This is a genomic window from Pseudoalteromonas obscura (genome assembly GCF_030135505.1).
Classification (GTDB): Bacteria; Pseudomonadota; Gammaproteobacteria; order Enterobacterales; family Alteromonadaceae; genus Pseudoalteromonas; species Pseudoalteromonas obscura.
The window spans coordinates 477,778-708,463 of the sequence record NZ_JASJUT010000003.1; the positions used below are offsets into that span (position 1 = coordinate 477,778).

Here is a 230,686-nt window from a genome sequence, read left to right on the forward strand (position 1 = left end):
CATTATTGTCATCTATAACAACAATCCATCATCAATAAACATGGATTGCGGGGTAAGCCAGCAATGACGGACCTTAAACATCAAAGATCATATGACAGGTCTTAGACACCGAAGCACTTTTCCCCTCGCCACCCGGAAATCGTTTCAGGGTCCATCATACTTCCTTAGTCGCTAGCTCTTCCTTAACCTGTGGAGTTTCAATCAAGCTAAAGTGCGCCCCTTTACCGCCATGTATATACACTTGGCAACCCCGCCAACTTGCCGGGATACTCCACTTCTGCTGGGGCTGAACTTCATACTTCGAATAATGATTGTCACACCTAATTTCCAAAGAAGTTAAATCACCTTTAATATCAGATATTGTGAATGCATTTCTCGCCAGTTTATGTCGCCACAAGGATCTTGTTATTTCACCTTTTACCCAAATGTGCTTGCTATCATCTTCAACCAGTTCATGAACCTTATCGATGTAAGGTGCTAACTGTTTAACCGAGTTTTCTGCTCCTGATAACTTTGACAAGCGTTCAAACAGTGAGAGCGCATACTTAAGCTTATTTTGCTCCATATTTAATACGATTGCGCGAGAAAGATACGCGATATACATTTCATCTGGCACGTGCCCATCATTAAACTGTATTATTCTAACTATGGCGCGTAGTTCATTCACTCTGTCATTTTTCGCCGCGTAATAACGCGCTTTTGCCACCCAAAAATAGCTGTCTTCAGTAAAGTTTCTTAACTTTCGTTCTTTCATTTCATGAAATAACTGAGGTACTGACTCAAGGTCGTTTTTATCAATTTTTGCGACTATTTTTTTATAACGATTTAAAAAAGGACGAGAAACCCCTCTATAATCTTCCGGCATAAAAAATGTTAATTGAACTTGATTTTTACACTGTTTAACGGGTTTATTATTTTGCATCGCAGGCTTAAATCGCCACTTTTTGACAGCGTTCAATGCCGAGCGCTCGAAAGATGTATCCCCGGATGAACGTTCTACAACAGCAGATTCAACCACGCCCTTTTCATTGACCACGTAACTTAACTGTACCCACCCCTCTCTGCCACGTGCTGCGGCCTGCTTAGGAAAGATTGCCTCTGGTCTATCTAGTGGCACAGCATCAACGAATTCACCATTTGGTTGCTCAGGTGAATCAGAGTTTAAAGACGCATTAGCTTGAAGCGAAAGGGCAGTAACTAGCATTATTGAGATGATTTTCATAAGCATCCTTTTTTAATTAAAAACATCTGTCGGGCGATACACCATTGACAGATGTAGGTTCCTTTACTTGTAGTGCAATTTATACATATTCGATATTTAAGTTACCACTGAACGCTAACAATAAATTTTGAATGTTTTATTCATATTGCATTGCTAAAAATTAACCAGAATATATATCTGTATTTAAGAATACGCAAAGAACACACTACAAACTCAAAGGTATATTTGATAAATGCATAATACCTTAATTTAAAGTAATTATCCTAATCCACTTGATAAGATTTCAATAGCCATCCATTGAATAAAGGAATAGCCTTAAAACGTTACACCTTAGTAACACATTCACATTTCTATTAACCTAAAAAGTCAGTAAGTTTGAATAAAAGGAAGCATTATGAAACTAGCACTTAATAAAAAGCGCATAAAAAGTCTAAGTACAAACGAACAAGATTTGCCTAAAGCACAAACACCCAATATTGCTGGCGGTTGCAATTCAGGATGGACACATTGTTTTGGTAATACTTTAGCATGCTGCTCTCAAGGTACTTGCCGTAGCCGGTACTGCCAATAATCAATACCGTGGTCGAAACATGGATTGCGGGGCAAGCCCGCAATGACGGACCTTAAACATCAAAGACCATATGACAGGTCTTAAACACCAAAGCATTCTTCTCCTCGTCACCCTGAACTCGTTTCAGGGTCCATTGTGCAAAAGTCTGATAACAAAGTGCGTCGCCCCCCTAGAATTGGGTTATTAGGTCTTTCGAGCCATACTGGTTAACAGGTTTCAAATCGCAACCAAAGAATATAGCCGAAATAGACTTAACTAAACACAAAGCAGCCAGTTTTAAACGAAAAACCTTGGTTCTGACTGCTCGACAAAGGCCCAAGAATCTGCCCCATCGAAATACCGCACTGACACTTCATTGAGTAGCTTTTTATCAAACATACGTAAATTAACTGCCATACGTTTAGTATTATACTTTTCAGTGGGAGTATAGTGCGTTACACAACCACAATCTGAACAGTGATGGAACTCTAGGTATTGATCCCCATGTTGGTAAGACTTTACCTTTGAATTTTTAACCATTAGTTCTACTTCCGACAGCTCAAAGTACCCCCAAATAGCGCCATACCGATGACACAGAGAACAATTGCAGCTGGTTACCAAATCAACCGCTTTGTTTAGCGTAATCGCGACATTTCCACAATGACAACTGCCACTAAGATCCATAGGACGCCCCTTTTTTGCAAACTACATTATTATTTTATTCGGTTGCATTGTATTGATATAAATATCTAAAAAGCAAGACAACTCTAGGCTTTGGCAGGGTATTCCATGAATTCATGCATTATGTCATAAACTCTTGATATTGAATGTGCAACTGGCTTGCCAGTTGTTCGATTTCAGTTAAAGATTCCACTCTATTATCAAACTCAATCAAAGAGAGTCCACCATTAAACGCCCCCCAGATAGCACCCGCCATTGCTGCAATGGTGTCGGCGTCGCCTCCGAGTTCACAGATAACTTGTAGCATCTGAGTGTAAGACTGCCTTCTATACGCCATTGCAAAATATAAGGCAGTAACACAAGACTCACTCGCCAACATCCCATTGCCTAACTCAGCTTTTATAATACGTGGGTCTTGCATTTTGGCGCTGGCAATAAACTGTAGACACAGGCTGAGTTTGCGCTTGTATTCAGAGTGCAATGCGCTTGTACAAAGCGTTTGCAAAATACCGATATTTTCCACATCAATTAAAGCCAAACGTGTTGCTTGTGCAATTATTTGCGCACCTTCGATGGCCAACGGGTGTGCATGCGTGATCTCTGCACTGTCGTGGATGTAATCAGTTAGTAAGTCTTCACACCCTAGACTGCATAGTGTGGCAATGGGCGCTCGCATCGCTGCGCCATTGCCCATTGACCCTTCTTTGTATTTTTTGCGATTGAGGGTTTGCCATGCCTGCCCCGCGCGGATACCTTTAAGTAACCCTGCGGCGCCTGGTCCATATCCCCTACTCCATTGGTAGCTGCTGGCAAAAGTATGTGCTAGATGAGTTTGGTCGACATGACCACACTCCAAAAATGAATTGGCGATATCCATCGACATTTGCGTGTCGTCTGTATATCGTCTTTCGCCCTTTTTTGTTCTTCCCATAAAGCGCCAAAGTAACCGCTCTACTGGACCTCCTTCATACGACGCTGCAAAAGCATCACCAATTGCAAGGCCTTTGAAGCACCCAACAAACTTATTTTTTTCAATCATGCCAATGCCCCATTAATTACCTAAAGAGCGAACGTAATCATATGTTTATTACTAGAAACTAATACATAATATTAGCTTAATATGACATGAAGACACCCGAAGTATAACAATATAGTCGGTCTTTTAGCTTGGTTTTCAAACAATAAAAGTCCCTCTAAAATGGACGCTACCACCCTGAATAGCACATATAGCTGCTACCGCAAAAGGTAAATAAAAAACCATTTTGTGTAAATTTAATATTAATGAAAGAGTCTAACTGATAACATTGCAATTGTTTAAAAAACACACTTCACAAATACAAGGAATGAAGATGAAAAAAACCTCTAATAAAACCACTATATTATTAGCATCGCTTGTCGGCATGGTTAGTTTAACGTCTGTCGCTGCGGATAAACCTCTATATAGAGCCTATAAACATGGCAACCACTTTTATACTACTGATCTGGTTGAAATGTTAAATGCCACTGCATCTGGTGGTTTTAAATACGAAGGTATTACCGTTCATTTAGTGGAATACGGCGACAGTGACGCCAAGGACGCATTTTATCGCCTTTATAATGAAAACGCAGGCCCTGGCGGCAACCACTTTTATACCTCTGATTTAATGGAAGCATTGAATATTAAATCTTTGGGCTATGTGTATGAGAGAACGGAAGGCTATACGACCAAGTCAAAAGCTAAAACGATTTATCGCGGTTACCACAGTGAGCTTGATAACCATTTTTACACCGCTGATGTAGTCGAAATGCTAAATGCAACTGCTTCTGGCGGATACACCTATCAAAAAGAAGAAGGCTACGGTAAGTAACCCATATTGGCATCAGCTTACTAAAGCTGGTGCCTAACAGGATCACATAATGACAAGATTTAAACCTCATTATTTTTCAATTTTATTGCTCGGTATTCTGCTCTTTATCGTTATTTTTACTCAGTTTCAGATCATCACGCTTTCGAAGCGTATTACCATGTTAGAGACACAGATCGCACAAGCAAAACAACCTAAAGCACACCCAAGCTTACACTTTGAAGACACACTTATTGATATAAAAAACCGCCTGCAATCTATCGAGCAACGCACAAAATACGACAAGTTAGTAGTGACTGGCAAAACCAACTCACCCATAACTAAAAACAACACCCAACCTGAAACACCTGAAGAATATGAACAAAAGGCGCTTTTAGAAGGTCGAGCCCAATGGGAAGAGAAGTATTTACCGACACTTTATGAAGACTCCGACAAAAAGGCCCAATTAATGGTGGAGCACTTAACTCGCCAGCACACAATACCTAATGATAAAAAACGGCAAATTCATGCGATATTAAAAGAAAACTTTATCAACATAGCCTATGCCATTTCTGACGTAGACGGATCTCCCTCGTTTGCTGAGTTTTCACAACAAATAAACTCGTTGAATAAAAGCAAATTAGAAAAACTTGAATTACTGCTAAGCGAAGAGCAGCTCGCGGTTCTCAATCGAACCGATTGGCATAGCCAATTCAAACAGCATGCACTGCATTAATTTCGGGAAAACGCTTAGTCCAGCATACTTTACAAACAAAGCGGTTAGTTAATCAGCAAAAGCACGTTAGGTTCACACAAAAGCCATAAAAACTATTGCTAAGCCAATATATTAGGGCTACAATGCCGGAAAATAACAGCTTTACTTAGCGTTAACAGTAAAGTTTTTATGTACTGAATGAAAGATTTCAGGGGCTGATTAGGATTCGACAGGATTCATGAAGCCTGAGGTGCATGTCGAGGGGCGGTTGGCCTCGTAAAAAAGCCGCATTTAAAGTAATCGCAAACGACGATAACTACGCTCTAGCGGCATAATAAGCCCGCTAGCACTCCTCCAAGAAATGCTTGTGGTTCTGGATTTGGAGTGTCACCCTACATAAGATCGCTACGGAAACCCTGGCCGGGGTTGAAGGGCTAAATATAAGCGGCCTCGCCTTTACTTATCGTGTTCGTCCGAGATTTAAAGGTTAACCAATAGACGATACTAAACATGTAGGACCGAGGGTCGACGCTTTCTGGACGGGGGTTCAAATCCCCCCAGCTCCACCACATTAAGTGTTATAAAACAGCCAGTTAGAGAACTTCTTTAACTGGCTTTTTTGTGTCTGTAGTAAAACATCCAATTTCCATCCACTTTTTTTAAAACCCCATCCCTCGCGGGGCGGTCACTCGCCGTGACAGGCGATTAATGCGTGCTCTTTCATACATTCTTCTCGCATCAATAAAAATAACGGAACCCCCTACGGGCTCCCCCCGTGATTTATTCTTGACCCGCTCATCATTTCTGAACTGGTCGTTGTCACTCAATTAAGCGCGGGCTAAACCGCTCGCAAGCGAGCAACCCTAACTGAATTGATTAACACTCAGAGCACCTGAAAGGACCATTTGTTATGACTAAGAATCAAAAGTATGAAGCGAAGTTGAGAGCTCAAGGATTAAAAAAGACTACCGTGTGGCTGCCGGAAGAGCTAGAACCAGAGCTTAAGGAACTGCTAGAGTTCTTCAAAAACAATAAACATTGTGATCCAGTTCTGATTGCTCGCAATAGAGAGACTAACAAGTTTACGAAGATATCTTAAGAAGCACTTAGCCCACAAAAAATTGTTTGGGGCTACGATTAAATGCTGTGTACTTTTAAAAAAATAGTAATTTCGCAGAAGTATAAGGCTATTATTGACGTGCAGAACCAATGCTTTTCAAGGGAAACTTATATCCCTTTCTTAGGTGCAATTATGCACATACCCAAGTGCCATCTGGATTTTGCTTTGCACCTCCATATGCACCGCCTAGAACCCATGTTCCATTTGGATTTTGTTTTGCCCCACCGTACTCACCTCCACATACCCAAGTGCCATCTGGGTTTTGCTTCGCGCCGCCATATGCGCCACCCAAAACCCATGTTCCGTCCGGGTTTTCCTTAGCTCCGCCATAAGCTCCACCCACAACCCATGTTCCGTCCGGGTTTTCCTTAGCGCCGCCATAGGCGCTTCCACAAACCCATGTGCCATCAGGGTTTTGTTTGACTCCACCGTAACCCTTATATTCTTTTCCAACTGACATAATCTCTCCTTTTGATTCATCTAACAGATTTACATCGAGCTAATCCCGTAAGTTTTATCGCAATATTGCTCGCATTAAGACTGATATATTTGTATCAGAACATAATACAAAACACCAACTTTAGATTTGTTAACTGTTAAGTTTCCTTATATGAATTAAAAGCAATCAACTGGAGCTTTTTATTTAATATAAAAAGTTCTTCATGACAGCCCCTCAAAAACAGGTCATCGTTGACCACACCTTAGATTGACCTTAACCACCCAACCAAGACAAGTAAATTAGCTATTACATTCAACTCCTAAAAAGCTCCAATTAAATGTACTAACCAGCCCTATCGAACCAGTGAAAAAGCACGACTTTCCCATGTTCTTTATAAACGTCGAATATCTTTCCAAAAGCGTTTTACTGCGATAAATAGAAAGGCAATCAAAGCGCCAAGTGCCAGCTTGTCATACTTCCTTAGCAGCTTATTTGTTATCACTTCTGTGATGTGGTTATGTGACTTCAAAGTTTCCATATTAGACACAACGCTTTCACCAGCGAAAATAATGCCAAAGTAGAAAGCGATACCTAAGAACAGGATAAATATTGCGGGTTTTGACTTGGATAAAATAGAAGAAAATTTAGCCATCCAATTTGGCCCCTGTTGATACTAATCCTATCAAGTTAACAATAAAGCTTCTTCTGAACAATTTTAAGGTATCAAAAAGTATTTTAATATTAAATACTACCTATCGTCCTTTGTTAGATATGCTATACAACATATTGTCGCAACAATGGCGATAAACCATTCAAAAATACCCATAACATATTCCTCGAAAATAAATTAAATTGAATGCACTTCAACTAACCTAACAAATAATCACTTGTGCCTTTTTTCATAGCTAACCTCTGATTTTTCTTCACCCATAACAATATTGCACTCTACATAGAACACTCGACCATTTGATTCGTCGACCAACTGAACATGACCTTTACTCGTGCATTCAGAGAACAGTTTTAATTCGACGTCGATATAAAGTTCATAGCCGATATAGGCCAAGTAACAAAAGATGCCAGTTACCACTAAGTAGTAAAAAACCTTTTTAAGCACTGTTAAACCCCCTGCTCTTTTTCATCTTCACCAAGGCCCAAGTCGAAGCCCAGTCCGGGCTTGTCTTCGTGTTCTTTCGGTATTGGATTTTTGTTGTAATCAACGGGCTTACAAAAAGCCGTATATTGAAACTCGCCTTGCCATATCAACACCCGGCAAGGACTAAAATATTGCACGTTGTAGCCCATCAATTTCAGGTCTAATGAAGTCAAACTGACGTTGCCAAACTCTTTGGTTTTCAGCTCCAGTGCTACGTCATGCATAATCTTGTAATCTCTTACGACTTGGACTGCGCCAGTCACAAATGCATGGGATGCCTCATACGGTAAGTTTTGAGGCTTTAGAAAATCAGGTTGAGCATTATTAACCGAAACAGCGTCATGATTATCAGCAGTAGTAATATTCGCTTGAGCACCTTCACTATGAACCTGCGTTGTTTGCGGGTTTTCTTCCACAGGGCCCGAGCCACTGAAGTGATAGATGAAATAAACAATACAACCAAAGAACGTAGCAAACGGAAAAAAGAACTCAGGGCTAAGGAGAATATTTTTTCCTCTGGCTGCTGTAACAGATTTGGTGGCTGTTGATTTGTAGAGTCTGTGCACTTGGATTGGGACTTTAACCCATCTTTTGCTTTCATCTTTTTTTGGCACTTTGCCGTCGAGTTTTGGGTTGTGCTCATGAACGCGTGGCCTTCTGTTGTAGTATGGAATGGCTTGTAATCCGTCGAAGTATTTATGTGCATATGCAAACTGACAGACGTTACGAATGTATTTGTGGACTGACGTAATATCGGGCGTACAACACACAATGTCCCAGTTGTATTTTCTATGCCTCATGTACGCTTCTTTCAGCGTGCGCGGGTAAATAATATGCCCGTGCTCGTTGAAGAGATCGTTCCCTAAGTCGTCTACGTCACCCGGCGACGAGTCTTCCGGGATATAGGAATCGAGCGTGTCCATGTGATAGCGATACCACTCATCATGGATGGTTTCGCGGTAATCAGAGACGTGTTTGTAGTTACATGATTCGGGCTTAAACTGTGTCGTTTCAGTGGGATAGATATCTTGTACTTCATCCATCAAAATCAGTGCGCCACATGGCATCCAGTGATACCAGTTTCGCCAAAGCATTTGCCCTATTTCATTTTGTGAAGACAGACGCCATAATTGCGCAGTGGCCGGGAACTCTTCGTCAAGTTCTCGCTCGATTTCATCAAGCGGTAAAATGCCCTCAACATTAGTAACAACTAAGCGGCCTTTTCTGAGAGCCGGTAGCACTTCAAACCACACCGCCGATGCGGATTTAAAAGAACCTGGAGGACCATGAAATATTGATGCAGCCATATTAAATAAACCTCATCACGTAGCGCGCAACATACGCATTGATAATCAGGTTAAAGCCATCAAATATTCGCATATCCAAAAGCGCTGATTGCATATCTACAGGTAACGCCGATGCAGCAGAAACGATACGAGAGCCAACTTGGAAGTTTTCCAAAATTTGTTTTGCTACAAGCCAAGCGAATTGGATCGACTGAATTTCTAACTTGAGCTTTAGCAGCGTTATCCACTCTATCGCCCACGCATAAAAACGTATGACAAACTCGGGAACGTCTGTATCAAAAAACGCCCAAAAGTCAGTTATGAAGTCGGATATCAAATCGAGCCAGCCATCCAAGCCGCTGTATTGTGTCGCACTGGCCGTAGACATATACAGCATGAAAATAACTAGGCCCGAACATATAAAAATATATCGTTTCATTATCGTTCCCTCAGTAATATAAATAGTGCGGTGATTGAAGCGGCCAACATGATTGGAGTTGATAGCATCTGGAAGAACTCTGAGTAACGGCGCAGTGAAATATCAATTTGCTCGCCTTTAATCTCTATCGTTCTGTTTTCGTAACCGCCAGTGAGTGACGGCTCAATCTTGAACATGGACTCCATTTCTGACGAAATGCTCTCAAGCTCACCTTTGTTGCTATCTAGCTGTTCTTCTATTTGTGTCTTGAGAGTCAGTACATCTTCATTGGTGAACAAGGTCGTAATACCGCCTTGCTTCCCACCTTGTTCGGTCCCAATGTCTATGCACTCAATGCCTGTACATGGCTTATTACAATCCGGGCCTTCGCAGGGGGTAGTATCACAGTCTGGCCCTGTGCATGGATTGGTCCCGTTACCCCCTTTGATTGCCTCTTTAATTCCATCTAATCGGTGAGTTGAAGCAATACGAGACTTTTCACTACTGTTCAGTAATAACGACAGCACATCATTTGTTTTGCGCGTTTCGTCAATCGCAACCGCTTGGTTTTTAGATTGGGTAAACAGAGAGTCGTTTGTATTTTGGGTTGATATGACGTTCGCACGTCCCATCTCAACCAAATTAGTTAAAATTGCTACGGTGTCTTCTTGGTGCCGAAATTCAGCCGAGTCAAACTCGGTGTTGTTATCAATCATGGTGGACAAGTTGTCATTGATTTTATTCAGTGCATCAATTTCTAATCCGCTGTCAGAATTATCCCCGGTTTCGGGCGTTGGATCAGGTTGAGGGCCGTTTAATGACGGCGAGTCAGGAATTAAAGGTTCGACAATATCTGGTAGTTCTGGGTCAACTGCATCATTGGGTGGTGTACCGCAGGACACGGGCTCAACTCCCCGATACTGCTTTGATATCGCATAGGTATTGGTATTCGGGTCAACATCATATTGGCATACGCTGCCATCTTGGTTTGTGAAGCAATACGGTTGGCCCCCAACGGCGTAGCTTATATCGTCATCCGCGCTTGGCTCCGGGCAGTCAGGGTCGCGGTTATTGTCTATGTAACATACGCCCTCACCAGATGGTAATATGCCTAGTGTCGGATATGCAGGATTAGGGCATTGAAAAGTTGTCTCTGTAATTCGAGCAGATAAAGTAATACCGTAGCCCAGCGACATACGGGCTGTCTGACATGTTCCATCCAAGTCACAAGTAGTCCGAGTAAACCCGCGCTCGCAATACACACGGATTCGGTCACTATGCATATGTTGAGTTGTGCAGTTAACGGCGCCAGCTACCCAAGGTGCGTCAGGAACTATTGGCGGATCGGCTATTAATGAGGTGGCTCGTTGTTGGCACATACCAACCGCCGCATTAACAGGAAACTCGATACCTTCACAAGAGCGGTAGTGCTCATCGACGGGCGTAGCAGGTATTGAATTAGAAGAATATGCAAATTTAGACATAAAAAAGGCGCTAAATAGCGCCATGTAAATGAGATTACGCATTTAACGCCTTCCTTGTTTAACTAACTCGAACTCCTGAAGAAAACCCCTCAACAAAAGCCCAAGTTAGAAACGTTGCAAGAACAACGGTTGTGGCCATTAGTTAGACAAGCGCTTCGCTAATAGACCAAGGCCGAACGAAATAGCACAAAGTGCAATTACACCCACAACAACCAATGTGTAGTTTGATTGGCCTGTAGAAACAGCCGTATTAATCTGTTCTTTGACTGGGTCACCCGTAGCCCAAGCGCTGGCGCTACCCATTAACGCCATGGCACCCGCCCCCGCTCTAACACCAAACTTCTTAAGACGAGAATCTTGATTTGCTTTACCTTGGATAAATTCACCGTTTACTGATTTCATAATAATTTCCTTACTGTTTAGACTTTGCCCATGGTTCGAGCGATCCGCCCAAGCGCATGGCCTGTAAAAAATGCGACTAACATGCCGCCGTTGATTATCGAAAACACCTCTAAGTCAAATGCGAATAACTGATTTAAGGTGTCTATGACTCCATTCAGCTGCAACGACTGAAGCTCTGCTTGAGTTATCAGAACGAAGTCGCATACAGCAGAATCATTGCTGATGTAGAGTGCGCCGGACTGAGTTGTAGTGACGCACTGCATCGTTATGCCTTCTTAGTTGGGTTAGTTGACGCGATGGAATTTAAGCGGAAACCATTCCATGCCATTTGGCGCGCCACGTTTGCACCTTCGTAATACTCAAGGTTGAGCAGCACAGGACGAAGCCCCCACCCGTTTGGATCGGATTGCAGTTCCTCAAGTTGTTTGTATGTACCGTTCTCCACTTGCTCAGGTGTGACTTTCACCGTCCAAATGCTGGCAGGGGCTTTTGTATGAAACTTAAATTCACCCGCCGTAGGCAGAGCGCCGCCCTTGTCGTCCGTTTTAGTAACGAGCTTTAATTCTGTGATTGCACCTTCTATTCCGGCCATGGTTAGCCCTCCTTTTGATATTCTTCAATTAGTGTGTACTGCGTTGTAAGTAAGTCTTTTAGTCGTGTCTGGTAACTCATTTTTTGCTCCGGTTACAGTTAATGACACAAGTCCAAGCGCTAGCGGCGAGCCGCTACGCTCAGGCTTCGCTTGGCGTCTCTTCGCTAGCTATGCATGGAATGTCAGAACTGTTTACGACTGAGCTAAGTGCTTCGTAGTCCATGAACAAACACATGTTTTGATAGTCTTCAATTGCACACGATTCGAGGAAGGCCATCTCTTCTTCACTCGGTTGTAAGTAGCGCTCATCCTCTATCCAGCTATGAATAGACTCAGACACACCCAACATAATCTTGCGCTGTGCTTGGATCTCTTTCTCGGTAAGTACTTGGCTCGTACCTCTGCGGCTAATCACCACCACGGAATCCCAAGCAACACCTAAAATTCGATTGGCTGGGCGGTCACCGTACTTGGTAGCAAACAAGGGTGACTTGGCTTCACTGCGGCTGATTTCCCCAGTGATGCGGTCAACAATGTCAGGGATTTGATAATGAATGCGTACTGTTTGGTCTTTGCGTTTAACCTGGACACCGCCCATGGCAATACAAAACGCGGCCCAATCAGACGCGTCCGCTGCGGCACGTACCTTTTCTAAAGCAAAACGTGAAATATTATCTAATGTTGTATTCATACTATTTGCGACCTCGCATTTACCGGACTCACCCTGTCCTAGTCTTCTCAACTCACGCCATGCTGTTACGCTAGGACCGCCGATCTGTTGGAAACGTCTTAAGTTAAAAGTGGATGCCCAAGTACTCGCGCGTTCGGCTGCATCTGCGGGTAAAACAGATAATTCACCAGACTGGGCGCAAGTTACGGTTTCTATGTTTGAGCCAGTTACGGCCTTAGTGATGTATTTAGCGATGTAACCCGCAGCACTGCCCTTTTTTGGGTTGATACGGATAGGCTTGAAACGGGCTGTACTAGTTTTAAATTCTTGTGGATTTTCTTCAGTACAGAGCTTTTTTAAGATTTTACGCGCTTCAATGGTTTGGCCTTTTTCAAAGAACAACAACATGTGCCAATGTGGGCAACCATCATGATGCGGCTCAACAACTCTAAAGCCATACGGACGAATTTGCTTTTTAGCGAACAATGCGCGTGCACGTTCCCATAATTTGGTGAAGTAGTCTTGTGCCTCTTTAGGTGTAGAACCATCGTATTTTTTATTTGGGATACCTGTCGCATGTACCGAGTGAAAACGGCTTGGCGCTGTCATTGTGTAAAACTCGCCAACATGACCAAGTAACTTGGCACATTCTTCAAAGCCGCGAATACGGACCATTAACTCAGAGGCCAGTTGAATGCCACTGGTAGAACTACGGCCAGCAACCTCCTTTAGAGACTCAAACTCATTAAACGGATTTGCATCTTCTGGTACAACAAACAGATCGCTCATTAGCTGCTCTGATTTTGCCGCACGTTCACGCTTACTTCTTACTGTAAATTCACTGACATACGCAGAGGATTTTTTGTGCACAGTTCTTAAGTCTCTAGCTAGTTGCTCAATCACTAAAGCCTGTTTTTGGCGTAGCTTTCGACGCCACCACAGTGGGCAAGCCATACGGTTGAGCGCACCGTTTAAAGCTTCATATGCTTCTTCGACTTCTTGATCTGAAAACGTTTCTTTGAACATGTGATGTACTTCAAAGTAAGTACCATCAAATTCAGGTGGCTCAATTGAATACTGGCGAATACAGTCCGAGCAGTAGGTGTAATTGAAATAGGTATAACCTTCGGTTTTGAGCTTAAGCTCAATCTTGCGTGCTTTTTTCTCTGCAATTTCGCATAGCTCGTCGTCGCTAACCGAGAGCCGAATATCACCAAGCATTAAGCATTTATCGGCATCTAAAAGGCGCTTTCTTGCTTCGTCGTAACCAAAATACTTTTCAGTTTGTAAGTAGCCATTTGCCAACATGATAGACAGTGAGCTATGAGTTTGCAGGATGTTAGAGCGCTCGCTATCAAAGGTACAATACTGCCCATACTTCTCTAACCACTCGTCACGGTCTTTTATGCCGCTCAACTTAGAAATAACTTTTGCAGTTCGAGGTGGTGATACACGCTCAATCGCTTTTGCTGATGACTCAGCCGGAAAGACTCTCTCAAAAAGCGATAGCGAGCGCTCATGTAGAGGTTTAATTTCTGGTGTTGGTTTAATCGCTTTGATGCGACGTGTACGTTGTGGTTGAGCAAGCATGTCAAAACCCCCTAGCCGATTTTGATTTCTATACCAGCTTGCTTTGCTGCATCTGCGTACAAAGCAACCATGTTGATATACTTTTTCACTCTGGCTGAGTTCTCGTCGCCATTGGTAGGTGGGGTATACACAGGAAGGCGGCCAAGATGCACCGCGTTGTAGACGTCCTTTTTGTCCTGACCTTGCAATTCTGCATACGCGTCATACGTTAGAATTGGTGCAGGAATCGATAAAATTAATTGCTGAGCCATGTTATATTCCTTGATTGTCTGTCTGAAACTAACGTGAAAAAGCTTATTCATAGATTTTTTCTATGTCAATAGAATATTTCTATGCGGAGGTGCAATATTTCTATATGAAGGTCAACAATACGGTAGAAGTACTTGAAAAACTTAGAAATCTATATGAGTGTAAAAACTTAACTGAGCTATCAAGAAAAATAGGAAAAAATAGTAGCTGGGCCGCTCAAGCTAAAAAAAATGACGCACTACCTTTACATGAATGCAGAAATGCATGTCTAGAATTTGGTGTATCAATGGATTGGTTTTTGTTTGATAAGGAAGGACAATCAGTCGACAAAGCAGAATTGCTTAATCTGATCCAAGAAGGCCTTTTTGAGTCTAAAGAGTTGGCTATTTTGGAAGATCTGACATTGGAGCAGTTAAAGGCAACTTCTGCACTAATACTTAAACAAGTAGAAAATATTGTAATTACCAAAAAAGGAAATGGTTTAGAAGATAGGAAAGTGGTTTGACACCTTGACGTATCTATTTAGGCTTAAGTTCACATCATATGGTTTATGTTGTGAACTCATCAGCCAAAAGAATTATGCTTATAATGAAACCACTAGTCCATGCGGTCTTTAAACAATGGATTTAGTACTTCATCCTCTAAAACACACCACCTCATTGCGGCTGAAAATGGTTGCTTTTTCTCAATTAGAACTCCAATTTTAGCCAAAGCATTATTTCGCTCACTTTGAGTTGACTCTTCATCAAAATAAATTGTCATCCAGTTAAGAAGCTTAGTATATTGGAGGTGAATTTTTTTCCTTAAAAATGCACCAGTAATTTTTTTATTAATTGAGTGGTTGGAATTATATATTCTATCCAACAAGTCAACGGTAGTTTTAGCTTTAGGATCATCGGAGTCTGTTTTAACTTCAACTCTATTGCTATATTGAGTAACAGGAACACCTATGTATACCATTTTAAAAACATCAACATCATTATCACAACAGTCCAGCAAGTCATTATATTTGCTTAACTTTATATTATTACACCTACTGCATGACATGTATAAATTATTCCATTCATAAGCCTTTTCTTCATACTCTCCTTGAGGGTGAAAGTGCTCTACGTTTATGTCCAAAGGGTTTTTTTCTTCACACAAATAGCATTTCCCATGAAAATCCTCCACTAGAGCATCCCAAACATCTTCTCCAGACCAGCTTTTTTTCTCAGCTAAAGAAGGGGGAATTTTGTCAGATTTCTTAACATTAAACATCCAATGCTCCCCTTTTTAGTTTAGCGAGTAAAAGTTTTGCCTTACCTAATATTACTTGTGATGATTCATCAATTTGTGTTTCCAAAGGAATAAGCTCCCTAACACACCTTTCTAGTTCCGTAGTATTAGTTGGGTTATTCATCAGGTTAATTATATTGTTAGTTTTTTCTTCTAGTATTTTAGAACTCACGTTTACATTAAACAAACCATCTAAAATCGCATCATAGGAATATAAAGATAAATCATCAACCACCTCTTCAGTTGACAAATCATATATAACTGAGTTGCTTACTGAGGATAAAACAAATGGTGAATGAGTCGATACTATAAACTGTACGTTAGGAAAGCTGGAATCAAGAAATGCAAATATTTTCTTCTGAAGTGAAACGTGCAAATGGGCATCTATTTCATCTATTATTACGACCCCCCCTATTTCATCTGGTGGTACCTCTTTAAAGCGAACTCTAGTTATTAGTTCAGAGTATATTGCCATTATAGCTGAGTAGCCTGATGGTAACTCTTGAAAAGAAAATGATCTGCCAGAGTTGTTTACCAATGAAAATCGCATTGTATCATAATTAAACTCTAAAGAGAGTTTCTCCTCGAACAACTCACACAAATCGTTTTCTAATTTTAAAAACCAAGAATTGATAATCTCACTTAATTCTTTATCACCTATTTGATTTGCATAAGCTTGTCTTGTTTTGTAACTAACCAAGTATTCTTCAAAATATGAAGACGTACTAAGATCGTCTAAATCCTTAAACTTTGATAATGGAGGAGCACCAGAAGGTATATTTATATCCACTCTTCGAGATGCTTCAAAAAACTTAAAAACTGCACGCCCATCCGTAAAGTCAGAAAATAACTGTGTAAAATTGAAAAACTCTATATTGTGGCGGTTAAGCTTCTCAATATCCTTTTTTGTTTCAGATATATTTTTAACTACAATAGAATGCATTGAATCGACAATTGAAAAGCTACTTAACCTGTCTTCTTGAAGGTGCAAATAACTCTCTAGCTCCTCGAGAGAATCATTCTTTTTATGAATCAACTTATCTTTTAAAACACCTTCAATCTCATTTAAAAAGCTTGTTTTTCCCGAACCATTCCTACCTGTAACCATTAGGTTTTTACCATTTAGATCAATAGAAATATTTTTACCTAAATTTCCCACCTTTATTTCAAGCTTATTTATACAACTCACCCAAAACCTCCAATTTATATTTTTATACTTTCAGGCCAAATAAAATAGCTACCAAACCGTTTACTATACTTTTGTTCTGCACCTATATCAGTCGCCTTCGACGTTAGTTTAAACCCGTCACCAGATGACTCTAAATACCCAAGGTCCTCCAGCTTTTCTAAGAACTCAGAAGTCTTAAGCTTATGCTGCTTGGCCAGTTTGGATGTTGTTAGCTTTTGGGTATCGGCCTCTTCACTTTCTTCAGTTTGAGTAGCTACTTTTTCAATCGACATTTTAACTTCGTCACTAATCCTGATAATACGCTGACACTCTTCGTAAGTGTCTTTGTAAACACATTCAGATTGATCTCGCTCAATTAAAATACCCATTTCATTATTATTAACTTGACTGAACTCATATAGATTTAGGCTGGTAATTATTGCCGACCTCTCATTGAGATAGCACTTAGCATGTAGGTTTTGACAGAAACTAGTTCGAACAAAAGATAGGTTGTTTAGCCAAGAGATCTCTTCCGGTTGTAATTCGCTCTTACCATAGACAACCCGAATATCAATCTTCATCCTATCCTTGTCTTCGAGAAGCTCTTTAATACGTGAGTTGAGCTTTAGGTAAGGGCTAATCAAAATTAAGCGCTCACTTGCAGACTTGATAAGCTCTTCAAGATGGTAGTTGATTGCTGTTGTATTTAAAAACTTGCTCATAATTCCCTCTATTTGACTATGTGTAATTTGAAACTCTTTTCTTTTTCAGTTGAGTTATCCAAACGTGCGCAGTAGTGATTAAACCTTTGCTCCCACTCTGAATATGCATCTCCTCGCTGGTCAATTGGAAGGCTCTTTAATGCACGATATTGCTTTAGAAGAAGCATTGCAAAGTCTTCCATTGGTACCTCCGCATCATCCTCTTCATTAAAAGCACTTAATACGGCTAGGATTGAGAAAAATAAAAATGCAACGGCAATTACGATTTCAATTTGCATAACACTCTTTGCCTAAAAAAGTTGAAGTCGAGCACCAACAACAGTGCAATTAAAATAGCCGTTACATTAATGCCAGTGGAGTATATAGGGTAAAACCAATGTGATTGATATTTAATCTCAAATGCTAGGTAATGCATAAAGATATATGAGAGCATATTAACGAGACTAATCAGATATATGATTTTTACGGTCTTAGAGTGTTTAACATTTAAGAAAGCATGTAAAAAATACACAGACAAAACTGTCGCCGACTCAAATAATGACCAATTCAAATAGTAAGCATTTGAGGCAAAGTACTTTATGCCATCGAAATCAATAGAGTTGGTCACTGTACTTAATCCATGAGAAAAGCAATAAACGCCAAGAGTCAGAACGTTAGATTTTCCTTGCCTAAATTTGGCTGATAAGATAAATGCAATCAAAAAGACTATGAAGATTAACCAAGATATATTTAATGACATTGTCCAGTCATTAATGCTGTAAACTTGAGTCATTTTTATGGCTCTATAAGTTGGTTTTCTTTCTCATATACAGCTTGCTTTGTTGTCACAATTACAGCTCCACCTCCACGCCCTGCGCAGATATTCAACAAATATTTTTTTCTTAAAATTGGCAAGGAAAAACGCGATTTGACATCTTTTTGATTTGATTTTTTATTAGACATCGCTATAACCTCCTTATGTATGCGATGTGAACATATTAATTTTTTGTAACTTTTTGTCAACAGGATCAAGTTGTATGCCTATTAAAAAAATAGATGGCGGTTACTTTCTAGATGAGAGGCCATGGGGCTCTAAGGGAAAAAGGATACAAAAAAAGTTTGTTACTAAAGCAGAAGCTCAAAGGTATTTAAATTACGTAGTCACCAATGGCGAACAAAAGCCGTGGACCAAACAAAAAGAAGATAAAAGACGTTTAAGTGACTTGATTGACAAGTGGTATGAAGTACACGGTCAGACCTACACAGATCCAGAATCGAGCAAACGTAAGTTAGATGCTATAGCCGTGGCACTCAACAACCCTATTGCATCGCAGTTAACCCCAAAAGAGTACAGTGAATACCGAGGCAAAAGATTAGAGTCAGGTGTTAAACCCAAAACAGCCAATAACGATTTAACGTTGTTAAAAGGTGTATACAACAAACTGATTAGTCTAAAAGATATCGGCTACCCCAACCCGATAGCCAATGTTGAAAAGATAAAAGTTCAAGAGCAAGAACTAGCGTTCCTAACCCATGAAGACATAACAAAGTTGTTCAAAGCTATCGAAGGGGCCAGACACCCGAATTTAGATATCGTCACAAAAATTTGTTTAAGCACTGGCGCGAGAATATCAGAGGCATGTGGTTTACATGGTTCCCACGTAATCAAATCTGGTAATACGTATAAAGTAACCTTCGTTAATACCAAAGGCAAAAAGAACCGCAGCGTACCAATCAGTCAATCGCTATACGAAGAGATCCCCAAAAAGACAGGCCCACTCTTCACTGATTGCAGAAAAGCATTCGAGCGAGCAATTAACAGAGCCGGAATACAACTACCAGACGGCCAATGCACCCATGTCATGAGACACACATTTGCAAGTCACTTTATGATGAACGGCGGAAATATTTTGGTTCTACAGAAGGTATTGGGGCACGCTAAAATCGAACAGACGATGATATACGCACACTTCGCCCCAAGTCATTATGAGGATGCTGTTAGGTTGAATCCGTTGGCAGAATACAAATAAACTATAAACATAAAAAACATCAAGGAAATAAGTGTGTCTGAAGAATCTATTAAGCACGTACAGTGGATATTTAGTGGTGCTGGAATACTTGTTATTACATGGTTCATTGCTTGGGTAAAAAAAACAAAACTAACCACTATTAAAGACAAGGTTTCAAAAGCTCATGGCTTTCTTATTAGTATATTCTGTTCGAAATCAGCAACTATTCAAAAAGTCAAAATTGACATACGCCCAAGGCACAATCCATTTGAGCTTTGGCTAAATGAAGACTTGCCAAAAAGCAAGTTTTGGCTAATGGGTGTAAACTTCAATTCATTTGATATTACTATTAAACAAGTAATAATTGAGTTTAACTATGGAGCAATGAATGCTACTTGTAACACATTCCTGCAAGGGCGTGATATTGGTAAACACTCATTTAACGAAGTCATTCTTGTTGAAGATAACCTCACAGGGGAGCAGGCTGATTATATCGCTGGATTTAATGATGAACCCAACTGTATTGTAAGGATCAAAGCTATCTTAAAAACACCGACTAAAGAGGTTATATACGAGAGTGACTTCTTAGAAGGCTCCAAGCCTTCACTTAAAAATGCAAATGTTAGAAGGGAGAAAGTGAAAAAGCAGATGGAAAAAGTAAATTGGTAAACGATTTTTCATGAAAAATTAAAAATAGAAAAATCATATCTAAAATTAATTTGGCGCGTTGACGAGCTTGACTTACTCAACCGCCCCACCAATATTGATTTAACAAAATATTAACCGCACAATACAGAGAATCATGTAAGGAATACAAGTTTTGACACTAGAAAAACTAATCGATGATTACGAAAATAATGAAGAAAACTTCACTCATTTTTCTTCTTCAATACATTCATTAATTAATGCTCTTTTAAACTCATCATCTATAAAAACTCACTCTGTAAGCTCGAGAGTAAAAGATAGAAATAGCTTACAAAAAAAGATTGAAAAAAAGGGTAAATATACATCTCTAACAGAAATAACGGATATAGTTGGAGTCAGAATAATTACTCACTATTCGGATGAAGTCGATCAAATTGCCGATTTGATTGAAAAAGAGTTTACTATTGACGCTAAAAACTCAATAGACAAAAGAGCAAGTTTAGACCCAGATCGATTTGGATATTTATCACTGCATTATGTGGCGAGCTTATCTAGCAGCCGTTCCAAACTAAAAGAGTATAAAAAGTTTTCAACTATGAAGTTTGAAATTCAAATACGCTCTATATTGCAACACACTTGGGCCGAAATAGAGCATGACATAGGATACAAATCAAAGATTGAAATACCCAAGCCAGTAAGACGTAAGTTTTCTCAGTTAGCAGGACTTTTAGAACTTGCTGATGACCAGTTCATTCAAATTAGAAATGAGTTGACTAATTACGAGAATGACATTCAGGAAACGATACAAAAAACTCCAGAAGACGTTAGCATCGATGCAATATCTCTATTTAATTATGTAGAAAATAGCGACTTTCTAAAGAAGCTTGAGCAGGAAATCTCGAAAGCTATCGGCGTCCAATTTATTTCACCCACAAAAGATTTCTTGTCCGATTTTACTAAATACTGTGACTTTTTCAAAATAGAAACAATTTATCAATTAAATGAAAAACTAAGTAACCATAAGAAAAACATAATTCAGAGAGCAATTGATCTCCATTCTGGAGGCTCTCAACTGACGGCTGGAATTTCGATATTCTATTTATTCCAAGTTCTAGGCTCACAATTGGATTCAATTGATGATATTTATAACTTCTTAAATAAAATGAATTTAGAACATGAAGACAATAGGTATGAAAGTGCATCTCAATTATATGAATTTGGTCAAAAAGCTGGATTGAAGGCTCACTAAAGATTGAGCTCAACATCCAATTTCCATCCACTTTAGTGAGCAGCCGCTAGTATTAATTGGTAACCATAAGATTCTAACTTATTGAAAAATAGGTAAGTCATTGTTTCTATTATGGGTGTTCGATTATCGACGCTTTCTGGACGGGGGTTCAAATCCCCCCAGCTCCACCACATTAAGTGTTATAAAACAGCCAGTTAGAGAGCTTCTTTAACTGGCTTTTTTGTGTCTGCAATATAGTGCCCACATTCTGACCACATATTTTAAAACTTCAAACAAACCCCATCCCTCGCGGGGCGGTCACTCGCCGTGACAGGCTGCCGCTAAAACAAAATTTAAGTGGCTTGTCAGAGTGGTAATTATAACAGGGAAAGAAAGTGCTGATATTAGCAGCGCCTTTAGAGTGAATTACCACCAAAAACAAACATAGCATGAGCAATCACCAAAACGGTCTGTATCAGGGTCACTGGAATGTCAGCCATGGCTATGCCATATTGAATCAAATTCAACTAAAAGGAGTAGTAATGGGTCTTTCATTAAATCCCTTCGACATAATAAAATTTTTTACTGAAAAAAGCAGGTATGAACAAGAGAGCATCACTCACTACATGTGTACCGTTGCTGAGGAAGCGACTGCTCTAGCTCTGATTTGGCAAAAAATAGTGGAAAAAATTATAGATGCTGAGCATTGTGAAGTTTCGCACAAAACAATTGACAATATATTGAAAGCACAAGTACCGCTTTGCAACAATAGACAATACGCACGATTGGAGGAGCATTATAAATCGGTTTCTTCGATACTCGGAGAAAAGTATAACAATGAACTGAACTCTGTCATTTACCATATTGGCGCTTTGATTAACAAAAGAAATCTCACGAAAGGTTTAGTTATTGACGAATTAACGAAAATAAAAAAAGCAAAGTTGTATAGCGATGAAAATTCGATATCTGATTTTAACTCACTTCAAGAGTCTGTTGTCAGTCTTCATAAAGAAGCTGCTGCGCTGCACGTAAGGGCAGAGAAATTCAAGGCGATGCTCGGAAGGTGATTAAAATATAGCCACAGCCAATTGGGATATTTTGACAAAGTTTCAAAATACCCGAATCAATACCGACTGTCTTTCCAAAAACGTTTTACAGATAACAAAAGAAAGGCAATTAAAACACCAAGTGCCAGCTTGTCATACTTTCTTAGCAGCTTATTTGTTATTACTTCTGTAATGTGGTTATGTGACTCCAAGGCTTTCATCTTAGCCACTACAACTTCGCCAGCGCAAATAATGCCAAAGTAGAGAGCGATGCCTAAGAGCAAGATAAATAGCGCGGGTTTTGACTTGGATAAAACAGAAGAAGATTTAGCCATCCAATTTAGCTCCAAATGATAGTTATCCTATCAAGTTAAGAATAAATCCTCTTTAGAACAACTTGATAGCTGGATATGTATTCCTCCAACCAATGTTTATCATCTGTCGATGATGGCCGTAACTGCATTTTTAAAATTTCACACTCTACTTTCAGATCGTTTGTTTGATCTAAACCTAAAAAGTTCTATATCTGAATCATTTTCAGCGTATTCCCCTAATTTATCTAACGCTGCTGCTACCCGAGTTAAAGTTCTAAACCCATTAAAATCCCTAAAGAGAAGAACGCCGAAAAAAATGCATAGGAACATTATCAAAGAACCAGCCAGAGCTTCTATTGGCCCTGAAAACTGAAAATAAATTGCAATGCATAAGCCAGTGAACATGAAAATCAACCCGGAACAAAAAGAGTAAATTATCCGAATTCTGTCCATGTTGTTAATTGAAACCTTAACTTTGGATTCAAGTGGAGTAAGATAGTGGTAGATACCTTTTAGCTCTTTGTTGTTAGCAATACCTAAATCAAATATACGCATAAGCATTTTTGCTTTATCTGGATAAGTCTCTATCCCAGTAGCAACTCTATATATTTCGTGGCGCTTCATAGACTCAAGATAATTGGCTAACTCTGAATCATTAGGTGAATTCTCTGATAAAAACTTGATACGATTTAATACTCTTTTCACTCGAACATCTTCGTAAAAATTTATAACAGAATTTGCTGCTTTAATTAAAACTGGAATTAGTGCCAAAAGAATAACTCCACCATAGTATTCAGGACTATTCTCAATAACATGTTGTAAAAATGAGCCATCCATATGTGTTCATCCCTAACAATAGCTGACAAAGTAAAGCCTCAAGCGCTTTTCGAGCATTGTAGAACATTGAAAATCTATGTATCAAGAAGAGTTTTACAGCTGAACAGGATAGAATAGGGATAAATAATACAGGCTTCAGCACCAGAATCCAAGATAGAAAAACTTTATAAATATACCTAAGAAGCTACATCTAGCCCAAACACCCTAAGCATTTCAATCACAGTATATGGGAGTTTTATTCCAACACTATTTGCCTCCATGTATAGCTCTGATGCATATTTCTCAGATACTAATCCTTCTTGCGAGTGCGGTATAGCCTCGAATATATCTGCCCCAACCCGATTGCTATAAACAACTAGATTATTGGATTGCTGGCTTTTTTGAAAGCTTCTATACATGAAGCCACCGATTTCAGGGTATTTAGTCAACAATAACTCGGCATATAGTCGATAATACGCATATTCAAAGTCACCGTCTAAGTTCATTTCTAGATCTTTAAGTTTAAAAAACTCAAGGATAGCGTCAGCATCTAATATTCCCACACGGATATTGCGCCTAAGCCTTACCTGCGCAACCTGACGATTAAGGTATTCATTAGGCAAAACTCTCATTCCATTATTAAAACGTAACACACACTCTCTCAAACACGTGCTTACCGAGTCCCCAACATACAAACTAGACCCAAAACGATCATCTAAAGGAGAAAACCTGCTGTCACCCAGCCCTAATGGGGGGAAAGTAGTTGCTGAATAGCGACTATCAAAAACCCGGAAGAAAGAATACCCCTCTGATATCGGGCCAACACTAATATCAAGTAATCCTTTGCTGTCTAACATTTCAATATTCTTTCTATTTGAACCTTACTCTCGTTATCTCACCAACCTTTTGAAACTGAACTCTCGACAAGCCTCCATCATGGTCTGCTTTATTTACAGCGGTACCTTTGACTTCAGTTATGAATTCGAATCCAGTTTTAGCTTTGTCTAAACTTACATCTACATCGTCTGGCAAAGTCATAGCTAATAGAGCGACAAACTCTTTTGCGTTATCCACAACATCAACTGGGCGGATAACTTTTTTGCCTGAAAAAGAAACCGATGAAAAGTTATCCAGCGCTTTCTCAAAATCCAGATTGTCCAAACAATCCCTAACATCTTTTGCAGAAATTTCGCCAGGCACACAAATAGGAGTTATAAACCACTTTATTATTTCAGAATCACATAGATCTTCGCACCTAAGCTTACGTATAGCTAAGCCAACCCATTCAAGAAGCTCTCTTCTTCCCGACCCAGGCTTATATAGCTCTTCAAAAGTGTATACTTTACCGGTATCAGAACGCACCCAAAAAGCGAGATTGTACTTATTAGACTCTAAATCAATCTCTTTAAGAGTAAAATAATTCGAGTATTCAGTTAAATCCTCTTCAGACGCTGTCTCTAAACGTATTTTTATAAAGGAAGTCCCATCGCGGTCGATGTAATTTGCGGCTTTCAAAGCAGCCTTCACAACATCTCCTACGTTAGTTTTGCGACTTTTAGGATTGTTAATGGAAAAGCGCCGACTTAGAGCTAATCGTTTGGTGCTCTTCATACTCTTGCGTCTTTCTCTATAGTTAAACTTCATAAGATTTCTCTTTAGACACTCACTCTAATACTAGTACACTTTTAAATTTCTGTTCAGTTCACGATGCACTGAAAAAGAACTAACGTGCAAAAAATTGGTATTGATAACTACAATAACCTAATGTCGATGTTATTTAAATTGAAACCTTTGATGTAAGTCATAGCCTACTTTACTTAAATTCATTGCCAGCCAAACTCTTGAGTTCTAAAACCCCTTAAAAGAACGTAGCCCAAAAAACTCAGCTGCATACGCTCTAAATCTAAGGTCAACTTCACCTTGGTATGCACTACAACAAAATAAATGTAGCGTGAATACGTCGCACTTCTGGCTAATGCAGCTACCTCTTCCAACATAGGCTAGTATTGTCGTATCCGGATTAAAGTTACGCACGCCCGGTAGATAAGCCTGACATTCTTAGCCGCTAGACCTATTTCGTAGTTTGTTGCTTTTCAATGACATTACTTTCTATCTCCGTATATTGCTTGCAAGTATATATCCTCAGGCCTACTTAGTGTTAATTGTAAGTACTCAGCGCTATACATATCGACCCAATTTAAGTACTCAGCGAACTCTTTCATTGATAGTTTTCTGGTTCGCTTACGCACTAAAATAGGGTCTTCATTTCCAAACTGAATTACCTTTAGGCCAAACCTCTTTCTCACCAATACTTCATGCACATCTTGAGAGCTGTTCTCTTGACCGAAGTGATCTCGTAAGTGTTCAGCTATTTCTTGGTTCCATTTCCACATCAACTTGTTTTGAGCCAGTGAGCGGTTACTTTTGAACTCTTTAAACTCAATAAGCACATCTTTACCAGCTTTGATCATTTGCCTTATAAGGGTGCCAATTTGTGGCATTACACTCACCACGTTTGATGCAGTTAAAAGCTTTTTATGCCCCACCAGGAGAACCCTTAACTTCTTTGCATATGCGTAGAAAATCCTGATTCAGCATTTCTACAACACCAACAACATCTCTGAAATCTGGGTTGCTCTCCTTGTTTTCCCAACGCCTTAAGGTTCTTTCTTCAAGCCCATAGTGTTCAGCGGCTTCAGCTTGAGTTAACCCAACGCGTTTACGTGTAGTACAATTACTTGTGATGCCAATAGATTCATGCGACCTCCTGATCTGAGTTTGCTGCTTCCTTAATTTCAATCCTGTATTCCCAAAGGTTTTTGGTCCCGGGGCGAACACGTTTATGCTTTATAATAAATGCCGATTCGTGAATTTCACGCCACCTTGCGGACATAGCTGTTTGGGTGTCTGTTTTGCCAAACTGCTGAAAGCTCGCATTACACACCTCTTCTAAGGTCCAAAATTTTGAGCCAGTAATAATGAATTGCAGTCGATCTTTCTGAGTTTTTATTGCCATAATCCCTCACCTATAAAGCGATATTTTGTTTTTCTAGAACGTTGATTAACTCAACCCGCAGGCGTCCTGCTCTCCACTCTTTGACAACATCATCTCTGTGATTCTCAGGAAGATCCCAAAACCCATAGCCAACCAGAAGAGCCTGTCCAACATCCTTGCGGCTGGAGTTAACGGTAATCACTCCCGTAGATGCGAAAGAGTTTTCGTTTGCTGCCGCACTAAAATGACTTAACGACTTTGCACGGGCTTTAACCTCACCGCTAAGCCACGCATACTCAAAACCTTGCCAGCCTCTAACTACACATTCAGACAAACAGTCATCAACACTAATACCGTTCTTTAATGCGATATCCAATTCGGTAGCCTGTCGGTTAACTACGGTCTGGCTTACAGATAGGCTTTTCTTTTTCCGAAACTCAAGCCAATCACAAAGCACTTGGTCGGACGGTTCAGTGGGCCACTTTGAAAAATCGAGTGAACTTTTTTTCTTAGATTTTTTAGGTTCATCGATAGGATCAAAAGACTGACTGGATCTGGGTGTCAGAGAGTCACTAGGGGCTAGTGTCAAATTGTCACTAGGGTTGTGATCTTCTGTCACTACCTCTGATGACGCCGTGACACCAGCTAGTGCCATTTTGTCACTAGCTAATTGCTTAAACGAATTATCCAAAAGCGCTTGGCGAGATACGGTGTAAACGTTGGAGCGATTCCCTTTTGGACCTCCCTTTCGCTCTTCTTTTCAAATAAAACCTGCTTTCTCTAAATCGGCGATATGCCTCATTACAGTTAGTTTAAACATTTCGCATTGTTCTGCGATTGATTGATATGAAGGCCAGCACTCAACTTGATCGCACGCATTGTCAGCCAGCTTTAATAGAACTAGCTTTCTTGCGTGGTTACCTACTATGGTGCTTTATCATCCGGTGGTATTTCCCATGGCGGTGCAACACAGCACTTTTCATACAAATTGTCAAACATATTAGCTCCATATTTGGTTCTGATAACAATTACCTAAACTAACAATCCTGCTGGAATCACTTTTTGGCAATGAACTATATTGAGCATAACCCTTTTTCATCTCGATTAGCATAAGTGATAGATTCCAACCTAATCCACGCTGCAGTATCTAAGGATCTCTGCTCTCCTTTTCGGAATCGATAAAGCCCTGAGACAGAAACCCAGATCCTCTCAGTCACTTGCTTTAATTCAGCTCTCGACAAGGACTTAAGCACTTCCCTAACTTTATTAATCCGCGCATTTGCGTCATATTGTGATACTCTAAGCTCTATAGACATGAATTTGCATATATGCCAATAAACATCAGGTTTGATAATTTTCAAGGGATTAGCTTTATGAATTTGGATGTGGATTGGCCAGAATTACTAATAAAGGCTCTTCCCGATGCTCAAGGGCTGATTAACAATAACGAAATAGAAAAAATTCCAAGGTTTTTCTTGGCAAACAATCTTCAGTTTGTAAGAAATAAGAACGGCCAAACATTTAAAGCTTTGTCTGAGGCTATTGAGCAAAACTCTAATAGCTCGATAACACTCCATTTCTCGAATATTTCTAGAATAGAAAAAATGGAAATTGACGCTACGGTTTCTTCTGTATTTAAGTTAAGTGTCGGCTTAGGGTTAGAGCCGATTTGCTGGCATCAGCTTTGTAGCCCACTAGGTTTTGATGATGACCTCCACCCAATTACTTTATCAGAATTAAACTCAGGTCATCTGACTGGATGTATCATCAAAGCTTATCAAGGTATGAGTTCAGTCAGTGAGATGAATATTCCTAAGCTTACTGCTATGTCTGTAGCAGGAAATAAAGCCAAGGTAACCGGTGATTTTGCGGAATTTGAGAATAAGATGTTTAGAATAGCAAGTATGTAACTTGCTATTCAATTTAACCATTACTCATATATATCAATTGAAGCTTTGATTTGCTCACCATATTCAAACAAATCATCCAAACTCTCTATTGGGTGACGAGTTTCTTTTCTATCGATATCAAATAGGCCTATGTATTTCTGTGATGTATTAAAGTGCAGCCTGCATATTGGCTTTCTATTGTTGTCATCTAACAATACCCCAAAGTAACTTTTAGTATCTCTTGCTGCAACTCTTTCAAGAGCAACTTTGCCACGCAACAAAGTCTTCACAATATTAAACCCATCTATCTCTTCTTGAGTAGTTACAATATCTGACTTTTCTTCTTCAGCCTCTTCTTTTACATCAAGCTCTTTGATCGCATTGTCACCGATAGCTGATTTTAGCCTGTCATTAACTTTATCATTAATGAATTGTTTAGTGGCTTTTGTTGTTAGTTCAAGGAATTGGGTTTTCACCTTCGGAGTCAAAACTCCATCATAGACTCTTGAAGCAAAAAACTTTACAAAATCTTCTTCTGGGTCTTTAAATTGTTCTGAGAGCACCTTCTTTATCTGGTTTAAGTATTTCAATTCTCCTGCTGATGAAACAACTGACTCTACATCAAAAGAGTTTTTAGTTAGCTTTTTCAATTCTGGGACAATGTGCTCATCGATTTCATTTAAATCGAGTGTTAGAAACGGCTTCTCATCCATCACATTTGGTGAATCAAGGTCTGTAAAGCATTGATAAACAGCCCCATTAGTTAAGATAGCAATCCTTGCGTTCACTGCACTGAAATATCTAAATAACTGACTAGCATGCTTTGCTGACAGCTCCTCGCCATATTTCTTACACTCTATTAAAATTTGAACTTCGGAATCTTTAATTAGCGCATAGTCTACTTTTTCCCCTTTCTTTACGCCTACATCAGCTGTAAATTCAGGAACGACCTCACTAGGATCAAATACATCATAACCTAGGACGCTGTGCAAAAATGGCATAATCAGCGCATTTTTAGTGGCCTCTTCAGTAGTTAAACTACTACCTATATTATTAATTTTATTTGAAAGATCCTTTAGTCTATCTATAAAGTCCATATTTACTCCTTTTCGCAAATCCACGAATACTTAAATAAAATAAGGCAATTGCATGCAACCGCCTTCTGGTTAATCCTTTTGAGTATGGTTTTTAGGTTTTAATTTCGCCAGTTTTAACTCTAGGTACGCCTATACAGCGTCCTTTGCTGACCTCATCAACCATTGCGCTAGATTTAAACAGAAATGCAGTTATTACTGCTTGAGATTGCTCAAGTGATGTGCACCTTTCTAGGTCTCTTTTTAGCTTCTTGTTCAAATCATAAAAGCGTTTATTTTTTGCGTCTATCGACTTCAGTGTAATTGCTCTATGCAGAGCAAATCCGACCACAACCATCGTAAACAAAATAAATACCACAAAGTTAATATCCATTACCTTCCTTAAAGTTTGCTCTAGATTCCAATCTAGTACGAATCCGATTTGCTAGCTTTAGAATTAATATCGAGGTGTTTAAGGAAGGTATTAAAATCTGATATGTAACCTCCAGAGCGTCACTATCCCAAGTAACCCATGAACAATAAAAGATGACTCTAAATACAATTCCAATTATAAGAATTGAAGAAATATGGATTGCAAACCTTGGCACGACATCCTTAAATAAAGATGAAACGATATAAATTGCACTTAATTTAAAAAAGTTTACTGTTACTCCAAACAGCTCCCAAAAGAGATATGCGTCTTTTAAGCTTTTAATTATTGGGTGAAAATAGTGGCTAAGAGTAGATATTAATATTAATACTAAGACGAGACAAGTCATTCGAGCTCTCTCATCACTATCATTTAGTATTAGAGCCGCAATTCCAATCAAAAGCCAAGCTATATCCAGAGATATAAAAAATTCATAACCATAGCTCGTTGCTAAACTTGTTTAGGCGGAAGATCCCCATTCCCATCACCTCCACCGGTTTTAACGATGATCTTAGGGGTGTTGTTGAAACCTCCTTTCACAAAACTTACTTGCTTCATACTTAAAAGAAGTGGATTTTTAATTGAATGGCTCATTTTTTACTCCTTTGAATGAATTTAGATACTACCTAAAAAACCCACCAAACAACAACGCATAAACATAACAGAAACAAAAAAACACATGACAGTTATTTGCATTTACGCTATTTTATTTCGCTTATCACTTCTCGATTTGCACATATGCAAACATTGTTTAATTACCGAATCCTAAACAAGTGAACTAACAATGAGATTTATAGAGCAAATAAAAGAGCTTATTGAACTGACATTTGAACCTCATTAATCAGTATCTATCGACACGTTTCCCAGAAACAAAATGATTGATGCAGTTGTGTATCGTCACTCAAACACATTAAAGGGAGCTAAAGACACTAATGTCATTGATCACCATACAATCAAGCTTGATTCACCGACTGCTGAGCTTGAACTCTGTACCTTAATTGCAAAAGTACGCAGTTATTCCTCGGACTACAAAACCCATGAGAAACCAATTCCTGCGACGATACCTCCAAAGATGCTGGGTAATGAAGATGGTAGCTCTACGTGCCTGAACACGACCAATCGATCCGCATCATAAATTTTTGCTGCTTTTATATAGCCTTTTCTTACAGAGCGTATGCCAACTTCTGTACTGGTAAGAATTGGATAAAACGCCCCCAGAAAATTTTCGCTTGCCGTTTGTAGCAACAATAAATCACTATTTTTTGCTCCAAAATCGTAACAGCTTACCACTTGAATTTAACCATTTAATTTCAAGTAAAGGTAAGGAAAATTACTTCCACGTCCCAATATGATAACAACAGCTGTCACACTAGATTCGAGTAAGAATCTGTAATATCTTGGAAAACAAGAATTCATCTAAACTATGCTACGGATATATCTCAAATTTTATGGCTATTTTCTCAAAAAAGAACACATCTCTTATTGCTGAGATCCAATCTCTAGCCGCTAACAATAGGTCAAACCTGAGTGACTTGTTGCGCAAGTGCTTAATTGTCTCAAAAAAGTTAAAATTAAAAGGCTTCGAAGAGTGGATTTATGGTGAGCTCGAAGGATATCCAGATCCCGCCTCTGTACCAACCTATAGAATGGTTCGATGCACCATGCATTTACACAACCCTGTTAATGGGTTAATTCCGTTCTCAATCAAAGACCCACAACTCGAAACATACTTTACATCTGTGCCAATTGTACAATCATTGAGTTCACTGGAATCACTTAGAGATAAGCACGTAGATGGATACCTAACTTTGCCATTAAGCGGAGAAGATATAGCGTTAATCAACTCACTAATTAATACACATGGTATGCCGTCAGTCAGGCGCGCAGGGGTTTCAAATGTTGACTCAATCTTAGATGCAGTAAGGAACAATATATTGAAACTAGCACTAGACTTTGAAGAAGCAGGCATAAAAGGAGAGAATATGAGCTTTACAGCGGATGAAAAAAAGCAAGTTACTGAGCTACAAAATGTATCTATAGAAAATTTTCAGGGAATATTAGGGCCTGTAACAAATAGCACAGTCACTCAAAACAACGCTATCGAGATCAAAAAACAGGATTTTGAGTCTCTGGCCGCATACCTAAAGACAGAGTTAAACGTAGGATACGGCGATATATCCACTCTAAAAGCCGCTATTGATGCTGACCAGAATGAACAAAAGGCAGTAAAGGGGGAGTTTGGCCCTAAAGTCAGTGAGTGGATCGGCACAATGGTTACTAAAGCAGCTTCTGGAGCGTGGGGAGTAAGTATCGCCACAGCTGGAGGTTTCTTGGCTAACGCACTTACCAAGTTTTACGGGTTCTAACGCCTAAAAAACCTAACGTTAGAGAGAGTTATACTCACCAATAACAGTATCAGTAAGATTGATTAATAGCCTAACTCTCAAGGTGAGAGTTAGGCTAATTTACTAGACTTCTGCGATTTCACAAGTCTTCATGGTTCAGATCTGCGCTTCTTGTGAGCAAGTGAAGTGTCCTTCAAAATGTCTTCGATTTTCGCCATTTCGTTGAATAATTGGTTCAACTCACCCTCCGTAAGCTCCACCACATTAAGTGTTATAAAAAAGCCAGTTAAAGAACTTCTTTAACTGGCTTTTTTGTGTCTGTTGCAAAACATCCTCTTTCCATTTGCCTGGTAAAAATCAAAAGTCTCGAGCTAATTTGAAAGCTCCCTTCCCCCCACTTCCTTCTACTTACTCTTCTTACTCATACTCTGACGCATACGTATCTTCATAAGAATGTGAATAGAATTCAAATAGGTTGCCAAAAGGGTCTTCTAGATAAACCATTTGCGCTTGTTTTAACTCATCTTCTGGATGATAGCGCATGATATCCATTCGTACTTTACCGCCATATTCTTCAACACGGCTGATTGCATTATCAAACTGCTCTTTTGGTAGTTGTAAACAGAAATGGAAGATCCCCAAGCGAGAGAAATCAACAACGTGACGCTCTTCACGGTCTACCATTTCAAAAAGCTCAACACCGATACCATCACTCGTTACTAGGTGCGCAATATTAAAACCCTTAAAGCCTTCGCCAAATACTGCAATACACATACGACCAATGGCAGACTCTCGCTCTTCTGTTACTTTCGTGTTGTTCATTACAACTCTAAGACCTAGCGCTTTTGTGTAAAACTCAACCGCTTTATCCATATCGCCAACCATGATACCAACGTGGTTCATTTTCATCATTTACTCCTAGATATCTCTTTAACCTTTGATCTAATTGATGGGCAAATGATATGAAAAACCTTTGATTAGATAAAATTATCAAATATTATTAAAATGATAATTTATATTTATTGAAGGTGTTTATGCTGAACCCAATTTGGTTAGAAACTTTCATTACGCTTGTGGATACCGGGCACTTTACGCAAACGGCAGAAAAACTGTATATGACTCAGCCCGGAGTTAGTCAGCACATCAATAAACTCGAAGAAGCGTGCGGGCATACATTAATCAAAAGAGAGAAGAAATCATTTGTCATTACCGAGCAAGGTCGACTCGTCTACAAATACACTAAAGAATTGCTCAGAGGTGAAAAGTCTCTCTTTGAGCAGTTAAGCTTTGACGACCCTTTTTCTGGACAATACTCTTTAGCATGTTCAGGCTCAGTATCATTGTTGCTTTACCCAAAGCTATTGAAACTTCAAAATAAATATCCAGATATTTACATCAATATTAAAGCTGCACCCAATCATCAAATTTTGAGTGATATCAAGAGTGGACATATTGACCAAGGAATTGTGACAGATATACCAAAAGAAAGTTTTTTTGATTTTGAGGAGCTTGGTCAAGAAGAGCTTTGTTTGATATTACCGCACAAGACTGACATTAATAAAAACTGGAAGCAGCTATTGTTAGATCTAGGATTAATTTCTCATCCAGATGCCGAGCATTATTTATCGTTGTACTTCGGGCAATGTCAAGAACAAGCGTTAAAGCAGCTTGATATCAGCAAAATCCCTGTCGTAGGTTCAATTAATCAAATTAGCCAAATCTTAGAGCCGCTCGCTCACGGAATTGGATTCACGGTCTTACCTAAAAGTGCCGTGGATAGCTTTCATAGCCCAAACCTCATAAAGGTCCTCAAACCTCAACAACCTGTGATGGAAAGTTTATATTTGGTTCGCCAGAAAAATAGACAGCTACCCGTTCGTTATGAAACCTTGAATTCAATTATCCGAAAGACATGGGCTTAAATCGACTATTTAGCCCTAGCCCCCCTCAACAAAAATCATCGATAAGCACACTTTAAACTGAATTTTACTTATTGATATGCGGTTACAGGTCTTTAAATTTACTCCTTAGAATTACGAATATAGTGCCCTCTGGCAAGGAGATTTATATCCAATTATTGCATGTTCATTATCGTCGTCGTGGCTATTTACCATTTGTAGATAATGGCAAAAGTTAACAAAAAATTTAAGAGTGAATCCTTAAGTAGACGCAACACCTCATAACTCATCCAATACAGCAACGGCCCCCTATAAATAGTTTAATCGCCTTTATTTTTTGATGTAGTGTATTCAGTAGCGCGCACTCCCCCCTAAATAAGATATATCTCAGTGCTTTTACATCACTCATTTCTTAAAACAAGCCCGTGACGTGACCCTTTTCTCCAATACTGAACACATAAAAAAGTAAACCAGCCAATTGAGTAACAAAAAATAATACAAAAACACACATTGATTACATTATTGAAAATATGTTATTTTTATTTTGATTTTTTAAACACAAAGGAAATAATGTGAATAACAAAAAACTAAAAACAACCATTATGACAACTCTCTTTGGGCTGACTCTAGGCGCAGGTTCTTTCTCTGCAATGGCAGATAAAGTTAATTGTCGCATGGAAACCACATCTCAAAAAAATATCTACAGTGGTACTGCACAATGTACAGGAACATTTTGGTATACCACCTGGGAAAATAAGCGCATTGTCAGAAAGCAAGGTTCTAAGTCATTGCAGCAATACTTTGACCCTACACCAAACTCAAGTGCCATCCTATCAGGTATCGCATACGTAACGACCAGTTCATATGGCGGGCAGCCTTTGAATGAATCATTCGTTGTGAAATGCTCTGCAAGCATTCCATTCAGTCATAAAGAAGATGTCAAAGAGGAAGTATGTGACAACACGCCAACTGCTTATGTTGGCGTAAACCACCACGAGTTTTGGGATGTTAGTTTTTGGGCTAGCGGTCGAGATGAAGACGGTACCATTGTTTCAAAAGAACTGTGGATCGATGGTGTAAAACAATCAAGCAGCAGTGTGTGGAAAACTTCCTCACAAGATCGCACTTACAATATTCGTGTTCGTGTAACAGACAATGATGGTTATTCATCAGAAGCAACGCGCACCTATCGCACAACAAACAAAGGTCCTTTAATGTGTGGTAAGTACCCTTGCTAATCATTATTTAAGTATCGGTTAATACATTTAAACAGCGTCGTCCTATGTCGGCGCTTTTTTATGCAGCATACAGCAGCTAGCTAATTTGACGCTAACGGATAAACTGCGCTATCAAGCCCACTCTATTTTGGGCAATTTTCATCCTCGACGTACCTTTTTTTGGAGCGGCTTCCCAAATCCATAATTTTTATAATCACATCACAGTGTCGGCTTAGTTAAATCTCGAAGTACCATAACATTGCAGCCACGCATGATGCACGAATTATTAAATATATAATAAAAACAAACACTAAAGACACAGAAAGCAAATACAGTTATGATATTAAAAAATATCGACTAAGGATCTAATTAATGAAAAAAGCGCTATTTCTCTCTTTTGCAGTGGGCTTGTCGTCTTCATTTTACGCGGTGTCATCACCAAGCTCGGAGGCGTTGCTGTCAGAGCAGGCGTTCACAAAAGCTTATTTGAAAGAGGTAAAAAAGCACTTCAAGGATGCACAATTTAAGGTTAAAGATGATTTATCTGTTGAAGTTACGTACTCAACAGGCGCTACTTTTTCAACAAATCTCGTAAACGCTTATTTAAGATATTCTGAAGAAAAAGACGCACTTGAAGATATATTTGCAGATTATATAGATTCGACTAAAAGTGCTCGCCAGTTAACAGAAAAGTCAAAGTTACAAGTTAGCCAATTAAGGCCCGTTATTAAGCCCATTTCTTATATCGAACATATAACGGCTAAAATAAACCAATCAAGTGATAAAAAGGTCCCTTTCCCATTTTATTACGAAGAAATTAACAATGAGCTCGTTCTGCTATTAGCAATAGATACGCCTGCAAGCATTCAGTATGTCAGTAAAGAGAAGATGGATGAATTTAAGCTACCTGTTGAACAACTCAAAGAGATTGCGAAGTCTAACTTAGATACACACCTCACTGAACTAGGTGCAAAATTCCAAAGAATTGAACAAACAGAAGGCAGCAGTAACATACATATGTTTATTGCTGACGAGACCTACGAAGCCAGCGCTGTTTTCTCAAATTATTTTAAGCAACAGGTCAAAGCGACATTCGAAGGCCCGGTCGGACTAGTTTTCCCCAATAGAAGCAACGTGTTGGTTGTACCACTAAATGATGAGACTGCACTTTATCAAATTGCGATGCTCGCTTATTCTGAGTATCCAAACCTATCTTACAACGTATCACCATTTGCATATGAATATAATGATGGTGAGCTAAAGCGCATTCAGTTTTAAGTTTTGGGCCTCCTGCCTCTTGCTCGCAAGCAAAAGCTAGAGCTCCATTTTTGAAACAAGCCCCTCATCAGGCGTTTTCCCTTGCAATCACCGTAAGGTCTAAAACGCCTGTCACTCCTCGACCTTACCTGTCCACAACTGAAGTGGGTTTGGAACATATTGGAGTTAAAAAAGCAGTTTGCCATTTTTGCCTAGCCGTTTTTCACCAACGAGTTGCTCAGGATACTCTCTGATAACGATCCTGTACTGACATTTTTAGTTGCTTTGCGTGGTTGAGAATGGAATACAGGTAAGCCTCGTCACTGCATATCTTTGCCACGCAATTTCGCGATGTAATATCGTGTATTTACTTCCTTTCAAAATACTGGATATTCGGTAAACAAAACTCATCGCCAAATATTAAATACATCTCGTACACCAGCTCCATGGTCATATAGGTTTTACCGGTTTCAAAATTACTGATCGTCGCTTGGTCAACGTTGAGTTTATCCCCAAGTTGCTTTTGCGTTAAGTTGTTACTTTTTCTGGTGCTCCTTAAATTGTTTTGCATTTCGACCATCAATTTATTTATTACTAACCTGCGCCTGACTGCGTCATGTCTCATAAATCTACTAACCATACAATTTCCTTATAAGTAGGTGATCAAGTTATATAAACGGTATCCATTTTATATCCATTGTAGATCACCTAAAAATTATCCTATGAAAAAATAGTGTTAAGATTTTAATCTGCTGGGTGTGAAAAAATCTTCAATTACCAATGAGATATTGGGTAAGTGCATGAATTTAATGTTATAAAGCAGCCTCAGTTAGAATCATCAAAGTGTTGGTGTACAAGTCATGATATAACTTGAAATGTTCTCAGTCACGAATAACAAGTTCGGACTCTGCAAATAATAAGCGTCTTTATCGTCCACTTGAGCACTGTAAAACAGCCACTAAACACGCGCTAAATCAGGTCCTTTTACATAAAATATATAGCCCAAAGCGAAATCAATATATTGAAGCTGAAGCCATGCCAAATTCAATTTAAACAATAGTGAAAATATACAACTAATGAGCTTTACTGATTAACAAAAAGACGGTGAGATGTGCCTTATTACTATGTTGGCATACAAGCAACTAGTTGCGCACTCTGCCATTTATTAAACCTTGTTCATTGTTTTTGATTACCTTGAACCCTACTGGTTTTCCAACACATTGTAAGGTGTTAGGCGTTTTTCAAGCTCAACCACAGCAAGAAATACATCACTTTGCTCATTAAAATCAAGACTATCAAATCGTTCGATTAAACTCAGGTGTCTAAATCGCCAGTTGCTCTGTCGTTTCATCTCATAAGATTCAGCAACTTGCTCCGCTAGTTCATGGTGGCTCTTTAGGCCTTTTCTACACACATGGATTGTGAGGGTGTAGTAAATTTCATTGTCATCTGATTTTTTACGCTCAAAATCAAGATAATATGGCCAATACCCACTTGCGGGGCGGTGTTTTTTAAGCATGCAAATCACCGAGTCTGAATAGATCTCAGTAACAAAATTAGGAAACGTCTTTTTTATCCATTCGTTAAATAAATCAAACTCATTGAGGCCATGAAGCTGCTCAAACACGTTGTGATGCTTTTGCACAATAAGTGCCTTTTGAAGGGTATCATCGTCATACTTCTGTTTGGCGGGGAGTATTTTTCCAAAAAACATTGCTGGTGTTACAGTGATCAAAGCGCAGCGCCGCGTGCCAACCTTAATAAACTCAGACTCAAGTTGACGGATAAGCTCACAGTGACCTGCCGACACCTGTTTTAATAACTTGCTGCGACCTTGATAATAGGGATCTGTTTTTTCTGACCAAGTACCAAATACATAATGATACAAGTCTTTGAGCTGATGCTCGTGTTTAGATGTAAGTAATGCCCTGTCAAACAAATCTCTTAACGCATCCTGTAGCCATGTGTCGTCAACTTTCACATAACGTTTATCATATTGCGCACCATGATGTTGAAAGTGGCTATCAGATAAAATATATACCTTTTTCCAACCTGAGTAGTTTTTCTCTGCCCAGTTGGCATATTTTTTAAGTTGATCGTTATGAAGCTTCGAGCCATCTTTTCGCTCGATGATTATCAATAGCTCCTGATTAGGGTCCAGCAATGCGAGATCAATACGCGCGCTATTGGCTTGTAGTTCTGTCATCACTTTTGTTTGGCAAAATGAGCTTGAGGCAAGTTCAAAAGCTGAGGGAAATAGCTCAAGCTGCTCATCACTGGCGCAGCTGTATACATGATTTAGCAAAGCTCTTAAAAAATAATCCCCCTGTTGGTGGCCCGCCATAGGATCTAGCAACCAGGCTAACACAGCGGACTTACGATTTTCATCTAATGAGAACAGTTCAAGTACTGAGTTTTGCTCGCAGCGGCTGGTTAACGCCTGAAAATCTTTATCAATAACAAGGTTACACAGCGCTTTTAAAGTTTGAGTACTCATGATCCCTCCTTGCGACATAAAGTTGCAACATAGCATCTCTACTCTATTTTTATCAAGCACTTATACTTTGAACATCAGATGGCATGACGCATTTTTTAAGTGTTGAAAACAACTTTGCTCCCATCACCCTATTGACCTGTCTATTACTTTACAGTTTAGAGTCACACTCATCGTAATAAAGCATCGCAAAAAATACCAATGACTATCTAGGAGTCAAAATGAACGTTTATATTCGAGACGAACAACCCCATGACGCAGAGCACATAGAGTCGCTAACTCAAGCGGCATTTTCTGAAGTTACGTATTCAAATCAGTGCGAACATTTTGTGATTCGAGCTTTGAGGCAGGCAAATGCACTCACAATATCGCTCGTGGCTGAGTATGAAGGTGCAGTAATAGGCTATGTGGCTATCTCCCCAGTTGTACTCTCGGACAATCAAAATGGCTGGTTTGGATTGGGCCCTGTAGCAGTTTCCCCTGCTCAGCAAGGTCAAGGCATAGGTTCGCTATTAATCAATAAGGCGCTTGAAGTGCTTAAGCATACACATGCTAAAGGCTGTGTGGTGCTTGGAGATCCGGCGTATTACAGCCGCTTTGGATTTGTGACCAATGAAAAGCTAGTGTTAGCCGACGTGCCACCAGAATACTTCCAGGTGTGTGCATTTACCGAATACGTGCCCACTGCTGTCGTCACGTATCACAACGCCTTTAGTGCAACATCTTAAACCAAGTTAGCGGGAGAGAAGCTTAACGCTCCCGCCTTATTAAGCTACAAATACTTTTCCTGTAATGCGCTCACCGAGCAACCTTTTACGGCGACCTGTTTGGTTCCTCACCACAATATAAACTCGCACTGCTATAGGTTGGAGACTTTAACGCAAATTAATAAAGAATATACAATGTAATTAGCTTCTCTCATTTCAATGCCTGCACTCATTTGCGCCGCTTCTTTTAATACACAAGTAAGCAACATCGACATCAAGTTAACACTAAGTAATACCCAATCATTATTTGCGTGTTTTCTATGGTATTCACCAACTCCATACTCAAGCAATGTAGGGTCGCAATCGTCACAGATCAGAGCTGTGCTCTAAGAATGTCGCCCAGAGAGGGATCTGAAAATAACTGAGTATTTTAAATGTATAACTCTATTGCCAATGTTGAGGAATACTTAGCACTCAACACTGGCTATTTTGACATTATTACAATTTTAACTGGTGTTTATCTCGTTGCTTTTGCACATAACTTTTGGCCGTCATGCCATATTGCTTTTTAAAGCATGCACTAAAGTAAGATGCCGAATTGAACCCAACCAGTTCCGACACAACCGCCACACTTTTACCATGCAATAAAGGGGTGATCGCTTGATACAGGCGGTACGTTCTAAGGTACTCATTTGCCCCCATGGAAATGATCGCCGTGAGTTTTCGATGCAGTTGCCGCTCACTCAGTGCCATCTCTTTAGCAAGCTCAGACACGGTAATGTCTGGGTTTTGGTAGCGCTCGTGGATAACCCCATCTAGTTTATCCAAAAAGTCATAGATGTGAGGTTCATCTTTAAACTCAAATTTTGGCAACATAGGTAAACTGTCAGCTGCTTTTTTATCCCTTTGCTCAATGCGCGCATGCCATCTTGCAGCATTGGCTGCATAGTGCGAAAACACATTGCGGACTTTAAGCTCTAACGCTTGTACGCTAAACGGTTTAGTTATGTAATCATCGGCTTGACGGCTGAGTCCTTCAAGCTCTCTCTGTTCATTTAAGTTGGCCGTTAACAAAATAACCGGAATATGCGCAGTTAACGGGTCTTGTTTAATACGGCTCAGTAATCCAAAACCATCAAGCTTTGGCATCATCACATCGGAAATAATCAGATCTGGAAGTTGTGCTTTTGCCACTTCAAGGCCTTGTGCACCATCGACAGCAACCTCTACTTTATAGTCATGCTCAAAAATACTACTGAGCAAAGTCAACATATCTGGCGTGTCGTCGACGATAAGAACAGTCTTATCGCTCAAATCATGGCGCGAACTAGATACTAGGGCCTCATTTTCAGAACCCGATATGGCAGGAAGTGCATTGAAGGCCAAACTAAACTCACTGCCCTTGCCTAACGACGACACAACATCAATGGACCCGTTCAGTTCATCTGTGATCGCCTTTACAACACTCAATCCGATGCCCAAGCCAACGTTTTGCCGTTTACCTGTATCGGTTCGATATTCGGGTGTAAAAATGGCATCCAATTCACTTGGTTCAATACCTACCCCTTCGTCTTGAACTTGCAAAATACAGCGGGGCTCTGTTTCATCACCTTGCAAACTCAGAGTGAGGGATACAGTTTTACCCACAGCGCTATATTTAATCGCATTGCTTAATAAGTTACTCACACATTGTTCGAGTTGATCTGGGCGAGCCAAAACATGGATATCGTCTTCAACATTTGTGTTAAGCGTAATGTCGCTTTGTTCAGCCATTGGGCCAAATGCAGCTATCTGCTCTAGACAAATTTGGGACAAATTAAAGCTGGTGAGTGACTGCGTCGGGCTGACAATCGGCAACTGAGATTCTTGATTAAGGTTAGACACCCGCATTAACTGCTCTATTAATACCTTTAAACGCTTGGCATTGCTAATCACGATGTTTGCCATTTTGCTGCGCTCATCAGGCTGTTGAGCTCTGTTGAGTTGCTCAGCTGGCCCTTGAATTAAAGAAACAGGCGTCATAAGTTCGTGAGAAAGTGTTTTTAATAGCAGAGTTCGCTGTGCCTGTGCTTGTGCCAATGCCTCAGACTTTTCTGTAAGCAGCTTGTTTTGTTTACTTATTTCTCGTGTTTGCTCAGCAACTTCGGTCTCCAATGCGGTTTGGATCCGTTTCAAAGCTGCAATGCGAATTTGATAAACAATATATAACATCAATATCGCACTGAGAGCATATACACAATACGCCCACACAGTCGCATACCATGGCGTTTTAATCGTAAAAGAAAATCCACTGATGTTCTGCGACCAATTTCCGTCACTGTCTGTACTTTGCAGTAGCAAGTTGTATTGGCCATGAGCCAGTTTGGGGATCATTAATACACGGCTTTTTCCAAGATCCACCCAAGTGTTAGCGACCCCTTCAAGCTTATACCTAAATTGTTGTTTAGAAACACTGGTAAAGTTGTTGTTAGCAAGCACAAAGCGCATACTTGCGTGCTCGTAAGGAAGCGCCAACAAATTCTCTTGATGAAAATAGCGCTTCGATTGCCCGTTTGCAAAAGTGAGTTCAAACTCACTTACTTTAGGCATCGCATCAGAAAAACCAAGTTTGTCAGGGCCGAGTAAAGTCATGCCATCTGGCGCAATAAAAACAAGTTGTCGCTCAAAAACAGTACCAGCACTACCTAAGTACCCTTGTGTAAACAGGCCATCCCCTTTGTCAAAATAGCGAACCTTCGAATCTGAACTGTCAGGAGACCATCCCATCACACCAAAACTACTGGCAAACCACGCATAGCCCGTTTCATCAAACACAATACTGGTATTTGTCAGTTTGTTGAGCTTGTCAGGTAGGGGCTTCCATGACTGGGTTTTGAGATCGAGTGCCCGTAAACCACTTTCAGTTTGAACAAATAAGAAGTCAGTTGGGCTGAGAAATAGATCATAAACCGCATTTGAAACCCCTTCACCTAACTCTGTTTTTAGTTCAAAGCGCTGTGTACTGACATCAAACGCTTGCAGCCCATTTGATGTAGCCACCCACAGGAGGTTTTTATGAAGAACCAAGCTATGTATTTCATCGCTTAACAGGCCTGAGTTTCCACTATGAAATCGCTCGATGAGTTTGGTATGTGGGTTTAGCCGCGTCAAACCATCAAAACTATGGGACAGCCAAATGGTTTGCTCATCTTGAATTGCAATGCTGTATATCGCATCGGGGATATTATATTTTTCAAAGTCAAACTGTTGAACCACAGTCAATGATTGGGGTTCGACCTTTACCAAGCTTTTATAGAGGCTGATCCACACATGTTTACTCGGTGATACAGCCATAGCTTGAGCTGATAAGTCTTCGGTATCAAGACAGCGTTGAAAGTCCCCCTCCAGCGAGTAACGGCATACTCCAGCTAATTGATCAGCAAGCCAAATAGACTCATCCGCAATTATTACATCATTAATTTCATACTGCTCGGTTTCGCTTGGGTGAGTAAACGCTCGGTTTTTAATTGCATTGTGATTGGCTGATAGCAGCGAAACACCTTCGCTGTAAGTGCCATAAGCCTTTACTTGTTGATCTTGATATAGTGAGAGCAATGGCGGTAATCCATTACTGACCTCCACCTTACCATTGCTTAAAGTCAGTAGACCGGTGTTCAGTGACGCAGCATAAAGCTTGCTTCCACTTTCTTGGATATCAAATACATAACCAACAGTGTCAAACTCGTTCTCGTCGATATAGCGCATATCGAGCTTACGCTCGTTGGGCTCATAGGTAGCCAAACCATAGCCATGAATGCTTAACCAAATTGAACCATTATTTAGACGCCACACTTTGTCAGCAAAAGTTGGCTGGCCATTTTCTTGTAATAAGTACTCTACTCGCAACGTATTCGTATCAACAAGCATAATACCGCTATCAGTCGCGAGCATCATTTTGGACTGCTCGACCTCGGTTATCGATAAAACTTGAGGCGTAATTAAACGTCCATCCAGCATCAGCGTTAATGGGTTAAGTTGATTTTGTACAAACTGGTAAAGGCCAGATCTCGCGCCAACCCATACGATACCATCGCTTGATTCAAAAACACTGTATGCATTTAACTGTGGGTGTGGCTGTGACGGCTCTATCTGTTCAAAGCGCTCACTTTTAGCACCTAGTACTCCGACGCCCTGATCTCCAACAGCCCATAATCGATTTTGAGAATCAAACAATAAATCACGCACGCGTGTCGACTGGCTTGTATTTGGTGTTTTATGAGCGAAAAAGCGCACCGTGTTAGCACCATCAAATCGGGCAAGGCCTTGACCGGTGGCAATCCACATAAACCCAAGGTGATCACGTTCGATGTCAAACACACGATTGCCCGGCAATCCATCTCCCACGCCCAAAGCCAAATGCGTATCAGATTTGCCAAAGCTTTCGCTGCTAAAAAGCACACTAAAAATAATTAAAAAACCGACATAAAGCGCGGTGATGAGATTACTATGCATATTATTAATATATTGTTTTTATTGCTTATTTTTATACTTAACGTTGATAGACTCTGTACCTGCTCTACATAATAACAACAACTTAGCAATTATCAAACTTTGTTGTTATTTGTGATTTAAGGCAGATTATTACGCATTTTTGTCTGTTTTTCGCTACCTGTAACACAGTGAGTTTCCCTATAATGACCACATTGACCTAGCCTGAGCCTTTAATAGAACTGAGCTAGTCGAGATTCTAATAACAATAGTTAAAGACACATTTGATCTAAATTCAGCAGTAACCAATAAGCCTGCGCCAATAATAAGGAACGTGCATGTATAAATCACATTTAAAGACCCTCTCACTGGCCATACTCTGTAGTACCTTATTTACGGGCTGTGGTGGCGGCGGCGGTGGCCCCAAAGGACCCAGTATTGATCTGAGTAATAACAATAATACGCCTAGCCAAAATACCGGCTCGACAGCGTCAAATAATAACAATACAACCACAGGTACGGTGAATAACAATGGCGGAAATACCGCAACCAACCCACCCATTACGGATGATCATAGCCGCTATGCTCGACGTGGACGAGTGATAGACGGCTACGTGCAAGGAGCAACCGTTTGGCTTGATTTAAATAACAATGCGGTTAAAGATGAGAACGAACCCTCTGTAATTTCAACAGATAAAGGCAGCTATGAATTAGAACTCACTGAAGAGCAAGCCCAGTGCGCTGCCTATGTACCAACTTATGTAGATGTGCCAGTTGGTGCCATTGACGAAGATCTTGGTGAAGTGACAAAAGCATATCAAATGGTTCTCCCACCTACTCTAACGAGCCTAGAAGGTGAAGATCAGCAGCACATTACACCACTTACCACGGTACTGTGGCAGTCGCTATACAAAACCGATGTATATAAAGACAAAACATGTACCGCGATACTTGCAGACAATGCGCTTCAAGAGCAGCTAAAAATTGTAATGCGCGAAACCATCGTTCAGGTTATTGAGCATTACAATATTTCTGAGCAGCAACTCTTCAGTGACTATATCGAGAGCGGTGACGAAGCATTACAAAAACTTGCTGAAGACATTGTTAAAGGACTTCAAGCAAGTGTTGAGAAATATCTAAAGCTTGCAAAAGAGTATGTAGACGCGCATGAAATTCGTGTTCTTCACTATCTCGATACACCGCCAGCGCAACCAGATAGCAACGAGCTTGTTTGGTATAGAAGTATTCTTATTTATGGAAAAGACGGAAGTACACCAGTTAATCAGCGCGTACGCATGGATGACAATCTTGAGACGGTGTTATTTGTCCAATATGACCGTAAAAGAATAACCAGTCCTTGGAGCGATAACCACACCTATATTCAATCAACAGATTTGGTAAAAAACAGTGCTGACGATATCGGCCACTGCTTCCAGTCTGAGAAATTAGAAGTCAAAATTGACGGCATAACCTATGAGCTAAACAACTGGAAACGCATCGAGCGCACATCACAACAGCAAGCTTGTGATGACAAAGTTGACTTTAGTGATACAAAGAATCGCGTTCTATCTGTGTCTTACAGTAAAGATAGAGTTTCGTATTTGACCGAGTTTCATCAAGATGCAAATTCAATCGCTGAGCTCGACGACTGGTTAAATATGAGTGGTAAGTCAGAGATTCTAGACGTAATTGTGTTGGTGGCGTACTTCTCTTTGGCAGGCTACGAGTTTGAAGATGACGTCAACATTCCTTTTTCTTCTTGGCACAAGCGCATTACCGATGATTCGGGTGACAACCGTATCATCACCTCAAGAGACAGCGATGGCACATGGCAGCGCCAAACATATCAAGACGATGGTACTTATGTGCAGGAATGCAGTACTGATGGGCAAACCTGGACCACGTGTAGTGATTAATTAAGACCTATTTTAAGGGCTGCTTTTATCAAAGTAGCCCAGAGTTCTCCCACAAAACGGTGTAAGGATTATTCAACTTACACCGTTTTTTGTACCTACAATTTGCCCCATAGACAGCCCTTGTCTGCTTTGCTTGTACTACCTACTGAATGGCCGAGTAAGCACCTAGAAAAAGCCAACATCAATATCCATATTCAGGCTCCAAAAGTGCCTTTTATTTAACTTTAGCCTCTTGTACGTGTAAATACTCAATCACACCATTTCAACTAACTTCTGAATGCACATCAACTATGCATACTGTGTGAACTAACACCCGTCCAAGCTAAATACAGACGGTGACGAACACTCAACCAATGCTGCACAAAGCAAACTTTTTTGTTTGATCTTTCAACCATAACAATGCGTAGTTAAATACGCTCATTGACTCAAGGTGATTAAAAAACAATCTTGAACAAGCGAGTGAGTTTGAAAAACAGACGGGTATCTTAAAATTAAATTATTGCGTTTTTATATCCAATATGGCGATGCAATAATGATAATATAGCATTACACTGTGATTCTTCAGCTTTTTATTGTTCATAATAAATGAACAATACAATAAAATTCATTAAAAAACATTCCACGTTACACTAATACTTTGTCATTAAACACCCTGTTATAAAAAACAATAAATTTTTTAATTTTTTGTCACTTCAAGGTTTATTTCTTAAAAACACCTTGATATTATCAACCGCAACAAATGAAATATTTAATAAACATCAGGTTTAAAAAAATCGAGTAAACGTTAAATTACCAGTTAGATAACATGATAATATTAATATTAGCTGCTATGCATCGCTAAATGCTTGCAATTACAGGCTTTTCAGTGATAGCTTTTGTTAAATTTGTTATCAAAAGGTAATGTTGGAACATATGAAACTTAGAATTCGACAACTAGGATTGTTTAATGGCTTATGGGGAGAAGCAGCCAAGTCGATAAGATCGATGCGTAAGGATGCCGGGCTCACTCAAAGTCAATTAGGACAGAAACTTATCCCTGTAGTGGACCAAGCAACGATATCCAATTGGGAAACTGGTAAAACTCCAGTCCCATTAACGAGTTATTTTTTAATATGCTTTATTTGCGGTTTTAGTCCGGAAGAAAAAACTAAACAACTACTCGAAAGTCAACAACCAGAGAATAAGAGAAATTAAAGGATATATCTGATGTTTGCTTATGAAAAATTTGCTGCTATATATGATGCAATTTCATATATGCTGATACCAATATACGTTATTTCTATGCTAGTTGCTTGGAAAAATATTAATATTAGGTATCTAATTGGTGTGGTTTTGGCCATTGAAATATTCGATGTTCTGACCCTTAAGTTTGCATTCAGCTTAGGCAATAATTTTTATCTTTGGGCTATTGTTGTAAATGTACTATTCTTCTTTGTACCTGTATTAGGGAGAAGGTTAATCGCGGCCAATTTAAGATCAAGGTTTAAAGTTTTCGAAAAGATTTATTTGGAATATAACTTTACTAGGCAAGAAGGTGGCTTGATTTTTCTATATGCATTAGCAACTTTAGTTTGCTTCATGGCATTTATTGAGGCGTCTCTTTATACTGCTGAGGTAATCACTGTATTCCCAATTATCGAAAATATATATGGTCCCGTAGCCTCAATTGCGCACATGCTTGAAGCTTTCCTGATTCTTAGTTTGGCTATGAAAGGTAAATGGGGTTCTATAATTGGAAAAGCGGATAAGCCAAACAACTATTCAAGCTTAAAAAGAAACGTATAGAATTCGGATAAAAAATAACAACTTGATTTCTCTTTCCCTCAAAAGAGCTTACTGAATGTAAGAGCTGTGATGTTATCAATTACGAAGCAAAAGTTCAAAGTTACAAAATGGATAACATCCACTATTCTAAAAGAGGTTTGATATGAAAGTTGTTGTGAAAAAACTAAAAGAACTCTCGTTATACGAGGCAAAAAATGTCAAGGGAGGCTGGGCTACAGGTGCCAGTGGACCAAACCCTGATGAACCTAAGTAAACACAAAAATTTGATTGTGAGTGTTAGGTTTGCGATATATTTTAAACATCCTCTGACACTTGCAATGTAGTTTTCACCTATCATAAAATTTTAAAAATGGTTTATAAAAATAACTATAAAGAGCTTTTCTTCGCATCAAAATACAGTGCATTATCAAGGCTTACATCTTGCTCGAAAAGCAACCTTCCCAATCAAAATATCTCAGCCTATTTATTTCCACTTTCATTATTGAAGTTTCGATGACGAATGCTATGGAGAAATATTAGTGGAAATATTAAGTTTATGAAGTTTAAAGCACTAATTATCAATGCTATAAAGTTACTTTGGTTAGAAATATCTATCGTAACTAAGTCAATGCGTCTAGATTCAGGGCTGAGTCAATGCGAGTTAGGGAAAAGACTACTTCCCTCAGTCAACGAGTCAACGATTTCTGCTTGGGAGGAAGGAGAGGAGCCCATCCCAGTATACCAATTTATAATGATTTGTTTTGTATGTGGGTTTACTTCTGAAAAGAAAACCAAACAACAATTAAAAAATCAGCGTACTGATAAAAAATAAGAATTGTAGGTGCCCAATGTTTAGCTATGAAAACTATAAAGCATTCTATGATGGCGTTGCTTTTTTCATTACTCCCATTAACTTTATCTGTCTATTAATTGCTTGGAAAAGCATCAATACACGGATGCTATTAATTTCACTGATAACGCTCGAAGCCATTGACACATTACTCACTGACTGGTCATTTACTCTTGGCAATAATTATCACATTTATGGTGTATTCATATGCTCCATCTTTTTGTTCACCGTTTTGTTCAGGCGATTGTTAGCCAAACTGTTAGGTAAACATGTAAAGTTTTGCAACGATGTATACAACAATTTCAGTTTCAGTAAGCAAGAAGCCGCAATTACTTTTATGTATTTTATTGTTGTCATATTGCATGTAGTTGCACTGATTGAAGTCAAGCTGTACCAATATGATATTATTGATAGCTTCCCTTTTAGGAACAATGTATTCCCTCCAAGTATAACTATTTTACACTTGCTAGAAGCACTCATGCTATTAAAACTATCAATTAGGCATATCCCTATTGATGAGTATGTACAGCATATAAAGAGCAAGTTTACAAATAATAGAAAGGTAGAGGGAACGAATAGTTACCGAGAATCTGCTGAAGATAGAAACGATCGCTCGTAACAGCGCCTGTCAAAGGCTGCTCAAAGTTTTTGATGCTAACTGATGAAAAGTACTTTTCTTTTAATGCACTTGTTTTATTTGGTTAAAATAAGTGTTTTTCACTTAAAGTAAAACGCGCACAGGATTGATAACTTGCTCAATAGCGAACCTCTCAATTACATTTATTATGTAATTGGTCAAATTTCAACGCCAGTGTTTTTTATTGCGCTTTTTGCTGGCTGGAAAAGTGTTAACACTCGGAGTTTGTTGTTAATCCTACTCGTTGTAGAGGCCATCGACACCTTGGTATCAAATATCGCACTGTCTTGGCGATACAACTTCTACCTTTGGGTCTTTTTTTATAGTCTGGTCTATATCTATGTTGTATTTGCCAGAAGATTGATAGCAATAAAATTGAGCCCCCATTTTAAGTTTTTTGATGAGGTTCGTAAAAACTACTACTTTAGTAAACAAGAAGGCGGGCTTATTTTTGTATATGCCTGTGCAAGCCTATTTTTATTTATTAACCTAATTGAAATCAAGCTGTATCAATATGGCGTGCTGGGCAGTTTATTTATAGTAGAACAACTTTTTAGTCCCGCCCTCACCCTACTCTACTTGGTAGAAGCTTTACTGCTGCTCAGGTTATCGATTCGGACCCTACCGGTTGATAATGACTAAGTACACCTATAACACAGCTGTGTATGTGTAATAATGCGCTTGCTATCACATTTCCCCACTGTATTTAAAGTAAAACTTTGTATGAACAGAAAAAACTAAGTTACAAATAAAAGGTCAACAATGCATCAAAAAGTATTATATTAGACGCCTGTTTTGGCGTGATTGTCACTTTGCATCATTTTATAGCGGATTCATCTTATTAGAGGTCCATTACAAATAAGAACACTATAAACTAAGTAAAAACATGTACTCGCACGTAATTTTGAAAGGCCAACACACTTGCTAGAAGCGTTCTCAATAAAATCAATTTACCATGCAATAAATTTTATTAGTTTGCCGGTAATGATCATCGCTTTGCTTGTCAGCTGGAAGAGTATTAATACGCGATGCCTGTTATTAATACTCGCCACTATAGAGTTTATTGATACTATTACAGCTGAGATAGCCTTTCACTGGGGAAGCTATTATTACTTATGGGCATTTTTAAATTGCTGGGTTTATGTTTACGCCGTCTTTGCAAGGCGGCTAATTGTCAGCCGTCTCCAAAAGTACAGCCAATTTTGTAAAGATGTCTATGAGCACTTTTACTTTACCAAACAAGAAGGCGCTTTACTCTTTATCTACTTCTCATATGTGATCGTCACTTTTATTGCGTTGGTTGAACTGAGTTTTTACTATCTCGATTTAATTGACAAAGTTCCTTACCTCAGACATGTATTCAGCCCTTTACTAACCTTCTTCTGCCTCATGGAATCGATAGTGATCCTTTGGCTGGCCACTCGGACAGCGCCGGTTGACGAGCATGTATTGGCAATCAAGCATGCTCGAAAAGTGCGTAGAAATAACCACTCTGATAGACGCAAGTAAGGCTCAATGGTGTTAGTCTGCGCCATAGCGCTGCTTATACCTTTGAACAATCTCTTCAATGCGTTGTCTGTTTTTGATAATAGCTAAATTAAGCTGCCTCAGTTGTGGCTCGCTGAGCATGCCTGGTCTTAGCATATAGTGAATGGGGTTGTCGTAAATTTTAATCGCTGTGGCTCGAATCACCCCTTTGTAACTAGTCTCCTGAGTTAAATGAGCACCTGTTAAAATGTCTTCTACTGCGTATTCAACCCGCTTGTGTTTTATTAAATTAAAACGTTCGTGGGCAAAATTGGTCTCTACTACACAGTCCTCACAAACCTTTCGAAAGCCCTCAAAGCCTTGTCCGTAAACACTGCCTCGGTTAATTGCAATCAAGTTGTTTTTTAGGTGTCTTAAAAGCGCAGTGCTTGTAATTGAGCTTTCTTGCATCACTGTGTCTGTGTTGTCTTGATGTGCAAATAGCAACATTACTTCTTGTCGATATGGCAAACTGAATTCAGCGTATTTTCGTCGAGATTGTGTAAAGCTAGCAGCTGGGATAAGGTCAACTTTGTTTTCTTGAAACTGCTTAAATGCGCGGCTTGATGAAGGTAGCTCAACATACTGCCAACAAAAACCAGCCTCTTTCAACACTAGCTCAACAACTTCAACTTCCAAACCCTCATATTGCCCGTTTACTCGCTGTGAATATGGTGGCCAATTACCACTGATACTTACACGTAGGGACTTCTCACAACTGTATGCAGCTCTGCTTAGTGTTACAGCCACTAACATCAGAGTAAGCGTACACACATTAAGCATAAGTTCGCGGTAAAGTTTGCTCGTTGCTTTTATCAATCTACTTGGTGCCTTGTTCTTTATAAGCTTTTATCCAGTCCTAGCCAGTTTCATAGCAGCTTGGCTGTCTCGGGCAAGCTGTCCCTCTGGTGCAAATGACTCGTACATCATTGTTGATCCCTCTGTCTATCCAATTGATGTTGAGAATTTTTGCTACGCTCATGAGCTGCTTTTTCAGATGCCATGGTACAACACTTGCGCCACCTTGTTTAATACAAAGTGCCTGTAACTCTTGCACTACTTCATCAGCACTTATCCCCTGTGCGTCAATTGCTGGATTTAGGTCTATGCCAGCACACAGTACATGGGCATTCTCTACAAGGTCATTCACTTTAAGTGACTCACAACAGTATAGATGAGGCTTGCCATTTACATTGAGAATGGAGAGTTGTGCACTTGACTGCTGAGACTGTGCAACAAACTTTCTAAACACCGCCCAGTGCTGACAGGGATCTTCAACACTGCGCATATTCCCCCACGGTAAAGGTATACCATTGCCGCGATAAACAGCTTTTAACTTTCCAGGTAAATAGGCGTCAAAGTAATGCCAATGCGGATACGGAGACACAACAGTCATACGGCGCATCGCAACCGACGGAGAAATATTTAAATGTTGGTGAATATCTATTTCATAACCATATGAATCAAGTAACTGACGGTAGGCAACTTTTGGACACAGCAAAGCTCCCGCAAAAAAGCTCGACTCAAAATCATGCCATGCTGTCAGAATATCCTGCGCGTTTGGTGTGGTGTCTGTAGCTGGCAGTACTGCAGTATTAAAACCACCTGTTCGCAACACACAGCGCAGTCCTTTTAGTTCATGCAGCACACTATGACCAATGTGCACAGCTAAGTCATATTTTAGCCTTGCTGAATTTTTCTCAAGCAAACGGTTTATATGTACCACGTTGGGCTCTTCGAAATAAGAGGTGATCAAATGATTAAAAACATGCCCACTGTCATCCATCACTTCATTTGGCACTTCATCAAACCAGTTCAGCTTCAGACCTTGCTTTTTTATTAGCATCATTAAGTCTTCAACACTTAAATAGAGGTTTTTGTCACCGACTTCGTCGGCGGCGCGCTCAAGATCTGGAAAGTGGTTTTGATGGTGCTCTTGATGCGCTCGGATCAAAAGGTGGGCAAACTGTCTGCCACTGATCCCAGTTTGCGATAGCATCTCTGGTATCGCAATTTGTAGTATGTCATTAGAAAACAAAAAGTTTGGCTCCAGTGCCATCCCCTCAATCCCCCCTGAGCGGCCTTTTTGTGGGGTGATGGCATCTGGCTCGGGATCTGTGTCTAAAAACCACGACAGTGGCTTTTGAAAAACTTCTGCAAAGTTCTCTAACATATCACTACTTGGCGTGCGTTTGCCGCGCTCAATCATGGACAAATATGACACCGAAGGCGCAGTGTGTGGGTCTACTCGGATACACCGCGCAGACAAATCTTCTAGCGTTAAATGGTTACGTTTTCGAAGGTTACGGATCTTGGTACCGAGAAAGTGAGACTTGCGCATCAACTCTGAGCTTTTTTTCATTTTAATACCAATCCTTCTCATTTAAGCGACTTTAATCAATTTTATCGACATTTTTACTACATGTTCATGATATAAAAGAGCATAAATTCGACCATTTTACAACAAGAGGTCTGACCAGATTTTGTAAAATTTACACTGTAAAATTCTTTTTGTGAAATTTATTGATAATTTTTTATACACTGAAATTGTAGTCAATTAATCAGCACACGTTATGTGACAACCGTAACGTTTCACAACAATTTAATTTCGGTAACTGGGGATACATCAATGAAAGCACAACTTCAAACAACACCACCACTAAGTGAAGAATGTCAAAAACTCGTTATTGCAAAACAATTTTTAGATCAACACTGCCCGCTCGAATTTGGCTCTCATACTCAAGTCAGTGCTTACGTTGTATATTACAACCACTTGATGGTGTTTTTTGCGGATGGACAGCACTGCGGACTGAAAAACACCAAACAATTTGTAGCCCTTTGTGGTCATAAAGAAGCACCGTCTACCATTTTATTGCAAAAAGACGATGGGCTACACATTGAATTAAGTTTTAACATTGCTGGTGAAACTGGCAAATATGACAAAGCCCATATTAATGATGTGCAATACGAAACGCCATTTAGTGCCATCGACACACAAAACCGCAAGCACACCAAATTGTGGATGAGCTTTATTGACGGTGTTCAGCACACTTTGCTCGAAGAGTCGCGTTGCAAATGCTATCGCAGCAAAAATGGTGAAGATTACGAAATCTAATCTTCAACTTTAAAATTTTCTGTTTTTATTTGCTGTGAATTTTTATCTTGGCCGCAATACAATTTGCGGTCAAATGTGAATACTTACTCGCATCAAATCCATATTTTTTCAAAGCTTACACCCCTATCGCATTATTTCATTCCATGCATTCAGATTAATTTCAGCTAACCTCAATATAATCGCGCACCAATTTAACTGCGACGGGTGATCATGAATAAACTATTCAACTGGATAAAAAGTATGAACTGGATGCTATGGGCATTGATCCTTGGCATTGCAACAGGACTTATTTTTGGTGAGCGAGTTGCGTTTTTAAAACCAATTGGCGAAGGCTTTGTCAGCCTTATGCAAATCACTATCTTTCCTTACATCGTGGTCAGTTTGATTGTGGGGTTGGGTAAGTTCAGCCCAGATCAGGTTAAAACTGTGCTGGCCAAAGCCGCCATCACCATGGTTGCGCTTTGGGTGATTGGCCTCGCGGTGATCTGGTGTTTTACCCTAACCTTGCCAAGCCATGACGCGGGGACTTTTTTCTCCCCAGCATTGGTAGCACAAGCACCTGATGTCAATTTCGTTCAGCAGTATATCCCGTCAAACCCTTTCGCTTCTATGGCTGACGGAAATGTACCTGCGCTGGTTATATTTTGTATTGCACTGGGTTTGGCACTGATCTCCAATGGCCGGAAAAACCAATTACTCGATGTGCTTGAAGTAGTCGGGCAAGGCTTGACTGTGATGTCTAAAAAAGTGATTAAATTCTTCCCCATTGGTATTTTTTCTATGACCGCCAGTACGGCGGGTACAATCGGTCAAGAAGAGCTCAGTAATTTACAAATCTACTTGGTATTGGTTATTTGCTTAGGTTTTTACCTCATGTTTGCCCTGTTGCCAATGCTAGTTGCGGCACTTACACCTGTGAAATATCGAGACTTAATCAAAGTCATGCGCAATGCCTGGATCACTGCGTTTAGTACAGGAAATGTCTTTATCGTGCTACCCGTTATCACCGAGGGCATTAAGTCACATTTACAAAAAATTAAGCGTAGTGATGAAGAGTCTGATCACATTGCTGAGGTGTTAGTCCCCATTGCTTATACGTTCCCAAGCTTGGGCAAACTCACTACCCTTATGTTCGTTACATTTGCAGCTTGGTTAACAGGTAACCCCATTGCCCTAGAGCAGATCCCCAATGTCACGCTTTCGGCCATGCTCAGTTACTTTGCCAATGTACACATAGCTATCCCCTATATGCTGGATAGCCTAAAAATTCCGGCCGACAGTTATCAACTTTATTTGTCGATGTCGGTGTTAACTGCCAAGGTGGTATCACCAACAACCGTTGTTTATATCTTTGCGGTCACGCTACTGTGCATCTTTTACAATAAACAGCAGCTGCATTTAAAGCGTATCCGCTCCCTGTACTATCTCACTCTGCTGTCGGCGTTTTTACCCGCTTTTATGGTGCTCAGCTTTACCACCAATAACTACTTGGCACAAAGTACCAAAGGTGCTGACGATGTGATTGCCAACATGGTTGTATCTGATCAAGTGCCCAATGATGTGCTCAATCACGTGCCAAAAGCATACCAAAGCGGCGAATTGTCGTTGACGAATATCGACATCATCAAAAAGCGTAACGTACTGCGGGTCGGATACTTAGTCGATAATGTACCCTTTAGTTATTTCAACCAAAAAGATGAACTGGTAGGTTTTGATATAGGCCTTGCCCATAAATTAGCTGCCGATCTACAAGTGAAAGTGGAGTTTATTCCATTCAAAAAACACCAACTGGCTGAATACCTGAGCAAGGGGTATTTTGACATCGCCATGTCGGGTTTAGAAATGAGCATTATCGATTTAAGCACTGTCCGCTTTACTAACCCTGTTTTAGAGTTGCAGCTGGCGTTGGTTGCCAAAGATCACCGTCTTAAGGAGTTTGCTTCCAAAGAGCAGGTATTAACAAAAGACAATCTTAGCCTAGCTCATGTAGAGTACCAGCCGCTGATGCGCGATGTTGCCAATAAGTATAAGCAGATCAGTGTTAAACAACTTGGTAATCACCAAGCATTCTTTGAAAAAAGCAGTGATTTTGATGCGCTGGTTATCAGTGCAGAAGCAGGGTTTGCGTGGAGTATGTTTTACCCAGAATATGGTGTAGTGGTACCAAAAGGTGCAGAGCTTAAGTACCCGGTTGGATTTGCCGTCGCAAAGCGCAATGTTGATATTCTCAATTACGTCAATACATGGCTGGCAATTCAGCAAAGCAAAGGCACCATTCAAAATAGCTATGATTACTGGATTTTGGGCAAAGGAACTCAAAGTAAAGAGCATAGATGGTCGCTATTAGATGAGTTTGCCGAGCAAAATTAAACACAACGAAAAAGCGCCAGTCATAGCTGGCGCTTTTTATATTGACTCAAGCGTGTTGTGTTAACCAATCAAATTAACTAAACGTACACTTGGACAAACCAAAACACACTCAACGACAATTGCAAAGTGATTGCTGCCAACAACTTAAGCTGAAACGACCACTTGCTGGTTTTATGTTGCGTAAAGTGCATAGTCAAATGCGTGGTACAATGCAGTGCCAGCATCGACAATACAATAAGTGTTTTTTCGGAGATCCTGCGAGCTTCATTTTTGGCGTTGCGTTTGTCTTTATAAAATCCCAGATACATCACACCATTTGCAATAACCAACCCCGCAATAAGCGCTATTGATAATACAGGGTTACTACTCACCAGAGGCACAATCAGCATACCTAATGCACACAAAGAGATGGCAACCCCGCACTTACTAATAAACATAATCAAAGTATTAAAAATCACGGTGTCTCCCAGTAATGACTCTATCTCGTTGTATATGCATCGTTATTGCGTGTCCTCTTGCCGCTTATCATTGGTGCTTTCACTCGCTTCTATACGTCGCTGATTGATTAAATTAAATAATTCAACGGTTGCTAGTGCATCATTGAGTGCTCTGTGATGTCCATTTAGTTCTATGTTCAATGCTTGGCAAATTTTACCCAGTGAATAAGAAGCGTGACCCGGCAGCCACTTTCTGCCCAATTGCACAGTACATAGTTTCGCTCTTTTAAACGGTCGCTCTAAGCGTGCAAATTCTGCTTTGATAAAGCCATAATCAAAGTTGACATTGTGCGCTACAAAAATTGCATCTCGACCAAACCTGTCAATATCATCAACAACTTCACTAAACACAGGAGCATCTTTGACCATTTCATTATCAATACCAGTAAGCTCTGTTATGTACCTTGGGATCCGCCGCTGAGGGTTAATCAGGCTATGCCACTGCCCCACTATTTTGCCATTTACCACCTTCACCATAGCGATTTCGGTGATCTTATCATGCTCCTTTTTTCCGCCAGTGGTTTCAATATCAACAATGACGTAGGGTTGATCTGGTTGAACTTGCCATTGGACGGTTTGCACGCTCACCTCAAATCCAGACTCAATCAGCTTTTTTATCGTGATCAATTGGTTACGTCGCAAACTATCACCTGGCGCTTTGACTTCAACGAATTTAACGCCTTGCTGGCACAACATTAAGTCTGGATACCCATCTTTTAAGCCATTGAAATCTTTACTCATCGCACGCAAATGCGCACATACAGCACCAATAGGTGCATGTTTTGCAAATTCAAATAATTGAGCGAGGCAATCAGGGTCCCAGAACATCAATCTGCTGTGTTGATTGAATTTGTCAGCAGCTTGTTTTATCAGCCAGTTTAACAAGTGATTATTGTCGACAAACGTGGTGAGTCGCTGTTCAATTTCGGCTTCAAATACACTGTAAAACGAGTTGTCTTTGAGGCACTTTGGTGTGTGTTCGAACTCGTTAGAAAACGCATTTCGCTCATCCTCAAATAGCTCGTGCCAAAAGCTTAAACAAAATAAGGCACGCCACAACATATTCTCACAGTGATAAGCCCTTACATTAGAACGTCCATAGTGTTCGATTAGTCCTTGCTCTACATAACCAACAAATGCTTCATCAAGGCAAATAGGCTGACCACTTGCACGCAGCATATCGGTTAGCAGCGAGGTTCGCTTTTCAGTAAACTTAAGTCGATAAAAATCCTCCGCGAAAAACAACAGCTGCTCGTCGCCAGGCGTGTCTAACAGCTGCTCAATCAGCTCTTTGCATTTTTCATGTTCACCTTTGGCATACAATGATCTGATGTATTTCTCTTGCGCTTTGGGGTGTGCGCTCAACGTTAGTAGCGATTCACTCAGTACAACATTGTGTTCAAGCACCAAATTGGCCAATTTATAGCACAGATGATCGTATTTAAGCTTTGCCAATGACCCTATCGGGCTGGTGTAGCTTTGTGTTGTGATATTGTCCGCTAACTCAAGAAGTGATTGTTGTGGCAAGGTTTTTAAATCGTTGTATAGGTTGCAGTACAAAAATGCACTTTGTGCTTCTTCTCTCGACTCAAAATGCGCATTGCCCTGCACTCGTTGTCGATGGGTTTGCATTACCCCCAAATCCCGCATGGAAAACTGCGATAATGCCCCCCCTAACTTACCAAAAAATAAAAACAGAAAATAAGCCAAGTCTGATTTAAACGTAGAGGTAAAGTAACCAGAAAGTATAGCCGATGGAGCCGCTTCAATACTCGCAAGTTGGCCGCATATATGCTCATGCCATAGTGCTTTTTTAGCAGACTTGACCGGTGTATCTTGAAAATCAAACTCCTTCGCCAGCGCCATTAATTGAGATTTATTTAGCTCAGATATCAACGTACTTAACATGGCTGAGTCTTGCGCTTGAGTGAGCCAATTTTGTTCATTTAATAACTGATAGGCAGCGTGATAGTCGTCTATTTCGTCATAAACTAACTCTTCACTGCAAACATAATGGCGTTTTCGATTAACAACCCGAATGAGTAAACACTGAGCATCTTGCGGCAATAACTTAAAGGCATTCAATTTCGAACGCTGCACGTCACTTACTAAATGCCAACTAGTTTGCTCTAAGTAATCTAACAATTCGAAGAAATGTGTTAGATAGTATTTTTCGGGCAGCGTTTTCAAAATATAAAACCTGTATATTTAGACAGTACTTAAATATGCCAAAATTAAGGTCAATTAGCTATCTATTTTTACTCCGCCACATCAGAGCGTACACTTTGTGTACTCAAATGCGCTTTCAAACATTGCATTAAGGTGTTGGGTTGAATTGGCTTAGTGAGATAGTCATCCATACCCGCATCTCGGCATTTTTTTTCGTCGCCACTCATCGCGTTTGCGGTTAGCGCTATGATTGTAATATCTTGATTACCGTTACCAGCTTGTCCTTTTCGAATATTCCCTGTTGCTTCATAACCATCCATTTCAGGCATTTGACAGTCCATGAGTACTAAGTCATAGGGGTTCGAATGCTGACAGTGGCGTAGCGCATTTATTGCCTCTTGACCATTGGTAACCACATCTACAAACTCGATACCCAATTTTTTCAACATACTTGTTGTAACAATTTGATTTACATGGTTGTCTTCCGCCAGTAGTAACCTTGGCTGAGGATCCCATACTAGGTTTTCTGAGACTTCACTCTCTTTAAACGATTTGAGGTAATGAGAAGTGACAATTGGCTTGGCATTGGCCAATGCCTCCCCATCTTCTCCAACTACCGATAAAGCATTGTATAGATCTGTAGTCGTCGCGGGTTTTGGAAAATACCCAGAAAAACCACGCTTGGCAAAGTAGGCAGCATCGCCCTGATGACCCATTGAAGTCATCATAATAAGTTTAATACTGTTGAGCCTCGGGTCACTTTGCATTTCCTCACCCAGTTGAGCCCCATCCATAACCGGCATTTGCATATCTAGTAACGCAATATCAAACAGGGTTTTATTCGGATCTTTTAAACGTGCTTCACACTGGGAAAGCGCCTCAATTGCCGAAGATGCCTCGGTGACTTTAGCGCCCCAAATCTCTAGCTGTTCTCTTAATACTGTGCGGTTAGTCCGATTGTCATCAACAATCAGCAACTCAAGTTTACTAATATCAAATTTTGGCATTGAGCGGTTATTTTGCTCGCCTGCTTCTAACATAATTGAAAAATAAAACTCGCTGCCATGGCCTTCATCACTTCTAACGCCAATACTGCCCCCCATCAATTCACATAACTTTTTAACGATGGATAGGCCAAGACCTGTTCCGCCATATTTGCGTGTGGTTGATGAGTCTACTTGCGAGAATGTTTCGAATAGCTTGTGTTGCTTAGATAGCGGAATGCCAATACCAGAGTCAATAACTGAGCAATCTAAGCGTAATTTCCCCTGAACCTCAGTAAGCTCCGCACGTATGATGATCTCTCCCTCATCAGTAAATTTAATGGCATTACCAACTAGGTTTGACAGCACCTGACGCAAGCGGCTGGGATCACCTTTTACCACGGAGCTGTCGACTTTAACTATGTCCAGAACCAGCTCTATCCCTTTGCTCTGCGCTTGTAGTGCAGCAGATTCTGAAAAGTCTCCAAACAGTTCTCTCAGGTCAAAGTCCAATAATTCTAACTCAAGCTTGCCAGCATCAACTTTAGAAAAGTCCAAAATATCGTTAATAAGATTGAGTAGCGAATTGGCACTGTTCATTGCCAATCTAGCTCGGTGTTTTTGCTCATCATCTAGTGGGCTATTCATCATTAAATTCAGCATGCCTAACACCCCGTTCATAGGCGTGCGGATTTCATGACTCATCGAAGCCAAGAAGGCGCTTTTAGCTTCACTGGCTTGCTCAGCTTGTACCTTGGCATCAGCCAAAGCTTTTTGTTGCCTAATTTGCTCCGTAACATCCTGTAAAATTCCGACATATGCAATCAGCTTTTTGTTTTCGTCCAACACCGGACCAATGTGCATATTATTCCAAAATGGCTCTCCACCTTTACGATAATTCAGAATTTTTTCTCGGTGTGGTTGCTGCATTTTAATGGCTTCACGAATGGAGTCCAGAGCTGCCTCTGAGGTCTGTTCACCTTGCAAAAATCGGCAATTTTTACCAATTACACTGTCGTCATAGCCAGTTATACGTTTAAACGCTGAGTTTATAAAACTCAAAGGCATGTCCTTTTTATACGCATCGGTTATCACAATTCCAACATCGCAAGACTCTATGGCATATGCCAATAAATCATTGTGCTCTTTGGCTTTTTTGAGTGCTTCTTGATACATTTTTTGGTCGGTAATGTCAGTCAAGGAGCCTGACATTCGCACAGCTCTGTTTACACTATTTCTCAGTGCCAAACCTTTTGAACGGTAAAAGCGGTACTCACCGTCACGGTTCCTCATTCTAAACTCAACATCAAACACATCGTTGTTTTCTAGATGTGCGTTGAGTGCGCCAAATGTGTGGGTTTTGTCTTTTGGATGCATGCCTTTTTCAAGGCTTTCAAATACATCCGGGAAACCGTTGGTATCATTGCTATCATACCCAAGTAATTCGCGAAAGCGCGGGGAGTAAAACATGCTGCCTTTCTCAATGTCCCAATCCCATATTCCATCGTTACTGCCTTTAATGGCTAGTTTAAATCGTTCCTCGCTTTTTTCAGTTTCTCTTTGCGACAACTGTAATTGCTTAAATGGGTTGAGTAGTAGCTGACGCCCAAAGAAAAACAGCAGTAAAAATGACAACAGCAAACTGATCACAACAGCTTTTGCGATGGCAAAAATGAATATATTGACATTATCTTGGATCATTTGCTGATCGATTAAAAACTTAACGTCAACATCGGTATCAGGCAAACGACTAGCAAACAGTTGCAGATAATCATGACCCGATGCCGTATTGCTGTATTTTACCCATTGTCCGGTTAGTTCTACTGCTAGCTCAGTTTGTGCTGTGTCTATAGCTAATAGAGACGCTATATCAGTCATAAACTCAGAAATTAAAACGCCTTCTGTGAAACCGTTATATTCGATTGGCACCGCTAAAATAAATTTAAATTGTTGGTCTTCATGTTTTAACACCACAGCTTGACCTAGCTCTCCTAGCAACATTTGGTCTAGCCAAGGTTCTTTGCTGAATTTACCACTGTATAAAGGCGAATTTGTAAAAACTGGTTCAGATAACACATTGTACAAATGCAGCGGCACATTTTGCCCCAACACTTTGTAATCTTTCAAAAAGTCTGATAGTGATGCGCGAGAAATATCACTGCCCATCACAGCATTAGACAGCATTGGAATTTTGGCCAAATCTCTTAGCAGTATTAGTCGGGTAGAAATAAATTGGCCGAGATTGCTTACAGCAAGCTTGGCTTCAGTCTGTCTGGCTTGTAACTGCAACTCTTTAACTGAGCTATCAGCTCGACTACCAACCAAAGACAGGCTAATAACAATAGACAACACCAAGCTACACAATAAAAATGCGTAAAAAGCTCTGTCCGAAGACATGCTAAAAACCTGATTTAGCCAGCGCTTCATGAATTGTCCACCAGTACTTTGGTACTGCCATTAGATTCAAAATATGCCATGCACAAATCCTCAATTCCCAGCGCTTCATGTGCATCTGGGTTTTGTGCACTCCATTTAGAGTAGGGTTTTTGATAAGTCTTTATAAGGCCAGCAACAGGCGTATTAAGTGACTCTAAAGATTGTCGAAATGCAGCCCTATCTTTTGACATATCTCCTGTAAGCTCAATTTGTGCGAGCGCCGCTAATGCCACTTTTGCTATGTCATAGCCATGTATAAAACCTGTTGGTGCAAATAAAAAGTATCGTTGGGAAAACTCATCGGGGAATAAATTTTTGGCTCTATTCCACACTTTTGTGGCTTCGTTTGATAGTGGACGTCTTTGGAAAGAAAAACAGCTTTGGATAAAGTGCAGATCAATACCAGAGGCAAGATCAACCTTTGCTTGATTAAAAAAGTCACCGCCAGTGATCCCCCAGTGGCTGATGATTGGGATGCGTTGCTCCTGCGGGTAATCAGCCATTGCTGAGACCAACTGTTTCCCTTCGATGGCATTGCCGACGAATAATAAACAGTCGCTGCCCTTTGCAAGCATCTCCCTGATATGTATTTTGGCACTGCTAGCTTTCATTCCCCAATCAAACCAAGTCACACTCGGTTCAAGCTTACCTAGCGCCTGACCGATTGATTTATAGTTTGATTTCCCCCATGGAGTTCTTTCTAAAAATAGATGCGGGTTTTTACATGCTCTTTGATTGGCAAATTGGACTAAAGTAACACCTGCTTTAGTATCATCAACTGATAGCCGATATACCCAGTTTTCACCTTTGTCATAACGGGTAATAGGTCCACCAGCCGCCCAAGGAACAAGCAGTGGAATTTGGTTTTTATTAATAAACTCTCGATACTTAATATAAGGTGGAGAGTGCAGCCCACCCAATACAAACAACCCGGAAGGGTCTTTTAAAAAGCGCTTAAAGTTCAAAAAACTACGATTACTGTTACCGCGATGATCACGGGACAAAAACTTCAGTTTAAAGCCTTGAGTCTTGCTATCTACTTCGCTCAAGGCGGTAAGAAATCCCATTTTAATCGCGATGGCAGACTCTCTATGTGTACTATAGTCTGAGTCATGATAGATATGTAATTCAGGTAGACCTCTATCATTGGCAAATAAAAAGCTCGACAAAAACACACAGAGCACGGCGCAGCAATATTTGAACATAAGCACTAATCTATTTATTTTGGCTAAATATAAAGTTAGTCTATCTTCGCCGTTAATTACAATTCACTCAAAGTATTAAATATCAATTAATTGTCTAATCGCCTGCCAAGTTTGAGGGCTATTTATTACTCTGCCGTGTCCTTGTCCTTGCGTGCTCAACAAACTCGCATGATCATGCTGAGCAACTTGTTGTAATGTATGTTGATATAGTGCGTACTTATCTTCTTTATCGTGCACCATTAGAATGTGATCTTGTTTGCCTAAATGAAACTCAGCCTGTAGTGACTTAAACACCATGCCATGCTCTGCTTCTACTTCATTAAGTAATTTCTCAACCAACTGATTGGCAATTCCAGTGGCGTATATCCGCTCTTGAAATGAATTATAGAAATCAAATGTTGGCGCAATCATCACGTGGCGGCCTTTCTCTATTGCATTAACAGCACCGATGGTGCCCATTGAATGACTCACAATACCTTTAATTTGGTCATCTTTATGCTCAGCCAAGACGTGCTTAAGACCCTTAATAAATAACGGCAGGTTCGCTATCTTGCCATCGCTCTGCCCATGCCCATAGTGATCGAAACCAACCACTGAAAACCCATGTTCCATCACTTTTTCCATCAAAGGATAAAATTGGCTTACGCCACCGGACCACCCATGTGTGAAAATAACCTTTGGACCGCTACCACCTTCAACAAGGTTGAGACCACCGTAAGGTGTCGCAAGTTTACGGCTTTGCATATTTTTTGGCAGCGCAACTTTTTTTCGTCCCGCCGCAGGCGTTAACAATAATTTGCGTGTTGCTTTTAGACTCGTTTTAGGTGCAACTTTTGCCATCAAACTAGATACACTGCGGGTTAGGTGATAGCTCATGGATTTTTTACCACTGTCCGAAAAGTATATTTTGCTACTCATATTAATTTGCTCCGTGTTTTGCTAGCAATGCATTAAAACCAGCTTGAAAGCGGCTGCGATTATCATCTTCAAGTGCCAACCAGCGTAAATTTTGGCTACCGAGATAAAGAGAATAAAGTTCAAACACAAACTGTTGAGGACAGGTATCTGGGGCGAAGTCGCCATCTTGGACTGCTTGGGTCACGATATGCTGCAAATAGCTTAACCAGTTTTTTAATGTTGCTTGAATATGGTCTCGCAGCGCACCTGGTTGGTCGTCAAATTCGGCTGCTGCATTGATGAATATGCAAGTAGCCGCGTCTGGTTTGTACCAATTTAGCCAGTTTTGACATAGCTGGTTCAGCTTAACCAAACCTCTAATGTCTCTATCACAAGCCAAGATCACATGCTCTTTGAATAGCTCAGACGCGTATTCGAGCACATTTAGCTGCATGGTCTCCTTAGAATTGAAATGCCCAAATAGCCCTGACTTAGACATGCCAGCAGCCGTCGCCAGCATACCTATGGTCAGATCATTTAAGCCAGTTTCAGAAGCAAGCGCCAAACCCTTGGCCAAAATTTGCTGCTTCGTTTGTTTACCTTTTCCCATCTCTCACCAAAAAAGTACGAACGTTCGTTTTATGTTAGCGAATAATAAGTATGGATCAAGGTTTATTTTTAATTCATAACAAAAGCACATTCAGTGCGACTCTTGAAAGGGGCTAAAAAATAATGGCTTAACAGATTAAACAAATTTATTTTTTGCCAAAAAGATATAAAAAAAGAGCGCTTGATGCGCTCTTTTACTTTGCTTAACATGCTAACTCTCGTTAGCTGCCAGATCCTGAATCACCATTCATTTGGCTTTGAATGTAATTTTGGATACCGATTAAATCTATGAGTCCGAGGTGCTGCTCAAGCCAGTAAATGTGGTCCATTTCTGTGTCATCCAGCAGCTCTTCAAGGATCTCTCTTGTCACGTAATCTTGCTCTTCTTCACACACTGCAATGACTTTTTTCAAGTGGTCTTTAACCACAACTTCTGCTGCTAAGTCATTTTCGAGCATTTCTTTGACGTTACTACCTACGTGGATAGGCGCACGTGAAGCAGTATCTGGTGTGCCTTCTAAGAACAAGATCCGCTCTGTAATGCGTTTTGCGTGATCTAATTCTTCTTCATATTCATGAGATAACTTTTCATGCAGTCGCCCCATGCCCCAGTCTTCATACATTTTCGAATGGGCTAAATATTGATCCATTGAACTAAGTTCAAGGGTGAGTTGCTTGTTGAGCAAATCGATAACTTTTTTTACGCCTTGCATAATTTAGTCCTCCATCTGTGACTGAAGATAGTTTTCAATACCAGTATTTTTGATAAGGAAGTCTTGTGTTTCTAACCAGTCTACGTATTCCTCTTCATATTCTAGAATATCTTCGAGTAGCTCTCTGCTAACGTAGTCCTGCTCTTTCTCACATAAATCAATGGCTTCACGCAGTGCTGGTAATTGCTCATGCTCAAATGCTAGGTCACAACTGAGCATTTCTTCGGTGTGTTCACCAATGCGTAGTTTCTCGAGATGCTGTAAGTTAGGTAAGCCTTCTAAAAATAAAATACGCTCAATCAAATCATCGGCTTGCTTCATGTCTTTGATTGACTTTTTGTAGGCTTTTTCGTTGAGCTCTTCCAATCCCCAATTTTTATACATACGTGCATGTAAAAAATACTGGTTAATAGAAGTCAGTTCGAGTGTCAAAATTTTATTCAAAGTGACGATTACTTGCTTGCTACCCTTCATAGGGCCCCCTAGTAACAAATTCAGTTAGACGCCATTTAACACTAGTCCAATATTTGTACTTGGCAAGACTAAATAAAAATAACAAATAAGTTTTAATATCCTTTTAAAATAAATAACTTATAAAAGAATTAAGAACAATTTTCATTGCCAATTACACTAGGGTTTAAGTCTCTATTAACACTTTAAACTCACTATTGCGTTTACCGAAGTTGACTACTTAACTTTCTTCACAGTTTCGACGCCTAAGCGTTTAGCTAAACGCACTAAATTGGCTCTGTCGACGCCAAGTTCGCGCGCAGCCGCAGCCCAATTAAGTTGATGTGTTTTGAGGGCCTGTAAGATCTGTTTCTTTTGAAACTGCTCTGTGGCTTCTTTTAATGGCAGTGCAAAGCTTTCTAGGCTTTTTACCTCACTCGGTTCTGTAGTGATTTGTGGCGCTTCAAAGCTTAGCTCACAGTGGGTCGACATAATCTTTACAATGTCCTTTTGCCAATTAGAATGTTTGGCTTTGAGCGCTGCACGGCTCAGCACATGTTCAAGCTCTCGCACGTTACCAGGCCAATCGTGCGCTTTTAAGCAATCAAGTAAACCATCATCGAGTAAAAGCTGCGAAACGCCTAACTTTTTGCGTAGCTGTTCGGTAAAGTAGCCAGCCAAAGGGACAATATCTGAAGGGCGGTTTCTGAGCGCGGGCACCTGTAGAGGAAACACTTGCAAACGGTGAAATAAATCCGAGCGAAAGCGGCCTTCTTCGACCTCTTTTTGCAAATCACGGTTGGTGGCTGCGACAATTCTCACATTAACAAAATGGGGCGTATCACTGCCGACAGGTTGAATTTCTCCACTTTGCAGCGCCCTCAGTAGCTTGCTTTGAATATGTAGCGGCAACTCACCGATTTCATCCAAAAATAGAGTCCCTTGATCAGCAACCAAAAACTTCCCTTCTCGATGGGCATCTGCGCCCGTAAACGCGCCTTTGCGATGACCAAAAAACTCACTCTCAGCCAAATTGTCTGGTAAAGATGCACAATTCACTTGTACAAAAGGCGCATTGCAACGACTAGATTGCGCGTGTACCTGCCTAGCAACGAGCTCTTTACCCGTGCCTGTTTCTCCTTGGATCAGCACACTCAAATCTGAATTGGCCACTAAATTGATGTCCCCTTTGAGCTGTTTCATCGGCGCCGAGTCACCGACCATGGTGTACTGCTGATGGCTCAGCTCATGTAGCATAGCGATGCCAGATCTAGCCCGCTTGCAAAGCTGATGCATATTGTCGACGGCACTAAAGTGACTCGATACAGAAGCTTGCACCATCGTCAGTAACGACTGGCTATAACTATCGAATGCGTTGGGGCTTAAACTATCAAAGGTTATCACCCCTAACAGCACATCCTGCTCATACATCGCAAACCCCATGCAAGCATGAACCGGGATGTCACCTGTCTCAGCAAGCAACATACCGTCATAAGGGTCACTCAAAGTGCAGTCTGAAGGAAATATAACGGGCTTTTTAGCGCTCTGAGCGATCTGCGCAAGCCTCGGATGTTCAGAAAGTTGAAATCGCCTGCCCATTACTTCAGGTGCCAGCCCTGTTGCAGCAAGAGGTACCAGTGCACCTTGCTGGTGACTCAATACAGCAATTGCATCAGCACCAATAAAAGCTTTGAGCGCGCTGGTAATTGCTCTGCAATAAGGGAGGAGCTCTACTTCATTGGTTTTTGGCAGCGCTTCTGCGAGGGATTGATTCAAAGTGAGTAGTTGAGATAGTGCACGCTGATCCATGTCATTTTGACCTTTATGAATTAATTTGACATATATAAGAGTATGTCAAAATGACTTACAAATTCAATATTAAATTTTTAACTTGTTGATTTATAACAAATATAAAATTGGCACACCTTGTGTATTAAGTAATACATCGAATACTGTTAGATGAGCGTAATCATGCAAACTCAGCAAGGCAATTTCAATCAAGCTTTTACCGTGTTATTAAGCGCCGCAAACTGGCTACTTATTGTTAGTGTAGCGGGTTTTGGTTTGGCTATCATGGCGAGTTACCCTCTTGCTCACGCCTTATCTATTCCAGTACAAATAACGGCACACATCAGCAGCTTACTATTCGCTACCATGCTAAAAATCGGCTATGTCGTGCGCTGTTTATGTCAATACAACTTGGGCTTAGAGGTACGTTAATGAACATACTACCTATTGAAGAGCCCCTCCCGAAGGTGAACCTTTTTAGACCTAATACATGGCCATTTTTAATGCTCGGATTTCGCCCTTTATTTTTACTAAGCGGGATCTGGGCAATTGTAAGTATGTTGATTTGGACTGGTGTACTGTCGGGCGCTTTCTCTTGGCAAGGTAACGCACCTGCAACCTTGTGGCATGCACATGAAATGCTGTTTGGCTTTGCCAGTGCTATAGCCGTTGGGTTTTTATTTACTGCTTCAAAGAATTGGACTGGCGTTAACACCATGAATGGTAGCCACTTATTGGTGTTATGCAGCCTCTGGACTGTCGCTAGGTGGATATTTATCTCTCTAGAAGAACCGTATTTATGGTTAGCAATATCACAAGGCCTGTTCTGGCTAGTCAGTATTTGTCACCTGGCCAACACACTGATTCAGGCTAACAGTAAACACAACTACCAGTTTATTGTCATTTTATCGCTGGTGGCGAGCTTAAATTTAACCTTTATCTGGCTTTTAGCAACTGAGAAATACATGTTTGCACTGACATTTTCTCACTTAGCTGTATTGGGGTTTACGTTTTTGATCAGTGTGATCGCTGGGCGTGTAACGCCATTTTTTATCGCCAGAGGACTTGGACTTAAAGAGCAAGTTTCCACCAAAAGACTAAACCGAGCTTTATTTTGGTGCTCGCTCATCGGCATGAGCGGATTCTTTGCCCACCATGTTTTGATGAGTCCATTAAACCCTGGATATGTGCTCATACTTACAGCAGTTCTACACCTCATTCGCTGTGTTTACTGGTTCAATATTGGCATCGTGAAAGTACCTCTGCTGTGGTCTTTGTACGCTGCATATTTTTGTATGAGCCTTGGGCTTCTGGGCTTTGGCGGTGCTTATCTAGGATTGCCGTGGCAGGCGAAAGACGCCTTGCATTTAATCACAATCGGTGCGATGGGCCTGATGATTTTATCGATTATGTCTCGTGTATCACTTGGTCATACTGCAAGACCGCTTAAAGCTCACCCTTTGATGAGCGTGGCTTTCATTTTATGCCTGCTAGCAGCTGCTGTCAGAAGCTTACTTCCGTTATTTATCAACCCGCACGATACATGGCTCGCCAGCGCGATTTTATGGGCGCTTGCTTTTGCCATTTTTGTTGCGATTTACACCCCTATTTTAATGAAAAAACGCCTCGATGGGCGTCGTGGTTAATTGGAGATTATCTATGCTATCAACTCAAACAATTAAACTGGTTAAGGATACCATTCCTCTGCTCGCTAACGCAGGTCCCGCGGTTACGGACCATTTCTATAAACGCATGTTTAGCCACAACCCTGAACTGCTAGATATATTCAATATCAGCAACCAAAAGTCAGGCAAGCAACAATTTGCCCTATTCAGTGCGCTGGCAGCATACGCAACACATATTGATAACCCAGCAGTGCTCGCACATGCCATTGATCGAATAAACCACAAACATGCCAGCTTAAATATTTTGCCTGAGCACTACCCCATTGTTGGCACTCATTTACTTGCTACGTTACAAGAAATGTTTCCCAATGAATGTACGCCAGAAATCATTGACGCATGGGCCGAAGCATATGGCTTTTTAGCTGACTTATTTATCACGCAAGAAGAAGGCATTTATCAAAATAACGAGAGCAAGACAGGTGGATGGCGAGGTCGACGTCGCTTTACGATCTCAAAAATAGTCAAAGAATCAGAAGTTATTAAGAGTTTTTATCTAGCACCGTCAGATGAGCGCCCTGTCGCAAGCTATCAAGCTGGACAATACCTTGCTGTGGACTGCAAAGTAAATGGCAGTGATAATCGTCAGATCCGTCAGTATTCATTGTCACAAAGCAGCCAACCGGATCACTATCGAATTTCTGTCAAAACCGACGGCTTGGTGTCTGGTTATTTGCACACGCTCAATGAAGGCGACGAAATTGACGCATACCCACCAGCGGGAGACTTTGTACTGCAAAATACACCAGCGCCCAAAGTGTTCATTAGCGCAGGGGTTGGGATCACGCCAATGATGGCCATGCTTGAAACAACCAAGTTACATTCAGCTGAGACTCCTTGTTGGTTTTTGCATGCTGCACGCACCCACACCGAACATGCATTCTATGACGTGGTTGAATCTTACAAAGACCAAATGCCGTCACTACGCAGTCACTATTGGATTGAAAAAGATGCAAATACACACACTCAAGGCCTAATGCAGCTAGCGCCACTTGAAACGCAACTGCCTTTGCAACAAGGTGAGTTTTATCTTTGTGGGCCCAGTGCATTTATGTCTTTTGTGAAACAACAGCTACTTGAATTAGGTGTACAAGACAGTCAAATCTTTTATGAAGTATTTGGTCCACACCAAGACGTCTAAAAGTAACTGTTAAAAGAGCCGCAAGGCTCTTTTTATCTTATTCTAAATAGATTGGAATATTGCTTGGTAATTGAGCAACTCAAATCAAGGAGCGACCATGTATATTGCCAATCTCCCTAACAGCTAATTGCCAATCTCCCTAACAGCTAATTGCCATACTCGGGGGTTATTCGAACCCAATAAGCAGCCGCAACGTATGATGATCACCAAGTACTTCTCTAAAAGCTTGAACGCTATCAATTCGACATTAACATCAGCGCCTAACCTAGCCTCCTAATTGAGGTCTCCTTAGACAAGTTATAACTTCATCAACTTGCCAACAAATTATTTCCATTATTTTCAGATATGTAGCTCACAACATAGCAAATAAAAACAACCGTATTTATTGCAAAAAATAACCCCAATTGAAGCGCTGAAATTATTTATCTAAATCGCCTTTATGTTTATTTTTTACACAAAAAGGCTTGACCTCTGACCACTCTGAACTAGCATTTTGTTACTCAACTGTAAATATTGGAGCAAATACATGAAAAAAATAGCACTGACTATCCTACTCGGTATTATGTCACTCTTTGCACATATGGCGCATAGCAACGACAGGCTTGAATACCCGGTTGTATTAGTACATGGCCTGTTTGGTTTTGATAATTTATTGGGTGTAGATTATTTTTATCGCGTGCCTTCTGTCATTGAACAAGAAGGCGGCACCGTCTATGTCGCGGAGGTTTCGTCCGCTCATAACTCAGAACTAAGGGGAGAGCAGCTGCTCGAGCAAATCGCACTTGTTAGAGCACTTACAGGAAAGGATAAGGTCAATTTAATTGGTCATAGTCAAGGGGCGCAAACCATTCGATACGCCGCTTCTGTCAAACCGCAATGGGTTGCATCTGTCACCAGTATTGGAGGGGTGAACTGGGGCAGCCGCTTTGCAGATATCGTACGAAATGGCGTAGATAGAGACTCTTTTTCTGAGCAGTTTTTAGCGTCTTTAGCAAACGCGCTTGCCAGCCTAATCGACCTACTATCGGGAAAAGCCACTGCGCCTAAAGATGCGTTGCAAGCTCTTGATGCACTAACCACTGAGGGCACACTTGTGTTTAATCAAAAGTACCCTGAAGGCGTACCGAGTACCTATTGTGGCCAAGGCCGAATGCGTGATGACAATGGCGTGTATTATTTCTCATGGAGTGGTAGCAAAGCATGGACCAATGTATTTGATCCAGCCGATAGTCCACTGGCGTTAATTTCTCAGGTATTTGATGAGGCCAATGATGGGCTCGTTTCTGCCTGTTCTAGTAACTTGGGTTATGTCATCGGCAATCAATTCAAAATGAATCACTTAGATCAGGTAAATCAAACCATTGGTATACACCACTTGTTTGAAACAGATCCCCTTACTCTATACCGACAACACATCCGCCGTCTGAAAGGGTTAAACTTATGACTCGTAAACAACTTTTCATGCTCTGTTGTGCTAGTGTTGGCGGGGTATTGCTGTGCTTAACTCTAGATACTGTAGAGCCGACGTCATCCTATCATTTTACGATAAAACAAACCGATACGGTGTCCACACCTATTCGGCAAGAGGAAGTGGCACATACGCCGCCTCCTCCATCAGCGCCTTGCGGCGCGGTCAGTAAAGCACATAAGCATTTGCTAGACGACTGGATTTTAGCATTGCAAAGCCAGCAGCAACTTGGCAGCTGGCAACAATCGCTAAAGGCGCTTCCGCACTGCCTGCAAGATGTCGCGCATAGCTACATGCTTTACAAACAAGCACTTACCCATATAGATGAGAACTTGACGATTGAAGAACGCTTTGATTTATTGAGCTCATTGCAGACCGAATATTTTTCTCAACTCGTGATCAAAGCTTGGTTTAGTGAGGAAAATAGCTGGCACGCTCACGCGTTGACGCGATGGCATATCCTGTCAGACAAATCCCTCGGCAAAAATGAGCGCGACGCTCTACTTAGCGCACACATTAGTCAACTCCCCGAGGAGCAACACCACACTATTGAAGCCGCTCAAGCCTTTTTGCAATTACAACAGCATTGGCATTCGATGGACTACAACGACTTTAGCGCAAGCTTTGGTAATGAAGCAGCGCGGCGACTTGTGCAGGCTCAGCAAGACCAACAAAAGTGGCAACTGCGAGTCGACAATTACATACACAAATATAAGGCAATCAAGGAAACGACACCTGTGGCATTACAATCACAAAAAATGGATACACTTAAACAGTCGCTATTTAACGTACATGAGCAAAAGCGGCTAAATGTGGTGATGGCAAATGAGTCACTATATTAACTTAGTATGCCCACTGAGCAGAGAGCAGCCTGAAAGCGGTATTTTAGCTTGCGCTAAAATACCTTTGCATATTGTCGCTTTGGGGTAAGCTCAAATCCTTGCTTTAAACCGAGAAGCTTATATTTTGCCGTCATCTCTAGCTTTGTATGTGCACCATCTCCGTACAAGGTATTGTGAAAAGACAGGCCCTGTGTGTGATCTATATTGATAAACTTACCCATGACAACAATTTGATCTATGTCCGTGCCATCTCCATGGTGTGAGGCTTGTGGAGACAACATTAGACCATCTATTTGCTTTATTTTATCCGCTTGTTGCATATACACGCCACCAAGTGTTTTGGTAAAGATAATGTCTTTAGCCTGCTTAAACTCGTTAAAAGACAATTGGCCATTATTATCTAAATCCGCTTCGGAAAAGTTTGATGCTGCAAGTGAAATGACTAAGTATGCACCTGTTTCGTCAAAATTCAGAGTGCCATGATCTGCAACCATTAGGTGCGCATGCGTTGACATGCTAAGTATAAAAAAGCCAAACACAGCGTATTTTTTTATCATATTAAACATACAAACCTCGTTATCTTATCACTCTGAATTTTATAGCTCGCCTTTCACACAGCGTTGAAAGTATGGGTAGCTATCTGTTGCATAGTAGTGGTAAATACCTTGCGGAAACTCTGGGGTCACGCCATAGCGGCCATTGCATTCATCAAGGTCCCCGCTGCCAGCAACATACTCCCAATCTTGCGCAAACGTACCCAGCGCATACACTGACGTTGAAGGTCTACTATTACTGACACCTTCAACCAGTTGATAACTACCTTCCATGACTTTAAGCGCTGATTGTGCATTTTCAGCGTCGCTGTAACCGTAACGGGCATATATTGGAAAACCATCTGCCGCCCACCCTATCAAGGTCATGGTGGAGTCTGAGCCACCTCGAAGTGCAATAAAGCCTTCTGGCATACCGTGATAGTGATAAGAACCGTCAGGCTGTACATGAGCATTGTTATCATCTGTTCCAAAATCAAAACTCGTTTGGCCCAATGCCTCGATACTCCAATTGCCGGTGTTACCGACTAGAGAGCAATTATCGCCTGAGTCATCGCATGATCCTGCTGTATTGGCATCAATTTTAACCCCATTTAAAACATAACCTGTTGCCCCTCTCGGCCCTCCTAAAGTTGAACTATTGTCAGTTTTAGTTGGCGTTAGGGTGTAGCTAATAGAAACAGACGTTTCACTGATAGTATTGGGATTACCTGGATTAGGAAATGTGCCAGTTTGATGGTCAGGGATCCCGTTTGCCGTTAAAGTTCGCGCAGTACCTGTACAGCTCCAGTCCGCATTGCTCGTCGCCTGTACAGAGGCTGAGTCATTAAATTCGTTGTAAAAATAATCGCACAACACGCCATCTGTTGAATTAGCGACTAACGCAGTTCCATTATCCGCCTCCGTTGTGTTTTGCACAGTGCTTGAATTACTGTCTGCTGTTGTAGTGTTACTGGCATTATTATTCGAAGTGCTTGTTGTTGCAGTTGTGCTTGCTGTATTTTGCGTCTGTGCTATTGCTTGGGTTTGTGTACCGTCACCATCACTTGAACTAGAGCCACAGCCAGACAACATCATCAAAGTAATACTGGCTGTGATCATTGAAATAGGTGGTATGCTCAAACTTTGCTTCATATCGCTTGCTCCCATAAAAAATTAACAACTAACGCAACCGTTACGCACGGTACTATTGCTTTTTTTTCACTATAGGGGCGGATTGTGCAAACACTGTGCAACAAGCAAACAATTTTAAATTTGACGAAAAAGTGTAAAGTTATTCACTCAATTATCTCAACACACTTGCCTGTTCTTTGAGGAAGTTAGCCATGGGAATAAACAGCGGCTTAGGCAATTCATCAAGGCTAAACCAGCGCCATTGCTTGCATTTATTTGGTTCAAGTACTTTTGCATCACCATCACGGCACTGGGCTATCACAAATATCGTAATGTAATGCTTATTCTCGCTGATAAAAATATCATTGGTAAAGCCAACTTCTTTTATCTCTGTCACGCTGAGGCCTGTTTCTTCAAAGACTTCTCTTTTTGCACAACACTCGATGCGTTCACCAAACTCTAAATGCCCCCCCGGCGTTGCCCATGTATTGGCACCATGCGCACCAATGCGCTCACCAAGCAATATTTTGTCACCTCTTTTTATAATGACGCCAACACCAACACGTACTGCTTTACTCATGGTAGTTCCTTTTAACAGAATGAATCAGCACGGGATTTTATACGTCAAGCAAGGATAAACAAGACAAATTTAGTTATCACGATATTGTCAATTGACCCAACCGCCTATAAAAACACCTCGCGATTGGGCACACAGTGATTAACCTAGAGAGTTAAATAACAAACATATCCATAAAGCGATTAACTGGTGTTTTTAGCAGCTTTTCTTTATCTTCAAATAGATCAATGATTTGCTCACAGCGGTATTTAGGGAAACGTGTCGCTAAGTTATGTTCAAACTTCGCTTTTAATACCGGATTACCTTCACTGCGACGGCGGCGATGTCCAATTGGGTATTCTACTTCTACTTTTTCTGTGCTGCTGTCATCGTTGAAGAAAACCTGAATCGCATTGGCAATTGAGCGCTTTTGTGGGTCGTGATATTCCTCGCTGTAGCGCTTGTCTTCAATAATCACCATCTTGCTTCTCAACTCATCAATTTCTGGATGTGCTAGATGGAATTGGTCTTCATAGTGCTCCGCGCTGAGTGTGCCAAATAAAAGTGGCACCGCTACCATGTATTGCAAACAGTGATCCCTATCGGCAGGGTTTGCCAATTCACCCTCTTTTGAAATGATGCGAATAGCTGATTCATGGGTTGTGATCTCAATACGTTTTATGTCACTCAGTCTATGCTTTATTTGCTCATGTAAGGTTACAGCTGCTTCACAGGCTGTTTGAGAATGAAACTCTGCTGGAAAACTGAGTTTAAAGAGAATGTTTTCCATTACATAAGTGCCATACTCCCTTTGAAAACTAAACTTTCTTTGTGCAGCAGGTTTCAAAGCAAGATCTTTATTGGTCTGGCTAAATGATACGTCGTAAAACCCCCACTGTGGAGCAGTCAATACGCCCGGTATGCCCATCTCGCCTCTCATTGACATGTCAGCTAGTCTCACACCACGAGATGTTGCGTCCCCAGCAGCCCAAGACTTACGGGAACCAGCGTTAGGTGCATGACGGTATGTTCGCAAGGAAGAGCCATCCACCCATGCCTGAGAAATCGCAGCCATGATTTGTTCTCTATCACCGCCCATCATATGAGTAACCACAGCGGTAGTTGCAACACGCACCAATAACACATGACAGAGGCCAACGCGGTTGAAGCTGTTCTCTAACGCTAATACACCTTGAATTTCGTGTGCTTTGATCATTGCTGTAAAAATATCTTCGATTGTTAAAGGTTCACCTCCAGTTACAGCTTGCTGTTGAGCAATGTGATCAGCTACTGCCAAAATTCCACCTAAATTATCCGATGGATGTCCCCACTCAGCAGCGAGCCAGGTATCATTAAAATCCAACCAACGAATAATACATCCAATGTCCCATGCGGCCTTTACAGGATCCAAAACAAACTGTGTACCCGGAACACGAGCGCCAAAAGGCACCACAGTGCCTTTTACTAGGGGACCTAAATGCTTGCTGCATTCAGGAAAGCCAAGCGCAAGTAACCCACATCCCAAAGTATCCATTAAACAGTTAATTGCTGTATCAAGCGCTTCTTGAGATTCAATTCTATAATTAATCACATAGTCGGTAATATCTTGAATTTCCTGATCGTAATTTGGGCGATTTGCTAAATCGACATTCGCACTCATAGTGCCACTCCTGTAGTTTCGCTGTTAGATGATTTTTATGTGAGGGCGTCATGTATTGCATAACTCATCCTCGAAAAGATAGCTGAGGTCGTTTTTAGTTTAATTAGGATATTAACCACAACTCTTTGCAAATGATATTTATTTTCATTATCATTTGCAACCGTGAGTTTTACGGCAATAAATGAAATGCCATCACTTTATTTCACTAAGCAAAAGGATAAAAATGTCAGCTCATTTACTTACTTTGGTTTCATCTACAGACACAAATTCACCTGCTATGGAATACAATCGACTTATCGATCGTGCACAGTCAGCCTACTTGTTTGGTCATCAAGAAAAAGCTGCAAACTGCTATACGGATGCGTTTAAAATCAGCCTGCAAATATTAAAACAACCTAACGCTAACAAGGTCTCGATAAACCGAATGGTCGAAATTTGTAATTTTTGTTTTGATTACTGCCCGATTTTTGAGGACTCCGAGGATTACTTCTTTTTGGAAGAGGCAGCCTCTGTATTGAGCCAAATAGTACAAAGTCAAAAAGCACTCAAGATCAGAAAAAAAGCTCTTGAAGGGTATAAAGATATTGCCTGTTTGGCATGTGAACTGGTGCGCTTTAATCAAAGTATTCGCTGTCAAATTATTATTGATCAATATGTTCAAATTGAGTCCAAACTCGCGCGATATTTGTCACATTAAATATTCACACAAGGTAGACGCTGGCTGTGTCATGCATCGACACAGCGCAACTAGCTACATTTAATTGAAATTGGTTGTATAGGCACCTAAGTATGTTTAATGATTGCCTTTTTTTGTTCAAACGACACTCAAACGCATCTGCCGTTCCTACATTCCTTTGGCAAGCATATGATTTTTCAAGTCAATTTAAGATCCAGCTCTAGCGAGTATCACGGCTTTATTTTCAACTACACTTTGATCTTGGCATTGTTTAAATACCGCAACAGTCTTCGGCTTTTGGAGCTTAAAATGGTGCACAGCGATGACACTGCCAGGGCCCATACCTGTGTGCCCAACGGTGTCCAAATTTGCATCCCGATTGCACATCAGACCCAACCCCGCAGCGGGGGTTGTCCATGGTCGCTCACCAACATCTACGTTTAACTTATAAAGTGTTTGCATTTCATTTAAGGCATTCTGACTAACCAATTCACCACGCATCAAATAGTGCAAAAACAGCGCCGCATCTTCTATATTACCAGCCAATAATCCATGATAGCACCAATTGGGATCATAACCCTTAGGACCCACCTGAAGCATATTGAAAGCAGCAAGATCCTCGACCAGAAAAGCGCTCTTCAAATTAAGCTCTTTAACTAAAAAAGCCGTTGTGATGTCAGGCAATGCCATATCGTAAATTCGTTCAATCTCCATACGCAACAACAGATAACCCAAATTTGAATAACACCACCCACGGCCGGGTTCAAAGCGCAATTCATCAACTTTGACTTTGTTCATCAATGTATCCACAGGCCACGAAGGTTTACTGTTTGCGACGGCTTGATGATACTCAGGCAAAAAGCTGTAATCATTCAGACCTGAAGTATGTTGCAGCAATTGTCGATAGGTAAATGGCCTTTTTGGCAATTTCGAGTCTAAATTTAATTTGTCATTATCACAAAGTCGCATTGTGAGCGTTGCAAGGACAGTTTTGGTAAAGCTCCACCATGGCACCAAGCGATGTGCAAGTGGGCTTGTTCTACCCAACTCATCAACCACACTGTGTATCATTCATTACTCCAGTTAAAATCAATGTTTACAACACTACAAGACTTTTTATGGGCGGATAAATTAAGTCTGTTAGATTTACTTTTCCGCAAGGATTGATCTTTTTCGTGCCAAGTTAATCACAAAATATTGATGCAAACTCATAATGATATTAAAAACTTAGCATGTACATGAATTTATCTCACGAACACTTTTATTGCCCTGTTGAGAATGTTAGTTTATTCACCTCTTTAAAGTGATAACTCAATCTTTTAGGGCTTGCTAACATGGTTCAAAATCACAAGTTAAGTAATATATTGGTTGTTTGTATGGGTAATATTTGCCGCTCCCCGACAATGGAAGCCGTTTTAAAAGCCAAAGCTCAGACCAATAAGCTAACTTTAAATATTGATTCCGCGGGAACGATTAACTACCACGAAGGAAGCACGCCAGATAGGAGGAGCGTTAAAGCAGGTCAAAAGCGCGGTTATAGCTTTTCAGGTATATACTCAAGACAAGTTTGCCAAAACGATTTTGCTTCCTTTGATCTTATATTATGCGCTGACAAGCATAACATGGCAGATTTACATGCCACTTGCCCAACCGAATACCATCATAAAATACACCTATTCCTAGACTATGCGAACTTAACTGAGCAAGAAGTCCCTGATCCATATTATGGTGAAGGAGGTGGATTTGAATTGGTGCTTGACCTTATCGAACAAGCCAGCGACAACATCATTAAGCGTCTATTAACAAGATAATAGGTACACATTACCTTACAGATCTAAGTGCAGTAGCACTAGACGACAATTTTTGAATTACCCATAATAAAAACACATTAGTAATAAGCTAAAGCTTAAGGAAAAGAGATGAAAGAACTCGCCATCGCCTTAGTCGGAGATTTTGACGATACAGTACCCGCTCACCAAGGGATCCCACCCTCAATAGACCTCGCTGCAGAAGACCTGAAAATAAAAGTAACGGCCACTTGGTTAGGCACAGACAAAGTCAAAGATACTGACTTGTCACTATTTGATGGAATTTGGTGTGTACCAAAAACCCCGTACGTTGACCCAGAAGGCGCATTAACTGCTATTCGATATGCTAGAGAAAATTTACTTCCTTTTCTTGGTACTTGCGGCGGATTTCAGCATGTTGTTGTTGAATATGCACGAAACGTCATCGGCTGGTCGGATGCTGCCCATGGAGAGTCTTCTCCAAACGCAAATAGGCAGGTCATCTCAGAGCTCAGTTGTGCACTAATAGAAACAACTGAAACCATTAACTTATTTCCAAAGAGCCAGCTTGCTCGGATTTACGATACACAGTCAATTCAAGAAGGTTATCGCTGCCGTTATGGATTAAACAATCATTTTCGAGAGGCGCTTTTACAAGGCCCTTTGGTCGCAGCCGCAGATGACGATACAACAGAGATACGCGCCGTAGAGCTGACGATTCACCCATTTTTTATCGCGACTTTATTTCAACCTGAGCGAGCAGCATTGAGTGGTAAACGCTCACCACTTATCAATGCATTTATAAATGCCTGTGCGCAAAATCAAGGTTTATCCGGTAAGTAACAAGATGCGCTTGCCTTTTAGCACGTGATTCGGTAAAAAGCCTGCACATTATCTGGAGGTGCGACTTGTCTGACTTTGACACTGAAAACGTATATGAGCAAATTGCCAATGATTTGCGTGCGACTGGCTTAAGTATTATTGAAAATGCTATTGACCCATCCATTATTCAAGCACTCAATGAACGCATTGCGAGTTTAGAAGCGGATACATTTCAAACCGCAGGCATTGGTCGACAAAATGACCATGAAAAAAACGCCGAGATCCGCCGGGATAAAATCCGCTGGCTTGATAAAAACAGTCAGCAAGAAGCGGGTTATCTAAATGCTATGGATGATTTAAAAGACTACTTAAATCGTCGTCTATTTATGGGCTTGTTTAGCTATGAAAGCCACTTCGCACATTATGAAGCTGGTGCTTTTTATAAAAAACACTTAGACGCATTTAAAGGCAAAGCGAACCGCGTATTGACCACGGTCTTTTATCTCAACGATGATTGGCAACCCCAAGATGGTGGTGAACTGGTTATCTTTGATGCTGAAGATCATGAAAAAGAGCACTGCCGTGTATTGCCTAAAAAGGGCACTTTGGTCACTTTTTTAAGCGATGAGTTTCCCCATGAAGTGCTCGCGGCTAAGAAATCGCGCTATTCTATTGCCGGATGGTTTCGGATCAACGCCAGTACTGCTGGTCATATTGATCCACCAAGGTAATCAATTAGATGCGGTAGTGCTCGCTATCGCATCACCCTTCCCTAATTCTCGAATGCTACACCTAATTACAATAATTAACTTTCAAATTATTTGTGATAGCTATATCGTGGCAAAAAAATGAAAGGAAAGTTCTATGCGATTACCACTTCTTTGCGTTTTGCTTATGGTTGTATTAGCTGGGTGTGTCTTTGTTTCTAAAGAAGTCCACTATTACGATGAACAGTGTAATGTCACGAAACGAAAGTACGTATTAACAAGTGAACAAGTCGCTTCGCTTGGTGCATGTTCTGGACAAGCATGTGCGCTGGCAATGGCTGGTGCAGGCATTGTTTCAGCAGCCAGTTTAGTTGTGTCGGGTACCATAGTATTAAGCAAAAATACGTTATCTTGGCTTGAGCAAAGCGAGGGGTGTACAACTCCTAAGCCCTCCACAATAGAATCCCAAGTACGCGGCTAATCAGGTAATATAACCTCAACCATTAGCCCCCCCTCAGCTCTGTTGCTGATGCTGATGTGACCATTGTGTGCGTCTATAATCTCTCGGCACAGAGCAAGTCCTAACCCTGAACCACTTGCCTTGGTTGAATAAAATGGCACTAGCGCATTTGTAAGTACTGCTTGTGTCATACCAGGTCCACTGTCAGACACACGGAACTTCACGCCCTTGGGAATGGCGACAATATCCAGTTCGATTGAGCCCGGCTGCGATCCAGATTCATGCGCATTTTTTAGTAAGTTAATGAGCAACTGCTCCAATTGACCACGATCAGCATGTACGACGCTCACTTCACATGAAACGGTACAAGGCCATTGCATTTGCATTGCGTCTAGCAAAGGCAATAGCTCAACTTTCTTAATTTGTGGGACTGGTAACTTCGCAAATGTGCCATACCCTTGAATAAACTCACATAAGTGTTCAATTCGCTCATCAATCGTACTAAATACTCTATTTAAACGCGACTCATCTAGCTTATTGGCAATGATTTTACCGCTATGCAACATAGACGAAATAGGCCCCAATGAGTTATTCAGCTCATGGCTAATCACTCGAATGACCTTTTTCCATACCGCGACCTCTTGCCTATTTAGCTCCCTTGTTAACTGCTTAAAAATATACAAGCTATGAGGTTGGTTATTCAGTATCAATTTACCAACGGCACTATGCCATATCTGCTCCTCACTGTGCGGCGACTTCACGCTCACCAAACCGTCGGTATGTTGCGTGATAGCATGCATTATTTCCTTGGGGACACCATGTGTTAAATCTGCAACCTTGCTACCTTCTAAAGGAGACGAGCTACCAAGTAAACGCTGAGCACTTGGATTTGCAAATACCACAACCTCTTGATCATTTACGAGCAACAATGCCTGTGGTGCACTTTGCAACATCTTGTCTAGCATCATTTCCCGTTGATAAAGCCACTGTTTTTCAGTTCTTAACTGTTGCGCTGTATCATTATATAGTCGACATAAATCACCAAAATCATCGTTCGATTGATAGGCCAGCTGATTTGAAAAGTCACCATCTTTGAAATTAAGCAACCCAACTTGAAGTGCATCAAGGGTTTGTAAAAACGGCTTCAGCAATAGCTTTAAGACCACACAAGCCAATATCCAAGCGCTTAACGTGGTCCAAAGCCATACCGGCCAAGACACTAGAAACCCCACGGGCAAACAGGCAAGTGCCAAACTTACGCCTATGGCCAAGCCCGCTCTATGGGTCAGTTTACGGTGGGTTTGCTCCATTAATATTCAATTCCATATTTTTGCAAGCGTCGGTACAAGGCTTGGCGACTCATGCCAAATTGCCTCGCTACTTTGGCTATAACACCTTCACATTGACGCATGGCTTGCTGAAGCTCTTGCTTCGACGGTTCACGGCCCTGCACCGGTGGCGCTGATTTTGCTGCAATTGTTGTAAGCCCAAAATCGGCAGCATCGAGTTCACCTGTGGGCTTTAGCACGCCCGCTCTTTTACACGCATTTTCTAGCTCTCTAACATTGCCGGGCCATGAATGAGCACACAGTGACTTTTCTGCACTAAGGGTCAACACGCGAGTCGGCAAAAAGTGCTGCACCAAGGGTAATATATCATCGACTCTTTGGCTGAGGTTTGGCAGTTGTATCTCAATAACATTCAGTCGATAATATAAGTCTTCTCGAAAGCGACCTGCGGCAATGTCATTTAAAAGTTGTGCATTGGTGGCTGAAATCACCCTGACATTCACTTTGCGAGTTTCTACAGAACCAAGACGTTCAAATTCTCCAGTTTGTAGCACTCGTAGCAGCTTCATTTGACCTGACAAAGGTAAGTTACCTATCTCATCCAAAAAAAGCGTGCCGCCATCAGCGGCTTCAAACCGGCCAATTCGCTGTTTATTCGCACCGGTATACGCCCCGGCCTCAGCGCCAAATAACTCAGCTTCGATTAAATTGTCTGGTAGTGCACCTGCATTTACTTTAATAAACGGTTTATTCGCGAGCCTAGAGTTGGCTTGGATTATCTCTGCAACTTTTTCTTTCCCGCTGCCATTGGCCCCCGTGACAAGCACTGCAACATCAGACTTGGCAACTTGTACAGCCATTTCAACAGCGCGCTGCATAGCAACACTTTTATATATCAGACCACAAAGCTGAGCGCCCTCATTGAATTGTGCCCTTTCTTGCTCTTGCCGTTGCAGCTGTTTACTGTCTTCACTGGCTTTGCCAAGCGCTATTAAATTAGCCACGCTCACAAGTAACTTTTCGTCATCCCAAGGTTTAGCTAAATAGTCTGCGGCCCCAGCTTTGACGAGAGAAATTGCCATTTCCAGTTCAGTCCATGCGGTTAGCAAGATGATGGGCAAGCAAGGGTTAATCGCTCGCAGCTTAAAAAACAGCGCCTTACCCTCTTCGCCTGAAGTTGTATCAGCAGAAAAGTTCATATCCTGAATAACCAAGTCAATTCGTTGATAGCGCACAACTTGTTCAGCCTCAAAAGGAGTTGAAGCCTCGACCACTTGGTAATCATGTAGCTCAAATAATAGAGATAACGACTGCAAAACAGCAGGGTTATCGTCAATAATCAGTATTTTATCCATGTGCTTTTTATAGTTATGTTACACCCTTTCGAGTGTAACATAGTGTTGTTCCTAATTTTTAAATACTTCGAGTTGCCACACTTGGAGAAATATTTGCGGCACGCCGAGCAGGTGAATAGACGGCAATAAAGCTCATCAATAGCATCATCATTGCAGTTATTAAGACTGCACTTGTTTCAAGCGGAGGAACACTATAGTGCCCCATCAGCTCTCTCCCTAGCACCAGTGCACCAACACCGCCAATCACCACACCTAAAGCGGTGACCAGCAAGTTCTCCAATAAAAAGTATTTGAAAATGGTCGATTTTCTCGCTCCCAGCGCACGCCGAGTACCGATCTGCTTTGTGCGTTTACTGATATTAAAATGTGTTAGACCAAATATGCCCAGCGCAGTAATAATCACTAAAAACACGACAATTGCAATTAACATACGGATCATTAATGTGTCACCGGCATAAGTATCCGCTTTTGACGTGTCCAGCCCTTTGATATTCATAACCACTCGACCACGGTCGAGATCTAGCAATAGAGGCTCTATTTGCTTTATGACCTGTGCGCGTTTTTGTGGCGTCGTCTTGACGATAAATTTTTGGTAAGTTAACGCTTCTTCAATGGGAAGAAATATCAAGCTATTTCCCATCTTTGAACGTGGCCATTGGCTTTTCAGCGTATCGATGATCCCGATTATTTTGAATGCATCATCTCCGCTATAAACAGTTTCATTTAACCCATTACCTTTTCCAAAAAGTTTGTCAGCGACTTCTCTGCTTACAATGCCAACTGATGGGTAATCACCATCTCTGCCATAAATCACATCACTTTGCGCAAAGTCTCTTCCCTCGTTAATGGTTAACCCCAGTGCGCCAATAACATGATGATTTGCTCGAATATACCCTGAGTCTGCAGTTTTACCGCTATGCTCTTCTGGATCGGTACTTAATGTCCTTGATCCGCCGCTGCGCGACAGAGGGATAGAGCTTACCGCCAGCGCATCAATCACACCATCCAGCGCTTTAAGTTGTCTAATGTCTTCTTTAAATTGTTTTGGTATGTCGGTATCTTTGTCATAAGTTAATAGGGTATAAGATATGATCCCTTGTTCATCATACCCGGTGGTTTGGTTTATCTTTTCTGCTCTGTCTGCAACGATAGACATTGCGTTGCTCACAAGTGCTAAGGTAATGGCAATTTGCATGACCAGTAAAATGGCCCCGGTTTTTGACCGTGTTAAGGCGCTTAAAATAGGTTTGATCTCAGACATTTAAAGCACTCCTTTATTGTATTTTTAAGTGTGTAGCTGGTGATGTTTTACATACAACCCAGGCAGGGAAAAGACCTGCAATTAAACATGCCAAGATAGAAATAACAGGCGAGATCAACAACATCTGCCAATCCATGGTCGCGATCAGTTCATAACCTGATTTAGACTCTCTGATCCCCGCCAAGCCCAACTGCGCCAAAACCACACCAACCACAGAGCCAAGTAACCCCAATATAGCCACCTCAACCAAGTGTTGATAAAATATCTGGCGCTTACTTGCCCCCAGCGCACGCCTTACACCGGCATCGGGCGCGCGTTTTAGAAATTTCGCCAGTAGCATCCCTAATATGTTTGCAATGCACACGGCTAAAAACATAAAGCTCAGTCCAACCAATATTTTATTGTCTGCACTCACCACATGATTGTACTTTAGCCACTGCATCACTGGCTGCAAATTGTACTCTAGCTCTTTGCGATTAAAGCGGCCTAGCTGTTGTTGTTCGCGCATATAATCTAGCAAAAACTGCCCGTACTGTGCTTTTTCTGACGCAGAATTAAGTTCAACCCAAAACTGCAACCACACCGTTTCTGAGTTTAAGAATTGCTCAAAAGAGTTAATATCTTCATTCTTCCAGCCATTGGTATTTCCCCAACTTGAAACTCGATAAGCTTCAGCGTGGCTCAGCGGAATAAATACTTCTTCAGCGAGATCAAAGGCGCTATTGTTTACGTCATAAAACTTCACTGCTGGATGCCATTTTTTTGTTACGCCGACAACTTCATGGCGGCGATCACCTAAGTACACGGATTCACCTAAGGCGTTCTTTCGGCCAAATAATTTTTGCGATAGCACCTCACTGATGACAACAACAGGTGCGGCTTGCTCACTTTGAGCTTCACTCCATACGTTTCCATATAAGAAAGACATACCGAACATGTCGAAAAAATCTCTACTTGTTACCCTCACGTCTTTAATAAAAGGCGCACTGTCAGGCTTATCTAAATGAATCGCAGCGCCCGACTTGAACATCGCAACTTTTTTTTCCAATGATGAATGCTCTAATAAATACATTGCATCCTGATAAGTTACCTGTTGCGGCAGGTTATCTGGTGTGCGCCAAGTCTGACCATCATCCATAATCTGGAGCTGCAAAGCATGAAGCCGTGCGCTTTTATTCGGAATAGGATCCGCGCTTTTCATGTGATAAACAGATAAAGTTGTCATCGTCACGCCGATCCCTATACCAATCGCGATGACCATCAATACGCTGATAAAGGGCGTCTGTCTGATGTTTCGCCACGCTAAATCGCAATAATGTAGCAACATATTAAACCCCCAATGGCGCTTGTGTGTTTTCACGCGTGCCTTGTACACCTTGGTATAAGGTAAAATCAGCAACTTGCCCGTCTACAATTTGAATGTTACGCGGTGTTCTTCTCGCAAGCTCTTGATCGTGCGTCACCATCACTATCGTTGTACCCGCCCTATTTAATTCCTCCAACAATGTCATAACCTGCTTTGCCATTAAGCTATCTAGATTTCCTGTCGGCTCATCTGCCAGTAAAAAGCGCGGCTCACCAGCCAATGCACGTGCAATTGCGACACGTTGCTGTTGGCCTCCAGACAATTGCTGTGGAAAATGACGCGCGCGCCCAGCTAATCCGACTTGTTCTAGACATTGCTCAACACGTCTTTTTCGCTCCGCTGTTTTAATCCCACGATAGCGCAGCGGCACTTCTATATTTTCAAACAGATTCAGGTCTGGAATTAGATTAAACCCTTGAAAAATAAATCCTATTTTTTGATTTCGCAGGTCCGAACGCTGATTGTCATTGAGCTTCCCTACATCAACGCCATCGAGCATGTATTGACCAGATGAAAATGGCTCAAGCAGCCCTGCAATATTTAAAAATGTTGTCTTTCCTGACCCTGAAGGGCCAGTCACAGCAATAAATTCACCTTCATTGACCGTTAAATTAAACTCTCTCAGTGCTTGTGTTTGGACCATTTCGGTTTGATATAACTTACCGATATCTTGCATTTGTAACATCACATGTCTTCCTTATTTATTGTCTGATTAGCACTGAACTTGCATCGCTGAACGCATCATAGCCAGAGACGATGATTTCGTCACCCTCTTGAAGTCCTGCAATGATTTCAATGTCTTTTAAACTACTTGAACCAATTTTGATATCTACACGCTGCGCCACATTGTCATGCAAGCGATAAGCGATATATCCACCGGTATTTAAAAATGGGCCACGCTTCACTTTCAGCACATTTTGCTTACTTTCTAGTTGAATACGGGCATGTACTCGTTGATTCTGGCGAATACCAGAAATGTCTTGATTGGAAAACTTTACTCGGGTGGTCACTTCACGATCGCTGACCTCTGGCGATATGGCACTGAGTTTACCTTCAAACTCTTTTGCGCCAATACGCATGAGTACAGGCATAGACAAACCCAACTCATTGGCATAACTTTCAGGGACTTGCAACTCGACTTCATAGGCTGACAAATCAACCAATGTCATCAAGGGTTGGTTCTGGCTCACTGCCGATTTATTTTGCACCAATAAGTTACCAACAATCCCGTGCACCGATGCTCGTACTTGTAAATTGGTCACTCTGCGTTTTATTTCTTCAACCACAATAGCCTGACGCTCAACATTACTTTTGACAGAGGCAAGTTCAAATTTCAGCGTATCACGGCCGATCTCCGCTTCTTTTTGTGCATGAGTAAAGTTCAGCTTGGCGCGTGCAAACTCGTCCTGTGCTTGTTCCAGATCTATTTGGCTAATTAAGCTTGTCTTAATCGAAATCTGTGCTCGCCGATTCTCTCTTTCAGCAGCATCCAGCGTGACTCTGGCTAAATCTAAAGACTTTTCAAGCGCCAGAGCCTGACGCCGTGACTCTAATTGCTGCCTTTGCCATTCGCTTTCTAGACGCGATAATTCTGATTCTTGTTGTTTCAACTCACTGCTTAACTTGGGGCTATGTAACTGAGCAACGAGCTGCCCTTTATGCACACTGTCACCAGCATTTACATATAAGGTCGTCACACCTATTTCCGGGCTGTAAATGGTTGGCGCATGTGCTGCTACAATTTTGCCTTGGGCACCTACTTCGCGTACTAAATTGCCAAATTCTACTTTGGCAATATCTAACTGCTCTCTCTCGATAGAATGCTGTGCTTGTGGCGATAACTGCAACCACAACAACACCCCAAACAACGCCGCGCCCGCTCCGATTATGGAAGCTCTCTTGCGTTTATAAATTGGCCGCTTTTTCTGAACGCTTTGATCCTGTCCACTGGTATCTTTAATCATTTCAATCACTCATTTATATCCTGATGCATTGAGATATACCAATACCATGCCAAAAGTAAGCCATTGATTTATATTAACTTTATTTTTTATGGTAGGTAAAAAAGCGTCCGCGGACAGAAATTGTGTCCGCAGCGGACAGGTATTGTACTCGCTATGAAATCACTGATACGGGTGCGCCATAGAGCAGAACACGATATAGTACGACAGAGCACAAGAAGATAAGGAGACTCACTATGCGTACTGTATTAATTCTGCTTTTGGGCCTATTGAGCTTTTCAAGCTTCGCTATGCCAGAAAATATCATTCTCGTCAGACATGCCGAGAAACAAAAAGGCGTTGATCCCAGCTTGACACAGCAGGGGATCAAACGCGCGCACTACATCGCGCAAATGATGCTCCCCTATGAGCCTACAAAACTTTACTCAACTGACTACAACCGTACTAAAGCAACACTAGCGCCACTTGCTGATCTAATAGATACGCATATTTCAATGTATAACCCTGGGAAGTTAGAAGAATTTGCAGACATGCTCAAAAAACAGACAGGCACCATAGTCGTTGCAGGCCACAGCAATACAACACCCACTTTGGTTGCACTGCTAACTGGTCGAGCTGTCAGCATCGCTGAGGACGAATTTGACAAAGTTTTTGTGATCACATTTGAAGACGAAACCGGTAAATTAAAAATCCGCAGTTCAAATAGATAGATTTATTCAGCGGCTATTGCCCGTGTAATAATGTGTAATGTTTATAGCAGTTAATTCCCTTTATAGTGGACATCATCACTTTGTTGGAGCAGCTTAGTTTAGAACAAGCTGCATTGTCATTAACCAAAATGGAGTACTTGATAGATGTCTTTCATAACCCCCCCAGGCTCATATAAATCGAGTTGCCGTAATATCCACTTTGAGGGGATCCCTGGCGAAGAAGATTGCTATATCATCGCATTATGCCAAAAAGAAGATGGTAGCTGGGTTGAAAGCAGACTCAAATATGACATTGCAAATATAAACGGGCAACTTGCTTGGGCGCCTGATAGGAAATAAAGCATTCCCTTTTAAAAAAACATGCAATCATATGTCGATACAGTGGGCCTAGGCATGGGCCTTTTTTCCTGCTTAATTAGACCTCAAAGCAACGCAAACATCCGTTTTAGCCCCGCCGTAATATTCTCTGCATTTTGACCTGCAAACCCAAGCCGTATGTGGCTATATGACGCCTTCGGTGAACCACAAAATGCGTGCTCAGTCAGCGCATAAATGCTCGCCTCATGTAATTTATTGGGCAAAAAAGCAATGTCGCGCTTCAGGTCGACCCAAAAAGCCATGCCGCCATCTGGTTGTTTGAAGTCAATGTCATGTCCTTGGCTTTGAAACTGAGACAACTGCGCAGCCATTAAATCACAGCGTTGTTGATATAACTTAGTCATACGCCGTAAATGACGCTCAAAACACCCCGTTGCCATCCAATCTGCAATAGCCAATTGCAACAATACATCATTTTTATGATTTATTAGCTGTTTTAATCTTATCAATTGCTGTAATACGACAGGCGCCGCTGTGACATACCCTAACCGTGCACCCGCAAACATGATCTTAGAAAAAGTCGACAGGTAGATCACTATTTGAGCCGGATCATTTGCCGCGATGGGCTGTAACGGTGGACAACGATAATGAAACTCATGATCGTAGTCATCTTCAACAATAAACACCCCATGCTGTGCACACAACTTGTAAATCGCCAATCGGCGGGCAACCGACATGGTGATCGTGGTCGGGTACTGATGTAAAGGCGTTAAGTACACTAAACGTATATCCGCACGTGACAGACATTCTGCCAGTGAATCAACACACAACCCCTGTTCATCTTGCGCAATATCATGAATGACACCACCAGATGCAAGAAATGCTTGGCGTGCGGGGGGGTAACCTAACGCCTCCATCGCCACGCCTTGCCCTGGCGATAAAAATGCCTGTCCTACTAAAAACAAAGCTTCTTGAGAGCCGTTGCAAACTAAAACATCTTCACAACTCAGCCCGCGCCCTTTTCTTAAATATGCTTTTAGCTGCTCCCTAAGTACAGGCTCTCCTGCGGTATTTTGGTAATGAAATGCTGCCGCGTTACTGCTCCGGCAGATCCGGTTCATACTGCGCCTAAATTCGTCGAATGGAAAATGCTTCACATCGGGTAACCCACCAGCAAAATTATATTGATAGTCACTTAACTGAGTTGATTTTACTGCTGCCAGTGGGTTAGCAAATTGGGGCAATACTGGTTGATACAGCTCGTTTTTTAGTTCAACTTGTGCACTTTCCACCACAGGTAAATGCTGATTAACCTTGTAACCCTTTCGAAGCTCTGAGATCAGCCACCCTTCGGCGACCAAATTTTGCAAGGCCAACATGACTGTGTGCCGATTAAGACCAAATAGTTGCCCTAATGTGCGTGCTGACGGGAGTTTTTCTCCCGGTTTTAATTGACCACTTTGAATCGCTTCGCGCACTTGTTGAGCCATCTGAGCATGTTTAGCGGTTTTAACATGCTCATCGAGCGGACGACCTGTAAACATAATAAATTTGATAAATATCACGGTAGCCTTAGCGTATAAAAAACACACCTTACTGACAAGCTGGTATAGCAATTTATTTAAAACTGGTTGTTTTAACCTAACCAGTTTCAAGTAGGCTAAAACCTATCGCATCAAGCATGCTTTTCGCCATCATAAAAGGAGCCACCATGTTAAAAGCAATGACATTATCGACCAGTAAAGTAAGATTAGAGCCACTTTCCCAAGCACACCTGAGCCAATTGCAACAGGTAGGCCAAGCAGAAGAGCTTTGGCGCTGGGTGCCCAGTCGCTATTGCCAATCCCAAGAAGTCTTGCAAACTTGGTTTGAACAAACAGCACAGTTTGATCCTCAAGAACAAGTTGTGTTTGCGATTATTGACGCACAAACCAATCAAGTTGCTGGCAATACTCGAATTTTCAGATTAGATACGCACAATTTACAAGCCGAAATTGGCCATACTTTTATTGGTCTAGACTGGCAGCGCAGCCACATTAATACCCATGCAAAGTATCTTTTACTTCAGCATGCTTTTGAAACTCTTGGCTTGGTTCGCATTGAATTCCAGACCCATGAGCAAAATCACAAATCTCGCAGTGCCGTTGCAAGGCTGGGTGCTCATTTTGAGGGCATTCACTTAAAAAATCGAAAACTACCTGATGGCGGTTTTAGAAACACAGCACGTTTTAGTATCATCGACGATATGTGGCCCGATATTAAACAACGTTTGGAATCTTGGTTATGAATTATCCTGTCAAAACCTATGTGGAAAGTGACAATGATGCACTATTTGACGTCATTGAGCGCTTTCCATTGGCAACGCTGTTCTGCAAAGGCGGTGAAACGGCACCATCACATATATGTCACTTGCCAGTCAGCCTATGCAGAGATACTCTGACCATTTTTGGTCATGCAACAGGTGAAAACCCCATAAAGCATTTTATTTCGTCATCGATAGAGGTTGTGTTTCGCGGCCCGGATACTTATCTATCGCCCAAGCAAATCGAAGGTATAAAGTTGCCAACCTGGGATTATGTCACGGTACATTGTACTGGTACGTTGGAATCAATCGATGACTTTGAACAGCAAGTGCTCACCATGCAACATATTTTGAATGCCTTTGAAAACGACAAAGATCCGTGGCAGTTAAGTTCGGTGCCAGAAAAACAATTGAAGGCAATGTGTAACGCGCTCATATTTTTCAAAGTAAAACTCGATACTCTCACCGGGAATTTTAAGCTTAGTCAAAATAAAAGCGCTGAAACTCGGGCTGAAATTGCCAATCTTTTGTGCAACACCAACCCGCAAATGAGTCGCTACTACGACAAAAAATAAGCTTACAAGGCGCTGCCATCACAGTAGCTAACTGCATGCCAAGCATCGTAAGGCCCAGCTCTGTCAGGTGCAAAATTATAACTCCAATGACGCGCCTGATATATCACGCCCTGATAGGCAACTTGCTGCCCAGGAGTTTGATATGCCACATCTTTTTGCCAATCGCTTGCAGCACAACCACCAAACTCAAAACCTATTGTGATAGGAATGGATAGCTCGCGCCCAAAGTCAGCTTCTAGCCGAGTTACGTGAGCATCGGCTTTACCACTGTGATGCAGTTTAATTTCACCTTTGCCTTTTTGTTGATTAAAAAACGGAAATGCGAGTCCGTCATGTTCGCTGTCGTTAATTTTCAGTGTATAACATCCTGCGGGCACATCGAGTGGTAGTGCATGCCAAGCTGCGTTCGAAAACGTTGCCCATTGCTTTACGGTATTTTGGTCTCTATCGACGATCGATACACTGGTTTCTGCTCCTTGTTTTCCCGATAACAAATGCAATACGGCGCTTGTGCCTAGCGCAATAGGTGCCTTCATTTTCACCGTTTGGGTATTATTTATGCCCTGTTGATCTGCGGTGCTTCGCACAGCCACAGTAAGCTCAGAACCATTGGCAGCAAACCTTCCCATGTATGCTGTCGCAAAGTTAATTTGCTTAGTTTCTCCCGCTGGCAACTCTCCTTGCCAATAATATTGTTGCGCCTTTTGTCCTTCGACGCCATAGTCAAACCAGAGCTCATCAATGTCCGAATTGCCTAAGTTTTCAATTTCCACCTCTATTTCGCCACAAGACATACCAAAGCGATCTGGCATCGTAGCGTTAGGTTTTAAAATCCGCTTAAGTGCAATATCTTCCTTGAGGTCATAATCTCCGTATGTTACCAATAACGCATTCACAATATACCGAGGAGCATCTTTACCATATTGAGAAGGCTGCCAGCTGTATGCTTGCCAATCTAGGTCAAATTGAGCGCGCGTTTTGTCTGTAGAAACAGAAAAACTAAATGGCGCTACCGCTTCCCCTGGACACCAATTTGCGCGCGAAAATAAGTACGTTCCCCCCTGAGGGAAAGTTGCACTCTGATCGCAGTTATCACGCCATAAGTTTTGTTTGACGATTAGCTCATTGTCTTGACTGAGCGTGAAATAACGGTCACACCATTCTCCACATAACTCTGCTTTGCCTTCGGGGTTGTCGTAAGACAGAGCATGGCCGTGCGCCGACACTATCATCTTAATTTCAGCATGTATTTCACCCGCTTCAAATGTCACTGACTTAGCTGGCAGTAAATTGGCAAAATCCTGTGCCGTTTTATATGGCCAACCTTCAGAGCCCGACTCGTACAACGGGATCACCCTTTTCACTTGTCGATTGTAAAAACCCGGTTGAGAAATTAGCTTTGCGCTCACACCAAACGCACTTTTTTTGGCGCCCCACCCACCATAATGCACATTAAATGTGCCTTCACCACTTAATACCGGAGCAAGATGAGAAACATCAAAATAGTAGGTTCTGCGCCAACTGCGATCAAAACCGTGCATTCCTCTTTGCATATAGCCCGCATAAGGGGTGATCAAACGACCCATTTCATAGCGCGTGTCTCCTTGGTGCCACTCAAACCTCACGGTGTAATCCCAATCACTGCACCCTTGCTCTGCACACCCTAATTCAAGTTCAAGCATATGTCGTCCACTGGGATCTACTGGGGTTAAATTGACTGCAAAACGGTGGTCACCGTGTTGGGTAAATGAGGTATATTCTGTCAATACTTGCGTTTTAGCCACAGCTGCGAAACTCAGCCACACAAGAAATACGTAAAAAATCGATTTCATCACACAATCCTTGATTACAAAAAATTAACATAACCATACGGATTGCAAGAAAACATGTAAAGAGCAGCTGTTCCTTTTTTACCTAAATATTTAATTAAAAATGGAAGGGGCTTTTTAGCAACAAAAAAAGCCGCCTAGCGGCGGCTGGTTGGAAACATCAATAAACAAATAACAAGGAATAAGGGAAAAGTAACAGCGCTTAGTCGAGCAATTTATTAGCGCCGATTGCGATTTTTCGCGGCTTCATAGCTTCTGGTACTTCGCGTTCCAGATTTATTTTTAGCAAGCCATTTTCTAAATCTGCGCCAATCACTTTAATGTGATCGCCCAGTTGGAACTTACGTTCAAAGTTACGCTCTGCAATGCCTTGATGAATGAACTTTCGCTCTGCTGCGGCTTCTTTATTTTGTTTCTCACCTTTTACGGTCAGCGTGTTATTTTCCGACTCAAGTGACAGCTCCTGTTCGCTGAAACCTGCAACGGCCATGGTAATTTGGTACTTATCTTCGTCTAAGGCTTCAATATTATACGGTGGGAAACCTGACTGTTTTTCTGAACTTCTTTGCGCTGAATCCATTAACGTGGCCAAGTGATCTAGGCCGATAAATGAACGATAAAGTGGTGATAAATCTACTGTACGCATAAGTGTATCCTCATAAAGCGATATTGCACCTATTTTACTCTTCGAAAAGCAGAAAAATAGGCTTATTAAACAATGTATTAAGTAATTTTTCGGCCCCTTACGGCGACCTCATAACTATATCTATGGACAAGGGGAAATGATTTCAAGAAAAAATGCGAAAAAAAATTAATTTAATCTCTAATACACTGATTTTTATTATTTTTAAATTATCACTTTAGGGGCGCAACAGTGTTGCGCTCTTTTGTTACTTTAAAATAGGGTCGCATCAGAGGTGGTCATACTTTCTTTAAACAAAAAGCGTAACTCTTGTGGTGGCTTTTTCAAACTGCCTAAAATTGCGCTGATCTTCTCCGCGTTGTCGCCAAACGCTTCGACCATGCCTATCAAATCATCACTTGAACTGGCGATGAGTTCATCCAAATCATTTTCGTCTTGAAGGTCAAACTGTGAAATAAGACCCGAGTCAAACAATTGCTGTTTAAGGTTTGTGTTAGATTTCGCCTTTGTGTCTTTTAAACTCGCCAAGATCTCTTTGTTGGTTTTTTCAATCGAGAGTATTTGCTCCACCATCTCGGCTCTACGATTGAGATTGCAAATGGCCAGCTCCAACGCATCCATAACGTGCGCGCATATGTCACTTAACTCTCCAACGTTTTTAACCAATAAAATACTGCTTCGCCAGTTAAAAATCATAGGTCCATGATCAAACTGATGGACACGCTCAAAGTCTTCATGGTGCAACAATAACTCTTTCTCGAGCTTTGCGACGTTACCAGATGTACTGCGAAAAAGCGTTCTGTCTTTGAAATGAACGACAGCGCGAAGATCCAAGCTCGATAAGGTATTGATGAAGATCTTTTGTAGTACTTCAAGATCGCTACAATAGTGGGTCGCTTGCATAAACAACCCAATGGTTTTCATACTGGCATTTTGTCTTTGTAAATCCAGTAATAAACACTCTTTTTCAGCAATATCTGCGTGGGCTTCAAAATAGTCATGATCAGCTTCTAGAATTGCCACAACCTTGCTTTTAAGCTCTTCTGGGTGAGTTGTTTTGCACACATAATCGTTTGCCCCAATTTCAAATGCTTTCAAACGACAATCTGACGAGGATAAATTGGATATAAAAACAATGGGTGTGTGTCTCAGGTGCTCTACTTTCCTCAGCTCAGAGCAGGTTGCATAGCCATCCATACCCGCCATCACAATATCTAGTAAAATGACATGGGGTTTTAACTCAATGGCCTTTTTTAAACCCTCTTCACCACTAGATGCAACACTGACGTCATATTCCGCGAAAACCTGTGAGAGTAAAGTACGATATGTGTTGTCATCATCAATTACTAAAATTCGGACGCTCATCCCAACTCCAATTCATTGTTGCTTTCTCACAATATAGACGTTAAACGACATTACGTTACATTTAGCCCACAAATATTTAAAAAAAAGGGCTGCAAATACTGCAGCCCTTTTGGTCCCTCTACGGAGAGTGTGAAAAATGAATTTTTACCCTTGATATTAAAATTGGATGTTCATACCTGCGTATACATACCTCCCAAGAGTGTCATACGTGTAAGGGTCGGTATTCGAATCATTGTTTCCTGAGTAATAAGGGGGTTGCTTGTCAAACAGATTATTGATCCCACCTGTCAACTTAATCGTATCGCTTACAAAATAGCTCCCTGAAATATCGTGATAAACCATACTTGGTGTACTCGGAGCGTAACAACTCGTTGGATCCTCTAGGCAACTAAAACTATCCATACCAGATAAGTAGCGTACTTTGTAGTTGGCACTCCATGACTCTGCTTTAACCGCTAACGATAAGCTCGATTTAATATCCGCATAGCCGCCCAAGCCGGAAGTGATCAGCCCTGTGTAGTCGACCGTTTCTCCTGCCATAGTTACTGTACGCTCTTTCAAGATTGATGTATCCCAGCCTGCGCGCCAGTTTAAGCCAGCTGCATCAAAGCTATAAGCAACGTTGACGTCATAACCTTGTGTTGTTTCGTCACCAATATTTTGCAACTGGTTGTTAAACGTCGCTTTGCCATTAGAGATTTGCATGTTGGCTGAAGCACATACCGGTGAACTTTGATTGATCAACCCCCCATTACTATCAACACAATTGTCTATGATGTACTGGTTATTAACTTCACTAATCGCATTTGTAATGGCTATGTCGTAGTAATCTAAAGTCAGTGACAAACCTTCAACGAAACTCGGCTCGTATACTAAACCAAAGGTCAAAGTGTCTGCTTCTTCAGGAGTTAAGTTGGCATTGCCCCCCACAATCACTTCAGCTTGACTGTCTAACAAAGGATGAGAGATCTGCTCGAACGATGGTGATTTACCGCCGTATAATTCATCCACTGTAGGTGCTCGAAATGCCGTTGATTTCACACCTCTAAACATTAACTGATCGTTCAATTTCCAAGTGAAACCAAGCTTCCAAGTAGAGTCACTACCAAAGCTGGAGTAGTCAAATGCCCGAATTGCAGCGCTCAAATCTAGATTTTGCGCAAACGCTTTGTCTGCCAAAATAGGAATAGCAAATTCTACAAACGCTTCATTGACATCGTATGAACCACTAGTAGGCTCCACTTTAGGGTCATTAGCCAGACCTTGAGAGGTAAGTGAATCTGGCGTATACCACGCTTTTTCTGTGCGCTTTTCAATACCGGTTGCAAAGCCTAAATAGCCCGCAGGCAACTCTATAATATCTCCAGCCAAAGATGCGCTGAAGTTCAACATTTGGCTGCCCCCCGTATTTTGCTCGGTATACAAATAATCTGTCATATTGTCTGCTGACCAAGATGCCTGATCGAGTGGGTTAAAATTACCCAGCTCAATGTCTTCAGTCAAACTGCCAATATTGTGTAAATTTGATAACTGGTCGACAGAGTCATTGCGACCAAAATTAACGGCAACGTCCCAACTCCAATCGTTATCTAGTATGCCTTCAACACCAACAACCGTTCTCACTGTGTCAACAACCTGCGAAAAATCTCGTGTGCCAGTGTCTGTCATACGACGACGGTAGTGAACTGTATCACCGTACTCTGCACCATGTTCTAATAAATCATCCCCCATGGCTTCGGTATAGGTAAAGTCAAACCATACTGGTTGTGGCGCCATTTGCTGTTCTGACCACCGTTTCGAGTACATTGCCTCAGTGAACAATGAAGTATTGTCAGTCAATTCATAATTTAGCACGCCAGTAAGGTTTAACCTTTGCATGGGGGTGTACAAATAACTATCTGAAGCATAGTTGTACGGGTCCGTTTCAGGGTTATATTCCGCATAGTTACCCTCTTCGTCACCCTGTAACTCTTTACCATTTTCAAGATAAAGGTGACCATTTGGGGTAATTGTTGATCCACCACATGTCAGCGACTTTCCACCATCAGTCTCATTCAATGGGCATGACGAAAAGTCTCGATCTGCCTGGCTCGCAGATCCACGTTCCATGTATTGAACGCCAAACACCATGTTACCTCTGTCAAAACTAGTACCCACTGTCAGGTCGATATTGTGCTGCTCAGCATCCCCCTCACCAGATAAGCCAGTCTGAGCATTGAGCTCTGCGCCTTCAAAATCATCTTTTAGAATGATGTTTACAACACCTGCCACAGCATCAGTACCGTAAACTGCTGAAGCACCATCTTTTAATACCTCAATATGCTTGATCATGGCGACCGGAATAGTATTTAAGTCCACCGTTGATGCAGCCCCAGTCCCTGAATTAATCATTCTACGACCATTGACCAACACCAGTGTACGCTGTGCCCCTAACCCACGTAAGTTGATGCTCGCGTTACCACCTGAGCCGTTGTTTACTCCGGGGTTAGTCATGGCCCCTGCCGCAGCTGTGATGTCTTGTAATACATCATCGATCGTCACAGCACCGCTCGCTTGGATAGCATCAGCGCCAATAAACGTGACCGGGCTGGCAGTTTCCATATCAGAGCGTTTAATACGAGAGCCTGTAACTTCTATTTTCTCAATTTGTGCGGCCTGCTCATCTGCAAATACAGGGGTGATTGCACCTCCTGCCGACATTGCTATCGCTATACTGATCGCGGTTTTCTTCATAGATACTTTCCTAAATTGATGTTGGTTTTACTTGCCATGGCGCTTGACTCGACATTAGAGCGAGAAAAATGAATGAAAAATTAATAAAAGCGCAATAAAGACTCAACTGACAATTTTTACTCAGAAAGTTATTTAAATTTTGGCCTTTAAAGTTATAAAAAACTTAAAATACAATAACTTAAAAACAATGAAAAGATAGGAAAAGATGCGTAAAGATGCGTTTTCGGTTGTAAATCAATGTTACTTTCATTGATTTACAGGTAGAACGTAAGATTTAACACTCAAAATAAATGCATAACACGCAACAATCATCCCCCTCAAAATTGAACGTACTTTGGCTCTAAAAACAAATCATCCAAACGCAAAAAAGTTAAAATTATAAACCCTTTAAAATCAATCATTTAAGCCAAATTAAAACAAATAAATTAAAACTCTTTAAAAAAATGTGAAATAAAAGAAAGCGGCGTTAGGTCTTGCTTAGTGTCACTCAATTAAGGAGAAATTAGTCATGACAACTTTAAGTAAACCAGCAACTTACTATCCAAATTATGAAGTAAACGCCGATGACATCATGACGGTTATCGAAATTTGCCACCCCGACAGCCCGCACAAAAAACGCGCTTTTGATATGATTCAAAATGCACAAGTAAAAAAAAGACATCTCATCATGCCTTTAACAGATGTTGTCAAACAAGGTGACTTTGGAGAGCGAGCCAAAGTATATCAAGATGCGGCCATAGAAATGGCGGAAAATGTCGCGCGTGAAGCTATCCACAATGCCAGACTCAACGTGGATGAAATTGATATGGTTATCGCCACTTCATGCACTGGATTTATGATGCCTTCTTTAACAGCACATCTTATCAACCGCCTGTCACTTAGGCCGGATACAAAGCAGATCCCGATAGCACAAATGGGCTGCGTTGCTGGCGCATCGGCAATTGGTCGTGCATTTGAATACTGTGAACACCGCCCGGATAGAAACGTATTGATTGTGTGCGTTGAAACGTCCTCACTGTGCTTTCACAAAGAAGCTGGCCGCCTACAAGATTTTATCAGTAACTCACTGTTTGCCGATGGCGCCGCTGCTGTTGTGATGCGCGGAGACGATCAGATTTCGGGGCTGCGGCTAACTCACAACCAAAGCGTCACAATTGAAGACACCATGCCCTACATCGAATACCAGTTAACCGACAAAGGATTCAAGTTTTCTCTGGACAAAGATGTAATGCATTCAATTCCACATGTTGCGCCTTACTTGCAGTCATTTTGCAAAGACAAATTGGATATCGATGCCAATAATGTCGACAATACGATTTTTCATACTGGCGGAAGGCGCATATTAGATGAACTAGAGCGCTGCTTAGATCTGGCACCTGAAAAAGTTAAACATTCGCGGGCATGCTTGGCAGAAACAGGCAATACATCGAGTGTTGCCGTAATTGACGTGCTGCGCCGAACTTTTGATCATGCAACCAAAGGAGACACCAGTTTACTTGCTGCATTTGGACCAGGATTCACCTCAGAAATGAGCGTAGGAGTATGGCAATAAGCGAGCAATAAAAGTAAGACGGGCGATAAGCCATTTTACTCATCAAACTGAGCTAAATGGCTTGCCATAATCCTTACGCATCTTCTTCAATTTTCAATAAAAGTGCTTTGATGCCGTCTTTTGCGTTTAGAATATGGCATTTTAAGTATTCACACGCACCGTCAATGTCTTTGTCACGGCATAATTGCAACAACTGCCTGTGTTCTTCGGGCGCAGTGTTAATGCCGCCTGCCAATAAAATATGCATACGCACATAACGTTCAGAGTTTTTGCTATAAACAGCAACGAGCTCTCTTGTTTGGGGACGATTTGCGCGTCCATACAACTTGTTGTGAAACTCAGTATTGAGTTTGCCTGTCGCTAATTGAGAGTCCCCCGCTTCAACGGCGTCTTCTAAATCGGCTAAAATCGCTTCCGCTTCCAATAAGTCGCGGTTGGTTAAATGCGTGATTGAGTGACGCAGTAATTCAGCTTCTAACAAGGCACGCAAATCAAATATTTCATCAATTTGATCGGCACTTAAGCTGGTTACCGTAGCGCCTTTATGCGCTTCAAAATTCACTAAGCCTTCCGCTTCTAATTGCAGCAAAGCCTCACGAACTGGAATACGGCTCACATTAAGCTCTTCGGCGAGTGCAGCTTGACGCAAAGGCTCTCCAGCTTTAATTTCACCGCTTAAAATTTTGTCTCTAATCGCTTCGGCAACAAGTTGAGTTCTAGTTTTATGTACAATCGCCATAGGGTTAATCAAAAATTTACAGTGGCTTACATTATACGTAGCTAAATCTAAATTGCACGTGAGCCACACTTGAACTTTGCTAAGTTAATCCAATAATAAAGTCTACTTAGTAAAAAAGTAGACTTTATTGAGTAAGAATAGATACCTACCCCTACTTTACTATTGGTCACCTTGCACGCATAACGGACGTAAGAATCGCGTCATTGCTTTAGTACCAACTGAAGTACTTCTTACATCAGTAGAAGAAGGGAAAGGTCCACCATGATTCATAGACATACACACTTCTACACCGGTAGGCGCTTGGCTGTAAATAATACGCCCAACTTTAAAACTCAATGCCTCAATCAGCTTCGCTTGCTCCTTCAGCTCTTGAGTTTCACCGTAAATACTCGCCGTCAATTGACCTGCTAATCCGTCAATGGCCAGCAATAGTTCATCATAACTTCTGTATTTCACTAGTAAGGCACAAGGTCCAAACACCTCTTCTTGCAAATCTACATCCTTCACAAAATCTTGTATATCACAGGAAAACAAATGCGCAGACGCATGATAGTCCTTCGTCTGTGGTCCTTTTGCTAGCAGCGACACTGCATCGTGCTCGTTCAGCGCAGTAGTACTGCGATTGAAAGCCTGTAAAATTCCCGGTGTGAGTAAAGTATCCGAAGGAGTCGCCTCTATCGCTTTAATAGCAGCGTCGACTAAATTGTCATCTTCACTCGGCACAAACCAAACGCCTGGACTTGTACAAAACTGTCCATGGCCCATCGCCATAGAGCTCACCAATTGAGTCGCTAACACGCCACCTTGTTTTTGGCTGTAATCTTGTAAAACAATTTGCGGGTTTACACTACCAAGCTCGCCATAAAAAGGAATGGGCTCAACCCGTTGATGAATTGTTTTAAGCAGCGCATTTGCCGCCCCTAAAGAACCTGTGAACCCTACTGCTTTAACCATAGGTTCGCTCACCAATTGATGAGAGGTCTTGTGTTCGCTGCCCTGTAGCATAGAAAACAAGCCGTCAGGCATGGCACACTTTTCAATTGCACTCGCTATTGCTTTGGTCATTAATTCATTCGTTGCGGGGTGCGCTGGATGAGCTTTGACAACGACGGCACAACCGGCCGCGAGGGCTGAAGCAGTATCACCACCGAGAGTAGAAAATGCGTAAGGGAAATTTGACGCACCAAAAACGGCAACAACCCCAACAGGTAAATAAGTCAGCGCCGTTTTAGGTTTTGGAATTGGTGTTCTTGTCTCATCACCTTCTTCCGCACAGCTCAGTTTCAACGGAGCTAAATCTTGCTGTAATACATCAGCAAATACACGCAGCTGATTTACCGTACGCATACGCTCACCTTCAAGGCGCTGACGAGGTAAATTAGTCTCTAGCATGGTTGTTTCAATGAGAATATCGCCAAGCGCTAAGATCTCATCTGCGATGGTGTTTAAAAACTCGCTACGCTGCTGATTTGAAATACTTCGATATTGCTTAAAAGCTGCATGCGCGGCATCGGTAGCCTGTGAAATTTGCTCGTCCGATACCTCATAAAAGCGAGTCGGTAAATATTCATTCGTGCCAGGACAAAACCCTTGAAAAACGTTACCTTGGTTGTTCTCAAGCCATTGTCCAGCAATATAACTTAAACCTGTAAATGTCATGATTGCCTCCTGTTTTTTGATGTGTGCACAAAAGTAGTTAGATCACTTGAAACCCAAATGCATAAGGGTCATCGTCATCGACGGTGATACAGTTGGTGCCCGTTCGAATGGCCCAGCCCTGTATACTAGGACGAATTGCAGCTTTGCCAGCCACTTCGGTTACGTCTTCTATTCGGCCGATAAACTGGCTACCTATGTAGCTTTCGTGGATAAATTCTTGTTGCGGTTGCAGCTGTCCCTTTGCAAACAGCTGTGCCATACGAGCACTTGTGCCTGTGCCACAGGGCGAGCGGTCAATGGCTTTATCTCCGTAGAAAACCGCATTGGCCGCTGAGGAATTTGGTTTTTGAGGTTCACCAGTCCAAAGTACATGGGATGCGCCAGATACACTCGGATCTTCTGGGTGTATGCAATCAACTTTTGCGTTGACCGCAGCCCTCACCTCACGACTTAGCTTTATTAACGTATCGGCATCTACTTGCTCAGTTCCTTTGAAGTTTGCTTGAGGCTCAACAATAATATAAAAGTTACCACCGTAAGCGACATCGACCACCAGCTCTCCCAGCCCCGATACCTCAATCGTCAACTCAGAATGAGCCAAATATGCAGGGACATTTAATAGCTTCACCCATTTTACCTTGCCCTCGCTTTGCTCATACTCGGCATTGACTCTCCCTGCAGGCGTGTCAATTTTTACTTTTCCAGGTTGTTTGGGATGAAGTAACCCCTGCTCAAGCGCAAATGTTATTGTACCAATGGTGCCATGACCACACATGGGTAAGCACCCAGAGGTCTCAATAAAGAGAATACTGATGTCTCCATCTTCAGTGCAAGGAGGGTAAAGAAAAGCGCCCGACATCATATCGTGACCTCGAGGCTCAAACATCAAGGCTTTTCTGATCCAGTCATACTCGGCTAAAAAGTGCTGCCGCTTGTCAGCCATTGTGGCCCCCTTTAAGATCGGGTGGCCACTTGTGACAAGACGTACAGGGTTGCCACAAGTGTGGCCATCAATACAAAAAAATGTACCCCTGTTCATTTCGATATTCCTTAATCAAGCTTATATTTGCTTAGGTCAATACGATTGGTGATGGCTTCATCATACAGACGACTCACATAAGCCTTGTCTTCTTGACTCAATGTCAAACGTGGCGCACGTGTTTTCTCACTACCACGTCCAGCAAGCTGCTCTGCATATTTGATGCATTGCACTAATGTTGGGATCGTATCTAAGCGCAGTAATGGTAAGAACCAACGCCACAACTCTCTGGCTTCTTCGTATCTACCCTGTTGAGCAAGCTTGTAAATCGCCACTGATTCACGCGGGAATACATTGGTCAAACCTGAAATCCAACCTGTTGCACCTAGCATTAAGCTCTCTAGTGCAATGTCATCTACACCGCCAAATACGACAAAGCGATCGCCAAATGCAGCAAATAGCTCGCTAATGCGGCGTGTATCTTCAGTCGCCTCTTTAACCGAAACAATATTTGCTTCTTGAGCAAGTGTACGCATACCCTCAATCGAAACATCTACGCCATACGTGATTGGGTTGTTATAAATCATAATGGGCAATGCGGTAGAACGTGCTACCTGCTGATAGTGATAAATCGCTTCTCGCTCGGTTGAGCGATAAACCATACCGGGCAATACCATAAAGCCATCAATCCCGATTTCTTCAGCATCTTGTACAAATTCAACTGCTAGCGTAGTCGTTGTTTCTGCCACACCTGAAATTAAAGGTACGCGACCTGCCACAACTTCTTTTGCCATGGTCAAAATCTGTCGTTTTTCTTCTGCACGCAAAGAGCAATTCTCACCCACAGTACCCAAAACAATAATGCCGTGTACCCCTTCTTCGATCAGTGAATTGATCATTGATTTGGTCGTGTCAAAGTTAATCGATTCGTCATCATTAAACTGTGTGGTTACCGCTGGGTAAACCCCCTGCCATTCTACATTCATGGTTTTTCCTCTGTTATCGTTCTTGCTTTTTACTATAGGTATATTGTATACAATAATCAATATTCTATTTTAGGAAATTTCATAATGTCTGAGAAAAATCATGAAAATCAAAACTAAAAGACTGATATATAAGGGTTTAATTTTTTTCGTTAGCAATAAGCATTACTTTTAAGCGATAGATGCAATTTAAAATGAGGGTAAAACAATGACCAAAAATAAAAAAATTGCAGTAATCGGAGCAGGAATTGTCGGGTTGTGTAACGCGCTTCAGTTACAGCGACACGGTTATCAGGTTACTCTGTTTGATCCCAATGGGATTGGCACTAAATGCTCAATCGGAAACGCGGGCCATTTTGCAACCGAGCAAGTTTTTCCACTTGCTGATAAGGCCTTGCTTGGCAAATTACCAAAAATGCTCATGGATAGTTTGAGCCCATTGAGGATTGATTGGCGCTATATTCTTAAAGCATTGCCTTGGTTTGCAAGGTTTTGCGCCAATATGCCGACAGATAAATACAGACGAAATAGCACGGCACTCAAGGCACTTAACACCCCCGCCCTCGATTCATACAAACGATTGTTGGGCGACAACTTTAATGATCATATAAAACTCAATGGTAGCCTGTTAACTTTTGAAAATTTCAGCCTCCGGGCAGTTGAAAAGGTGTATCACACTTATTCATCTAACGGTGTAAATGTCGAACTGCTTGATAAACAAGCGGTGCATGCTTTAGAACCTCAGCTGAGTGATCAGGTCAATTATGCATTGCTGTTTAAAGATGTTGGGCACACTCCTGACCCTCATCAGTTATCTCTTTGTATTTATGATATGTTCGTAAATCTTGGCGGTGAATTTATAGAACAAGCAATCACCGAAATAAATGTTCAGAGCAACTCCGTTGATCTCACAACACCGCAGAGCGAACACAACCACTTTGCCAAAATTGTGATCTGTACAGGTGCTTGGAGTAAAGACCTTTGTGCACAGTTGGGATACAAGCTTCCAATTGAAGCTGAACGTGGTTATCACAATATGCTCAGCACACATGCATTAACACGACCCGTCGCCTCTGCAGATAGACAGTTTATCATGACCCCGATGCAATCTGGATTAAGATTGGCTGGCACCGTTGAATTTGCTGGGTTAAATACAGCACCACTGTACACGCGCGCTGCGCGCCTACTCACCCACGCAAAAGCAATGCTCAAAGCCTTTGCAGATGTTGAGCAAGGCACCCACTGGATGGGCCCTCGACCATCATTACCCGACTCACTACCAGTGATTGGGGCAGCCCCTAATCACCAAAATGTGATTTTTGCACTGGGTCATCAACACTTAGGATTAACACAGGCCGCTATCACCAGTGAACTCATCGCAAACGTGGTTGCAAAGCAGCCAACTGTATTTGATATTACTCCCTACAGCATTGCTCGCTTTCAGTGATGCTGGATTTTAACTAACTAGGATATATTTATGATAGGTATAGGTTTTCAAACTAAGCAGGCAGCCTTAGATAACCTCAACGATATGACCGCTGGGGCGACTCCCATTACCGAAGCCGAATATCGCGCACGCATGCACAAAGCTCAAACTTACATGCGTGAACACAACATTGATGCTTTATATCTCAATGCAGGTACAAATTTAAAGTACTTCACCGGTTTAAGCTGGTCAGCCAGTGAAAGGTTGGTTGGCGCTTTATTACCTGCAAACGGTGATGTTTGTTTTATCGCTCCCTATTTTGAACTAGGTACTATCAGCGACTATCAAGTTGTACAAGGTAAAATTTATGCCTGGCAAGAAGAAGAGTGTCCATATCAACTACTTGGTCAGGCTTTATCAGAGTTTGGGATTGGGCAAACCGCAACCTTAGCAGTAGACGAAAGCACTGCTTTTTTCACTGTCGACGGGATAGTAAACGCAAACTCGCAATTGAATGTGATCAATGCTCATAAAGTTACTAGTCATTGTCGTATGCATAAATCAGACAATGAACTTGCCTTGATCCAGCGAGCAATGGACATGACCTTAGCTGTGCACCAAGCTGCCGCTTCAATGCTCCATGAAGGCATTACCACCACTGAGGTGGAGGCGTTTATTGAACAAGCACATAAAAAAGTCGGTGCACCGGGTAACTATTTTTGTATTGTATTATTTGGTAAGGCGTCTTCATTCCCACATGGCGTCAAAGAACCGCAAACTCTTAAAAGAGGTGATGTTGTTCTTATCGATACTGGATGTAAGTTACATGGATACCTCAGCGATATCACACGTACTTATGTGTACGGAGAAGCTTCTGAGTTCCAACGTGAAATGTGGCAGCATGAAAAGCAAGCACAATTGCAAGCATTTAATGCAGCGCAAATTGGTGCAACATGCGGTGATGTAGATCACGCTGCAAGAAGCTATCTCGCGGCCCAAAGCTTAGGACCTGACTATCAGCTTCCAGGTTGTCCACATCGAACTGGCCATGGGATCGGGTTAGATATTCATGAACTTCCATACCTAGTCAAAGATAATCCACAGGCTTTGGCACCGGGCATGTGTTTTTCAAACGAACCCATGTTGGTGGTCCCTGATGAATTCGGTATTCGTTTGGAAGATCACTTTTATATGACTGAGGCTGGAGCTAAATGGTTTACGGAGCCAAGCTATAGTATAGACGACCCGTTTGGGCTAGAAAAATAAGCCAAACGCTGCGAGTAATGACTCGCAGCTTTTTGAATATGAAAATTAGTTTTGCTGCTCTCGGATCCCCTGTAAATTAACTTTACCCGAGCCATCATCGATCAGTTCAAATGACTGTGCATTTTTTACTGAAATACTGCCTGAACCATCATCGACAGACACTTTGCCCGACACATTTTCAACGACTATTTTCCCAGAACCATCCTCGATAGAAACATCGCCTTTGACATCCTCCACAGAAAGCTTACCCGAGCCATCATCAATAATAAGCTCACCCTGCACACCCGAAACTTCAATGCTGCCAGACCCATCTTCAATTTCAAGTGCGATCAAGTTGTCATTAACCTGAATAGAGCCGGAGTTATCATCGATATGTTGAATACTCACACCTGACACATCGAGTGAACCCGAACCGTCTTTGATCCGAGTCACAAGTGACTTAGGCGCTGTTATCGATAAGTGAATCAAAGTGTAATTAGTTTCGTGATGACAGACATTGGACTTGAGTAGCGCTTTACCGTTTGACTGCGTAAGATCCAAACAATAGTCATCACTTTCTTGAGATTGATAGATTTCGGCTGTTACGCTTATTTTATCCGTGTCTGCACCAACTACACGCAGCTCTCCTGCCCCAGCTTCTATTTTAAACTGGTTAATATCTGCGACTGGCAAAGACAATGACGTGCTTTTTACAAACTCAAAGTCAGACGAGTAAAACTGGTGAGCCGACGCGTTAAGTGAACAAGCCGCTAGTGCGGCCATCATGAATGCTTTCATCCTATGGTCCTTGTTGTGTGATATTTTTAAAGTAAGACGCAGTGAACGAAAAAAAGGTTTAAACACGGTGAATTTTTTTGGAAAAAATTTACTGTCAATGCTTCCAGCTCAAATTGCAAGCTCGACTTATGAATTCACAGAGGTGGATTTGTGATATCGCTCGATTATACTCATTCACCTATTTGATACTATAGCTGCCTTTGAAAGCCAACTGCTAGATAGAGCACATTTTTCCACAGATTCATTCAATGTATTGAGCTTACTCGAAAAAAGCAGAATATTTATATCACCCGCCAATTTAAATTAAGATTTAAAAACAGAGTAAAATAACAACACATTCGTTTAATAAACCCACACCATGACGAAATAAAAATCAAAATATAAATTAAATCATTTTATATAAATTTAGCTGGCAAGAATTATTTAATTTACAATAGCAATTCTTGCCAACTTATTAATTATCACTTACCAGCAAAGAGAATTAATTTACTTACAGCTAAAGGAAAGGTTTATCTGGTATGGTTCACCCATTGAATCTTCAGCAATGCCGCCACCAATCCACATTGCCGTACCAACATCATCGACATGACCCCCACCAAAAATAGACATGCCAGCACCAGCAACTTCAACAGCTTCAGCAAGGTTGCGATTTTTCAAATACTCTTGCTCAGGCATTGACCCCATGTATGTGATCGTTTCATTGATAACATAGGCTTGTGACGCACCATTTTCAGTGCAATAGTGGTTTGCTTGATCAAGCGCCTCTTTACCCGCTTTTTCTCTAGTTTCCGCAGTTAAATTAGCGTAGTGTTTGCCATCTTCCGCAGGCCTTACATTGTTGTGATGTGCACATCCACTTGCCAAAACGGCGATCATAGATACTGTCAAAAGTTGTTTCATTGTTTTCCCCAATCATGTTTGATGAACAAAGCATAGGACAAGCCGCTGTGTGAATCAGTCAGGGAGTGTTTAAAAATGTAACTCCTGCAACAAACACTTTGACAATTCACCCATTTCGTAAAGTTTTAGGTCAACCTTTTACAAGCAAAAGTTGCGCTTTTTCAGGGAAGGAGGGCTTCGGAGAAAAATTTAACACGAAAAAATGTTACCAAACTCACAGTTACATTATTCAGGTCATTACCAGTGCATAGCCAGCTTGAGCATGCACTAAAGTTAGCCTGTCAATCTCATCATTATATCAATCTAAGAAAGATGACGTTTTCTTAAAAAGAAGGAGACAAAACCATACAAGGGAAAGAACAAACAAATAATAAAGCATTCGAAACTACCGTTCTCAACAAAGTTCTAGCACTTAAATGTGCATAAATTAATCTTAAAACAACACCATAATTATACCACCCGATTAAATAACTATTAAGAGCGAGCTTGTATAAATTGAAAATAATATGAAGAAAATCATCTTTAATAAATACCCACATAAAAAACATATCTAATTAATAAACATACATAAAATATAAACCAGAAAAAATTATAGCAAATTGACTTAGTGCTTTTTCTACTCATTCAAAACCTAGACAATTGGAAAGTAGCGTGCAAGATATCAAAAGTAATAGTGGCAACTCATTTGCTTAATTTATTGACCTTTTCATAAGGGTCCGTACTTATTGGACTCAGCAGTTTAACCAGCATTCTTAGATACGGGTTGTGCTATCAAAACCTCACCAACCCTAGACGACATTGGCCGCAGCCACTTGCCAATCGACAGCTAAGAAACGCAGATATAGTCAAAGAACATGCTTTCGATATGCCTAACAGTTGCGCATCAAGAACGCTAAAATATGAATGGTTATTAACCGCAAAAGCCCTTCCCTGTCTATAAAACACGCAAACGAACCGAATAAACATGCATCAGCCATTGAATTTCTATATCATCCGCGCGATTAAAATTAAAACTTAGGACAACAAGTATGAGTAATTCACAGGCGGGAGATTCTCGCGCTATGGCAGATATGAGCCATAGCCGCTGGACCCAACATGACACGAATTGGGTATTGAGCCTATTTGGTACGGCTGTAGGCGCGGGGATCTTATTTTTACCAATCAACATTGGCATCGGTGGATTCTGGCCACTATTAATCATGGCTTTACTTGCTTTCCCAATGACCTATTTGGCCCATCGAGGGTTAGCCAGATTTGTGCTTTCATCAAAAAACAATGACTCTGATTTTACAGACGTGGTTGAAGAGCACTTTGGGGCAACCAGTGGTCGCCTTATTTCCTTACTGTATTTCTTTTCAATTTTCCCTATCTTACTTATCTATGGCGTAGGGTTAACCAATACAGTCGACAGCTTTATGGTCAATCAGCTGGGTATGGAATCTCTACCACGCGTTTTGCTTTCAGGTGTGCTCGTTGCTGGTATGATAGCCATCATGCTTGGCGGTGAAAAACTCCTGCTACGTGCATTTGCCATTTTAGTTTACCCTCTTGTGGGGGTTTTGCTGTTCTTATCACTATACTTGATCCCCAACTGGCAACTGCCCGCGATTTCATCTCCAGATTTGGGCTCTTTGACAGAAACTCTGTGGCTCTCTGTGCCCATCGTGGTCTTTTCATTTAGCCACGCAGCGGCTATTTCAAGCTTCGCAAATACACAGCGTAAGCACTACAAATCTGAAGCGACAGTCAAAGCCGAAGGAATTTTACGAAATACCGCACTCATGCTCATTGCATTTGTTTTATTATTCGTCTTCTCTTGTATATTTTCACTCACACCTGAACAAATGGCCGAAGCTAAAGAAGCCAATGTATCGGTTCTATCCTACTTAGCAAACGTGTATAACAACCCATTTATCGCGACATTAGGCCCACTTGTGGCATTCATTGCGATCACATCGTCATTTTTAGGTCACTTTTTAGGGGCAAGAGAAAGTTTTAACGGTCTGCTGACCAAACAAACTTCTATTGGCTATAAAGCAGCAGACAAAATTGGCGTGGTTCTGATGTTCATCTCTATTTGGATTTGTGCTGTAATTAACCCAAGCATATTAGATATGATGGGCGCGATATCCGGTCCAATTATCGCATTGATCTTATTTGTAATGCCAACAATCGCCATTTATAAAGTGCCAGCGCTACAAAAATATAAAGGTAACTTAAGTACTTACTTCGTACTGATCGTTGGCTTACTTGCGGTATCTGCATTGCTGTTTAATATGTAATTCTTTGCAAAAGGTGCAATCGTTATAATTGCACCTTTCTACTTAGGTTCTTTGGCAATCAAATAAGCCTGATCCCGACCGTTAGTCTTCGCCAAATACAGACCCTCATCTGCTTTTTGGATTAAATCTTCAATATTATCATAAGCTCCATAGTGGCCCACAGCGACACCAGCACTCACCGTCACTACATCAAATTGAGATTTGCAGTGTGGGATCTCTAAGCCCTTTACCGCATTCACTATAGACTGAGCAATCTTAAGCGCGCCTTCTTCACTGGTATTAGGAAGTAACACCGCAAATTCTTCTCCCCCATAGCGAAACACACTATCAAGCGGCCGGTTAACCATTTTCATTGCTATTTTTGCCACGTCCTTAAGCGCATCATCTCCTTGTAAATGCCCATATTTATCGTTAAACAACTTAAAATAGTCGATATCAAGCATGATGACTGATAAACATTGCTGTTGCCGTAAGTTTTGCCTAAACAAACGCTTGCATTCCATATCAAAGTATCGGCGATTAAATACTTCTGTTAATCCATCAAAAAACGAGTATTGCTTTAATATGTCTGTTTGACGCTTGTACTTTAAGTGAGTCCGAACTCTGTTTACTAGTGTCCTGGCAACAATAGGCTTTCCTAAAAAATCAACAGCCCCGGCGTCCCAACACAGTTCTTGCTGGTTTTCGTTGGTGTTTGATGTCACAAAAATGATCGGGATTTCGTTAAGCTCATCCATAGCTTGAATTTTTTTACACGCCTCCAAGCCAGTCATACCACCTAAAATCCAGTCCATCAAAATCAAATCAGGTGCAGACTTTAGGCAGTAATCGATTGCATCTTCAGCACAGTCGACTGCATCAACTTTACACAGCCCCTCTAAACAAGCACTCAGTACTTTTTGCGTCAGCGCAGAGTCTTCTACAATCAAAACTAAGCTATCACTGAGGTCGTCAATTTCCTTAAACACGCTACCCTCTACAATAATTAAACATGCCTATGTTGTTTATAGCGAATACTTTTGTCCCTCACAAGATCAAAAAGTAAATTCATATAAAAAATGCGTTTGTAGACGCGTCCCAACGCTGCATAAAACCTCTTCAGCTCATTAAGATGAAAAACTAATTCAAAGATTTATCAGGCCAAAATTTGGTTCCCTTCACAGTAGCCTGCAGCGCCAAACCACTTTGCGTTAAAGTGTAAACAGACAGATCTCCGTAATATACTTCGCCTTGAATTGCAGCGCCCTTTTCAGATGCTTTCGCTGCGGCATCGGCATTGCCGCCAAAGGTCCAACCGTTATTCACAAATGTATCGAGTGCTGCCGCAGTATGAAAAACGACGATCAGTCTATAATCTTTGACACCTAGGCCCAAACCAACTCCACCTTCAGCCATATTCATATAAGTAAATTGACCCGTTTGATTGTTTTGCACCACCCCATAGCCTGTGCCCGCTGAAACCAACAGTAAGTTAATGTTTGCATTTGAAAACACTGCGTAACCAACCGCTGATCGCAGCTGCGCTCGTGTATCCGGTTTTTCTTGATACAATTGCGCCAAAGTTTCGTTTTTCATTTCTATTATTTGTGCACGTTTTTGCACATTGTCCCCCGGCCCCATCGATGCACAACCACTGATTGCTAACATCATCAGTAAAACACTGGCTTTAAAAAAATATGTCATTTCTTACTCCTCAATTACTACCAAATTTGCCTAAGCCTTATGCCGTAGCGCACCAGTAGCATAAGATGCAAGCATCAAGTTTAGCCTAAGATGAACAGCGCAATGCGCAATTGTATAAAAGTGTAGAGTGAGCTTAGAAAAAGCAACCAATGAGGGACTCAAAATAAAAAGGCCACCATAAAATGGTGGCCTTTAACACATCATGGGTAATCATGAAAGGGATAAATGTGAAAACAACTTCATTGTAGCGACTAGGTAGTAAATTAAAATCATATTATAATGGGCAATTAGTTCGAATTTTCCGAACAGTTTCCACCCAGTCCCCCCGCTTCGTGATCGTTTAGGGTTATTTTGTTCTTTCATGGCCATTTACTCGATTTATTGAGTGCGAACTTTTACCATACACAAAAACTTTATATCGACACTATGCATTATCTTTCATTTGTAACCGTGCTCTGGGCATTTTCATTCAGTTTAATTGGAGTGTATTTGGCCGGACAAGTAGACTCTTGGTTTGCGGCGTTTAGCCGTGTCGTCATCGCATTATTGGTTTTTTTGCCTTTTACCAAAATTACCAATGTAAAGCCTCATGTTGCAGTCAGATTAATGGTGATTGGCGCAATCCAAATTGGTCTAATGTATGGATTTTATTACCATTCTTTCCTATATCTCAGTGTACCGGAAGTACTGCTTTTTACTGTAATGACGCCTGTATATATCACCGTAATTAGTGATTTACTAGAGAGGAAAATACAGCTTCATCACCTGTTTGTAGCGCTAATTGCTACATGTGGAGCAATCACCATTCGTTATGCCCAGCTCAATGATGACTTTTGGTTTGGTTTGATGCTAGTGCAAGGTGCCAATATCTGCTTTGCCTTAGGTCAAGTATTGTACAAACGTTTGCTTGCCACAGAGCAGCTACCAGCACAACATACCTGCTTTGGTTTTTTCTTTTTTGGCGCTCTCATTATCACAGGACTCAGCTACGCCATTTTAGGCAATGAAAATAAACTTCCTACGACTCAACTGCAATGGGGGGTACTCATATACTTGGGACTAGTCGCCTCGGGCCTTGGTTATTTTTTATGGAATAAAGGCGCGACCCTCGTCTCCGTCGGCACATTGGCAATTATGAACAATGTACTGATCCCAGCTGGTGTACTAGTCAACATTGTTATATGGAATAAAGATGCCGAATTAACCTCTCTGTTAATTGGCAGTGGCATCATTTGTGTAGCGTTGATCTTAAACTTTATTTTTGAAAAAAATGCTGCCAACAAAGAAACGGCTTCGCACTAGCAAAGCCGCGCTCAACCTATAGCGTTTTTAGAAAATGAATTTTACTGTCTGTGCCATCTTCTAGAGGGTGGCAGTCGACAATGTGATAGTTATTTTTTAATAGCATCATCAACATAGACCTAAAACGGTTCATAGACTTAACTGCAATACTATGAAACCCATGTGCTTTACACCAGCGCTCCTGTTCGGTTAATAAAGCTTGTGCAATGCCGGCACCACGGTATTGGGGTATCACTGCACCTAACCAACTATAAAAACGTCGCGCATCGACCGCATACCCCAACTTGTACGCTACAGGCAAGCCATCTACTTTCGCTATCAACAACAACACTTTTTTCCCTTGCAATCGAGCGTCTAAAATTTCTCTCGTTTTTGGTGTTGCGAATTCAGGGATTTGATTTTCTATGTCTATGAGATCTTCCACACAGCCCTGTTCAATATGCCACTTCATTTATCACTCCAACATCGCCTTTTTACATTTTTTGACATGCCATACTAGCTATGCGTTATTTATTTGGTCAATTTTCTTACTTATCGACTGAGCTTTCAACATTTCTCAAATTAAATTATTGAAAAATCGATTTTTTAACGGTGGAAAGTTGGGAATATTTAACCACCACACCTTTTAAGAAAGCCATATAAATATTCTTAGAACCAATGCAAATCGCATATTAAAACACCTAACTAGTTACAAAACTGTAAAAAAACCTTTGACAAAGTTCAAAATACAACCAATTATTTAAAACGTTCCAACTCAATTGGCAACAATAATGCCTGTGAAAAAATAACAACAATCAAGAAGCCAATAAATACAGTGGAACAAATCACAATCATTTTTTGGAACGATACAAGGTTGAATATATGAAAACTCAAATTACACACGTGTCACTGAAGAAAACCAGCTTAGCCTGTCTACTCAGCGCTCTTTTTTCTGCGTCTGTCATCGCACAAACAGACCTTACATCTGATAATCCAAATGCGATCACCGCATCGGGAGAAAATGGTAACTTTGAGGGCAGAACAAAAGCGTTTGATAATAATCAATACAGTAAATGGCTGACTTTCTCGTCATCAGGTTGGATAAGTTACCAGTTTTCTCAACCACAAAGAGTGACTTCCTATACACTTACCTCAGCAAATGACGTACCTAGCCGAGACCCTCAAGATTGGCAGCTACAAGGCTCCAATGATGGGGTCAATTGGTTTACCCTTGATACCAGAAACAACCAATCATTCAGTACCCGACATCAAACTAAACAATTTACGGTGGCAAACCCGCAAACATACTCATTTGTAAGACTCAATGTATTCTCAACAAATGGTGCCAATATTCTACAAATTGCAGAAATCGAAATGTTCGGCTCAGATGTTGTGACACCACCCGATAGTTTACCTATTTCACAAAGCAACACATTGAATGCCGGACAGTGGCAGCACTTTGGGCCATTTAATATAGCGAACAAGATTGTTGCAACTACTTCGGGTACGGGCGATGCTGACCTATACATGCGACGAGCAGCTCAACCAACAACTCAAACTTTCGATTGCTCTAGCACGAGCCCCAATGCAGATGAGTCTTGTTCACTACAAGGTAATGATGTGTATGTCTCAGTGTATGGGTATTCAAACACAAGCTATACCATTAATATAAAAGAAGAAGTGACGACTCCACCAAACGGCGAATGGAAAAAGCCACAAGTGAACTTTGTCGATGTGGATCCGCATACACAAGGTTCAATATTATTCAAACGCATTATCTCAGATCCAGCGGGGCATATGGCTAACCGCTGTGTCGACGTCGCAAAAATACTCTATCGTGATGCAGTTGAATCCAACAGATTCCGGAACCTACAATTTGAACTGAGAGCCAAAGATCATTGGGGCAATGAGTTTGTTGCCTACAAAATGGGAGAAGACGGTTCTGGTGAAATGACCATTGTTGTCAGTACCAGCCACTTAGAAAAAATTTACCGCGACAATGGTAATTCAGATTCAGCGATCCGCGATGAAATAGACGGCATTTTATCTCATGAAGTTACCCATGGTTACAATAACTCTCCACTTACACACGACAACTACGGGGACGGTAAAGCCTATTGGGCATACACAGAAGGACTCGCTGACGCCGTAAGAATTGGTGAAGGCTTACACAAAACCCGCACGCCTAATGTGAATGATCCGAAAAAATGGCTCGGTGGCTACACCACAACAGGGTTTTTCTTACACTATGTTCGAGTAACCCACGACCCAGACTTTCTTTACAAGTTTAACAAGGCGGCGAAGGATCTAGGCAATTATACTTGGTCATTTGAAGCAGCCTTTCAGCATGTACTAGGTCGTGGTGTAGATGAGCTATGGCAAGAGTATGTCACCTTCATAAATAATGGCGGTCAATTACCGTACTAACCAAAAAATATCAGCGAGAGTGCAATACCTCTCGCACATTCTTCACTTAATTCACGTCACCTTATTTAGATTTTAAAGCCACGCACACATCATCCTAGTATCCACATTAGAACATGCATCCAGAATTTTGAATTAGTTTAAATAATTTACTCTATACTCCATACTAAATACTTAGCATATGTCACAGTTGTACACTATGCTGATGAGAGTCAAAAGATTATGAATATTTTATAGTTCTGTGCAGGAGTATGTGTGCTATGACAGACATTGCCAAGGTTCTTATTGTTGATGATGAAGAAGCAGTAAGGGATATGATCACCGCAGCACTAAAGCCTTTTTTTGTTTGTGAGCAGGCTGAATCAGCAAGCGATGCCTTCGCAATTTTAGAGCACTTTGATCCTCAAGTCGTCCTAATGGATATTAGTATGCCAGGTATTGATGGCTTAGCTGCATGTGAAAAAATAAAAACTGAGATTGCACCTGCAAATTGCGCTGTATTTCTTGTGTCTGGTTATAACAACCTCGATATGCGGTTACGTGCTTTTGATGTAGGAGCCGATGACTTTATCGCCAAGCCATTTCAAATGAAAGAACTAGTTACAAAGGTGCAACGAGTCTGTGAATTTATCAACTCGCAGACGCTGCTTAAGGCCAGTGAACAAGAGTCTATAACGCTCGCGCTTTCCTCAATGCAACAAGCGTCACACTACAGCTTGGTTATGCAATTTTTTAAACTTCTAAATCAATGTAGTGATCAACAACAAGTTATCAACCAATTCTTCTCTACGATGAAACAATTGGGCATGCTAACCAGTATTATGATCAAGCAGGAGCAAATGCACTTTTATGGCCCAGGAGGCACTCAAATAAGTCCAATTGAGCAAAATATATTTGAGCTATTATGCACAAAAGGACGCTTACACAATTTTGGTAGGCGTCTGATTGTCAACGAAAAGCACATTTCATTTTTAATAAAAAATATGCCTGAGTCACCAGAGGAAAATGGCGCTATACAGGATATTTCAGTTGCCATTATTGAAGGAGTCGAAGCCAAGTTAATTGATCTCGGTAGACAGCACGCAGTTGAAAAAATAGTATTAGATATTACCAACGGGATCAGTGAACTTCATACAATTTCCGAAGAGTATAAAAGCCTGATCCTTGATGTGACCAATGATCTAAATCAGCAAATCTCTTCCAGTTTCCATATTCTTGATTTAACCGAAGAACAGGAACTCTTTATTGCCAACCTAATCGCCAAAGAGGCCAAAAAACTCAGTGCAATTGAGCCAAAAATGGATCTCCTGAAGTCGAATTTAACTGACATCATTGAGCAAACAGATAAATACTTCGCCATGGAGAAAAAGTCAGTGCCCGAAGCAGACACAAATATGGATATAAATACCACCAAGCCTGAATTATTTTAGGCATAATTGAGACACTCGATTGAGTAATTCCTGGGGGCGAAAAGGCTTGCGTATCAGGCTCTCATATAACTGCGGGTCAAAATCCGTGACTTTCTCGATGTCGACATAACCACTGATCATTTGCACTTTGATGTCAGGCCGCACTTCACGCGCCCTTTTGGCCAAACTAAAGCCATTTAAGTCCGGCATTAGGACATCTGAAATTACCAAGTCGTACTGCGTACTTTGCAGTGCACTCAATGCATCTAACGCACTTTCATAGATATCCACTTGATGGCCAACTTGACGTAATAATTTCGCCACGACGTCAGCCAAAGGTAACTCATCGTCTACAACAAGAATTTTCTGCGAGGCGTGATGTGGCTGATTAGTCACCATTTCAACCACTGAATTTTGCTGAGCTTGCGACTCAATTGCAGGAAAGTAGATTGAAAACATAGTGCCTTTTTCACTCGTTTTAACTTCTACTTGCCCCTTGCTTCGCTGTATGAATGCATACACTTGACTAAGACCTAGGCCCGTCCCTTTTTCTCCTTTGGTTGAAAAGAAAGGGTCAAAAATACTGTCTAAGAACTCCTCTGGGATCCCTGTTCCAGTGTCCGACACCTCGCACCTCACATGTAAACTTGGCGAAGCGCCGACAAGATCATTTTGATACCATTGAGTTGAAGTTTTAATGATAACCGTACCGGCTTCGTTTATGGCATGTACACTGTTTATCACTAAGTTTAGTATCATGTCGTCGAAATCGTGTTTATCTAGATTCACGCTCGGTAGCTCTTCCGCTAGCTCGAATATCAATTTAACATCGGCTTTGAGTGACTTTTCTAAAAGCTGCTGACTCTCTAGCAGCGCCTTGTTTAAGCTAAATATTTCACTCAATTCACTTTCTTTTTTCGAAAAACTTAATAACTTTTGAGTTAAATTTGTAGCACGCTCACCCGCTTTAACAATGGCTTGAATGTAGCTTCGTGAATCCTCATCTAACCCTTCTTGCATCATGATAATATCGCTATAACCTAGCATGATACCAATCAAGTTATTGAAATCATGCGCGATCCCCCCGGTTAATTTACCTAACGCATCCATTTTCATCGAGCGCCTCAACTGCTCTTCCTTTTCCTTTATATTGGTCAAATCAACACAGTTGCCAATGAAGCGACGCACACCATTGGGCATAAGAGGTAATTCACTGATTGATAAGTGCATTGGAAAAACACTGTTATCTGCTCGCTTTCCCACGACTTGACGACCAATGCCAATTACTTGCTTTTGTCCAGTTGTCATATAATTTGAAATGAATTGGTCGTGATGCTTTGCAAACTCATCTGGCATGAGCGTCTTGACGTTTTTGCCAATAACGCTTTGTGCCTGATATTGAAAAGCCACTTCTGCGGCCTTATTGAAGGTGAGTATTTGCCCTCTATCATTTATCGTGATAACTGGGTCGACCATAGATTGCAAAACTTCATCCTTTTCAGCTTCTTTTAACTCAAGTGATTCAATAACGTCGTGCAACATCGTAATGTCAGAGATCAAGGATGCATAACGCGGCGGCTCGCTCTGTGTATCAAACACCGTAAAGCTCTGCCACTCCGTCACTCTTTGCTGACCTTTTGCATCTGAAATAGCAATTAGCTGCTTGGCTGCATATTCATCTGACATTGTACTGAAGAGGTAACGCTCAAGTTCAACATTAAATTCTGAGGTGACAACTTCTGTCAAATTGCTACCAATCAGCGAGGTTTGGCTAACACCAAACAGGTCTGAGGCTGCCTGATTGCAAAATACGATGGTCAGAGATTTATCCCATTCAATAATTGCAAGCGGTGCGTGACGAACCAATCCAGCTAGTCTTTTTTGTGTTTGCTGTAGTGTATAGTCGGTTCTCTTTTGAATCGTAATATCGGAAATAACGCCGGCCATCGCGTATTTGCGATCTGCTCTTTTAACGATGGGAAAAAGTGTGATTGCACTATAAAAGGTCTCGCCACGCCGCTTATAATGAACCTCTTCTCTTATATAGCTATCTCCGGTCATGACCGAGTTCATGCGGTTATCTATAAAGTCCGCAATATTTTTTGGACAAGCTTGCAGTAGCTCTTGTGCGTTTTTAATAGGCGTAGTGACAGATAAAAACTGTTTTAGCTGACTGTTTAGATAGGCCACTTCTGCATTTTCTTGTAGTAAAAATACACTTTCGGGAATGTTTTCAATGATGGAATAAAATTTACGCTCACTTAGCTGCAGCTGTAAATTCAATTCAAATTCTTTTTGTTGGTCAACAAATGCTACCAAGTAGAAACCTTGTGCCTGTTTTTTTAAATTCAGTTTAGTGACGGACAAGTTTATTGAATGCCATTTTTCTCGATACAGCCAGAAACTTTTCACGCTTTTCCCGCTATTTCGTTCAGCCTCAATTGACAAGCTTAACAACTGATCAGTATCGCATGTATGAGACAGCTTGAAGAATCGCTTGAATTTCGCGAATGATTGCGGTTGAGATGTAAGGTAAGACTGAGCGACATGATTAAGATCTAAAATATGGCCCTGCTCGTTAACGATAACCACAGCATCGGTGATCCCTTCAAACAAGGCTTGAAAATAATCTTTTTGTTCTCGGGTTGCCGCGTGACTCGCCGCTAGGTCTTGAAATAGCCTATTGCTTCTGCGAGCAAGTTCACTGATCTCATCCTTTCCGCCTATCTCTATTAAAGTAGTACTATTATTTGAATTATAAGTATCGAAGTGACGAAAAATTTTCTGCAGCCGATTTCGAATCGATACGTGAAATATAAGCGCAACTAAAAGCGCGGTTACCAACATAATCACAAATAATGGTGTAAATGCGTGCATCGTTGAATTTTGAATGTACCTTGCCACAAGTGAATAATCAGCCAAAATTACAAGGTGTTTATTCTGATCGACGTTTTGCCCAAGTGAAATAACGCCAACCATCACTAACATATTGGTTGTTTTATCAAAATATGAGTAATCTTGCTCGTTTGACAGGGCATTGAGAACCTCAAGAGTTAGCTCAGGTGGCATGTCAAATGCCGTGGTCAATGCCTGAGCGGTAACACCACGATACTTTTGATTTGTACTAATTTCAACGTGACCTTGGGTATTGAACACCACAGCTAGAGCAACTTCTGAATGGGTTTTCATTAAACTCAGATACTCTTCAACCACATCCATTCTGTTTTCAGAAACCATAAATTCAATGGCCGTTTTAGCTTGCACAAACAGACTGCTCACTTCGTCTAACCTTGTCTCCAAATGGCTATCGGCCGTCTGTTTCAGTGTAAATATGTGCAAGGTTGCTACTTGCGCAAGTAATCCAAACACCACAACAACAAAAATCTTAAGGGCAATAGGAATTCGAGCAAAATTACTAAGCCGCTGCATAATTCAGACTGAAACGAATTGACGACGGAGCGAGACAGAAGTAATCGATAGCAAAGTAACCCTGCTAAAAACCACAACGTGTTGAATAAGAGGGACAATTCTAACCACATATACTCCTGCAACATAGCATCAATGCATTGAGCATAGTACAAGGTGATTAAATCACCTACTCGCAAAAGATTTGGTATCGATGTAATGAGTGTGATGCCAAAGGAGCTGTGTAAGGGGTCATTGCTCCCCTTACACTCTATAAATGAAGCAAGTTAATCACAGCAAACCGTATTTCGACATGCTCTAATATTATTGATATGGCAATATGCAACAATCAGGCTTCCTATCATAGTCAAGATAGTTTCCCCGTAATCACCAATCAAGTCGTGACCAAAAAGCGCAGCTACGCTTAACGTAAACAGGCCAACAATACCGGTCGTGAAAATACGCCATTGCTTATGAGCTTTGCAGCCGCTGTACAGGGCCAAAATACTGGTTAGCAACACACCAACCAATAATACTTGATGAAATGCCTCTTCTTTTAAAAAACTCGTAGCTAAAAAGGGCAACAATGTGATTGCAATAGGTAAAACCAAACAGTGCGCCAAACACATCACCGCCAAACCGATAGACACTCTGTCACCTGCTAATTGATAGTTGCCAAGCATTAATCTCTCCACACACCAAAAAGAGATAATATAACATAATATTTCAGTAATAGAATGCTCCATATCCACTATCAAAAACGAATACATGCTCCCTAGAACCTATGGATGTTTTAAAAAATCATAAAAAATACATGCCAAAATCATCAAGGATTTTTACTTATTCGCTTAGATAACCCTTACCCGAAAAGCAAATAAACATAAAAACCCAAATAACAAAACAAATAATTAACCCCATTAATGTTTTTTCAGTAAACTAGCGAGATAAATTAACAGTTCACAAGGATCATTTATGAGTACGACTACCGCAGACATTGAAATCGCACAGCAGCAGGATTCCCCATTGCTAACCGCCCCCATTTTTAAACAGTTTTGTTTTTTAGCAATCCCTACTATTTTAGGAATGCTAATCAGTGGCTTATACAGCTTTGTAGATGCCCTCTTTATATCTCAGGGTATTGGCGCACACGCTATGGGGGCTGTTTCTGCTGTATTTCCAATACAAATGCTGTTGATCGCGATTAGTACTATGTTAGGTAGCGGCATGGCATCTTTGGTTTCACGGTATTTGGGAGCAAATCGCCAGCAAGACGCCAACCAAGTATTTTCAGCTTCTTTTTTACTTGCTATTGGATCCGCATTTATATTGTGTGTTCTAACGTATCTTAACCTAGACAGTATTTTTAATTTGCTGGCTGTACCAGAGTCACTAAAAGCGCAGGCCACCAGCTATATCACACCGATCATACTATTTTGGGTGGTAGGCTTTATTTGTAATCAAATTACTGAAGGGTTTCGTGCTTCAGGCAACCCAAAAGCAATGATGCAAGTGTTAACTACGGCCTCAATCTTAAACATCGTACTTGATGCCCTCTTTATCTTTGTATTTGAGTGGGGAGTTGCAGGTGCGGCTTGGGCAACGATTTGCGCTATCAGTATTGCACTGGCTATCGCAATACAGTTGCAACTAAAAGGTGAAAGCAAAGTCCAGTTTCATAAGCAGCAAGTTTTTAGCCCGCTACAAATACACACAAAAATTTTAAGCCTCGGACTGCCTGTTTTGTTATCCCATGGCGGATTTTCTGTCATCCTTGGTGCAACGGTGTACTCAATATCTACGGTATTTGCAGATAATTCTGAGCCGCTTATCACAGCGCATGGAATTTTAGTGCGCAGTTACATGTTCTTATTTTTGCCCGTTATCGGCATGATGGTAGCGCTGCAAACCTTAGCGGGCTTCAATTATGGTGCAGGTCAATACCAGCGTGTTTATAAAGCATATATAGTCGCATGTGCGATGAGTTTCGCTTGGGGACTTATCGTGACCTTTATATTGTGCTTTAAAGCCCAATGGCTGATTGCCATGTTTACTCAAGATCAGCAAGTCACTGAACTGGGTGTTCAAATCGCACTCATCTCATTTTGTGGATTTGCCCTATCAAGCTTTTGCATGATGTCTAGCGGTCTGTTTCAGGGAATGGGTAAAGCAATTCCCGCTACAATGCTAGATGCCGCCCGTACCTATATTCTACTTTTACCCCTCATGGCAGTGCTACCTGAACTGTTCAACCCAAGTGCTCTATGGTGGTCTTTCCCCATTGCAGACATCGTTGGCGGTCTATTTGCGCTGAGTTTTTCACTCATCACCCTTAAAAAGCTAATGAAAAATAACTAGATCGGCACCAAGTTATAAAAAATTCATCTTAGTTTTTACATTGCAAATAAACAAATACCGATTTACCTATTGTTTTAGCACTTTAGGTAATCGGTACAATTGCAAAGCAAATTCAGATAAAAAATTCAAGCAATCACTTGTAAAACTTACCCACTCCCCGGCACTGGCATACTTTGATTAAATCGCGAGCAAAACCTTCAATTTAACTAAAAAAACCCTTTAGAATCTTATTATTATGAAATAGTCCGATGAGGCTATTTACATCCCCTGTCCCTAAACTTAGCGCCACGTGTAATGCACTGAAATCAACTCTCCATAATTCATACATATTTATCCCCAAATTGAAAACAAAAATTCATGTACCAATCATGAAACTTGAACACAACTTTATCCCAAAAAAACAAACTAAAGCTGATTTTGCAATAAAGTAAATGCACAAATTGCAATAAATAAAACAATTTAAGTTTTGTTACAGACCGAAAATATCATTATTTTAATAACATTTCAGTGATCATTGTTAATTATTGCAAACGTTAATGGTATCATTCTCCACAACAGATATAGCGAGTTTAATTAATCATAATCTATTGATTTTATGGAATACGAATTTAACACTTTCGTGTTTCAGTGAATAAACCGGCTTAACAATGATTTTTAATATTTAAATAATGTTAATTATTAATGAAGTTTCATTTAGAGCTACAAGTTTTTAGGAAAACTCAAGGAAACATGGAACATGACGGTTAGAGAAAACACCATCTCAATCATCGGAGCGGGCATTTCAGGTATTTTTTGCGCGCTAACGTTAGCAAAATCAAAAGAGTGTAAAAATACAACCATTCGGGTTTATGAACATAAGGATCGCGTAGGTGGTCGCGCACATGCAATAAAAGTCAATGATCATTATGTAGACTTAGGTGCAGGACGCTTTTCTTCGGGGCTTCATCATAATGTCAAAGAGCAAGTTAAGTTGCTTGATTTGGCGTATGAAAAATTCCCTTTTACACAACTAAAACGACCGCAAGCATTGCATAAAAGTTTAAAGAGCATTCTGAAAAATTTGAAACCACTTTGTGATGAACATCCCCACGATTCATTTGAAGAGTTTTTAACTATTTACGTAGGTAGAATCCAAGCAAGAGAGATGATCAACGCATTAGGTTATGACTCTTTAGCTCTGCCGAATATTACGCCTCATATCGCTTACGATATAATTGAAAAACACCCCGAAATTCAGGGGTTTTCTGACAATGCCGGCTATGAGTGGTTTAACTTAAAGGAAGGCTTTTCGGCACTGACCGAGAAGCTTTATGAGCAGGCTCTGGCACACGGTGTTGAGTTTCATTTTGGGCATGAGCTGATCAGCCTAGAAGCTGATACCACAGCCCCTTCACTCATATTAAAGAAAGACAATCAGCAAACAGTAGTCATAGACGAAGGTGAAATGATTTTAACTTTTCCTCCAACAGCTATGAAAAAGCTAGATTGTGGTTTCCCACAAGATTGGAGCAACTACACCTATGGTTCAATTCCATTGTTCAAAGGGTTCTTGTTTTATGATACACCTTGGTGGCAAGAGCTAGACTTAGCCGATCATGTTGTCATTGCCAACAGCCCGATGCGCAAGCTGTATTTTAAGGACAACAGATATGTATTTTTTTATACCGACAGTGAATATGCCAACTTTTGGCGTGACGCCACATTAAAAGGTGAAGCACATTACTTACAAACGGTAAAAGAACTTATGGCAGAGGCGCTAAAGTGTCATGTAAGCCAACTCCCTGATCCAAACAATCACACATACAAACACTGGGTACATGGTGTTGAGTTCTCTCAAGAATCTTGCCCAAACCACCCTGAGACACTTGAACATAAACAGTCTCATATCATCTCAGCATCAGATGCTTACACATCTCATTGTGGCTGGATGGAAGGCGGCATCATGGCCGGGACGAGTGCTGCAAATACCTTACTTGCGCGAATTAAGCAATCTCAAGTAAAGGCTGTAACAAAGAGTGAGCTTGAACACGTTTAACTGTCATTTGATAAAGACATACTGTAAACAAAGTAACTAGGAAGTTTTAAATAAATGAGTATTCTCGATTTTCCCCGAGTTCATTTTAAAGGGGTTGCGCGTGTCAATGTGCCAACAGGTAACCGTAATATCAACAATACCTTGGATATATCGACAAACACGGCGATCAAGGATGGTAAACCCTACGACGTAGCAAAACCGCCGCAAGCCTTTCATGACTACGTAAAGTCACTGGGGCCAAAATTTAATGCGCAGGGCCGTCTGGACGATGAAGGTGAATTTAACCTCGCTGCTGGTTACAACATGTGTGGTAATAACCACTTCAGCTGGGAAAACACCTTAATTACATCGGTTCAGCTAAAACCTGGAGAATACATTACCGAAGATAAGTTAGTCGGCAATAAACTGTCGCTATGGGGGCATTACAACGAATATTTGAGAACATCATTTAATCGCGCACGCTGGGTCGACAACGACCCGACTCGAAGAGATTCGGCACTCATTTATGCTGGTCAACTAACTATCACGGACCCAAAATCGTCTGCCAATACTGCACATATTTTGTCAGCAGACATTGACTGCACACATGGCGTGCGATGGATTAACCGTGGCTATATTGAAGAGCCGATTAATCACTTTCTCCATGAAGAAATGAGCGAAGCTCGCCTGTTTCAGTTCACGGTAAAAAAAGACAGTGAAGAATTTATATTTAATCAACTAGGTCTTGAGTCAGAATTTCTATCAGCATTGAAAGATAAGCTACAAGACCCAACGGTGAAAGGCTTAGTGGTACAGTACTGTGTAAGTAACCTGTCTCCGCCTATGACACCTAACAAACCCGTTTTTTGCGAATTACACGGCTCCATTGGTTTGTGGTATGACGATGATATGAAAACCTCACCAACAGGACGAATTTTAAGGCCGGATAATAGCGAGCAGTACGCGCCTATAGCGCTATCAGTTAAAGATAATTGGCTCAGTTTAAACAGTGCGATTAGTTTTCCCCATCAAAATTATGAGCAAGCTATTCCCGTTCAAAACGGCATGCCACCCGCACTAAGTGACAAGGTTGACTTAGGTAACCTGTACTTAAAATCTAATAGTGGTCAGGTGGTAGCCGTCATACAACCACAAGACTATTTAAGCAATCACCTTAATGCGGGTATCATTGATATTCAATTGCCTGAGATCGATGCACAATTTCATCAGCAATCTCTCAAGTTATGCTCAGAGCGCCACACTTGGTACGAAAGTGACTGGTATATTCAAGCTGAGCAACACATCCTCTCTATGGAAAGTCCAAACACGGAGCTAAATAAGCCAAGTACCCAGTCACTGGATATACGCAGTTACTACCGAGGTGAACCTGCGTCCGTTAGCCAATTGGCCACTCACGTGTTAACACCTGACAAAGTGGCTTGCTCTCCTTTTATCGAAACAGATCAAAATGGACGAGGAAAACTCGACATTGAGAGCCTTAGTGCAGGCAGTGCAGAACTCTTTTTAGGTGAGTTTTACAGTCCAGTGCAAATCCGTGTGCTTGCAGATGATTGGGCATTGGCTGACACGCCGACAGAGCTGGTTGACTATGACTTTCTCTATACCCATGTAATGGCCTATTACGAACTTTTTTATCCATTTATGACTGAAGCGGTATTCAGTATGGCGGATAAGTGTAAATGTGAAACCTATGCCCGACTAATGTGGCAAATGTGTGACCCAAAAAACCGCGACAAAAGCTATTACATGCCAAGCACTCGGGAAATGCCGGAAGTTCACTCACAGCTATTTTTAAAGTACCTGTGTAATGTAGAGCAATCTGCGATGCCAAATATATTGCCATCAGCGCAATCCGAGGCCAAGATCAGCGGCAAAATCAAAAATAAGAAGCAGCTGATCAGCGCACTAAAAGACGCTGTGGATCTAGAACTTTCAATTATGCTGCAATATATATACAGCGCCTATTCATTGCCCAATTACGCCATAGGCGAACACTTGGTCTCGATCGGACGTTGGAACGAGCAACAACTAGAACTTGTAAACGGTGGCGAAGACAGACGACTCAATAGCGGCTGGCGCGGTGCATTACTTGAAATCGCACACGAAGAAATGATCCACTATTTAGTGGTAAACAATCTCCTTATGGCATTGGGCGAACCATTTTATCCGGGTAAGCCAGTTTTGGGAGAACAAGCAAAAGACACCTTTGGTCTCGATACAGAGTTTTCGTTCGAACCATTTTCAGAGCACATAGTTGCTAAGTTTGTTCGCTTTGAGTGGCCAGCATTTTTCCCAACCGTCGGGAAGTCTATTGCAGACTTTTATGCCGATATCACAAAAGCAATCGATGAATTACCTGACTTATTTGGTGCAGAAAAGATCAATTTGGGCGGTGAGCACCATTTGTTTCTTAATGAAATTATCAATCGAGAATATCCGGGCTATCAGTTTGAAGTTTATGATAAGGAGACAGCCTTATTCGCTATTAACTTCGTGACTGAGCAAGGCGAAGGTGTTGCCGCAAACTCCCCCCAATTTGAGGTCAGTCACTTTAGTCGTTTGCGAGCGATCTCGAAAACCTTAACTAACAGTGATATCCCATTTGAACCAGCATATCCAGTGCTGAAAAATCCAGTATTTGAAGCGCGAAGCGGGTGTAACCTCGTGACGGACCCCGCAGCAGTAGAACTTATGCAGTTTTATAAAGGTTGTCATGAATTAATGTTCCAGCTGATGATGCAACACTTTGCTATCAGGCCGCTGGGCAGTATGCGCCGTTCACGATTAATGAATGGTGCTATCGATCTCATGACGGGGATTTTAAGGCCACTTTCAGTGCTACTTATGACATTACCTTCAGGCGTACCAGGGAGAAATGCGGGTCCACCTGTGCCTGAAGCTATTGACACACACGTATTTCCAGACCTAGAGCAAGGGTGTATGGCCATATCTGAGCAATGTAAAAAGCTTGCAGCTATGGGCAGAGCTATGGTCTGTGCAAAACCTCCAACAACACAAATCGAGTTATTAGAGTTTTTTCAAAATCAGATGCATGAAATCGCAACTGGCAAACTTTCAAGGGAAGCTTAATCATGAAGAAAATAATTGTCATTGGCGGCGGTCTAGCCGGTGGCCTGACAGCCATATACTTAGCAAGACGTGGATACGATGTACACATCATAGAGAAACGTGGAAACCCTCTATTGAGCCAAGCAGACTACATTGATCAAGTCAGCTCACGAGCCATTGGTGTAAGTATGACGGTGCGGGGCATAGAGGCTGTGGTTGCGGCAGGGATCCCGCTTGAAGAGCTTCAAGCATGCGGTGTAGAAGTATCTGGCATGTCATTTTTTGTTAAAGGAGAGCCAAAAACACGTGAACTACCACCGCTTGATAAACTCAAGCCGCTATCTCTTAGTCGCAGTGCTTTTCAAGTTTTGTTAAACAAATATGCAGAGCTTGCTGGTGTGAACTATCACTATGATCAACGCTGTATCGAAGTCAATTTAGATAACTGCTCAGTGATGACAAAAGACAGCAATGACACTTTTGTCACTCATAAAGGTGATTTACTTATCGGTGCAGATGGTGCGCGCTCGTGTGTAAGAGAAGCGATGCAGTCTCATTGTAGACGTTTTGAGTTCCACCAATCTTTTTTCAAACATGGTTATAAAACACTGGTTGTACCCGATGCATCTAAAGTCGGACTGCGCAAAGACCTACTCTATTTCTTTGGTATGGACTCAGCAGGACAATTTGCAGGGCGTGCTGCGACAATCCCCGACGGTAGTATCAGCTTTGCAGTTTGCCTTCCTTATACTGGTCAAGTGAGCTTGCACAGCGACGACAGCACAGCGATGCGAGCATTCTTCGACAAATACTACCCAATGGTCCCGGAAGATATTCGTCAAGATATGTTTGAGCAATTCATGATTAAGCCGAGCAATGACTTAATCAACGTGCGTTCATCTACTTTCCACTATAAAAACACCGCATTACTAATTGGCGATTCAGCCCATGCGACAGCACCTTTTTTAGGTCAAGGGATGAATATGGCGCTTGAAGATGCCTATGTGTTAGATACCTTATTTGATCAGTATGGTGATGACTTTGCAAAGATCCTCGAAGAATTCACCGCTCAGCGTAAAATTGAAGCCGATGCAATGCAAGATATGGCCCGTGCCAACTATGAAGTCCTTAGTTGCTCAGACCCTATCTTTTTTATGCGCGCTCGATTTGCTCGCTATATGAATCAGAAATTTCCAGATCATTACCCGCCAGATATGGCAGAAAAACTTTACTTCACATCAATGCGTTACAGTGAATTAAGAGACAAGCAAGAAAAGCAAAACGTTTGGTACAAAATAGGGAGAATGAATTAATGAAGATTTTAGTTGTTGGTGCCGGTCCATCAGGTTTGATGTTTGCAAGTGAAACCAAAAAGTTAAAGCCAGAGTGGGAAATTCGCATCATTGAGAAAAACCATCCTGACGCAAACGTTGTTGGTTGGGGTGTTGTTCTGCCAGGGAGAGCGCCGCATCACCCAGCTAACCCACTGTCTTATATAGAAAACCATGAAATATTGGACGCCCAGTATTTAGAAGACTTTAAACTAACGCATCACAATCAAAGTGCGTTAAAAAGTACAGGCGTTACCTTATGTGGTGCCGAGCGAAAGTCGATGGTTCGTGAACTTAGACAATTATGTCAAAGCTTAGGTATCACCATAGATTATGAACAGCCTGCCGTAGAAGATGCAGAGCTATTGTGCAACGAATACGATTTAGTCGTTGTTTCAAACGGCATCAACCACACCACGACTTATTACCGAGACTCCCTTAAACCCAAAGTGGAATTTGGTAAAAACCGCTACATGTGGTACGGCACGCCAAAAACGTTTGATGCCATGAACTTGATCTTTAAGTCGCACTCAAAAGGTATTTTTGTCGCGCACTCATATAAATATTCAAGCACGATGAGCACATTCGTCGTCGAGTGCAGTGAAGAAACCTATCAAAAATCGGGGCTTGATGAAATGTCGCCGCAAGAAGCAGAGAAATTCATCGCTTCTGTCTTTGAAAGTGACTTAGACGGCAATCCGGTTATGGCGCAAGAAGGCTTAAAATGGCGTAACTTTATGACGCTTAGCCATGAGAAAGCATATGACGGTAACGTTGCTCTGCTCGGTGACGCATTGCAGTCGGGCCACTTCTCTATCGGTCACGGTACGACCATGGCCGTGGTTGGCGCACAAATCTTGGTTAAAGCCGTTTTCGATAACCCCGACAATGTTGAAGCTGCATTGGCTGACTTTAACCAGCACGTTATGCCAATCATGCGCCTATTTGACCAGCATGCAACCATCAGCCGCCTGTGGTTTGAAACGGTCGAGGACAGAATGCATTTGTCTACGGGTGAAGTCGCTCAGAGCTTTGCTGAGCGCCGTGGCGAGCTTCCACCATTACCCGCAGCTTTAGGCCAAGCGCTTGAAAGAGCCCTTGCCCGCGGAGACAAATAATATGGATCTGCACAAACAAAAGCAGCCCCCTAAGCTCCCTGCGCAGTGGAATAGCAGTTACATTTCGTACTGGCAACCAATGCAGCCGGAAGACCATATCACGTCCGGTTATTGTTGGTTTGATTACAGTAATAATGTTTGTCGAATAGATGGTTTGTTCAACCCTTGGTCTGAAGAAAAAACCGGCCATAGATTATGGATGTCGGAGATAATGTACCCGGCAACCAATGAATCTTTTAAGTCCAAAATTGCTTATAGTCGTGCGCACATGGATCAGCAAAGCTCGTTTCAAGAGCAAGTATTGAACGATGAGGTTGACCCGTGTCACGAGTTGATCTTAATGCAAGATGTGCTTGAGCAATGCAACGCCGAGTTGATAGGCACATGTGAGGTGATGGGCATTGAAGCTGATATTTGGCACTTTGAACGACCTAACGGCAAAGGACCAGCCACTTACTATTTCAAAGCGGATACCAATCAACTTTTGCGAATGGTCACAGGCGATCCGCAAAAAATGGCATCGGTGCGAGATTTCCCCAATTTTAATACTCGAGAAATTGACCCAGAAATTTTTCAACCGACCCCATTAAAGCAACCAGAGTAAGACACCCAATCGCATTGGGAATGAGGCGTGCCGACCACCGTTTATTTAAACCGTGGTCGGTCACATAATACTCCTTTCAAAAAACACTTAAGCCAAATGCGCTTTTCACTCTACCTAATACTTGCTGTGACTTTTGATCAGCTTGCTCAGTGCCGGCTTTGAGCAAGGCTTTCAACTGATGTTGATCCGCTAAATAGTGCGCTCTTCTCTCTCGAATGGGCGAGATTAAATTAATTAAACAATCCACCAATATGCCTTTTAGTTTGCTGTCTCCAAGCCCGCCGCGTCGATAATGCGCTTTCAGTGACTCGATGTACTGCTTGTCTTCATGAAATGCATCTAGGTAAGTAAACACCACATTGCCTTCAACCTGCCCAGGATCTTGGACACGCAGATGATTTGGGTCAGTGTACATCGCGCGCACCGCTTTAACTATTTCGTCATCTGTGCTGCCAAAGGTGATGACATTACCCAATGACTTAGACATTTTTGCTTTTCCATCCACGCCAGGTAACCGAGACACCTTGCTTAGCAATGGTTTTGCCTCCACCAATACTTGCTGTCCGGCAATATTATTGAGTTTTCGAGCAATTTCGTTGGTAAGTTCTATCATCGGAAGTTGGTCTTCACCTACTGGCACCAAGGTCGCGTCAAAAGCAGTTATATCTGCCGCTTGACTGATCGGATAATTTAGAAAACCCGCGGGGATTGATGCGCCAAAATCCTTGCTGGCAATTTCAGCCTTCACTGTCGGGTTGCGTTCAAGCCGCGATACACTCACTAGGTTTGCGTAATACATCGCAAGCTCCGCCAAAGCGGGTAGTGCTGATTGCAAGCAAATGGTAGTTTTAGTAGGGCAAATACCCACTGCTAAATAGTCAGCCATCACATTAAAAATATTGTCAGCAACTTTTTTCGGGTTATGACCATTGTCCGTCAGCCCTTGCATGTCAGCAATCAAAATCGTTTGATTGTGTTGTTCTTGCAGCGCAACTCGATGTTGCAGTGAGCCGACAAAATGTCCTAGGTGCAATGGGCCGGTTGGTCTGTCACCGGTTAGAATGGTATGTGTCATAGCTGTCTCCTTGTTTAGTTGGCTACCGAAAGAGACAGTGTTTTTGATTCAACCCTTACCTTTCGGCAGCAGTTGAACACACGTATTCAAGCGCCGCTCTATTAAGAGCGCCACCAAGAAAATTTGATAAGTGTTTCAAAGATAAAAGTATTCATAACAGATTTAAGCTAACACAGGGCTGTGTATACAGCAAGATCATTTTTTGTTAAATAAACAGGCATTGCAATACGACCTCGAACAACAAAAAACCTCATGTCGAAAGCTGATGAACACAATATAAATTCACTGGCGTGAAAAATATTCAACAAGCCATCAACTGCTATCCAAAACTAGGTAAAACAACTAAAAATCAATAATATAAATTAACATTATTTAATTTTCACACCGCAAGAATTGGCGTAAAAACCAGATCAAAGAGAATACAAATATTTATCATTTGCATATAAATTCACAAAGAAGTAGCTTGGAAAGCCTGCTTAAAAAATGTGTAGCTCGTTTTCAAAGGCAAATACTAGGATGAGCACACCCGTTTTACTGAATTGGGTACACTATGAAACGATATTTATTTGATAAAGACCTCGATAAGTCTAGTTGTGGTGTCGGCTTTATTACTCACAAGCAGAGCTTAAAAACACACCAACTTATCCAACACGCACATCAGGCACTTTGTATGATCCCACATAGAGGTGGAATGAATGCCGAAGGAATTGGCGATGGCGCTGGTGTAAATATTGATTTATCTCTCACATTTTTTAGAAAAGTGACCAAACAACCTACTCTTGAGCTGGGTGAGTTTGGTGTTGCTAACTTTTTCCTGCCAAATGACAATGCCAATCGAGAAGATGCATTATCTTTGATAAATACAGTACTGCGGCAATATGAGCTAGACGTGCTGACAACCCGCGATGTTGCAACCGATGCCGCAGTGCTAAATAGCGCAAGCCAGCTGGCACAACTAACCATAAAACAGCTCATTTTTTTGCGCCCCGCTCATATCCACAGTCAGGCTGTTTTTGAATCTCTTATTCATCAAGCGCTTGAAGAAATTGAGCTACACGCGTTTACCACACAAAAGCTTCGGGGTTTATATCCACTGTCCATGAGTTCCAGAACGCAGGTTTTAAAAGGCCGATTGAACAGCTGGGAAGTGGTTCCCTATTTCAAAGATCTCAATGATCCTGACCAACAGATACATACACTGTTTTTTCACACCCGGTTTTCAACTAATACAGCCCCTAATCCCATGTTTGCCCAACCATTTAGACGTATGGCACACAATGGAGAATTAAACACCGACCGTAAGAACCGGCTCAGTGAAAACGCCATTGCGAAGTATAAAAACAAACGGCTTATCTTTCCGGCCGGACAATCAGACTCCGCGCGGCTAGATCAAACCCTTGCTCGGCGTGTCATTGAAGATGATATGCCTATTGATGTCGCCGCTCTTGCGATGATGCCGCCAGCTTGGGAAAACGATGACAGCTTATCCGAGCCTGTGCGTGCGATGCTAGAGTATTTCTCGCTTTACGAAGAGAAAAATGATGGCCCAGCCGCCTTTATTTTTGGCGATGGCGTAAAGGTAGGCGCAAGACTCGACAGACTTGGCCTGCGACCTTTACGTAGTGTCGAAACTCATGACTATTTGGCCGTGATGAGTGAAGCTGGTCAGATAGATTTTCCCGCTGAGGAAATTATTCGCAGAGGAAGGATTGAAGCTGGCGGTATGATTGTATTTGACCATCAGCACAAAGAGATTAAATTCACTGCTCAAATTCTAGAAGAGCTCGCCTCAGAGCATGACTATGCGACCTTGTTAGATGAAGCAAGGCTAACGCTCGCTGAATTACCCGATATAACGCACAGTGATATAACGCAAAACACCCATTTAAACATTACTGCACAACATGTCGCTTATAGTATGAACCAAGAAAGCTTTAAGTTTATGCTAGACCCCATGTTGCAAGATGGCTCAGAGAAAATATCGGCAATGGGCTATGGCCTTGCTCCGAATGTTTTAACCCGAGAGGAAGGTGGCGTTTCTCGCTATTTTAGTCAGCGTTTCGCCCAAGTGACTAACCCACCGTTAGATAGCATACGCGAAGTTGACGGTATGACGCTGCGTGTTGCACTGGGGGCAAAACCCAATATTAGCTCGACTAGCCATCGCCAAATAGTGCTTAATTCTCCACTATTAAAACCCCATGATTTAGCCAAAATTACGGCGCAGACTGCACTCAAAGTCGAAACACTACCGATGCTCTTCAATGTTGATACAAGTTATACAGACCATCAACAGCAACTACTTGATGCACTCAAAACTCTGGCCTGTCGAGCACAGCAGCTAGCCTGTGAAGGTTGCGATATCATTGTACTGAGCGATCACAAGGTTACGCACCAACAAGCAGCTATTCCCGCGCTACTTGCCGTTGCTACTATCAATCAAAAGTTGATTGCCGAAGGTCTGCGCTTCAACACCAGTTTAATTTGTCACACCGGACAAGCCGCGAGCACACATGACATTGCCTGTCTATTAGGGTTTGGCGCATCAGCAGTCTGCCCTATCACCGTTTACAATCGTGCGATCGAGCTATTTAAAGACGAAGATATGGTTTTTGATGCGCTTGCCAGATACCAAAAAGCGGCCGAAAAAGCACTGATGAAAACAATGGGTAAATTTGGTTTGTGCACTGTCGAGAGCTACATTGGTGGAGAGTTTTTTGAAGCCAACTTCATCGACACACACGACCCACTGCTCAAAGCTATTTTTCCAAATATTCACTCGCCAGTTGGCGGAGCTCGTTTTAAAGATCTGGCTGATAGTGCCATTACATGGCACAAAAAAGTATTTGAGGTTCAAGCCGAAGATCAAATTCCTGTGCTCGGCTTGTTTAAGGAGCGAGCCCAAGGGGCTGGCCACAGTTTTGGCACAACTGCCGTACGTGAATACATCAATATGACCGAGGAAAAAATTCAATATATTGATGAGTCACAGCTCGAGTCCACTGATACTGGCGTTATTTTACCCGAAGATGACGGCTATAAAGATCTTGGCTACGAAGCCAGAACCCCCGCGCAAATAGCCCAATTTGAAATCACACAAGCTTATCGAGATTTTAGTCACAACCTACTTGTTGAACGACATCATCGTCCAGCTGCACTGCGAGATGTGCTTTCTCTACCGCTTGATTTTACGCATCTTGATAGCACACAGGCCTTTGTTGATGCTCTAAAACTGATAGAGATCTCAGGTTCCTATAAAGTCAATATTAGAGGTTTAAGCGTAGAGCCGATCGCTCAACATAAATGGCTGCTTAGCCACAGTGCAAAAAACCCAAAAACCAATTTGCACCTCGCAGAGGCATTAAACCAGTTATTCAAAACTGAAGTGTATGAGGTGCTACCAGCCAATGATAAGATCCTAATAGTCACACGAACCAACTCTACGCTAGATAAACTGTGCGGAAAACTTTGTACAGGGGTGGCGCCTGTGTCTCTGGCCAAAGTACAACCCGCCCACGAAATCACTGCGACTTTCGCTTCAGGCGCTATGAGTCACGGAGCACTCGTTGAAAAAGCCCATGAAGCCGTCGCACAGGGCACCAACATCGCAGGTGCGATGAGTAACTCAGGAGAAGGCGGAGAAAACTCCCGCCGTTACAATACGGTCAAAGCCAGTAAAATAAAGCAATTTGCTTCTGGGCGCTTTGGCGTTTGGACCGGCTATTTAGCCGACCCGGCACTACAAGAAATCGAAATCAAAATTGGCCAAGGTGCTAAACCAGGTGAAGGTGGTCAGCTTCCTGCGCCCAAAGTCAATGTCGTGATAGCCGCGGCACGTGGTGGCACACCGGGTGTTGAGTTGGTTTCTCCACCGCCACACCATGATACATACTCAATAGAGGATTTGGGCCAGCTGATCCACGATGCCAAAGCGGCACGAGTCAGAGTTATTGTTAAACTGGTTTCTTCAGAGGGTATCGGTACGATTGCCGTTGGCGTTGCCAAAGCTGGGGCTGATGTCATCAATGTCGCTGGAAACACTGGCGGTACAGGCGCGGCACAAGTAACGAGCTTGAAACACACTGGCCGAGCAGCAGACATCGGCATTGCTGAAGTACATCAAGCACTCAGCGAAAACGGCCTCAGAGATAAAATCACACTGCGCTGTTCCAATGCGCATCAAACGGGTAGCGATGTAGTTAAATCCGCTATGTTAGGCGGAGATTCATTCGAATTTGGCACCACTGCACTTATGATGCTCAAGTGCGTTATGGCTAAAAACTGTAATTTAAAGTGTCCTGCTGGACTCACCACTAACCCAGAAGTATACCGAGGCGATCCAAGAGCACTTGCACAGTATTTTATGAATGTAGCACACGAAGTACGAGAGATCTTAGCCAGTATAGGCTATCACTCTTTATCTGAAGTGCGAGGACGCTCAGATTTATTACATCTCGTCTCCCACCCTGCCATGGTTGGCAAGTTAGATATGACCGCAATGTTAAAGCCTGCCGAAGAGATAAAATTCGACTCGCCGATCTACTTGGAAGCCAATTTTGACATTGATAACAAATGGGTAAAGCAATTACAAAGCGAGTTTATAACGGCAAGTAAAGAAAGCTTTGACAGTGAGTCAATCAAACTCAATAACTGCAATAAAACCGTTGCAGGTCAATTAGCTATCGACATTGAGCGCATTTTAAATTACCAACTGTCAGATAAAGATATCAACGCCCACCCCGCCATCATGCGTCTTGAAAACGGCCGTGTTGTACTCAAGCCACATTGCGTTAACTTACACACCTCAGGCTCTGCTGGCCAAAGTTACGGGGCTTTCAATAACTCAGGCATGTCACTTCGCCATATTGGAACGTGTAACGATGGGGTTGGTAAAGGTGCCAGTGGCGGTCATATCACCATTACCAGCAGTGGTAAAAATATCGATGAAAATGTCCTAATTGGAAACTTCGCACTATTTGGAGCAACTGGCGGACAGCTCTATGTTTGCGGTCAGGCAGGTGACCGATTTGGAGTGAGAAACTCCGGCGCTGTCGCTGTCGTAGAAGGCGTTGGCGACTTTTGCTGTGAATATATGACCAATGGCGCTATCGTCAACCTAGGCGCTTATGGTAAAGGGTTTGGCAATGGCATGAGTGGCGGAACCGCGTATCAATATGATCCATCGGGACAAATTAGTGAATTGTGCTCGCAAGACTCAGTGTCGACGCTGTGCTTATCTACCGACAATGAGCTAAGTCGCGGACAGGAACTGGCGTTGTTGCAACATTTGCGTGAACACCTCAAAGCTACTGGCTCACCACGCGTGCAGGCACTTTTAGATAACTGGCCATCCGCTAAGCAACATTTTTACGTGCTTATTCCAAACGCACTTTACCAGTACCACTGCGCAGAACAGATTCTCCAGTCATTAAATAGGCGGACAATGCTCGAAGAGCTGTCGCTCGGCTGGGCAGATAAGTCTGTCAAAGCTATCCAGCTTGCATATCACAAGTATCACAATGACGCAGCATGCCTGTTTTCTGGCAAGCTTCCGGACTATGGCGATTGCGATACTGAATTAGTTTACAACTATATAACTAGTGCGGGAGTGCTTCACAGAGCGGAGCAATTGGCACAAAAACAACATACACAAGGTTACACAGAGATCACCGCAAAGTACTTATTTGAAACCTTAGATCACAAACTAATTGATGCACTTGCCAAAGATGCAAAAGAAGCCTTGGCTAGTTATGACGATCAGGCTCTTAGCTGCCTGTTGGCTTTAAAACGCGTTCAAGATTACAAAGATGCGCTCTCGCTCAGAGAAGTCTGTGACTCACATGCGTTAGGTACGAGCGTGTGGATCATACACAGAGACAGAGCCGTGCAAAAAGCACTGCTCAAGTACCGTAGTGTCGATGAACTGCTCGCTACACACTATTGCTATGTACTGTCTGAAGCCGTTAAAACCGCTGCGTAAGAAGGAGAACCTTATGGAACAATTAAAAAGCAACAAAAAAGTCCCGTTTTTACCACAAGATATTCCGTTTAATGACGATCAACGGCAATGGCTAGGCGGCTTTTTAGCTGGACTACACACGCGTTTATTGGTTAAGGAAGAGCATGTTTCGACCACCAGCGCCCCACAACAGCAGATCAAGCCGCTAACCATTATTTATGGTTCGCAAACAGGCAATGCCGAAGGTGTTGCAGAAGAAGCAGCAGAGATTGCTAAAAACCATGGGCTGTCTCCGCTTGTTATTGACATGGATGACGCTGACCTTACACAGTTAAGCCAAGCCGAACGATTGCTGGTCGTCACCAGTACCTATGGTGAAGGAGAAATGCCTGACAATGCCCAAGCTCTGTGGGACGATATTTCGAGCGCAAACGCACCGCGTTTCGACAATACTTATTACTCTGTACTAGCGCTTGGCGATACCAACTACGACGATTTTTGTCTAGCAGGCATTCAATGGGATGAACGCTTAGAAGCATTGGGGGCCACACGGATTGCTGAGCGGGTCGATTGCGATGTTGCCTTTGAATCTCCAGCACAGGAATGGATCGCAGAGACACTGCCAACCATCGCGCAAAAAGGCAGTAATGGACATAGTGATGTCGTGCCCAGTGCAGCCCCTGCGGCAACAAAAAAGGCAAAATCCAAATTCAATCGAGATAACCCGTTTGAGGCAGAGCTAATCAGTACGTATATATTGAATAAACCGGGCTCAGGCAAAGAAACATGTCACTACGAGTTTTCACTACTCGATACAAACGAGAGCTACGACGCTGGTGATGCCATTAATTTAATTCCATCCAATCGACCAGATATAGTCGAAGAGTTGATCAGCATACTCGGCGCAAGGAAAGAACAACACGAGCAATATGATGGGCATACTCTTGCACTGCAAACCATCTTCAGTGAACATTTGGAGATCCGAATACCTAGTAAAGAGTTTATCACTGAGGTAGCCGCACGCAGTGGCAATGCCGAATTTATTGGCAAGCTCGAAGAGGGCCCGCAGAGTCTCAATGATTTTCTTTGGGGACTAGACTGCGTTGACCTATTAACAAAATATGCGCCCACTGCCTTTACAGCCAGCGATTTTATACGTCTCGCTAAGCCCCTTGCTCCGAGAGCCTATTCCATCTCCTCGAGTATTAAGAAACATCACAACCAAGTGCATTTAACGATCGCAAGCGTCCGTTATACTCAGGATAACCGCACACATAATGGCGTTTGTTCAACGTTTTTGGCCGACATTTGCAAACCAGGTGACAAGGTTAAGTGCTACTTCGCACCCAATAAACACTTCTCCGTCCCAGAGGACGCGTCAGCCCCCATTATCATGGTCGGTCCAGGCACTGGTATCGCGCCATTTAGAGGCTTTTTAGAAGAGCGCGCAGCAACACAGGCAACTGGAGACAACTGGTTGTTTTTTGGCGACAGACAAAAGGCGTGCGACTTTTTGTACCAAGAAGAGTTAGAGGCAATGCAACAATCTGGGATTTTAACCCGCCTAGACTTAGCATTTTCCCGAGACCAAACACAGAAAATCTATGTTCAAGACAAGATGCAAGAACAAGGCGCAGAACTATTTTCATGGCTCGAACGCGGTGCGTACTTCTACGTCTGTGGAGATGCATTTAGAATGGCCAAAGATGTCGACAAAGCCCTCCATGATGTGGTAGCTGAACATGGCGGATTAGATGCTGAACAAGCCCAAGCCTACGTGGCGAGCCTGAAAAAACAAAAGCGTTATGTCAGAGACGTGTATTAATGAAAAAGAGGCTGCAAGTTGCAGCCTCTTCGCTATTATATCAATGTCACTCGACCTGCCTATTGGCTTTTTGCCGCCTCAGCTAAGCCATACATATCTGCGGTAAACAAACCGATCCCTTGCTCCCTATAATCGCTCTCTTTGGCGTAAGGTTGCTTGGTTTGATACAAGTATACTTCGCTGCCATTTTGCTGGGCTCGCGCAGCAAATTGATCCGGCCACCCCCACAATATGCGACCAAATTGCTCAGGTAACACCAGTGTTGTGTTGGCACAAGATTTTGGATAATAACGAGACCAACCAATAAAGATATATTTCACCAAACAGCGCTTACCCACTTCTTTTGAGTACGTCTTTTGGTTTGGGAATTTTTCTATAATCCCTTCAGATACACTTTGAAGACCAATAAAGCTTAAACGATTACGCTGCGCTTCAGAAAGCTTTTCCAAATGATTCGTAAGCACTTCAACGGCGTCTGGCCCAGCTGTTTTTAGGTTGAGTAGAAATGACTTTTCAGGAAACTGCTCTAGTACTTCCGCAAGGGAAGGGATAAGCCCGAGCCCTTTACCTCTCAATGGGTAGGTCTCCTCTTCACCAACACGGTAGCCATACCCGGCATCCAGTGTTTTGAGGTGCGCCATTGTTTGCTTAGAGGTCACACCTTCGCCATTGGTTCTGCAATCTAACGTCCAATCATGAAACACAGCCAACTGCTTGTCTGTTGTAGCATGAATGTTTAGGTGTACCGTGTCTGCACCTAGCTCAAATGCTTTGTCTATCGCAGGTATGGTATTTTCAATATAAGGGTGTTCAACAGAGGAAAGTCGACGTGCTGTGCAAGTTTCATTTGTTACACCTGAATAATCCGTAGGTTGTACTAATCCTTTATACGAAATGGTTTTTCCTTGATGATCCAGTTCAAGGTCAGGTTGCCTAGCGACCAATATGATAACTATTAAGATGGATATACGTACAGCCCAGTGTTTCATGAAACTCCTCAAAAATAAGCTCTTAAGCGCGCTATTTTAACAAAAATGTCTTACTGAAGGAATTATCAAACCCCTTACCTGGGCACAAATGATACAGTGGAGCCTGATCGCAACGGAAGGTGCTTTATTTTTATCCATAGCAATGATAAAAATACCCATAAAAAATACAAAGCCACTCTGAACGGTATCCGTCGTTATGTAGTCAATCGTATTTATGATAAAAAAGCGTTGTTTATAGCTTATTGATAGGTTTTTTGATTTTGATAAAGTAAGTGCACAGCAAATCTCCAATGCATGAAGTTACACCCTGAATTATTAAATAGAGTGTCGTTAGTCGAATGGGTCACGTTTTGAGTATCGCTGTTAAGTACTAGCTCCTAACCTTTATGACCTACAACTCAGGATATAATACAGAAAATCAAACCTTCACTTTTTACTTATTTAAAAAGCTAAACGGCCAGCTCAGCAATGACAAAGGTAGAAAACTAATTTACTGATGGAACAATTAGAGGAAGTTACATGTTACTAGAAATCGCTATCGGTGACGCTTACGGTGCAGGCTTTGAGTTTGCTAGCAAAGAAAAAGTTACAAACTTTAATAACCTGACAGCCTACCATGAACACGGTTTAGGTATTGCACCAGGCCATTATACAGACGACACACAAATGTCGATTGCGTTAGCAGAACTCATAGTAAGCTCTGAATCATGGACTAAGGAAAGTATTACACGAAAGTTTGTTGAGTGTTTTAAACGGGACAAGCGACTTGGGTATTCAAAAGGGTTTTATGCCTTTTTGGAATCAATTGAATCAGCGGATGAATTTTTGGCAAAAATAAAGCCCAATAGCACAGCAAACGGCGCGGCAATGCGCTCAGTCCCAATAGGGTTGTTTCCCAACATTGACGATGTTCTCAACAAGGCAAAGCTACAGGCTTGTGTGACTCACAACACACCCATCGGTATTAATTCTTCTCAAGCTGTCGCGCTAGCTAGTCATTACTTTTACTATCAACTAGGACCCAAACAGCAAGTCGCTAATTTTGTACAATCTCATACCGATATTGAGTGGGATGTTAACTGGAGTAAAGAGGTCGCTTGTTGCGGTCATCAAACCGTAAACGCCTTACTCACTGTTTTAATTAACGCACGCAGTTACGCTGAAATACTCACTCAATCGGTCGCATTTGGTGGTGATGTTGATACGGTCGCAGCATGTGCGCTGGGTATTGCAAGCTTAAGTGAAGACTACGCTAATGATTTGCCTGCCTTTTTATTTGCAGAGCTTGAAAACAAGCAGTATGGTCGTGACTACTTAATTCAGCTGTCCTCACAATTAAAGCGTACAGTAAACAGCCTTTCATAACACCCATATTTAAACTTACTTGTGTTTAATATCACCTCACTTGCGGCAACAAGGGGGTGATATTATTACCATAATAGGCAAATACCGTTTTGAGCTGTTTATCTAAATAAATAAGCTCAGCTAGACACATATTTTGAAAAGACAAATTAGCAGCCCCCCGGCCATAATTTAATACCAAATTACGCCTGATCCACATTTTTAAATGAGTAACATGTAACGGATCGCCGCCTTTTAGACATACTTCTACAAATTTGCGCCCAGCATCTATGTATGCGGCCAAGTTATCAATATTGGCAGGGTTATGTTTAAGGATCATTGCCTTTACTGCAAATTCCGCACTTGCGTTTTGATACGCTTTTTCAAAAGCGTCTTTAGCAATTAGCTGTTGATAATTCATCCTGAAGGTAATTTGGCTGTTGATATTGATAATAATAATCAATATCAACAACACTGTAAATGCTGCGAATGATCTAAATATTAGCCCATAAAAGTGACTTTACAGATAAGGCCATCTTTTACTTCGTATGCAGCAACCACTTTAACGCTATGATCAATCTCTTTACTGGGTAGAGTTGACGATTGAGCCAGCTCATGATCGATTAAAAAGTGCCCCTGAACAATACGCGTCAAAGAAGAAGCATGTAAGTAGCTAAGGCTTGAAAACTTTTTGCCATAACGCTCAATGAGCGCTTGCTTTCCTTTGAAGACCAAAGTTTGAGATTGGTAAATTTCTACGTCTTCACTATAAGTTGCAGCAAATGCGTCGATATCTTGATTGTTATAGGCTTCAAGCTGTCGGTCGACAATATTAATGGTGGTTTGTTCTATTTCTGTATACATAGGTCTGGTCCAAAACAAGATTGCTTTGGACCGGTATACTATACAAACAAGACGCGGCTGTTAACCTTTCGACATCAGAGATTTCCACCAAAAGGCATTGTTATGAGGCGTGCCGGCCGTGATCACTTCCCCTACAATCGGCGTGTTTATTGTCACCTGCTCATGCTCAGCCGCTTTGCTCACACGCTCAAGCGGGTCGTACCATGAGTGGAAAGCCAAATCGAATGTTCCATTGTGAATAGGGAACATGACCTCACCATTTAAGTCGAGATGCGCCTGCACGCTCTGCTCTGGGGTCATGTGGATATCTGCCCAATCTTTGTCATATGCACCAGTTTCAATGAAGGTATAATTGAATGGCCCATAGCGACGACCAATTTCTTTAAATCCATCAAAATAACCGGAGTCGCCACTGAAATAGATACTTTGATCGCCAGCCTTAATTACCCATGACCCCCACAATGTTTTGTTACTATCTCCCAATCCTCTACCGGAGAAGTGTTGAGTTGGTACAAATGATACTAGGCTATTGTTGTCCGTGTGCTCTTGCCACCAGTCAAATGCCTTGATCTTAGTGTCATCAACACCCCATTGTTTTAGGTCACCTTCAACGCCAAGTGGTACAAAGATCTCTTTAGTTTTATCTATGAGCGCCAATACACTGTCTTTGTCCAAATGATCGTAGTGGTTATGAGAGATCAGAATACGTTCAATGGGCGGCAAGTCTTCAAGGGAAATAGGCGTGTCTTGAAAACGTTCAGGACCTGCAAAACTGAAAGGCGAAGCACGCTTTGAAAATACCGGATCAAGCAGCCAGTACTTGCCGTACACTTTCAGTAATACCGATGAATGACCCAGTTTTATCATATGGATCTGCGTATCTGACAACTGAGTCAGCATAGATGTGCTTTGCTGTACCATAGGTAAAGGCTTACTCGGCACTGGCGACTGCTTGGTTTCAGAAATATAACGCCAGAAAATGCCTAGGGTTTTTCTCATGTTGGGCTGTTCAGTTTCATTGCTATTATGAAATTTACCCGCTTTAAACTGTGTTGAGTAATAACCCGCTTCATTCACTTGTGCATCTAAGTTTGAAACCATAGTGCATCCTCCAACCGTTAATCCAAATAATACTGCTGCAAAAAGGGAGATTTTATATCTAGCTTTCATTTGCCATCACCAAAAGTAAACTACACGGTGCAGTTTTTCACATCCAATATAAAAAGTAAACTATGCAGTGCAACTTTTTTTAAATTCAGCTACACTAGCCTCGTCAAAATGAGGAGTTAACAATGAAGCTGTCCGAAAAAAAACGTCTGCAAATCATTCAAGCAGCAGAGCTTTTATTCGCTGAACATGGTGCACAACAAACCAGTATGGATTTGGTGGCACAAACTGCCGAAGTATCAAAACGTACGGTTTACAATCATTTTGATAGTAAAGAAGCGCTACTTTACGCCGTGATCGAAAACATGCTCGACCAAGTGACACAAGAGCAGGAGTTGATCTATACAAGTGACAAAAGTATGCGCCAACAGCTTATAGAAATTGCGCGCTCCGAAGCAAAAATGCTGACTTCAGCGCCCTTTTTACGTATTGCCCGGGTTGCGTTTTTAGAGTTACTGCAAAACCCAGATATGGCTGCACATTTGAACAACACCAAAGTCGGTTGTATGCGTTATTTTGAAACTTTCATAGATCATGCAATTGCAGCTGAGCAGCTTGAAATAGACGATATTACATTTGCGACCAAACAGTTTGTCTTTCAACTTAAATCATTCATATTCTACCCACGTCTATATGGTTTTGAGATGGACGCCCATATTACTGAAGATAAAATCATTGAAGAGACGGTGGATACATTTCTAGCTCGCTATCAAGTCAAAGGTGATAAGTTAAAATGAAGCTAGGTAAACGACTTGCTCAAATAAGTGCATTGATTGAAGACCGCTACACCCATATATGGGATTGCTGCTGCGATCACGGTCTACTTGGTGCCGACCTGCTCAATAAAGACCTCAATGCCAAGATTCACTTTGTCGACATTGTGCCCCACTTAATACAAGACCTTGAAGTGAAACTACAGCAATTCTATCCACACAAAAATGACCAGTGGCAAACCCACTGTTTGGACGTCGCCAAGTTGCCACTAAGTGAGAAGCAAGGCAAACACTTAGTGATTATTGCAGGTGTTGGCGGCGATCTATGTAGTGCATTTGTGAAAAAAATATTGATCGATAACCCGAATGCAGATATCGAGTTTTTGCTCTGCCCTGTGCATCATTTATATGCATTGAGGCAAGATCTCAGTGCTCTAAAACTACATTTAATCGACGAAGTGCTGGTCAAAGAGAACAACCGTCATTACGAGCTGCTAAAATTGTCAAATAAAGAAACTAACCAAACAGCATTTGACGACATCTCGCCTGTTGGTGAAAAGATTTGGTATTACCGTGACGAGCAAGCCCGTGCTGTGGCGTCAGAATATCTTAGCAAAACCATTGCCCACTATAAGCGTATAGACCAAGGTGGTGGCGATGTATCAGCCATTGTTGCGGCCTATGAAAATGTTGAGCTAATAGCTAAGTAGTCCTTTACATCGCCTTATGGAACGTTCAAGTACGATGCACTTGCCTAACATATTGCCGCTTTATCCATGAACATATGAGTGTAACTGACCACAGTATCAAAAAGTAGCCTAGAGAAAACCACGCGCCAGTAATTGGCGCAAAATTGCGCCCCGTATCTGATACTACTCGTTGCATCGCTTTTTGTTGCTCAGGTGTTCTCTCGGTCTCCGAAAAAAAACCGTCATTATTGAGGTCAAAAGCCTTAAGCTCTTTCTCTAAATGATGATCTACATAGGAAACGTTTATCAGTAAAGAGGCATAGCATACAAACGTAGCGATCGCGGATAGCCAAACTGGGCGGTATTTACGCTTTAGTACGCTCGCATTGAGCCAATATAGCAATATGGGGGTCAGGCATAAAATAACGAGTATCATCATGCTTCCAGTACAATTGAACACGCTCATATCGAGGCCGACAGATATAAAAGATGACCACACATTACTCGGCCACCTCATACATCTGTAAAATGATTTAGCAGGTGTTTGTTATTGAGGGGCGTTTATCGTATAAATATCCCGATATAAGCCGTCAGGGAAACACATTCTATCCGTTTTAACACCACCCAAACGCTCTACTAAAGCGCGAGCGGGGGCATTATCGTCATTCATATAGGTTTGCACATGTTCAAAATTCAGCTCGTCATATGCATGTTTTATAGCAGCTTCAGACGCTTCAATAGCATAGCCTTTGCCACGACCTTCGGGTAGCAACCACCATGTCAGTTCCGTTGGCCAGTTGTAACCACGCCAAAAGCCACATGTACCAATATACTTTCCCGTTGCTTTTTCCTGCACGACCCACACGCCGAAACCATACAAATACCAACAACCTAAATCGGCTTTAAGCCTTGCCAGTACTTGCGCCGGTTCGATGGGGCCACCATACATTTTTGATGCGTCTGCGTCGGTATAAAACTGTAAATACGCGTTTAGGCAATCCGTTGTGGGCGCGATTAATTTCAGTCGCTCTGTTTCTAATGTTGTTATTGTTGTCATTTATGTAATCCAAATTATTATTCTTTTGAAAGCGCTAATCTCGCTGCTAGTGCTAGAAATAACGTGCCAAGAATACCGTCAAAGTGTTGCGCTAATTTAAATTTGCCAGCAAAAGCGCTCGCTACTTTGCTGAAAATAATAGAAAAAGCAAAGTTAACTAGCAAAACGATTGTGCATAGTAATATACCTAAGGTGATGATTTGAGATACCATCGGCTGCGTATCATTTGTAAATTGAACTAAAAACACGCTAAAAAACAAAATGGCTTTAGGGTTCATTAAATTATTTAAAAACCCTTTGATAAGAAGGTTTTGAGAAGACAGCGGTGTGGCTTTAACTGACTTTTCAGGTTGTGTTTTATTTATCCACCATGTTTTTAGCATATTCACACCAAGCCAAGCTAAATATAAGGCACCGAGTAACTTTACCATCATTATTAGTGGTGGAAACTGTTGCATTAACTGCCCTAAGCCCAAAGCAACGCCCAACGTTTGCAACAGGCCCGCAATAAAAATTCCCAGTGATATCCTCACCCCAGCTAATACACCTTGTCCAGAAGAGTAAGCTGAAATCAATACCAAATCAGGTCCCGGTGAAATCGCAAGAAGTATGCACGTCATGGCAAACAGTGGTAAAATCGAAAGCTCTAGCATTTATACAATCTCCATCATTATTGCTGCAAAAAACCAACAATTTTGCCACACATTGTCTATCTAAATAAATCACCTTTAATTATTGATTTTATTGGCCCTGCTCCTCGCTAAGTCGCAGGGGACTGATTTTTAATATTTGCAGTGGCTTCTGTGGCACTTTGCTGACTACGAGCATGACCATACCAATTCACTTTGCGCGTTAAAATCATTACCAAAGAAAGCACCATAAAACACATTAAACTGCCCATCAGTAGTGCATAGTCTTCTGCGCCTAACATGCTATAGAGCAGGCTATACAACATGATCAGGCCAACACTGAAGTAGAGCCCCAGTTTGATACTTTTGAGTATCCCTGTGACATACCAACCAAGTAAACCAGTTGCACTTAACGTGGAAATTAGATAAGCAAATCCAAACCCAAGATGCTCACTTAATGAGATTAGTAGTAGATAAAAGATTGCTAACGCTAGTCCAACAAAGCCATATTGCACTGGATGGATTGGCTCTGAACGCACCAGTTCGAGCAGGAAAAAGCTTGCCATTACCAACAAAATAACCAGTAAAGCATAATTAATTGCTCGATGACTTTTCAAATAGTGGTCGACCGGATCGACTAACGCAACACCCATAGTTCTGTTGTATAGCATCTGACATTGACTGCGCATGACACAATTAGTAAAAATGCTTTGCATATTGGTTGAGAAATAACTCGCCTGCCAGCGTGCTGTAAATGACTCGTCACTGATATCAGAGCGCAAAGGCAAATATTCACCTTCAAAACTTGGGTGAGGCCAATTGGCGGACATACTCAAATGCGTTTCACTGCCAAGCGGCGACACAGAAAGCCTTGTCATCCCTTGTAAATGCAGATCCGCTGAAAAGGTTAAAGTCTCGTTCGCCAATTGCGACACTGAAATTGGCGCATGTACCCCCTCTTGGATGCTGTTCAAAAGTGTCCCGGGTAACATCTCAGCCTCTTGACCAGACACCTTTAATATTGAATCTAACCCGATACCTCTAATGTCCTTGATACCAAATACCAAGCTTGCACCTGTCACTTGCTCTGCTCGCAGTGCGTGTAGATGAGCAATCGAAAACTCACCTGAAATAGTATTGATGGAGCGATACAAGGTCGCTTTGTAAATACTTCGATATTTCTCAAATGTATCTAATTTGCTGTGTATTTTAAGCGTTTCAGGTAATACAAAGGCTTTGTCCTTAATCACCTTGGTTTCATTTTTCTGCTCTACTTCTCGCTCAAATTCGATATATAAAAATGGACCGATCAAACGTTGCTCATCGCTACTGCTTTTAGCTATCTCACGCTGGACCTGCTGCTGCATTTGACTGCGCTCATCAATCAAATCTTTGATCAGCATTAACGGTATCATCAGAAAGATAATAATCCCGATTAAGGTCGCAAATTTTACACCCATTTTTTCTTTGTTTTGATTATTCATGATTAACTCCTCAGGTTTACCAACAGTCTAATAACCTTATTTGGCTTACATGTGGAGTTAATGTGGAGACTTTATGGAGTTTTCACTGCCAACGTCACTTCGACTCCCTTATCGCGGTTGCGAATTTGCAAGTAACCAAAGTGTAGCTTGGCCACTTGATCAACAAAGTTAAGTCCAAGCCCTGTGCTTTTATTGCCGTTGGCTCTGGGCAATGAATAAAAACGTTCGGTGAGGCGAGCAAGCGCATAATCTGGGATTGGCGGCCCTTCATTAAAAATAACGAAACAACAATGTTCATCTCGTTGCACTATGTGTACCTCAAGCTCCCCGCCATGAGTAACAAAATCCAATGCATTATCAAACAGATTAAGTAAAGCTTGACGCAGTAAAAAGATATCGCCGACAATCGCAATGCTATGTGTATCGTCAAATTGATATTTAACCGCTTTTTGTTCCATCTTGATGTTCAGCGTATCTGCAACATAGTGCACTAAATCGGCGCTATTAATATCACTTGTCTGTTCAAGTTCAGGCTGTTTTTCTAGTTTTGCCAGCACTAATAGTTTGTCAATCAAAGACTGCATGCGTTCAGACTCGCGCTCAATATTTGTCGCGAATCGCTGTCGTTTAGCTTCTTCTAGCGGCATCTGTAATAGTTCACTTGCCCCTTTTATCCCTGAGAGCGGGCTTTTCAATTCGTGGGTCAGTGTTTCAACATATGACTCAACGTAATTTTTACCGTCGAGTTGATTTCGCATATCCGCCAGTGCGTCACTGAGCTGTCCATATTCATAAAATACCCTGAAAACTGGCTTTGCCGCCTTCTCACCCCGCCCCATTTTATAAGCGTATACAGAGAGTTTCTTCAATGCTGAGTTAATGCGCCATGCAATCACGGCTCCAACCAATAACACCAGCACACTCATGACGGCGAGCCAATTAATCACTCGCTGTTTTGACAGATCAATAAATGGCTGTACAGAGCGGTTCGCTTTGGCAACCGTTAAACTTCCTATGGTTTGACCTTGATATATGACTGGCGCAGCCACATGCATGACCGTTGACAGTGGATCATTTGGATCTGTCGCAGTGGAACGAGCGCCGTATTGGCCCCTTAGCGTAAGGTACACGTCATTCCAGCGCGAAAAATCACGCCCTACGTCCTGTTGCCAAGAATCTGCAACCACAATACCCGACATATCAGTGACATAAATTCGGTGAGTCATGGATTTTTTGTCGACCCCCCAGATCGCCGCATCGACACTGCGATTGCCAAACTGCTGAATTAAGCGGGCAATTTTACTACTTTGTAAGGTGTCATTGGCTAAGTCATCGGCCACCAATACCGCTAGTAAATTTGCCATATCAACGAGCGTTTCTTCTGTGGTTTGACGCACTGTTGGTTTGATTTCCTTGAGCAGTGTTGAGCTGACAAAATAGGTCGTCATAATCACAATGACGAAGTAGAGCAAAAATAATCTCAGTCCGAGTGGAATTTTAGGCCAGCGCTGCATCGTACTTCCTAATCTTCAAAGTAATAACCAAAACCACGCTTGGTCTTTAAGTTATCACTCATTTGCACAGATTTCAGCTTATTGCGAATGGATTTGATATGCGAATCAATGTTTCGCTCATAAGCTTCTTCAATCGGCATATCAGCAAAATCCATCAGCTGTTGCCGGCTAAGGACACGTGGCGATGCGGCGATCAGCGCATTAAGCAAGCGAAATTCCAATGCAGTCAGACCTAATGCGACACCATTTTTATGATAGTCGTAATTTTCTTCTGTTAAGCCAGATGTAGGTTTATCTTTGGCATGCAATAGTGTTTGCGTTCTAGGGTTTAGTCTTAATTTGATTCGCGCTAACATCTCTCTTGGACTGAATGGTTTAGTGACATAGTCATCAGCGCCTATTTCCAACCCAACAACGCGATCAATTTCGTCTGACCGTGCCGTCAAAAAAATAATTGGCAGCGTTGAAAACGCACGGATCTGCTTACAAAGCTCAAAGCCATTACCATCAGGCAAGCCAACGTCCAGTACCAAAAGATCGGCATGTGCTGAACGTAAATACTCAATTCCTGCACCTGCGGTATTGAACCACTTCACCTCAAAGCCATCTTGCTCCAACACGTGTGTTAATGTATCCGCGATTGCCGGCTCATCTTCAATAATGACTATATTCAAAGCCCCCCCTAGACTTGCTTGACAGCATATGATCGTTTTTAAGCCGCTTAGTATAGGGCAGCACGAGATATTCTTCTATAAAAGTATATAAAAAACGGTAGCTTACAAAGAGAAAACGTCACCGTGTCGACACATACTTAACGACTCTAACAGCTACAGGACTGTCAATGTCTTTGAGTGTTTTCATGATGCACTGAAAACACCAGTCCGCCGATCTGTTGCCAGAACCGGCGCCAATTAGCGGCATAGCGATTTCCTTAAACCCGTGTTGCTGAGCTAGGTTTAGTGCATTTTTTACTGACTGGCTTATAGAATATTCGGTGGCAAACCAACACAAATTAATCCCCGCAACATGAATGATCCCTTTGAAATTTAATTCACCCGCAGATGTAAAACGCGCCTCCCCAAGTGGAATAGCACCATATTTCGCCACCTCTTTAAAAGGGTTAGTGCCTGCTTTTCGTTTGATTGCCCCAGAGACCCCTTGTGGTAAAAGTAACCACCAAGGAATGATATTGCGATTCCAACTATTGACGATCGCTTCAACATCTTGCTCTAAAATATCCCCGTGTACTACGGTTACTTTGACGCTCATAATCCCTTATCGCCGAGCTGTGTATACACTTCAAACATCACAGGTATTACAGATAAAACCAAAAGAGCAGCCATAAAATAATTAAAATATACTCTGGATTTTTGCTGCTTTAATACACGTTGTAGAACAGACCCACACAATAGCCAAATACCAACACAGGGAAATGCAGCAATCAAAAATATCAATGCAATTGTCATATTTTGACCGTAATAGCCTTCACCTATAGAGGTAAAAGCGGCAATTGCGCCAGTTGCTACAACCCATGCCTTGGCATTCACCCATTGAAATAAAGCTCCGTTAATAAACGTAAGTGGCGTTTGTGCTTGTGATTCCATAGTTGCTCCGCCTGAGCGAGCAATTAGCCAAGCGAGATACAGCAAATAGGTGACACCCGCGCACTTAATCACTAAATGCAAATCCGGAAACCAGTTAAATACTTGCCCAAAGCCCAGTCCCACCACCAGCAACATCAAACTAAATCCAACACAAATTCCCGACAGTAAGGGTAAGGTTTTTTTAATACCAAAGTTTAAGGCACTGGTCATCACCATAATGTTGTTTGGCCCCGGAGTGATCGAGGTGGAAATTGCAAATAGGGTTACGGCAATCAAATACTCCATTTTCAGTATTTCCTCATGCGGCATTGTTCTAATCAAGTCAATATCACTATACAAGCATATTTTTTCAATCAATGTATATAAAAAAGACACTCCTTATTCACGCTATCGTGATTGGCAGGATCAATTTATAGGCGCTATTTTCTTTCAACACTTTCACTTCAAAGGGTTTGGTCTAGAGTTAAAGTGGAATAACCCAGAAACAACATTTGTTGTCTCGATGCTGAATATGCAAGGAATAGGACCATATGACCTACACAAAGTTACTTGTCGTTGACGATGATGCAATTGATAGAAAAACGGTGATAAAAACACTTTCTGGCGAGCAGCAACATTATGATATTGTCGAGGCCAGTAGCCTTATCGAAGCGTATCAACTCATTCAAGAGATTCAAGTTGACGTCATCTTACTTGATTTCAATATGCCGCTGGTTAACGGTGTAGAAGCGATCATCGAGTTAAGAGGCAATTGCTACCTAAAACATACTGCAATCGTGATGACCTGTAATATCTATGATCAACAACTTGCATTGGATTGTATTAATGCAGGCGCCCAAGACTTTTTGCTCAAGCAAGAAATCACTGGTTCTCAGTTAGCACGCTCCATATTACAAGCTCGAAAGCGCCATGAATTAGAGCAGCAGTTACATGAAAGTTATATACATATCAAAGAGCTGGCTGAGAGGGATTCATTGACTGGTTTGCATAATCGCTTCCACTTTGAAGAAATGTTGAATCGTCTGCTCTGCTCCCGAGCTCGCCGCCAGAACGAATTAACCGCTGTAATGATGTTAGACCTCAATAAATTTAAACATATCAACGACAATTTTGGCCACCATACTGGTGATAGATTGCTAGGCGCTATTTCTGGCAGGATAAAAGAAGTATTGCGTGAAAATGAGTTACTCGCCCGACTAGGTGGGGATGAGTTTGCATTTGCTTGTGGTGAGCTATCATCAATATCGCAAGCACAAGTCATCGCTAGGCGCATACTCGCTACCCTTGATACGCCTTTTGAAATCTCAGGTCATGCGCTGCATTGCAGCGGCAGTATTGGCATTGCCATCGCGCCTTACAATGCAGAACACAGTCAAGATTTGATGAAACTAGCTGATATCGCAATGTACCGAGCAAAGCGCAAATCTGGCGAACAGATCGAGATTTTTCAAGATAATATTCAAGCGCCCTTTTTACTTAAATACAAAGTTGAAGCTGAGCTGCGTCAAGCGGTCAACAATAAAGAGTTTGATATAAAATACCAGCCTATTATCGACAGAGAGTCCGAAAAAATCGTGATTCTAGAAGCCTTGATCCGCTGGCCTATTGCAACAACGACTCAACTACCTGCCGAGTTTATACCAATTGCCGAAGAAGCCGACTTGCTCCAGTCAATTGGTCAATGGGTTTTAGAATCAGCATTTAAACATTTCGCCGCTATGCTGCAAAACCAACAGTACCAATTTAAGCTCGCAATCAATGTTTCACCAGGCCAGTTGAGCAAAAGTGGCTTTGCTTATATGGTAATAGAAGCGCTTACTAGATTTAAAATACCACCGGATCGACTAATCCTCGAGTTAACCGAAGAAGCACTATTGCAAAATTCATCAATGATCAATGAAACCCTAGCCAGCCTCTCTGAGCAGGGAATTGGGCTAGCACTGGACGACTTTGGTACCGGTTTTTCGTCTCTGCCATATTTGCTCAAATCCCCCATCAAAATTGTCAAAATAGACCGTTCGATAATTCAAAGTATCTCGCAGCCAGACTCAACTAGTCACGACATGCTTAAAGGGCTGACTTACATGCTCACTAAATTAGATTTTGATATTGTCGCTGAGGGTGTTGAAACAAGTCCACAATCAATAACCTGCGCAGATTTGAACATTAATTTATTACAGGGTTTCTTGTACTACCAACCCATGAGTGAGCACAAAATAAAACAGTTACTTGAAGATGAAAATAACACCAACCATTTATCGGTTGTGAATAGCAACTCACCTTTGAATCAAGGTACAAAGAAATAACACGGTTAGCCTCAAAAGCGCCTGCTATTCCTCAAAAAGAGATGGGGAGTTAAGGCGTTTTCGCATTAACTTGAACTATTAGACAATACGGAAAAGGAAGTGCCTAATTCATTTTAAGGCAACAACGTTTTAATTGATGGCGCAAAGCTATACTGTGATTACAACACAACTTACCCCACATACTTATACGTCACGCATTGCATAGCAAATAGAGTAATTAGATAGCTTCGGACATTAGTCGGCTCTTCAGCTGTTTGAGTCGGCCATCAATGTGAGCTGCTCTGTTAAACACTCAACGCCATATGCGCCTTTGATAAAATAACCTTTCACTTGAGAGTGACTCAACGCCATTTTTCTATCTTGCTCTCTTTCCGAGCTACTAAACATAACAATGATAATTGAATCAAGGCTTAGCTTTTTAACCACTCCCTCAAATACTCTTAAAAACTCAAAGCCTCCCATCAGTGGCATATTGATATCTAGGAATATAAACTTAGGCGGATAAACCTCATCACTCATTGCTGCATGTTGTTTACTGTCTTCAAAAAAATCCACAGCATTGACACCATCACACGCTTCAAATACCTTGCTAATGGGTAATTTTGAATCTCTTAGCTGTCGCTTTAAAATGTACCTATCATCTTCATTGTCATCAACTATCAATATTGAAAATGGCGTCATTGTCTATTTATTCCTTTTAATTTGTATCGTAAATCGAGTTCCCTGATCGGACGTATCAAAATTGATATAACCCTTCAATTTATCAACGTGTTTTTTGACAATTGCAAGGCCAAGTCCGGAACCAGAAGATAGCTGAGGGTGGAATCGCTTAAACATATCATAGACTTCGTGATGATACGTTTTTGGTATACCAACACCGTTATCTTCAACTTCAAGCATAATCCCATCATGGTCATTATCTTTCAAAGTAACTGTGACAAAACACTGCTTTTTAGCAGCGTCTTTGTATTTAAAAGAGTTAGATACCAAGTTTTCAATTATTTGTTTGTAACGCACTCGCTGTCCAAATATTTTTGGGTAGCCCATATCAACTTTCATAGTCAGCACACACTCTTCAGTGTGAAAAAAAGTGTCTATTTTAGCTTTGACTTCACTTAGTAAATCATGAACATCAAAAAATTCATCTCTTTCTGTCACCAGATCAACACGGGTTAAAGACAACACGTCGTCGACCAGGGATTCCAACTTAGACATTTGATTAAAAATGCGTTCAACACTGCTGGTTGCTTCTTGTAAATTACCACTTTTAATATCTTCCAATACGTACTTAGCAAGCTGCTTAGACGCGGTCAGTGGAGACTTTAAATCATGCGAAGTTCGATAAGAAAACTCACTGAGGTCTTCATTTGCAGCCTCAATTTTTTCTATGTTGTCATTCAATTTAACCCGCATTGTTTCCAATGAATGACTCAAAACAGCAAACTCTGTCGGCGACTCTATAACCAGCTTATTATCAAGCTTTAGCATTGACACATTTTCTGAAAACTGCGTGATTTTAGTTAATGGGTTAAGAAATAAATATCTATAAATAAAGGAGGTTATGACAAAAAGTAACATTAAAATAAACGCACACACCCAAAATACAGCAAAGCCAATTTCATATAAAAGCCCGCTCGCCTTAGATAGTGGATAAATGCCGTATATTTCCCACTCCCAAGGGGAAAATACATGTTTGGAATAGATATATTGCTCTGCACCGATTTTAACCACATTGACGCCATCAAGGGTATCAAAGCCGATTGCACTTAAATGCATCTTAGACTCCCCCTTTAAATAGCCTTCTTTGTAAAACCACTTATCGAGGGTCTTATCAAAAATTAAAAAGCTGCCGTCGTAGTGCTCATAGCTTTGCTTAACTTCTAACAGCACCTCTTTTTTATACGCATTTACATAGCTCGGATAGCCATCCAGTTTGTTTTTAATTAAGGTCTGATTTCGTGACTCAACATGTAAGCCTATAAAATCTGTCGTATGCATATCATTTAGCAATGTTAATTTTTCGAAAGTTGTTTGCTCAATAAACTGATATGCAATAAACCCCACCGCAGCTGGACCAAGTACCATTAAAGGGAAAAATATTATAAATAAAAGATACTTAAGTTTCATATTGCCGCCCGTTAATGATACACATGTTCGCCCGCTATTTTGAGCAAGCTAAAGGGTATAACAACGCCCAGCGATGTGGCGGTTTTGACGTTAAATGCGAGAATATTCTTTGACGCAGAGCGAATTTCAATTTTGTTGGCAGGGGTACCACTTAATATTCTAACGACAATATTAGCTATTTCTTTCCCTGTCCACTCTGGATCAGGAATAACCGTAAACAACGCGCCTTGTTGCACTGATTTAATATTTGCCCCATACAAGATAGGTTTCAAAATGGACATGGCAGGGACAAATTCACTCTTTTCGCTAAGTGGTCCATTCACAGACCAGAAAAAGTCCACTTGTGATTGAATCGCACTTGCAGCTTGATACGCTGCTAAATAGGTATCATCTAGTGAGGCGTTACTCACATCCTGATACTCAATGACTTTTTTAGTTAATTGAATGTTTTTATATTCTTTGGCTATTACCTCAATCCTGCGTATGTCTGTCAAAGCAGCTGGATATGTGGTCGCAACAATACCAATGTTTACTTTATCATTCTTAAATAGTTGATTGACGATCTCTAACTTGGTGCCACGCCTAACTGAATATGCTCTACCCGTAATAAAGTGATTGCTGGAATTGTCAGCCATGGTTAGTCCGGCACCTTGTGGATCAGCAACTGTCACAAACACCATAGGAATACCTTGATTGACCAGCAGTTTTTTACCTATTTTCGCAGCAAGTGTGCCATTAGCGATCAGTAAATCAAAGCAGCTACAAGCAAGCTTTTCTTGTATATGCGCTTCTATGAGAGCGCTTTGCCCATTGCCATCAAATACATCAATTTCCAATTGGTTATCCAATCGTTTCAATCTGGACACTATGTGCTTGGTGTGAGTGGTGACGATAGGGACCTGAAGCGTTTCTACAATCAGTATTCTTTGGGCTTCGGCATTTGAAGATAGCACCAATAAAAACAGTAATATGAATCGACCTATAAACACACTATATCTCCTTGGAATACTCTTGCAGACCTGCTTATTCACTTACCCAATTTTGACCTACCTGAGCGCTTGTTCTTTTTCAGATACCTTCAGTTTTTTAGAGACAGAAAAGTGTAGCTTACTGCCTTGACCACATTCACTATCTGAAAAATAGATATCTCCACAGTGTTTGTTGACGATTCTTTTTGCAGTAGCCAACCCTAACCCGGACCCTGCGTAAGATTCACTATTGTGTAAGCGGGCTAATGGCTCAAACACTTTATGTCTCAATTGTGGTGGAATACCAATACCATTATCTTGTACGGTGAAATGCCAACAAGTTTCATCACACTGACAAGAGATATCAATAAATGGCTGACTTTCAGAGTATTTAAGGGAATTTTCTAAGATGTTTTGAAACAACTGTACAACGAAGCTTGGGATCGCCGTAATGGACGGTAAATCTGAACATGTAATTTTAGCACTGGAAGATTCAATTTGAGTGGTGAGATTCGATATTGCTATTTCAACACACTTGTTAAAATCCGTTTTTTCAAAAAGGTGTGAATCGTCTAAATCTAGCTGGGTATAACATACCAATGCATCAATTAGCCCATACATTTGCAACGATGATTGGTTGATCAGAGTCAGTTTATCCAACACATTGGCAGGAACACATTGATGATAATTTTGTACAATCACTTGGCTCATTTTTTGAACCGCGTTTGCCGGCTGCTTTAGATCATGAGCCAATACGTATGCAAACTGCGAAAGCTCTCTATTTTTCTCCTCAATTCTGCGATGCAACCGCGCAGAGTGCATTGCAGAATTGATTGATTTCATCAATGACAGGTGCGTGAGACCGCCTTTGCTTATGTAGTCTGATGCACCATTTTTGATAGACTCCGCAGCCACTGTTTCACTGCCCTGCCCTGTGAGCATTATAACGGGCAATAGCGGAAACTGTTTATTAATGGCCGATAACGTCATTAATCCATTGGTGCCAGGTAAAGAATAATCTAACAGAACAATATCAACCTGATGGCTTTTCAATATATCCAAGCCATGTTCACCTGACTCCGCCTCCAAAATATGCCAATGAGATCCATCGCTCGTCAGTGTCCTCTTTAAAAAATAGCGATCGTCCTCACTATCATCTACTAACAAAACATTCAAAACGTCCATCTATACTCCTTTATACCTCACCCCAAACCAAATCAGCGATTTACCTGCTTAAGCTGTGCCCAAACTCATACCTAAACGACCATTATTATCAATTGAATGCAAGCCCTGCCCTTGTGTCGTTCTCAACTGGCATATAGCCAAATAATGGCAGCATTATCTTCTCAACGCTTTTACGTCGGCTTTTTTGTTTGTATGCACACTCTCAAAGAAGCGCTTTGAGCGCTTCAATATCCGCGTTTATTTAGGTAATTGCGAGACCTTACAGCCATTGCACTTGTTCTTTTTTTAAAGGCGCAATGAACACCAACCATACCGTCACAGTGCGCCTATGCGCTTCGCTTCAAAAAGTATAGTAAACCACTGGCTAAGTTTTCCATGTGAACTAAAAAATGTATGTTGCCACTGACAGCATAAGCCACGATTTCGCACGGCTCTTTAGCAACCATGACCAACGTATATTGGTATCCTTCGCTGCCGCCCTATCCACCTAAAAAAAGCATCCTTAATCAAGATAAACATCAACTAAGAGTAATACTAAGTTAGTAAATAAATAGCCACTTCGCTAGCCAAATATTTACTCCTAAACTAGGCTGATTATTAACACTAAAATACATCAGAAGATCAGGCCACAGCCACCGTGGCGACAGGGAGCGCAGCAAATGAACATATTGCTGGTTGATGATGAAAAAATTGACCGTGAGCTGGTGAAAGAAGCTTTAATTTGCTCGGGGAAAAAATTTAATATAAAAGAAGCAATTAGCGCCGAGGACGGGCTGACTGCTATCGCACAAGATGAATTCGATATTGTATTGTTAGATTATCAAATGCCCAAGCAAAATGGGCTTCAATTATTGATGACATTAAAATCGAAAAACATCTGCGAGGATTGTGCGATCATTATGATCACAAACAATAGAGATGAAGAGTTGCTGGTTAACTGTATTAATGCCGGTGCTCAGGATTTATTACTCAAAGATGAAGTCACTTCAACCCAACTCATTAGATGTATCAAACAATCTCAAAGAAGAATAGACTTACAGAACAAACTTACTCATAGCTATCAACAAGTTAAGCAACTAGCCGAGCGCGATACATTAACCGGGCTTTTCAACCGTAGATATTTCGAAAATGCACTAACTTCGCTGCTGGTCAATATGCGTAGCCTCGATGGATATGTAGTTGTGATGTTGTTAGATATCGATGGGTTCAAATTGATTAATGACAGTTTAGGGCATTCAGCGGGCGATGTTGTTTTAAAAGAGTTTGCTAACCGAGTTAAATCAAGCTTTAGAGAAAGCCCCCTATTTGCAAGGCTTGGCGGGGATGAGTTTGCATTCGTATTTTCTGGTGTTAGGGACTCAAACGCAGCCTTAGCGATATCTGAGCGACTACTGTCTAGCTTCGACGAGCCATTTCACTATGATAAACATCAAATTTACAGCACTGCCAGCATAGGTATTACGCTTTGCGCTTCAAAAACCACAGCGGAAGACATGCTAAAACAAGCTGATATCGCCATGTATAAAGCGAAAAAACAAAAAGAAAACAAAGCCTGCTTTTTTGATGAATCTTTGGAGCGGGAATTTTATCGGCTCTTTCAAATTGAAAACGAACTCAGAACCGTGATAAAAAACCACAACTTTGACGTTTTTTTTCAACCTATTTTTAATACAACAGGCGCCAATATTATTGCCATCGAAGCCCTTGTAAGACTCCCTCTCGGTGACTCCAAAGCCTCACCAGCTGAGTTTATCATCGCTTCAGAAAAGCTTCGACTGATTGAAACATTTGGCAGGATGATCATTCAAAAGTCATTGGCTAAATACGCACAACTGGTCGATGAAACAAACTCCAACAACATCGCGCTGTCAATCAACCTCTCTCCTTTGCAAATTCATGATTTAAACCTCAACGCATTTATCATAGAGCAAGCTAAAGAAAATCACGTCAACCTCAACAATGTTATTGTGGAAGTGACCGAGACTGCACTGCTGGAAAATAATACCGCAACTTTGGAAACCCTGAAATTAATCAAAAGCAGCGGGTGCAAAATTGCCCTCGATGACTTTGGCACCGGGTTTTCTTCTATATCGCACCTGTTAAATTACCCGATTGATATTGTTAAGCTCGATAAAAGTTTAATTGAGAGAACAGTTGATGATAAAAAAGCCCAAGCGATGCTGGATGGACTCACATCCATGTTACATGGGATCTCAATCGAAACTGTCGCAGAGGGCGTAGAGTGCAAAGCGCATGTAGATGTGTGCCAGCGAGCTGGAGTATCTCGCCTACAGGGGTACTTTTTTGGTAAACCTATGCCTGTCGATACATTAATCGAGTGTATTTTAGATAATTCGACAGAAGATTGAGTGCACTGCTTACGCTGCTCAGTGCACTAGTGACTATTGGTATTTTATGCTTTTTTGACGAACTTTGCAGTTACCATCATTTCACCTACACCATCAACTTTACAGTCAAGCTCGTGGTCTTTTTTGTCCAACACGCGCCTAACTAGGGCTTTAGTGCCGATTTTTATCACCTGTGAACTGCCTTTAATTTTAAGGTCTTTAACCACTGTTACTTTATCACCATCAACGAGCAATGTGCCGTTGGCGTCTTTTATTTGCGGTGTATCATCTTCCTCAGATTCAGACGGATCCCACTCATAAGCGCATTCTGGACAGATTAATTGGCTCTGATCCTGATATACATACTCAGAGTTACACTTTGGACAAGGAGGGCAAGACATACTTTACTGCCTATATAAGTTTCTTTGTGCGCATGATAATCCCTCCTTCGCAACATCGCGAGAAAAAATCCACACAATGTTGGAATTTTTTAACACAAACAATTATTCGCCTGATTTTGATCAAACGTCTATTGCTTTAGTAACCTGCAAATTAATGGGTTAGTACCCTACTAACTCCCCATACCCTGCACCTGAAAACCCGCCACGGCTCTTCACTCGCCCTTCCCAATAAGGAATGCTCAGCTTATTGCGCGAGTCAGGGTTAATGCTCTGAATCTCAACTGGCTCAATCCCTTCGACCCTGAGCTGCCAACGCGTTGGGTAAGTAACATCTCCCAATTGAGTATGTTCTAATACTTCTAATGAAACTTGATCATTATTAAATGCCTGAGCTTGCCCATTTTCATCAATCTTCGTCGCGCTGCAATATTCATAGCGGCGACTCGATGAGCGAATGCAGAAAGCCATTAATCCGCCATCTGCCGGGTTATCGGCTTGCAAACTAAACCAGTCCCACCCCGCCTGACTCGGGTCTATAAATGCTGATGACCACTCTCTATCAAGCCAAGCTCGCCCTTTGACTGTGTGAAGCTGGGAGTCAAACTCCACTTCCCCTGTGACGTCTAAAAATGGATAGCTGTAGTACATTGACGCATGACCATCCTGAGTTTTTTGGCTATACCCCTGCTTGCCATGCAAGACTCTTGGACTGTTGTCGAGCTGCAGTGCAACACGATACCCTTTTTGGCTGGCAGTTAAGCTTAAGGGCAAAAAGGACTCGTCAACACTTTCCAACGACCAGTTCTTTAGCCTAGCTTCAAACGGAAATGCATTAATCGTAACATCTGATACCCTACCCGACTTTTCGAATGCCATATGCTGCGTGTCAGTTTGCACAGCAAAGTGAGCAAAATAGAACTGTCCATCCCACCAAGGGCTCGATGTTTCAGAAGAGACTTCTGGCATACTTACTCTAAACAATGTCCATTGCACACCCAGCTTTTCACCTGTGGTGCTTTCTAAATTTGCGGTCACATACCACCACTCAATGCCTTGCTTAGGGTGAATACCATGATCTTTAGGAAACGCTAAAGTGGTTCCTGGCTCAACCTCCTCACCACTTTGCAAGGAAAAAAGGTGAGCACTTGGCAGCGTATTTGTCACTTCATCACCCATTTGCAATAGCGCGGCAATCACTATCACAAAACCTATTATTATTGCTGTAAACTTTGTTTTCATTTGACTCTCTATAGCTTAGCGACACTATCTGCTACATTGCGTTTTAACAGTCTCAGCATAGGTAGTGCGCCAACAAACATGGCTAGGCTCAATACCATCAGGCTAAACGCGAATATACTCTGCCAATCCAAAACCATCGCCATGCTCCAACCAAATGCCAAAGGCATCACATAAGTCAGGAGCACCCACCCCAATAAAATCCCCAAAGGTATTGCCAATACAATGGTAACTGTCAAAATAATCAAGGTTTGTAGGAGCTTGGCGCGCAATAATTGTGAGCGAGTCACGCCCAAAGTTTGCAGCACAGCCATAGGCTGAAGTTGTCGTCTTCCAAGTGTCAAAAAGCTCACCCAAACACCAAACAACGCGATTAACATGATAAATATGTTTAACGCATGAGTGACGCTAAACGTGTTTTCAAATAGCTGTTTTGCATACTGCTTGAACACTTTATTTACGCTCACCTGCGTGCGCTCAATGGACAGTTGCTCAACTAGATAATCAGTTACCATATTTATATCGCCGTCATTGATGAGCGTGAGTGAAAACCCAAATGCTTGATACTTAAAATCACTGTGCTCTATGACACTTGTGGCAGTCAACAATGTCGCTTCCTGTTCGCCGTAATCATAAAATATCCCGGTAACCAAACATTCAAACACCTGCCGTCCCTGCCTAACCTCAACAGTACGCCCAGTTTCAATGCCATATAAACGCCAACCAGGCTCATTTACCAAGCACCGAGGCATACCCGATTGATGGGGAGAGATATGCTGCGCCGTTACCTCATGGCCTCCCAGTAACGTAACATGCTGATGAAAGCTTGCGTCGCGACCAAAACTAACGAGCTTAACGGGTATTTGCCTACTCTTATCAATCAGCTCGCTACGTGCTTGCCAATACACCCCCACCCTCTCAACTTGAGGCATTTTCGCCAGTTGACTATGCATTTGTGTGGTAACCTCTGCCGGGCGTACATACAAATCGGCACTTAGCCTGCTTTCCAAATGGCCGTCTAACGTATGGCTAAAGCTTTTGACCATCACTAGCATGCCAATTGCAGCGCCCATTGCCATCAAAGTTGCCAATACGGCACTTAACAAAGATTTAAGTTGCCCCTGACTGTCTGCTTTGAGCCACAATATCAGAGGCGATTGCGTAGGCCAGCGAGATGAAAACACTCGAGTGATCACACTCGGTGTAATACAAAAGAAAATCAGCAATATAACCGCGCATAATAACAAGGCGACAAGTTTACTTTTAGCAAACAAAGCAAGTAATACCGCACCACTGCAAAGCCCAGCCAGTACAAGCCATATAACTCCTTTTTTCGCGAATAGGTAGGTGAGTCGATTTGAAAAAAAGAAGCCTGACAACACAGCGATATTAAGCACAAATCCCAGTGCCACCATTGACCAATTTAAGTGCACTATTAATGCTCTATCTAACTGATAAAAACTGCGCAAAACCTGCGTGACATCAGCAACCAACACATTAGCCAGCGAAACACCAAATAACGCTCCCAAATAGGCACACACTAACCCAAGTAAACCCAACTCTATAAACATGGCTTGCTTTAACCTGCTCGGTTGACAGCCCATCAAATAGAGCTGTTTGTGCAAGATTGTCCTAGCAGAAAATGCCAGCTTAACTGCGTTAAAACTTAAAAATGCGCCAACAATGTAACCCAGTAGTGCCAAAGCTTGAAGGTTAAAGAAAAATGGTCCTGAAAGCGTGTCAAACGCCTGAGAGTCGGCCCGCTCTAACCTTGCATTACCTTGCAGCGCTTGCTTCAAATAAATAGTGGCGGCTTCATCTATGTCAAACAACTCCAGATAGCTCACTTCACCTTTGGCATTGAGTAACCTATCCGCCAAACTGATGTCCATAAGCGCTTGATAACCCAACCCTTCAAATGGTGAAATGTGATAGCTGACGCCATTGATACTAAGTGAGTTCGAGCCTAACCTTGCAATCATTTTGGGGTCTAAGAAAACCGTATCAAATAGTGCTCCGCGAGCATGGTTTTGCTCATTCAAGGCTGTTTGCGAACTTGATGCCGATTGCGAGGCCCAATGAAGTAAATTGACTCCTTTGATACTGAGCCATTTGTTATTTTCCAGCTGTACACGGCCCTCTAAGACGACTTCAAAATGAATGTTAGTTTGGCGCGATAATTGTTTTCTCACCGACTCAGGGAGGCGCTGTGTACCGAGGTTAGGTTTAACAAAGTGAGTAACCGGGACTGCGAGTAACGCACTGCTATTGGTATAACGCTTAGACGCTTCTAGATTTAAGCCATAAATAGCGCTGATCAAAGCCGTGCCCAAACTAAAACCTAATATAAAAAGTAAAAAAAGCCCCTTGTGACGAAGATAAAACTGCCAATAAGCGAAAAATATAAGCCTAAATTCAGTCATGTAGCTGCCCATTTTTGAGCCTCAACTGCCTTTCAAACTGAACGGCCAATTTTTCACTATGCGTTACCATCACCAAGTTGATTTGATGCTCTTTGCATAATGACTGTAGTAACTCTAGCACTTCTTGACTGCGTTCACTGTCTAAATTTCCGGTTGGTTCATCTGCCAAGATCACCTTGGGCTGGTTGATAATGGCCCTTGCAATACCAACTCGTTGCTGCTCTCCGCCACTCAATTCACAAGGCAAAGCCGTGAGCTTGTGTGCAATTCCGAGTCGCTGAGCGAGAGTAGAAAGCGTTTGTTGTGATACTTCGAGGCCATTTAAACGCGCTTGAAAGGTAATATTATCCGCCACATTTAATGCTTCAAGTAGCTGATAGTGTTGAAATATCACTCCTATTTTACGCCGATATAGGGCGAGCTGATTGTCATCGAAGCCAGAGATCACGGTACCATTAACTTTGATTTCACCGCTGTCAGGCATCAATAATCCGGCCAGTAAATTTAACAGAGTCGTTTTTCCCGAACCACTGTCGCCCACCAAGGCGACTTGCTGCGCGCCCTCAATTGTCACAGAAACATTATTAATAATACGTCGTTGAACCGCGCCATCGGCTCTAGAAAATACAACATTTTTTAACTGGATCATGTCAGCCTCGAGATGTTTACGTACCTATTGTGTACCCTCAGGCCTGCTTGATCTAGTCAGAAGCAAAAATTAAATTGTAACAATTTTTGGGTAACTGTTTGAAACTATTAGCGTCTACTGCACAGTGTTAGTCATAGCCATCTATTGTGGGCAATAGCGCAACATTAAACCAGTAGTCTTTTAGAACCTTAAAGGCATTTGCCAAGTCGTCAAATTCAACGGGTTTTTGAATATACGACGCAGCGCCTAAGGCATAACAAGATTCAATATCTTGAGGGTCGCTTGAGGTTGTTAACACCACAATGGGAATAGAACACATTTTAGGATCAGCTTTGAGCTCTCTGAGCAATTGTCGGCCATCGACACCGGGCATATTTAAGTCAACCAGCGCCAGAACGGGCCTTTTTAAATGTTCATGCTCGCTATACTTGCCCGTTTTATACAAAAAGTCTTTCGCATCTTGGCCCGATTGGCACCATTGAATTGGATTCATAAAGTGACTTTTTCTTAAGCTTCTTAAAATCGCTTCAAAATCATCGGGATTATCGTCGACCAGTAACAGCAGGCCCAAATCTTTATCCATTTCTCACTCTCCCAACTTTAGGGTGAAATTAAAACAGCTACCTTGTTCAAGTTCCGATTCGACCCATATTTGACCATTGTGTCTCTCCACAATCTTTTTAACAAATGTGAGCCCTACGCCCGTGCCACGCACCGAATCATCTTCTTCATTAAGCCGTTTAAATATTCGAAAAATATCTTCAAAAAAGCGCCCTTCAATACCTATGCCATTGTCTTTTACATAAAAAACCTGATGTTCCAATACATTAGAATGAGGGTTTACGCAGGACTTGACCCCGATTTCTATCTCTTTTCGAGCTGAATTATTGTACTTCACAGCATTAGATATCAGGTTGCGAAATAACTCAGACACCCGAGGTTTATCGCAAGTAACTTTGGGCAGCGCTTTTGGGATTAACAAATGCACACTTTGAGTAGTTTCTTCCGGTAAGGTGAGCTCTGCTACACTGTCAATGAGTTCATTTAAATCTACTTCTTCAACCGCCAAGTCTTGACGGCCAAGTCGAGAGTAATACAGTAAACTATCAACGAGCTTTTCCATCCGGGTACATAAAAAGCGGATCCGAGCAATGCGTCTAAGCCCTTCTCCTTCTAGGGAGTCGGCATGATCTTCTTCCAAAAAAAGTGCATTGTTCGCCAAACCCCGTAATGGCTCTTTCAAGTCATGAGAAGCAATATAAGCAAATTGGTCGAGCTCTGAATTACTTATCTGCAATTTTCGAATATAGGAATCTATGGCTATTTCTGCAGCTTTTCGTTCAGATATATCGCGTACAGTACCGACAAACATTGTTTTGCCCTGCACGGTCATTTCATTTACACCCAATTCCATAGGAAATAAATAACCATTTTTGCGCCTGCCCGTTATTTCTCGCCCGATACCAATGATTTTCTTATCACCTGTTGTATGATAATTATCTAGGTAGGAATCATGTTCAGATTGAAAAGGCTCAGGCATCAGCATTTTAACATTGCGACCGATCACCTCTCGAGCACGAAAACCAAATATAGATTCAGCCGCCGCATTAAAACCGTGGATCACACCTCGCATATCTATGGTGATAAGCCCATCCAATACTGTATCCATAATGGTTTCGATATGCTCAATGTAGGACTTAATTGACAGCTCAGCTTGTTTTCGCTCAGAAATATCTCGCACAGTGCCAAGCACAATATCATTAGAGGGTAAAACACTTATGGCAAGCTCAAGTGGAAATGTATTGCCATCTTTATTCAGAGCAATCATTTCAATACCTGTACCGTAGTCTTTACTTTCTTGCTCACCAAATGTCGAGTTGGTGACATCAAGCAAATACTGAGCATATTTTGGCTGTTCGGAGTCAGGCAGAAGTAAGGAGATGTTTTGGCCAATAACTTCGTGTTTATCGTAACCAAAGATTTGCGTTGCTGAGTAATTAAAGCTGAGGATCTCCCCGCTTTTGTTGGTCATAAAAAAGCCATCTTTAACGCTATCCAATACAGTATCTAGCTGCAACTCCCTTGTTTCCATCACGCTTTTGTTATTTCCTGACTTTGAGATGATGATCAAAGTGTAGTCAATGAAAAATCATAGCGCTGATAAATCGAATAAAAATAAGTTCCCGCTATAGGGCTAATTGATAAACCGCCATTTTTTGACTATCTCATCGTAGCGTCCCGAAGCCTTTATCGCCGCAAGGGAATGCTTGAGTTTTTGCGCATCCAACTTGGAAAATTGCGGATTGGCTGCAAGGTGAAGTTCAGAAGGAAAATCGTGTAAAGTCAGCTTGTATTCGAGCAGCTGTGGATCTAGCCCGAGTTCATCTAACTCGCGTTTTAGCGTTCTTGTGTTGGTTAAAATGAGGTCGGTACGGCCTTTGTACAGCATTTGCCACATACTTTTGTAATGAGACACCAACACCAAATCATGCTCCTCAGAAAAGCCTGCTTCTTTTAAATACTGCTCACTGTAATACCCTCTGATAGTACTCGTGCGCAGGCGTTTTGCATCGTCAAGCTGACTCAGTTGGATGACATTGCTTTTTAGTCCAATCAATGATGCAGAGCTTTGGCACATAGAGCCCAAAAATTGAAAGTGTTTTTCTCTTCTCGGCGTTTTTAACCAAGCCAACATCACAACATCAAATTTTGTCTGCAATTCGTGGTGGGCCCTTGCCATCGGCAAAATCTCTATTTTTGCATCAAGTCCACTGTGTAATTGGAGTTCTTTGGCGATGTCGACCAATACACCATCAGGTTTTCCCTGCTCATTTAAATAGTGATAGGGCGGCAGATCTTCGGCAACAAACCTAATTACCTTGGCTTGAGCAGAAGTAACAATGAGTCCAGAAAAGACCATGATGAAAACAAAAAGACAGCGACGTAACATTGTTTTTATTTTTGCTATAAGGGTCGTTGAGTTTGACTGGTTTCGCATAAAAGATCAACAGCACTCACTTTGTATCTTAAAGTGATACAAGCGAAGCAAATCATCACTAACATAACTGATTTATATTACAAAACTAGAAATAAAACGCTAAGATGAACAATCGGTCCAACTCCTGATCTGGTCTTATGAGTGATTCACCTGTAAATTCGACGCCGCCAAACGTACTGTTAAATACAGTAATTGAGCAACACACATTCGAAGTATTCGAAAACGATACATTGCGCTGGTTTTGCCTTGACGGCGTTTTACAAACCGCTATGTCAAAAGCGGAGCCTGAGAGCTTAATGTTTCCTCATATGTTATTTATGACCATTCCGTTGTTAGAGGCTGTGCAGGTAAACTCTGTACTTGAATTGGGCTTAGGCGGTGGTGGCCTGCTTCGATATCTCAATGCCCATAATCCAGATATACAGGTTGAAACCGTTGAAAAAAGCGCACAAGTTATAGAAATATACAATCAATTCTTTAATCCGCAGCAAACAAACAACCTGATCCACTGTGCGGATGCATATGATTTTGTGCAACAAGCACCTAAACATGAGATTGACTTGTTAATAGTGGATATTTTTGCTTCCCAAACGCTCGTGCCCTTTATCTTTGATAGCAACTTTTACACTAACCTGAAAAACTTACTAGCGAAAAATGGCTGGCTTGTTATCAATACCGTATTCACTGAGCAGTCACACATTGAGCAACTTTCCAATGTGCTCACCGAGCTATACCCTAACGCCCTCATTTATGGTTTTAAAGCTGCGCAGTTTGCGAACATTGTGTGGGTGATGAGTTGCGAAGGTAAAAAGCTTAGCTCAGTTTGGCATCAACAAGCATTTTTTACCTCCAGCAAAGCACAAGGGCTGTCTTATCATTTAACCTAACTATAGCTGATGCGCTTGCTTGTCCATCAAAGCAATTTTGTAGGCTGCCTTTAACATTACGCCGATAGCGACCACATTCAAGACAATACTAAACCAAGCTTCAAACATTAATAACTCGACTTGAAAATTACGCAGGTAACTGGCTAGCTGATCAACTATTTCAATGGATATACCTATCACAATCAGCATAAAGCCATAGTATTCTGATGTTTCGTTTAACATTTTATGTTGTTCTAGATTAGGGTCTTGTTTACTGTCCCAAGCCCTTTTAGAGAGAATCTTTCTGCCATCCATCACTGCGCCAAAGCCAATTAATAAAATCGTGATAGTCGCTTCATTATCAATGATATTTTGGTAGCCATGTTCGTCCATATGCCCAAATAAAAAGCGTAGATCTTCCACCGTAATATTGGTCACCAACAAACAGATCAACACTAAAGGAAACAGTAAAAAAGCTCTATTCAGTACCACTGTATAGATTAACTGGCTTGTTCTAGATTTTGGCATAGGGTGCTCAGCAGTTAAGTAATGAAACATTTCAAACGCTCGATCTTAGCTATATATCCTAGATTGACAAGTCCAACATGCGTATTTAAGGTGCTTTCACGCAATGACTGCTCTATGTCGAAAAGAGATACAATATAAGCACACTTTTAACCAGTGAGCTTTCCTGTATTACCTTGCTCCTAACATCAACCTCACGAAACCTTTAAAGGGCATAAAGCGCATTAATAGCGCGATTAACTGCCACCTTTTAGTAACATAGGCAATACGCTTTTTCTTTTCGATAGCAGACAGAATTTGTTGTGCAGCTTTGTCCACGGGGGCCAGCCAAAAGATACCATTGCCTTTGGCCATGTCAGTGTCGACAAACCCTGGTCGTATATCCGTCAACGATATATCAATACCGTCTCTATAGGCTCGGCAATATAGACCTTCAAGGTAACTGGCAATGTAAGCTTTAGATGCGTTATATGATGCGCATGGCCCACCTCTCAATGACATAATTGATGACGTCGCAACTAGGTGTCCCACCCTTTGCTGAGCAAAATAGTGGTAAGCCGTATTGGCGATACCAGTAAAACCTGTCACATTGACAGCTATTGTTTCGAGCTCTCCACTGAGCGGGAAATCAGGTTCGCAGCTGCCTATTCCCGCATTGATAATAATGATGTCGACACCTTGCATCTGTTCAATCAAATATTTAAGCTGCGCAATCGCGTTTTGTGGCTGAGCAATATCCATCACGGAAATACAAGTTTGAGTGCCTAGTTGTTGTTGCAATGAATGCAGAAGATGTTCACGCCGCCCAGTTAAACCAAGTTTATAACCCTGTTTTGCCATATGAATGGCAAGTGCTTTGCCAATGCCTGAAGTGGCCCCAATAATAATGGCTTTTGCTGACATGTTATTTTCTCATGATTTTTTATTTTTTTGTAATAGGCGATACTGAAAAAGCATCGGAAGCGCTTTTGAATTAAAACACGTTAATGCGCCCACTCTCAAGCGCCGCAATGTAAATATACCGTTTTAGATAGTTTGATTTAATCTATGACCATAAAACACTACACATAAAAGAAAATAGCATCCATTAGCAAAATTAAACCAAGGTATTGATTGAAATGCGCAATAGCCTGTATTGCGCACTATAACCTAAATACGTATTAAATTAGTTTACGTCAACAGTGACTGTTGCAGGCGCACTGGAAATATCATATAAATTATTTCCTTTAATGCGATATTTAAATGAATCTTGCCCAACAAACCCGGCATTTGGTGTGTAAGTGATCGTTTTGTCATTGTTTACAGTGACACGTCCATTGGCCGCACTGGCATATACTTCAACGCCAAAGTAATAGGGAACATCACTGTCATTGGCTTTTACATCAATAGCAACGGGTTGACCCATACTAGTTTGTGAGAAGTCATCGCTTGGATAAACATCATAGTGCCCGTCAAATGCATTATCTAGGCTGATCCTGATTTCTCCCCACTCGGAAGCTTCCCCCGCGGGGTTCAATACCCGAAATGGGATGGTCTCAAATTTATTTGTGCCATCAGATACAGCCGCAAAGTATAAAACTTTTCCTTTGAACTTAAGCCAACGCCTGTCAACGGTATTGTACGCAATCGCTTGGCCATATTGAGTTCGGATTTTATCGTAAAAGCCAATCTGGCTATATGACTTATCAGGACTGAGTTGGATCCTTAGCTCCTGACTTGCATAGTTTGGGTCAGTGACATTGTCATCTTTTAAAATATTAAACTCTTCTTGAATATAAAGTCCGGCATTAAACTCATGAATGGCCTTATTCAAAACAGGTGCGGCTTGGGCTGTGCTCATCAATAAGGTTGAGCCAGCTAAAGCTATAAGCGCTTTATATGTATTTTTAATCATTTAAACAATTCCTTCTTTATTACTTTTTATTGCAAATAAAACAATTTTAAATTTCCACAAAATGTAGATTAAAAAATCCCACACAATATAAATCTATTTATAATTAGTTTCTATGATCCAAACGAAAATTCACATCCTTACTTGTATTCCATTATTGACTTCAGCATTTACAGCTAATATTCATGACCATATACACCCTAGTGCCAATTAATTTGTCAACAATCACGCTATGGCTGATTTTAGCTTTTCAATCACAGGTAATGGCGCGCCGTCAATCCAAACCATTAAGCGGTTAACACGTTCAGTGAAATAAATAATCCGGATTTTACAACTGCTGTGATGGTGGATAAAGTGACGGCTGACAATTACTCAAGTACAGACCACAACATATAGAAACGAGGAAAACAACATGCTCCAAGGAACACAGAACTTTATGCTATACGGATTCATTATGTTTGTTGCGGGCTTGGGTATTCCTATCATGGCGGCATTAAATGGTGGACTTTCTAATAAACTGCAAAATACAGCCCTTGCAGCTGTCATTTTACTTTTTGTTGGATTCTGTATCGCACTTACCTACCTGTTTACCACCAGCGGATTGCCCAAAACACTCTATGCAACAGGCACACCTTGGTACTTTTATTTCGGTGGATGTTTTGTCATGTTTTATATTCTGACTATTAGCTGTGTGGCGCCTAAATTTGGCATTGCTAATGCCATCGCTTTTGTATTGCTAGGTCAACTCATCGCAATGGTAGTGATTGATCATTTCGGCTTTTTTGGGGTCAAACAGTACGCGTTAGATTATAAGCGCCTTACGGGGTTAACTTTGATGATTGCAGGAATAGTGCTCGTGCTGAGCAAACCACAACAGAGTTAATGAGCACTTCAAACGCTTTGCAGCATACTTTTAGCAACTAAAAAGCGCGCCAAGTGAGACACCGAGCGCGCTATTTAATTACATTCGTGAAAACCTATTCGATTACCGTCAAATACGTTTCTAGTAATTATTCTGGTTTATTAAATAACCATGTCATTTCGGTTTCACAAGATTGACCCACTTCATAATCACATACAGTGATACCCTCTTGTGCGTACTCAATCAGCTCAAATGTCCACTCTTTATCATCGAGTTTAAAACGCATTTGCCCTTTTAAGCGATGATCTGACTTTCAGTAGCATCAACTAGACAAAGCCAGCTTTTATAAACTTGCCCTTTTTTGATCCCCAAAGCCGGCTCGACATATCAAACTCTTTCTTTGTTTATTGTCATAAATCTATGACCAGTGATGTATATGCTAGCTCACGTTTTAATCAAAGCATGCCTTTGAGCATTACATAATAAGGAGTTAAAAATGAATAAGGTTAATTTAAGTCTAATAACGTGTTTATTAGCAGGGCTTTTAAGTGCTTGCAGTGGTGACGACGGCAAAGATGGTTCAAATGGACAAGCAGGCCAAAACGGCGTGGAAGGTTCCGCTGGTAAAGATGGAAATGCAGGCCTAGCGAGCCTCATCGATCAACAAGTGCTCAATATGGGCGATAACCATTGCTTTTTTGGCGGTGTAGCTGTGCACTCTGGGGTCGATCAAAATAGTAACGGCGCGCTAAATAACAATGAAATCAATCAAACTAATTACGTGTGTCAGCCTTCTCCTCTCACCGCCAATGGCGCAAAGCTGCCCTATACAGCACTGAGAAAAGATATACAAAACGGCAGTGTTGAAGGCAGTGTATTCGAAATTCGTAACGGCGGATATGGCTCAGATATGGTGGCGCACCCAAGCATTAAAAATCAATTTTATGCACTCACAGATCGAGGCCCAAATGCCAGTTTCACGGGCGACTACGGCAAAGGAAAAAAATTCCCAACTCCTGACTATACGCCGCGTATCGGTCTATTCGAATTGACCGCCACTGGTAAGGTAAATAAATTAAAAGAAATCCTTCTCAAAAGGCCCGATGGCACACCTATTAGCGGCCTGCCTAACACTTCCGATCTAGGTGGAACCGGAGAGACGCCATACACAGTTGAAGGCCAACCTGTTTTGGTTGATCAAGCTCAGCCTTTTGATCAAACGCACAACCCAATTAAGTTGGATGATTATGGATTAGACGGCGAAGGGCTTGTGGCTCTGTCGGATGGCAGTTTTTGGGTGAGCGACGAGTACGGTCCGCACATTGTGCACTTTGATAGCGACGGTAAAGAGATAGGTCGTATCAATGCATTTTCCCATGATGAACGTGTCACTATCAATTTACCGCAAGAATATGAACATCGCAGGGCAAATAGAGGCATGGAAGGCTTAGCAATCACACCTGACGAAACAACACTTGTGGGGATTATGCAATCAACGCTCTACAACCCGGACAAAGCAGTTAAGGCACTCGATATCACTCGCATTGTGACCGTTAACTTGAAAACGAAGCAAATTGGGCAGTTTTTATATAAACAAGAAAAAGCGCAAAACTCCAATTCAGGCATTGTGGCACTTTCGAATACCGAATTTTTAGTTATTGAACGAGATGGTGCATTTTATGAGCAAAACCCTGAAGCCATGAAACGCATTTATAAAATTAACCTCGAAGGAGCAAGCGATCTTGAACAGGTAGCTGAAACAACAGACCTTACGCAAGATCCCAACTTAGGTTTATTGGTAGCGGGAAAAACGCTCGAGCAAACAGTGCTAGAGTCAGGATGGGATACACTCTCAGCGCATGCGATCACGCCTGTTAGCAAGTCTCTGGTATTGGATCTAGTGCAAGAAATTGCATACCCCCATGACAAGCTTGAAGGTATGTGGCTAATCGATAACAGTCGACTGGCCGTACTCAACGATGATGACTTTGCTACTTGGTCAACCGGTGGCGTTTTGGAGCAGAAGTACTTAGATGCTGCCAAATCAAAAGTTGATGGCAACACGCTCTATTTATTTGAAAACCTCACATTCGACAAATAACCATTTGAGCGGCTTCGGCCGCTTTTAACCACAATATAATAAGGAAAGTTATGAACTACCGAGCTACTCTCCCCCTGCTTGCTTTTTGCTACGCCAACATGGCATGCGCCAACCCAGTTGTCGACTCAAAAGAGTACAAACTCATGTTAGACACGAGCTTATTCACCAAATCAACAGAGTTGTCAGATGTAAACAGCGTATTCACAGAGCTTGCGCCTCTCGCCCGCCAAGCCACCAGCAAAAATACGACTGGTTCAGTATTTTTGGCAAAAACGCGCAAGGTCACTTTTTATGACATTATCCATGAATGTACTCTCGCAAAACTAGGTTATGTGTTTAGAGAAAGAACAGATCAAGATGGATCTGAGGTCACGTTAAAATACCGCCATACCGATCGTTACCTATCTGCATTTGAAGACTTATCTGCCGACTCTGATGAAGCAAAAACTAAGCTCGAAGCCGACTACAGTATTGCGGCATCAGGAAATTGGAAGGTCACCTACAGTCATTCTACCAAAACCCCTAACACACGTAATATCAATGAAGTAAAAGATATTAACTATCACTTTTCGGGATTTCACCAAAAATACCAGCTTTCAAGCTCCCTAACTTTACAGGCGGTTTCTGGATTAGCAATCTCTGAATATGTTTACGAAGGCATTGTGATTGATTTAGGCAAACAAGACGCGGAGTTTGCACTGACACTCTGGTACACCGCCCAGCAATCAAATACCCCTTTAATTGCCGAATTATCATTTAAGTACCAAGATAATCAGGGAGATTACAGTCAAAAGGTTGCATCACGTGCGGCCGATTTATTTGACAAGCTGGCAAGCGAACACAGTGCTGTTAACGCCCTTAGCCTAACCAAAACCCAGTTTGTCTATCAGTATCAGCCTAGTTTCTGTGCTGAAAATTAAACAATTCGTCTTCTTCCTGCAATGCACTACTTGGTCATTTAAATAATAAAAAATGCATCAGAAACGCAATAAAAATAGATAATTCAACCCAAGAGTTTAAGGGGTATTTATAATTAAAAACACAATAGACATGCTTAATAAAATTAAAAGTGGCCAAGTAAAGTTCATATTTAAAACTTCATGAACTTCGCATGATTGCACGTTGAATACATAGTTAATAATTCAACGTAAAGCCATATAACCGTCATAAATACATTTAACAATACTAATTTACAACTCTTAATTATTGTTAATTTGAAAAGATTAATATCACAATCAAGGAAATCAATTATGCACGTTTCTCTGTTGAAAACTTCAGTGTTGTCTATGGCTGTATTGTTCAACTCAATAGCCAGCGCCGATGTAACCACTAGAGGTCATGTTTTGACCAGCACCATCTGGAATACTAACAGCATTCATGTCTGCTGGGAAAACCTCAATGACTCGACAGCAGCAGATAGAGCATCAGTACAGGAGGCTGTCGAAAACTCTTGGGAAGCCAATTCAAACGTAAACTTTTTTGGTTGGAATGAATGTGAAAGAAGCTCAGATGGCATCAGGATTCAAGTGGCTGATAGCACAGAATTTGGAGCGCATGTAGACGGGCTAGGCACCAGAATACGTGGGCGTCAAAATGGTATGAGTTTAAACTTCACATATGAGAATTGGAATCAAAACTGTCAATCCTCCCGCAGGTGGTGCAATGAAGTTATCGCCGTACATGAGTTTGGTCATGCCCTTGGGTTTGCTCACGAACAAAATAGACAAGACACACCGGATACATGCGATGAGCCTACACAAGGGACAAATGGCGATATCGACATCGGCCGCTGGGACTTGAGCTCTGTCATGAATTACTGTAATCCGCAATACAATGGTAATGGCGAACTAAGTGAGACGGATATTTTGATGGTGCGCACATTTTACGGCCCCGAAGTACAAACTAGCGTATTGTTAGACAACGACCATTATTCCGTATACGTTGGCAGTAACCTTACGATTAACGCCGCCTATTCAATAGAAGATATCGTAGATTCAACCTCTTGGTTGTGGTCTTTAGGAGATGGAGCGAGTTCAAGCTCGCAGAATTCTGTAACTCATAGCTATGCCAATAAAGGACGTTACAATGTGACGGTTTCTGTATCTGACTCCGAAGGGTATTCTGCGGATAAAAGCGCTGAAGTGTATGTTTATGGTTTCGAGGCATTGCTCCCTGCAATCAACATGATGATGTTTTGATTTTATAACCGAATGTGTTGCAGTTATTATTGAAAAGTGATGGCTGCATCACGGCAATCATCATAAATTGAAAGAGGCAAGGAATGTACATTTCTTGTTTTCAAATTGTATTATATAAATACCTAACTACAAATAAGTCACAACCTAAATGAGCGCGCTGTATGGCCTCCGTTCATTTATTACAAAAATATAATAGCGTTATCTATTCACCAAACTAACGATTATAACTATGGATAGATCATGAAATTTATTTTTTTAACTGCCGCACTTGCTTCACTTTTTTCTTTTAATGCCGCTGCCGAGTGTGCTGGAGTAAGCTGTACTAATGTCAAAATCACAAGAATTGTTACTATAGCTAAAGGCGGTGTATCAATAAGTACTTCCGGCGACGAGTCAAAGCTATCATGCGAGGCAGGAAGCTCTGGTTATATAAAATTACGACCTGAAGATTCAAATTATAACGCCGTGTATTCACTGTTATTAACAGCCCACACTACAGGCCACCCTATTTGGATAAGAACATCAGAAAGTGGTGAGTGCTCACTCGTCTATGCGGTATCTGATAAATAAGATTTAGCCAATGGAACCAATCACTATAGTATAAGGATATACCTAAGGCTTGGTTCTTTTTATTATCTAACGGACAGATTTTAATCTTATAAACATACTCTGATAACTACCTTGCTAATGAGTAGTGTTCTCTCTCCCTTAAGCTCCAAAATAATTGCCAAGGTTAAATTCATTTACATAGTGGGTTCATCAGTATTAACCAAAAAGTTGTTTACCACTCTTGCTTAAAGCTTTAAAAAAATATAGATAACTTAAGACAAAGTGATACTCTATAGAGAGAAAGAACAGAGCGTCAACCTCACCCTATAAAACACACTTTTTGCGCTAATTTTATCTAAGTATTGAATTAGCTAAAACGCTAAGTATTTTGTAATTAAAAATAATTAAGAAAGTTATATGAAAAACGATGTAATAATAAGACAGGCCAATGACGATGACAGGGCTTTTATTTTTGAGCTTTCACCTTCTTTAGCTGAGGTTGCCAAATTAGATTGGCATACTGACGAAGCGATTCAAAAAATGCAAGATGATTACATTACACAAATGCTCTCAAAGACATCGGTTCCAAATATCACTTTAGTTGCTGAGGTTAACAATATGCCTCAAGGTTTTGTACATGTGCGAACGCACCAAGATGGCATTACAGGCGAAACATGCGGTACCGTTCCACTGCTCGCTGTATCTCCTAATTCTCAAGGGCTGGGTCTTGGGAAGCTATTAATGGCCAGTGCCGAAGAGTGGGCCAAAAGCCAAGGGTGTCGCTTATTACATCTCGAAGTATTTGCCAATAATCTAAAAGCCAACCAGTTTTATGAAAATTTAGGTTTTAAGCCTGAAATGTTACATATGATTAAAAGTATATAAGGTCGTTATCGACCTTCATGTTTTGGGCGGTGTTGCCCTGCTAGATGGAGATCCCTTTCAATCACTCTGGCAAAATGGGACATAAGCTACACAAGACCTAAAACCTGTTGGTGTGTAGAGCAGCTACGAAAACCACAGACACACAATGCGCAATGACAACTTTGAATTGAAGGCAAACTCGATACTTCGATTACCCATTGTCATGTGGCCCATTAGATCTTCGCAGCGTTAATATCGCCTCTTTCGATGAGTCGCATTTGTTTTCAAAATTAATACAGATTGCACTTGCTATGTATCACAACGCTGTGGATACTAATGACGCATTGGGATTATTGCTAATAAAGGATAATGCCATAATCAGCCCACAAAGAGACACTCGCCGCCAACGCTCAACCATGCCATAACGGTCTGTGTTTCATGGCAGGCGAAAAGTCTGTCCCAACCGTCAAGTGCACAAGGAGGCATTGGTGAATTGTTTAGTTGTTTTAGCCCACCCACTGGAAAACAGTTTATGTAAACACTTAGCCGAAAAAACAATCAAACGCTTAGAGTCCAAAGGCTACACCGTCACTGTTAAGGATCTCTATCAAGAAAAGTTTGATCCTGTGTTGACCAAAGGAGAGCGCGAAAGCTACTACCAAAGCCAGTTTGACCAATCACAAATCGAATTGGATATTGCTCAGCTTAAACAAGCTGAGTCATTAGTTTTGATTTTCCCCACCTGGTGGTTTAGTTTTCCCGCAATTCTAAAAGGATGGTTTGACCGCATATGGGCACCAGGGCATGCTTATGAACATGCTTCCGATTATGGACCGATAAAACAATCCCTGACCAACCTAAAGGAAATGACAGTTATCACTACTCTTGGCTCTCCTTGGTGGGTGGACTTTTTTATCTTAAGAAAACCTGTAAAAAAAGTTCTAAAAATCGCGTTGCTTGGCGCCTGTGCAAAAAACTGTAATTTCAAAATGCTGTCACTGTACAAAAGCGAAAGCCTTACAGAAGCTAAAATTGCCAAGTTTGTAAAGAAAATAGAAGCTAGGTTATAAATCACACAAAATTTAGATATTATAAGAAGAGATGGACTCTTGGCCCAAAATAAGGCTTTCGTACCTATCCAGTAACCTGAATAAGTTTATATCCTACAAAGTAGCTAGGTGTATAAAAGGTGTTTAGATGTCTTCCATAGAAATAACAACTCACAACTTCATTATTCGCCCTTTTGAACGAAAAGACTTGGTGAAATTTGCGAACTACCGAGCATCAGAATCAGTCGCTAGATACCAGAGCTGGGCAGATTACACCTATCAAGATGCGATTAAGCTATTTGAGAGTATGGATTACGCCACTTTTGGCGCTGCTGGACAATGGTATCAATTAGCTATTTCAGATAAGAGTAATGATGCCATAGTTGGAGATCTCGCTATTCATTTCATTGATGCTGAACAAGTTGAAATTGGTTTTACTGTCGCACCTGAATTTCAAGGTAAAAATGTGGCGACAGAAGCGATCTCTGGCCTAATAAACTATCTGTTCGGCTGTTTAGGTAAGCACAGAATCATTGCTACGACCGATACAAGAAATATTGCTTCTTATAAGTTACTCGAGAAGATGGGCTTTCGTCGAGAAGGCCACTTTATAAAAAATATATTCTTTAAAGGTGAATGGAGTGATGAATACCAATATGCCTTGCTACGTTCAGAGTCAAAAATTATATAACAAAGCATTGGGAAAAGGTCACAGACAGATGATGCATACACAATTTACAGGCAGATTAAACTTGGCTTAGCAGTCGAACTGCTAATGCTTTATCAAGAATTTCAACTAGAGAGAAGTGCACACGCGACAGCCCTTAATATGAATGAGCCTTTACCTGCCAGATTTGATTTTTATGGTTGCATCAAACGAGACATTGAATAACTGCGGTGTGCCAAAAGCGGTCATTGGGTAGATATAAGTCAATGATTCTGATTTCATTAATTTCAGCACAAAAATTATGCTGCCTTAACCAGTTTAATCAGCACAATTGGTTACTTTCTTAATCACCACTCAATCTCATAAACTACTGCTTTTTAGACAAATGACAAATGTCATGTTTTTTCATGACATTACTCCATTACTTACATCTAGCGTTTTCTCAATAATACCCACATCAATAAAGCGCTAGGGGCTAATATGTATCACTCACTATCTATTGTTTTAATCTTATTCACCACTATTTTGTCAGGCTGTACCAACTTTATCTGTCAGCAAGAAATAAGAGAAGTCAAAGATTTTGACAGTATTGTTGTTGGTGGACTTGCTGATGTCTTTATCACTCAATCCGATCATCAACAAATCAAAGTATTCGCCCGTGGCATACCCATAACAGATGTAATCACACACATTGAAAATGGCACCTTAACCGTGACCACCCAAGGCTACCACAGTGGTGAGTCGGTAAAAGTTTACGTGTCATACAAAAAATTAAAAAACATTAAAACCTCAGGTTCTGCCACATTAACAGGCGAAAACCAATTGATCGCAGACCAAATCTCTATTGAGACCACAGGATCCGGCGATATCACAAGCTTATCCTTAACTGCCAAACAACTCAGTGTACAAATTAACGACACTGCTAACGCGAATCTTGTCGTTCAAGTAGAAAACTCAAACATAGAAATGAATGACGCTGGTGACCTTGATATCCGTGGAGTGGCCAAACTACAGCAACTGCGTTCGAACGGCTCCAGAGGTACTTTGAACAACACCAAATTAAAATTTAATTAAGACCAATAGCCGGAGAAAAGTTATGAAAAAGCTCTTTGCATATCTGTTAGTATTTTTAATTATTTCTGGTTTAGCGTTGGTGCTAGCGTATAAACACGACCTGTACACTTGGGAAAAACCGCAACAAAATATGTGGATACAAGGCGGCACTTTATTTGACGCCACCTCAGAATTTGCAACAAGCAACCCGGGCATATTGGTAGCTGATGGTAAAATCGCTTGTCTTGGAGAAAGTTGTAATGTTACGGAAACAACTTTGATAATTGACGCCACGGGAAAGTCAATTATGCCTGGTCTAATTGATTTGCATGGCCACTTCTTTGGGGGGAAAGAGCAATCCAAACATGACAACATGCTAAATACAATTTGGGCTCAACTTCGCTTTTTACCCAGTGTTAGACAAGACCTAATCCAAGCTGGCGTAACCAGTTATCGCTCGCTTGGAGACATAGCGCCAGCCATCTTTGATTTAAAAAAGTCATTGTCTCAAGATAAATTAGCTGGTCCTCGATTATTTGTCGCGGGCCCAATTTTTACCGTTGCAGGTGGTCACCCCACCCAACGTAAAGACATTCCAGCCTGGGTACTAAAACAAATGACTTTTCAGTCAGATTCACCAGAGCAGATCACGACACAAATCGAACAGTTAATGTCACAAGGGATTGACGGTATTAAGGTTGTTTATCAAGGTCACACCGACAGCGTTAATGATATTGAAATGCCTCGAATGTCTCGGGAAACACTGGCTACTATCACCTCGCTTGCAGAAAAGAATGGCCTTTGGGTCGCGGCGCACACAGGTGGTCAAAACGAAACAATCGAAGCAATTAACACTGGGGTGACAAGTGTTGAACACGGTATTCGACATGGAAACATCATTCGCCAAGAAACTCTTGATGCTGTTACAAACAATCAAGTGACTTATGTTCCCACGCTCGCCCGAGAGCCAAAGGGTCACTTAAACATCCCACACTTGGCACAATCTGATGTCATGTTAGGAGTTGGCACTGATTCACCGGTAAAAGTACAAGGTCAATACAGTTATCATATGGAATTAAAACGTTTAGTTGATGCTGGTTTAAGTGATACTCAAGCCGTTATCGCCGCGACAAGAAATGGCGCAATAGCCCTTAAACAGTCAAAGCAACTTGGAACCATTGAACAGGGAAAACTTGCCGATATCCTCATAATAAATGGCTATCCGTGGGATAATATTAGGGATATAGAGAAAATCGACACCGTCATAATCAACGGCCGTATCGGGTATTCCATTAACTAAGCTGACGGAGACAGACTTGTCGTTCTTGATTACATTAGCAAATTACAAAGACACCAGAACCATAAAATACCGTGAGAGGAGTTAAGCCTCTCACCCTACATTAATCTTATATTTTTAAGCTTATTTTTTGGCTACTTGTACTATTTTCGGTTGCGGTGTCGAAGCGGTTATTATGAGATTGGGCTGCGCCTATTACTACTCATTTTATCGACTACCCTAGGCCGCTTACATCTGCCTCTAAGGTAAAGTCTAAGCTTGTTCACCTAAACTGCAAGATCAGGTATGAGCCACTACACTTGTTACGTCTTTACAACGCTATGCTACACATGCTCACTCCCTGATTTCCTAGAAAGCTCAATCTCCCTTAACTCGGAGTCAAACCCAGACTCAAAATGCCACTTGAAGCTTTCACGTATTTCATCTCGAAGCTGCTGTTGCTTTACCGCTGAGTTATCTTTGTTTGCATCAATTTGCTCTGCGAGGTTATCAATTGTCGTCTTCCTAGTGTCGTCATTCACCTCAATCCACTGCTGCCAAACATCAGCTCTGTCAGATGCATCAACGTCACGTAATAACTGTGCAGCCTCATTTAGAAAATCAGCACCGTGGGTTTTATGCAAAGCTAATATATCCGCCATCATGCTCTGGCGCTGCTCATCAGAGTCCGTATTATAGGCGTAATAAAGCTTAACAAGGTGCTTGTCCTCACTATCTTGGTTTTTACTCGCATGATAAAAAGACGTAAATTCCAGTTTGTCCGATTGCGCGCCGAACAGCTCAAAGAGCGCATCTGTCTGCTCACTCGGCTCACTGAGTAAGTTAAAAAAAGCACCTTTATCATGCCTCGACGAGAGTGCGGCCATATCGAGTATGCCGCGAGTAGCTAGGTAGCTGCGCCCCTCTATGTTTTGGCCCAGCATAGTTAGCTCATCCGTTGTTAGCTGCTGTGCAGCTTCAGTTAAACGCTTAACCATTTGTGCACCGACTTGGTCATCGGTCACAAAGCCTTCCGTGGGGTGCTCATAATCAGGCTTATACAACCGCTTATTCTCAGTTGTACCCCACATAGTCCCCGGCGGATAGCGCTTGCTCACAGACCTTTCAAGTAACTCTTGCTCGCCAATATCAAGTAATTGCTTGGTCAAGCCTAGCGTTGTATTTAGTTTGTCATCCGATAACGCCGCCAATCCATGTATGTAGTCAATAATTTGCTCTGGCATATAGTTTTGATTTAGCACTTGATCTTTATGAAGTGAAAACGCGCTATCAATTACCGTTTCGATTTGTTGCGTTGTAAGCTTATCAGTGAGATCTAAAAATGATTCATCAACAGGTAAATAACGCAATTTGTCTTGGTGTTCCATAGACACGCTCTCAAATACTGCCATAAATTCATTGACCTGTTCTGGAGAGTTAAGTTTGCTATAGCCAATAAGCTGCCCTTCACCATTGACTTTAGCGGCACCGACTAGGTCAGCCGAATTCGCAAGACGTTTAGATGCAGCCAGCAGTGGGTGCATTTTTTTTGACTCTGGCGACAACGATATAGTATCGAGACTTGCCTCGCCCTCATTTGAAGGTCGCCTAGGTTGCTTGGGAGTATACGCGAGTGAATAAACAGCCATTTGGCTGTTCGAAGTTACTTTCATACTTATCCTTATAATCCAGTTATTTCTCGATATCGGCAGGTAGGCTCAGAGCTTAAGGTGGGGAGCAAGATTAATTGCGCTAAATCAATTTTTTAAGGGAGTTCAATTGCTGTCTTCAATCGACTCACTGGGGTCCGTCAAAACACCTGACCATTTTTGTTTAATGTGTTTTAAGGTGCCATTTTTTGAGATCCGCTGGCGGCCTAGATCAAATTGTTTCAATAATTTTTTCGCCATTGGATTGGCATAATAAGCAGCGATAAACTCTTTGTTGCTGTCAAACATAGGTAATTTAGTGAATTCTGCTTCAAGGTTATGCCGTTGCAATACAATGTCCCATATGCCTTCATACCCAGCAAATCCATGAACCCGGTTACTCTTAAGCATTTCAAATCCTTGAATGATTTTACCAACATCATACTTTTTTATACCTGTTGCCGCTTCCCATTGAGCGCCGTAATTAAACCCGCGCATTTGTGCAATGGTTTTTCCGTTCAAAGTATCCAATGAATTCCAAACAAATGACTGTTCTTTTAAAACATAAACGCGGTAATAGACCGTATTCACGTACTCTTTAGAGTACTTATATATTTTTAGGCGCTCTTCGCTAATGCTCACAGGAAAAATTAAATCAACTCGCCCACTCTCAAGGTAAGTTAATGCCCTCGCCCAAGGTACGACCCAAAGTTCAACAGTGTACCCCATCTCGTGAAAACTTTCGCGTACAACATCCCATGCAAACCCTTGAAAGTTAGGGCTATCTTCACCTGGTGCGACACGCGCTACATGTGTGTCACCCTGATCTAAAAAGCCAAATGGAGGATAATCTGGAAGAGTTATAACAGACACGGTTTTAGCTGCATGACAAGCATAACCAAAAAATAAACATATCAGGATAAATGCTCGTAACAACAGGGCCATTTTGCCGCCTATAAAAATGTCTCTCCTATTGAGCTTAGTTAAGTTCGAAACATCTGACAAAACAAATATGACCGTATTACTATAATTTCACCTTTTTTACCTAGCATATTTGGGGCCATGTTCTCAATTAAAAACTAGATAATATGTGCGACTTGAATACAGGCTCTGTATTATGCTGGCAAACACAGTACCTTCTTTTTCTATTTGGAAGGCCCAAATAAAAAACCTCAATGGGAAGTATATGAATCTTACGCAAATTGGTTATGTAGTTGTCTTATGCATGAGTTTATGGCTAGGTGCAGCCTATGCTGCAGAGCACCGCTTGCCACAGCATTTATCACTGCAACAACAAATAGTGCATTTAGAGTTGGACCCTAATAAGGTTACACTTATAGGTTCTACAACGCTTGAGTTTAAGTTAGAAAAGCCCAGCCAAATACTGGCTTATCATAGTAAAAACCTGAATATCAAAGAAGTGCAACTTATTTATCAAGGTAAGCACTGGTCACTCCCCGTCACCTCCCCCAACCGATATGAAATTATTGAGCATGAATTACCTCTAGTGGTGGAAAGTTCTGCGCAATTACATATTGTCTATAGCGCACAGTATTCCCAACATGTTGAAGGGGTTTTTCAGGTTAAAGGTAACCAAGGCAACAATTATTTACTATCCCAATTCCAATCCATGGAAGCACGCAGAGTTTTTCCAACGTTGGACGAGCCAGATAAAAAGACACAATTTACTTTTCACATTACTACGCCCAAAACTTATTCAGTACTACACAATACAAACGTAAGGTCGGTTGAACTCAGAGATAACATGAAGGTCTCGGAGTTTTCTACCACACCTCGTATGAACACAGATATTCTTACATTGGCCGTTGGAAAGTTTAAAACCCAAGCCTTTCCTAACACTAGTTTGAACACCAAGGTGTATAGCCCAGCTGGCAATCAAGTATCACTACCTGACTACTTCAGCAGTACAATAGAAGGCGCTCTCTCATTTCTTGAGCAATATTTAGCAAAGCCCTTTCCATTTAAACGATTGGACTTTGTTATCGGTAACTTCGGCAGTGTCGCAGCAATGGAAAACTTGGGTTTAATATCTTTAAATGAAAATCAAATTCCACAGCCAAACGCATCAATCCATGCACATTGCCAATTTAGAAAATTGCTTGCCCACGAAGTCGCACATAGCTGGTTTGGCAATGACATTACGATGGCATGGTACGATGATTACTGGCTCAATGAATCGTTCACCGAGTTTATTGCGGCCAAGGTGACTGAATCTCTTTACCCGAATGACGCTGCTTGTACCCATATTCCACAAGCAAAAGCGTTTTATGATGACAACAGCCATGCTTTACCGCTTATATTTGACGTTAAAAACCGCGAAGATACATTAGCCTATGGGCAATTGCACTACACCAAGGGCAGAGCAATCCTAGAAATGCTCGAACAAGCCGCTGGTGAGTCTGCTTTTCAGAAACACATTCAGCAATATGTACTTTCCTTCGCTGGTGGTAATGTCAGTACAACACAGTTTTCTGAATTGTTTAAAGCACGTCATTTACAACGCTTTATTGCTAGTTTTACACAAAGTACTGGCTTCCCTCTTATTTCTGTCTCTAAAAACAAACAACATTTAGTGTTTGAACAGCAAGATTGGTTAAACAGAGAAAATCAATTTTGGACTGTCCCACTGACCATCAAACTTTGGGATGGACGTAACATTTCTCAGCGTAAACTCACACTAGAAGGTGATCAGGAAACACTGTCAATCACACCCCAAACTAAAGCGGTGTTCATCGATGCTGGTGGCGTCGGATATTTTCGCTATGTGGACAATACTGGGCTCGAAGAGTTTCCGTTTTCAAAATTGAACGCCTCTGAGCAGGCATCCTTTAGAGATAATCAACAAGCACTTGCTATAACTGGGTACATCAATTATATGGATTATATTCAAGGTATTGTAAAAGAGTTAAACCAACTCGATATTGATACCTCTGAAGCAAATGAGCTCATTGGTAAACTACTTGACGCATTTTTGGAGCACGCACAACTCGGCAGCCAAGAAAAACTCGCCGACTACTTGAATAGGCATATAAAACACAAACTCGATTGGTCAGATATTCTCGCTCAACCATTTGGAGGGGATACACTTAAGCTATTCGGTCTATATTTAAAAAGACCTACTGCCATTGCTGCCGCATTGCACCATTATAAAAAACCGCACAGTCAATCACACGCATACTTTTCAGATATGGTATCCGTATTGGCAAACAGTGCCACAAAGTCAGAATATAAGCAGCTGATAAAACAGTTTAAGCAGATGCCCAGCTCTGTCAAAAACGATATGCTCTCCGCACTTGGCTATGTAAGTAGTGAAGAAAACGTTGCACTCTATTATGACCTGTTACTCAGTGATGCCACGCAAGGTATGGTAATAGACTATCGTTTTCAGTACCCAATTTTTAATCCTGCGCTTAGGCTAGCCAGTGCAAAACAAATAAAAAAGCGTGAATCAGAAATTTTTAAACGGGTTGCTCAATCTGCCCTGCAATGGTTTCCTTATAACTTTTTATTGGCCTGTTCAAGTGCTCAAAAGCACGCTGTTGAACAGTTATTTCTCGACTGGCAACACATCGAAGGGATCAAAGGAAAACTAGACATCGTGAAAGATAATATCGATCAATGTACACAAAGATCGCAAAAGATCAGTAATAGTATCTCTGCTGCAAACTAAACCCTAAAAAGAGCTGGGACCAGCTCTTTTATTTACCTTATATCTAGCCAAAATACCTAACCAAACTCGCGTGCTTTTTTATAGGCAGTTCGCTCCTGAATGCGAGCAAGATATGATTGGATATTAGGCCTGTTTTCCAACAGTCCTAAACTGCCCGCTATCTCTAAAGATATCGCCATCATGATATCTGCCGCGCTAAATATAGCGCCAGCGAAATACGTGCGCTGCGCAAGTATTGAATCGATATAGCTCAAATCTAAATTCAGTTCCTTGGTTATATATCCATCTAGAGGCGCATCTCCAGATCGAGTTTCCATTTGCATTAACAAATGGGTGATCACAGGCAGCCCAAGCGACCCTTCAGCAAAATGCATCCACTCCAAATACGCATAATATTCACTACTTTGTTTGTCTGGGCGCAGGTGGTTTTGCGTACTCTGGTCAAGAATGTACTCCAATATAGCCCCAGACTCGCAAATTATATGGCCGTTGTGCTCAATAATTGGAGCCTTATTCAGAGGGTGGATCTTGCCAAGACTAGCAGGAGCCAGTTTAGTGGTTTCATCTCTCAGGTGTTGAACCACATGATATGACATGCTCAGCTCTTCCAATAACCAAATAACGCGTGTTGAGCGGGATGCATTTAAATGGTGAACGGTTATCATTAACTAATTCCCTATCTATACCTGCATACGCTAACCTAGCGTGCAATTTTGCTCACTAATAACTCGCCAACAGCATGCGCACTGGCAGGGTTTTGCCCAGTGATAAGCCTATCATCTTCGATTACGAAGCTCTGCCAAGGTTGTACTTTGTTAAACTGAGCAGCCTTTCGCGTTAAAGACTCCTCAAGCAAAAAAGGAATGTCTTCAATGGTGCCAAAGTCCACTTCTTCCTCTCGCGTAAAAGACGTGACTTTTTTATCCGCTAACAATAACTCGCCAGAACTCAAAGTAATTGGCAAGAGCGCAGCAGGCCCATGACATACAGCAGCTATGATGCCGCCACTTTCATAATGCTTGGCCGCCAGTGAAGCCATCACCTTATCCTCGGCAAGATCATTTAGTAAACCAAAACCACCGGGGTAGAAAATAGCGGCATAGGATTCAATGTCGAGTTTAGAAATGACCTGCGTATTGTTCACTTTATCCATGAAATCAGGATTTGAGAGTACGTCAGAATTAACTTGATCATCTTCAATATCAGTACCATATAGTGGCACTTCGCCACCAGCGAGGGATGCTATGTCAAACCCGATATTGTGAGCATTTAGAATAGCGACAACATGTGTTAACTCAGGCGCATAGGTACCATTTGGCTGCTCTGTGCTACCTAACGTAGGGTGATTTGTTACAGGGATCAAAACTTTTTTCATCTTAATTGACCTTTGGCTTTTGTTATCTCGATAAGTACTTTATATTTTTTCTATATAAATGATAATTAGCTAAATTGGTTAAACTCTTTTGCTAATTAGCAATAATAGTAGACACTCATGAATACGTGGTAAGAAGTGGAGTCCAAATGGATAGTTTTGAGGGTATCTTTGAGTTTGTCGCAGTTGCAGAAAGCGGCGGGTTTTCCTCTGCTGCCAAAGTACTAAATTGCAGTACAAGTCATATAAGTCGGCAAGTTGCTCGATTAGAGCAACGACTTGGGTGTAGTTTATTTGCACGTACAACAAGGCAGATAAACCTCACAGAAAATGGGACATTTTACTATCAACAAAGCAAACAACTGATCACAGGTTTACAGCAAGCAAACGAGCAATTAGCACAGCAACAATTTAACCTCAGTGGCACACTCAGAGTAAGCGCAGCAGGTGGATTTGCTGAAAACTATATTGCACCAGCCCTTATGGAGTTTGCAAAACTGCACCCCGAGCTATCTATCGACATTGATTTCAACAGTCGCATGGTCAATTTTGTTGAAGATGGTATAGACTTCGCTATTCGCTATGGTGAACTCAATGACTCAAATCTGATCGCACGTAAACTGGTGAGCCGTTCAATGATGGCAGTGGCCAGCCCAGCCTATTTAAAAGAGTATGGCACCCCTACTCACCCCTTGCAGTTAAAACAACACAACTGCGTAATTACAAACAACGATAACTGGGTATTTCAAATTGATGATACTAAACACACAATAAAGGTGAAAGGCAATTGGCGCAGCAATAATGCCAATGTGGTTGTGTCTGCCTGTGCCGCAGGATTAGGTATTGCCTATATGCCACAGCGCACATTTGATAGTGCAATATCAGAGCGCACGCTCATACCCGTACTGGCGCCTTTTTGGAGTTCCGGCGCCACCAGCTGGATAGTCTATCAAAATCGTCAATTTCAGCCCCTTAGGACACGGCTTGCAATTGAATTCTTGCTCAAGTACTTTGAGCATTATTAAGGTCTTGAGCTTTTATAGTCGCATACTCTCATGTGAGCGTCATATTCTGGGCAATGTTTGCCAGAGCACTGTGACCACTTAAAACACGGCTTTAGATTCAGTCAATATAAACCGCTCTCCCATTTCGATTATTTGATCCGTTAGGTAGCGACTAAGCAAATTCTGTATTTGTCACTAGGTCACTTCATAGAGTTCTAGTGGCAATCCATCCGGATCTTGGAAAAATGTAAACTTTTTACCTGTGTACTCATCTACTCTAACAGGCTCTGTAGACACTCCCTGTTCATGCAGATCTAAAATTGCGGCTTCAATATCGACTACTTTAAATGCGAGGTGACGAAGCCCTGCTGCTTCTGGCCTACTGGGTCGCTCTGGTGGTTCAGGGAAAGAAAAAAGCTCAATTTGGCTGCCATCTTCCAACGCTAAATCAAGCTTATATGAATCTCTTTCCTGCCGATAGTTTTCAGCAACTATAGTGAAACCAAGTACTTCGGTGTAAAACGCTTTGGACCTTTTATAATCTGAACATATAACCGCCACGTGATGAAAGCCATTCAACATATTATCTACCGCCTAATGAAAGTTTATAGTTAGTGTTACGCTATCATTGGATATGATAGTAAAGGTAGACCTCACTGAAAAAACAACAAGCTCAAGCCAATCTTATTATAAATCTTTTAATATAAATAAAAAGCAAAAAGCAACGCACGCACCAAAAATAAAAATATACATTAATTACATCAACTTACACTTTCAAAACTCAACTGAAGCAGAGAAATAAAAAATAGAACAAAATATATACTTAACGAGAAAAGTATGAAAGTATGGGTAATGAGAGTTAAAAGATAAATATAAAAGGACATTGAATGAATAAAAACATAATAAAGGCAAGCATTTTATCAGCACTCAGTATAGTTACTTCAAGTGCTTACACTCACAACGAAAAAACACCCGAACAATTTTTAAACCAGCAAGAAAACCAATCAGCCTATTTACTTTACTTTAATAGCCCAGAGCAAAAAGCTCATTATTCTGGGCTATACCATGAAAAAATAATTGATGCATCGCACAATGCATTTAAACTTTCATTAAACAAGAAGGAATATAATACTATACTTCAGACCGGAGTGATTATTGTCGAGCAAATTATAGCAAAACCTTTCGCCGCACCGACTCTGCCAAAAGCAATGAAAAGTATGTCCGCAACGCCTACATCAGGCGCTGAAGTATTGACTTCAATTCCAAATTTCCCTTGTTATCCAACCGTAGAAGAAACACATAAACGAGCTCAACAGCTCGCCGAAAAATACCCGGATTTTGTTGAACTAAAATCCATAGGCCCATCTTGGGAAAAAAGCCAAAGTATAGGCGGCTACGACTTAACCGTCTTGGTGCTGAAAAACAAAAAACGTAATAAAAATAAACAACTTCCGGCTCTATTTATGCAAAGTGTATTACATGCAAGAGAGTACACCCCAGGAGCAACAACCCTGCGCCTCGCTGAGCACCTGTTAGAAAATAGAACGACGGACGCCGACATTCATTGGATTTTAAATCAAAGAGAGATCCACATTCTTCTGATTGCCAACCCAGATGGACGTAAATATGCCGAGCAGGGTCTGCTATGGCGCAAGAATACCAATACAAGCTATTGTGCACAAAGCGAGCAAGACCGTGGTGTTGACCTAAATCGAAATTTTGACTTCGCTTGGGCGGCAACTTCAGGATCGACAGATGAACAATGCGCCAGTACATTCCATGGCCCAGTTCCCGCCTCTGAGCCTGAAACACAAGCTATTCAAGCTTATGTCAAAGCATTATTTGGAGACAACCGTGGTGACTCACTCACTGATGCTGCGCCATTAGATACTCCGGGCGTATTTATTGATATTCATAGCTTCAGCCGTTTTGTTATGTGGCCTTGGTCACACGACACGACGCCACCACCAAACGCGGCCGGATTGTCTATGTTAGGTCATAGAATGGCAGCTTATAACGATTACCTAGCGCTACAAATCAGTGAACAATTTAATGCCGGTGGTTCAGCTGACGGCTACGCATATGGCGAGTTAGGCGTGGCGGCTTATACGTTTGAACTCGGTTCAACCTTCTTCGAGAATTGCTCTAATTTCGAAGGGGAGATTTTACCCAATAACCTTCAGGCACTTATTTACGCTGCGAAAGTAGCGAAAAAACCATATAAGCTCTCAGGTGGACCACAAATTGTAGATTTCAGGTTAGAAGGCGCTGGGGAAACAGCTGTACCGGCAGGAACCCCGATAAACCTTATTGCTGACGTACATGATGATGCATTTGGCCCATCCCTATCTGGTGTTGCACCACCGAGCCAGGCTATCAAAAAAGTAAGGCTAACCGTCAGAAAACAAGGAGAAGGCCGGATCCAACGCCTCATACTTCCCCCCGCTGACGGCATTTATGATTCCCCACGAGAAAAGATTAACTATGCCCTAGATACAAGTGATTGGGATGATGGCCGCTACACGATCATTATTAAAGCGCAAGATACGACAGGGCAATGGGGCGTAAAATACGCCAAGTATTTGACCATTGATGATGATGCCAGTGAGCAAAACCGAGCGCCGATAGCTAACTTCACACCAAATTGCACATTTGGTGCGTGTAAATTTGACGCTTCCAACAGCACCGATGACAAAGCAGGCTTAAAATACCGCTGGTACATAAGCAATGACGCAACTCAGTTTGAGTACTTTGGTAAACAAATAGAGTTTGTCAATCGACGAGCGGGCACCTACAAAATTGCATTGGAGGTAGAAGATGCCAACGGAGTACGCGCCAACAAAGAGGTGACTATGGACTTACCGGGCACAGTTCCTCCCGTTGCGAAGTTAACCTATCAGTGTAACGGCTTGACCTGCGAGTTTGACTCGTCAGGATCAACTGATGCTGATGGCCAAATCGTTAGGCGTTTATGGCGCATTGGCTCAGATGATAGATTTGCAGATGGTGACGTAAAGGTCACACGCACCTTCCCTGCCCCGGGTGATTATTTCGTTAGTGTTGTCGTACTCGATAACCATGGTGAATATGGCCAGGTTATTGAAACTATCACTGTTAAATAAAACAAGCTTAACCCAAGGCAGCACATTAACTTGTGCTGTCAAATTTCACTGTTAAACATTACCCTGCTGCCATTTATATTTTAAAAATAAAAAACAGGCATTTACCACCTCTATATACTAAAAACCCACGAACCAGTAAAAAATCAATTAAAAGAACCATTAAATATAAAATTAAAAACCACCACTCACAACATCACCAACTCAAATTAAATAAACCCCCTCAAAACAAGCTCGTTAAATATTAATATAATTATAAAAAACCTCCTTTATATTTTTATTTAAATTTACCAATGCGTATATCCAATTTACTGCTATGCTTATTTTTTTAGCAGTTTAAAGAGAGACGACGTTGATGTTGTTACGTTGTACAATTTTGATAGTCCTGTTTTTTAGCACAGCAGCCTTGGCAGCACCTTTCAACGAAGATGAATTTGAACAGCTCAGAACTGAAATACGCAGTGCATCTTCGCAATCTCCTTTTCAAGCAATCATTACTACTGAAGAACTCCTGATCAGGCATAGTGGAAAGCTCACCACTCGACAAAAAATACGTTTACTGTACGGTAAAGCTTGGTTTCAGATTCAAACTGACGATATTCACGGCGCTATTTCAACTTTGTCGCAGTGTAAAAAAATGAGTATTGACGTCTCAGATCCAACGATCCTATTTAGCTACCATAGCCTTACAGCCGGTGCATTAACTCGTATGGGGCTATATGAGAGAGCACTGGAAAGTTATCTAGAAAGCTACAAACTAGCCGCCTTGATGGACACTGAATTGTTCTTGCGTCAAACCGAAAACAATATCGGCAATGTCTACCTCAAGCTCGGTCGATTTGAGGACGCAAAAACCTACTTTCAACGCTTTTATCAAGATGCAAAAGCAAGAGATCTGCCGCAACAGATGGGCGTCGGCTTAAATAATCTAGGCGAAGCTTATTTTGGTTTGGAGCAATACCAAAAAGCCTTAGCACTGCATTTAGAAAGCTTAAACCTCAGAGAACAACATAACCTGACTTACCATAGTTCGTGGTCTCACCATAATTTAGGTAAAACCTACCTTGCACTTGAAGAGCTTGAATTAGCAGGGCAACACTTAGCAGCTGCAATTAAGATCCGCCAACAAAGCAATGCAATTGCCGACAGTATCGGACCACAAATTGACGCAATTAAAATCAAGATAATGCAAAAGTCATATCGTGATGTTGAGTCTCAGCTTAGGAAAATAATTGCGTTGAGTGACGAGCACTCTCGACTTCAAGAGGAAACCCAAGCATATCAATTGCTAGTAGATTATTTTAAACAGGTCCAAGATTGGAAAAGTGCACTTGAAACTTCTAAGCCCCTGATGCAAAGCAAGTTTGACTATTTACAAGGGCAAGCTGAAATAGGCGTTGCCTTTTACTCCGCACAAATGAATCTAGCAATTAAAGAGCGAGATATTGCCAAGCTAACGCAGGAAAATGTTTTGCACCAGATAAATACTCAAGCTGCGAGAGAGCAGCTCATTGTTGTATTGATAGCCGCAGCCATCATTACACTGCTCACCGTGTTCTTTGTTCGCAGGATCAAGTCAAAGAACCAAACACTCACTGAAACTCTAGAAAACCTCAAAGCGACACAAAAGCAGCTGTTGGAGTCAGAGAAAATGTCAGCCATGACAACGCTAGTTTCAGGAATGGCTCATCAAATAAATACGCCGTTGGGCTTGGTGGTCACCTCTGCATCATGTCTTGAAGACAAACTAAAAGAAATACGCGAACTACTCACGGTTAAAAAACTCAGCGCTAGTCAACTGACCATATTTTTAGAAGAAGCGTCAGAGATGCTTGCAATGACAGCAAACAACTCCACCCGCGCAGCCGATTTGATTGCGCAATTTAAAATGATTGCTGCCAATCTAGATTCCAGTGAAGCCGTTGATTTTGAAGTTTTTGCATACCTTACAGAGCGATGTGAATTGCTCGCCCAAAGCTTTGAGCAGGACATCAACCTCACCGTATTTGGCAACCCGGTACATGCCCATTCTCACCCTGAAATTGTACTAAAAGTTGTCGCTCAATTGGTTAACAACTCCTGCGCACATGGTTTTACAGCCCGATCCCCAGGAAAAATTAACATCGATGTTGAGGAAGAGGATGAATACGTGGTAATCACCTACCAAGATAATGGTATTGGGATCAGCGAAGAAGATCAGCTGCATATGTTTGACCCTTTTTACACCAGTCAATTGGGCCAAGGGAAACTGGGGTTAGGCTTAAATATTGCGTACAACTCAGTCGTTCAAATCCTAAAAGGGGAAATAAGCTATGAGCATCAATCAAGTGGTGCGAAGTTTATAGTGCGCTTTCCTAAAAAACTGCAATGACTATGGTGTCGGAGGCTGGTTTCGTAAACCTAGCCCCATTACCTCAAATCAAATTGACACTCTAGCGCTGATTTAATCGGCTGAACCCCAACTTGAACATGGGAGTACCCTTTTCATCAGTCAGTTATGCACTAGAGAGATGCGGTGCTTAAAAGTTACAACTGCAACAGTGACTTTAAACGCGTTTGTCGACTTTTATAAACATCAAACCCGCTGTCTCCTTCGTTTGCAAGTGTCAAAGCAATATTGACTTGCTCCAACGCATTGGAGAATTGTTTTGCTTGCTCATAGCCATATGCCAAACCATTATACGCATCTGCATTTTTCGGGTATAAAGCGATGTTGTACTTAAATATTTCAATCGCAGTTTTAAAGGCTTGTTTTTCAACTAATCCGTAAGCCAGTTCGCGTAGTACCCACTCTTGAGGCTGTATCTGCTCACCGCGCTGCAAAGATACTTTCAGATAATAGTCTTTGATGCTGCTCACACCATTTACTAACGCTTTATTTGGCATAACTAACGGTAAAAAAAGTGTGTGGTACGCATTAAATGCACCTGCTGCAGAGGTCATAGCATGCGGTACGTCGTTAAAGGTATTTAATACGAGTTTTAAATCTGAAGGTTTGTTTTTTTGTATATGGACAGATAAGTCGTCATAAACTCTTCGCATGGATAGATGCTCTGAGCCAATATTCATATATAGATAATTATTATACGACGATACAGATGACACAAATTGCTTCACTTTTTTCTTGGTTGTCTGATCTGCCCACCATACAGCCGGACTATAAGCTATATGCCCTTGAAAAAGGTGAGGTCTAGAATGAAAGCTATGCAAAACGAGTAAGCCACCAATTGAAGCTCCCGAAAACACCTTGAAGTCGTGGACACGGTAAGACTGATTGACGTAAGGGATAAGCTCTTTTTCAATAAAGTCTAAAAACTTGTCTCCACCACCGCCCGCGCCAACAGGTCCTCTCGGATCGTAATTAACTGTCGGCGTTAGATCTCGTGTTCTGTCAGTATTTTCAATTGCAACTATGATCACTTCAGGTGCAGATCCAGATTGGTATAGCTTGTTCAACATTGCAGATTCAATCGCCATGCTCTCTTTACCATCAAGACGATAAATCACCGGATATTTTTGATCTGTGTTATTTAAGTATGAGTTAGGTAGTTGAATTGTCACAGTCCGTTGCTCATTGAGGAGCTTGGAGTTAATCGTTCTGGTTTGTTGATGTTGCTCATGAGCTAACGCAGAACCACAGCCCGATAACAAAGTTAATAATATCCCTAACATGTACTTATGAAGCATATGTATTCCTTATTTATTTTTAATCATTATTATAATACTTAAAGCATGTTCTACTCCCATATTAACTGAGTTGAAGGGTGCTGAGAATAGGGTTTGCTTCACTTCAAAATTTCAGAGATTTTACTACTGAACAAAATAGCGAAAATACGAAGAAAACCGACATACACTTTTTTTAAAAATGACTCTACCCACTCATATTCCCCAACTCTTTGTTATAGAGTGCGACCTCCAGTAGGTTCTACACAATGCTAAATCAATAAAATACAGACATAAAACCACCAAGTGGGTGCCAATTAATTTTACTAGAATATTTCCACTCATTTTGATCGAACCCATTCTTTTTGTGATTTAGTAACCTTATGTAGTCAACTTATCTGATCCACGTCTTTTAAATGTAAAAACGACTTCCTGAACCACACTCAATAACCATCTGATTTTTAATAAAAAACCACCAAAATCACTTGGCGACAATTCCAATTTTTAAAGAGACATCAACAAGGTACCATATACATCAAGGGCTCCCGATATCACTCGGAAACGCCTATAACACAGTTCTAAAAATGCTCAAATGGAATATTTTACAGCTTTTCAGTTGTTACCAGATCAACAACAATATAACCACTCTTGTCAATTTATAAACTTTTGACTTTTATAATAACAAATGCAGCAATTGAGTTCGGCCATCAAATATATTTTTCGTGCTGTTAATTCATTGCGCCAAGCAAACATAAAGAAAGAGTTATCAATATGAAAGAAAGAGCACTATATTTTATCGGTGGCGCGGTAGTTGGATGTATCTGCGTATCTCTGCTGCAACCCTCGCCTATACAAAGCGAATCGCCTAGCGCTATAAACTATGATCCAAGTTTAGATTCACAAATCGTTGAACTGATAAAAGAAAACCAGAGCTTGAATTCAAAAATTCAGGCGCTTGAAAGTGCTTCGCCTACCGCAGTTCGTACTCAAATTGATACTCAGCTCCCTTCTCAGTCATTAGATTATATCGATGAAACTCCTCAAATATCTGAACCAACAGTACCGTCGCCAAAAATACAGGACGAAGCCGTGATCAGTGCGATTGCCAACCAAACAGTTTTACCGGCATCAAGACATATCGCAACACAACTCAATTTAGACAACAGCTCTGAAGAAGCGCTGCAGCAACTACTACAACAAAAAGCAACACAAGATTACCTTGCTTGGAATGCAGGCGCTGGTGAGTCTCATTTAACTCAAGAGCAGATAGCGACGAAGCTTAACAACAATACACAAGAATACCTTCATGCCTTACACACTATCTTAACGCCAGAGCAGCTTGATAATTACGCCCGTATAGAGCAACAGCAAACTGAAATTAAGCTTGAACAAAAGCAGCTGTCACTACGCCAATCATTGGTGGGCCTCGACTTAGATGATTTTCAACAGCAAGAGGTTGCACGGCTTTCTACAGCGCTTTATTCAACGAACAAAGTCGAGCTTGGGAATATGGGCAGTCCCTACGGTATGGATAATATAGAAATAAACAAAGACGTACTCTCTGAAATTAAGTCTTTGTTTACTGAAGAGCAGCTAAAAAAGCTCAATATGTAACACCAATATTGCAACTTGTGCTCAATTATATTTAAAACACTGAATCACAACAGGTTCAGGCTCCGTGCTGTGTCGCTTTACTTGATACACAAAACGGGTCTAACAATAAATCAGAAACTAATTCTGATAACAATAATAAACTTAAGGAAAAAACATGAAATCAATCTTAGCATTAGCTGTTGCAGCTATCGCCTTTACAAGTGCATCTGCCAACGCGCGTCCAAACTGTCCTGGTGGTCAGGGTTATTGGGAAGAAGTTGTGCGCAATGTGCGCGTTTGTGACACAACTCAAGAAACATACACCGTGACATTTAAAGATTGCCAATACCACGGTATTTTAAATCTTGGTCATTTGTGGCATCAGCCTACGTCTTACTTACCACGCACCAAAGTGATATGGGATACAAAGTTTGCCCAATCAAGCTGTCCATCTTCTGAATACAGAAGTGAGTCAACAACTTACTGGTATAACAATAGTTCAGGTCTGCCATCGATCGCTACGGCTAATTACACTGGATGGGTAACTAAAATCTCAGAAAACACACGTACAGAAGAGCGCACTCGCACAGTTGAAACTAACTGCCGTACAGAGCAGCGTGTAACACGTGTATTCCGTTGTGGTTTTGAGCCATAACCTCTTTGGTTAGGCTATAACCTAATATAGGGGCTTGTATACCAGCCCCTATTGCAAATTAACTACGCAAGAGATTTTAATTCAGTTTGAAGGTGTGCTAAAAACACTTTGACCTTTTCCAAAGGATACTTACGACCAGAGTAAAATGCGTTCAAAACGAGATCTTCAGGTTCACGGTCTAACGCTACCTCTACAAGCAAGCCCTGTGCTATCTCACTTTGACATGCATGATAGGGTAAAATTGAAAAGCCGAGCCCTTTCAGTGCAGCCGCTTTTGCCATATTACCACTATTTACCTTGTAACTCGATTTCACTTTTAATAGATAACCCTGCTTGAAGCGCCAAGGCGCTCCCTGCAAAACCGATAATGTCGTGATACAGGGTAAAACAGCCAGCTCATCAAGTGTATTTGGTTTGGTGTGCCTGTTAAGCAAGCTTGGAGCGGCCACAATGCAACTGCGCCAACGCACCAACTCCCTCACCACCCAGCCAGAATCTTCCAAGGCACCGCGACTAAAGCTCAAGACAAGGTCGAAGCCATCTAACAACCCTTCCTTTGGTGCCAACTGAGTGTCACAACTTAGCTGGATCAAGGGATATTGAACACTAAAATTGGCAAGCACTTCAGCCATAAAGGGCAAGTCGGGCGTCATTATTTTTAAATGACCTGATAGGTTATTTCCCTGCTGAGATACAGCTTCTAACGACGCTTGCAAAGACTCTAGTAGTGGGCTTACTGACCGATAGAGCTTTTGACCTGCATCCGTAGCGGTCATTTTTCGTGTCGTTCGCTCAAACAAACGTACATTGAGTTGCTGCTCCAAAAGTGCCACATGCCGGCTCACATTAGATGTCGGCAGCGCTAACTGCTCTGAGGCTAGCTTAAAGCTCGACTGCAAAAATACTGCTTCAAAGCTTAGTAACCATTTTAACTCGACTCTATCTAGCACTATTAACTCATTATTTGGGATTATAAAAACAACAAACCACAATTTATCCCATTATTTTGTTTTGTCAAAATTCAGATGGATTCTTTTGGAGATAAATTAAATGTACGAAAAAAAAATTGCGATTGTAGGCGCTGGTGTTGCCGGCCTAGCGATGTCGATTTTGGCCGCGAAACGCGGGTATTATGTTGAGATTTTTGAAAAGAGAGGCCAAATCTCTGATCTTGGTGCTGGCGTCACTTTGTGGCCCAATGCCATGTTTGTATTGAGTAAAATGGGCTTAACTCAGCAAATTCTACAACGAGGAAATCCCCCAAGATTTGTCCAACAGCTAAATCAACATGGCCATGCCTTAGCACAATTAGATATTGCTCAGCTCAATCAAAGTTGTGGACATAAAAGTGTTACTATTTTACGTAAAGACCTGATGCAAATTTTATATCAGTGTACACAAAGCCTAGATATCCGCTGTAATTTTAATACTCAAATAGGTGACGCAGATATTTCGTTGCTCACAAACAAGTTTGACCTGATTATTGGTGCCGATGGCAGGATGAAATCAAGTATGCGTGCAGTCATATTTGGAGATAAGTCCCGCCCTTCCTTTCAGGGCTTTGTCAATGTGATTGGAATAAGCCCACGTCCACAATGCCTGCATGCTAACACCATCAAAGAATATCGAACAGCAGGCTTGCGTTTTGGTATTGTTCCGGTGAACGATGACTTATGCTATTGGGCTGCGGCTTGGGGGTGTACAATTGATACCACTCGCTCCACTGAAGCTTACGTTGAAGACGCTCAACGTCACTTTGAACAGTGGCCTGCGGCCATAACAACAGTTTTACGCACATATAATATGGGCTCAGTAAAAAGAATATTTGTTCATGACCTCGACCCGCTCCCGCACTGGCACCGAGATAATTTAGTGCTCATCGGTGACGCCGCCCACGCTTCGCTTCCCACTTCTGGTCAAGGGGCTTGTCAAGCACTAGAAGACGCATGGCACCTAACGCAGCAACTTGAATCTCACACTGATATTCAACACGCACTAAGTGCTTTTTATGACATAAGAATCGAAAAGACCACAACAATTCAGCAGATTGGCAGGCAGCTGGCCGAGCAATTTTTTTCAAACCAGCCGCAAGAACCAGTTAGGATGGATGCAAAACAAGTAAGTGCACTTTGGATGCAAGGATTAGAAAATACCTAAGAGATGCTGCACTTAAACAAAGCGCTATATAGGATATGGCGCTTGCAAAAGGATAATCCAAATACCACACCTTTCAATTTGCGCCTACAACATCCGCTATCGCGCTGCTATAAACAAACTCCATTGACTCTGGCGGCGGTACAGCCATTTGAAAAACAACAGGTTTAAAGCAACTGGGCATGACAAAAAAATCAAACAGCCAATACATCAAGTGGACTAAATCTATATAAAAAAACACCTTTATATATCGGGCCTAAAATTACGAACGGGGATAACACTTGACAGCTTCACCGTTGGCTATTTTCTCTACATCGTCAAATGTATCGCTTAGCCTGAATAAAACTTTTGAATAAACTTGGACTGTTGGCTGAGATTGATTTTCGTCACCCTTTCTTAAAGCATATAAAAGCTGGTAATGAAACCCACTCTCGCGAAGCATTCCGCCATTGAGGTACCGCTTGAGAACAAAGTCCACTCCATTGTCTACCTTGTGTTCTTCAAGAGAAAAAGCCGAACTGCCTAGATTAACACCATTCATCTTAAAATCTTTTGAGGTTGAACTAAAGCAATCAGTTAAATAATTTATCATGTCATATTCTAACTTTTCATAATTATTAACAGCGCTATAAACTGGGCTTTTATCCGAATTAACCCTTAGATCATCTATTGTGTTAACACTGACACAAGCTGATAAAAATGAAAGTAAAAAAATAGGTATCAAAATCTTCATAGATTGTTCCAAAAACTCTATCTAACAAAAAAACGCATAGCATAGAGAGAAGATAAGCGTGCGTATCGAATATAAGACGCCATTTTTACAACTTGTAGAAGCAACTTCAATGGGTTATTCATCATTAATTTAGTAATTAGCCCCTTTTTAATTTATGTTAGATTTTAACTGGGTAAGCCCCCCCTGAAGGCAACGTCAATATTTTTATGTAATACGCTTCCATTCATACTATATACTTCTCATGCCGAAAGTTACTTCCTACAATCCACATACTGCTTCGCAATCTCGATAGTTTTAGACATTCCGTTATATGTCGGATAATTAGCTGCACCATTTTCCAATAAATTTGCAGGGTTAACAGGCCAAGTGTTTAAACTATGCAGCAAAGTAATTAGTCTCTATCACGCCTTGCGAAATAGACCATCAAAAAAGAGGAGCGAACTCCCCTTTGTGGCATTTCAAAAAATAAAACTTAGAAATTTAGAAACGATTACAAATGTACTTATCCTCACCGCTACTAAAATCTCTATCCCAATAGCAGCTTCTGGTTATTTTTTCTTTGCAGATATGTGCAAATTCCACTACGATCCCGCGCTCTGAGTTTGGTGCTTTATACTCATAAACGCCACTATTCCAATTAATGTCCCAAGTCAGTTCAGGTCTAGTTGGCGTACCACGTGTGACACGATTTTGGCGAGTGTGATCGTTTGCACCTACGCAATCGGGTAATGCAACTAGCTGATTGAACTTACCGTTTTCATCAGCCTGTATGGCTTCGTTCGCAAGCACGCCGATTGGCTCTCTATTATAAACATTCAAATATACCAAGCCAAAAGGCACAGGTTGCCCTGAACCATCAATTACCGTTCCTGACATACCAATTTCTTGGTGTGCTTCTAATAAGCTTGGCGCGAGTAAATTGGTTAAGTTTTCGTTGTTGTATGTTCGAATACTACCTACACTTGCGCCCGATAGCGGATCTGATACGGCAAAAGAATATTGCGCTGAAGTGGGAGGTAAGTTAGCCTGATCGCCTTTAACTAAAAAAACAGTATTCGTACTTGGCGTAACATCAATATTAAGCCTCTGATTATTTGGTACTTTAGTCCAACCAGAACCATTCCAAATTTCTAAGCTAAATTGGTCACTCGCCGCAAAGTTAAATGACAACTTCGACTGCGATGCGCCAGCACTGTACACAAAGAAATCCTGATCATTTTGACTATCAATATTGCCAACAATATTACCATTACTCGGTAGAGTAGTTGCCTGACCCGGCTTATCATTAGCCTCTTGCGCATCAAAGTTAGGGTGGCTGAACCATGCCATAATACTTTGGTCTGCACTCGTTCCAGATATAGATTGCGCAACCATAACATACGCACCAGGGTCGGCTTTATATACAACCTGCTCTGTTACCGCTGTTGTTGAAACCGACGTATCCAAAGGTGTTAAACTGTTGTCATCTTCTAACTTAAATAAATACAAATTGTAGTCAACACCTTGTGGAATATTTACTAATAAGCCTTCGATTTTAGTAGATTCAGTGATTTGAGTACTAAAGCAAGTTATATCGTTTGGTTGAGAGAATGACGCATAAACTGCACTATCCAAGCCAAGTTCGGGACACCCGCTGCGCTCTTGGAGTGTCGGACTGGTGTTATTCTGAGACACCGTTGCGCCAGCACTAAACGTAGAAGTATTCATAGCATTGACTATTTGATTGCGGCGTTCTAAATGCTGGATTTGGAAAGGAATGTTCGTTTTTAGACCCCCTTCCTCTGCTGATCTTACTTGATTGCCGTCAAAGTGAGTACCTGGAAAATCATAAATAGAAACAGGTTGATCTATCAATTTTGGAACTACAATATTACTTGCGAATGTTGAACCTGCCATTGTTACAGCAATAGCAACCGAGGAGTATTTTAGTAATTTTAACATTATCAAATCCTTCTTATTTATAAATGCTTAAAGTTTTTAAGCATTTTGACGATAATAAATATAAAGGAACAAATCAAATTAACTATTTCATATTTAAATCAGTTTTGAAAACGACTAGATTTATATTAAAGTACTGATATTAAGATGTAATAATCAAGGAAAAAATTATGGATATAAAATCTTCATTGCAAAAGTCACAACATGATTTAGTCAACAATAACGCAGCTTTAACAAAAGCAAAATCTACTACTATTGATACACGATCTCCCGCTGAAAAGCTCAACGCTGTCCCTGCATCGATTATAAATACGCCTGTTGCAAGCGAAGAAGAAATAAAGAAATTTCAACAAGAAGCATATGAATATAATGTAAAAAACTTCGAAATACAGGACAAAACACAAGCTGCTTTTGCCACAACACTAAAAGAGTTTGAGAAATTTAAAGATACACAATCGACTTTACACCCAAATATCGATTTCAATACGCTCGACCTTGCTCAAAAAGAAGATGGCACCCTTCAATTGGTAGGAGGAAATATAGCTACCTCGCTCCGAGCCGAGCTGGAAGCACAAATAAATGGCAACGAGGAGCTGAAAAGCGCTTACAAACAGGTGCATGAAGGTATGGCTGATATTGTTCGCTATTTTGATGTAAATAGTAATGTCGAAGCTAAAGACTTTTACGGAAAATTTAGACTAAACGAGTTAAGTCACAGTTTTGAGAAACAATTTCATGATGACGGTTTTGGCCAAGATTATCAAACGTTAGAAGAAAAAGTATTAAGCAACTCTTTACTATTTTCTTCCAAAATGGCCGATGCAATAAACCCGAGAATAAATATATCCGTATAAATCTTTGTTATAACTGACGTGATAGTGATTTATAAAAAATAGAATGAAGCAAGCTTTAACATCTTGTTAACTCAACTTACCACCATTATAAAACACAGAAAAAACAAGGTAATAATAAAATTTAAATCACCAAACTTTTTAACATGTAAAACTATTTTTATATGAGTAAATGTTATCCGCCTAGAAGAGTGTAAACAGAAGGCTGCATGGTAATTGAGCCTAGTTGATTAGTCAGGGAAAACTAAACTGCATGGGCCGTACTTAAAAAGTGCCCCAATGGTTTAGAAACATGGACAAGATTTGGTTTGTGGTTCTTAATATTTGATTTCTTGGAGTAGACATAAGCATGCAGACTAAGCGGCTCATCACTTTAAATCGCATTTTACTATGTTGATGAAAGAGGCCCCTGTTGTTAGGGCCTCTATTTTATTGTTTAAATTGGTCGAAGTTGCTTTAATCTAAGTGTCGCAACAATCACCAAAATCAAAATAAACAGTGTACTTATCAACAACTGCCAAACATCGACACCTTTAGCTGGTGTTTTTGCTTCAAATAGCGGGAAGTTTTCTACATCCGTTTTTGTCACTGGCTTATCAAAAAACATGAAGTCATAAAAGAAATGACGGATCTGCTGATGATACTCAGCTACCTGCAAACGGTAGTCAGCTTGATCTGCGCTGCTGGTATTTGCCAACTGGTTCAATTTCAGTTGAAAAAATAACGATGGAGATAGCGCACTCAAACGTTGCAAACTTTGCTGTCGCATCAGATTGGTTTCACGGTACTGCTGCCACAGCTGTTCAACCTCTACATCACTTAAATGCTGTTGAGCATAATACCATTTCCAGTCAAACGCCTCACCTAATGGCGCCGTGTCTTGCCAGTTGGACTCATGCTGTAAAAATGTATCGAGGGTTTGTTGCTTGTCTTTGTCCCATCCATCATTGAGCGTTACACGCTGCTTGAGGCTTATTTCAAGTGGCGCGTTGGTTTGATATTGATTTGACAAATATAGGTGCACTGCACTGGGCAGTAACATGGCAAACACAACCCAACTACTTAAATAGGTTAAGCTGTTAAACACACTGCTTTTACCAAAACTCATAATTAGCGCGGCAATGCTGAACCAAAAAACCATATATAAGCTGGTCGCGGCTATTACAGTCCAAAATATGCCGTCAAACGGCAAAGACAATAGTATTGCAGCGCTCACTAGCAGCAGTATAACTAACAGCCAAATCACCGCAAAGCGCAGTGCAAGTTGCTTTGCCACCTGACTAAACGCGCTGGTTGGCAGGGCATTTAACATTCGCCAACGGCCAGCATGCTGTTCATCAGATATCAGTGTCACCGTCAATATGCCAATGACTAAAGGCAGCAAATATACCAATACAAAGCCCAGATCTAAGCCACCAGTACGCTGCTGCGCAGGGTTCACAATCTCACGGTTAAAAATCTGGCTTTGCAATGCTGTGGCACGCACTTTAGTTGCAACCATTGAAGAGTGACTTTCTCCCACAAATAAAGCCGCCCATGGACTCAACTTCCACTCAGTTGGCGCACTGGCATAATAAGCGAGCGAGCCAGCAGCTGGGAGAGTTTCTCTTTTATTGACGTGTTCACGTTCCTTTTGAAAAACTATTTTAGATTTGTATTGATCGATACGTAACGTTTTATAGCCTTGAGCACCTTGATAAATTGCAAAAATACCTGCAACTAAAAAGAGTAACAGGACGAGTTTGTTTACAGCCCCTGAAAACAGTCGCTTACATTCAAGTTTAAACAGTAGCATAAACTCTCCTTTGCATACCTTTAGAGTTCAAAGTCCCAAACATCGCTAAGACCACCAGCAAAGGCAGTAACCAAACCAAAGAAAACGGACTTAACGACCAACTCAATACTGGAGACCGATAAGAGAACGCTTCAAACTCTTGCCAGTAAGATTTATCAATACGTTGATCGCTGTCGTTGTGATGATGGATCTCATTGGTGTGCAATTGGTTCAACTTTTGAATACGCGCGTAGCGATGCGCTTCTGCCTGTTGCTCAAAGTCCAAAAAGTGTCTCGTATCTGTGCGTGTCAGTGCCATTGAAAAATCGCGAACAAATAAATAGGGATTTAACCAGTAAAACTGGCTAACAAAGCGCTGCTGCGCCGCAAATTGCGCTAGCTGGTTTTCATAGTGCTTTTTATAGATTTCGGCATTGAGCTTTTCACCTTCTTGCATCACCAAGCCTCTATAATTAACTGGCAACTGCTCCACTGTACTAACACCATACTTTTTGAGGGTTTCCTCTTTGAACTTGTTAAAGTAAGGATCATTTGGATTATGGCTGTCACCTACTTTGCGGTTATCTAACTTGATAGCCAACTCAAAGTCATTTCGCTTCTGATGTGGGTACTGGTTGTGTGCAAATTCAGCCAGCATTCGAGGCATTAAAATGGTTAAAATAAACCATAAAGATGTCAGTAATACCAAGGCTTGTTTTGGTGCTTTCACTAGGCTTGATACGAACAGGGTTAAGCCAATCCAAAATAAGCAATACAATATGTAGACGGTGAATAAAAGTAATAACCTAAGCGGTGCTTCTGAAGAGAAAGAAGCACCAGTGCTAAAGGCAAGTAATAATGCCAAAATAAACACTGGTAAGATAAATATCACTGACAACAACAAGTAGCTCAGACTTTTCCCAGTGATCAAATCTCTGAATGAAACGCCCATGGACATCAGCTGGCGCAAAGTACCACTTTTTTGTTCACCACTGATGCTGGCAAAGCCCAACGCAATGATCAACAGGGGCCAAATGGTTAAAAGGATATTAGCAGTGCTTAACTCAGAGAACCTCAGTAACGTACCGCCATCTTGATCATTGGCGAAGTTTGCACTGTTTTGCTTATGGGCCTCTAAGAATATGCTGTTGCCAACCCATGAGTTCACGCCTAGATCAAAAAAACTTAGCGCACTTGGCGTTCTAAAAGCAAAATGGCCAAAATGCGCCACTCGGTGTGGATGTCTATCTGGCTGAGCTTCCCACTGCTGTTCTACCAAGGCCTGTGCCGTGGCCTGCGTTTGTGCATTGTGTTGATATTGCTGCCACCCGGTAAACAAGGCAACAGCGAGCAATAGTTGGATCATGATGAAGATCAACCACAAGCTAGGGCTTTTACGCTTACTGGCTAATTCGTGGCGAAATATCTTCATTACTCTGGTATTAATCATGTAATTATATTTCCTGTATGAACGCGGTTTATTTACGCAACGAGTTTGATTTTGTTGCGTTAAATGCTGTGTTAGCTTGCCTCGCGTATCGCACTTTTTCCTGAAATTAACTCATGGTAGGTATTTTCCAGGGTGTTGAGCGGAAGTTGTTTATTATCTAGTAGTGTTAACAGCGTCCCTTTGTCCATAATGCCAATTTTATCCGCTAGGGTATGCGCACAATAAAAGTCATGGGTTACCATTAAAATAGCCGCCCCCTTTTTTGCAAGTTGCTCGACAATACGAATAAACTCAAGGGTTGCACTCGGATCTAATCCTGAAGTTGGCTCATCGAGTAAGAGTACTTTGGCTTCACGAATAATCGCAAAAGCAATGCCCACTTTTTGTCTCATGCCTTTTGAATAGTTTTTTAATGATTGAGAGCGTGCTCCGGGCTCTAAACCGGTCTCATCTAATGCAGCATTGATCTGTGCTTCAGACACTGTTAGACCAGACAAACTGGCGAGGTATTTGAGGTTATCTATCGCATTAAATTCTTGATAAAGGTTAACTTGTTCTGGCAGGTAAACGAGTTTTTCCTTTGAGCCCGAACTGCTGTGTACATTCACACCGTCGATCAGGGCTTGGCCACTATCAGGCTGTAAAAAATTAAGAAAAATATTTAGGGTAGTACTTTTACCTGCTCCATTTGCACCCAAAAGGCACATAATTTCGCCCTGCTCGACCTTAAAGCTCAGGTCATTAATCACTTGTTTTTCTGAGAATGATTTATTTAAATTTTTGGCTTCTAACACAAAACACTCCTTATACTAAAAAATTCCGCCTCAGCAAAATGCATCATCCCTGATACGAGACATAACGCACTTCACTTGAGCGGAACTTGAAATATGCGATGAACGCAATATTGCTTAGTTATAACATAACACTTGTTGATTAAATAGAAACATTTATCATTTAGCCGATAGGCACTAGAAAACTAGCTGTGCCTGTAAATGCGCCTCCCTCAACATGGATCTGCCCATTTTTATAGTACACAAGGTCTTTTGACAGTTGCTTCTTACAGTGTTTTGGAAAAAATCCTTCGAATCGAACTTCTTCTGTAATGTTAATAGGCCGCTTAAATTTTATATCTAAATCTCGCAGGTATACCTCCCCTACTTTTTCGGTAAGTTGATTGTCCCAACAGCCATAAATAATGCCCAGCTGAGATATCCAAATCATGGCACTTTGCGCACTGAAATGGAATTGACCATCTCCAGGCATCTGAAAATGCTCTACATTGATCCTGCCATCAATATAACCTGGCTCTAGAGAAACTGAACTAAAAGACATACGCTCTTCACGCCAACCATTTTCTAAATAGTCCGACATATAAGCGCGCTGCTGCTGTGGTGTGAGTTGAATCATTTGATGTTCCTTACTTAATGGGTAGATGGGCTGGTTGTTTGACTTTCGTCTTCTTGGGTAGCTGAAGACATCAGCAGCGTGTTTAGTATCGCCGTAATAAGGCCAATGAAGATTAGGCAATACCATGCTAAGTGCTCACTAATGTTTGACAGATCAAACGCAACGCCGACAACGCTACTGCCTGCGATCAAACCAACGCCAGCAAATAGATAAAAAAAGCCATAATGAGTTGCCACTGACTTGTCTTTAGCAAGTTCAGAGATTTGACTCATAATAAACGGGAAACTGACCATGGTACCCACGGTAAAAATAACTGCGAGCAAGCTAAGCGGAAGGTAATACAATACGCCTTGGCTATAAGGCCAGCTTGGAATAAGCGTTAAGAAAGACACCCCCATCAATGCAATACCAATACTTATCCATTGTTTTGGTGACAGCCAACGCTCACATAACTTGGTAACTGGAAACTGTAAAAATATCGAGATCACGGCACATAGCGTTAGTACCCATGCCACATCTTGCGGTGCACCTTGTTGATTGACAATATGCATAGGTATCGCAAAGGAAATTTGGTTTATAAGCATAAAGTAACCAGCCATCACCGCCGAGAACTTTAGAAACTCTCGGTTACTCAGTACACCCGCGACCATCGCTTTTACGCCACCTTGTTTGGATGATGAAGACACATTGGCCTTGTCGCTTTGCTGCTTTTTTTGATGTTGTGGGATCAATAACGTGAAAACAACCGCAAACATGGCAAATGGCAATGCGGAGACGATGCACAAGATATCAAAACTGATATTGAGCAAAAGCAAGCCGCACACCGGGCCCAGCAGTTCCCCGCCATTTCTTGCCACACCAACCAAAGAAAACATTTGTGCGCGACTAAGCACTTGTTGCTTGGAAAAATACGCTTGTGCCGCTGGAGTAAACAATGCCCCTGCAAACCCGGTTAAAAACGCTGCGAGAAATAGGATTGCCGTCACATCAGCAAACAGGAATAAACAAAAGCCAATTGCTCTTAGCAAACACCCAATGACAATGAGTTTTTTTTCGCCGAATAGATCAGCTAAAAGACCACCAACAAGGAACAGTCCTTGCTGACAAAATGAACGTACACCAAGTACCACCCCGACTAAGGTCGCACTCAGCAACAGGTCTTGCTTCAAATATCCCGCTAAAAACGGGATCAGCATATAAAACCCAAGGTTAAATACAAAGGCAGCGATCAGCATCCAGCGATATTCTGCTGTCAGCTTAAAATATGAGGTAAAAATAGACATAGTCTTAAACTGGCTTCTGCGCTATCAAAATTGAGTGAAAATTATCCGCATAAGTTTGGATCTTAAGTTTCAACTGAAACGGCGTTAACCCCTGCTCATCAATACTTGGATAAAGCAAGGTTCGTAGATTGTATGCAGTTCGCACAACCAGCTGTGCACCCGGCTTCATGTGTTCAAACAGGTGCGCGACAATTTTATTTTTTAGTGATTCATCACCAACAAGGGCTGCTAGCCAAATGACATCGTACTGCGCCAAGTTACCTTGCTGACATATATCATTGTGAATAAACGTCATTTCATTTTCAGGTGAGAGTGACTGACACACTTGCTGGCCCAGCAACAGGTCCGGCCCATTGATATCTAGGTTATCAACCTGTAAACCCGAGTTGTGCAGCGCTAACGTCGTCAATGGCAATGCACCTGAGCCGACCATAAGTACGTTTTTCACCGGTTCGTCCGCCAAAGAGTGAATGGCGTTTATTTCCAGTCCAGTGGCACGCTGATAGTGTTTGTAATATGGATACTCGTTGCCCAGCACCTCGTTTGGGTCATCACTTGCCACAATCCGCTCAGCCCAGTGTCGCTCGTATAGGCTAGAAGCGTGGCTGAACAATTGCTGGATCCCCGGTTTGATTTTTTGGATCTGCGGCTGCGCAAGTACATTATCGGCAAACTCACTGCCGTGTTCATTGGACAGCAAATCTAAAAATTGGTGAAAGGTAGCCATGTTATCTGGCGTGATCTCAAGCGTAGACATCGACTTGATATGCTCGAACCCATCCACAATTTGAGTCGCGTGAATGGCAGCCTGATTTGAAATATTCATAAGTTAGTGTTTACTGTATTGTCCCTATTTTTATGTTATAACATATCCCACAAGTAACCCCGATGTAAACTACTCAACTGAATTAATTTCAATTAGCTTAGTTGGTTAGTTAAATGTTGAAACAATATATTTACAATTAAACCAGGTGCAAACAGAGACATTTTCATGGGAATAAATAAAAATAAGTCTTATTTTCATATACATACAAAGCGAATTGCGATTTTGCTTGTGGTGTTAGTAACAGGTGGTTCAGCATGTGCAGCGCTACTGAAATTTGGTAAAAAAAGTGCGGCGATAACACCGCCTGTGGATACTCGTCCCCATGTTGTAGCCCAACCACTCAATATTGTCGATTATCAAACAACACTGTCACTATCCGGTGTATTACAACCTGCCGAAAAAACGGACGTCGCTTTTGAACTTGGCGGTAAAGTCGCGTGGCTAAACATGAAGTTTATTGAAGGTGGCATTGTCAAAAAAGGGGAAGTATTAGCAACACTTGACCCTTTTGACTATGAAACAGAAGTAAAAGACAAACAAGCGGGTGTCGCATTAGCCCAAGCGCAGCTCTCAGAAGAGCTAGCCAAAGCTGAGGTAGCAAAGAAAGAGTGGGCTCACACATCCAACACCACAGCGCTGGCCCTTAGGAAGCCCCAAGTTGCCAGTGCAAAGGCACATCTAAAAGCAGCTCAGGCCAGCTTAGACAAAGCGGAGCAAAATCTTTTCAGAACAAAATATTACGCACCTTATGATGCGCTGATACTCGGTCGAAACACCGGCCTAGGTCAGGTGGTTTCCAAAGGTCAGAGCTTAGGGCAGCTGGCCAACTTAAAATATGGTGAAATCCACGTCCCAGTCGCTGGTTTTGACCGTCCATTTTTACCTGAACTCCCCGCCGATAACGTAAAAATCAGCGTCGATAATTTTGCTCGATTGGGCACTTTAACACGCCATATAGGGCGTTTTAGTGAGCGTACTCGCATGGCTTACTATGTAATTCAAATTGACGATCCCTATGCACTTAACAATGATAAATCGCCTCTGTATTTTGGCCAGTTTTTAGAAGCCAGTGTATCTGGGATCACACTAAAAAATGTACTAAAAACCCCTCAAGCACAACTAAAAGATAACGCGGTGTGGTTATTATCTGCAAATAACGAGCTGATCAAATATACCACCGAAGTCATTCGAAAAGAGCACGACTTTGTGTTGTTAAAAGCACCAAGTCAGGATAACTATCAATTGGTTACTCAACTCCCTGAATATCCGCAAAACGGTATGCAGGTCAAGTTGCGAACTGAGCGGCTGCAACTTGCAGAGAAAGGAGATAGACAATGAACCAGCGACAAGGTCTGATAAGTTACTTTGTACATCACCCTGTTGCAGCTAACTTAATGCTGTTGTTGATTGTGTGTATGGGATTGCTTAGCTACAACAGTATTCAGCGCCAAACCTTTCCTTTGTCCGAGAGCAATAAAGTGACAATCAGAGCAATACAGCTCGGAGCGTCAGCAAAAGAGATCGAAGAGAATATCCTACTTAAAATTGAGCAAGCACTTAAACCCCAAGTTGGTGTAAAACGCATCATTAGCACAGCTTCCCCCTCCCGCGGACGAGTTGAAATTCAGTTGCACAATGGCGAAGATATGGCATCACGATTAGACGAGATAAAACTCAAACTAGACAGTATTGCCACATTCCCTTCAAATATGGACCCCTTGCTTGTCTATGAAAATGTTCAGCGCCAAAGAGCATTTAGCGTCGTCGTCTCAGGGCTTGAAAACCCAGTTGCACTCAAACAACTCGGCGATGAAATGAAAGATGAGCTACTGCAACTTAAAGGGATCTCCTATGTTGATTTATCAGCAATGCCTGATTACGAAGTTGCCATTGAAGTTTTACCTAACAAGCTTAGAGAGTATAACTTAACGCTTTCGCAAGTTGTCTCGGCACTGCATGCACAATCAGACAATCTCTCGGCAGGTCAAATAAAAACAGCCAGCGGCAATATCTATTTAAGATTGGAACAGCGCCAGTATTTCGGTGCAGGTTTAGCCGAAGTGCCGATACTGACAGGCATGTTAGGCGAAAAAGTGTATCTTAAAGACATTGCCAATATTAAAGATGGCTTTAAAGAGTCACTCAATCAAGGCCGCTTTAATGGCAAACGCGCTCTATACATAATGGTGTTAGCATCTAAAGAGCAATCATTAACTGCTGTCGTTGATACTGTTAAACCATATATTGAGCGCAAGCGCCAAACACTCCCAAGCGAAGTAGGCATTTATGAATTTGTTGACGTGACCTATTACCTCGATGGCCGCTTAAATATGATGCTGACCAATTTAGCTCAAGGTGCCATCCTGGTATTTATAGTGCTGGCGGTATTTTTGCGCACACGTTTGGCTTTGTGGGTCATGGTGGGCTTACCTGTCGCCATGCTAGGCGCATTTTGGCTGATGCCATTTTTGGGGATCACCATTAACTTGGTATCACTCTTTGCGTTTATTATGGTACTTGGGATCGTTGTGGACGATGCCATAGTCATAGGCGAAAGCGTCTGTGATCAAATTGAGCACCACGGGCATTCAAATACGCAGGTAATACTCGGAGCCCAAAAAGTTGCAATGCCCGCCACGTTCGGTGTACTCACCACCATTGCTGTTTTTATGCCTTTTATGCTCAGTACTGGCCCTAATTCAGGCCAATTTATTGCCATTGCTGGTGTATGTATTTTGTGTTTGTTCTTCAGCTTGATTGAATCTAAATTGATTTTGCCAGCGCATTTAGCCGCAACCCCTATGCCTACCCTGCCTGACAACCACTGGCGTGTGCGCTTCAACAACAAATTCCAGCAAGGTTTGTACAATCAGTATGTACCGCTGCTAACACGCAGTATCAATCACCGCTATGCAGTGATCGTTGGATTTGTTTGCTTATTTGTCTTTGCTGTGAGTTTATTAATAAGTGGTCAGGTGCGTTTCACACCGATCCCAAAAGTTCCTCACGACTACCCATCGATTAATATTCAAATGAATCACAATGTGTCAGAAGCCCAAACGCTCGCCGCAGTCGCGCAAATAGAAGATGTAATTCAACGTGTTGAGAGAAATATTAAAGCTGAAACAGGAAAAGGCATGGTTGAAGCTATGTATACACGTGTCGATCATCTCACCGAAGCTGAAGTAGTCACTCCGCTGATCCCTGAAGCCGACCGTCCTTTTGATACTTTTGAATTGGCTAGGCGCTGGCGTGAGCAACTACCTAGTATCCCAGGGGTGAAAAAACTCACGATCGAATCAGACGTCATTGATATCGCAGAAAAAGGTGACCTTCAGTATCAGCTATTTGCCCATGACATTGCGACTTTACAACTCGCTAGTAAGGATTTCATCGACAGAGTGAATGAAATACAGGGGGTTCATAGCGTCTTCTCTTCTTTAGATAGCGCACAAACCGAATATCAGGTAAAGCTAAAGCCACTCGCTCATCAGCTGCAACTCACGGCGAGGGACGTCACGCAACAAGTATCCGCTCGATTTTACGGTATTGAGATGCAACGCGTGATGCGTGATGGTCAAGAAGTTGTATTCATGGTCAAAGGGGTGGAACAAAATCGCGAACGAATAAGTGCTTTAGAGCGCACCGTGATCAGCCTTAAAAACGGTGAACAGGTCTTCTTTGGAGATGTTGCTGAAACAGTAGAAGTGCCGGGGATATCCGTTATCACCCGAGAGCAAGGCCATCAAGTGGTTACCATCAGTGCTAATGTTGACCAACAGCAAACAGCGTTAAAGCAAGTCTCCGATGTAATCGAAGATAAAATACTGCCCGAGTTAAGTATTAAATACCCAGAGCTAATGACACAGCTGGGTGGCGACTTACTTGCACAGCGCAAGGAACAGAGCCAAGTAGTCAGTTTTGCCATCGTGGGGCTGCTAGTTATCTACCTTTTATTAGCGTTACCACTGCAAAGTTATGTGCAACCTCTCATCGTCATGTCTGTGATCCCATTTTCCTTGGTCGGTGCGCTGTGGGGCCACTATTTCTTGGGATACAGTGTCAGCATGATGTCTATTTTTGGGATAGTTGCAGCAGCTGGTGTTGTGATCAATGACTCGCTTGTTATGACAGATGTGATAAACAAAAACAGAACGAACGGCTTGGATATGACAGAAGCTGTCATCCGTGCTGGCGTATCACGTTTTAGAGCTATCTTATTGACCTCATTGACCACCTTTCTCGGATTAGTGCCTATTATGTTTGAATCTAGTCTACAGGCGCAATTTGTCATCCCTACCGCCATTTCGCTAAGCTTCTCAGTTGTGTTTGCGACTGTAGTTACGCTGGTCTTGGTGCCCTGTTTATATGTTGTGATAGAAGATATCAAACGACTATTTATCTTACTGAAAAGCAGTTTGGCTACGCAACAGGCATAAAAAAATGCCTTGGCAGGGAGACTGACCAAGGCATTGTTTTTTTGAGACTTATCGGTTCATGTCAATTAGAATTGATAAGACGTCGAAACTAAGATTTTACGAGGCTCGCCCGGCTGTACCCACATCTGAGTATACGAATTCGTATAGTGCGTACGATCAAATGCATTGTGTACTTGTGCTTTTACTGACCAGTTGTCACTCAGATCATATTGTGCAAAAAAGTTTGCCGTCACATAAGATGGTAAGTAGAAGTCTGAACCACGCTGACCAAGTCTTTCATCTACATATTGTAAGCCCCCGCCCACTGTCAGTGCATTACCACCAACCTCATAGTACTGGCTCAGCTGTAGACTTGCAGAGTGCTCTGGAATATTGAGCAGATCGTCACCCTTTTTAATTGCTGCAAAAATGCCTGTATCTACATAGTCTTCTTCAACTTGCGCATCTAACAACATGTAAGAGAATCGAATTTCAATATCGGCAGGTAATTGACCAGCAATGTCGAGCTCATAACCTGCGCTACTAGCTTCACCAATGGCAAGGTGGCTGCCTAGATTCTTGGTGTCCGCAACAATGATGTTCTTCTGTTCACTGTCGAAATACGCAAACGTAATGTCTAAATTATTGTCAAGTAAAGACCATTTACTACCAAACTCGATCGATTCCGTTTCGTTTGGATCAAAAGCACTGCCTTGGGCGTTGGCACCAAAGTTTAGTCGGTAACCTTCACCATAGGTCGAGTATAAAGACCAATTGTCCGCCACTTGAAATACCACGCCAAGCTGTGGGCTAAAGCGGTTTTCAGACTGTTCAGTGTTACGGCCTTTTACCTTGTCTTCTAAAGTTTGCTTTAATGAGTCAAAGCGACCACCTATACGGACCGAAAGCGCATCAGTTAATGCCATTTGGTTCTGAATATACAAACCAGTTGCCCATTGATTTTGCTGACGAATAATCGCAGGAACGCGTGTTCCAGGTGTAAACTGACCATATACAGGCTTGTGCACATTTATCGCATACATTTCTGCGTCTGTTGGATTTAACTGCAACGGCTTACCACGCGCGACAAGATAAGAACGATCGTATTCAAACCTGTCGTAATCCACACCCACAATAATATTGTGCGTGATAGCACCTGTTTCTATTTCACCAGCGAGTTCAAAACGTACAACATATTGATCAGTGTCATAATGGCGCTCACGGTGCTGACGCGCTAGAGTTTGGCCATCTAGATAAAACTTTTGGAATTGAGGCGCGATTTCAGCATCGCTTGAAAAACTATCTAGCTCAGTTTGTCGATACGCAGCGGCGGAGCTAAGCGCCCATGTTTCATTAAGGTTGTAATCCCACTTTAGCTGATGGCCAAGTACACTTGTGGTCGTTGGCCCATCTCCAGGCTCCCCTAAAAAGCGTTCAATTGGCATAAAATCAAAGTTACCGCCAAGTGCGATAATGCCACGATCAAACGGGATCTCATGCTCAGCGTATTCTAATTCATAAGAAATACTAGAACGTTCGCTTTGTTCAAACAATAGTGAAGCCATAAACCCTTGCTTTTGCGTCTCAATGGTGTCACGGAAACTATCTTCTTCTTGATAAAAACCAATAAAGCGACCAGCAACATCATCAGCAAGTACAGCGTTTACATCGGCTTCTAAGCGACGGTGAGCGCGACTACCTGCTGTCAACGCAATCGAGCTTGCAGAGTCAAACGTCGGTTTTTTTGTCACCAGGTTAATTGAACCACCCGGCTCGCCACGACCATATAAAGCAGCCTTTGGTCCTTTCAATACTTCGACACGCTCGATACCTGATACATCGCGCGGTCCAGAAAACCCTCGTCCAGCATTAAAACCATTGACTAAATAACCACTGGGTACATTCTCATCGCCAAAAAAGCCACGTATAGCATAACTATCCCAAAGCCCGCCCAAACTGTTTTGACGGCTAACAGATGCTGACATGTCTAAAACATCTGTCAGGTCAGTTAATCCCGTATTTTCAATGAGCTGTGAGTCGAATTCGAAAGTAGATTCAGGTGATTGCAAGTGTGTGAACTCACCACGATAAGCTTGGCGTTCACCGGTGACTTCTATTTTTTCAATACCGTTGTCGGCGTGAGCAGAGAAAATAGCAGCAAGTGACAGAGAAAGTACGCTTAAACGACAAGCATAGTTTAGGGGTTTCATTACAAATCCTTTATTTGATATGTTATAACGTTTTTGGGTACTTTAGCATGTGTCAATGCGAGTGTTAAGGATTATCGTTTAAGTATTTGTTGCAAAGTGTTTTTCTGTTTTTATCGAGCTGGCAGCCAGTCCCCTAACCAGCTTCGAACTTTTCGAGCGCTGTAATAATGCGTAATGTTTTTTTCTCCCTTTCTTGCTCTAACTTGTAAATACAGCTTTCTTTTAAGTTGAAATAGCTGTCTCTAAGCAACAAACCGTCAAACTGAAGGAGCAAGAAAATGTCACATGTCATACCCAAAAAAACCAGTGGTCAAAGTGTTAGCTTGTTGTCCTCTACGCAAACTTCGTCTTTGCCAGGAGTGGAAACCTTAACCCAATACAGAGAGAACCAAATGCGTGAGCCTCGATGGGACCATGTTAGTATTGGCGTTAGCAAAGCAGATTTAGACAACAACTTTGAGTTTTTAAACGGAGCGGTCTTAAACCGCAGTGCTGATGAACAACTGCTGCTAACCACCACAGGGCTATTTGGCCCGATCAGAACAGGCACCTTAGTTCACTTAGACCCTAACGCCGACAACCTCGTTGTACAAAGCGAATGTGCGCCACTTAATCCTGAGGCCGATCTAGTTACACGCTTAAACCGACTGCATGACGAAGCAACACACAACCCTCCTGGTAATAAACATGCGCTCAGTGTATCTGGGTTTTGGGCATCAGCGACAGATGGAGGTGGGATCCCAGGTTTAGATGGCGCATCCAATGTATTTGGTAGTACGGGCCAGCTAATCTGCGACACCGAACACCTTGAGTTCCCAGTACTCACATACGGTAGTGATGCTAAATCTCAACAAGAGTACTTACAAACACTTGCCTACTACGGTGGCACTTTGTTAAGACCTAAAGAAGAATTTGCATTAGGGTTTATTCAAGATTTGTGGGGGATCCAATATGATCAAAAGCTCCCGCAATATGTCACCGACTATCAATTTGGCGAGCATAAAGGCGGAGGCCTATTTGTAGAGCACCACCCATTTCCACATATTTGGCTGCCAGCAACTGGCTCTGATCCCGTTTTCCATAGAACCACTAAGTCGCGAATATTGCTGGGTAGACGACGAGATATAGACCACGAAGATGGTTACTATCGTACGGTTAAAACACAGCATTTTCATTTTACGCTATTTGAAGTACCAAATGACGGTAGTGCACTCGCCATCAGGCCTCAGTGCATTCATAACGACAGCTTTACCGATGGAGCCCAAACGGTATTCTTAGCAAATACCCCAGCTAACACCGTTGCAATAAGGCAAAGTGCACCGTTGACAGATATGACGTTTGATAAATATACGACCATGGATATGTGCAAATAAAGATATAGTATGGCGGCAAAGCGACGATGAGAAATATCAGGCGCAACTGAGTTTTTGTGAAGTAAAAGCATTGCCTTGACATCGCATTACTCTTTTAAATAAGAAGCTAGCTGTACTGAAATTAAGTGGAAATATTGCGGTTTTTTACGAATTTCATTGAGAGTAACCTTTTACTTAAGCCGTTACTCTCTTACATCACTTTTCTATTCTTTATTTCCTTGCAATGATAACGTGCTTTGCAATGTATTTTGCGGTCCAACTTTTGCCGCGCCGCCAATCAAATACAGAGTATTATTCAGTGTCACAGAACCATGACCATGCCGTGCCTGTGGCATATCGGGTAACGTCTCCCACTTGTCTGTATTTGGGTCATAGCGCCAAGCATGTTTAAACGCTTTTCCCAATTTCCATTGGTGGTTAGGACCAAACACTTCTCCGCCTGTCACAATCACTTTGCCATCAAGTACACTGGCTGAAAGCCCCGCCGAAGCCACCGGTAGCGGGCTTATTGTGGTCCATGTATCCATTTTTGTATCATAGACTTCCGCATGACTTAAATTTTTGCTGCCTTCACTCGCGGAACGCCCACCAAACACGTAAATTTTGTCGTCAATCACAGCACTTGCTGCGGAATTTCGTTTAATCGAAGCAGGCTTCGCTTTGCGCCAATAAGCATTGTTGACCAGAACATAGTGGGCGTTTGAGTCGACATTTTTGCCTGTTTCAGAAGAGATTGTTTTGCCGCCAATAACGTGAATATACTTTCCGACGTTGGCATACACTGATTCTGCGAGAGGGATTGGTAAAGTAGGCCCAGAACGCCAAGCTTGAAATTTACCATCCAACCTGAACACAGACTTTTTGATTTGCCACGCGTTGCTTTTAGGCCCGGAGTAGCCACCAATACCATAGACATAGTGTCGATTACTAACCATGCCCAAATGATGACGCGGCTCGGGCAGCGATGGGGCTTTTTGCCATTGACCCGTTGGCGGATTCAAAATATACACATCTTTGGTTGGCCCAAGTCCAAAAAATGACGGTGACTGGGACGGAGTAAATCCTCCTCCTGTGATTATCCGCTCTTTAAATACAGCCGGATAAACTTCTTGAAATGCAACGGGTAAGCTGGGGGCTTGCTGCCAATCATTAACGCTGTTTTCAACTGCTTTGGTACTTGACCAAACACTGCCCGAAGCTAAACCACTTAGCACTATACAGCTTTGTACCACTAAATTGACTTTCGCAGATAAACAACGCATTGGCACTCCTTAATTTTGGACTAAAAATTTATACCGACGATAGGGATTACGGGATCAATATACACGCTCGCTTATCATCAATTTTCGACTATTGATAAATAACACATCCATTACAATAGTAGATAGAAATGCGCCAAACCGCTGTAAATTCAGTTAAACACCAAATCATTATGGCCATGAATATTCAAAGGATGTTGCTGTGGTAGAAGCCTAATTGCAGCGAATGAAGCTCACAGTAACTTAGCAACTAGCTCCCTACTTCCTTAAAAAATAAATCTACCACTGAGTCTTTTTAAATTATCGCTAACAATTGGCAAGGCCGCTAAAATCAGTCAATAAAATTGATTAATCTAGTCATTACCTTCTGCTCATAAATTTATTAATTAAAATTCAATAGCCTGACTCCTTCATCTTTACATGGGTGTTACACATACATACTATACTGCGAGTTTAAATCTACTATATCTAGTATGAGGGAAATTATGGATGTTTTAGACACCGTCATCTATTCCGGAATGTGGGGCGCAATCTTACTTGCACTTGTGCAAGCTGTGAACAAGCCCAAACAGCCACAAACAACTTACCTCATCGCGCTTTTATTCTTGCTACTTATACATGTTAGCGGGGAGCTCGTTATTTATACTGGAGCATATCAGTACTTCCCAGCTTTAGTAGGCATGCAAATGCCAGTCCGTATCCTACTCGGCCCCGCGTTGTTTTTTTATGCCAGTGCAACTATGTCACCAAGTCTGTCTATTTCCAAGAAAAGCTACGCTCTGGCCATGATTGGGCCCGTGGTTGCGATACTTGTGATGCTGCCATTTGCAATCGGATTCACATCAGCAGAAAAGCTCGCTTTGGCGGATCCCGCGACGCGTAATCCAGAGCATTTTAAAGTTGCCTTGTACACCTGTGTCGCAAATATGCTGGTATTTATGGTGTTCAATGCCTTTTATTTCATCAAAGCACTGCAAGTTCATGCTAAGCATCGCCAGCAATTAATGGAGCGCTTTGCAGAAATACAATCCAGATCACTGGACTGGTTTAGGATCATGTTGATGCTGTGGGGGATTGTTTGGCTTTGCTACTCACTCTCTTACATTCCAACTTTAACTGGTTGGAAGCTACCGTGGTTGAAGCTTCTGCCGCTTTTTGAGGCCGTCGTTTTACTCGCTTTTGCGCAATTGGCACTCAATCAACCTATTTTAACTAAAGAAGATAAAGGAGAACCCGTGTCTGCACAAACCAGAAGTGCAACTTTAAGTCTAGATAAAATGGATGCAATATCAGACGAACTGAAAAATATTATGAGTGAACAACAGCTCTTTATGGATGAAGAACTGTCTCTCAACAAGCTCTCAAAAGCCATTAGCGTAAGTGAAAACCATATCTCAGAAACTTTGTCGCAAAGGCTAAAAACTAATTTCTTCCAATTCGTAAATGGATATCGAGTGGCAGCGGCCGAAATACTTTTACAAGAAACAGATAAACGCGTCTCCACAATTCAATATGAAGTGGGTTTTAATTCAAAGTCGACTTTTAATACTGCGTTTAAAAAAGCAACAGGTTTAACACCATCACTATATAGGAAGCAAGCCACGTTGGTAACTCGCTAAAAAATATACGAATAAAAAGACCGAACGGGCCCATTCGGACGATTTACTGACGATAAACGACAACAATAGAACCATCTTATAAACGCACCGTCGGCATGCACAACTTTAAAAAGCACGCCGGCGAGAAAAAATAAAAAGGGTTTTATTTATGTCTAATTCACTTGCAATACGTTTTGCCGGATTACTTATCCTGATCTCTACCAGCTCATTTATGTATGCTGATTCCATCATCTATGAGCTGCTCACTAAACCAGACTTTTTAGAGCAAGCCGCCCTAAACAGATCATCACTTGCATTCGCCGCCTTATTAGAATTTATAAATTGCGCAGCGGTTATTGGCATGTCTATTCTGATTTATCCGACTATCAGGCAGTATAGCGAGCGTGTCGCCATCGGCTATGTCAGCGGTCGCATAATAGAAGGTGCAACCTTAATTACAGGCGCAGTCACGCTGATGACACTTATCGCCATGGGTAAGCAAATAATCGATAATCCAGATGTGTCTAGCGAGTACCTTTATATGATGGGCAGTGCGCTCAAATCTGAGCGTTGGTTTGGCTTTCTAATGGGGATGTTTTCTTTAGGCTTGTGTGGCTTTTTACTCAACATCACTTTATATCAGTATCGCTTAATTCCAAGAGCCATCTCTGTGCTTGGTATGGTAGGTTACGCGATTTTATTACTAAAAGTTGCTTTTGATTACTTTGGTGTGAGTTTTTCAGGCTCTTGGATGTACATCCCAGGAGGGTTATACGAGTTAATTTTCCCTCTTTGGATGATTTTCAAAGGCTTTGATTTAAGCGCTAAACCCAAGTCCTGCTCATAATAACAATAAAGCCCTCCAAGGAAGCTAAATAAGGCTTCCTTTTTATATTCAACCTCAAACTGTTCTAATATCAAAAACATGTATTCTGGTACGCAGAACATCATATTTAAACATAAAACTCTAACACCATTCATTCACCAACGCGTTCTTATAATCGCATTTATGTACGCTGCTGAACCGCCGGAAAGGTGATCTCGAAACATGCCCCCTTGTGCGTGCCTGGTAAATAACGAATGCAGCCCTGCAATACATAAGTCACCAAGTTAAATACCATATATAGACCCAGACCGACCTTGCCCTGATGTCGGGCTGTCGTATAAAAAGGTTCAAACATATGCGCTACGGCTTGCTCTTTAATGCCTCTCCCATCGTCTGCAAATAACATGTTTACATGCCCATCTTTTAACTTTACCGTAATCAGAATATGACCCGCATTTCCTTCAAACCCATGCAGTGATGCATTTAGATATAAATCCTCTAAGATTTTTGCCAATGCTTGCGAGTCACATTGTATTTGAAGGTTTTTTGGGCAGTCAATTTCTACCACCACACCACTCCCTTTACCATGAAATGCAGTAATACCTTCAATAGACGCTTTGAGATCTATGGTCGTTTCGTTACCAACGTACTCCTGTGCCGAAGCTTGTTTGAATCGCTTGATCAATTGCGCTGCGCGCTCTGTGTTGCTGTCTATTAGCTCGATACTCGATAGCGACACTTCAAGAAATGCGTTGGTATCACTCAGAGTGAGTTTGCTGTTCTCAAGTTTAGCTTTAAATTCGTATAACTCTTTTAATAAAATTGAACTTGCCGTCACCGTCGTGCCAAGTGGTGTATTCAATTCATGTGAAACCCCCGCAACCAAACGCCCAAGCGAGGCCATTTTTTGCGCTTCTACCAAATTCGCCTGTGTCGAGGTAAGTTCATCTAAAATCTGCGCCAATTCATCCCGTGACTGCTTCAAACTGACGGTGCGCTCTTCAACTCGCTTCTCAAGTGTTGCGTTTAGTTCTGCTAAAGCCAATTCAGATGCTTTAATGTTAGAAATATCCTTAATCGTGCCACTCACTCGCAATGGCGTTCCATCAGCGCTGCGCTCAGTAACTTTGCCGCGATCCAATACCCACATCCATCCGCCACCTTTGGTCTTTACACGATAACTCACTTCATAAAATTCACTGTCTCCTGCTAGATGGCAATGAAACCTTGCATGCAAATCAGCATAGTCATCTGGATGAACTGATGACTCTAATGCGTTTAGGTCTGAGCCAATCTGTTCACAGGGCAAGCAAAGGTTATGCATTCTATTGTCGCGGACAATCAAGCCTGTGTCTAAATCCCAATCCCACAGCTCATCTCCACTTCCCCAAAGCGCATGCTTGAGACGATCTTTGACTTTGCTTACTTGTCTAAGTGCAGCTTGCTCAACGCTCAGCTGCTTGCTTTTATTGCGCCAGAAATATGTAAAAGATAAAAAGCTGAATATAAATAGCATGGCGATCAATATCATCACTTGCTGTACAGATTGCTTATCTATTTCAAGATCTTTTATCCGATTTTGTTGCACTAGACTGGCAATTTCCCGCTCTTTTTCATCAACACCAAACTCGATTGCCAAGGCGCTGATCCGATATTGGCTATTTTTTTCATTCCAAGAATTTTGAAGTGCCAAATAAGCTTGCATATAAGACAATGCTTGTTGAAATTCGCCCTGTGCTTTGAATATATCTGCAACTTCAAGCTGGCAATCCATTAGTAATGCGTCCCTTTGATGCTCCCGCGCGATTTTAATTGCAACCATATACGCATCAATGGCTTTTTCGGGTTCATTTTGTTTAAGGTAAAGCTGGCCTAAAGCTTGATGGATTTCAGCAAGCCTATCTTCCCAAGGAGAACCGTGATACAACGGAATACTTTTATTCAGATAGTCTTCGGCCATAACCAACTGGCCAGTTTCAATGTATAAACGCCCTAGGTCGAGAAAAGTTGAAATATTCGGATCAGGGCGGTTAACTTCAGCTTTGAGGGCTATTGCTTGTTTTAGTACATCTTCTGAGTTTTCATAGTCGCCCGCTTCTCGATACACACTACCCAACCGGTTGAGACTATGGATCATGCCCATTTTATATCCAAGCTGAGACTTGATAGACAGAGACTTCAAGTGCATTTCAATGGCTCTATCAAACTTACCGACTTCATCTAAATATGTACCCATATTGCTATAAAAAACGGCTTGTTGATTGGGGTTATCTAACGTGAGTGATATCTGAATAGCTCTATTTTGATGAAACAAGACCTTTTCATATAAATTCATTTTTCGGTAAATCGAGGCGAGACTTTGATGGCTTGAAGCGATGTAAACAGGTTTGTTCAACTTGCGATATAAACTTAAGCTTTGTAAATAACTACCAAGTGCAGCCTCGTAGTCTTGAGTTTTACTGTATAAACGTCCTAAAAGCCTTTTTGCGTTGGCTAAAAAGCGCTCGTATTTATCATTAGTCGCTTGCTCGATAATATCTATCAACCGTGCATTTGCGAGATCATACTTTCGCTGCCTGATCGCAATATCTGCAAGCACCAGCTGCACCCTGAGTTCATTTTCCTTGATACCACTGCGTTTTGCATAGCCTTGTGCTTCAAGTGCTAGAACATGAGCTTGCGCCAAATCACCATAGGAAATATACGCCCGAGAAAAGTAGCTGAGTAATCTAGCCGACTGATCACTATTTGGCACTGAACTTAGCAATGCACGTCCTTTTTCGGCGTATTTAATGGCATCTTTGGTTTTATAGTGAAAGTTTTTGGACACATAGTCGATTATCAATTCCACCTTGTCTGAACCACTGCTGCTCTCTATTTTGCTGATCAAATGTTGATTTTTTAACGCAGTAGACGCCATACAGATACTGCTAAAAACAAGTAAAGCAATACAAAATATAAACATTCTATGCTTCAAGGTTAGTTCGCGTATAGTCAAAACCTATGTTCCATATCTGTGGCACCATCACGATACGTATTTTGAAACGCAGCGCACTTGGTGCAACGACATCATTCGAGTAAGTTTAGCTGGTTGTAGAAAAACTGTTCAATGTAAACTTATTGGGAACATACAATTGAAAAGCTGTACACTCGACCCATATAGATAGTGTTGAAATTTAAAATGGAGTACAGCCTATTTCCCGGCTGAATTTTTAATATGGATAAAAAACTCACCTTTAAGTCATTAAACAAGGCGACCCATCAAGAGCTTGAGCGAATTACCAAAGGGTTGATTAATACCTATGACACCTCGCCACTACGCAAATTAAACTCGGCTCTTGCCATGACTGCTGAGCGCGAAGATATCCGAGCTCGAAGTGATGATTATCAAGACGGTTTTGATGAAGTTCGCTCCCGTAGACAAATTCCTGACAGTGTCCCCGATGAACAGCTGCACGATCAAATCGTGTATTTGCCCAGTGGGGAGATTTGGTTAGCCAGTATATACCGCAACCACATTGACCAAACCATTATTGAAATAATTGGTGAATCTCGAACAGAATATGCCGACTTAAAAATTTATTTACCCGAGATACTGGCGTTTTTCACCTGGTGTCAACCAGAGTTATTGTCTGTTTGGTCCAAACCCAACAGCCAGCACTTTGATAGCCTGTTATCGTTAAGTGGTGCGCATTTAGAAGATTGTTTTTGGGGTGCTGAAATTGATCATATGCCCTTGGCAGCAGCGGATGATGTAACGCTGCGTCCACTAGATATGGAAACAGACTGGCACTGGTATAAAACAGAATATGATCTCTTCCACAAAGAAACATCTGAGCTGAAGGAGCGTGTCGAAATCGAAGATAAAGAAACCTTTGAAGAGGCATTGAAACGCCAACTTCTTTTTGTCGCAGAATCACATCACCAACCAGCACAAAAAATTGGCATCATTATGTTAGAGCCTTGCACTGAACTTGGGTATAACGGCGTTTTAGTCAGTGACTTTATTATTGCTAAAGCTTTTCGAGGCCAAGGGTTGGCTGTTAAAATTCAAGCCGCAACTGTAAATAGATTAAAGCAAAAGTATGACTTTTTTTGCGGCTACATATACGGTGGCAATGGCGCATCGCTGCAAAATGCCAAAAAAAACCGACATTTACTGAGAACAGAAATCACATTACCCATTGAGCACTTCATTTCGGTTTAAAAGTCATAATCCCACACTCAGACAACAAAAATGCTCATTGCTATGCAATGAGCATTTTATCTACCAAGAAATCATAAACAAGCCTATTTACAGTCTCTAACCCACTGCCAAACTTCCCATTTTCCTGAATTGTCAGCTGGCGAAGCACCTTGTGTCCACCACTGCGCTTCATAAATGCTGCCATTTTGCGATGCCTGATCGCCTTTTAAATAAGTCTTGCTGCTTTGCCATGCATCAACTGTGCAACCGCCACCTACTGAAACTGAGATCTGCTCAGACTTAGTAGATTGTGCACCTTCTGCATCAGTGACCGTCAAAGTAACCGTATAGGTATTAGCTGCACCGTAGGTATGTACCGGGTTTTGAGCCTGACTCGATGTGCCATCTCCAAACTGCCAGTCGTAGCTCACCACACCTTTGTCATCAAATGACGTATCAGTAAAGGTGACAGATAACGCATTTTTGGTGAAAGAGAAGTTTGCAACTGGCGGTGTATTATCAACTGGGCCATTGTCGCCTTTAGGCACTACGCCACCGAAGTGTGATGCAACTTCAGGCCAGATCAATTCAATTCGAGTACCGCGATTTAGTTTGCTTGTGCATTGAGTACTGTTGCCATAGTGGTGCAATGCAATAACATTGTTATGTTCTGCTGACACAACAGGAGAACCAGATGAGCCGCCAATGGTGTCACATTTATAGCCCATATCTGTATCTGAACCACGACCTGCTGTCACAGTTTGATCAATTTGGCAGTAACCACCAGCATTTTGATCACTCTCAATCGCTAACTCTTTAGGGTTACCACTGCCGTGTTGAGGGATAAAAATGCGCTGTCCTTTCAACTGAGAAGTAACATCCAAACCAAAGTGGCCAAACTGCTGAATTTTATCGAAATCTTTTACAGTAAAAAGTGTATAGTCTAACTTATAGTCAGTCGCGAGTAGCTGATCACCCATTACTTTAACAGTGCCGTTTGTATCACCTGTGCCGCAAGCTGAACGCTGATAGTTAAACCATACTTCTACGTTTTTTGCATCTGCCGCAGAGTCGAAACAGTGGTTATTTGTGAACATGTGGTTGCTCGCGCCTACACGCCAAGCAGTACACAAACTGCGGCCACCAATCAGAAGACGCGCCACAGGACGACTGCGCTCATATTCTACTGGGTGAGAACTCTGCCAACACGCCACATCCCTGCGCTCATTAATACCGCAAGTCGAGTTCGGTTGTACAATATCCATCTCTGACATGATTTCATTTGCAGCGAGCTCTGTATCCGAGTAACCGGCAAAAAAGTCTGCTATTTCAATACCGTGCTCATTGTTCCACGCACTTTTGTCAGTAATTACTAATTTAAGCTTAACAGCATCAGCTGATACAGACATTGAAGAAGAGACATCGCTGTCATTATGGTCATAACGATAAACCTCACCAC

At 41.6% G+C, this 230,686-nt stretch carries 206 protein-coding genes and 1 other RNA gene (1 of these 207 cut by a window edge); 85 read left to right on the forward strand and 122 right to left on the reverse strand.

What is annotated here, in order from left to right; all coding sequences use genetic code 11:
• Positions 1-154: 154 nt before the first annotated feature.
• Positions 155-1,222 carry an energy transducer TonB gene (locus QNM18_RS10105; protein ID WP_284137100.1) on the reverse strand — a complete coding sequence of 356 codons (1,068 nt, stop codon included), beginning with the start codon at positions 1,220-1,222 and terminating at the stop codon, positions 155-157.
• 394 nt (positions 1,223-1,616) lie between these two features.
• Between QNM18_RS10105 and QNM18_RS10110 the strand changes: the two genes are divergently transcribed.
• The gene (locus QNM18_RS10110) at positions 1,617-1,793 is read left to right on the forward strand and encodes a hypothetical protein (RefSeq protein WP_211013635.1); all 177 of its coding nucleotides are present in this window, start codon (positions 1,617-1,619) and stop codon (positions 1,791-1,793) included.
• A 276-nt stretch (positions 1,794-2,069) separates the two neighbouring features.
• Here the strand turns inward: QNM18_RS10110 and QNM18_RS10115 are convergent, their stop codons facing one another.
• Both QNM18_RS10115 and QNM18_RS10120 read right to left on the reverse strand, forming a co-directional pair.
• A complete protein-coding gene (locus QNM18_RS10115) occupies positions 2,070-2,456 on the reverse strand; it encodes a GFA family protein (protein WP_211010901.1) in 387 nt (128 codons plus the stop codon).
• Positions 2,457-2,574: 118 nt separating this feature from the next.
• On the reverse strand, positions 2,575-3,492 hold the full coding sequence (locus QNM18_RS10120) for an ADP-ribosylglycohydrolase family protein (RefSeq protein WP_284137101.1): 918 nt from the start codon (positions 3,490-3,492) through the stop codon (positions 2,575-2,577).
• 310 nt (positions 3,493-3,802) lie between these two features.
• Here QNM18_RS10120 and QNM18_RS10125 point away from each other — a divergent pair, with 310 nt between their 5' ends.
• From QNM18_RS10125 to QNM18_RS10140, 4 genes are all read left to right on the forward strand, one after another.
• On the forward strand, positions 3,803-4,300 hold the full coding sequence (locus QNM18_RS10125; RefSeq protein ID WP_284137102.1) for a hypothetical protein: 498 nt from the start codon (positions 3,803-3,805) through the stop codon (positions 4,298-4,300).
• A 49-nt stretch (positions 4,301-4,349) separates the two neighbouring features.
• Positions 4,350-5,012, forward strand: coding sequence for a hypothetical protein (locus QNM18_RS10130; protein ID WP_284137103.1), 663 nt, complete (start codon positions 4,350-4,352; stop codon positions 5,010-5,012).
• Between the two features lie 190 nt (positions 5,013-5,202).
• Positions 5,203-5,560, forward strand: a transfer-messenger RNA (tmRNA) gene (ssrA, locus tag QNM18_RS10135).
• A gap of 341 nt (positions 5,561-5,901) precedes the next feature.
• A complete protein-coding gene (locus QNM18_RS10140; protein WP_284137104.1) occupies positions 5,902-6,090 on the forward strand; it encodes a hypothetical protein in 189 nt (62 codons plus the stop codon).
• A gap of 151 nt (positions 6,091-6,241) precedes the next feature.
• Here QNM18_RS10140 and QNM18_RS10145 read toward each other — a convergent pair whose 3' ends face one another.
• From QNM18_RS10145 to QNM18_RS10195, 11 genes are all read right to left on the reverse strand, one after another.
• On the reverse strand, positions 6,242-6,571 hold the full coding sequence (locus tag QNM18_RS10145; protein ID WP_284137105.1) for a hypothetical protein: 330 nt from the start codon (positions 6,569-6,571) through the stop codon (positions 6,242-6,244).
• A gap of 370 nt (positions 6,572-6,941) precedes the next feature.
• Positions 6,942-7,202 (reverse strand): hypothetical protein, encoded by a 261-nt coding sequence (locus tag QNM18_RS10150; protein WP_284137106.1) that lies wholly within the window; start codon positions 7,200-7,202, stop codon positions 6,942-6,944.
• 231 nt (positions 7,203-7,433) lie between these two features.
• Positions 7,434-7,664: a hypothetical protein gene (locus QNM18_RS10155; RefSeq protein WP_284137107.1), complete on the reverse strand. Its 231-nt coding sequence runs from the start codon at positions 7,662-7,664 to the stop codon at positions 7,434-7,436.
• A gap of 2 nt (positions 7,665-7,666) precedes the next feature.
• Positions 7,667-9,010, reverse strand: a complete 1,344-nt coding sequence (locus QNM18_RS10160) for a zonular occludens toxin domain-containing protein (protein ID WP_284137108.1) — start codon at positions 9,008-9,010, stop codon at positions 7,667-7,669.
• A 1-nt stretch (position 9,011) separates the two neighbouring features.
• Positions 9,012-9,428 (reverse strand): DUF2523 family protein, encoded by a 417-nt coding sequence (locus tag QNM18_RS10165; protein WP_284137109.1) that lies wholly within the window; start codon positions 9,426-9,428, stop codon positions 9,012-9,014.
• A complete protein-coding gene (locus tag QNM18_RS10170; RefSeq protein ID WP_284137110.1) occupies positions 9,428-10,933 on the reverse strand; it encodes a hypothetical protein in 1,506 nt (501 codons plus the stop codon). The genes QNM18_RS10165 and QNM18_RS10170 overlap by 1 nt, the downstream gene beginning before the upstream one ends.
• A 96-nt stretch (positions 10,934-11,029) precedes the next feature.
• Positions 11,030-11,293 (reverse strand): hypothetical protein, encoded by a 264-nt coding sequence (locus QNM18_RS10175; protein WP_284137111.1) that lies wholly within the window; start codon positions 11,291-11,293, stop codon positions 11,030-11,032.
• Between the two features lie 17 nt (positions 11,294-11,310).
• On the reverse strand, positions 11,311-11,556 hold the full coding sequence (locus tag QNM18_RS10180) for a hypothetical protein (RefSeq protein WP_284137112.1): 246 nt from the start codon (positions 11,554-11,556) through the stop codon (positions 11,311-11,313).
• 2 nt (positions 11,557-11,558) lie between these two features.
• Positions 11,559-11,885, reverse strand: coding sequence for a hypothetical protein (locus tag QNM18_RS10185; protein WP_063355660.1), 327 nt, complete (start codon positions 11,883-11,885; stop codon positions 11,559-11,561).
• 139 nt (positions 11,886-12,024) lie between these two features.
• Positions 12,025-14,145, reverse strand: a complete 2,121-nt coding sequence (locus tag QNM18_RS10190; RefSeq protein ID WP_284137113.1) for a replication endonuclease — start codon at positions 14,143-14,145, stop codon at positions 12,025-12,027.
• A gap of 11 nt (positions 14,146-14,156) precedes the next feature.
• A complete protein-coding gene (locus QNM18_RS10195; RefSeq protein WP_142048859.1) occupies positions 14,157-14,396 on the reverse strand; it encodes a hypothetical protein in 240 nt (79 codons plus the stop codon).
• 62 nt (positions 14,397-14,458) lie between these two features.
• Between QNM18_RS10195 and QNM18_RS10200 the strand changes: the two genes are divergently transcribed.
• Complete coding sequence (locus tag QNM18_RS10200; RefSeq protein ID WP_284137114.1) at positions 14,459-14,899, forward strand: hypothetical protein; 441 nt, start codon at positions 14,459-14,461, stop codon at positions 14,897-14,899.
• Between the two features lie 92 nt (positions 14,900-14,991).
• Here the strand turns inward: QNM18_RS10200 and QNM18_RS10205 are convergent, their stop codons facing one another.
• The 5 genes from QNM18_RS10205 to QNM18_RS10225 form a co-directional block, all read right to left on the reverse strand.
• Positions 14,992-15,651, reverse strand: coding sequence for an HNH endonuclease (locus tag QNM18_RS10205; protein ID WP_284137115.1), 660 nt, complete (start codon positions 15,649-15,651; stop codon positions 14,992-14,994).
• A complete protein-coding gene (locus QNM18_RS10210; protein ID WP_284137116.1) occupies positions 15,644-16,858 on the reverse strand; it encodes an AAA family ATPase in 1,215 nt (404 codons plus the stop codon). Before QNM18_RS10210 ends, QNM18_RS10205 begins: the two co-directional genes overlap by 8 nt.
• Before the next feature lie 14 nt (positions 16,859-16,872).
• Positions 16,873-17,559, reverse strand: a complete 687-nt coding sequence (locus tag QNM18_RS10215; RefSeq protein WP_284137117.1) for a phospholipase D family protein — start codon at positions 17,557-17,559, stop codon at positions 16,873-16,875.
• A gap of 8 nt (positions 17,560-17,567) precedes the next feature.
• The gene (locus QNM18_RS10220; RefSeq protein WP_284137118.1) at positions 17,568-17,837 is read right to left on the reverse strand and encodes a hypothetical protein; all 270 of its coding nucleotides are present in this window, start codon (positions 17,835-17,837) and stop codon (positions 17,568-17,570) included.
• Between the two features lie 496 nt (positions 17,838-18,333).
• The gene (locus QNM18_RS10225) at positions 18,334-18,501 is read right to left on the reverse strand and encodes a hypothetical protein (protein WP_284137119.1); all 168 of its coding nucleotides are present in this window, start codon (positions 18,499-18,501) and stop codon (positions 18,334-18,336) included.
• Positions 18,502-18,575: 74 nt separating this feature from the next.
• Here QNM18_RS10225 and QNM18_RS10230 point away from each other — a divergent pair, with 74 nt between their 5' ends.
• The 4 genes from QNM18_RS10230 (at position 18,576) to QNM18_RS10245 (ending at position 22,487) form a co-directional block, all read left to right on the forward strand.
• Positions 18,576-19,568: a phage integrase gene (locus QNM18_RS10230; RefSeq protein WP_284137120.1), complete on the forward strand. Its 993-nt coding sequence runs from the start codon at positions 18,576-18,578 to the stop codon at positions 19,566-19,568.
• A 33-nt stretch (positions 19,569-19,601) separates the two neighbouring features.
• On the forward strand, positions 19,602-20,216 hold the full coding sequence (locus QNM18_RS10235; RefSeq protein ID WP_284137121.1) for a hypothetical protein: 615 nt from the start codon (positions 19,602-19,604) through the stop codon (positions 20,214-20,216).
• Between the two features lie 151 nt (positions 20,217-20,367).
• The gene (locus tag QNM18_RS10240) at positions 20,368-21,441 is read left to right on the forward strand and encodes a GTP pyrophosphokinase (RefSeq protein ID WP_284137122.1); all 1,074 of its coding nucleotides are present in this window, start codon (positions 20,368-20,370) and stop codon (positions 21,439-21,441) included.
• A 428-nt stretch (positions 21,442-21,869) separates the two neighbouring features.
• A complete protein-coding gene (locus QNM18_RS10245; RefSeq protein ID WP_284137123.1) occupies positions 21,870-22,487 on the forward strand; it encodes a hypothetical protein in 618 nt (205 codons plus the stop codon).
• A gap of 56 nt (positions 22,488-22,543) precedes the next feature.
• Here the strand turns inward: QNM18_RS10245 and QNM18_RS10250 are convergent, their stop codons facing one another.
• The 10 genes from QNM18_RS10250 to QNM18_RS10295 all read right to left on the reverse strand — a co-directional run bounded on the left by QNM18_RS10250 (position 22,544) and on the right by QNM18_RS10295 (position 27,519).
• Positions 22,544-22,801: a hypothetical protein gene (locus tag QNM18_RS10250; RefSeq protein ID WP_284137124.1), complete on the reverse strand. Its 258-nt coding sequence runs from the start codon at positions 22,799-22,801 to the stop codon at positions 22,544-22,546.
• Positions 22,802-22,939: 138 nt separating this feature from the next.
• Positions 22,940-23,617 (reverse strand): hypothetical protein, encoded by a 678-nt coding sequence (locus QNM18_RS10255; RefSeq protein WP_284137125.1) that lies wholly within the window; start codon positions 23,615-23,617, stop codon positions 22,940-22,942.
• A 176-nt stretch (positions 23,618-23,793) separates the two neighbouring features.
• Positions 23,794-24,453, reverse strand: a complete 660-nt coding sequence (locus QNM18_RS10260; RefSeq protein WP_284137126.1) for an RES family NAD+ phosphorylase — start codon at positions 24,451-24,453, stop codon at positions 23,794-23,796.
• A gap of 13 nt (positions 24,454-24,466) precedes the next feature.
• On the reverse strand, positions 24,467-25,240 hold the full coding sequence (locus QNM18_RS10265; RefSeq protein WP_284137127.1) for a hypothetical protein: 774 nt from the start codon (positions 25,238-25,240) through the stop codon (positions 24,467-24,469).
• 204 nt (positions 25,241-25,444) lie between these two features.
• A complete protein-coding gene (locus tag QNM18_RS10270; protein ID WP_284137128.1) occupies positions 25,445-25,630 on the reverse strand; it encodes a hypothetical protein in 186 nt (61 codons plus the stop codon).
• Positions 25,631-25,698: 68 nt separating this feature from the next.
• Positions 25,699-26,097 carry a recombination protein NinB gene (locus QNM18_RS10275; RefSeq protein ID WP_284137129.1) on the reverse strand — a complete coding sequence of 133 codons (399 nt, stop codon included), beginning with the start codon at positions 26,095-26,097 and terminating at the stop codon, positions 25,699-25,701.
• Between the two features lie 34 nt (positions 26,098-26,131).
• Positions 26,132-26,395: a helix-turn-helix domain-containing protein gene (locus QNM18_RS10280; protein ID WP_284137130.1), complete on the reverse strand. Its 264-nt coding sequence runs from the start codon at positions 26,393-26,395 to the stop codon at positions 26,132-26,134.
• Entirely contained in the window at positions 26,352-26,612 is a 261-nt protein-coding gene (locus QNM18_RS10285) for a hypothetical protein (protein WP_284137131.1), read from the reverse strand. Before QNM18_RS10285 ends, QNM18_RS10280 begins: the two co-directional genes overlap by 44 nt.
• A 10-nt stretch (positions 26,613-26,622) precedes the next feature.
• A complete protein-coding gene (locus QNM18_RS10290) occupies positions 26,623-27,246 on the reverse strand; it encodes a hypothetical protein (RefSeq protein ID WP_284137132.1) in 624 nt (207 codons plus the stop codon).
• A gap of 105 nt (positions 27,247-27,351) precedes the next feature.
• Positions 27,352-27,519 carry a helix-turn-helix domain-containing protein gene (locus tag QNM18_RS10295; protein WP_284137281.1) on the reverse strand — a complete coding sequence of 56 codons (168 nt, stop codon included), beginning with the start codon at positions 27,517-27,519 and terminating at the stop codon, positions 27,352-27,354.
• Positions 27,520-27,964: 445 nt separating this feature from the next.
• Here QNM18_RS10295 and QNM18_RS10300 point away from each other — a divergent pair, with 445 nt between their 5' ends.
• Positions 27,965-28,501, forward strand: coding sequence for a hypothetical protein (locus tag QNM18_RS10300; RefSeq protein ID WP_284137133.1), 537 nt, complete (start codon positions 27,965-27,967; stop codon positions 28,499-28,501).
• A 20-nt stretch (positions 28,502-28,521) separates the two neighbouring features.
• Here QNM18_RS10300 and QNM18_RS10305 read toward each other — a convergent pair whose 3' ends face one another.
• The 3 genes from QNM18_RS10305 to QNM18_RS10315 all read right to left on the reverse strand — a co-directional run bounded on the left by QNM18_RS10305 (position 28,522) and on the right by QNM18_RS10315 (position 30,577).
• On the reverse strand, positions 28,522-29,577 hold the full coding sequence (locus tag QNM18_RS10305) for a type I restriction enzyme HsdR N-terminal domain-containing protein (RefSeq protein WP_284137134.1): 1,056 nt from the start codon (positions 29,575-29,577) through the stop codon (positions 28,522-28,524).
• A 91-nt stretch (positions 29,578-29,668) separates the two neighbouring features.
• Entirely contained in the window at positions 29,669-29,947 is a 279-nt protein-coding gene (locus tag QNM18_RS10310) for a hypothetical protein (RefSeq protein ID WP_284137135.1), read from the reverse strand.
• 486 nt (positions 29,948-30,433) lie between these two features.
• Positions 30,434-30,577, reverse strand: coding sequence for a hypothetical protein (locus QNM18_RS10315; RefSeq protein WP_284137136.1), 144 nt, complete (start codon positions 30,575-30,577; stop codon positions 30,434-30,436).
• 280 nt (positions 30,578-30,857) lie between these two features.
• On the opposite strand from QNM18_RS10315, the gene QNM18_RS10320 reads away from it, so the two are divergent.
• Positions 30,858-31,118 (forward strand): hypothetical protein, encoded by a 261-nt coding sequence (locus QNM18_RS10320; RefSeq protein ID WP_284137137.1) that lies wholly within the window; start codon positions 30,858-30,860, stop codon positions 31,116-31,118.
• Here the strand turns inward: QNM18_RS10320 and QNM18_RS27330 are convergent.
• A complete protein-coding gene (locus QNM18_RS27330; RefSeq protein ID WP_417714803.1) occupies positions 31,010-31,273 on the reverse strand; it encodes an ABC transporter permease in 264 nt (87 codons plus the stop codon). The genes QNM18_RS10320 and QNM18_RS27330 overlap by 109 nt on opposite strands.
• Before the next feature lie 158 nt (positions 31,274-31,431).
• Between QNM18_RS27330 and QNM18_RS10325 the strand changes: the two genes are divergently transcribed.
• Positions 31,432-32,349 carry an AbiTii domain-containing protein gene (locus tag QNM18_RS10325; RefSeq protein WP_284137138.1) on the forward strand — a complete coding sequence of 306 codons (918 nt, stop codon included), beginning with the start codon at positions 31,432-31,434 and terminating at the stop codon, positions 32,347-32,349.
• A gap of 396 nt (positions 32,350-32,745) precedes the next feature.
• On the opposite strand, the gene QNM18_RS10330 is transcribed toward QNM18_RS10325, so the two are convergent.
• Positions 32,746-33,237: a VOC family protein gene (locus QNM18_RS10330; RefSeq protein ID WP_284137282.1), complete on the reverse strand. Its 492-nt coding sequence runs from the start codon at positions 33,235-33,237 to the stop codon at positions 32,746-32,748.
• A gap of 125 nt (positions 33,238-33,362) precedes the next feature.
• Here QNM18_RS10330 and QNM18_RS10335 point away from each other — a divergent pair, with 125 nt between their 5' ends.
• The 3 genes from QNM18_RS10335 (at position 33,363) to QNM18_RS10345 (ending at position 36,721) form a co-directional block, all read left to right on the forward strand.
• Positions 33,363-34,250 (forward strand): LysR family transcriptional regulator, encoded by an 888-nt coding sequence (locus tag QNM18_RS10335; RefSeq protein ID WP_284137139.1) that lies wholly within the window; start codon positions 33,363-33,365, stop codon positions 34,248-34,250.
• A gap of 548 nt (positions 34,251-34,798) precedes the next feature.
• On the forward strand, positions 34,799-35,464 hold the full coding sequence (locus QNM18_RS10340; protein ID WP_284137140.1) for a hypothetical protein: 666 nt from the start codon (positions 34,799-34,801) through the stop codon (positions 35,462-35,464).
• Between the two features lie 351 nt (positions 35,465-35,815).
• Positions 35,816-36,721 (forward strand): DUF1444 family protein, encoded by a 906-nt coding sequence (locus QNM18_RS10345; RefSeq protein ID WP_284137141.1) that lies wholly within the window; start codon positions 35,816-35,818, stop codon positions 36,719-36,721.
• Between the two features lie 346 nt (positions 36,722-37,067).
• Here QNM18_RS10345 and QNM18_RS10350 read toward each other — a convergent pair whose 3' ends face one another.
• Positions 37,068-37,340 (reverse strand): helix-turn-helix transcriptional regulator, encoded by a 273-nt coding sequence (locus QNM18_RS10350; RefSeq protein WP_247687363.1) that lies wholly within the window; start codon positions 37,338-37,340, stop codon positions 37,068-37,070.
• 561 nt (positions 37,341-37,901) lie between these two features.
• Positions 37,902-39,197: a PD-(D/E)XK nuclease family protein gene (locus QNM18_RS10355; RefSeq protein WP_211010854.1), complete on the reverse strand. Its 1,296-nt coding sequence runs from the start codon at positions 39,195-39,197 to the stop codon at positions 37,902-37,904.
• Positions 39,198-39,415: 218 nt separating this feature from the next.
• Here QNM18_RS10355 and QNM18_RS10360 point away from each other — a divergent pair, with 218 nt between their 5' ends.
• The gene (locus QNM18_RS10360) at positions 39,416-39,922 is read left to right on the forward strand and encodes a GNAT family N-acetyltransferase (protein WP_284137142.1); all 507 of its coding nucleotides are present in this window, start codon (positions 39,416-39,418) and stop codon (positions 39,920-39,922) included.
• A gap of 477 nt (positions 39,923-40,399) precedes the next feature.
• On the opposite strand, the gene QNM18_RS10365 is transcribed toward QNM18_RS10360, so the two are convergent.
• Positions 40,400-44,392 (reverse strand): hybrid sensor histidine kinase/response regulator transcription factor, encoded by a 3,993-nt coding sequence (locus tag QNM18_RS10365; RefSeq protein ID WP_284137143.1) that lies wholly within the window; start codon positions 44,390-44,392, stop codon positions 40,400-40,402.
• 314 nt (positions 44,393-44,706) lie between these two features.
• Between QNM18_RS10365 and QNM18_RS10370 the strand changes: the two genes are divergently transcribed.
• The 7 genes from QNM18_RS10370 to QNM18_RS10400 all read left to right on the forward strand — a co-directional run bounded on the left by QNM18_RS10370 (position 44,707) and on the right by QNM18_RS10400 (position 51,044).
• Positions 44,707-46,284 carry a hypothetical protein gene (locus tag QNM18_RS10370; protein ID WP_284137144.1) on the forward strand — a complete coding sequence of 526 codons (1,578 nt, stop codon included), beginning with the start codon at positions 44,707-44,709 and terminating at the stop codon, positions 46,282-46,284.
• Positions 46,285-47,196: 912 nt separating this feature from the next.
• Positions 47,197-47,478 (forward strand): helix-turn-helix domain-containing protein, encoded by a 282-nt coding sequence (locus QNM18_RS10375; RefSeq protein WP_023402153.1) that lies wholly within the window; start codon positions 47,197-47,199, stop codon positions 47,476-47,478.
• A gap of 12 nt (positions 47,479-47,490) precedes the next feature.
• Positions 47,491-48,069 carry a hypothetical protein gene (locus QNM18_RS10380; RefSeq protein WP_211010846.1) on the forward strand — a complete coding sequence of 193 codons (579 nt, stop codon included), beginning with the start codon at positions 47,491-47,493 and terminating at the stop codon, positions 48,067-48,069.
• Positions 48,070-48,604: 535 nt separating this feature from the next.
• Entirely contained in the window at positions 48,605-48,880 is a 276-nt protein-coding gene (locus QNM18_RS10385; protein WP_211010844.1) for a helix-turn-helix domain-containing protein, read from the forward strand.
• A 16-nt stretch (positions 48,881-48,896) separates the two neighbouring features.
• Complete coding sequence (locus tag QNM18_RS10390; protein WP_284137145.1) at positions 48,897-49,517, forward strand: hypothetical protein; 621 nt, start codon at positions 48,897-48,899, stop codon at positions 49,515-49,517.
• A 132-nt stretch (positions 49,518-49,649) separates the two neighbouring features.
• Positions 49,650-50,177 carry a hypothetical protein gene (locus QNM18_RS10395; RefSeq protein WP_284137146.1) on the forward strand — a complete coding sequence of 176 codons (528 nt, stop codon included), beginning with the start codon at positions 49,650-49,652 and terminating at the stop codon, positions 50,175-50,177.
• 342 nt (positions 50,178-50,519) lie between these two features.
• Positions 50,520-51,044, forward strand: a complete 525-nt coding sequence (locus QNM18_RS10400; RefSeq protein WP_284137147.1) for a hypothetical protein — start codon at positions 50,520-50,522, stop codon at positions 51,042-51,044.
• Between the two features lie 12 nt (positions 51,045-51,056).
• Here QNM18_RS10400 and QNM18_RS10405 read toward each other — a convergent pair whose 3' ends face one another.
• Together QNM18_RS10405 and QNM18_RS10410 are read right to left on the reverse strand one after the other, a co-directional pair.
• On the reverse strand, positions 51,057-51,845 hold the full coding sequence (locus QNM18_RS10405; protein ID WP_284137148.1) for a substrate-binding periplasmic protein: 789 nt from the start codon (positions 51,843-51,845) through the stop codon (positions 51,057-51,059).
• A gap of 76 nt (positions 51,846-51,921) precedes the next feature.
• Complete coding sequence (locus QNM18_RS10410; protein ID WP_284137149.1) at positions 51,922-53,424, reverse strand: DUF3612 domain-containing protein; 1,503 nt, start codon at positions 53,422-53,424, stop codon at positions 51,922-51,924.
• A gap of 267 nt (positions 53,425-53,691) precedes the next feature.
• On the opposite strand from QNM18_RS10410, the gene QNM18_RS10415 reads away from it, so the two are divergent.
• Positions 53,692-54,177 carry an aldolase/citrate lyase/malate synthase family protein gene (locus tag QNM18_RS10415; RefSeq protein WP_211010833.1) on the forward strand — a complete coding sequence of 162 codons (486 nt, stop codon included), beginning with the start codon at positions 53,692-53,694 and terminating at the stop codon, positions 54,175-54,177.
• A gap of 210 nt (positions 54,178-54,387) precedes the next feature.
• Positions 54,388-56,547: a cation:dicarboxylate symporter family transporter gene (locus tag QNM18_RS10420; RefSeq protein WP_284137150.1), complete on the forward strand. Its 2,160-nt coding sequence runs from the start codon at positions 54,388-54,390 to the stop codon at positions 56,545-56,547.
• 77 nt (positions 56,548-56,624) lie between these two features.
• Here QNM18_RS10420 and QNM18_RS10425 read toward each other — a convergent pair whose 3' ends face one another.
• The 9 genes from QNM18_RS10425 to norR all read right to left on the reverse strand — a co-directional run bounded on the left by QNM18_RS10425 (position 56,625) and on the right by norR (position 68,315).
• A complete protein-coding gene (locus QNM18_RS10425) occupies positions 56,625-57,005 on the reverse strand; it encodes a DUF1294 domain-containing protein (protein ID WP_211010829.1) in 381 nt (126 codons plus the stop codon).
• 42 nt (positions 57,006-57,047) lie between these two features.
• A complete protein-coding gene (locus QNM18_RS10430; RefSeq protein WP_284137151.1) occupies positions 57,048-59,234 on the reverse strand; it encodes an exonuclease domain-containing protein in 2,187 nt (728 codons plus the stop codon).
• Positions 59,235-59,302: 68 nt separating this feature from the next.
• Complete coding sequence (locus QNM18_RS10435) at positions 59,303-62,623, reverse strand: response regulator (protein WP_284137152.1); 3,321 nt, start codon at positions 62,621-62,623, stop codon at positions 59,303-59,305.
• Positions 62,620-63,837, reverse strand: a complete 1,218-nt coding sequence (locus QNM18_RS10440; protein WP_284137153.1) for an ABC transporter substrate-binding protein — start codon at positions 63,835-63,837, stop codon at positions 62,620-62,622. Before QNM18_RS10440 ends, QNM18_RS10435 begins: the two co-directional genes overlap by 4 nt.
• A gap of 75 nt (positions 63,838-63,912) precedes the next feature.
• Complete coding sequence (locus tag QNM18_RS10445) at positions 63,913-64,755, reverse strand: alpha/beta hydrolase (protein ID WP_211010826.1); 843 nt, start codon at positions 64,753-64,755, stop codon at positions 63,913-63,915.
• A gap of 1 nt (position 64,756) precedes the next feature.
• The gene (locus QNM18_RS10450) at positions 64,757-65,344 is read right to left on the reverse strand and encodes a TetR/AcrR family transcriptional regulator (RefSeq protein WP_211010823.1); all 588 of its coding nucleotides are present in this window, start codon (positions 65,342-65,344) and stop codon (positions 64,757-64,759) included.
• A gap of 220 nt (positions 65,345-65,564) precedes the next feature.
• Entirely contained in the window at positions 65,565-66,056 is a 492-nt protein-coding gene (gene bfr, locus QNM18_RS10455) for a bacterioferritin (RefSeq protein ID WP_284137154.1), read from the reverse strand.
• Positions 66,057-66,059: 3 nt separating this feature from the next.
• On the reverse strand, positions 66,060-66,530 hold the full coding sequence (gene bfr / locus QNM18_RS10460) for a bacterioferritin (RefSeq protein WP_023402135.1): 471 nt from the start codon (positions 66,528-66,530) through the stop codon (positions 66,060-66,062).
• Positions 66,531-66,743: 213 nt separating this feature from the next.
• Positions 66,744-68,315, reverse strand: a complete 1,572-nt coding sequence (norR, locus tag QNM18_RS10465; protein WP_284137155.1) for a nitric oxide reductase transcriptional regulator NorR — start codon at positions 68,313-68,315, stop codon at positions 66,744-66,746.
• Between the two features lie 150 nt (positions 68,316-68,465).
• On the opposite strand from norR, the gene QNM18_RS10470 reads away from it, so the two are divergent.
• From QNM18_RS10470 to QNM18_RS10490, 5 genes are all read left to right on the forward strand, one after another.
• A complete protein-coding gene (locus tag QNM18_RS10470; protein ID WP_284137156.1) occupies positions 68,466-68,726 on the forward strand; it encodes a hypothetical protein in 261 nt (86 codons plus the stop codon).
• Complete coding sequence (locus QNM18_RS10475) at positions 68,726-69,940, forward strand: NnrS family protein (RefSeq protein ID WP_284137157.1); 1,215 nt, start codon at positions 68,726-68,728, stop codon at positions 69,938-69,940. Before QNM18_RS10470 ends, QNM18_RS10475 begins: the two co-directional genes overlap by 1 nt.
• A 13-nt stretch (positions 69,941-69,953) precedes the next feature.
• Entirely contained in the window at positions 69,954-71,117 is a 1,164-nt protein-coding gene (gene hmpA / locus QNM18_RS10480; RefSeq protein WP_284137158.1) for an NO-inducible flavohemoprotein, read from the forward strand.
• Positions 71,118-71,643: 526 nt separating this feature from the next.
• A complete protein-coding gene (locus QNM18_RS10485; RefSeq protein WP_211010811.1) occupies positions 71,644-72,561 on the forward strand; it encodes an esterase/lipase family protein in 918 nt (305 codons plus the stop codon).
• Positions 72,558-73,427: a lipase secretion chaperone gene (locus QNM18_RS10490; RefSeq protein ID WP_284137159.1), complete on the forward strand. Its 870-nt coding sequence runs from the start codon at positions 72,558-72,560 to the stop codon at positions 73,425-73,427. The genes QNM18_RS10485 and QNM18_RS10490 overlap by 4 nt, the downstream gene beginning before the upstream one ends.
• Positions 73,428-73,480: 53 nt before the next feature.
• Here QNM18_RS10490 and QNM18_RS10495 read toward each other — a convergent pair whose 3' ends face one another.
• The 4 genes from QNM18_RS10495 to QNM18_RS10510 form a co-directional block, all read right to left on the reverse strand.
• The gene (locus QNM18_RS10495; protein WP_284137160.1) at positions 73,481-73,993 is read right to left on the reverse strand and encodes an EF-hand domain-containing protein; all 513 of its coding nucleotides are present in this window, start codon (positions 73,991-73,993) and stop codon (positions 73,481-73,483) included.
• Between the two features lie 30 nt (positions 73,994-74,023).
• Entirely contained in the window at positions 74,024-75,112 is a 1,089-nt protein-coding gene (locus QNM18_RS10500) for a YHYH protein (RefSeq protein WP_284137161.1), read from the reverse strand.
• Positions 75,113-75,263: 151 nt separating this feature from the next.
• Positions 75,264-75,671, reverse strand: a complete 408-nt coding sequence (locus tag QNM18_RS10505; RefSeq protein ID WP_284137162.1) for a nucleotide triphosphate diphosphatase NUDT15 — start codon at positions 75,669-75,671, stop codon at positions 75,264-75,266.
• A 151-nt stretch (positions 75,672-75,822) separates the two neighbouring features.
• Positions 75,823-77,307 carry a bifunctional 2-methylcitrate dehydratase/aconitate hydratase gene (locus tag QNM18_RS10510; RefSeq protein ID WP_284137163.1) on the reverse strand — a complete coding sequence of 495 codons (1,485 nt, stop codon included), beginning with the start codon at positions 77,305-77,307 and terminating at the stop codon, positions 75,823-75,825.
• A 223-nt stretch (positions 77,308-77,530) separates the two neighbouring features.
• Between QNM18_RS10510 and QNM18_RS10515 the strand changes: the two genes are divergently transcribed.
• On the forward strand, positions 77,531-78,004 hold the full coding sequence (locus tag QNM18_RS10515) for a hypothetical protein (RefSeq protein ID WP_211010802.1): 474 nt from the start codon (positions 77,531-77,533) through the stop codon (positions 78,002-78,004).
• Between the two features lie 186 nt (positions 78,005-78,190).
• Here QNM18_RS10515 and QNM18_RS10520 read toward each other — a convergent pair whose 3' ends face one another.
• On the reverse strand, positions 78,191-79,054 hold the full coding sequence (locus QNM18_RS10520; RefSeq protein ID WP_211010800.1) for a serine hydrolase domain-containing protein: 864 nt from the start codon (positions 79,052-79,054) through the stop codon (positions 78,191-78,193).
• A gap of 263 nt (positions 79,055-79,317) precedes the next feature.
• Here QNM18_RS10520 and QNM18_RS10525 point away from each other — a divergent pair, with 263 nt between their 5' ends.
• The 4 genes from QNM18_RS10525 (at position 79,318) to QNM18_RS10540 (ending at position 81,780) form a co-directional block, all read left to right on the forward strand.
• Entirely contained in the window at positions 79,318-79,794 is a 477-nt protein-coding gene (locus QNM18_RS10525; protein ID WP_284137164.1) for a low molecular weight protein-tyrosine-phosphatase, read from the forward strand.
• Positions 79,795-79,902: 108 nt separating this feature from the next.
• Complete coding sequence (locus tag QNM18_RS10530; protein ID WP_284137165.1) at positions 79,903-80,613, forward strand: CTP synthase C-terminal region-related (seleno)protein; 711 nt, start codon at positions 79,903-79,905, stop codon at positions 80,611-80,613.
• A gap of 65 nt (positions 80,614-80,678) precedes the next feature.
• Positions 80,679-81,323, forward strand: coding sequence for a 2OG-Fe(II) oxygenase (locus tag QNM18_RS10535; RefSeq protein ID WP_211010794.1), 645 nt, complete (start codon positions 80,679-80,681; stop codon positions 81,321-81,323).
• A 133-nt stretch (positions 81,324-81,456) separates the two neighbouring features.
• Complete coding sequence (locus QNM18_RS10540) at positions 81,457-81,780, forward strand: hypothetical protein (RefSeq protein WP_211010793.1); 324 nt, start codon at positions 81,457-81,459, stop codon at positions 81,778-81,780.
• On the opposite strand, the gene QNM18_RS10545 is transcribed toward QNM18_RS10540, so the two are convergent.
• From QNM18_RS10545 to QNM18_RS10570, 6 genes are read right to left on the reverse strand one after another with little or no spacing between them, the layout of a single operon-like run.
• Positions 81,777-83,069: a sensor histidine kinase gene (locus tag QNM18_RS10545; RefSeq protein WP_284137166.1), complete on the reverse strand. Its 1,293-nt coding sequence runs from the start codon at positions 83,067-83,069 to the stop codon at positions 81,777-81,779. The genes QNM18_RS10540 and QNM18_RS10545 overlap by 4 nt on opposite strands.
• A complete protein-coding gene (locus QNM18_RS10550; protein ID WP_284137167.1) occupies positions 83,069-84,403 on the reverse strand; it encodes a sigma-54-dependent transcriptional regulator in 1,335 nt (444 codons plus the stop codon). The genes QNM18_RS10545 and QNM18_RS10550 overlap by 1 nt, the downstream gene beginning before the upstream one ends.
• 58 nt (positions 84,404-84,461) lie before the next feature.
• A complete protein-coding gene (locus tag QNM18_RS10555) occupies positions 84,462-85,664 on the reverse strand; it encodes an ABC transporter permease (RefSeq protein WP_284137168.1) in 1,203 nt (400 codons plus the stop codon).
• Positions 85,665-85,677: 13 nt separating this feature from the next.
• The gene (locus tag QNM18_RS10560; RefSeq protein ID WP_284137169.1) at positions 85,678-86,991 is read right to left on the reverse strand and encodes an ABC transporter permease; all 1,314 of its coding nucleotides are present in this window, start codon (positions 86,989-86,991) and stop codon (positions 85,678-85,680) included.
• Between the two features lies 1 nt (position 86,992).
• Complete coding sequence (locus QNM18_RS10565; RefSeq protein ID WP_284137283.1) at positions 86,993-87,715, reverse strand: ABC transporter ATP-binding protein; 723 nt, start codon at positions 87,713-87,715, stop codon at positions 86,993-86,995.
• 16 nt (positions 87,716-87,731) lie between these two features.
• Complete coding sequence (locus QNM18_RS10570; RefSeq protein WP_284137170.1) at positions 87,732-88,994, reverse strand: efflux RND transporter periplasmic adaptor subunit; 1,263 nt, start codon at positions 88,992-88,994, stop codon at positions 87,732-87,734.
• A 233-nt stretch (positions 88,995-89,227) separates the two neighbouring features.
• On the opposite strand from QNM18_RS10570, the gene QNM18_RS10575 reads away from it, so the two are divergent.
• Positions 89,228-89,701: a SixA phosphatase family protein gene (locus tag QNM18_RS10575; RefSeq protein ID WP_211010782.1), complete on the forward strand. Its 474-nt coding sequence runs from the start codon at positions 89,228-89,230 to the stop codon at positions 89,699-89,701.
• 144 nt (positions 89,702-89,845) lie between these two features.
• Positions 89,846-90,040 (forward strand): CVNH domain-containing protein, encoded by a 195-nt coding sequence (locus tag QNM18_RS10580; protein WP_023402106.1) that lies wholly within the window; start codon positions 89,846-89,848, stop codon positions 90,038-90,040.
• 83 nt (positions 90,041-90,123) lie between these two features.
• On the opposite strand, the gene pdxR is transcribed toward QNM18_RS10580, so the two are convergent.
• Positions 90,124-91,563 carry a MocR-like pyridoxine biosynthesis transcription factor PdxR gene (gene pdxR, locus QNM18_RS10585; protein WP_284137171.1) on the reverse strand — a complete coding sequence of 480 codons (1,440 nt, stop codon included), beginning with the start codon at positions 91,561-91,563 and terminating at the stop codon, positions 90,124-90,126.
• Between the two features lie 167 nt (positions 91,564-91,730).
• Between pdxR and QNM18_RS10590 the strand changes: the two genes are divergently transcribed.
• Entirely contained in the window at positions 91,731-92,306 is a 576-nt protein-coding gene (locus tag QNM18_RS10590) for a GNAT family N-acetyltransferase (protein ID WP_211010778.1), read from the forward strand.
• A complete protein-coding gene (locus QNM18_RS10595; RefSeq protein WP_284137172.1) occupies positions 92,303-92,896 on the forward strand; it encodes an FMN-binding negative transcriptional regulator in 594 nt (197 codons plus the stop codon). The genes QNM18_RS10590 and QNM18_RS10595 overlap by 4 nt, the downstream gene beginning before the upstream one ends.
• 2 nt (positions 92,897-92,898) lie before the next feature.
• Here the strand turns inward: QNM18_RS10595 and QNM18_RS10600 are convergent, their stop codons facing one another.
• The 4 genes from QNM18_RS10600 to QNM18_RS10615 all read right to left on the reverse strand — a co-directional run bounded on the left by QNM18_RS10600 (position 92,899) and on the right by QNM18_RS10615 (position 99,466).
• Positions 92,899-94,728 (reverse strand): peptide-N-glycosidase F-related protein, encoded by a 1,830-nt coding sequence (locus QNM18_RS10600; protein ID WP_284137173.1) that lies wholly within the window; start codon positions 94,726-94,728, stop codon positions 92,899-92,901.
• Between the two features lie 199 nt (positions 94,729-94,927).
• Positions 94,928-95,371, reverse strand: a complete 444-nt coding sequence (locus tag QNM18_RS10605) for an Hsp20 family protein (RefSeq protein ID WP_211010772.1) — start codon at positions 95,369-95,371, stop codon at positions 94,928-94,930.
• Between the two features lie 249 nt (positions 95,372-95,620).
• The gene (locus QNM18_RS10610; RefSeq protein ID WP_211010770.1) at positions 95,621-96,733 is read right to left on the reverse strand and encodes a response regulator; all 1,113 of its coding nucleotides are present in this window, start codon (positions 96,731-96,733) and stop codon (positions 95,621-95,623) included.
• A gap of 156 nt (positions 96,734-96,889) precedes the next feature.
• A complete protein-coding gene (locus QNM18_RS10615) occupies positions 96,890-99,466 on the reverse strand; it encodes a TonB-dependent receptor plug domain-containing protein (RefSeq protein WP_211010768.1) in 2,577 nt (858 codons plus the stop codon).
• A 508-nt stretch (positions 99,467-99,974) separates the two neighbouring features.
• Here QNM18_RS10615 and QNM18_RS10620 point away from each other — a divergent pair.
• A complete protein-coding gene (locus tag QNM18_RS10620) occupies positions 99,975-101,018 on the forward strand; it encodes a type III polyketide synthase (RefSeq protein ID WP_211010766.1) in 1,044 nt (347 codons plus the stop codon).
• Between the two features lie 73 nt (positions 101,019-101,091).
• Here the strand turns inward: QNM18_RS10620 and QNM18_RS10625 are convergent, their stop codons facing one another.
• The 4 genes from QNM18_RS10625 to dapA form a co-directional block, all read right to left on the reverse strand.
• Positions 101,092-101,757: a GntR family transcriptional regulator gene (locus tag QNM18_RS10625; RefSeq protein WP_023402097.1), complete on the reverse strand. Its 666-nt coding sequence runs from the start codon at positions 101,755-101,757 to the stop codon at positions 101,092-101,094.
• Positions 101,758-101,916: 159 nt separating this feature from the next.
• Positions 101,917-103,416, reverse strand: a complete 1,500-nt coding sequence (locus QNM18_RS10630; RefSeq protein ID WP_284137174.1) for an aldehyde dehydrogenase (NADP(+)) — start codon at positions 103,414-103,416, stop codon at positions 101,917-101,919.
• A 37-nt stretch (positions 103,417-103,453) separates the two neighbouring features.
• Positions 103,454-104,455 carry a 4-hydroxyproline epimerase gene (locus QNM18_RS10635; RefSeq protein WP_211010762.1) on the reverse strand — a complete coding sequence of 334 codons (1,002 nt, stop codon included), beginning with the start codon at positions 104,453-104,455 and terminating at the stop codon, positions 103,454-103,456.
• 11 nt (positions 104,456-104,466) lie between these two features.
• Positions 104,467-105,381 (reverse strand): 4-hydroxy-tetrahydrodipicolinate synthase, encoded by a 915-nt coding sequence (dapA, locus tag QNM18_RS10640; protein ID WP_023402094.1) that lies wholly within the window; start codon positions 105,379-105,381, stop codon positions 104,467-104,469.
• Positions 105,382-105,586: 205 nt separating this feature from the next.
• Here dapA and QNM18_RS10645 point away from each other — a divergent pair, with 205 nt between their 5' ends.
• Together QNM18_RS10645 and QNM18_RS10650 are read left to right on the forward strand one after the other, a co-directional pair.
• Positions 105,587-106,825: an NAD(P)/FAD-dependent oxidoreductase gene (locus tag QNM18_RS10645; RefSeq protein ID WP_284137175.1), complete on the forward strand. Its 1,239-nt coding sequence runs from the start codon at positions 105,587-105,589 to the stop codon at positions 106,823-106,825.
• A 30-nt stretch (positions 106,826-106,855) separates the two neighbouring features.
• Positions 106,856-108,070, forward strand: a complete 1,215-nt coding sequence (locus tag QNM18_RS10650) for a M24 family metallopeptidase (protein WP_284137176.1) — start codon at positions 106,856-106,858, stop codon at positions 108,068-108,070.
• Between the two features lie 45 nt (positions 108,071-108,115).
• Here the strand turns inward: QNM18_RS10650 and QNM18_RS10655 are convergent, their stop codons facing one another.
• Both QNM18_RS10655 and QNM18_RS10660 read right to left on the reverse strand, forming a co-directional pair.
• The gene (locus QNM18_RS10655) at positions 108,116-108,847 is read right to left on the reverse strand and encodes a DUF4097 family beta strand repeat-containing protein (RefSeq protein WP_211010756.1); all 732 of its coding nucleotides are present in this window, start codon (positions 108,845-108,847) and stop codon (positions 108,116-108,118) included.
• A 486-nt stretch (positions 108,848-109,333) separates the two neighbouring features.
• Positions 109,334-109,747: a hypothetical protein gene (locus QNM18_RS10660; RefSeq protein WP_211010754.1), complete on the reverse strand. Its 414-nt coding sequence runs from the start codon at positions 109,745-109,747 to the stop codon at positions 109,334-109,336.
• Between the two features lie 1,028 nt (positions 109,748-110,775).
• Here QNM18_RS10660 and QNM18_RS10665 point away from each other — a divergent pair.
• Entirely contained in the window at positions 110,776-112,029 is a 1,254-nt protein-coding gene (locus QNM18_RS10665; protein WP_284137177.1) for an aromatic amino acid transport family protein, read from the forward strand.
• A gap of 38 nt (positions 112,030-112,067) precedes the next feature.
• Here the strand turns inward: QNM18_RS10665 and QNM18_RS10670 are convergent, their stop codons facing one another.
• Both QNM18_RS10670 and QNM18_RS10675 read right to left on the reverse strand, forming a co-directional pair.
• Complete coding sequence (locus QNM18_RS10670) at positions 112,068-112,997, reverse strand: GGDEF domain-containing response regulator (RefSeq protein WP_211010752.1); 930 nt, start codon at positions 112,995-112,997, stop codon at positions 112,068-112,070.
• A 151-nt stretch (positions 112,998-113,148) separates the two neighbouring features.
• Complete coding sequence (locus QNM18_RS10675; protein WP_211010750.1) at positions 113,149-113,712, reverse strand: lipid-binding SYLF domain-containing protein; 564 nt, start codon at positions 113,710-113,712, stop codon at positions 113,149-113,151.
• A 426-nt stretch (positions 113,713-114,138) separates the two neighbouring features.
• On the opposite strand from QNM18_RS10675, the gene QNM18_RS10680 reads away from it, so the two are divergent.
• Entirely contained in the window at positions 114,139-115,014 is an 876-nt protein-coding gene (locus tag QNM18_RS10680; protein WP_211010748.1) for a carboxylate/amino acid/amine transporter, read from the forward strand.
• Between the two features lie 16 nt (positions 115,015-115,030).
• On the opposite strand, the gene QNM18_RS10685 is transcribed toward QNM18_RS10680, so the two are convergent.
• A complete protein-coding gene (locus QNM18_RS10685; protein ID WP_211010747.1) occupies positions 115,031-115,465 on the reverse strand; it encodes a GNAT family N-acetyltransferase in 435 nt (144 codons plus the stop codon).
• Positions 115,466-115,875: 410 nt separating this feature from the next.
• Here QNM18_RS10685 and QNM18_RS10690 point away from each other — a divergent pair, with 410 nt between their 5' ends.
• Together QNM18_RS10690 and QNM18_RS10695 are read left to right on the forward strand one after the other, a co-directional pair.
• Entirely contained in the window at positions 115,876-117,420 is a 1,545-nt protein-coding gene (locus tag QNM18_RS10690; protein WP_284137178.1) for a basic secretory protein-like protein, read from the forward strand.
• A gap of 257 nt (positions 117,421-117,677) precedes the next feature.
• Positions 117,678-118,847 (forward strand): response regulator, encoded by a 1,170-nt coding sequence (locus QNM18_RS10695; RefSeq protein ID WP_211010743.1) that lies wholly within the window; start codon positions 117,678-117,680, stop codon positions 118,845-118,847.
• On the opposite strand, the gene QNM18_RS10700 is transcribed toward QNM18_RS10695, so the two are convergent.
• Both QNM18_RS10700 and QNM18_RS10705 read right to left on the reverse strand, forming a co-directional pair.
• Positions 118,839-122,255, reverse strand: coding sequence for a hybrid sensor histidine kinase/response regulator (locus tag QNM18_RS10700; protein WP_284137179.1), 3,417 nt, complete (start codon positions 122,253-122,255; stop codon positions 118,839-118,841). The two genes, QNM18_RS10695 and QNM18_RS10700, sit on opposite strands and share 9 nt — an antisense overlap.
• A gap of 263 nt (positions 122,256-122,518) precedes the next feature.
• Positions 122,519-122,914: a MerC domain-containing protein gene (locus QNM18_RS10705; protein ID WP_211010739.1), complete on the reverse strand. Its 396-nt coding sequence runs from the start codon at positions 122,912-122,914 to the stop codon at positions 122,519-122,521.
• A 289-nt stretch (positions 122,915-123,203) separates the two neighbouring features.
• On the opposite strand from QNM18_RS10705, the gene QNM18_RS10710 reads away from it, so the two are divergent.
• From QNM18_RS10710 to vioE, 6 genes are all read left to right on the forward strand, one after another.
• The gene (locus QNM18_RS10710) at positions 123,204-124,586 is read left to right on the forward strand and encodes an MATE family efflux transporter (protein ID WP_284137180.1); all 1,383 of its coding nucleotides are present in this window, start codon (positions 123,204-123,206) and stop codon (positions 124,584-124,586) included.
• 736 nt (positions 124,587-125,322) lie between these two features.
• Positions 125,323-126,621, forward strand: a complete 1,299-nt coding sequence (gene vioA, locus QNM18_RS10715; protein WP_211010735.1) for a flavin-dependent violacein biosynthesis tryptophan-2 monooxygenase VioA — start codon at positions 125,323-125,325, stop codon at positions 126,619-126,621.
• A gap of 54 nt (positions 126,622-126,675) precedes the next feature.
• Entirely contained in the window at positions 126,676-129,711 is a 3,036-nt protein-coding gene (vioB, locus tag QNM18_RS10720; protein WP_284137181.1) for an iminophenyl-pyruvate dimer synthase VioB, read from the forward strand.
• A gap of 2 nt (positions 129,712-129,713) precedes the next feature.
• Positions 129,714-131,003: an NADP-dependent violacein biosynthesis oxygenase VioC gene (gene vioC, locus QNM18_RS10725; protein WP_211010731.1), complete on the forward strand. Its 1,290-nt coding sequence runs from the start codon at positions 129,714-129,716 to the stop codon at positions 131,001-131,003.
• Positions 131,003-132,139 (forward strand): flavin-dependent violacein biosynthesis monooxygenase VioD, encoded by a 1,137-nt coding sequence (vioD, locus tag QNM18_RS10730; RefSeq protein ID WP_284137182.1) that lies wholly within the window; start codon positions 131,003-131,005, stop codon positions 132,137-132,139. The genes vioC and vioD overlap by 1 nt, the downstream gene beginning before the upstream one ends.
• Before the next feature lies 1 nt (position 132,140).
• A complete protein-coding gene (gene vioE / locus QNM18_RS10735; RefSeq protein ID WP_284137183.1) occupies positions 132,141-132,743 on the forward strand; it encodes a violacein biosynthesis enzyme VioE in 603 nt (200 codons plus the stop codon).
• A 76-nt stretch (positions 132,744-132,819) separates the two neighbouring features.
• On the opposite strand, the gene trpS is transcribed toward vioE, so the two are convergent.
• The gene (gene trpS, locus QNM18_RS10740; protein ID WP_211010725.1) at positions 132,820-133,818 is read right to left on the reverse strand and encodes a tryptophan--tRNA ligase; all 999 of its coding nucleotides are present in this window, start codon (positions 133,816-133,818) and stop codon (positions 132,820-132,822) included.
• Positions 133,819-134,368: 550 nt separating this feature from the next.
• On the opposite strand from trpS, the gene QNM18_RS10745 reads away from it, so the two are divergent.
• Together QNM18_RS10745 and QNM18_RS10750 are read left to right on the forward strand one after the other, a co-directional pair.
• Positions 134,369-139,798, forward strand: a complete 5,430-nt coding sequence (locus QNM18_RS10745; protein ID WP_284137184.1) for a glutamate synthase-related protein — start codon at positions 134,369-134,371, stop codon at positions 139,796-139,798.
• Between the two features lie 13 nt (positions 139,799-139,811).
• Complete coding sequence (locus tag QNM18_RS10750; protein ID WP_284137185.1) at positions 139,812-141,602, forward strand: sulfite reductase subunit alpha; 1,791 nt, start codon at positions 139,812-139,814, stop codon at positions 141,600-141,602.
• Positions 141,603-141,661: 59 nt separating this feature from the next.
• Here the strand turns inward: QNM18_RS10750 and QNM18_RS10755 are convergent, their stop codons facing one another.
• On the reverse strand, positions 141,662-142,591 hold the full coding sequence (locus QNM18_RS10755; protein ID WP_284137186.1) for a glycerophosphodiester phosphodiesterase family protein: 930 nt from the start codon (positions 142,589-142,591) through the stop codon (positions 141,662-141,664).
• 519 nt (positions 142,592-143,110) lie between these two features.
• On the opposite strand from QNM18_RS10755, the gene QNM18_RS10760 reads away from it, so the two are divergent.
• The gene (locus QNM18_RS10760) at positions 143,111-143,956 is read left to right on the forward strand and encodes an ADP-ribosylglycohydrolase family protein (RefSeq protein ID WP_284137187.1); all 846 of its coding nucleotides are present in this window, start codon (positions 143,111-143,113) and stop codon (positions 143,954-143,956) included.
• A 31-nt stretch (positions 143,957-143,987) separates the two neighbouring features.
• Here the strand turns inward: QNM18_RS10760 and QNM18_RS10765 are convergent, their stop codons facing one another.
• The 3 genes from QNM18_RS10765 to QNM18_RS10775 form a co-directional block, all read right to left on the reverse strand.
• Positions 143,988-144,353 carry a hypothetical protein gene (locus tag QNM18_RS10765; RefSeq protein ID WP_284137188.1) on the reverse strand — a complete coding sequence of 122 codons (366 nt, stop codon included), beginning with the start codon at positions 144,351-144,353 and terminating at the stop codon, positions 143,988-143,990.
• 80 nt (positions 144,354-144,433) lie between these two features.
• On the reverse strand, positions 144,434-144,796 hold the full coding sequence (locus QNM18_RS10770; RefSeq protein WP_284137189.1) for a nuclear transport factor 2 family protein: 363 nt from the start codon (positions 144,794-144,796) through the stop codon (positions 144,434-144,436).
• Positions 144,797-144,856: 60 nt separating this feature from the next.
• Complete coding sequence (locus QNM18_RS10775) at positions 144,857-145,897, reverse strand: MBL fold metallo-hydrolase (protein WP_284137190.1); 1,041 nt, start codon at positions 145,895-145,897, stop codon at positions 144,857-144,859.
• Positions 145,898-146,088: 191 nt separating this feature from the next.
• Here QNM18_RS10775 and QNM18_RS10780 point away from each other — a divergent pair, with 191 nt between their 5' ends.
• Both QNM18_RS10780 and QNM18_RS10785 read left to right on the forward strand, forming a co-directional pair.
• On the forward strand, positions 146,089-146,700 hold the full coding sequence (locus QNM18_RS10780; RefSeq protein WP_211010715.1) for a TetR/AcrR family transcriptional regulator: 612 nt from the start codon (positions 146,089-146,091) through the stop codon (positions 146,698-146,700).
• Positions 146,697-147,386, forward strand: coding sequence for a tRNA (adenine(22)-N(1))-methyltransferase (locus tag QNM18_RS10785; RefSeq protein WP_284137191.1), 690 nt, complete (start codon positions 146,697-146,699; stop codon positions 147,384-147,386). Before QNM18_RS10780 ends, QNM18_RS10785 begins: the two co-directional genes overlap by 4 nt.
• A 25-nt stretch (positions 147,387-147,411) precedes the next feature.
• Here QNM18_RS10785 and QNM18_RS10790 read toward each other — a convergent pair whose 3' ends face one another.
• From QNM18_RS10790 to QNM18_RS10825, 8 genes are all read right to left on the reverse strand, one after another.
• Positions 147,412-147,831, reverse strand: coding sequence for a hypothetical protein (locus QNM18_RS10790; protein ID WP_284137192.1), 420 nt, complete (start codon positions 147,829-147,831; stop codon positions 147,412-147,414).
• A gap of 81 nt (positions 147,832-147,912) precedes the next feature.
• The gene (locus QNM18_RS10795) at positions 147,913-148,422 is read right to left on the reverse strand and encodes a GNAT family N-acetyltransferase (RefSeq protein ID WP_211010711.1); all 510 of its coding nucleotides are present in this window, start codon (positions 148,420-148,422) and stop codon (positions 147,913-147,915) included.
• 17 nt (positions 148,423-148,439) lie between these two features.
• On the reverse strand, positions 148,440-149,075 hold the full coding sequence (locus QNM18_RS10800; RefSeq protein ID WP_284137193.1) for a LysE family translocator: 636 nt from the start codon (positions 149,073-149,075) through the stop codon (positions 148,440-148,442).
• Between the two features lie 107 nt (positions 149,076-149,182).
• Positions 149,183-150,535 (reverse strand): cell envelope integrity protein CreD, encoded by a 1,353-nt coding sequence (gene creD / locus QNM18_RS10805; protein WP_284137194.1) that lies wholly within the window; start codon positions 150,533-150,535, stop codon positions 149,183-149,185.
• A gap of 71 nt (positions 150,536-150,606) precedes the next feature.
• Positions 150,607-152,049 (reverse strand): two-component system sensor histidine kinase CreC, encoded by a 1,443-nt coding sequence (gene creC, locus QNM18_RS10810; protein ID WP_284137195.1) that lies wholly within the window; start codon positions 152,047-152,049, stop codon positions 150,607-150,609.
• Positions 152,050-152,057: 8 nt separating this feature from the next.
• On the reverse strand, positions 152,058-152,723 hold the full coding sequence (locus QNM18_RS10815) for a response regulator (protein ID WP_284137196.1): 666 nt from the start codon (positions 152,721-152,723) through the stop codon (positions 152,058-152,060).
• A gap of 118 nt (positions 152,724-152,841) precedes the next feature.
• Positions 152,842-153,318 carry a macro domain-containing protein gene (locus QNM18_RS10820; RefSeq protein ID WP_211010699.1) on the reverse strand — a complete coding sequence of 159 codons (477 nt, stop codon included), beginning with the start codon at positions 153,316-153,318 and terminating at the stop codon, positions 152,842-152,844.
• Entirely contained in the window at positions 153,315-153,938 is a 624-nt protein-coding gene (locus QNM18_RS10825) for a LysE family translocator (protein WP_284137197.1), read from the reverse strand. Before QNM18_RS10825 ends, QNM18_RS10820 begins: the two co-directional genes overlap by 4 nt.
• Before the next feature lie 245 nt (positions 153,939-154,183).
• On the opposite strand from QNM18_RS10825, the gene QNM18_RS10830 reads away from it, so the two are divergent.
• The gene (locus tag QNM18_RS10830; protein WP_284137198.1) at positions 154,184-155,959 is read left to right on the forward strand and encodes a two-component system response regulator; all 1,776 of its coding nucleotides are present in this window, start codon (positions 154,184-154,186) and stop codon (positions 155,957-155,959) included.
• 246 nt (positions 155,960-156,205) lie between these two features.
• Here QNM18_RS10830 and QNM18_RS10835 read toward each other — a convergent pair whose 3' ends face one another.
• The 4 genes from QNM18_RS10835 to QNM18_RS10850 are packed head-to-tail and all read right to left on the reverse strand — an operon-like array spanning position 156,206 to position 160,239.
• Positions 156,206-156,640, reverse strand: a complete 435-nt coding sequence (locus QNM18_RS10835) for a response regulator (protein WP_284137199.1) — start codon at positions 156,638-156,640, stop codon at positions 156,206-156,208.
• Between the two features lie 3 nt (positions 156,641-156,643).
• Complete coding sequence (locus QNM18_RS10840; protein WP_284137200.1) at positions 156,644-158,086, reverse strand: sensor histidine kinase; 1,443 nt, start codon at positions 158,084-158,086, stop codon at positions 156,644-156,646.
• An 11-nt stretch (positions 158,087-158,097) separates the two neighbouring features.
• On the reverse strand, positions 158,098-159,075 hold the full coding sequence (locus QNM18_RS10845) for an ABC transporter substrate-binding protein (protein WP_284137201.1): 978 nt from the start codon (positions 159,073-159,075) through the stop codon (positions 158,098-158,100).
• A gap of 57 nt (positions 159,076-159,132) precedes the next feature.
• Positions 159,133-160,239: a hybrid sensor histidine kinase/response regulator gene (locus tag QNM18_RS10850; RefSeq protein WP_211010688.1), complete on the reverse strand. Its 1,107-nt coding sequence runs from the start codon at positions 160,237-160,239 to the stop codon at positions 159,133-159,135.
• A gap of 659 nt (positions 160,240-160,898) precedes the next feature.
• Here QNM18_RS10850 and QNM18_RS10855 point away from each other — a divergent pair.
• Complete coding sequence (locus QNM18_RS10855; RefSeq protein ID WP_211010686.1) at positions 160,899-162,608, forward strand: two-component system response regulator; 1,710 nt, start codon at positions 160,899-160,901, stop codon at positions 162,606-162,608.
• 44 nt (positions 162,609-162,652) lie between these two features.
• Here the strand turns inward: QNM18_RS10855 and QNM18_RS10860 are convergent, their stop codons facing one another.
• From QNM18_RS10860 to QNM18_RS10890, 7 genes are all read right to left on the reverse strand, one after another.
• Positions 162,653-162,988 carry a zinc ribbon domain-containing protein YjdM gene (locus tag QNM18_RS10860; protein ID WP_284137202.1) on the reverse strand — a complete coding sequence of 112 codons (336 nt, stop codon included), beginning with the start codon at positions 162,986-162,988 and terminating at the stop codon, positions 162,653-162,655.
• 159 nt (positions 162,989-163,147) lie between these two features.
• Entirely contained in the window at positions 163,148-164,227 is a 1,080-nt protein-coding gene (locus tag QNM18_RS10865; protein ID WP_211010682.1) for a lipocalin-like domain-containing protein, read from the reverse strand.
• Between the two features lie 8 nt (positions 164,228-164,235).
• A complete protein-coding gene (locus tag QNM18_RS10870) occupies positions 164,236-166,647 on the reverse strand; it encodes an ABC transporter permease (RefSeq protein ID WP_284137203.1) in 2,412 nt (803 codons plus the stop codon).
• Positions 166,640-167,296, reverse strand: a complete 657-nt coding sequence (locus QNM18_RS10875) for an ABC transporter ATP-binding protein (RefSeq protein WP_211010679.1) — start codon at positions 167,294-167,296, stop codon at positions 166,640-166,642. The genes QNM18_RS10870 and QNM18_RS10875 overlap by 8 nt, the downstream gene beginning before the upstream one ends.
• A gap of 127 nt (positions 167,297-167,423) precedes the next feature.
• Positions 167,424-167,879, reverse strand: a complete 456-nt coding sequence (locus tag QNM18_RS10880) for a response regulator (RefSeq protein WP_211010678.1) — start codon at positions 167,877-167,879, stop codon at positions 167,424-167,426.
• Positions 167,880-167,882: 3 nt separating this feature from the next.
• Positions 167,883-169,388: a PAS domain-containing sensor histidine kinase gene (locus QNM18_RS10885; RefSeq protein WP_284137284.1), complete on the reverse strand. Its 1,506-nt coding sequence runs from the start codon at positions 169,386-169,388 to the stop codon at positions 167,883-167,885.
• Positions 169,389-169,490: 102 nt separating this feature from the next.
• Positions 169,491-170,216 (reverse strand): substrate-binding periplasmic protein, encoded by a 726-nt coding sequence (locus tag QNM18_RS10890; RefSeq protein WP_284137204.1) that lies wholly within the window; start codon positions 170,214-170,216, stop codon positions 169,491-169,493.
• A 215-nt stretch (positions 170,217-170,431) separates the two neighbouring features.
• On the opposite strand from QNM18_RS10890, the gene QNM18_RS10895 reads away from it, so the two are divergent.
• On the forward strand, positions 170,432-171,181 hold the full coding sequence (locus tag QNM18_RS10895) for a spermidine synthase (RefSeq protein ID WP_211010677.1): 750 nt from the start codon (positions 170,432-170,434) through the stop codon (positions 171,179-171,181).
• Here QNM18_RS10895 and QNM18_RS10900 read toward each other — a convergent pair whose 3' ends face one another.
• The 3 genes from QNM18_RS10900 to QNM18_RS10910 all read right to left on the reverse strand — a co-directional run bounded on the left by QNM18_RS10900 (position 171,182) and on the right by QNM18_RS10910 (position 173,579).
• On the reverse strand, positions 171,182-171,718 hold the full coding sequence (locus tag QNM18_RS10900; RefSeq protein ID WP_023402040.1) for a hypothetical protein: 537 nt from the start codon (positions 171,716-171,718) through the stop codon (positions 171,182-171,184).
• A gap of 138 nt (positions 171,719-171,856) precedes the next feature.
• The gene (locus QNM18_RS10905; RefSeq protein WP_284137205.1) at positions 171,857-172,588 is read right to left on the reverse strand and encodes an SDR family NAD(P)-dependent oxidoreductase; all 732 of its coding nucleotides are present in this window, start codon (positions 172,586-172,588) and stop codon (positions 171,857-171,859) included.
• 262 nt (positions 172,589-172,850) lie between these two features.
• Positions 172,851-173,579 (reverse strand): Ig-like domain-containing protein, encoded by a 729-nt coding sequence (locus QNM18_RS10910; RefSeq protein ID WP_284137206.1) that lies wholly within the window; start codon positions 173,577-173,579, stop codon positions 172,851-172,853.
• 409 nt (positions 173,580-173,988) lie between these two features.
• On the opposite strand from QNM18_RS10910, the gene QNM18_RS10915 reads away from it, so the two are divergent.
• A complete protein-coding gene (locus tag QNM18_RS10915) occupies positions 173,989-174,459 on the forward strand; it encodes a DMT family transporter (RefSeq protein ID WP_284137207.1) in 471 nt (156 codons plus the stop codon).
• A 127-nt stretch (positions 174,460-174,586) separates the two neighbouring features.
• Here QNM18_RS10915 and QNM18_RS10920 read toward each other — a convergent pair whose 3' ends face one another.
• Positions 174,587-174,724: a hypothetical protein gene (locus QNM18_RS10920; RefSeq protein ID WP_284137208.1), complete on the reverse strand. Its 138-nt coding sequence runs from the start codon at positions 174,722-174,724 to the stop codon at positions 174,587-174,589.
• A gap of 210 nt (positions 174,725-174,934) precedes the next feature.
• On the opposite strand from QNM18_RS10920, the gene QNM18_RS10925 reads away from it, so the two are divergent.
• The 9 genes from QNM18_RS10925 (at position 174,935) to QNM18_RS10965 (ending at position 184,219) form a co-directional block, all read left to right on the forward strand.
• A complete protein-coding gene (locus QNM18_RS10925) occupies positions 174,935-176,539 on the forward strand; it encodes an esterase-like activity of phytase family protein (protein WP_284137209.1) in 1,605 nt (534 codons plus the stop codon).
• Between the two features lie 50 nt (positions 176,540-176,589).
• A complete protein-coding gene (locus QNM18_RS10930) occupies positions 176,590-177,459 on the forward strand; it encodes a hypothetical protein (RefSeq protein WP_284137210.1) in 870 nt (289 codons plus the stop codon).
• Positions 177,460-177,789: 330 nt separating this feature from the next.
• Positions 177,790-178,737 carry a M57 family metalloprotease gene (locus QNM18_RS10935; protein WP_284137211.1) on the forward strand — a complete coding sequence of 316 codons (948 nt, stop codon included), beginning with the start codon at positions 177,790-177,792 and terminating at the stop codon, positions 178,735-178,737.
• A 240-nt stretch (positions 178,738-178,977) separates the two neighbouring features.
• Positions 178,978-179,307: a hypothetical protein gene (locus QNM18_RS10940; RefSeq protein WP_284137212.1), complete on the forward strand. Its 330-nt coding sequence runs from the start codon at positions 178,978-178,980 to the stop codon at positions 179,305-179,307.
• Between the two features lie 396 nt (positions 179,308-179,703).
• A complete protein-coding gene (locus QNM18_RS10945) occupies positions 179,704-180,171 on the forward strand; it encodes a GNAT family N-acetyltransferase (protein WP_284137213.1) in 468 nt (155 codons plus the stop codon).
• Between the two features lie 467 nt (positions 180,172-180,638).
• Entirely contained in the window at positions 180,639-181,220 is a 582-nt protein-coding gene (locus QNM18_RS10950; protein WP_284137214.1) for an NAD(P)H-dependent oxidoreductase, read from the forward strand.
• 127 nt (positions 181,221-181,347) lie between these two features.
• Positions 181,348-181,890, forward strand: coding sequence for a GNAT family N-acetyltransferase (locus tag QNM18_RS10955; protein ID WP_211010657.1), 543 nt, complete (start codon positions 181,348-181,350; stop codon positions 181,888-181,890).
• A 456-nt stretch (positions 181,891-182,346) separates the two neighbouring features.
• Positions 182,347-182,940: a GIN domain-containing protein gene (locus QNM18_RS10960; RefSeq protein WP_284137215.1), complete on the forward strand. Its 594-nt coding sequence runs from the start codon at positions 182,347-182,349 to the stop codon at positions 182,938-182,940.
• Between the two features lie 22 nt (positions 182,941-182,962).
• Positions 182,963-184,219, forward strand: a complete 1,257-nt coding sequence (locus QNM18_RS10965; RefSeq protein WP_284137216.1) for an amidohydrolase family protein — start codon at positions 182,963-182,965, stop codon at positions 184,217-184,219.
• A gap of 320 nt (positions 184,220-184,539) precedes the next feature.
• Here the strand turns inward: QNM18_RS10965 and QNM18_RS10970 are convergent, their stop codons facing one another.
• Complete coding sequence (locus tag QNM18_RS10970) at positions 184,540-185,868, reverse strand: hypothetical protein (protein ID WP_284137217.1); 1,329 nt, start codon at positions 185,866-185,868, stop codon at positions 184,540-184,542.
• A 102-nt stretch (positions 185,869-185,970) separates the two neighbouring features.
• Entirely contained in the window at positions 185,971-186,789 is an 819-nt protein-coding gene (locus QNM18_RS10975; protein ID WP_284137218.1) for a substrate-binding periplasmic protein, read from the reverse strand.
• Between the two features lie 241 nt (positions 186,790-187,030).
• Here QNM18_RS10975 and QNM18_RS10980 point away from each other — a divergent pair, with 241 nt between their 5' ends.
• Positions 187,031-189,535 carry a M1 family aminopeptidase gene (locus QNM18_RS10980; protein WP_284137219.1) on the forward strand — a complete coding sequence of 835 codons (2,505 nt, stop codon included), beginning with the start codon at positions 187,031-187,033 and terminating at the stop codon, positions 189,533-189,535.
• A gap of 56 nt (positions 189,536-189,591) precedes the next feature.
• Here QNM18_RS10980 and QNM18_RS10985 read toward each other — a convergent pair whose 3' ends face one another.
• Together QNM18_RS10985 and QNM18_RS10990 are read right to left on the reverse strand one after the other, a co-directional pair.
• Positions 189,592-190,200 carry a glutathione S-transferase family protein gene (locus tag QNM18_RS10985; RefSeq protein WP_284137220.1) on the reverse strand — a complete coding sequence of 203 codons (609 nt, stop codon included), beginning with the start codon at positions 190,198-190,200 and terminating at the stop codon, positions 189,592-189,594.
• Between the two features lie 35 nt (positions 190,201-190,235).
• The gene (locus QNM18_RS10990; protein WP_284137221.1) at positions 190,236-190,910 is read right to left on the reverse strand and encodes a type 1 glutamine amidotransferase domain-containing protein; all 675 of its coding nucleotides are present in this window, start codon (positions 190,908-190,910) and stop codon (positions 190,236-190,238) included.
• Between the two features lie 146 nt (positions 190,911-191,056).
• Between QNM18_RS10990 and QNM18_RS10995 the strand changes: the two genes are divergently transcribed.
• Entirely contained in the window at positions 191,057-191,932 is an 876-nt protein-coding gene (locus QNM18_RS10995) for a LysR family transcriptional regulator (protein WP_284137222.1), read from the forward strand.
• A gap of 174 nt (positions 191,933-192,106) precedes the next feature.
• Here the strand turns inward: QNM18_RS10995 and gloA2 are convergent, their stop codons facing one another.
• The gene (gene gloA2, locus QNM18_RS11000) at positions 192,107-192,493 is read right to left on the reverse strand and encodes an SMU1112c/YaeR family gloxylase I-like metalloprotein (protein ID WP_211010645.1); all 387 of its coding nucleotides are present in this window, start codon (positions 192,491-192,493) and stop codon (positions 192,107-192,109) included.
• 305 nt (positions 192,494-192,798) lie between these two features.
• Between gloA2 and QNM18_RS11005 the strand changes: the two genes are divergently transcribed.
• Positions 192,799-195,033, forward strand: a complete 2,235-nt coding sequence (locus tag QNM18_RS11005; RefSeq protein ID WP_284137223.1) for a M14 family zinc carboxypeptidase — start codon at positions 192,799-192,801, stop codon at positions 195,031-195,033.
• Positions 195,034-195,385: 352 nt separating this feature from the next.
• Positions 195,386-197,401, forward strand: a complete 2,016-nt coding sequence (locus tag QNM18_RS11010) for a tetratricopeptide repeat-containing sensor histidine kinase (protein ID WP_284137224.1) — start codon at positions 195,386-195,388, stop codon at positions 197,399-197,401.
• Positions 197,402-197,556: 155 nt separating this feature from the next.
• On the opposite strand, the gene QNM18_RS11015 is transcribed toward QNM18_RS11010, so the two are convergent.
• Positions 197,557-198,717 (reverse strand): alpha/beta hydrolase-fold protein, encoded by a 1,161-nt coding sequence (locus tag QNM18_RS11015; protein WP_284137225.1) that lies wholly within the window; start codon positions 198,715-198,717, stop codon positions 197,557-197,559.
• A gap of 747 nt (positions 198,718-199,464) precedes the next feature.
• Between QNM18_RS11015 and QNM18_RS11020 the strand changes: the two genes are divergently transcribed.
• Entirely contained in the window at positions 199,465-200,307 is an 843-nt protein-coding gene (locus QNM18_RS11020) for a hypothetical protein (RefSeq protein WP_284137226.1), read from the forward strand.
• A 154-nt stretch (positions 200,308-200,461) separates the two neighbouring features.
• Positions 200,462-200,941 (forward strand): hypothetical protein, encoded by a 480-nt coding sequence (locus QNM18_RS11025; RefSeq protein WP_211010638.1) that lies wholly within the window; start codon positions 200,462-200,464, stop codon positions 200,939-200,941.
• A gap of 62 nt (positions 200,942-201,003) precedes the next feature.
• Here the strand turns inward: QNM18_RS11025 and QNM18_RS11030 are convergent, their stop codons facing one another.
• On the reverse strand, positions 201,004-201,891 hold the full coding sequence (locus tag QNM18_RS11030; RefSeq protein WP_284137227.1) for a LysR family transcriptional regulator: 888 nt from the start codon (positions 201,889-201,891) through the stop codon (positions 201,004-201,006).
• A gap of 100 nt (positions 201,892-201,991) precedes the next feature.
• Between QNM18_RS11030 and QNM18_RS11035 the strand changes: the two genes are divergently transcribed.
• Positions 201,992-203,098: an FAD-dependent monooxygenase gene (locus QNM18_RS11035; protein WP_284137228.1), complete on the forward strand. Its 1,107-nt coding sequence runs from the start codon at positions 201,992-201,994 to the stop codon at positions 203,096-203,098.
• Between the two features lie 259 nt (positions 203,099-203,357).
• On the opposite strand, the gene QNM18_RS11040 is transcribed toward QNM18_RS11035, so the two are convergent.
• Together QNM18_RS11040 and QNM18_RS11045 are read right to left on the reverse strand one after the other, a co-directional pair.
• On the reverse strand, positions 203,358-203,828 hold the full coding sequence (locus tag QNM18_RS11040; protein ID WP_211010633.1) for a hypothetical protein: 471 nt from the start codon (positions 203,826-203,828) through the stop codon (positions 203,358-203,360).
• 480 nt (positions 203,829-204,308) lie between these two features.
• Positions 204,309-205,769, reverse strand: coding sequence for a hypothetical protein (locus tag QNM18_RS11045; protein WP_284137229.1), 1,461 nt, complete (start codon positions 205,767-205,769; stop codon positions 204,309-204,311).
• Between the two features lie 167 nt (positions 205,770-205,936).
• On the opposite strand from QNM18_RS11045, the gene QNM18_RS11050 reads away from it, so the two are divergent.
• Positions 205,937-206,620 (forward strand): hypothetical protein, encoded by a 684-nt coding sequence (locus QNM18_RS11050; RefSeq protein ID WP_284137230.1) that lies wholly within the window; start codon positions 205,937-205,939, stop codon positions 206,618-206,620.
• Positions 206,621-207,053: 433 nt separating this feature from the next.
• Here the strand turns inward: QNM18_RS11050 and QNM18_RS11055 are convergent, their stop codons facing one another.
• The 6 genes from QNM18_RS11055 to QNM18_RS11080 form a co-directional block, all read right to left on the reverse strand.
• Positions 207,054-208,412: a DUF3526 domain-containing protein gene (locus tag QNM18_RS11055; protein ID WP_211010630.1), complete on the reverse strand. Its 1,359-nt coding sequence runs from the start codon at positions 208,410-208,412 to the stop codon at positions 207,054-207,056.
• Positions 208,399-209,841, reverse strand: coding sequence for an ABC transporter permease (locus QNM18_RS11060; protein WP_284137231.1), 1,443 nt, complete (start codon positions 209,839-209,841; stop codon positions 208,399-208,401). The genes QNM18_RS11055 and QNM18_RS11060 overlap by 14 nt, the downstream gene beginning before the upstream one ends.
• Before the next feature lie 71 nt (positions 209,842-209,912).
• Entirely contained in the window at positions 209,913-210,635 is a 723-nt protein-coding gene (locus tag QNM18_RS11065) for an ABC transporter ATP-binding protein (RefSeq protein ID WP_284137232.1), read from the reverse strand.
• Between the two features lie 160 nt (positions 210,636-210,795).
• Positions 210,796-211,248 carry a hypothetical protein gene (locus tag QNM18_RS11070; RefSeq protein ID WP_023401996.1) on the reverse strand — a complete coding sequence of 151 codons (453 nt, stop codon included), beginning with the start codon at positions 211,246-211,248 and terminating at the stop codon, positions 210,796-210,798.
• Between the two features lie 14 nt (positions 211,249-211,262).
• Entirely contained in the window at positions 211,263-212,531 is a 1,269-nt protein-coding gene (locus QNM18_RS11075) for an MDR family MFS transporter (protein WP_247687355.1), read from the reverse strand.
• 4 nt (positions 212,532-212,535) lie between these two features.
• Positions 212,536-213,357: a nicotianamine synthase family protein gene (locus tag QNM18_RS11080; RefSeq protein ID WP_284137233.1), complete on the reverse strand. Its 822-nt coding sequence runs from the start codon at positions 213,355-213,357 to the stop codon at positions 212,536-212,538.
• Positions 213,358-213,522: 165 nt separating this feature from the next.
• Between QNM18_RS11080 and QNM18_RS11085 the strand changes: the two genes are divergently transcribed.
• Both QNM18_RS11085 and QNM18_RS11090 read left to right on the forward strand, forming a co-directional pair.
• Positions 213,523-214,695, forward strand: a complete 1,173-nt coding sequence (locus tag QNM18_RS11085; RefSeq protein ID WP_284137234.1) for an efflux RND transporter periplasmic adaptor subunit — start codon at positions 213,523-213,525, stop codon at positions 214,693-214,695.
• Positions 214,692-217,796: an efflux RND transporter permease subunit gene (locus QNM18_RS11090; protein WP_284137235.1), complete on the forward strand. Its 3,105-nt coding sequence runs from the start codon at positions 214,692-214,694 to the stop codon at positions 217,794-217,796. The genes QNM18_RS11085 and QNM18_RS11090 overlap by 4 nt, the downstream gene beginning before the upstream one ends.
• Positions 217,797-217,861: 65 nt before the next feature.
• Here the strand turns inward: QNM18_RS11090 and QNM18_RS11095 are convergent, their stop codons facing one another.
• Positions 217,862-219,985, reverse strand: a complete 2,124-nt coding sequence (locus QNM18_RS11095) for a TonB-dependent siderophore receptor (RefSeq protein WP_284137236.1) — start codon at positions 219,983-219,985, stop codon at positions 217,862-217,864.
• Positions 219,986-220,263: 278 nt separating this feature from the next.
• On the opposite strand from QNM18_RS11095, the gene QNM18_RS11100 reads away from it, so the two are divergent.
• Complete coding sequence (locus QNM18_RS11100) at positions 220,264-221,358, forward strand: hypothetical protein (protein ID WP_284137237.1); 1,095 nt, start codon at positions 220,264-220,266, stop codon at positions 221,356-221,358.
• 203 nt (positions 221,359-221,561) lie between these two features.
• Here the strand turns inward: QNM18_RS11100 and QNM18_RS11105 are convergent, their stop codons facing one another.
• Positions 221,562-222,620 carry a Kelch repeat-containing protein gene (locus tag QNM18_RS11105; RefSeq protein ID WP_211010620.1) on the reverse strand — a complete coding sequence of 353 codons (1,059 nt, stop codon included), beginning with the start codon at positions 222,618-222,620 and terminating at the stop codon, positions 221,562-221,564.
• 482 nt (positions 222,621-223,102) lie between these two features.
• On the opposite strand from QNM18_RS11105, the gene QNM18_RS11110 reads away from it, so the two are divergent.
• Positions 223,103-224,236, forward strand: a complete 1,134-nt coding sequence (locus QNM18_RS11110) for a helix-turn-helix domain-containing protein (RefSeq protein ID WP_284137238.1) — start codon at positions 223,103-223,105, stop codon at positions 224,234-224,236.
• Between the two features lie 148 nt (positions 224,237-224,384).
• Positions 224,385-225,062, forward strand: coding sequence for a DUF4386 domain-containing protein (locus tag QNM18_RS11115; protein WP_211010616.1), 678 nt, complete (start codon positions 224,385-224,387; stop codon positions 225,060-225,062).
• Between the two features lie 160 nt (positions 225,063-225,222).
• Here the strand turns inward: QNM18_RS11115 and QNM18_RS11120 are convergent, their stop codons facing one another.
• On the reverse strand, positions 225,223-228,006 hold the full coding sequence (locus QNM18_RS11120; protein ID WP_284137239.1) for a tetratricopeptide repeat protein: 2,784 nt from the start codon (positions 228,004-228,006) through the stop codon (positions 225,223-225,225).
• Positions 228,007-228,258: 252 nt separating this feature from the next.
• Here QNM18_RS11120 and QNM18_RS11125 point away from each other — a divergent pair, with 252 nt between their 5' ends.
• Positions 228,259-229,248 carry a hypothetical protein gene (locus tag QNM18_RS11125; RefSeq protein WP_284137240.1) on the forward strand — a complete coding sequence of 330 codons (990 nt, stop codon included), beginning with the start codon at positions 228,259-228,261 and terminating at the stop codon, positions 229,246-229,248.
• 83 nt (positions 229,249-229,331) lie between these two features.
• Here QNM18_RS11125 and QNM18_RS11130 read toward each other — a convergent pair whose 3' ends face one another.
• Positions 229,332-230,686: the 3' portion of a PKD domain-containing protein gene (locus tag QNM18_RS11130; protein WP_284137241.1), read on the reverse strand. 277 nt of this gene lie beyond the right edge of the window; 1,355 of the gene's 1,632 nt are visible here — the last part of the coding sequence; its start codon lies beyond the right edge, outside the window; the stop codon is at positions 229,332-229,334.

Coding starts and splice junctions, on each gene's coding strand:
- QNM18_RS10105 (WP_284137100.1), bottom strand. CDS start 1,222: ATGAAAATCATCTCAATAATGCTAGTTACTGCCCTTTCGCTTCAAGCT.
- QNM18_RS10110 (WP_211013635.1), top strand. CDS start 1,617: ATGAAACTAGCACTTAATAAAAAGCGCATAAAAAGTCTAAGTACAAAC.
- QNM18_RS10115 (WP_211010901.1), bottom strand. CDS start 2,456: ATGGATCTTAGTGGCAGTTGTCATTGTGGAAATGTCGCGATTACGCTA.
- QNM18_RS10120 (WP_284137101.1), bottom strand. CDS start 3,492: ATGATTGAAAAAAATAAGTTTGTTGGGTGCTTCAAAGGCCTTGCAATT.
- QNM18_RS10125 (WP_284137102.1), top strand. CDS start 3,803: ATGAAAAAAACCTCTAATAAAACCACTATATTATTAGCATCGCTTGTC.
- QNM18_RS10130 (WP_284137103.1), top strand. CDS start 4,350: ATGACAAGATTTAAACCTCATTATTTTTCAATTTTATTGCTCGGTATT.
- QNM18_RS10140 (WP_284137104.1), top strand. CDS start 5,902: ATGACTAAGAATCAAAAGTATGAAGCGAAGTTGAGAGCTCAAGGATTA.
- QNM18_RS10145 (WP_284137105.1), bottom strand. CDS start 6,571: ATGTCAGTTGGAAAAGAATATAAGGGTTACGGTGGAGTCAAACAAAAC.
- QNM18_RS10150 (WP_284137106.1), bottom strand. CDS start 7,202: ATGGCTAAATTTTCTTCTATTTTATCCAAGTCAAAACCCGCAATATTT.
- QNM18_RS10160 (WP_284137108.1), bottom strand. CDS start 9,010: ATGGCTGCATCAATATTTCATGGTCCTCCAGGTTCTTTTAAATCCGCA.
- QNM18_RS10165 (WP_284137109.1), bottom strand. CDS start 9,428: ATGAAACGATATATTTTTATATGTTCGGGCCTAGTTATTTTCATGCTG.
- QNM18_RS10170 (WP_284137110.1), bottom strand. CDS start 10,933: ATGCGTAATCTCATTTACATGGCGCTATTTAGCGCCTTTTTTATGTCT.
- QNM18_RS10175 (WP_284137111.1), bottom strand. CDS start 11,293: ATGAAATCAGTAAACGGTGAATTTATCCAAGGTAAAGCAAATCAAGAT.
- QNM18_RS10180 (WP_284137112.1), bottom strand. CDS start 11,556: ATGCAGTGCGTCACTACAACTCAGTCCGGCGCACTCTACATCAGCAAT.
- QNM18_RS10185 (WP_063355660.1), bottom strand. CDS start 11,885: ATGGCCGGAATAGAAGGTGCAATCACAGAATTAAAGCTCGTTACTAAA.
- QNM18_RS10190 (WP_284137113.1), bottom strand. CDS start 14,145: ATGCTTGCTCAACCACAACGTACACGTCGCATCAAAGCGATTAAACCA.
- QNM18_RS10195 (WP_142048859.1), bottom strand. CDS start 14,396: ATGGCTCAGCAATTAATTTTATCGATTCCTGCACCAATTCTAACGTAT.
- QNM18_RS10200 (WP_284137114.1), top strand. CDS start 14,459: ATGTCAATAGAATATTTCTATGCGGAGGTGCAATATTTCTATATGAAG.
- QNM18_RS10205 (WP_284137115.1), bottom strand. CDS start 15,651: ATGTTTAATGTTAAGAAATCTGACAAAATTCCCCCTTCTTTAGCTGAG.
- QNM18_RS10215 (WP_284137117.1), bottom strand. CDS start 17,559: ATGAGCAAGTTTTTAAATACAACAGCAATCAACTACCATCTTGAAGAG.
- QNM18_RS10220 (WP_284137118.1), bottom strand. CDS start 17,837: ATGCAAATTGAAATCGTAATTGCCGTTGCATTTTTATTTTTCTCAATC.
- QNM18_RS10225 (WP_284137119.1), bottom strand. CDS start 18,501: ATGTCTAATAAAAAATCAAATCAAAAAGATGTCAAATCGCGTTTTTCC.
- QNM18_RS10230 (WP_284137120.1), top strand. CDS start 18,576: ATGCCTATTAAAAAAATAGATGGCGGTTACTTTCTAGATGAGAGGCCA.
- QNM18_RS10245 (WP_284137123.1), top strand. CDS start 21,870: ATGAGCAATCACCAAAACGGTCTGTATCAGGGTCACTGGAATGTCAGC.
- QNM18_RS10250 (WP_284137124.1), bottom strand. CDS start 22,801: ATGGCTAAATCTTCTTCTGTTTTATCCAAGTCAAAACCCGCGCTATTT.
- QNM18_RS10255 (WP_284137125.1), bottom strand. CDS start 23,617: ATGGATGGCTCATTTTTACAACATGTTATTGAGAATAGTCCTGAATAC.
- QNM18_RS10260 (WP_284137126.1), bottom strand. CDS start 24,453: ATGTTAGACAGCAAAGGATTACTTGATATTAGTGTTGGCCCGATATCA.
- QNM18_RS10265 (WP_284137127.1), bottom strand. CDS start 25,240: ATGAAGTTTAACTATAGAGAAAGACGCAAGAGTATGAAGAGCACCAAA.
- QNM18_RS10275 (WP_284137129.1), bottom strand. CDS start 26,097: ATGCCACAAATTGGCACCCTTATAAGGCAAATGATCAAAGCTGGTAAA.
- QNM18_RS10285 (WP_284137131.1), bottom strand. CDS start 26,612: ATGGCAATAAAAACTCAGAAAGATCGACTGCAATTCATTATTACTGGC.
- QNM18_RS10290 (WP_284137132.1), bottom strand. CDS start 27,246: ATGGCACTAGCTGGTGTCACGGCGTCATCAGAGGTAGTGACAGAAGAT.
- QNM18_RS10300 (WP_284137133.1), top strand. CDS start 27,965: ATGAATTTGGATGTGGATTGGCCAGAATTACTAATAAAGGCTCTTCCC.
- QNM18_RS10305 (WP_284137134.1), bottom strand. CDS start 29,577: ATGGACTTTATAGATAGACTAAAGGATCTTTCAAATAAAATTAATAAT.
- QNM18_RS10310 (WP_284137135.1), bottom strand. CDS start 29,947: ATGGATATTAACTTTGTGGTATTTATTTTGTTTACGATGGTTGTGGTC.
- QNM18_RS10315 (WP_284137136.1), bottom strand. CDS start 30,577: ATGAGCCATTCAATTAAAAATCCACTTCTTTTAAGTATGAAGCAAGTA.
- QNM18_RS10320 (WP_284137137.1), top strand. CDS start 30,858: ATGATTGATGCAGTTGTGTATCGTCACTCAAACACATTAAAGGGAGCT.
- QNM18_RS10325 (WP_284137138.1), top strand. CDS start 31,432: ATGGCTATTTTCTCAAAAAAGAACACATCTCTTATTGCTGAGATCCAA.
- QNM18_RS10330 (WP_284137282.1), bottom strand. CDS start 33,237: ATGAAAATGAACCACGTTGGTATCATGGTTGGCGATATGGATAAAGCG.
- QNM18_RS10335 (WP_284137139.1), top strand. CDS start 33,363: ATGCTGAACCCAATTTGGTTAGAAACTTTCATTACGCTTGTGGATACC.
- QNM18_RS10345 (WP_284137141.1), top strand. CDS start 35,816: ATGAAAAAAGCGCTATTTCTCTCTTTTGCAGTGGGCTTGTCGTCTTCA.
- QNM18_RS10350 (WP_247687363.1), bottom strand. CDS start 37,340: ATGGTTAGTAGATTTATGAGACATGACGCAGTCAGGCGCAGGTTAGTA.
- QNM18_RS10355 (WP_211010854.1), bottom strand. CDS start 39,197: ATGAGTACTCAAACTTTAAAAGCGCTGTGTAACCTTGTTATTGATAAA.
- QNM18_RS10360 (WP_284137142.1), top strand. CDS start 39,416: ATGAACGTTTATATTCGAGACGAACAACCCCATGACGCAGAGCACATA.
- QNM18_RS10365 (WP_284137143.1), bottom strand. CDS start 44,392: ATGCATAGTAATCTCATCACCGCGCTTTATGTCGGTTTTTTAATTATT.
- QNM18_RS10370 (WP_284137144.1), top strand. CDS start 44,707: ATGTATAAATCACATTTAAAGACCCTCTCACTGGCCATACTCTGTAGT.
- QNM18_RS10375 (WP_023402153.1), top strand. CDS start 47,197: ATGAAACTTAGAATTCGACAACTAGGATTGTTTAATGGCTTATGGGGA.
- QNM18_RS10380 (WP_211010846.1), top strand. CDS start 47,491: ATGTTTGCTTATGAAAAATTTGCTGCTATATATGATGCAATTTCATAT.
- QNM18_RS10385 (WP_211010844.1), top strand. CDS start 48,605: ATGAAGTTTAAAGCACTAATTATCAATGCTATAAAGTTACTTTGGTTA.
- QNM18_RS10390 (WP_284137145.1), top strand. CDS start 48,897: ATGTTTAGCTATGAAAACTATAAAGCATTCTATGATGGCGTTGCTTTT.
- QNM18_RS10400 (WP_284137147.1), top strand. CDS start 50,520: ATGATCATCGCTTTGCTTGTCAGCTGGAAGAGTATTAATACGCGATGC.
- QNM18_RS10405 (WP_284137148.1), bottom strand. CDS start 51,845: ATGCTTAATGTGTGTACGCTTACTCTGATGTTAGTGGCTGTAACACTA.
- QNM18_RS10410 (WP_284137149.1), bottom strand. CDS start 53,424: ATGAAAAAAAGCTCAGAGTTGATGCGCAAGTCTCACTTTCTCGGTACC.
- QNM18_RS10415 (WP_211010833.1), top strand. CDS start 53,692: ATGAAAGCACAACTTCAAACAACACCACCACTAAGTGAAGAATGTCAA.
- QNM18_RS10420 (WP_284137150.1), top strand. CDS start 54,388: ATGAATAAACTATTCAACTGGATAAAAAGTATGAACTGGATGCTATGG.
- QNM18_RS10435 (WP_284137152.1), bottom strand. CDS start 62,623: ATGAAGCGCTGGCTAAATCAGGTTTTTAGCATGTCTTCGGACAGAGCT.
- QNM18_RS10440 (WP_284137153.1), bottom strand. CDS start 63,837: ATGTTCAAATATTGCTGCGCCGTGCTCTGTGTGTTTTTGTCGAGCTTT.
- QNM18_RS10445 (WP_211010826.1), bottom strand. CDS start 64,755: ATGAGTAGCAAAATATACTTTTCGGACAGTGGTAAAAAATCCATGAGC.
- QNM18_RS10450 (WP_211010823.1), bottom strand. CDS start 65,344: ATGGGAAAAGGTAAACAAACGAAGCAGCAAATTTTGGCCAAGGGTTTG.
- bfr (WP_284137154.1), bottom strand. CDS start 66,056: ATGCAAGGCGTAAAAAAAGTTATCGATTTGCTCAACAAGCAACTCACC.
- bfr (WP_023402135.1), bottom strand. CDS start 66,530: ATGAAGGGTAGCAAGCAAGTAATCGTCACTTTGAATAAAATTTTGACA.
- norR (WP_284137155.1), bottom strand. CDS start 68,315: ATGGATCAGCGTGCACTATCTCAACTACTCACTTTGAATCAATCCCTC.
- QNM18_RS10470 (WP_284137156.1), top strand. CDS start 68,466: ATGAGCGTAATCATGCAAACTCAGCAAGGCAATTTCAATCAAGCTTTT.
- QNM18_RS10475 (WP_284137157.1), top strand. CDS start 68,726: ATGAACATACTACCTATTGAAGAGCCCCTCCCGAAGGTGAACCTTTTT.
- hmpA (WP_284137158.1), top strand. CDS start 69,954: ATGCTATCAACTCAAACAATTAAACTGGTTAAGGATACCATTCCTCTG.
- QNM18_RS10485 (WP_211010811.1), top strand. CDS start 71,644: ATGAAAAAAATAGCACTGACTATCCTACTCGGTATTATGTCACTCTTT.
- QNM18_RS10490 (WP_284137159.1), top strand. CDS start 72,558: ATGACTCGTAAACAACTTTTCATGCTCTGTTGTGCTAGTGTTGGCGGG.
- QNM18_RS10495 (WP_284137160.1), bottom strand. CDS start 73,993: ATGTTTAATATGATAAAAAAATACGCTGTGTTTGGCTTTTTTATACTT.
- QNM18_RS10500 (WP_284137161.1), bottom strand. CDS start 75,112: ATGAAGCAAAGTTTGAGCATACCACCTATTTCAATGATCACAGCCAGT.
- QNM18_RS10505 (WP_284137162.1), bottom strand. CDS start 75,671: ATGAGTAAAGCAGTACGTGTTGGTGTTGGCGTCATTATAAAAAGAGGT.
- QNM18_RS10510 (WP_284137163.1), bottom strand. CDS start 77,307: ATGAGTGCGAATGTCGATTTAGCAAATCGCCCAAATTACGATCAGGAA.
- QNM18_RS10515 (WP_211010802.1), top strand. CDS start 77,531: ATGTCAGCTCATTTACTTACTTTGGTTTCATCTACAGACACAAATTCA.
- QNM18_RS10520 (WP_211010800.1), bottom strand. CDS start 79,054: ATGATACACAGTGTGGTTGATGAGTTGGGTAGAACAAGCCCACTTGCA.
- QNM18_RS10525 (WP_284137164.1), top strand. CDS start 79,318: ATGGTTCAAAATCACAAGTTAAGTAATATATTGGTTGTTTGTATGGGT.
- QNM18_RS10530 (WP_284137165.1), top strand. CDS start 79,903: ATGAAAGAACTCGCCATCGCCTTAGTCGGAGATTTTGACGATACAGTA.
- QNM18_RS10540 (WP_211010793.1), top strand. CDS start 81,457: ATGCGATTACCACTTCTTTGCGTTTTGCTTATGGTTGTATTAGCTGGG.
- QNM18_RS10545 (WP_284137166.1), bottom strand. CDS start 83,069: ATGGAGCAAACCCACCGTAAACTGACCCATAGAGCGGGCTTGGCCATA.
- QNM18_RS10550 (WP_284137167.1), bottom strand. CDS start 84,403: ATGGATAAAATACTGATTATTGACGATAACCCTGCTGTTTTGCAGTCG.
- QNM18_RS10555 (WP_284137168.1), bottom strand. CDS start 85,664: ATGTCTGAGATCAAACCTATTTTAAGCGCCTTAACACGGTCAAAAACC.
- QNM18_RS10560 (WP_284137169.1), bottom strand. CDS start 86,991: ATGTTGCTACATTATTGCGATTTAGCGTGGCGAAACATCAGACAGACG.
- QNM18_RS10565 (WP_284137283.1), bottom strand. CDS start 87,715: ATGTTACAAATGCAAGATATCGGTAAGTTATATCAAACCGAAATGGTC.
- QNM18_RS10570 (WP_284137170.1), bottom strand. CDS start 88,994: ATGATTAAAGATACCAGTGGACAGGATCAAAGCGTTCAGAAAAAGCGG.
- QNM18_RS10575 (WP_211010782.1), top strand. CDS start 89,228: ATGCGTACTGTATTAATTCTGCTTTTGGGCCTATTGAGCTTTTCAAGC.
- QNM18_RS10580 (WP_023402106.1), top strand. CDS start 89,846: ATGTCTTTCATAACCCCCCCAGGCTCATATAAATCGAGTTGCCGTAAT.
- pdxR (WP_284137171.1), bottom strand. CDS start 91,563: ATGTTTACAGGTCGTCCGCTCGATGAGCATGTTAAAACCGCTAAACAT.
- QNM18_RS10590 (WP_211010778.1), top strand. CDS start 91,731: ATGTTAAAAGCAATGACATTATCGACCAGTAAAGTAAGATTAGAGCCA.
- QNM18_RS10595 (WP_284137172.1), top strand. CDS start 92,303: ATGAATTATCCTGTCAAAACCTATGTGGAAAGTGACAATGATGCACTA.
- QNM18_RS10600 (WP_284137173.1), bottom strand. CDS start 94,728: ATGAAATCGATTTTTTACGTATTTCTTGTGTGGCTGAGTTTCGCAGCT.
- QNM18_RS10605 (WP_211010772.1), bottom strand. CDS start 95,371: ATGCGTACAGTAGATTTATCACCACTTTATCGTTCATTTATCGGCCTA.
- QNM18_RS10610 (WP_211010770.1), bottom strand. CDS start 96,733: ATGAGCGTCCGAATTTTAGTAATTGATGATGACAACACATATCGTACT.
- QNM18_RS10615 (WP_211010768.1), bottom strand. CDS start 99,466: ATGAAGAAAACCGCGATCAGTATAGCGATAGCAATGTCGGCAGGAGGT.
- QNM18_RS10620 (WP_211010766.1), top strand. CDS start 99,975: ATGACAACTTTAAGTAAACCAGCAACTTACTATCCAAATTATGAAGTA.
- QNM18_RS10625 (WP_023402097.1), bottom strand. CDS start 101,757: ATGGCGATTGTACATAAAACTAGAACTCAACTTGTTGCCGAAGCGATT.
- QNM18_RS10630 (WP_284137174.1), bottom strand. CDS start 103,416: ATGACATTTACAGGTTTAAGTTATATTGCTGGACAATGGCTTGAGAAC.
- QNM18_RS10635 (WP_211010762.1), bottom strand. CDS start 104,455: ATGAACAGGGGTACATTTTTTTGTATTGATGGCCACACTTGTGGCAAC.
- dapA (WP_023402094.1), bottom strand. CDS start 105,381: ATGAATGTAGAATGGCAGGGGGTTTACCCAGCGGTAACCACACAGTTT.
- QNM18_RS10645 (WP_284137175.1), top strand. CDS start 105,587: ATGACCAAAAATAAAAAAATTGCAGTAATCGGAGCAGGAATTGTCGGG.
- QNM18_RS10650 (WP_284137176.1), top strand. CDS start 106,856: ATGATAGGTATAGGTTTTCAAACTAAGCAGGCAGCCTTAGATAACCTC.
- QNM18_RS10655 (WP_211010756.1), bottom strand. CDS start 108,847: ATGAAAGCATTCATGATGGCCGCACTAGCGGCTTGTTCACTTAACGCG.
- QNM18_RS10660 (WP_211010754.1), bottom strand. CDS start 109,747: ATGAAACAACTTTTGACAGTATCTATGATCGCCGTTTTGGCAAGTGGA.
- QNM18_RS10665 (WP_284137177.1), top strand. CDS start 110,776: ATGAGTAATTCACAGGCGGGAGATTCTCGCGCTATGGCAGATATGAGC.
- QNM18_RS10675 (WP_211010750.1), bottom strand. CDS start 113,712: ATGACATATTTTTTTAAAGCCAGTGTTTTACTGATGATGTTAGCAATC.
- QNM18_RS10680 (WP_211010748.1), top strand. CDS start 114,139: ATGCATTATCTTTCATTTGTAACCGTGCTCTGGGCATTTTCATTCAGT.
- QNM18_RS10685 (WP_211010747.1), bottom strand. CDS start 115,465: ATGAAGTGGCATATTGAACAGGGCTGTGTGGAAGATCTCATAGACATA.
- QNM18_RS10690 (WP_284137178.1), top strand. CDS start 115,876: ATGAAAACTCAAATTACACACGTGTCACTGAAGAAAACCAGCTTAGCC.
- QNM18_RS10695 (WP_211010743.1), top strand. CDS start 117,678: ATGACAGACATTGCCAAGGTTCTTATTGTTGATGATGAAGAAGCAGTA.
- QNM18_RS10700 (WP_284137179.1), bottom strand. CDS start 122,255: ATGCAGCGGCTTAGTAATTTTGCTCGAATTCCTATTGCCCTTAAGATT.
- QNM18_RS10705 (WP_211010739.1), bottom strand. CDS start 122,914: ATGCTTGGCAACTATCAATTAGCAGGTGACAGAGTGTCTATCGGTTTG.
- QNM18_RS10710 (WP_284137180.1), top strand. CDS start 123,204: ATGAGTACGACTACCGCAGACATTGAAATCGCACAGCAGCAGGATTCC.
- vioA (WP_211010735.1), top strand. CDS start 125,323: ATGACGGTTAGAGAAAACACCATCTCAATCATCGGAGCGGGCATTTCA.
- vioB (WP_284137181.1), top strand. CDS start 126,676: ATGAGTATTCTCGATTTTCCCCGAGTTCATTTTAAAGGGGTTGCGCGT.
- vioC (WP_211010731.1), top strand. CDS start 129,714: ATGAAGAAAATAATTGTCATTGGCGGCGGTCTAGCCGGTGGCCTGACA.
- vioD (WP_284137182.1), top strand. CDS start 131,003: ATGAAGATTTTAGTTGTTGGTGCCGGTCCATCAGGTTTGATGTTTGCA.
- vioE (WP_284137183.1), top strand. CDS start 132,141: ATGGATCTGCACAAACAAAAGCAGCCCCCTAAGCTCCCTGCGCAGTGG.
- trpS (WP_211010725.1), bottom strand. CDS start 133,818: ATGACACATACCATTCTAACCGGTGACAGACCAACCGGCCCATTGCAC.
- QNM18_RS10745 (WP_284137184.1), top strand. CDS start 134,369: ATGAAACGATATTTATTTGATAAAGACCTCGATAAGTCTAGTTGTGGT.
- QNM18_RS10750 (WP_284137185.1), top strand. CDS start 139,812: ATGGAACAATTAAAAAGCAACAAAAAAGTCCCGTTTTTACCACAAGAT.
- QNM18_RS10755 (WP_284137186.1), bottom strand. CDS start 142,591: ATGAAACACTGGGCTGTACGTATATCCATCTTAATAGTTATCATATTG.
- QNM18_RS10760 (WP_284137187.1), top strand. CDS start 143,111: ATGTTACTAGAAATCGCTATCGGTGACGCTTACGGTGCAGGCTTTGAG.
- QNM18_RS10765 (WP_284137188.1), bottom strand. CDS start 144,353: ATGAATTATCAACAGCTAATTGCTAAAGACGCTTTTGAAAAAGCGTAT.
- QNM18_RS10770 (WP_284137189.1), bottom strand. CDS start 144,796: ATGTATACAGAAATAGAACAAACCACCATTAATATTGTCGACCGACAG.
- QNM18_RS10775 (WP_284137190.1), bottom strand. CDS start 145,897: ATGGTTTCAAACTTAGATGCACAAGTGAATGAAGCGGGTTATTACTCA.
- QNM18_RS10780 (WP_211010715.1), top strand. CDS start 146,089: ATGAAGCTGTCCGAAAAAAAACGTCTGCAAATCATTCAAGCAGCAGAG.
- QNM18_RS10785 (WP_284137191.1), top strand. CDS start 146,697: ATGAAGCTAGGTAAACGACTTGCTCAAATAAGTGCATTGATTGAAGAC.
- QNM18_RS10790 (WP_284137192.1), bottom strand. CDS start 147,831: ATGAGCGTGTTCAATTGTACTGGAAGCATGATGATACTCGTTATTTTA.
- QNM18_RS10795 (WP_211010711.1), bottom strand. CDS start 148,422: ATGACAACAATAACAACATTAGAAACAGAGCGACTGAAATTAATCGCG.
- QNM18_RS10800 (WP_284137193.1), bottom strand. CDS start 149,075: ATGCTAGAGCTTTCGATTTTACCACTGTTTGCCATGACGTGCATACTT.
- creD (WP_284137194.1), bottom strand. CDS start 150,535: ATGAATAATCAAAACAAAGAAAAAATGGGTGTAAAATTTGCGACCTTA.
- creC (WP_284137195.1), bottom strand. CDS start 152,049: ATGCAGCGCTGGCCTAAAATTCCACTCGGACTGAGATTATTTTTGCTC.
- QNM18_RS10820 (WP_211010699.1), bottom strand. CDS start 153,318: ATGAGCGTCAAAGTAACCGTAGTACACGGGGATATTTTAGAGCAAGAT.
- QNM18_RS10825 (WP_284137197.1), bottom strand. CDS start 153,938: ATGGAGTATTTGATTGCCGTAACCCTATTTGCAATTTCCACCTCGATC.
- QNM18_RS10830 (WP_284137198.1), top strand. CDS start 154,184: ATGACCTACACAAAGTTACTTGTCGTTGACGATGATGCAATTGATAGA.
- QNM18_RS10835 (WP_284137199.1), bottom strand. CDS start 156,640: ATGACGCCATTTTCAATATTGATAGTTGATGACAATGAAGATGATAGG.
- QNM18_RS10840 (WP_284137200.1), bottom strand. CDS start 158,086: ATGAAACTTAAGTATCTTTTATTTATAATATTTTTCCCTTTAATGGTA.
- QNM18_RS10850 (WP_211010688.1), bottom strand. CDS start 160,239: ATGGACGTTTTGAATGTTTTGTTAGTAGATGATAGTGAGGACGATCGC.
- QNM18_RS10855 (WP_211010686.1), top strand. CDS start 160,899: ATGAACATATTGCTGGTTGATGATGAAAAAATTGACCGTGAGCTGGTG.
- QNM18_RS10860 (WP_284137202.1), bottom strand. CDS start 162,988: ATGTCTTGCCCTCCTTGTCCAAAGTGTAACTCTGAGTATGTATATCAG.
- QNM18_RS10865 (WP_211010682.1), bottom strand. CDS start 164,227: ATGAAAACAAAGTTTACAGCAATAATAATAGGTTTTGTGATAGTGATT.
- QNM18_RS10870 (WP_284137203.1), bottom strand. CDS start 166,647: ATGACTGAATTTAGGCTTATATTTTTCGCTTATTGGCAGTTTTATCTT.
- QNM18_RS10875 (WP_211010679.1), bottom strand. CDS start 167,296: ATGATCCAGTTAAAAAATGTTGTATTTTCTAGAGCCGATGGCGCGGTT.
- QNM18_RS10880 (WP_211010678.1), bottom strand. CDS start 167,879: ATGGATAAAGATTTGGGCCTGCTGTTACTGGTCGACGATAATCCCGAT.
- QNM18_RS10885 (WP_284137284.1), bottom strand. CDS start 169,388: ATGGAAACAAGGGAGTTGCAGCTAGATACTGTATTGGATAGCGTTAAA.
- QNM18_RS10890 (WP_284137204.1), bottom strand. CDS start 170,216: ATGGTCTTTTCTGGACTCATTGTTACTTCTGCTCAAGCCAAGGTAATT.
- QNM18_RS10895 (WP_211010677.1), top strand. CDS start 170,432: ATGAGTGATTCACCTGTAAATTCGACGCCGCCAAACGTACTGTTAAAT.
- QNM18_RS10900 (WP_023402040.1), bottom strand. CDS start 171,718: ATGTTTCATTACTTAACTGCTGAGCACCCTATGCCAAAATCTAGAACA.
- QNM18_RS10905 (WP_284137205.1), bottom strand. CDS start 172,588: ATGTCAGCAAAAGCCATTATTATTGGGGCCACTTCAGGCATTGGCAAA.
- QNM18_RS10910 (WP_284137206.1), bottom strand. CDS start 173,579: ATGATTAAAAATACATATAAAGCGCTTATAGCTTTAGCTGGCTCAACC.
- QNM18_RS10915 (WP_284137207.1), top strand. CDS start 173,989: ATGCTCCAAGGAACACAGAACTTTATGCTATACGGATTCATTATGTTT.
- QNM18_RS10920 (WP_284137208.1), bottom strand. CDS start 174,724: ATGCGTTTTAAACTCGATGATAAAGAGTGGACATTTGAGCTGATTGAG.
- QNM18_RS10925 (WP_284137209.1), top strand. CDS start 174,935: ATGAATAAGGTTAATTTAAGTCTAATAACGTGTTTATTAGCAGGGCTT.
- QNM18_RS10930 (WP_284137210.1), top strand. CDS start 176,590: ATGAACTACCGAGCTACTCTCCCCCTGCTTGCTTTTTGCTACGCCAAC.
- QNM18_RS10935 (WP_284137211.1), top strand. CDS start 177,790: ATGCACGTTTCTCTGTTGAAAACTTCAGTGTTGTCTATGGCTGTATTG.
- QNM18_RS10940 (WP_284137212.1), top strand. CDS start 178,978: ATGAAATTTATTTTTTTAACTGCCGCACTTGCTTCACTTTTTTCTTTT.
- QNM18_RS10945 (WP_284137213.1), top strand. CDS start 179,704: ATGAAAAACGATGTAATAATAAGACAGGCCAATGACGATGACAGGGCT.
- QNM18_RS10955 (WP_211010657.1), top strand. CDS start 181,348: ATGTCTTCCATAGAAATAACAACTCACAACTTCATTATTCGCCCTTTT.
- QNM18_RS10960 (WP_284137215.1), top strand. CDS start 182,347: ATGTATCACTCACTATCTATTGTTTTAATCTTATTCACCACTATTTTG.
- QNM18_RS10965 (WP_284137216.1), top strand. CDS start 182,963: ATGAAAAAGCTCTTTGCATATCTGTTAGTATTTTTAATTATTTCTGGT.
- QNM18_RS10970 (WP_284137217.1), bottom strand. CDS start 185,868: ATGAAAGTAACTTCGAACAGCCAAATGGCTGTTTATTCACTCGCGTAT.
- QNM18_RS10975 (WP_284137218.1), bottom strand. CDS start 186,789: ATGGCCCTGTTGTTACGAGCATTTATCCTGATATGTTTATTTTTTGGT.
- QNM18_RS10980 (WP_284137219.1), top strand. CDS start 187,031: ATGAATCTTACGCAAATTGGTTATGTAGTTGTCTTATGCATGAGTTTA.
- QNM18_RS10985 (WP_284137220.1), bottom strand. CDS start 190,200: ATGATAACCGTTCACCATTTAAATGCATCCCGCTCAACACGCGTTATT.
- QNM18_RS10990 (WP_284137221.1), bottom strand. CDS start 190,910: ATGAAAAAAGTTTTGATCCCTGTAACAAATCACCCTACGTTAGGTAGC.
- QNM18_RS10995 (WP_284137222.1), top strand. CDS start 191,057: ATGGATAGTTTTGAGGGTATCTTTGAGTTTGTCGCAGTTGCAGAAAGC.
- gloA2 (WP_211010645.1), bottom strand. CDS start 192,493: ATGTTGAATGGCTTTCATCACGTGGCGGTTATATGTTCAGATTATAAA.
- QNM18_RS11005 (WP_284137223.1), top strand. CDS start 192,799: ATGAATAAAAACATAATAAAGGCAAGCATTTTATCAGCACTCAGTATA.
- QNM18_RS11010 (WP_284137224.1), top strand. CDS start 195,386: ATGTTGTTACGTTGTACAATTTTGATAGTCCTGTTTTTTAGCACAGCA.
- QNM18_RS11015 (WP_284137225.1), bottom strand. CDS start 198,717: ATGCTTCATAAGTACATGTTAGGGATATTATTAACTTTGTTATCGGGC.
- QNM18_RS11020 (WP_284137226.1), top strand. CDS start 199,465: ATGAAAGAAAGAGCACTATATTTTATCGGTGGCGCGGTAGTTGGATGT.
- QNM18_RS11025 (WP_211010638.1), top strand. CDS start 200,462: ATGAAATCAATCTTAGCATTAGCTGTTGCAGCTATCGCCTTTACAAGT.
- QNM18_RS11035 (WP_284137228.1), top strand. CDS start 201,992: ATGTACGAAAAAAAAATTGCGATTGTAGGCGCTGGTGTTGCCGGCCTA.
- QNM18_RS11040 (WP_211010633.1), bottom strand. CDS start 203,828: ATGAAGATTTTGATACCTATTTTTTTACTTTCATTTTTATCAGCTTGT.
- QNM18_RS11045 (WP_284137229.1), bottom strand. CDS start 205,769: ATGTTAAAATTACTAAAATACTCCTCGGTTGCTATTGCTGTAACAATG.
- QNM18_RS11050 (WP_284137230.1), top strand. CDS start 205,937: ATGGATATAAAATCTTCATTGCAAAAGTCACAACATGATTTAGTCAAC.
- QNM18_RS11055 (WP_211010630.1), bottom strand. CDS start 208,412: ATGCTACTGTTTAAACTTGAATGTAAGCGACTGTTTTCAGGGGCTGTA.
- QNM18_RS11060 (WP_284137231.1), bottom strand. CDS start 209,841: ATGATTAATACCAGAGTAATGAAGATATTTCGCCACGAATTAGCCAGT.
- QNM18_RS11070 (WP_023401996.1), bottom strand. CDS start 211,248: ATGATTCAACTCACACCACAGCAGCAGCGCGCTTATATGTCGGACTAT.
- QNM18_RS11075 (WP_247687355.1), bottom strand. CDS start 212,531: ATGTCTATTTTTACCTCATATTTTAAGCTGACAGCAGAATATCGCTGG.
- QNM18_RS11080 (WP_284137233.1), bottom strand. CDS start 213,357: ATGAATATTTCAAATCAGGCTGCCATTCACGCGACTCAAATTGTGGAT.
- QNM18_RS11085 (WP_284137234.1), top strand. CDS start 213,523: ATGGGAATAAATAAAAATAAGTCTTATTTTCATATACATACAAAGCGA.
- QNM18_RS11090 (WP_284137235.1), top strand. CDS start 214,692: ATGAACCAGCGACAAGGTCTGATAAGTTACTTTGTACATCACCCTGTT.
- QNM18_RS11095 (WP_284137236.1), bottom strand. CDS start 219,985: ATGAAACCCCTAAACTATGCTTGTCGTTTAAGCGTACTTTCTCTGTCA.
- QNM18_RS11100 (WP_284137237.1), top strand. CDS start 220,264: ATGTCACATGTCATACCCAAAAAAACCAGTGGTCAAAGTGTTAGCTTG.
- QNM18_RS11105 (WP_211010620.1), bottom strand. CDS start 222,620: ATGCGTTGTTTATCTGCGAAAGTCAATTTAGTGGTACAAAGCTGTATA.
- QNM18_RS11110 (WP_284137238.1), top strand. CDS start 223,103: ATGGATGTTTTAGACACCGTCATCTATTCCGGAATGTGGGGCGCAATC.
- QNM18_RS11115 (WP_211010616.1), top strand. CDS start 224,385: ATGTCTAATTCACTTGCAATACGTTTTGCCGGATTACTTATCCTGATC.
- QNM18_RS11120 (WP_284137239.1), bottom strand. CDS start 228,006: ATGTTTATATTTTGTATTGCTTTACTTGTTTTTAGCAGTATCTGTATG.
- QNM18_RS11125 (WP_284137240.1), top strand. CDS start 228,259: ATGGATAAAAAACTCACCTTTAAGTCATTAAACAAGGCGACCCATCAA.